This is a genomic window from Pararhizobium qamdonense (assembly GCF_029277445.1).
GTDB lineage: Bacteria > Pseudomonadota > Alphaproteobacteria > Rhizobiales > Rhizobiaceae > Pararhizobium > Pararhizobium qamdonense.
In genome coordinates this window covers 319794-549199 of record NZ_CP119566.1, presented here as the reverse complement: position 1 = coordinate 549199, position 229406 = coordinate 319794, and the positions used below count along the sequence as shown (strand labels likewise).

The 229406-nt window shown below is 60.3% G+C and carries 208 protein-coding genes, 1 tRNA gene, 1 pseudogene and 1 riboswitch (2 of these 211 cut by a window edge); of the genes and pseudogenes, 91 read left to right on the top strand and 119 right to left on the bottom strand.

Annotated elements, in window-relative coordinates; all coding sequences use genetic code 11:
• Window positions 1–1742: the 3' portion of a M3 family metallopeptidase gene (locus tag PYR65_RS02650; protein WP_276119797.1), read on the top strand. Its footprint begins 346 nt before the window's first position; only the last 1742 of its 2088 coding nucleotides appear in the window; the start codon falls outside the window, past its left edge; it ends in the stop codon at window positions 1740–1742.
• 4 nt (window positions 1743–1746) lie between these two features.
• On the opposite strand, the gene PYR65_RS02645 is transcribed toward PYR65_RS02650, so the two are convergent.
• Together PYR65_RS02645 and PYR65_RS02640 are read right to left on the bottom strand one after the other, a co-directional pair.
• Window positions 1747–2103, bottom strand: coding sequence for a type II toxin-antitoxin system RelE/ParE family toxin (locus PYR65_RS02645; protein ID WP_276119796.1), 357 nt, complete (start codon window positions 2101–2103; stop codon window positions 1747–1749).
• Window position 2104: 1 nt separating this feature from the next.
• A complete protein-coding gene (locus PYR65_RS02640) occupies window positions 2105–2356 on the bottom strand; it encodes a ribbon-helix-helix domain-containing protein (RefSeq protein WP_276119795.1) in 252 nt (83 codons plus the stop codon).
• Between the two features lie 196 nt (window positions 2357–2552).
• Between PYR65_RS02640 and PYR65_RS02635 the strand changes: the two genes are divergently transcribed.
• Both PYR65_RS02635 and typA read left to right on the top strand, forming a co-directional pair.
• Window positions 2553–4115, top strand: coding sequence for an alkaline phosphatase D family protein (locus PYR65_RS02635; protein ID WP_276119794.1), 1563 nt, complete (start codon window positions 2553–2555; stop codon window positions 4113–4115).
• A 137-nt stretch (window positions 4116–4252) separates the two neighbouring features.
• Window positions 4253–6082 carry a translational GTPase TypA gene (gene typA / locus PYR65_RS02630; RefSeq protein WP_060638506.1) on the top strand — a complete coding sequence of 610 codons (1830 nt, stop codon included), beginning with the start codon at window positions 4253–4255 and terminating at the stop codon, window positions 6080–6082.
• 85 nt (window positions 6083–6167) lie between these two features.
• On the opposite strand, the gene gfa is transcribed toward typA, so the two are convergent.
• From gfa to PYR65_RS02595, 7 genes are all read right to left on the bottom strand, one after another.
• A complete protein-coding gene (gene gfa / locus PYR65_RS02625; RefSeq protein ID WP_276119793.1) occupies window positions 6168–6743 on the bottom strand; it encodes an S-(hydroxymethyl)glutathione synthase in 576 nt (191 codons plus the stop codon).
• Window positions 6744–6947: 204 nt separating this feature from the next.
• Entirely contained in the window at window positions 6948–7517 is a 570-nt protein-coding gene (locus PYR65_RS02620) for a CarD family transcriptional regulator (protein WP_037097139.1), read from the bottom strand.
• 407 nt (window positions 7518–7924) lie between these two features.
• The gene (gene fdxA / locus PYR65_RS02615) at window positions 7925–8263 is read right to left on the bottom strand and encodes a ferredoxin FdxA (RefSeq protein ID WP_060638507.1); all 339 of its coding nucleotides are present in this window, start codon (window positions 8261–8263) and stop codon (window positions 7925–7927) included.
• 203 nt (window positions 8264–8466) lie between these two features.
• Window positions 8467–8880, bottom strand: a complete 414-nt coding sequence (locus PYR65_RS02610; RefSeq protein WP_276119792.1) for an RNA-binding S4 domain-containing protein — start codon at window positions 8878–8880, stop codon at window positions 8467–8469.
• Between the two features lie 16 nt (window positions 8881–8896).
• On the bottom strand, window positions 8897–12010 hold the full coding sequence (locus PYR65_RS02605) for a helicase-related protein (RefSeq protein WP_276120944.1): 3114 nt from the start codon (window positions 12008–12010) through the stop codon (window positions 8897–8899).
• A gap of 712 nt (window positions 12011–12722) precedes the next feature.
• A complete protein-coding gene (gene phbB / locus PYR65_RS02600) occupies window positions 12723–13448 on the bottom strand; it encodes an acetoacetyl-CoA reductase (RefSeq protein ID WP_060638510.1) in 726 nt (241 codons plus the stop codon).
• A 128-nt stretch (window positions 13449–13576) separates the two neighbouring features.
• Window positions 13577–14758 carry an acetyl-CoA C-acetyltransferase gene (locus PYR65_RS02595; protein ID WP_060638511.1) on the bottom strand — a complete coding sequence of 394 codons (1182 nt, stop codon included), beginning with the start codon at window positions 14756–14758 and terminating at the stop codon, window positions 13577–13579.
• Window positions 14759–14992: 234 nt separating this feature from the next.
• Here PYR65_RS02595 and phaR point away from each other — a divergent pair, with 234 nt between their 5' ends.
• A complete protein-coding gene (phaR, locus tag PYR65_RS02590) occupies window positions 14993–15574 on the top strand; it encodes a polyhydroxyalkanoate synthesis repressor PhaR (RefSeq protein ID WP_060638512.1) in 582 nt (193 codons plus the stop codon).
• 57 nt (window positions 15575–15631) lie between these two features.
• Here the strand turns inward: phaR and PYR65_RS02585 are convergent, their stop codons facing one another.
• From PYR65_RS02585 to mtgA, 4 genes are all read right to left on the bottom strand, one after another.
• The gene (locus PYR65_RS02585) at window positions 15632–16039 is read right to left on the bottom strand and encodes a hypothetical protein (RefSeq protein ID WP_060638513.1); all 408 of its coding nucleotides are present in this window, start codon (window positions 16037–16039) and stop codon (window positions 15632–15634) included.
• Between the two features lie 230 nt (window positions 16040–16269).
• A complete protein-coding gene (gene rpmF / locus PYR65_RS02580; protein WP_037097119.1) occupies window positions 16270–16455 on the bottom strand; it encodes a 50S ribosomal protein L32 in 186 nt (61 codons plus the stop codon).
• A 159-nt stretch (window positions 16456–16614) separates the two neighbouring features.
• Complete coding sequence (locus PYR65_RS02575; protein WP_276119791.1) at window positions 16615–17262, bottom strand: glutathione S-transferase family protein; 648 nt, start codon at window positions 17260–17262, stop codon at window positions 16615–16617.
• 79 nt (window positions 17263–17341) lie between these two features.
• Window positions 17342–18088: a monofunctional biosynthetic peptidoglycan transglycosylase gene (gene mtgA / locus PYR65_RS02570; RefSeq protein ID WP_276120943.1), complete on the bottom strand. Its 747-nt coding sequence runs from the start codon at window positions 18086–18088 to the stop codon at window positions 17342–17344.
• A gap of 171 nt (window positions 18089–18259) precedes the next feature.
• Here mtgA and PYR65_RS02565 point away from each other — a divergent pair, with 171 nt between their 5' ends.
• The 3 genes from PYR65_RS02565 to PYR65_RS02555 all read left to right on the top strand — a co-directional run bounded on the left by PYR65_RS02565 (window position 18260) and on the right by PYR65_RS02555 (window position 20857).
• The gene (locus PYR65_RS02565; RefSeq protein WP_276119790.1) at window positions 18260–19168 is read left to right on the top strand and encodes a polyprenyl synthetase family protein; all 909 of its coding nucleotides are present in this window, start codon (window positions 18260–18262) and stop codon (window positions 19166–19168) included.
• Between the two features lie 207 nt (window positions 19169–19375).
• Window positions 19376–19474, top strand: a riboswitch (yybP-ykoY riboswitch).
• Between the two features lie 78 nt (window positions 19475–19552).
• Window positions 19553–20110: a manganese efflux pump MntP gene (locus PYR65_RS02560; protein WP_276119789.1), complete on the top strand. Its 558-nt coding sequence runs from the start codon at window positions 19553–19555 to the stop codon at window positions 20108–20110.
• Window positions 20111–20218: 108 nt separating this feature from the next.
• Entirely contained in the window at window positions 20219–20857 is a 639-nt protein-coding gene (locus tag PYR65_RS02555) for a LysE family translocator (protein ID WP_276119788.1), read from the top strand.
• A 1-nt stretch (window position 20858) separates the two neighbouring features.
• Here PYR65_RS02555 and ispG read toward each other — a convergent pair whose 3' ends face one another.
• From ispG to PYR65_RS02535, 4 genes are all read right to left on the bottom strand, one after another.
• Window positions 20859–22112, bottom strand: a complete 1254-nt coding sequence (ispG, locus tag PYR65_RS02550; RefSeq protein WP_276119787.1) for a flavodoxin-dependent (E)-4-hydroxy-3-methylbut-2-enyl-diphosphate synthase — start codon at window positions 22110–22112, stop codon at window positions 20859–20861.
• A 338-nt stretch (window positions 22113–22450) separates the two neighbouring features.
• The gene (locus PYR65_RS02545; RefSeq protein ID WP_276119786.1) at window positions 22451–23644 is read right to left on the bottom strand and encodes an MFS transporter; all 1194 of its coding nucleotides are present in this window, start codon (window positions 23642–23644) and stop codon (window positions 22451–22453) included.
• 30 nt (window positions 23645–23674) lie between these two features.
• Entirely contained in the window at window positions 23675–24058 is a 384-nt protein-coding gene (locus tag PYR65_RS02540; RefSeq protein WP_276119785.1) for a VOC family protein, read from the bottom strand.
• Window positions 24055–24837: a DeoR/GlpR family DNA-binding transcription regulator gene (locus tag PYR65_RS02535; RefSeq protein WP_276119784.1), complete on the bottom strand. Its 783-nt coding sequence runs from the start codon at window positions 24835–24837 to the stop codon at window positions 24055–24057. The genes PYR65_RS02540 and PYR65_RS02535 overlap by 4 nt, the downstream gene beginning before the upstream one ends.
• A 304-nt stretch (window positions 24838–25141) precedes the next feature.
• Here PYR65_RS02535 and PYR65_RS02530 point away from each other — a divergent pair, with 304 nt between their 5' ends.
• From PYR65_RS02530 to PYR65_RS02520, 3 genes are all read left to right on the top strand, one after another.
• Entirely contained in the window at window positions 25142–25915 is a 774-nt protein-coding gene (locus PYR65_RS02530; RefSeq protein WP_276119783.1) for an amino acid ABC transporter substrate-binding protein, read from the top strand.
• Between the two features lie 320 nt (window positions 25916–26235).
• The gene (locus PYR65_RS02525) at window positions 26236–26916 is read left to right on the top strand and encodes an ABC transporter permease subunit (protein ID WP_060638523.1); all 681 of its coding nucleotides are present in this window, start codon (window positions 26236–26238) and stop codon (window positions 26914–26916) included.
• A complete protein-coding gene (locus tag PYR65_RS02520; protein ID WP_276119782.1) occupies window positions 26913–27674 on the top strand; it encodes an amino acid ABC transporter ATP-binding protein in 762 nt (253 codons plus the stop codon). Before PYR65_RS02525 ends, PYR65_RS02520 begins: the two co-directional genes overlap by 4 nt.
• Before the next feature lie 49 nt (window positions 27675–27723).
• Here PYR65_RS02520 and pyc read toward each other — a convergent pair whose 3' ends face one another.
• Together pyc and PYR65_RS02510 are read right to left on the bottom strand one after the other, a co-directional pair.
• Window positions 27724–31182, bottom strand: a complete 3459-nt coding sequence (pyc, locus tag PYR65_RS02515; RefSeq protein ID WP_276119781.1) for a pyruvate carboxylase — start codon at window positions 31180–31182, stop codon at window positions 27724–27726.
• A gap of 114 nt (window positions 31183–31296) precedes the next feature.
• The gene (locus PYR65_RS02510) at window positions 31297–32037 is read right to left on the bottom strand and encodes a LuxR family transcriptional regulator (protein ID WP_060638526.1); all 741 of its coding nucleotides are present in this window, start codon (window positions 32035–32037) and stop codon (window positions 31297–31299) included.
• A 458-nt stretch (window positions 32038–32495) separates the two neighbouring features.
• On the opposite strand from PYR65_RS02510, the gene PYR65_RS02505 reads away from it, so the two are divergent.
• On the top strand, window positions 32496–34253 hold the full coding sequence (locus tag PYR65_RS02505; RefSeq protein ID WP_060638527.1) for a glucan ABC transporter ATP-binding protein/ permease: 1758 nt from the start codon (window positions 32496–32498) through the stop codon (window positions 34251–34253).
• A gap of 50 nt (window positions 34254–34303) precedes the next feature.
• Here the strand turns inward: PYR65_RS02505 and PYR65_RS02500 are convergent, their stop codons facing one another.
• The 4 genes from PYR65_RS02500 to PYR65_RS02485 form a co-directional block, all read right to left on the bottom strand.
• On the bottom strand, window positions 34304–35467 hold the full coding sequence (locus PYR65_RS02500; RefSeq protein WP_276119780.1) for an OpgC family protein: 1164 nt from the start codon (window positions 35465–35467) through the stop codon (window positions 34304–34306).
• 130 nt (window positions 35468–35597) lie between these two features.
• Window positions 35598–44087: a GH36-type glycosyl hydrolase domain-containing protein gene (locus PYR65_RS02495; protein ID WP_276119779.1), complete on the bottom strand. Its 8490-nt coding sequence runs from the start codon at window positions 44085–44087 to the stop codon at window positions 35598–35600.
• A gap of 95 nt (window positions 44088–44182) precedes the next feature.
• Complete coding sequence (locus PYR65_RS02490; RefSeq protein WP_276119778.1) at window positions 44183–44476, bottom strand: hypothetical protein; 294 nt, start codon at window positions 44474–44476, stop codon at window positions 44183–44185.
• A 73-nt stretch (window positions 44477–44549) separates the two neighbouring features.
• Window positions 44550–45443 (bottom strand): LysR family transcriptional regulator, encoded by an 894-nt coding sequence (locus tag PYR65_RS02485; protein ID WP_060638530.1) that lies wholly within the window; start codon window positions 45441–45443, stop codon window positions 44550–44552.
• Window positions 45444–45558: 115 nt separating this feature from the next.
• On the opposite strand from PYR65_RS02485, the gene hglS reads away from it, so the two are divergent.
• From hglS to PYR65_RS02450, 7 genes are all read left to right on the top strand, one after another.
• Complete coding sequence (gene hglS / locus PYR65_RS02480; protein WP_276119777.1) at window positions 45559–46959, top strand: 2-oxoadipate dioxygenase/decarboxylase HglS; 1401 nt, start codon at window positions 45559–45561, stop codon at window positions 46957–46959.
• 10 nt (window positions 46960–46969) lie between these two features.
• Entirely contained in the window at window positions 46970–48391 is a 1422-nt protein-coding gene (locus PYR65_RS02475) for an FAD-binding oxidoreductase (protein ID WP_276119776.1), read from the top strand.
• Between the two features lie 31 nt (window positions 48392–48422).
• Window positions 48423–49955 (top strand): L-piperidine-6-carboxylate dehydrogenase, encoded by a 1533-nt coding sequence (amaB, locus tag PYR65_RS02470; protein WP_276119775.1) that lies wholly within the window; start codon window positions 48423–48425, stop codon window positions 49953–49955.
• A gap of 53 nt (window positions 49956–50008) precedes the next feature.
• Complete coding sequence (locus PYR65_RS02465; RefSeq protein ID WP_276119774.1) at window positions 50009–51241, top strand: pyridoxal phosphate-dependent aminotransferase; 1233 nt, start codon at window positions 50009–50011, stop codon at window positions 51239–51241.
• A gap of 139 nt (window positions 51242–51380) precedes the next feature.
• On the top strand, window positions 51381–51932 hold the full coding sequence (locus tag PYR65_RS02460) for a fasciclin domain-containing protein (protein ID WP_276119773.1): 552 nt from the start codon (window positions 51381–51383) through the stop codon (window positions 51930–51932).
• 164 nt (window positions 51933–52096) lie between these two features.
• Window positions 52097–53506 carry a cytochrome P450 gene (locus PYR65_RS02455; RefSeq protein ID WP_276119772.1) on the top strand — a complete coding sequence of 470 codons (1410 nt, stop codon included), beginning with the start codon at window positions 52097–52099 and terminating at the stop codon, window positions 53504–53506.
• A 122-nt stretch (window positions 53507–53628) separates the two neighbouring features.
• Window positions 53629–54489, top strand: a complete 861-nt coding sequence (locus tag PYR65_RS02450; protein ID WP_276119771.1) for a lysophospholipid acyltransferase family protein — start codon at window positions 53629–53631, stop codon at window positions 54487–54489.
• A gap of 16 nt (window positions 54490–54505) precedes the next feature.
• Here the strand turns inward: PYR65_RS02450 and phnN are convergent, their stop codons facing one another.
• From phnN to phnG, 15 genes are all read right to left on the bottom strand, one after another.
• Complete coding sequence (gene phnN / locus PYR65_RS02445) at window positions 54506–55081, bottom strand: phosphonate metabolism protein/1,5-bisphosphokinase (PRPP-forming) PhnN (protein WP_276119770.1); 576 nt, start codon at window positions 55079–55081, stop codon at window positions 54506–54508.
• A complete protein-coding gene (locus tag PYR65_RS02440; RefSeq protein ID WP_276119769.1) occupies window positions 55081–56220 on the bottom strand; it encodes an alpha-D-ribose 1-methylphosphonate 5-triphosphate diphosphatase in 1140 nt (379 codons plus the stop codon). Before PYR65_RS02440 ends, phnN begins: the two co-directional genes overlap by 1 nt.
• A gap of 1 nt (window position 56221) precedes the next feature.
• Window positions 56222–56932, bottom strand: coding sequence for a DUF1045 domain-containing protein (locus tag PYR65_RS02435; RefSeq protein ID WP_276119768.1), 711 nt, complete (start codon window positions 56930–56932; stop codon window positions 56222–56224).
• A gap of 96 nt (window positions 56933–57028) precedes the next feature.
• Entirely contained in the window at window positions 57029–58381 is a 1353-nt protein-coding gene (gene phnE, locus PYR65_RS02430) for a phosphonate ABC transporter, permease protein PhnE (protein WP_276119767.1), read from the bottom strand.
• Window positions 58381–59358, bottom strand: coding sequence for a phosphonate ABC transporter, permease protein PhnE (gene phnE / locus PYR65_RS02425; RefSeq protein WP_407951268.1), 978 nt, complete (start codon window positions 59356–59358; stop codon window positions 58381–58383). The genes phnE (PYR65_RS02430) and phnE (PYR65_RS02425) overlap by 1 nt, the downstream gene beginning before the upstream one ends.
• Before the next feature lie 67 nt (window positions 59359–59425).
• Window positions 59426–60331, bottom strand: coding sequence for a phosphonate ABC transporter substrate-binding protein (gene phnD / locus PYR65_RS02420; protein WP_276119766.1), 906 nt, complete (start codon window positions 60329–60331; stop codon window positions 59426–59428).
• Window positions 60332–60419: 88 nt separating this feature from the next.
• Entirely contained in the window at window positions 60420–61256 is an 837-nt protein-coding gene (phnC, locus tag PYR65_RS02415; protein WP_276119765.1) for a phosphonate ABC transporter ATP-binding protein, read from the bottom strand.
• A gap of 141 nt (window positions 61257–61397) precedes the next feature.
• The gene (locus PYR65_RS02410; protein ID WP_276119764.1) at window positions 61398–62015 is read right to left on the bottom strand and encodes a DapH/DapD/GlmU-related protein; all 618 of its coding nucleotides are present in this window, start codon (window positions 62013–62015) and stop codon (window positions 61398–61400) included.
• Window positions 62012–62719: a phosphonate C-P lyase system protein PhnL gene (gene phnL, locus PYR65_RS02405; protein ID WP_276119763.1), complete on the bottom strand. Its 708-nt coding sequence runs from the start codon at window positions 62717–62719 to the stop codon at window positions 62012–62014. The genes PYR65_RS02410 and phnL overlap by 4 nt, the downstream gene beginning before the upstream one ends.
• 64 nt (window positions 62720–62783) lie before the next feature.
• On the bottom strand, window positions 62784–63560 hold the full coding sequence (gene phnK, locus PYR65_RS02400) for a phosphonate C-P lyase system protein PhnK (RefSeq protein ID WP_060638545.1): 777 nt from the start codon (window positions 63558–63560) through the stop codon (window positions 62784–62786).
• A gap of 241 nt (window positions 63561–63801) precedes the next feature.
• Window positions 63802–64680: an alpha-D-ribose 1-methylphosphonate 5-phosphate C-P-lyase PhnJ gene (locus PYR65_RS02395; RefSeq protein WP_276119762.1), complete on the bottom strand. Its 879-nt coding sequence runs from the start codon at window positions 64678–64680 to the stop codon at window positions 63802–63804.
• Window positions 64677–65096 (bottom strand): FosX/FosE/FosI family fosfomycin resistance hydrolase, encoded by a 420-nt coding sequence (gene fosX, locus PYR65_RS02390; protein ID WP_276119761.1) that lies wholly within the window; start codon window positions 65094–65096, stop codon window positions 64677–64679. The genes PYR65_RS02395 and fosX overlap by 4 nt, the downstream gene beginning before the upstream one ends.
• Window positions 65093–66205, bottom strand: coding sequence for a carbon-phosphorus lyase complex subunit PhnI (locus PYR65_RS02385; protein WP_276119760.1), 1113 nt, complete (start codon window positions 66203–66205; stop codon window positions 65093–65095). Before PYR65_RS02385 ends, fosX begins: the two co-directional genes overlap by 4 nt.
• 3 nt (window positions 66206–66208) lie before the next feature.
• Window positions 66209–66829, bottom strand: a complete 621-nt coding sequence (gene phnH / locus PYR65_RS02380; RefSeq protein ID WP_276119759.1) for a phosphonate C-P lyase system protein PhnH — start codon at window positions 66827–66829, stop codon at window positions 66209–66211.
• A complete protein-coding gene (phnG, locus tag PYR65_RS02375; protein ID WP_276119758.1) occupies window positions 66829–67296 on the bottom strand; it encodes a phosphonate C-P lyase system protein PhnG in 468 nt (155 codons plus the stop codon). Before phnG ends, phnH begins: the two co-directional genes overlap by 1 nt.
• An 85-nt stretch (window positions 67297–67381) precedes the next feature.
• Here phnG and phnF point away from each other — a divergent pair, with 85 nt between their 5' ends.
• Window positions 67382–68119 carry a phosphonate metabolism transcriptional regulator PhnF gene (gene phnF / locus PYR65_RS02370; RefSeq protein WP_276119757.1) on the top strand — a complete coding sequence of 246 codons (738 nt, stop codon included), beginning with the start codon at window positions 67382–67384 and terminating at the stop codon, window positions 68117–68119.
• Window positions 68120–68407: 288 nt separating this feature from the next.
• Here phnF and PYR65_RS02365 read toward each other — a convergent pair whose 3' ends face one another.
• The 4 genes from PYR65_RS02365 to fba form a co-directional block, all read right to left on the bottom strand.
• The gene (locus PYR65_RS02365; RefSeq protein ID WP_276119756.1) at window positions 68408–69247 is read right to left on the bottom strand and encodes a fumarylacetoacetate hydrolase family protein; all 840 of its coding nucleotides are present in this window, start codon (window positions 69245–69247) and stop codon (window positions 68408–68410) included.
• 90 nt (window positions 69248–69337) lie between these two features.
• Window positions 69338–69889, bottom strand: coding sequence for a gluconokinase (locus PYR65_RS02360; RefSeq protein ID WP_407951267.1), 552 nt, complete (start codon window positions 69887–69889; stop codon window positions 69338–69340).
• Complete coding sequence (locus PYR65_RS02355; protein WP_060638661.1) at window positions 69858–70625, bottom strand: SDR family oxidoreductase; 768 nt, start codon at window positions 70623–70625, stop codon at window positions 69858–69860. The genes PYR65_RS02360 and PYR65_RS02355 overlap by 32 nt, the downstream gene beginning before the upstream one ends.
• A gap of 54 nt (window positions 70626–70679) precedes the next feature.
• Entirely contained in the window at window positions 70680–71726 is a 1047-nt protein-coding gene (gene fba, locus PYR65_RS02350; protein ID WP_060638554.1) for a class II fructose-bisphosphate aldolase, read from the bottom strand.
• A gap of 649 nt (window positions 71727–72375) precedes the next feature.
• On the opposite strand from fba, the gene PYR65_RS02345 reads away from it, so the two are divergent.
• The 5 genes from PYR65_RS02345 to PYR65_RS02325 all read left to right on the top strand — a co-directional run bounded on the left by PYR65_RS02345 (window position 72376) and on the right by PYR65_RS02325 (window position 78801).
• Window positions 72376–73974: a peptide ABC transporter substrate-binding protein gene (locus PYR65_RS02345; RefSeq protein WP_276119754.1), complete on the top strand. Its 1599-nt coding sequence runs from the start codon at window positions 72376–72378 to the stop codon at window positions 73972–73974.
• A 61-nt stretch (window positions 73975–74035) separates the two neighbouring features.
• Window positions 74036–74959 (top strand): oligopeptide ABC transporter permease OppB, encoded by a 924-nt coding sequence (gene oppB, locus PYR65_RS02340; protein ID WP_060638556.1) that lies wholly within the window; start codon window positions 74036–74038, stop codon window positions 74957–74959.
• Window positions 74952–76079 (top strand): ABC transporter permease, encoded by a 1128-nt coding sequence (locus tag PYR65_RS02335; RefSeq protein WP_060638557.1) that lies wholly within the window; start codon window positions 74952–74954, stop codon window positions 76077–76079. Before oppB ends, PYR65_RS02335 begins: the two co-directional genes overlap by 8 nt.
• Window position 76080: 1 nt before the next feature.
• Window positions 76081–77682 (top strand): ABC transporter ATP-binding protein, encoded by a 1602-nt coding sequence (locus tag PYR65_RS02330; protein WP_276119753.1) that lies wholly within the window; start codon window positions 76081–76083, stop codon window positions 77680–77682.
• Between the two features lie 207 nt (window positions 77683–77889).
• Window positions 77890–78801: an SMP-30/gluconolactonase/LRE family protein gene (locus tag PYR65_RS02325; protein WP_276119752.1), complete on the top strand. Its 912-nt coding sequence runs from the start codon at window positions 77890–77892 to the stop codon at window positions 78799–78801.
• A gap of 36 nt (window positions 78802–78837) precedes the next feature.
• On the opposite strand, the gene PYR65_RS02320 is transcribed toward PYR65_RS02325, so the two are convergent.
• On the bottom strand, window positions 78838–79746 hold the full coding sequence (locus tag PYR65_RS02320; RefSeq protein WP_276119751.1) for a DMT family transporter: 909 nt from the start codon (window positions 79744–79746) through the stop codon (window positions 78838–78840).
• A gap of 260 nt (window positions 79747–80006) precedes the next feature.
• Between PYR65_RS02320 and PYR65_RS02315 the strand changes: the two genes are divergently transcribed.
• From PYR65_RS02315 to PYR65_RS02305, 3 genes are all read left to right on the top strand, one after another.
• Complete coding sequence (locus PYR65_RS02315; protein WP_276119750.1) at window positions 80007–82316, top strand: FdhF/YdeP family oxidoreductase; 2310 nt, start codon at window positions 80007–80009, stop codon at window positions 82314–82316.
• On the top strand, window positions 82316–82615 hold the full coding sequence (locus tag PYR65_RS02310; protein ID WP_276119749.1) for a hypothetical protein: 300 nt from the start codon (window positions 82316–82318) through the stop codon (window positions 82613–82615). The genes PYR65_RS02315 and PYR65_RS02310 overlap by 1 nt, the downstream gene beginning before the upstream one ends.
• 257 nt (window positions 82616–82872) lie before the next feature.
• The gene (locus tag PYR65_RS02305; RefSeq protein ID WP_276119748.1) at window positions 82873–83937 is read left to right on the top strand and encodes a DUF475 domain-containing protein; all 1065 of its coding nucleotides are present in this window, start codon (window positions 82873–82875) and stop codon (window positions 83935–83937) included.
• Between the two features lie 198 nt (window positions 83938–84135).
• Here the strand turns inward: PYR65_RS02305 and PYR65_RS02300 are convergent, their stop codons facing one another.
• The 5 genes from PYR65_RS02300 to PYR65_RS02280 all read right to left on the bottom strand — a co-directional run bounded on the left by PYR65_RS02300 (window position 84136) and on the right by PYR65_RS02280 (window position 88759).
• Complete coding sequence (locus PYR65_RS02300; protein ID WP_276121133.1) at window positions 84136–84261, bottom strand: hypothetical protein; 126 nt, start codon at window positions 84259–84261, stop codon at window positions 84136–84138.
• Between the two features lie 209 nt (window positions 84262–84470).
• Window positions 84471–85988, bottom strand: a complete 1518-nt coding sequence (locus tag PYR65_RS02295; RefSeq protein ID WP_060638563.1) for a tripartite tricarboxylate transporter permease — start codon at window positions 85986–85988, stop codon at window positions 84471–84473.
• 9 nt (window positions 85989–85997) lie between these two features.
• Window positions 85998–86489, bottom strand: coding sequence for a tripartite tricarboxylate transporter TctB family protein (locus tag PYR65_RS02290; protein ID WP_276119747.1), 492 nt, complete (start codon window positions 86487–86489; stop codon window positions 85998–86000).
• Window positions 86486–87430 (bottom strand): Bug family tripartite tricarboxylate transporter substrate binding protein, encoded by a 945-nt coding sequence (locus PYR65_RS02285; protein WP_060638565.1) that lies wholly within the window; start codon window positions 87428–87430, stop codon window positions 86486–86488. Before PYR65_RS02285 ends, PYR65_RS02290 begins: the two co-directional genes overlap by 4 nt.
• 261 nt (window positions 87431–87691) lie before the next feature.
• Window positions 87692–88759, bottom strand: a complete 1068-nt coding sequence (locus PYR65_RS02280; RefSeq protein WP_276119746.1) for an ABC transporter substrate-binding protein — start codon at window positions 88757–88759, stop codon at window positions 87692–87694.
• Between the two features lie 337 nt (window positions 88760–89096).
• Between PYR65_RS02280 and PYR65_RS02275 the strand changes: the two genes are divergently transcribed.
• Window positions 89097–89771: a response regulator gene (locus PYR65_RS02275; protein ID WP_276119745.1), complete on the top strand. Its 675-nt coding sequence runs from the start codon at window positions 89097–89099 to the stop codon at window positions 89769–89771.
• Window positions 89771–91180 carry a sensor histidine kinase gene (locus PYR65_RS02270; protein ID WP_276119744.1) on the top strand — a complete coding sequence of 470 codons (1410 nt, stop codon included), beginning with the start codon at window positions 89771–89773 and terminating at the stop codon, window positions 91178–91180. Before PYR65_RS02275 ends, PYR65_RS02270 begins: the two co-directional genes overlap by 1 nt.
• Here PYR65_RS02270 and PYR65_RS02265 read toward each other — a convergent pair.
• Window positions 91177–91302 carry a hypothetical protein gene (locus PYR65_RS02265; RefSeq protein WP_276119742.1) on the bottom strand — a complete coding sequence of 42 codons (126 nt, stop codon included), beginning with the start codon at window positions 91300–91302 and terminating at the stop codon, window positions 91177–91179. The two genes, PYR65_RS02270 and PYR65_RS02265, sit on opposite strands and share 4 nt — an antisense overlap.
• 366 nt (window positions 91303–91668) lie before the next feature.
• Between PYR65_RS02265 and PYR65_RS02260 the strand changes: the two genes are divergently transcribed.
• Entirely contained in the window at window positions 91669–92664 is a 996-nt protein-coding gene (locus PYR65_RS02260) for an MDR family oxidoreductase (protein WP_276119741.1), read from the top strand.
• 74 nt (window positions 92665–92738) lie between these two features.
• Here PYR65_RS02260 and PYR65_RS02255 read toward each other — a convergent pair whose 3' ends face one another.
• Window positions 92739–93518 carry an ABC transporter substrate-binding protein gene (locus PYR65_RS02255; protein WP_276119739.1) on the bottom strand — a complete coding sequence of 260 codons (780 nt, stop codon included), beginning with the start codon at window positions 93516–93518 and terminating at the stop codon, window positions 92739–92741.
• Between the two features lie 141 nt (window positions 93519–93659).
• Window positions 93660–94487 carry a cupin domain-containing protein gene (locus tag PYR65_RS02250; protein ID WP_276119738.1) on the bottom strand — a complete coding sequence of 276 codons (828 nt, stop codon included), beginning with the start codon at window positions 94485–94487 and terminating at the stop codon, window positions 93660–93662.
• Between the two features lie 169 nt (window positions 94488–94656).
• Here PYR65_RS02250 and PYR65_RS02245 point away from each other — a divergent pair, with 169 nt between their 5' ends.
• Together PYR65_RS02245 and PYR65_RS02240 are read left to right on the top strand one after the other, a co-directional pair.
• The gene (locus PYR65_RS02245) at window positions 94657–95925 is read left to right on the top strand and encodes a 4-aminobutyrate--2-oxoglutarate transaminase (protein WP_276119737.1); all 1269 of its coding nucleotides are present in this window, start codon (window positions 94657–94659) and stop codon (window positions 95923–95925) included.
• Window positions 95926–96074: 149 nt separating this feature from the next.
• A complete protein-coding gene (locus PYR65_RS02240) occupies window positions 96075–97526 on the top strand; it encodes an NAD-dependent succinate-semialdehyde dehydrogenase (protein WP_276119736.1) in 1452 nt (483 codons plus the stop codon).
• 11 nt (window positions 97527–97537) lie between these two features.
• On the opposite strand, the gene PYR65_RS02235 is transcribed toward PYR65_RS02240, so the two are convergent.
• The 3 genes from PYR65_RS02235 to PYR65_RS02225 are packed head-to-tail and all read right to left on the bottom strand — an operon-like array spanning window position 97538 to window position 100176.
• Window positions 97538–97747 (bottom strand): type II toxin-antitoxin system VapB family antitoxin, encoded by a 210-nt coding sequence (locus PYR65_RS02235; RefSeq protein WP_276119735.1) that lies wholly within the window; start codon window positions 97745–97747, stop codon window positions 97538–97540.
• Between the two features lie 60 nt (window positions 97748–97807).
• The gene (locus PYR65_RS02230) at window positions 97808–98980 is read right to left on the bottom strand and encodes a CaiB/BaiF CoA transferase family protein (RefSeq protein WP_276119734.1); all 1173 of its coding nucleotides are present in this window, start codon (window positions 98978–98980) and stop codon (window positions 97808–97810) included.
• An 8-nt stretch (window positions 98981–98988) separates the two neighbouring features.
• Window positions 98989–100176: an acyl-CoA dehydrogenase gene (locus PYR65_RS02225; RefSeq protein WP_276119732.1), complete on the bottom strand. Its 1188-nt coding sequence runs from the start codon at window positions 100174–100176 to the stop codon at window positions 98989–98991.
• A 139-nt stretch (window positions 100177–100315) separates the two neighbouring features.
• Here PYR65_RS02225 and PYR65_RS02220 point away from each other — a divergent pair, with 139 nt between their 5' ends.
• The 3 genes from PYR65_RS02220 to PYR65_RS02210 all read left to right on the top strand — a co-directional run bounded on the left by PYR65_RS02220 (window position 100316) and on the right by PYR65_RS02210 (window position 103750).
• Complete coding sequence (locus PYR65_RS02220) at window positions 100316–101557, top strand: M24 family metallopeptidase (protein WP_276119731.1); 1242 nt, start codon at window positions 100316–100318, stop codon at window positions 101555–101557.
• A 12-nt stretch (window positions 101558–101569) separates the two neighbouring features.
• Entirely contained in the window at window positions 101570–102526 is a 957-nt protein-coding gene (locus PYR65_RS02215) for a LysR family transcriptional regulator (protein WP_276119730.1), read from the top strand.
• A gap of 96 nt (window positions 102527–102622) precedes the next feature.
• The gene (locus PYR65_RS02210) at window positions 102623–103750 is read left to right on the top strand and encodes an NAD(P)/FAD-dependent oxidoreductase (protein WP_276119728.1); all 1128 of its coding nucleotides are present in this window, start codon (window positions 102623–102625) and stop codon (window positions 103748–103750) included.
• Here PYR65_RS02210 and PYR65_RS02205 read toward each other — a convergent pair.
• Window positions 103740–105260, bottom strand: coding sequence for a UdgX family uracil-DNA binding protein (locus PYR65_RS02205; RefSeq protein ID WP_276119727.1), 1521 nt, complete (start codon window positions 105258–105260; stop codon window positions 103740–103742). The two genes, PYR65_RS02210 and PYR65_RS02205, sit on opposite strands and share 11 nt — an antisense overlap.
• Window positions 105260–106492 carry a putative DNA modification/repair radical SAM protein gene (locus PYR65_RS02200; protein ID WP_276119725.1) on the bottom strand — a complete coding sequence of 411 codons (1233 nt, stop codon included), beginning with the start codon at window positions 106490–106492 and terminating at the stop codon, window positions 105260–105262. The genes PYR65_RS02205 and PYR65_RS02200 overlap by 1 nt, the downstream gene beginning before the upstream one ends.
• A gap of 127 nt (window positions 106493–106619) precedes the next feature.
• Here PYR65_RS02200 and PYR65_RS02195 point away from each other — a divergent pair, with 127 nt between their 5' ends.
• Entirely contained in the window at window positions 106620–107180 is a 561-nt protein-coding gene (locus PYR65_RS02195; protein ID WP_060638581.1) for a DJ-1/PfpI/YhbO family deglycase/protease, read from the top strand.
• Between the two features lie 30 nt (window positions 107181–107210).
• A complete protein-coding gene (locus PYR65_RS02190; protein ID WP_276119724.1) occupies window positions 107211–107714 on the top strand; it encodes a pyridoxamine 5'-phosphate oxidase family protein in 504 nt (167 codons plus the stop codon).
• A 70-nt stretch (window positions 107715–107784) separates the two neighbouring features.
• Here PYR65_RS02190 and PYR65_RS02185 read toward each other — a convergent pair whose 3' ends face one another.
• Entirely contained in the window at window positions 107785–108333 is a 549-nt protein-coding gene (locus tag PYR65_RS02185; RefSeq protein ID WP_276119723.1) for a flavin reductase family protein, read from the bottom strand.
• A 298-nt stretch (window positions 108334–108631) separates the two neighbouring features.
• Here PYR65_RS02185 and PYR65_RS02180 point away from each other — a divergent pair, with 298 nt between their 5' ends.
• Together PYR65_RS02180 and PYR65_RS02175 are read left to right on the top strand one after the other, a co-directional pair.
• The gene (locus PYR65_RS02180) at window positions 108632–108808 is read left to right on the top strand and encodes a hypothetical protein (protein WP_276119722.1); all 177 of its coding nucleotides are present in this window, start codon (window positions 108632–108634) and stop codon (window positions 108806–108808) included.
• 221 nt (window positions 108809–109029) lie between these two features.
• Window positions 109030–109770 carry a 2-keto-4-pentenoate hydratase gene (locus PYR65_RS02175; RefSeq protein ID WP_276119721.1) on the top strand — a complete coding sequence of 247 codons (741 nt, stop codon included), beginning with the start codon at window positions 109030–109032 and terminating at the stop codon, window positions 109768–109770.
• Window positions 109771–109894: 124 nt separating this feature from the next.
• On the opposite strand, the gene PYR65_RS02170 is transcribed toward PYR65_RS02175, so the two are convergent.
• The 3 genes from PYR65_RS02170 to PYR65_RS02160 are packed head-to-tail and all read right to left on the bottom strand — an operon-like array spanning window position 109895 to window position 112128.
• A complete protein-coding gene (locus tag PYR65_RS02170; protein WP_276120941.1) occupies window positions 109895–110581 on the bottom strand; it encodes a D-lyxose/D-mannose family sugar isomerase in 687 nt (228 codons plus the stop codon).
• Window positions 110582–110603: 22 nt separating this feature from the next.
• Window positions 110604–111389: an SDR family NAD(P)-dependent oxidoreductase gene (locus tag PYR65_RS02165; protein WP_276119720.1), complete on the bottom strand. Its 786-nt coding sequence runs from the start codon at window positions 111387–111389 to the stop codon at window positions 110604–110606.
• Entirely contained in the window at window positions 111382–112128 is a 747-nt protein-coding gene (locus PYR65_RS02160) for a FadR/GntR family transcriptional regulator (protein WP_060638587.1), read from the bottom strand. The genes PYR65_RS02165 and PYR65_RS02160 overlap by 8 nt, the downstream gene beginning before the upstream one ends.
• A 124-nt stretch (window positions 112129–112252) precedes the next feature.
• Between PYR65_RS02160 and uxuA the strand changes: the two genes are divergently transcribed.
• Complete coding sequence (gene uxuA, locus PYR65_RS02155) at window positions 112253–113428, top strand: mannonate dehydratase (RefSeq protein ID WP_276119718.1); 1176 nt, start codon at window positions 112253–112255, stop codon at window positions 113426–113428.
• Between the two features lie 19 nt (window positions 113429–113447).
• On the opposite strand, the gene PYR65_RS02150 is transcribed toward uxuA, so the two are convergent.
• The 5 genes from PYR65_RS02150 to PYR65_RS02130 all read right to left on the bottom strand — a co-directional run bounded on the left by PYR65_RS02150 (window position 113448) and on the right by PYR65_RS02130 (window position 117610).
• Window positions 113448–114200: an ABC transporter permease gene (locus PYR65_RS02150; protein WP_276119717.1), complete on the bottom strand. Its 753-nt coding sequence runs from the start codon at window positions 114198–114200 to the stop codon at window positions 113448–113450.
• On the bottom strand, window positions 114197–115135 hold the full coding sequence (locus tag PYR65_RS02145) for an ABC transporter ATP-binding protein (protein ID WP_276119716.1): 939 nt from the start codon (window positions 115133–115135) through the stop codon (window positions 114197–114199). The genes PYR65_RS02150 and PYR65_RS02145 overlap by 4 nt, the downstream gene beginning before the upstream one ends.
• Window positions 115132–116298, bottom strand: a complete 1167-nt coding sequence (locus PYR65_RS02140; protein WP_276119715.1) for an ABC transporter permease — start codon at window positions 116296–116298, stop codon at window positions 115132–115134. The genes PYR65_RS02145 and PYR65_RS02140 overlap by 4 nt, the downstream gene beginning before the upstream one ends.
• Window positions 116299–116373: 75 nt before the next feature.
• Window positions 116374–117285, bottom strand: a complete 912-nt coding sequence (osmF, locus tag PYR65_RS02135; RefSeq protein ID WP_407951266.1) for a glycine betaine ABC transporter substrate-binding protein OsmF — start codon at window positions 117283–117285, stop codon at window positions 116374–116376.
• A gap of 235 nt (window positions 117286–117520) precedes the next feature.
• A tRNA-Ser gene (locus tag PYR65_RS02130) sits at window positions 117521–117610 on the bottom strand.
• Window positions 117611–117898: 288 nt separating this feature from the next.
• On the opposite strand from PYR65_RS02130, the pseudogene rplU reads away from it, so the two are divergent.
• The 4 genes and pseudogenes from rplU to PYR65_RS02110 form a co-directional block, all read left to right on the top strand.
• A pseudogene (rplU, locus tag PYR65_RS02125) lies at window positions 117899–118210 on the top strand (50S ribosomal protein L21); the annotation flags it as partial.
• Between the two features lie 98 nt (window positions 118211–118308).
• Window positions 118309–118578: a 50S ribosomal protein L27 gene (gene rpmA / locus PYR65_RS02120; RefSeq protein WP_276119714.1), complete on the top strand. Its 270-nt coding sequence runs from the start codon at window positions 118309–118311 to the stop codon at window positions 118576–118578.
• A gap of 127 nt (window positions 118579–118705) precedes the next feature.
• Window positions 118706–119362, top strand: coding sequence for a GNAT family N-acetyltransferase (locus PYR65_RS02115; protein ID WP_276119713.1), 657 nt, complete (start codon window positions 118706–118708; stop codon window positions 119360–119362).
• Complete coding sequence (locus PYR65_RS02110) at window positions 119359–119940, top strand: GNAT family N-acetyltransferase (RefSeq protein ID WP_276119712.1); 582 nt, start codon at window positions 119359–119361, stop codon at window positions 119938–119940. The genes PYR65_RS02115 and PYR65_RS02110 overlap by 4 nt, the downstream gene beginning before the upstream one ends.
• 48 nt (window positions 119941–119988) lie before the next feature.
• Here PYR65_RS02110 and PYR65_RS02105 read toward each other — a convergent pair whose 3' ends face one another.
• A complete protein-coding gene (locus PYR65_RS02105; RefSeq protein ID WP_276119711.1) occupies window positions 119989–120849 on the bottom strand; it encodes an endonuclease/exonuclease/phosphatase family protein in 861 nt (286 codons plus the stop codon).
• Between the two features lie 82 nt (window positions 120850–120931).
• Here PYR65_RS02105 and obgE point away from each other — a divergent pair, with 82 nt between their 5' ends.
• From obgE to rlmH, 6 genes are all read left to right on the top strand, one after another.
• Window positions 120932–121942 (top strand): GTPase ObgE, encoded by a 1011-nt coding sequence (gene obgE, locus PYR65_RS02100; protein ID WP_060638596.1) that lies wholly within the window; start codon window positions 120932–120934, stop codon window positions 121940–121942.
• A gap of 1 nt (window position 121943) precedes the next feature.
• Window positions 121944–123113, top strand: a complete 1170-nt coding sequence (gene proB / locus PYR65_RS02095; RefSeq protein ID WP_276119710.1) for a glutamate 5-kinase — start codon at window positions 121944–121946, stop codon at window positions 123111–123113.
• Entirely contained in the window at window positions 123106–124386 is a 1281-nt protein-coding gene (locus tag PYR65_RS02090; RefSeq protein ID WP_060638598.1) for a glutamate-5-semialdehyde dehydrogenase, read from the top strand. Before proB ends, PYR65_RS02090 begins: the two co-directional genes overlap by 8 nt.
• 58 nt (window positions 124387–124444) lie before the next feature.
• Window positions 124445–125005 carry a nicotinate-nucleotide adenylyltransferase gene (locus PYR65_RS02085; RefSeq protein WP_276120939.1) on the top strand — a complete coding sequence of 187 codons (561 nt, stop codon included), beginning with the start codon at window positions 124445–124447 and terminating at the stop codon, window positions 125003–125005.
• Between the two features lie 106 nt (window positions 125006–125111).
• Window positions 125112–125558 (top strand): ribosome silencing factor, encoded by a 447-nt coding sequence (gene rsfS, locus PYR65_RS02080; RefSeq protein WP_060502841.1) that lies wholly within the window; start codon window positions 125112–125114, stop codon window positions 125556–125558.
• A 221-nt stretch (window positions 125559–125779) separates the two neighbouring features.
• The gene (gene rlmH, locus PYR65_RS02075) at window positions 125780–126262 is read left to right on the top strand and encodes a 23S rRNA (pseudouridine(1915)-N(3))-methyltransferase RlmH (RefSeq protein ID WP_276119709.1); all 483 of its coding nucleotides are present in this window, start codon (window positions 125780–125782) and stop codon (window positions 126260–126262) included.
• 69 nt (window positions 126263–126331) lie between these two features.
• On the opposite strand, the gene PYR65_RS02070 is transcribed toward rlmH, so the two are convergent.
• A complete protein-coding gene (locus tag PYR65_RS02070) occupies window positions 126332–126460 on the bottom strand; it encodes a hypothetical protein (RefSeq protein ID WP_276119708.1) in 129 nt (42 codons plus the stop codon).
• Between PYR65_RS02070 and PYR65_RS02065 the strand changes: the two genes are divergently transcribed.
• From PYR65_RS02065 to PYR65_RS02050, 4 genes are all read left to right on the top strand, one after another.
• On the top strand, window positions 126459–127820 hold the full coding sequence (locus PYR65_RS02065; RefSeq protein WP_276119707.1) for a murein hydrolase activator EnvC family protein: 1362 nt from the start codon (window positions 126459–126461) through the stop codon (window positions 127818–127820). The two genes, PYR65_RS02070 and PYR65_RS02065, sit on opposite strands and share 2 nt — an antisense overlap.
• Window positions 127810–129132 (top strand): S41 family peptidase, encoded by a 1323-nt coding sequence (locus PYR65_RS02060; RefSeq protein WP_276119706.1) that lies wholly within the window; start codon window positions 127810–127812, stop codon window positions 129130–129132. The genes PYR65_RS02065 and PYR65_RS02060 overlap by 11 nt, the downstream gene beginning before the upstream one ends.
• A gap of 129 nt (window positions 129133–129261) precedes the next feature.
• A complete protein-coding gene (locus tag PYR65_RS02055; protein ID WP_276119705.1) occupies window positions 129262–130467 on the top strand; it encodes a divergent polysaccharide deacetylase family protein in 1206 nt (401 codons plus the stop codon).
• Window positions 130468–130527: 60 nt separating this feature from the next.
• Complete coding sequence (locus tag PYR65_RS02050; RefSeq protein ID WP_276119703.1) at window positions 130528–131073, top strand: RNA pyrophosphohydrolase; 546 nt, start codon at window positions 130528–130530, stop codon at window positions 131071–131073.
• A 113-nt stretch (window positions 131074–131186) separates the two neighbouring features.
• Here the strand turns inward: PYR65_RS02050 and bfr are convergent, their stop codons facing one another.
• The 5 genes from bfr to PYR65_RS02025 all read right to left on the bottom strand — a co-directional run bounded on the left by bfr (window position 131187) and on the right by PYR65_RS02025 (window position 138004).
• Entirely contained in the window at window positions 131187–131672 is a 486-nt protein-coding gene (bfr, locus tag PYR65_RS02045) for a bacterioferritin (RefSeq protein WP_060638670.1), read from the bottom strand.
• Window positions 131638–131949: a (2Fe-2S)-binding protein gene (locus PYR65_RS02040; RefSeq protein ID WP_082546767.1), complete on the bottom strand. Its 312-nt coding sequence runs from the start codon at window positions 131947–131949 to the stop codon at window positions 131638–131640. The genes bfr and PYR65_RS02040 overlap by 35 nt, the downstream gene beginning before the upstream one ends.
• Before the next feature lie 286 nt (window positions 131950–132235).
• Window positions 132236–135592 carry an error-prone DNA polymerase gene (locus tag PYR65_RS02035; protein ID WP_276119702.1) on the bottom strand — a complete coding sequence of 1119 codons (3357 nt, stop codon included), beginning with the start codon at window positions 135590–135592 and terminating at the stop codon, window positions 132236–132238.
• Complete coding sequence (locus PYR65_RS02030; protein ID WP_276120938.1) at window positions 135589–137016, bottom strand: Y-family DNA polymerase; 1428 nt, start codon at window positions 137014–137016, stop codon at window positions 135589–135591. Before PYR65_RS02030 ends, PYR65_RS02035 begins: the two co-directional genes overlap by 4 nt.
• Window positions 137017–137056: 40 nt before the next feature.
• Entirely contained in the window at window positions 137057–138004 is a 948-nt protein-coding gene (locus tag PYR65_RS02025) for an ImuA family protein (RefSeq protein ID WP_276119701.1), read from the bottom strand.
• 170 nt (window positions 138005–138174) lie between these two features.
• Here PYR65_RS02025 and PYR65_RS02020 point away from each other — a divergent pair, with 170 nt between their 5' ends.
• Complete coding sequence (locus PYR65_RS02020; protein WP_060638607.1) at window positions 138175–138609, top strand: metallopeptidase family protein; 435 nt, start codon at window positions 138175–138177, stop codon at window positions 138607–138609.
• Between the two features lie 31 nt (window positions 138610–138640).
• Here PYR65_RS02020 and PYR65_RS02015 read toward each other — a convergent pair whose 3' ends face one another.
• Together PYR65_RS02015 and PYR65_RS02010 are read right to left on the bottom strand one after the other, a co-directional pair.
• On the bottom strand, window positions 138641–138847 hold the full coding sequence (locus tag PYR65_RS02015) for a DUF1737 domain-containing protein (RefSeq protein WP_037163221.1): 207 nt from the start codon (window positions 138845–138847) through the stop codon (window positions 138641–138643).
• Entirely contained in the window at window positions 138844–139752 is a 909-nt protein-coding gene (locus PYR65_RS02010; RefSeq protein WP_156383176.1) for an HpcH/HpaI aldolase/citrate lyase family protein, read from the bottom strand. Before PYR65_RS02010 ends, PYR65_RS02015 begins: the two co-directional genes overlap by 4 nt.
• A 114-nt stretch (window positions 139753–139866) precedes the next feature.
• Here PYR65_RS02010 and PYR65_RS02005 point away from each other — a divergent pair, with 114 nt between their 5' ends.
• The 4 genes from PYR65_RS02005 to PYR65_RS01990 all read left to right on the top strand — a co-directional run bounded on the left by PYR65_RS02005 (window position 139867) and on the right by PYR65_RS01990 (window position 141816).
• Window positions 139867–140106, top strand: coding sequence for a hypothetical protein (locus tag PYR65_RS02005; RefSeq protein WP_276119700.1), 240 nt, complete (start codon window positions 139867–139869; stop codon window positions 140104–140106).
• A gap of 117 nt (window positions 140107–140223) precedes the next feature.
• A complete protein-coding gene (leuD, locus tag PYR65_RS02000) occupies window positions 140224–140829 on the top strand; it encodes a 3-isopropylmalate dehydratase small subunit (protein ID WP_276119699.1) in 606 nt (201 codons plus the stop codon).
• A 6-nt stretch (window positions 140830–140835) separates the two neighbouring features.
• The gene (locus PYR65_RS01995) at window positions 140836–141222 is read left to right on the top strand and encodes a RidA family protein (RefSeq protein ID WP_276119698.1); all 387 of its coding nucleotides are present in this window, start codon (window positions 140836–140838) and stop codon (window positions 141220–141222) included.
• Between the two features lie 153 nt (window positions 141223–141375).
• The gene (locus tag PYR65_RS01990) at window positions 141376–141816 is read left to right on the top strand and encodes a DoxX family protein (protein WP_276120937.1); all 441 of its coding nucleotides are present in this window, start codon (window positions 141376–141378) and stop codon (window positions 141814–141816) included.
• A 216-nt stretch (window positions 141817–142032) separates the two neighbouring features.
• Here the strand turns inward: PYR65_RS01990 and PYR65_RS01985 are convergent, their stop codons facing one another.
• The 9 genes from PYR65_RS01985 to PYR65_RS01945 form a co-directional block, all read right to left on the bottom strand.
• Window positions 142033–143193: an iron-containing alcohol dehydrogenase gene (locus PYR65_RS01985; protein ID WP_276119697.1), complete on the bottom strand. Its 1161-nt coding sequence runs from the start codon at window positions 143191–143193 to the stop codon at window positions 142033–142035.
• The gene (locus PYR65_RS01980; RefSeq protein ID WP_276119696.1) at window positions 143190–144035 is read right to left on the bottom strand and encodes a fumarylacetoacetate hydrolase family protein; all 846 of its coding nucleotides are present in this window, start codon (window positions 144033–144035) and stop codon (window positions 143190–143192) included. The genes PYR65_RS01985 and PYR65_RS01980 overlap by 4 nt, the downstream gene beginning before the upstream one ends.
• Before the next feature lie 23 nt (window positions 144036–144058).
• A complete protein-coding gene (locus PYR65_RS01975) occupies window positions 144059–144901 on the bottom strand; it encodes an ABC transporter permease (protein WP_276119695.1) in 843 nt (280 codons plus the stop codon).
• Window positions 144898–145713 carry an ABC transporter ATP-binding protein gene (locus tag PYR65_RS01970; protein ID WP_276119694.1) on the bottom strand — a complete coding sequence of 272 codons (816 nt, stop codon included), beginning with the start codon at window positions 145711–145713 and terminating at the stop codon, window positions 144898–144900. The genes PYR65_RS01975 and PYR65_RS01970 overlap by 4 nt, the downstream gene beginning before the upstream one ends.
• On the bottom strand, window positions 145710–146759 hold the full coding sequence (locus PYR65_RS01965; RefSeq protein WP_276119693.1) for an ABC transporter substrate-binding protein: 1050 nt from the start codon (window positions 146757–146759) through the stop codon (window positions 145710–145712). The genes PYR65_RS01970 and PYR65_RS01965 overlap by 4 nt, the downstream gene beginning before the upstream one ends.
• A gap of 64 nt (window positions 146760–146823) precedes the next feature.
• Window positions 146824–147498, bottom strand: a complete 675-nt coding sequence (locus PYR65_RS01960) for a cupin domain-containing protein (RefSeq protein ID WP_276119692.1) — start codon at window positions 147496–147498, stop codon at window positions 146824–146826.
• 37 nt (window positions 147499–147535) lie between these two features.
• Window positions 147536–147844: a YciI family protein gene (locus PYR65_RS01955; RefSeq protein ID WP_060638619.1), complete on the bottom strand. Its 309-nt coding sequence runs from the start codon at window positions 147842–147844 to the stop codon at window positions 147536–147538.
• A 4-nt stretch (window positions 147845–147848) separates the two neighbouring features.
• Complete coding sequence (locus tag PYR65_RS01950) at window positions 147849–148610, bottom strand: 2-keto-4-pentenoate hydratase (RefSeq protein ID WP_276119691.1); 762 nt, start codon at window positions 148608–148610, stop codon at window positions 147849–147851.
• Window positions 148607–149434 carry a 2-keto-4-pentenoate hydratase gene (locus PYR65_RS01945; RefSeq protein WP_276119690.1) on the bottom strand — a complete coding sequence of 276 codons (828 nt, stop codon included), beginning with the start codon at window positions 149432–149434 and terminating at the stop codon, window positions 148607–148609. Before PYR65_RS01945 ends, PYR65_RS01950 begins: the two co-directional genes overlap by 4 nt.
• A gap of 251 nt (window positions 149435–149685) precedes the next feature.
• On the opposite strand from PYR65_RS01945, the gene PYR65_RS01940 reads away from it, so the two are divergent.
• Entirely contained in the window at window positions 149686–150510 is an 825-nt protein-coding gene (locus PYR65_RS01940; RefSeq protein WP_276119689.1) for an IclR family transcriptional regulator, read from the top strand.
• A gap of 29 nt (window positions 150511–150539) precedes the next feature.
• On the opposite strand, the gene PYR65_RS01935 is transcribed toward PYR65_RS01940, so the two are convergent.
• The 9 genes from PYR65_RS01935 to msuE all read right to left on the bottom strand — a co-directional run bounded on the left by PYR65_RS01935 (window position 150540) and on the right by msuE (window position 159786).
• On the bottom strand, window positions 150540–151286 hold the full coding sequence (locus PYR65_RS01935) for an SDR family NAD(P)-dependent oxidoreductase (RefSeq protein ID WP_276119688.1): 747 nt from the start codon (window positions 151284–151286) through the stop codon (window positions 150540–150542).
• Window positions 151287–151478: 192 nt separating this feature from the next.
• Window positions 151479–152726: an SfnB family sulfur acquisition oxidoreductase gene (locus PYR65_RS01930; protein ID WP_276119687.1), complete on the bottom strand. Its 1248-nt coding sequence runs from the start codon at window positions 152724–152726 to the stop codon at window positions 151479–151481.
• A 25-nt stretch (window positions 152727–152751) separates the two neighbouring features.
• Window positions 152752–153534, bottom strand: coding sequence for an ABC transporter ATP-binding protein (locus PYR65_RS01925; RefSeq protein ID WP_276119685.1), 783 nt, complete (start codon window positions 153532–153534; stop codon window positions 152752–152754).
• Between the two features lie 125 nt (window positions 153535–153659).
• Entirely contained in the window at window positions 153660–154994 is a 1335-nt protein-coding gene (locus PYR65_RS01920; protein WP_276119684.1) for an ABC transporter substrate-binding protein, read from the bottom strand.
• Window positions 154995–155092: 98 nt separating this feature from the next.
• The gene (locus tag PYR65_RS01915; RefSeq protein WP_276119683.1) at window positions 155093–156133 is read right to left on the bottom strand and encodes a branched-chain amino acid ABC transporter permease; all 1041 of its coding nucleotides are present in this window, start codon (window positions 156131–156133) and stop codon (window positions 155093–155095) included.
• Window positions 156134–156136: 3 nt separating this feature from the next.
• The gene (locus tag PYR65_RS01910) at window positions 156137–157033 is read right to left on the bottom strand and encodes a branched-chain amino acid ABC transporter permease (RefSeq protein WP_060638628.1); all 897 of its coding nucleotides are present in this window, start codon (window positions 157031–157033) and stop codon (window positions 156137–156139) included.
• Window positions 157033–157938 carry an ABC transporter ATP-binding protein gene (locus tag PYR65_RS01905; protein WP_276119681.1) on the bottom strand — a complete coding sequence of 302 codons (906 nt, stop codon included), beginning with the start codon at window positions 157936–157938 and terminating at the stop codon, window positions 157033–157035. Before PYR65_RS01905 ends, PYR65_RS01910 begins: the two co-directional genes overlap by 1 nt.
• Before the next feature lie 133 nt (window positions 157939–158071).
• Window positions 158072–159175: a dimethylsulfone monooxygenase SfnG gene (gene sfnG / locus PYR65_RS01900; protein ID WP_276119680.1), complete on the bottom strand. Its 1104-nt coding sequence runs from the start codon at window positions 159173–159175 to the stop codon at window positions 158072–158074.
• Between the two features lie 23 nt (window positions 159176–159198).
• Window positions 159199–159786 carry an FMN reductase gene (gene msuE, locus PYR65_RS01895; protein ID WP_276119678.1) on the bottom strand — a complete coding sequence of 196 codons (588 nt, stop codon included), beginning with the start codon at window positions 159784–159786 and terminating at the stop codon, window positions 159199–159201.
• Window positions 159787–160302: 516 nt separating this feature from the next.
• On the opposite strand from msuE, the gene leuB reads away from it, so the two are divergent.
• Window positions 160303–161415, top strand: coding sequence for a 3-isopropylmalate dehydrogenase (leuB, locus tag PYR65_RS01890; protein ID WP_276119677.1), 1113 nt, complete (start codon window positions 160303–160305; stop codon window positions 161413–161415).
• Between the two features lie 308 nt (window positions 161416–161723).
• Window positions 161724–162425: a phosphatase PAP2 family protein gene (locus PYR65_RS01885; RefSeq protein WP_276119676.1), complete on the top strand. Its 702-nt coding sequence runs from the start codon at window positions 161724–161726 to the stop codon at window positions 162423–162425.
• A gap of 69 nt (window positions 162426–162494) precedes the next feature.
• On the opposite strand, the gene PYR65_RS01880 is transcribed toward PYR65_RS01885, so the two are convergent.
• From PYR65_RS01880 to PYR65_RS01860, 5 genes are all read right to left on the bottom strand, one after another.
• Window positions 162495–164381 carry an MFS transporter gene (locus PYR65_RS01880; protein WP_276119675.1) on the bottom strand — a complete coding sequence of 629 codons (1887 nt, stop codon included), beginning with the start codon at window positions 164379–164381 and terminating at the stop codon, window positions 162495–162497.
• 157 nt (window positions 164382–164538) lie between these two features.
• Window positions 164539–165798: an ABC transporter permease gene (locus PYR65_RS01875; RefSeq protein WP_276119674.1), complete on the bottom strand. Its 1260-nt coding sequence runs from the start codon at window positions 165796–165798 to the stop codon at window positions 164539–164541.
• Window positions 165795–166487 carry an ABC transporter ATP-binding protein gene (locus PYR65_RS01870; protein WP_276119673.1) on the bottom strand — a complete coding sequence of 231 codons (693 nt, stop codon included), beginning with the start codon at window positions 166485–166487 and terminating at the stop codon, window positions 165795–165797. Before PYR65_RS01870 ends, PYR65_RS01875 begins: the two co-directional genes overlap by 4 nt.
• A 3-nt stretch (window positions 166488–166490) precedes the next feature.
• Window positions 166491–166955: a hypothetical protein gene (locus tag PYR65_RS01865; protein ID WP_276119672.1), complete on the bottom strand. Its 465-nt coding sequence runs from the start codon at window positions 166953–166955 to the stop codon at window positions 166491–166493.
• 122 nt (window positions 166956–167077) lie between these two features.
• Window positions 167078–168835, bottom strand: coding sequence for an alkaline phosphatase (locus tag PYR65_RS01860; RefSeq protein ID WP_276119671.1), 1758 nt, complete (start codon window positions 168833–168835; stop codon window positions 167078–167080).
• Between the two features lie 414 nt (window positions 168836–169249).
• On the opposite strand from PYR65_RS01860, the gene PYR65_RS01855 reads away from it, so the two are divergent.
• Entirely contained in the window at window positions 169250–170284 is a 1035-nt protein-coding gene (locus PYR65_RS01855; RefSeq protein ID WP_060638638.1) for an aspartate-semialdehyde dehydrogenase, read from the top strand.
• 264 nt (window positions 170285–170548) lie between these two features.
• On the top strand, window positions 170549–171370 hold the full coding sequence (locus PYR65_RS01850) for a lytic murein transglycosylase (protein WP_276119670.1): 822 nt from the start codon (window positions 170549–170551) through the stop codon (window positions 171368–171370).
• Window positions 171371–171610: 240 nt separating this feature from the next.
• Here PYR65_RS01850 and PYR65_RS01845 read toward each other — a convergent pair whose 3' ends face one another.
• Both PYR65_RS01845 and pdxY read right to left on the bottom strand, forming a co-directional pair.
• Window positions 171611–172252 (bottom strand): carbonic anhydrase, encoded by a 642-nt coding sequence (locus tag PYR65_RS01845; protein WP_276119669.1) that lies wholly within the window; start codon window positions 172250–172252, stop codon window positions 171611–171613.
• 215 nt (window positions 172253–172467) lie between these two features.
• The gene (gene pdxY / locus PYR65_RS01840; RefSeq protein ID WP_276119668.1) at window positions 172468–173343 is read right to left on the bottom strand and encodes a pyridoxal kinase PdxY; all 876 of its coding nucleotides are present in this window, start codon (window positions 173341–173343) and stop codon (window positions 172468–172470) included.
• Window positions 173344–173627: 284 nt separating this feature from the next.
• Here pdxY and PYR65_RS01835 point away from each other — a divergent pair, with 284 nt between their 5' ends.
• Together PYR65_RS01835 and PYR65_RS01830 are read left to right on the top strand one after the other, a co-directional pair.
• Window positions 173628–178415, top strand: coding sequence for an NAD-glutamate dehydrogenase (locus tag PYR65_RS01835; protein WP_276119667.1), 4788 nt, complete (start codon window positions 173628–173630; stop codon window positions 178413–178415).
• 42 nt (window positions 178416–178457) lie between these two features.
• On the top strand, window positions 178458–179846 hold the full coding sequence (locus PYR65_RS01830; RefSeq protein ID WP_276119666.1) for an MFS transporter: 1389 nt from the start codon (window positions 178458–178460) through the stop codon (window positions 179844–179846).
• Between the two features lie 49 nt (window positions 179847–179895).
• Here PYR65_RS01830 and purH read toward each other — a convergent pair whose 3' ends face one another.
• The 4 genes from purH to htpX form a co-directional block, all read right to left on the bottom strand.
• Window positions 179896–181509 carry a bifunctional phosphoribosylaminoimidazolecarboxamide formyltransferase/IMP cyclohydrolase gene (gene purH, locus PYR65_RS01825; RefSeq protein ID WP_276119665.1) on the bottom strand — a complete coding sequence of 538 codons (1614 nt, stop codon included), beginning with the start codon at window positions 181507–181509 and terminating at the stop codon, window positions 179896–179898.
• 126 nt (window positions 181510–181635) lie between these two features.
• Window positions 181636–183321 carry a heparinase II/III family protein gene (locus PYR65_RS01820; protein WP_276119664.1) on the bottom strand — a complete coding sequence of 562 codons (1686 nt, stop codon included), beginning with the start codon at window positions 183319–183321 and terminating at the stop codon, window positions 181636–181638.
• A gap of 208 nt (window positions 183322–183529) precedes the next feature.
• Window positions 183530–184945 carry an RsmB/NOP family class I SAM-dependent RNA methyltransferase gene (locus tag PYR65_RS01815; RefSeq protein WP_276119663.1) on the bottom strand — a complete coding sequence of 472 codons (1416 nt, stop codon included), beginning with the start codon at window positions 184943–184945 and terminating at the stop codon, window positions 183530–183532.
• The gene (htpX, locus tag PYR65_RS01810; protein ID WP_276119662.1) at window positions 184942–185904 is read right to left on the bottom strand and encodes a zinc metalloprotease HtpX; all 963 of its coding nucleotides are present in this window, start codon (window positions 185902–185904) and stop codon (window positions 184942–184944) included. The genes PYR65_RS01815 and htpX overlap by 4 nt, the downstream gene beginning before the upstream one ends.
• Window positions 185905–185973: 69 nt before the next feature.
• Between htpX and PYR65_RS01805 the strand changes: the two genes are divergently transcribed.
• Genes PYR65_RS01805 through PYR65_RS01795 form a run of 3 tightly spaced genes read left to right on the top strand, consistent with a single transcriptional unit; the run spans window position 185974 to window position 187099 of the window.
• Window positions 185974–186222: a DUF1674 domain-containing protein gene (locus PYR65_RS01805; protein WP_276120936.1), complete on the top strand. Its 249-nt coding sequence runs from the start codon at window positions 185974–185976 to the stop codon at window positions 186220–186222.
• A gap of 49 nt (window positions 186223–186271) precedes the next feature.
• Window positions 186272–186742 carry a thermonuclease family protein gene (locus PYR65_RS01800; RefSeq protein WP_276119661.1) on the top strand — a complete coding sequence of 157 codons (471 nt, stop codon included), beginning with the start codon at window positions 186272–186274 and terminating at the stop codon, window positions 186740–186742.
• Between the two features lie 60 nt (window positions 186743–186802).
• The gene (locus PYR65_RS01795) at window positions 186803–187099 is read left to right on the top strand and encodes a calcium-binding protein (RefSeq protein WP_276119660.1); all 297 of its coding nucleotides are present in this window, start codon (window positions 186803–186805) and stop codon (window positions 187097–187099) included.
• Between the two features lie 37 nt (window positions 187100–187136).
• On the opposite strand, the gene acs is transcribed toward PYR65_RS01795, so the two are convergent.
• A complete protein-coding gene (gene acs / locus PYR65_RS01790) occupies window positions 187137–189086 on the bottom strand; it encodes an acetate--CoA ligase (RefSeq protein WP_276119658.1) in 1950 nt (649 codons plus the stop codon).
• Window positions 189087–189321: 235 nt separating this feature from the next.
• Here acs and PYR65_RS01785 point away from each other — a divergent pair, with 235 nt between their 5' ends.
• A complete protein-coding gene (locus PYR65_RS01785; protein WP_060640280.1) occupies window positions 189322–190023 on the top strand; it encodes a DUF1013 domain-containing protein in 702 nt (233 codons plus the stop codon).
• Between the two features lie 391 nt (window positions 190024–190414).
• Here the strand turns inward: PYR65_RS01785 and PYR65_RS01780 are convergent, their stop codons facing one another.
• Together PYR65_RS01780 and PYR65_RS01775 are read right to left on the bottom strand one after the other, a co-directional pair.
• A complete protein-coding gene (locus PYR65_RS01780) occupies window positions 190415–192322 on the bottom strand; it encodes a propionyl-CoA synthetase (protein ID WP_276119657.1) in 1908 nt (635 codons plus the stop codon).
• A gap of 116 nt (window positions 192323–192438) precedes the next feature.
• Window positions 192439–193098: a YggS family pyridoxal phosphate-dependent enzyme gene (locus PYR65_RS01775; RefSeq protein ID WP_276119656.1), complete on the bottom strand. Its 660-nt coding sequence runs from the start codon at window positions 193096–193098 to the stop codon at window positions 192439–192441.
• Between the two features lie 212 nt (window positions 193099–193310).
• Here PYR65_RS01775 and leuS point away from each other — a divergent pair, with 212 nt between their 5' ends.
• Genes leuS through holA form a run of 3 tightly spaced genes read left to right on the top strand, consistent with a single transcriptional unit; the run spans window position 193311 to window position 197521 of the window.
• Window positions 193311–195941 carry a leucine--tRNA ligase gene (leuS, locus tag PYR65_RS01770; protein ID WP_276119655.1) on the top strand — a complete coding sequence of 877 codons (2631 nt, stop codon included), beginning with the start codon at window positions 193311–193313 and terminating at the stop codon, window positions 195939–195941.
• On the top strand, window positions 195928–196461 hold the full coding sequence (gene lptE, locus PYR65_RS01765) for an LPS assembly lipoprotein LptE (RefSeq protein WP_276119654.1): 534 nt from the start codon (window positions 195928–195930) through the stop codon (window positions 196459–196461). Before leuS ends, lptE begins: the two co-directional genes overlap by 14 nt.
• A gap of 25 nt (window positions 196462–196486) precedes the next feature.
• Entirely contained in the window at window positions 196487–197521 is a 1035-nt protein-coding gene (holA, locus tag PYR65_RS01760; protein ID WP_276119653.1) for a DNA polymerase III subunit delta, read from the top strand.
• 54 nt (window positions 197522–197575) lie between these two features.
• Here the strand turns inward: holA and PYR65_RS01755 are convergent, their stop codons facing one another.
• The 8 genes from PYR65_RS01755 to hemE all read right to left on the bottom strand — a co-directional run bounded on the left by PYR65_RS01755 (window position 197576) and on the right by hemE (window position 206362).
• Window positions 197576–198463, bottom strand: coding sequence for a ParB/RepB/Spo0J family partition protein (locus PYR65_RS01755; protein WP_060640285.1), 888 nt, complete (start codon window positions 198461–198463; stop codon window positions 197576–197578).
• Window positions 198464–198504: 41 nt separating this feature from the next.
• On the bottom strand, window positions 198505–199299 hold the full coding sequence (locus PYR65_RS01750) for a ParA family protein (RefSeq protein WP_060640359.1): 795 nt from the start codon (window positions 199297–199299) through the stop codon (window positions 198505–198507).
• A 17-nt stretch (window positions 199300–199316) separates the two neighbouring features.
• Entirely contained in the window at window positions 199317–199952 is a 636-nt protein-coding gene (gene rsmG / locus PYR65_RS01745; protein WP_276119652.1) for a 16S rRNA (guanine(527)-N(7))-methyltransferase RsmG, read from the bottom strand.
• Complete coding sequence (gene mnmG, locus PYR65_RS01740; protein WP_276119651.1) at window positions 199949–201832, bottom strand: tRNA uridine-5-carboxymethylaminomethyl(34) synthesis enzyme MnmG; 1884 nt, start codon at window positions 201830–201832, stop codon at window positions 199949–199951. The genes rsmG and mnmG overlap by 4 nt, the downstream gene beginning before the upstream one ends.
• Window positions 201833–201919: 87 nt before the next feature.
• A complete protein-coding gene (mnmE, locus tag PYR65_RS01735; RefSeq protein WP_276119650.1) occupies window positions 201920–203242 on the bottom strand; it encodes a tRNA uridine-5-carboxymethylaminomethyl(34) synthesis GTPase MnmE in 1323 nt (440 codons plus the stop codon).
• A 148-nt stretch (window positions 203243–203390) separates the two neighbouring features.
• A complete protein-coding gene (gene rho / locus PYR65_RS01730) occupies window positions 203391–204656 on the bottom strand; it encodes a transcription termination factor Rho (RefSeq protein WP_099050890.1) in 1266 nt (421 codons plus the stop codon).
• 207 nt (window positions 204657–204863) lie between these two features.
• Window positions 204864–205403 carry a protoporphyrinogen oxidase HemJ gene (hemJ, locus tag PYR65_RS01725; RefSeq protein WP_060640288.1) on the bottom strand — a complete coding sequence of 180 codons (540 nt, stop codon included), beginning with the start codon at window positions 205401–205403 and terminating at the stop codon, window positions 204864–204866.
• Entirely contained in the window at window positions 205400–206362 is a 963-nt protein-coding gene (gene hemE, locus PYR65_RS01720; protein WP_407951299.1) for a uroporphyrinogen decarboxylase, read from the bottom strand. Before hemE ends, hemJ begins: the two co-directional genes overlap by 4 nt.
• Window positions 206363–206838: 476 nt before the next feature.
• Between hemE and PYR65_RS01715 the strand changes: the two genes are divergently transcribed.
• From PYR65_RS01715 to dnaQ, 5 genes are read left to right on the top strand one after another with little or no spacing between them, the layout of a single operon-like run.
• Window positions 206839–207663, top strand: coding sequence for a pyruvate, water dikinase regulatory protein (locus PYR65_RS01715; protein WP_060640290.1), 825 nt, complete (start codon window positions 206839–206841; stop codon window positions 207661–207663).
• A 30-nt stretch (window positions 207664–207693) separates the two neighbouring features.
• Complete coding sequence (locus PYR65_RS01710) at window positions 207694–208293, top strand: Maf-like protein (protein ID WP_276119648.1); 600 nt, start codon at window positions 207694–207696, stop codon at window positions 208291–208293.
• The gene (locus tag PYR65_RS01705; RefSeq protein WP_276119647.1) at window positions 208286–209146 is read left to right on the top strand and encodes a shikimate dehydrogenase; all 861 of its coding nucleotides are present in this window, start codon (window positions 208286–208288) and stop codon (window positions 209144–209146) included. Before PYR65_RS01710 ends, PYR65_RS01705 begins: the two co-directional genes overlap by 8 nt.
• Window positions 209143–209736: a dephospho-CoA kinase gene (gene coaE, locus PYR65_RS01700; protein WP_276119645.1), complete on the top strand. Its 594-nt coding sequence runs from the start codon at window positions 209143–209145 to the stop codon at window positions 209734–209736. The genes PYR65_RS01705 and coaE overlap by 4 nt, the downstream gene beginning before the upstream one ends.
• Complete coding sequence (gene dnaQ / locus PYR65_RS01695) at window positions 209736–210440, top strand: DNA polymerase III subunit epsilon (RefSeq protein ID WP_276119644.1); 705 nt, start codon at window positions 209736–209738, stop codon at window positions 210438–210440. Before coaE ends, dnaQ begins: the two co-directional genes overlap by 1 nt.
• Window positions 210441–210495: 55 nt before the next feature.
• Here dnaQ and secB read toward each other — a convergent pair whose 3' ends face one another.
• On the bottom strand, window positions 210496–210984 hold the full coding sequence (gene secB, locus PYR65_RS01690; RefSeq protein ID WP_060640294.1) for a protein-export chaperone SecB: 489 nt from the start codon (window positions 210982–210984) through the stop codon (window positions 210496–210498).
• Between the two features lie 92 nt (window positions 210985–211076).
• A complete protein-coding gene (locus tag PYR65_RS01685) occupies window positions 211077–211601 on the bottom strand; it encodes an FxsA family protein (RefSeq protein ID WP_276119643.1) in 525 nt (174 codons plus the stop codon).
• A gap of 138 nt (window positions 211602–211739) precedes the next feature.
• Between PYR65_RS01685 and PYR65_RS01680 the strand changes: the two genes are divergently transcribed.
• The 5 genes from PYR65_RS01680 (at window position 211740) to gyrB (ending at window position 217095) form a co-directional block, all read left to right on the top strand.
• On the top strand, window positions 211740–212438 hold the full coding sequence (locus PYR65_RS01680; protein WP_060640296.1) for a Tim44/TimA family putative adaptor protein: 699 nt from the start codon (window positions 211740–211742) through the stop codon (window positions 212436–212438).
• Between the two features lie 28 nt (window positions 212439–212466).
• Window positions 212467–213576, top strand: a complete 1110-nt coding sequence (gene mltA, locus PYR65_RS01675) for a murein transglycosylase A (protein WP_276119642.1) — start codon at window positions 212467–212469, stop codon at window positions 213574–213576.
• The gene (locus PYR65_RS01670) at window positions 213569–214138 is read left to right on the top strand and encodes a Smr/MutS family protein (RefSeq protein ID WP_276119641.1); all 570 of its coding nucleotides are present in this window, start codon (window positions 213569–213571) and stop codon (window positions 214136–214138) included. The genes mltA and PYR65_RS01670 overlap by 8 nt, the downstream gene beginning before the upstream one ends.
• Window positions 214135–214509: a helix-turn-helix domain-containing protein gene (locus PYR65_RS01665; protein ID WP_276119640.1), complete on the top strand. Its 375-nt coding sequence runs from the start codon at window positions 214135–214137 to the stop codon at window positions 214507–214509. The genes PYR65_RS01670 and PYR65_RS01665 overlap by 4 nt, the downstream gene beginning before the upstream one ends.
• 150 nt (window positions 214510–214659) lie before the next feature.
• Entirely contained in the window at window positions 214660–217095 is a 2436-nt protein-coding gene (gyrB, locus tag PYR65_RS01660; RefSeq protein ID WP_276119639.1) for a DNA topoisomerase (ATP-hydrolyzing) subunit B, read from the top strand.
• 76 nt (window positions 217096–217171) lie between these two features.
• On the opposite strand, the gene PYR65_RS01655 is transcribed toward gyrB, so the two are convergent.
• Window positions 217172–217774 (bottom strand): nitroreductase family protein, encoded by a 603-nt coding sequence (locus PYR65_RS01655; protein ID WP_060640300.1) that lies wholly within the window; start codon window positions 217772–217774, stop codon window positions 217172–217174.
• A 257-nt stretch (window positions 217775–218031) separates the two neighbouring features.
• Here PYR65_RS01655 and gabD point away from each other — a divergent pair, with 257 nt between their 5' ends.
• Window positions 218032–219486: an NADP-dependent succinate-semialdehyde dehydrogenase gene (gene gabD, locus PYR65_RS01650; protein ID WP_276120935.1), complete on the top strand. Its 1455-nt coding sequence runs from the start codon at window positions 218032–218034 to the stop codon at window positions 219484–219486.
• A gap of 110 nt (window positions 219487–219596) precedes the next feature.
• Window positions 219597–220400, top strand: coding sequence for a 4-hydroxy-2-oxoheptanedioate aldolase (gene hpaI, locus PYR65_RS01645; protein WP_276119638.1), 804 nt, complete (start codon window positions 219597–219599; stop codon window positions 220398–220400).
• Here hpaI and PYR65_RS01640 read toward each other — a convergent pair whose 3' ends face one another.
• Together PYR65_RS01640 and PYR65_RS01635 are read right to left on the bottom strand one after the other, a co-directional pair.
• Complete coding sequence (locus tag PYR65_RS01640) at window positions 220401–221495, bottom strand: mannitol dehydrogenase family protein (RefSeq protein ID WP_276119637.1); 1095 nt, start codon at window positions 221493–221495, stop codon at window positions 220401–220403.
• A 14-nt stretch (window positions 221496–221509) separates the two neighbouring features.
• Complete coding sequence (locus PYR65_RS01635) at window positions 221510–222388, bottom strand: GntR family transcriptional regulator (protein WP_276119636.1); 879 nt, start codon at window positions 222386–222388, stop codon at window positions 221510–221512.
• Window positions 222389–222672: 284 nt separating this feature from the next.
• On the opposite strand from PYR65_RS01635, the gene PYR65_RS01630 reads away from it, so the two are divergent.
• From PYR65_RS01630 to PYR65_RS01605, 6 genes are all read left to right on the top strand, one after another.
• A complete protein-coding gene (locus PYR65_RS01630; protein ID WP_276119635.1) occupies window positions 222673–224178 on the top strand; it encodes a UxaA family hydrolase in 1506 nt (501 codons plus the stop codon).
• A 31-nt stretch (window positions 224179–224209) separates the two neighbouring features.
• Window positions 224210–225229, top strand: a complete 1020-nt coding sequence (locus tag PYR65_RS01625; RefSeq protein WP_276119634.1) for an aldo/keto reductase — start codon at window positions 224210–224212, stop codon at window positions 225227–225229.
• A 29-nt stretch (window positions 225230–225258) separates the two neighbouring features.
• Entirely contained in the window at window positions 225259–225705 is a 447-nt protein-coding gene (locus PYR65_RS01620; protein WP_060640306.1) for an RbsD/FucU family protein, read from the top strand.
• Window positions 225706–225946: 241 nt separating this feature from the next.
• Window positions 225947–226936, top strand: coding sequence for an ABC transporter substrate-binding protein (locus PYR65_RS01615; RefSeq protein ID WP_060640307.1), 990 nt, complete (start codon window positions 225947–225949; stop codon window positions 226934–226936).
• A 118-nt stretch (window positions 226937–227054) separates the two neighbouring features.
• Window positions 227055–228605: a sugar ABC transporter ATP-binding protein gene (locus PYR65_RS01610; protein WP_060640308.1), complete on the top strand. Its 1551-nt coding sequence runs from the start codon at window positions 227055–227057 to the stop codon at window positions 228603–228605.
• Window positions 228606–228647: 42 nt separating this feature from the next.
• Window positions 228648–229406 carry the 5' portion of an ABC transporter permease gene (locus PYR65_RS01605; RefSeq protein WP_060640309.1) on the top strand. It continues 216 nt past the right edge of the window, so 759 of the gene's 975 nt are visible here — the first part of the coding sequence; it begins with the start codon at window positions 228648–228650; its stop codon lies beyond the right edge, outside the window.

Genomic DNA, 229406 nt, shown 5'->3' with positions numbered 1-229406 from the left:
TTCAGCGCATCGACACGCTCTGGGAGACGCGTGAAGCGCTTGGGCTTGATCTTGAGCAGACACGGGTGCTGGAGCGCCACTGGAAGGGTTTTGTCAAATCCGGCGCCAAGCTGCCGAAGCCGGAACAGGAACAACTGGCGGGGATCAACGAAAAGCTCGCAGGTCTCAGCACCCAGTTCGGCCAGAACGTTCTGGCCGACGAGAAGGGGTGGTCGCTCATTCTGTCCGATGGCCCGGAACTTGACGGCCTTCCGGATTTCCTCAAGGACGCCATGGCTTCGGCGGCCCGCGAACGCGGCGAGGACGGCAAATATGCCGTGACCCTGTCGCGTTCGATCATCGAGCCCTTCCTGACTTTCTCTGAACGCCGTGATCTCCGCGAACAGGCCTTCAAGGCATGGGTTGCGCGCGGCGAAAATCCCGGCGAGACCGACAATCGCGGTGTCATCCGGGAAACGCTGGCACTGCGCAGCGACGTCGCCAAACTGCTGGGCTATGGCAATTTCGCCGAAATGAAGCTCGACAACACCATGGCCAAGACCCCGGCCGCGGTGAACGGCCTGCTGCGCGCGGTCTGGGCGAAAGCTGTGACGCGGGCCCGCGAGGAAGAGGCCGATATTGCCGGCCTGATCGCAGAAGACGGCAAAAATCACGACGTCATGCCCTGGGACTGGCGCTTTTATTCGGAACGCATCCGCGCGCAAAAATTCAACTTTTCCGAAGCAGAGCTAAAGCCCTATCTGCAGCTCGAAAAGATCATCGAGGCCTGCTTTGATGTGGCCAACCGGCTGTTCGGCATCCTCGCGATCGAAAAGAAGGGCATCACCGCCTATCACCCGGATGTGCGCGTCTTTGAAATCCGCGATGCCCAGGACAAGCTTGTCGCTCTCTTCCTCGGTGATTATTTTGCCCGTTCCTCGAAGCGCTCCGGCGCCTGGATGAGCGCGTTCCAGTCGCAGCACAAGCTGCCGCTGAAAAACGGGAAGACCGGCGAACTGCCGATCATCTACAATGTCTGCAACTTTGCCAAACCGGCGGAGGGAAAGCCGGCGCTGCTGTCGCTCGACGATGCCCGCACGCTCTTCCACGAATTCGGCCATGCCCTGCATGGCATGCTCTCGGATGTGACCTACCCGTCCGTCTCCGGCACCTCGGTGTCGCGCGACTTCGTCGAGTTGCCCTCGCAGCTCTACGAACACTGGCTGACGGTACCGGCGATCCTCAGGCAATATGCCGTGCATGTCGAGACCGGCGAACCGATGCCGCAGGCGCTGCTCGACAAGGTTCTGGCCGCCCGAACCTTCAATGCCGGGTTCAACACGGTGGAATTCACCTCGTCGGCGATCGTCGATATGGAATTCCACACCCGTGGTCCGATCGACGACCCGATGGCGGTTCAAGCGGAAATCCTCAGCGAACTCGGCATCCCGAAATCACTGGTCATGCGCCACGCCGCGCCACACTTCCAGCACATCTTCGCCGGCGGCTATTCGGCCGGCTATTATTCCTACATGTGGTCGGAAGTGCTCGATGCCGACGCCTTCGCCGCCTTCGAGGAAACCGGCGATGCCTTTAATACGGCCATGGCCAAAAAGCTGAAAGACCACATCTATTCCGTCGGCGGCTCGATCGACCCGGAAGATGCCTACAAGGCCTTTCGGGGCAAACTGCCTAGCCCGGATGCGATGCTGGCGAAAAAGGGGCTGGCGGTCACGGAGGAGCTGTCGGGCTCCGACGCCTGACCGGCTAAAAATCGTCAAGCTTGCCTGACAAACCCATCAAATCCTCGTGCAGCCGCACGGGGATATCCATCCGGTCATGCAGGATGACTATCACGCCTATCTTGCCGCTCGGGAGTTCGCGAAAAAACAGATAGTGCCGTTTGTATCGGCTGAAGAACACCTGGGCTTTCAGATCGGCCGGCACAGCGAGAGCACTGGGCAAACGGCGCCACAGGGCCTTGGTCTGAGACAATGTCTGCAGATGGGCATAGAGACCTTTGATATAGCTCACCGCTTGGGCTTCGCCCCACTGAACAACAGTGTCTTTCCAGATGCGGTCCTGCGCGGCGTCGGCAGGAGGATAGAAAAGATATCCGCTCATTCTACCGGCTTGTATTGCGCCGGATGACGTCTTCGGCCGAAACAGCGGCAAACTCGCTTTCGTCGGCCCTCAATCCTAGCTCCAGTTTTTTCTGCAGCCAGTCCCAAGCCTCCGTCCGGCTTTGCAGATCACGGCGGATCAGCGCGCGGATATATTCGCTGGCATTTTCATAAAGGCCGTCCTGGCCGATCTGTTGCTGGACATGATCCTGCAGGGGGCCTGTGACCCGGACGTGAATGCTTTCGGACGCCATGCTCGTCTCCCAATGCGACCGTTAGGATGGCGCGCGTGCTGAATATTGTCAATATTCGGCACAAAATTGCCCCGCGTCACGGAACTGTCGCCAACCGTTGGAATAGATTCATCCAACTGTAAACGAACTGACATCGCTTTCGCCAAAGGTCCGCCTCGGGTTTCGCGTGATTCCCGTGACGGTACCGGAGGCCGATTTGGTCGATATTCAGGATACGCTGACCCGCCGCTCCTTCCTTGTGTCTGCAGGGGCTGCCGGGTTTGCCGCCACATCGGTTCTTGCCACGCCATTTTATTCACGAGGCTACGGCAGGCCGTCCTTCACGCATGGTGTCCAGTCCGGCGATGTCGATACGAAATCCGGGATGATCTGGACACGGGCCGACCGGCCCTCGCGCATAGCGGTCGAATATTCGACCACCGAGAGTTTCTCTTCGCCCGTCCGCCTGCCCTCGATCGATGCGCTGCCCAAAAGTGATTACACGGTGAAATGTGCGCTCGACCATCTCTTACCTGATCAGGACATCTTCTACCGCTTCACCGCGACCGATCTCTATGACAGCAACAGCGTTTCCGAACCGGTTATCGGCCGGTTCCGCACCGCGCCGCTGCGCCGCCGCTCGGTGCGTTTCGTCTGGTCGGGCGATACAGCAGGCCAGGGCTGGGGCATCGACGATATAGGCATGAAGACCTATTCGACCATGCAGCTGCACGAGCCGGATTTCTTCATTCATTCCGGCGATACGATCTATGCCGACAACCCGATCCCCGATGAAATTCCGCTCCGCGACGGCACCATCTGGAAAAACCGGATCGTCACCCCGGAAAAGCGCGAGGTGGCCCGCACGCTTGAGGAATATCGTGGCCAGTGGAAATACAATCTTCTCGACGATCACGTCCGCGCGCTGAACGCCACATGCCCGACCTTTTACCAATGGGACGATCATGAGGTTTTGAACAACTGGTCGCCGTCGACCGATCTGCGCGACGATCCCCGTTATCTGGACAAGGACGTCTCCGTCTATGCCGCCCGCGCCATGCAGGCCTTCCAGGAGATGACGCCGATCCGCGCCTTTCCGGCCCAGCCTGGCCGCATCTTCCGCAAGATCCCCTATGGCCGGCTGCTCGATGTCTTCTTCGTTGATCTGCGCTCCTATCGCGAAGCCAATCAGGGCGGCGGCAATGAGCTTTTCGGCTGGCAGCAGGCGGATTGGTTGAAGCGGGAGCTGGCGGCCTCGAAAGCCACCTGGAAGGTGATCGCTTGCGATATGCCGATCGGCCTTGTCGTCTGGGACGATTTTGCCAACAGGCAGGGCTCCGATGCGATCGCCAATGGCGACAACGGTCTGCCAACAGGCCGCGAAAAGGAATTTGCCGATATCCTCACCTTCATCCGTGACAATGCCATTCAGAATACCGTCTGGCTGACGGCGGATGTGCATTATACCGCCGCCCATCACTACGACCCCTCCCGTGCCGCCTTCAAGGACTTCCTGCCGTTCTGGGAATTCGTCTCCGGTCCACTGCACTCGGGCACCTATGGGCCCAAGGAACTGGACATGACCTTTGGTCCGCAGGTGCGCTTCATGAAGGCCGCCGGCAGCGGTATCGACCAGAATCTGCCGCCGTCTGCCGGCCTGCAATTCTTCGGCCTTGTCGATATTAACGGCCAGACGGAACAGATGACGGTCCGGCTGATGGATCGGGACGATCACGAGTTGTGGCAGATCACCCTCGATCCCGCCGGGAATTCGGTATGAAACATCGGCCGGATTCACTCTCTCTCAAGACTTTGCCGCCTTCCCCCCTTTCGCAAATGCAAAAAAACCTGTATGAGCCGCGCAATTGAAGATGCGGCGTTCATCACATACGCCCCGAAACCTCCGAGTATTCACACATGAAAATGCGCAACATCGCGATCATCGCACACGTTGACCATGGGAAAACCACGCTCGTCGACGAACTTTTGAAGCAGTCGGGTTCGTTCCGCGACAACCAGCGCACGACCGAGCGCATGATGGATTCGAACGACCTCGAAAAAGAGCGCGGCATCACCATTCTGGCCAAGGCCACTTCGATCGAGTGGAAGGGCGTGCGCATCAACATCGTCGACACCCCCGGCCACGCCGACTTCGGTGGTGAAGTCGAGCGTATCCTGTCGATGGTCGATGGCGCGATCGTTCTGGTCGATAGCTCGGAAGGCCCGATGCCGCAGACCAAGTTCGTGGTCTCCAAGGCCCTGAAGGTCGGCCTTCGCCCGATCGTCGCGATCAACAAGATCGACCGCCCGGACGGCCGCCATGAAGAAGTCATCAACGAGGTCTTCGACCTCTTTGCAAACCTGGATGCGACCGACGAACAGCTCGACTTCCCGATCCTCTACGGTTCGGGCCGCAACGGCTGGATGAACGTCAATCCGGAAGGTCCGAAGGAAGAGGGCCTCGCACCGCTTCTCGACCTCGTTCTCAAGCACGTTCCCGAGCCGAGCGTCGGCGAGGAAGACGGCGCGTTCCGCATGATCGGCACGATCCTGGAAGCCAACCCCTTCCTTGGCCGCATCATCACCGGCCGTATCCATTCCGGTTCGATCAAGCCGAACCAGGCCGTCAAGGTTCTCGGCCAGGACGGCAAGCTGATTGAAAACGGCCGTATCTCCAAGATTCTCGCGTTCCGCGGCATCGAGCGTACGCCGATCGACGAAGCGCATGCGGGCGACATCGTCGCCATCGCTGGCCTGTCCAAGGGCACGGTCGCCGACACGTTCTGCGACCCCTCGGTCACGGAAGCGCTGCATGCCCAGCCGATCGACCCGCCGACCGTCACCATGTCCTTCATCGTCAATGACAGCCCGCTTGCCGGCACCGAAGGCGACAAGGTAACAAGCCGCGTCATCCGTGACCGCCTGTTTAAGGAAGCTGAAGGCAACGTCGCGCTGAAGATCGAAGAAGCCGAAGGCAAGGATTCGTTCTACGTGTCCGGCCGTGGCGAATTGCAGCTGGCCGTTCTCATCGAGACCATGCGCCGCGAAGGTTTCGAACTTGCCGTATCGCGTCCGCGCGTCGTCATGCACAAGGACGAAGCCACAGGCCAGATGCTGGAGCCGGTCGAAGAAGTCGTCATCGACGTCGATGAGGAATATTCCGGCGTCGTCGTCCAGAAGATGTCCGAGCGCAAGGCTGAAATGGCCGAGCTTCGTCCGTCCGGTGGCAACCGCGTTCGCCTGAAGTTCTTTGCTCCGACCCGTGGCCTGATCGGCTACCAGTCGGAACTGATGACCGACACGCGCGGCACGGCGATCATGAACCGTCTGTTCCACGAATATCAGCCTTACAAGGGCGATATCGGCGGCCGCGTTCAGGGCGTTCTGCTCTCCAACGACGCTGGCGAATCCGTTGCCTACGCCATGTTCAACCTGGAAGACCGCGGCCCGATGATCATCGATGTCGGCGAGAAGGTCTATGCCGGCATGATCATCGGCATCCACACGCGTGACAACGATCTGGAAGTCAACGTGCTGAAGGGCAAGAAGCTCACCAACATGCGCGCCTCCGGCAAGGACGAAGCCGTCAAGCTGACCCCACCGATCCGCATGACGCTTGACCGTGCACTCTCCTGGATCCAGGACGACGAATTGGTCGAAGTGACGCCGAAGAACATCCGCCTGCGCAAGATGTACCTCGACTCGAACGACCGCAAGCGTTTCGAAAAGTCGCGCGGCGCTGCATAAGCAGACCGTTTAAAACAATGAAAAAGGGCGCAGCGATATCGATCGCTGCGCCCTTTTTCGTTCAAGCCGGTTGCCTATGGGCAGATCAGGATTTCAACACACCGCTCTTCTTCGCGGTCCAGGTGGCAATATAGTCCATCAGCGCATTGTTCAGGCAATCGGATGGCGTCAGGCCGAGTTCGCTCAGGCGGCCCCGGATGGCCGGCATATCATCGGGATCGGTACCGGCTTCGATGATGGACGAGACGAAAGCGGCAAAGCCGGGCGGCGACCAGCCGTCGGTATCGAAACGTTCCGGGTGAATGAAGTCCAGCCCCTGGAACGGATGCTCGCGTTCCACCGGGCCATACATGTGCACGCCGCAGCCTTTGCAGGCATGTCGCTGGATCAGTGCCGACGTATCGACGACTTCAAGTTTGTCGCCGTTTTCAAGCACCGTGATCTTGTCATGCGGAACGACCGCAACGACCGAAAATGTCGCCCCGGCCGGTTTCCAGCATTTGGTGCAGCCGCAGGCGTGGTTATGGGCGACGTCCCCTTCAATTTTGACGCGTACAGGCTTGTCAGCGCAGGCGCAGACCAGAACGCCACCGGAGAAGCCGGTCGCTGCCCTGGGCACGCCTTGGTCGAGCAGGGGATGCAGAGAAACGGTAGCAGGCATGTTTTCCTCCCATGCCGGTTTACACAATCCCGCCTCCCGTGCCGGCAGATCGCGGCAAGGCGTTTCCATCAGCATATCACGATGTTAAGAAGAGTCTCCTGGCACGCCCCGCCGGAAACGATGACAGACCCTGCCACAAGATACAAAAAAGCCCCGTCATTGCTGACAGGGCTTTTGAGATGAAAGCAGTGCTTGAAGAAAGGCTTACGCAGCTTCTTCCTGCGCTTCGTCTTCTTCGATGGCCTTGCCGCGCTTCGGACCCTTGTTGAGGTTCGTTTCAACGAGACGGACAGCTTCGGTTTCCGACATCTTGTTTACGGCTGCGATTTCGCGCGCCATGCGGTCAAGCGCAGCTTCATAGAGCTGACGTTCGGAATAGGACTGCTCCGGCTGGTTTTCAGCACGATAGAGGTCGCGAACGACTTCGGCGATCGAGATCAGGTCACCGGAATTGATCTTGGCATCATATTCCTGCGCGCGGCGCGACCACATGGTCCGCTTGACGCGTGCCCTGCCCTGGACGACCTTCAATGCACGTTCGACGAAATCGGTCTCGGAGAGCTTGCGCATGCCAATGGAAACGGCTTTTGCGACCGGTACCTTGAGACGCATCTTGTCCTTTTCGAAATCGATCACAAACAGTTCGAGCGACATGCCCGCAACCACCTGGTCTTCGATAGCAACGATTTGTCCAACGCCATGAGCCGGGTAAACGATCGATTCACCGGTCTTGAATCCATGGCGTGTTGAAGATTTTTTCTGCTGGGTCGTCATTCGTTTCAAAAACTCCCTGTTACGCTCCCGGCTGCGAGCCGGGGCCGGGTCAGTCAGGCCCGGGATGGACGGGGGCACCGTCGGGTGACTCCATGCTGATCCGTTCCAACGGTCATCAAATCGATCTTCTGCGGAGCGATCACACACAAGCAACTGCCGTTGCGTATTTGGGGTCAGCCGCGCAGTGGGATTGTTTTGCTTTCGTGATGGTTTTTCGGGCACACGCAAGTGCCACGATGTGGATCAGTTTTTAGACCCTATCATAAAAAACTGCGGAAATCAATAATTTGCTTTACAACGGCCATCAAGGCCAACCAGCCCTGCACGGACATGGTTAAGCCATGATTCCCCAAATTTCGCCATCTTTTACAGCCGGGAATCGACCGGCCGGCAGACACTCGCCCGCGTCAGTCGCCCGTGCCGGGCTTCGGCGAAAAGTATTTCTCGTACTTGCCTTCTTCGCCGTCCATTTCCTTGGCTTCCGGCATCTCATCACGCTTGACGGTGATATTCGGCCATTGTGTGGCGAAGTCGGCATTGACCTTAAGCCACATGTCGAGGCCCGGTTCGGTATCGGGCTTGATGGCGCCTGCCGGACATTCCGGCTCGCAGACACCACAGTCGATGCACTCGTCGGGATGAATGACCAGGAAATTTTCGCCCTCGTAGAAGCAGTCCACCGGGCACACTTCAACGCAATCGGTATATTTGCAGCGTATGCAATTGTCGGTCACGACATACGTCATGAGGTACTCCAGCGATTTCTCACATTGACGGCAGACAGGAACCTGAGAAGAGGCCCGCTTGTCCGCATCGGTTCGGGGATACCAGCCCGCCAACGCCTCTCGCGACGCAACATGGCTGCTCATTTACCCCGTGAGGTAAAGGCTTTGCGGGGGCTTTGCAAGAATAATCCATGCGCCAAACGGCCCCCTGGCGGGACAGTTTTCTATTCCTCGTCCCAACCCTGCTTGAGCCTGTCGACGTCGCGGCGTTCCTTCTTGGTCGGCCGGCCGCTGCCGCGCTCGCGGGTTGCCTGCTCGAAGGCATTCTGTTTTTCACCGGGAACGGCTGCGGGCGTCAGATCCTCGTAGAGCAGGCGGGCTTCTTCATAGGGGCCGCGCCGCACACCGGGGAGGAGAACGCGCACGATCGTGTCGCGCCGGTCCAGCGAAACGGCGACGATATCACCAGCTTTCACAGCATGGGATGGCTGGGTGATCCTGGCATCGTTGACCCGGATATCACCGGACTCGATCGCCTTCTGGGCGATCGAGCGTGATTTTTGCAGGCGCGTGAAGAACAGCCATTTGTCGAGACGCTGGCGCAGAACCGGCAGGGATTGAGGCGGCTTTTCACCCATACGCTGACCTTCAGCCTTATTTCTTCATCTGCTCCTTGAGAGCAGCGAGCTTGGCGAAAGGCGAATCCGGATCCATCGGCTTTTCCTTGCGCGGTGGACGGGCCTCGAATTTGGCGGCCTGCGGCTTTCCGCCGCGGTCGTTGCGATCGGGACGATCCTGGCGGTCGCCCTTTTCATGCCGCTGACCACCCTGGGGCTTGCCACCGTCACGGCCGCGGTTGCGATCCGGCTTGCCGCCACCACCCGGCTTGCGATTGTCATCACGGCCTTCGCGGCGGCCTTCACCCTCACGGCGCGGCTCGCCACCCTCGCGGCGGGCTTCACTCTGCGGTGCACGGTTGCCCGCGCCACGGCGATCGCCCTGCGGGCGTCCACCGGAACGCTGGTTGTCATTGCGGCTGCCCGGGCGCCACAGAAGAACAGGCTTGGCCTCAACCGGCTCAGCCAATTCGCCTGCCTGCTCTGCAATGACTGACTGATCGGACGCTTCGGCTTCAGTGGCAGCCGGAACAGTCTCTACAGCCTGTTCGGCAGTTGCCGGCTCAGAAGCTGCCGGTTCGGAAGCCTGGACCCCTTCCCCTGCAGGAGCAGCGTCGGCGTCGTCGTGATCGGCGGTTTCAGCCGGCGTGTCGGACGCTGTGGCATCCGTTGCCGGTGCGGCCAATCCGGACTGGGCGGCCAGGAACGCCGCTGCGTCCTCGACCTTGACGGAATCTGCCCGGTAGCCGAGACCCTTGAGGATCTCTTCCATATCGTCAGGCGTCGCGCCTAGAATGGACAGCATCGCTGTCGTTGCGGTGAAGCGGCGGCCATCATAGGCACCGTCCGGACGCGGCGTCGTGCCCGGCTTCCACTGCAGCAGCGGACGGATGAGGTCAGCCAGGCGCTCGAGGATGTCGATACGAACGGCACGTTTTCCAAGGAAGCGGAAGCCGGCCAGCTTGTAGAACGTGCGCTCGAACGACGGATCGGTGACCACCGACGTACGGCCAGCGGCCAGAACCGGGATCAGATCACCATAGCCCGGCTTGTCGAGACCGTCATTCTTCAACGCCCAGAGCAGCGTGATGAGTTCGGCCGGAGCAGGCTTCAACAGCGCCGGCATGAAAATGTGATAGGCGCCGAAACGGATGCCATGGCGGCGGATGGAAGCGCGCGCCTCTTGGTCCAGCGACTTGACGTCATCGGCGACATCGCGGCGGAACATGACGCCGAGATTTTCGACCAGCTGGAAAGCCAGGCCCTTGGCAAGACCTTCGAGATCCTCAGCGCGCGAGAGATCGTCAAGCGGCTTCAGAACCGTCGAGATGTGATGATTGACGAAGCGTTCGATGCGGGCCAGCACATGCTCGCGGGCATTGCCTTGCAGCTGCTCGTCGGCAAGCAAGAGCACGCGTGGACGCATGACATGGTCGCTGGCTGTCAGCCGCGCCACGGGATCGCCGAGCCAGCGCACGAGACCATCCGACGACAGCGCCAGATCGGCATTGCCGGCCGCATGCAACCGTGCCGCACGCGCTTCGAACTCGAGAGCCAGCGCCTTTTGCGCAGCTCCTTGCGCTGCACGCGCGTCGAGACCATCGGTCACTGTCGCCAGCGTGAAACGGAACCCGGCCAATTGTCCCACATGATGACCTTCAACGAAGACATCGCCATTTACACTGATTTCAGCTTCCAACATCGCATTCTCTCTCAGGCGCTTCATGAGCACAGATGTCCTGCGATCAACAAAGCGTTTCGTCAACCTTTCATGTAACGCGTCAGACAATCGATCCTCGATTTCCCGCGTCTTTTCTTGCCAGTGTGTCGGATCGGCAAGCCATCCCGGACGGTTGGACACATAGGTCCATGTCCTGATTTGTGCAATTCTCGCGGACAATGTGTCGATTTCACCATCCGTATGGTCCGCGCGGCGGACCTGTTCGGCCATGAAATCTTCATTCACTGTGCCACGCCGGACGAGATCGGCATAGATCGTCGAAATCAGATCCGCATGCTGCGCCGGCGTTATCCGCCGGTAGTCGGGAAGCGCACAGGCTTCCCACAGTTTCTCTACACGCTCCGGTGTCGTCGCGACACTGGTAACCTCCGGATAGCGCGAAAGATAGTCCAAAGCCTGCTGATCGACCGCCGGCAGGGCCCTGGTGAGGCCATGGACGGCAGGCGCGGCATCCAAACTCTTCTTCAGAGCCGCGATCGAGGCATAATTCATCGATTTGGAGCGCCATTGGAGAACGCGGACGGGATCGAACTGATGTGATTCGATCCGGTGCACCAGCTCGTTGTCGAACGGCTCGACCCGCGAAGTGACCCCGAATGTCCCATCGCGCAGATGGCGCCCAGCGCGTCCGGCGATCTGCGCCAGCTCACCGGGATTGAGATCGCGGAACTGGTAGCCGTCATATTTGCGGCCCTGGGCGAAGGCGACATGATCGACATCGAGATTGAGCCCCATGCCGATGGCATCCGTCGCCACCAGATATTCGACATCGCCGGCCTGATAGAGCGCCACCTGCGCATTGCGCGTGCGCGGCGACAGGGCGCCCAGCACGACGGCGGCACCGCCGCGCTGGCGGCGGATCAGCTCGGCGATCGCATAGACCTCCTCGGCGGAGAAGGCGACGATGGCAGTGCGCTGCGGCAGGCGGGTGATCTTCTTGGAGCCCGCATAGAGAAGCTGGGACAGGCGCGGGCGCTCGACGACGGTGATCCCCGGCAGCAGATGTTCCAGGATCGGCCGCATGGTGGAGGCGCCGAGCAGCAGTGTCTCCACCCGGCCGCGCAGATGCATCAGCCGGTCGGTGAAGATATGACCGCGCTCCAGGTCGCCGGCAAGCTGCACCTCGTCGATGGCAACGAAGGCAGCCTTGGTCTCGCGCGGCATGGCCTCGACCGTGCAGACGGAAAAGCGCGCCATATGCGGCGTGATCTTTTCCTCGCCGGTGATCAGCGCGACATTGTGGGCACCGACCTTTTCGACGACACGCGTATAGACCTCGCGCGCCAGGAGGCGCAGCGGCAGGCCGATGACGCCGCTTTCGTGCGCAACCATGCGCTCGATCGCGTAATGCGTCTTGCCGGTATTGGTGGGGCCGAGCACCGCGATCACGCCGCGGCCACTCAAGATCATCGGTTGGTCAGGCACTATATCGATCCTGCGCACTTTCAATCTGCGAAGGCCATTCACGGCGTTTCAAAGCCGTTTCAACCGGCGCAGAACACATGCCCACGCAAAAGCACAAACGCAAGGGGCATGGGATCATGAAACGTTCAAATGGGGCCTTTGGCTGTCATTTCCACCCCCTGCCTGCCGAATTCGGAACAGCGGTGGAACGAATCAGCGACGAAACGCAGACTCCAGCGGATTCAGGGTTTGTTCACCGCTACATCTGGGCTTTCTAAGCCGGATTCGCACCAGATGCTGAATCGTTATTTTGAGCGTTCGTTTCACCAAAAAATGAAGATTGCACGGCGTGCGCAATGCAGCACGAATCTGAGATTCAGAATCCAGATACCCGAATTTCCCGGAAAATTTTCCCAGCCCGTCCGCTGGAGAAAATACCCTTAAATATTAGGGTATTTTAAAATAGCACCCAGAACAAAACGCATACAAAGAGTGATCCCATGGCTTTCACCCGGCCAGCACCCACACGATATGGTAGAACAAAGCGTGATGGTTCAAGGTTTTCTTCGCCGGATTCATATCCCCCCAAAATTGGGAGCGAATTGGGCGTGAATCGAGCCAGCAATCCTTATGATCGAAAGAGACCCGGAAAATTCATGTGTGCGGAAAACGCAAGACGGCACCCGAAGGCGCCGTCAGCAATCTAAGCAGGGCTCAATCAGACGAAAAACTGACCGCCATTGGCCGAAATCGTCGAGCCGGTGATGAACCCGGCATCGTCGGAGGCCAGGAACACGACGATCCGGGCAATCTCGTCGGGTTCGCCAAGGCGGCCGACGGGTATTTGCGGGATGATCCGTTCATTCAGTACCTTTTCCGGGATCGCGCGGACCATCTCGGTACCGATATAGCCAGGGCAGACGGCGTTGACGGTAATGCCCTTGGCGGCGCCTTCTTGGGCGAGCGCCTTGGTGAAGCCGAGATCGCCGGCTTTTGCGGCCGAGTAGTTCGCCTGGCCCATCTGGCCCTTCTGGCCGTTGATCGAGGATATGTTGATCACCCGGCCGAAATTGCGGTCGCGCATTCCGGTCCAGACCGGATGCGTCATGTTGAAAAGGCCGGTGAGGTTGGTACCGACCACGTCACCCCACTGCTCCGGTGTCATCTTATGAAACATCGCATCGCGGGTAATGCCGGCATTGTTGACGAGGATTTCGATCGGGCCGAGATCATCGACCACATGCGCGATGCCTTTGGTGCATTCCTTATAGTCGGAGACGTCCCACTTATAGGTCGGAATGCCGGTGACGTCGCTGAAGGCCTTCGCTTTTTCGTCATTGCCGGCATAGGTCGCGGCCACCTTGTATCCGGCCCCCTTCAACGCGATGGATATGGCCGCGCCGATGCCGCGCGATCCGCCTGTGACCAATGCTACCCTGCTCATCCGACTTCTCCCCTGTTGAATCTTTTTGTTTTGACGCTGGCGCTCGAGGGCGCCGGACAGCTCTCCCGGCTTTTGCCGTGAAGTTTGCCCCGGCTTTGACGCCGGGGCGATCAACGAAACTCAGAGTGTCACAGCCGCTCGACGCACATGGCAACACCCATGCCGCCGCCTATGCAAAGCGTGGCAAGACCCTTGGAAACGCCACGGCGCTTCATTTCGAACAGAAGCGTGTTCAGAACGCGTGCGCCGGATGCACCGATCGGATGGCCGATGGCGATGGCACCGCCATTAACGTTGACGATCGAGGTATCCCAGCCGAGATCCTTGTTGACGGCGCAGGCCTGCGCGGCAAACGCCTCGTTGGCTTCGACAAGTTCCACATCGGCGACAGACCAGCCGGCCTTTTCGAGGGCCTTGCGCGAAGCCGGGATCGGCCCTGTGCCCATGATCTGCGGATCGACGCCGGCCGTAGCCCAGGAGACGATACGGGCGAGCGGCTGAATGCCGCGGCGGCCGGCTTCCGCCTCGCTCATCAGCAGCGTGGCAGCGGCCCCGTCGTTCAGGCCCGAAGCATTGGCAGCAGTGACCGTGCCTTCCTTGTCAAAGGCCGGGCGCAGTTTCGCCATTGATTCCAGCGTTGCGCCGTGGCGGATATATTCGTCCTGATCGACGGTCACGTCGCCCTTGCGGCCCTTGACGATGAAGGGAATGATCTCATCGGCAAAACGCCCGGCCTTCTGCGCGGCTTCGGCCTTGTTTTGCGATCCCAGCGCAAACACGTCCTGGTCTTCACGCGAAAGCTGCCACTTCTTGGCGACGTTTTCCGCTGTCGTGCCCATGTGATAGCCGTAGAAGGCGTCGGTCAGGCCATCCTTGATCATGGTGTCGATCATCTTGAAATCGCCCATCTTGACGCCGCCGCGCAAATGCGCGCAATGCGGCGCCATCGACATGGATTCCATGCCGCCGGCCACGATGATCTTGGCATCGCCGGTGGCGATCTGCTGCATGCCGAGCGCGACTGCGCGCAGGCCCGAGCCACAGAGCTGGTTCATGCCCCAGGCCGTCGCTTCCTGCGGAATACCGGCTTTCATTGCCGCCTGGCGCGCCGGGTTCTGGCCTTCGCCGGCCGACAGAACCTGACCGAGGATGACTTCATCAACTTCGGCGGCCTCGACACCGGCGCGCTCCAGCACACCCTTGATGACAGCGGCGCCCAGCTCATGGGCAGGCGTATTGGCAAAGGCGCCGTTGAACGAGCCAACTGCGGTCCGGCCGGCGCTGGCGATGACAATGGAGGGCGTGCTCATGAGATATTTCCTCGTTCTTTTCTCGCGATTGCCAAAGACTGGCAAAGGACGTGGCGCAAGTCAAACGCCTTGATGCAGTGCGGCGCGTTTCGCTCCACAATCCGATCACAAGCTCGTCAGGAGGCAAAAATTTTGCACCTGCGTCCACGCAACGCACAAAGAGATTGTCAGAACCGGTTTTTTGCGGGTACTCTGAAAAACATAATAAAGACGGGAGCATGGGAGGAGACCCAGATGGCCAAACACGACGGTCAGATTGTCATTAAAAAATACGCCAACCGGAGGCTCTACAATACCGGGACGAGCACCTATGTGACGCTCGACGATCTCGCTGTGATGGTGAAAAAGGGAGAGGAATTCACCGTTCAGGACGCGAAATCAGGCGACGACATCACCCATTCGGTGCTGACACAGATCATTTTCGAGCAGGAATCCAAGACCGGCAACACGCTTCTGCCGATCTCCTTCCTGCGTCAGCTGATCTCCTTTTACGGCGACCAGATGCAGATGGTGGTGCCGAGCTATCTCGAACATTCGATGCAGGCCTTCACCGACCAGCAGGTGACGATGCGCGAACAGATCAACAAGGCCTTCGGCGATACGCCGCTCGGCAAGAACCTGACCGTTCCGCTGCAATTGGTGGAAGAACAGGTCAAGCGCAACACCGATCTCTTCCATCAGGCCATGCAGATGTTCTCGCCCTTCATGGCGGCGACACCTGCCACAAAGGAGCCGCGCAAGGCCGAGGCCAAGGATATCGATGAGCTGAAGGAGCAGCTGCGCGCCCTGCAGACGAAGCTGGAAAATCTCGGCTGACACGCCTTATTGCCGCGCTGCCGTCCAAAACGGCGCGCGGCACTTTTCAGGGCGCGATTACAGCCCGATGGACACATCCCGCCCGGCCGTGCGCATCGACACGGAAAAACCGGCGATGACGTCGATGAAGCAGATCGTCATCAGAATGAAGAAGACATGGGTCGCGGCATTGGCGACCAAAAGGAATTCCACCAGGAAGACGATGAACAGAACCATCGAGAGCAAATGATCCATCAGCGCCTTGGAGCTGATGCGGGTTGCCTTGAGGATTTCGACGAAAAGCAGCACCAGCGCAATCACGATCGTCAGGTCGCCCATGCTCATCGTCCAGATCGCGCCCGACAACATCGTCATCGAGAACACCGTGTCTTCAAAGACCGCGACACCGCCGCTTCCCAGGATGCCCATCATTCCAAGATTGTAGAGAATGAACGGCACGATCAGCAACGGAATTGCGGCAATCATCAGCAACGGCTCCCAATTTCTCGCCCCGCCTCTCCGGGCCGGACGTTTGTCGATATGTGCATCACAGCGCGGCAGGCGTCAAGAAAACGGCTGCAGCGGGCAGATAGGGCAGAGATTGGGAAAACTAAGGCGGCGCGGCATAGCCGGCATGCATGTAAGCATCCCGGCGAACAACGCAAAAAGGGCCGGCAAAAGCCAGCCCTTTCAATCACAGCCTGACGGCCCGCTGATTAAGCGGAAGCCTTCGGGGTCAGAACCTGACGGCCGCGATACATGCCTGTCTTCAGGTCGATGTGGTGCGGGCGGCGCAGTTCGCCGGAGTTCTTGTCTTCGATATAGGTCGGTGTCTTCAGCGCATCGGCGGAGCGGCGCATGCCACGCTTGGACGGGCTTGTTTTTCTTTTAGGTACAGCCATTTCATACTCCACTTATCGGGCAAAACTCTGTTTCGCAGCCAGTCTGTTGGCCGGGAAAAACAGATGTCAATCTCGGAATTTGCCGGGCTTATACATGCCCCACAGGCATTTGACCAGTCCCTGCAGGCATTTTTTCGCGATGCCCGCCGAGGAAAATCCTCAGGCCTCGTCCTCCGGCACGATCCAGGTTTCCTGCAGGGCCGCCTCCTGCCACTTGCGGAAGGCCGGATGCGTCTTGACTGCATCCATATATGCCAGAGAGCCGGGATTGCGGGTGAGGTCGTAGATCTCGAAACGATTGACCACCGGCGCAAACATTGCATCGGCCGCCGTAAAGCTGCCGAACAGGAACGGACCGCCGGAGCGCGCCACCGCCTCGCGCCAGATCGTCTCGATCCGCTCGACATCCCCGGTGACGCCGTCGGGCAGCGCGATCGCCCGCTTCTCGCGGCGGATGTTCATCGGGCAGGCACCGCGCAATGCCCGGAAACCGGAGAGCATTTCCATCGAATAGGCCCGCGCCACCGCGCGCTCAGCCGGATCTTTCGGCCAAAGCCCGGCATCGGGGAAAAGTTCGGCGGCATATTCGATGATCGCCAGCGATTGCCAGACCCGCACATCGCCATGATGCAGAACCGGAACCTGTACTGTCGGCGAAATATCCTTGAACTTCGGGTTGCCCGCCGGAAAATCGAAGGGGATGACCACATCCTGAAACGGAATGCCGCAGGCCTCCAGCGCAAGCCAGGGCCGCAACGACCAGGAGGAATAGTTTTTATTCCCGACATAGAGTGTCAGTTGGGTCATCGATCTTCTCCGGTCCGTGCCAAACGAGATCCTGCTATAGAGGACACATGAGCATCACAGCCAATCAAAAGACCTGATCTCACCCATAAAGGCATTTGATATAGTCTCCCGAACGGCTGGCGCGGCGCTCGATCATTGCGGCGAGGCTGCGCAGGCCACGGCCGGGCTTCCCGGCATTGCGTTCGATCGGATTGGGCAGGGACACGGCAAGAAGTGCCGCCTGCCGCCGGGTCAGCTTTGCGGCGGGAACGCCGAAATGGTGTTGTGCCGCCGCCTCTGCGCCATAGATGCCGGGACCCCATTCGGCGACATTGAGATAGAGTTCCATCATCCGCTGCTTGCTCCAAACGAAATCGGATGCCAGCGCCAAAGGCAGCTCCATTCCCTTGCGGATGAAGGAGCGGCCGTTCCAGAGAAACAGGTTCTTGGCTGTCTGCATCGGGATCGTCGAGGCACCACGGGTGGATTCGCCTTCCAGCGCATCGTTGACGACGCCGCGCATCTGCACCCAGTCGACACCATCGTGGATACAGAACTGGCCATCCTCGGACATCATCACCGAGCGCACCAGATTGGGCGAGATGTCTTCGAAAGCGACCCACTGGCGGTCATAGCCGCGCAACAGAACGAGATCGCGCAGCATCAGCGTCGAAATCGGATGGATGAAGCCCGGCGCATAAAGGACGATCAACAGATAGGGCAGGATGGCGATCGCGACCGCGATCAGAAGAATCTGGCGCCAGCGCCGGCGCAAGGCCTCGCCCCATCCCCGCGCACGGCTGGTCGGCACGTCCTTTTCCTCCCGAGATTCCGGTACAATGTCCACCCCTGAAACGCCCGCCTGATGATCCATCCAATTTTCATAGAACAAGCGCGGATAAAATTGAACGGTTTTCTCGGTAACGCACAGCAAGCCGCGCCCGCGAGCGCCGATGTGGACGCCGATATGGTAAAATCCCGTTGCCAGCGGCCGCGCAGTCATGCCAAACAGCGCCGCATGAGCGAGACATCCTTCGAAATCCGCCTGAAGTCCAGCGCCGTAGAGGTCGAGGCGTGCCTGACCGGCATTCTCAGTGAAGAGCCGCAGCCGGACGAAATCGCCAGGCCCGCACCGCTCCTCGCCGCCATGCGCCACGGTGTCCTGAATGGCGGCAAACGGCTGCGGCCCTTTCTGGTGATGGAAAGCACCGCCTTTCTCGGCGGCGACAGACAAGCGGCCCTGCGCATCGGCGCAGCGCTCGAATGCGTTCACAGCTATTCGCTGGTTCACGACGACCTTCCCGCCATGGATGACGACGATCTTCGCCGCGGCCAGCCGACGGTGCATATTGCCTTTGGCGAGGCGAATGCGATCCTTGCGGGCGACAGTCTCCTGACCCTCGCCTTCGATATCATCGCAGCCCCGCAAACAAAATTATCCGACCGGCAAAAGACCGAACTGGTGCTGGCTCTTGCGCGCGCCTCCGGCATTGGCGGCATGGCGGGCGGGCAGGCGCTGGATCTGGCTGCCGAGACATCGGCCCCGGACCAAGCGGCCATTGTGACGCTGCAGGCGATGAAGACAGGCGCGCTGATCCGCTTTGCCTGCGAAGCCGGCGCCATCATCGCCGGGGGCAGCGCCCGCGACCGCCGGCTGATGCGCAGCTATGGCGAGACGATCGGCCTTGCCTTTCAGCTGGCCGACGACCTGCTCGATCTGACAGCGGACGCAAAGACGATGGGCAAGGCAACCGGCAAGGACGCTGCCCGTGGCAAGGGCACGCTGGTCTCGCTGCATGGCCAGGCCTGGGCGGAAACCCGGCTGGCAGCCCTCGTGACTGAGGCGGCCACCCTGCTTCAGCCATTCGGCAACCGTGCCGATATTCTGAACCAGACCGCGCGTTTTATCGCCAATCGCAGCCACTGATACCGGCGGCCGGCGACCGGTTTTTCACGGCATTTTTTCTCGCTGAAGACACAGGAACGCACTGCAACGGCTTGTCCGCCAAGGGGGATAGTGCATCTGATTTTGCCTGCACAGTCTTGGGTTTATGCATGGATGCATATTTCAAGTATCTGTAATAAAAGGCATTTTAACTTTGCCTTATTGACACGCCTGTGTCTTTGAACTATCCCCTCAGGCATCGGGGAGTAGCCACTGCATATCCCTGCAGGATCGTATCAACATGCTTGTGCCCATGCGCATGGTGCGATCGGCCGAGACGCTCGGCCCGGCAAGACCGTGGCGACGATGCCCTGCCGGACAGGCAATCAACGCCCGGTTTCCCACGTCCGTTTTGAAGGCTCATCCATGTCACCGTTTACCATTGCCATGCTGGCAATCAGCATGTCCGTCGATGCTTTTGCCGTTGCCGTCGGCCGGGGTGCCGCCATCGGCCGGCCAAAATTTCGCGAAACCATGCGCACCGGTCTCGTCTTCGGCATCATCGAAGCCATCACCCCGATCATCGGCTGGGCCGCAGGCGTGGCCGCCAGCCAGTTCGTCCAGGCGGTCGACCACTGGATCGCGTTCGCGCTGCTGGGAACCGTCGGCGTCCATATGCTCTACGCGTCGACACAGAAGAGCGAAGCGGCTCCATCCGCGCAATTGTCTCTTCCGCTGTTGATGGCGACGGCGATCGGCACCAGCCTCGACGCCATGGCCGTCGGCGTTTCGCTGGCCTTTCTCGACGTCAACATTTTCGTCATTGCAGCCGCCATCGGCGTTGCGACCTTCCTCATGTCCTCGGGCGGCATGCTGGTCGGGCGCCTGATCGGCGAGCGTTTTGGCCGGATCGCCGAGGCGCTGGCGGGCGTGGTGCTGGTGGGCCTGGGGATCTCCATCCTGATCGAACATTTGTCGGCTTGAGCAAGCCGCCAAAATTGTCACCGCAACAAGAATGCGCGTTTTCTTTATCGGCGCCGTCTGCAAAATGGCGCCCTGCCGCGCTTGAAAGCGCTGCCCGGAGATTGCCGCATGTCCACCATTTTGCCCTACCTGCCGCAACTGATGGTCGCCTGGGGCGCCTATGTCATCGCCACAGCTTCGCCGGGCCCGGCCGTCGTCGCCATCATCTCGACGGCCGTCAGCCGGGGCCGCAATGCCGGACTGGCGCTGGCCTTTGGTGTTCTGACAGGGTCCTATACCTGGGCGATGCTGGCAGCCGCAGGGCTTTCGGCGCTGATCAGCACCTATGGCAACGCCTTGTTCATCCTCAAGATTGCCGGCGGGCTCTATCTGCTCTGGTTGGCGTTCAAGGCACTGAAATCGGCGATGCGGAAGGAGACAGAGGCCACCCTGCCGCTCGAGAAACAGCCACCGTCGTTGCGCCGTCTCTACTTCAAGGGGCTCGGCATCCACCTGACCAATCCGAAGGCGATCTTTTCCTGGCTGACGCTGGTATCGCTCGGCACGCCGCAGGATGCGCCGCAGGTCATGCCGATCCTGATCGGCGGCTGCATGGTGCTCGGTATCATCATTTTCATGGGATTTGCGCTGCTGTTTTCGATCGAGCCAGTACACCGCGGCTACAAAAAGTCCCGCCGCTGGATCGAAGGCGCCATGGCTGGGTTTTTCGCCTTTGCCGGCCTCAAGCTGTTGACCGTAAAACTATAGCCTATTCGGCGGCCGCCTGGCCCTGGCCAAAGCGCCGTTCGATATATTCGCCGACAAGCGTCTCGAAATCGCCGGCAATATTGGTGCCGCGGATCGTCAGCGCCTTCTTGCCATCGATATAGACCGGGGCGGCCGGAAGCTCGCCCGTACCCGGCAGCGAAATGCCGATATCGGCATGCTTGCTTTCGCCGGGTCCGTTGACGATGCAGCCCATGACCGCGACCTTCAGGCCCTCGACGCCCGGATATTTCTCGCGCCAGACCGGCATGTTGCGGCGGATATCGCCCTCGATTTTCTGGGCCAGCTCTTGGAACACCGTGGATGTGGTGCGCCCGCACCCCGGACAGGCGGCCACGACCGGAATGAACTGGCGAAAGCCCATGACCTGCAGCAGCTCCTGCGCCACCTGCACCTCGCGGGTGCGGTCGCCGCCGGGCTCCGGCGTCAATGAAATGCGAATGGTATCGCCGATACCCTGCTGCATCAGGATGCCGAGCGAGGCCGCCGAGGAAACGATGCCTTTCGAGCCCATGCCGGCTTCCGTCAGCCCCAGATGCAGCGCATGATTGGAGCGCGACGACAGCATCGCGTAGCAGGCGATCAGATCCTGGACGTTGGAGACCTTGGCCGACAGGATGATGCGGTTGCGGGCAAGGCCTGCCTCTTCGGCAAGCTCGGCCGAAATCAGCGCCGATTGCACGATGGTTTCGCGCATCACCTGCTGCGCCGTCAGCGGAAAGCCTTTGGCCTGGTTGTCATCCATCAGGCGGGTCAGAAGCTCCTGGTCAAGCGAGCCCCAATTGACGCCGATACGCACCGGCTTGTCGAACTGGATGGCGCGTTCGATGATTTCGACGAACTGCTTGTCCTTCTTCGCCTTGAAGCCGACATTGCCCGGATTGATGCGATATTTTGCCAGCGCCTCGGCGCAAGCCGGATGATCGGCAAGAAGCTTGTGGCCGATATAATGGAAATCGCCGATCAGCGGCACATCGAGGCCAAGCCGTTCCAGACGCTCGCGGATCTTCGGCACCGCAGCCGCACTCTCGTCGCGGTCAACCGTAATGCGCACCAGTTCCGAGCCTGCCCTGTGAAGAGCAGCCACCTGGGCGACGGTCGCATCGACATCGGCCGTATCGGTATTGGTCATCGACTGGACGACCACGGGCGCCGATCCTCCGACGATCACCCCGCCAACATCGACGGCAACGGAGGCCCTGCGGGGTTGCGGTTCGTAATCGAAGGCGGAAGACATGAAAGCCCCTTGCACGTGCTGTTGCGGCGACTTTCCCTGAGGTGGATGAGGAAAGCCGCCTTGTCAACGGCAACATTCATGGATTGACGGCGAATTGATGTCTGCCGCGCCAATCGGCTCATCCTGTCAGTGCTTTCTACCAAGGGTTTTCGGCGCACTCCCTCTTCTCCCCGGCGGGGAGAAGGTGCCCGAAGGGCGGATGAGGGGGGCCGAAGACCACTTTATCTGGCTCCGGCTTCGCCGAAGCCCCCCTCATCGCCTCGCATTCGCTCGGCACTTCTCCCCGCTGGGGGAGAAGAGGGAGATCTCGAGGGGCCGTTGCAAAAGTCAATCATCATTCACCCACGCTCCTTCGGATCGGCATGCACGGCGTGATGCGACAGCGCCAGAACGACGATGAACAGGATCGGCACGCAGGTAAAGATGATCGAGAAGCCGGTATGTTCCGCAACGAAACCGATCAGCGACGGCGCAAACAGCATGCCGGAATAGCCCATGAACGTGGCGACCGACAGGCCGATACCCGGCGCCAGGCCCGGCATGTTGCCGGCGGCCGAAAAGGCGATGGGCACCATGTTGGAAATGCCGACACCGGCGAGCGCAAAGCCGAGAATAGCGAGCGGCGCGTTGGGCGCCAGGCCGGCAAGCACGAGGCCGACCAGTGCCGTCAGCGTGCAGACGCGCAGGGTTCTCACACCCCCAAACCGGTCGCGGACATGGTCGCCGGCAAAGCGCATGATCGCCATCGTGGCCGAGAAGGCGGCAAAGCCGAACCCGGACATGGCAACGGAAGCGCCGAGTTCGTTGCGCAGGTAGAGCGCGCCCCAATCCAGCACCGTGCCTTCCGGCACCATGGAGAACAAGGCGACCAGTCCGATCAGCCAGGGCAGCGGATTGGATGGCAGCCGCAATTTTTGCTTGGCCGTATCCGGATGCGGCTGGTCGGCAAGGATCATCGGCCAGGCAATCGTGAGCACCGAAAGGCAGACCAGCGTGACGAGAATGGCATGCGCATAGACGCCGAAATGCGCCATGATGAGGCCGCCGCTCGCAGCGCCGATCAGACCACCAAGGCTCCAATAGGCATGGCAGGACGACATGATCGCCCGCCGCATCGATTTTTCGACCTCGACCGCATTGGCATTCATCGCCACGTCCATCGCGCCGACGAACCCGCCAAGCAGGATCATGCCGATCACCGCCGTCCAGACATTGGGAAGGAGCGTGAGCAGCAGCAGCATCGGCGACAGCAGGATCGCCGTTACCTTCACCACCTTTTGCGACCCGAGCCTTGCAATAAACCCGCCGGCAATCGGCATCAGCACCAGCGACCCCAGACCGAAAGCAAGGATCAGCAGGCCGAGCACGCTTTCGCTAATGCCGAGCCTGTCCTTGAATTCCGGGATTTTGGGCGCCCAGCTACCGGTAACGAAGCCGTTCATCAGGAACAGCAGCGAAACGGCAAGCCGCGTTTTTGGCATATAGGGTTGCCGGACGGCGGCTTGCGGCGGGTTGATACGATGCTGGTCCATGGTCTTTTCCTGTAGAACGTGGTGACGGCGTCAGGCCGTGATTTCGATGGGGTTGCCGTCGGGATCGCTCAGCACAGCCTCGTAGAAGCCGTCCCCGGTCATGCGGGCCGGCGATAAAAGGATGCCCGATGCCGCAGCCTTCGCCGCCAGCGCATCGACGGCCTCGCGGCTGCCCAGAGACAGCGCCAAATGAGCATAGCCCTGGCGCTCGGCCTGTCCATTCTCTGCGCTGATCCAGGGGCCTTGCATGACCTCGACCGAGGGGCCGTCCTTCAGATATAGAAACCGCGAGGAAAAGCCGGGACGCCGCGCGCTTTCGTAAAGATCACCCACGGTGGCGCCGAAGATATCTGCCCAGAAGCGGCAGAGACGATCGAGGTCTGTGGTCCAGAGTGCGACATGGGCAATCCTCATGATCTTGTTTCTCCTGCATAAACAACTGTAATGCCTTGGGTTTCGTAGAGTTCGGTTTTGTCTTTGGCGGCGTCATGCTCGACGATCAGCGTCTGGCATTCCTGCGCCGCGATGACCGCATGCGGCGCCGATGTGCTGAGCTTGTCATTGGTGACGGCCGCGATCACGGCAGCGCTGTTGCGGGCCACGAGCCGCTTGAATTCCGCATCCTCATATTCGAAAGCTGTCAATCCGGCCGCAAGATCGACGCCGCAAACCCCAAGGATGCACAGATCCGGCCGCAGCACGGACACGTCGCGCTGCGCCTTGGCGCCGACTGCGGCCCCAACCTGCCGGGCAATCTTGCCGCCGATAAGAATGATATCGGCACCGGGATTTTTCATCAGTTCGGCTGCAATCAGCGGCGTATTGGTCACCGCCGTCAGCTCCAGCCCGCTTGGAAGCGCCTGGGCGATCGCAAGATTGGTCGAGCTCGCATCGAAAAACACAGTCATGCCTGATGTGATGAAGGGCACGGCGGCTGAAGCAAGCGCCGCCTTGCGCCCCAGCGCCTCGCCGACGCGCTGGACCAGCGTCGTGCCGCCCGGCGCGACCGGCAGCGCACCGCCATAGACCCGTTCGCAAAGCCCGGCTGCCGCCAGTTCGCGCAGGTCCCTGCGGATCGTATCCTCAGAAACGTTGAACTCCTGGGCCAGATCAACCGCCAGCACGCGGCCTGACAACCGCAACCGGTCCTGGATGAGGCTCTGTCTCTGTCGTAAAAGCAGTTCTGTCTGCATGAAAACTCAAATCACGGATAAACGCGTGTAAATCGGCATAAACGTGCATAAATGTAGATTGCCGGAATTTCAATCGATTTATTGATGTTTTTGGATGAGTCTCTGAAAGCCCTGCCGCAAAAATCAGCACCCGGCCTTGATTTTAAGCGCTCTGCGCCAATTTTGCGTGGAAACCATGTGAATATGAGAAAAACCTTTCGCTCCTGCAGGGAACAATGAAGTTTTGTGCGCTGTCATGGATAAAGCGGCATGCGATTGTCCCCCCACACCGGCAAACGGCCGGACCAAAAGATGGAAAAATAAAATGAAATGGGTTCCCACACTTCTCGCCGCTGCCGCCTTTGCCCAGCTGGTTTCCGGATCTGCTTTTGCCGGTGAAAACCTGGAAGCCGTCAAATCGGCCGGCGCGCTGAAGATCGGCACGGAAGGCACCTATGCCCCGTTCACCTATCATGACGAAAGCGGCAAGCTCGTCGGCTTCGACGTCGAAATCGGCGAGGCCGTTGCTCAGAAGCTTGGCGTCAAGGCCGAATTCCTCGAAGGCAAATGGGATGGCCTGATCGCCGGTCTCGATGCCAACCGCTACGACGCCGTCATCAACCAGGTCGGCATTACCGAAGAGCGCAAGAAGAAGTATGACTTCTCCGAGCCCTATATCGCTTCGAAGGCCGTTCTGATCGTCAAGTCCGACAATGCCGAGATCAAGGATTTTCCGGATCTGAAGGGCAAGAACTCCGCCCAGTCGCTCACCAGCAATTTCGGCAAGCTGGCGCAGGCGTCCGGCGCTGAACTGATCGGCACCGACGGCTTCGACCAGTCGATCCAGCTGGTCCTGACGGGCCGCGCCGATGCCACCATCAATGACAGCCTGTCCTTCCTCGACTTCAAGAAGAAGAAGCCGGACGCGCCGGTCAAGATCGCCGCTGAACAGGCCAATGCCGATTATTCCGGCATCATCGTGCGCAAGGGCGAGCCGGAACTTCTCGAAGCCATCAACAAAGCGCTGACCGAGATCAAGGCCGACGGCACCTATGAGACCATCTCACAGAAATATTTCGGCGCCGACGTTTCGAAGTAATTACAGGTAACAGGCAAAGTCCCCTCCCCGAAAAAGGAGGGGACACGCACACGGCCTGCAGCGCCCTCCCTCTTCTCCCCAGCGGGGAGAAGGTGGCGCACCGCGCCGGATGAGGGGGCCACACGCCCCATATGTCCGGCCCCAGCTTGACCAAAGCCCCCTCGAAGCCGCCCGGCACATCTCTTGAGGCGGGCAAAATACGGACATCACTCCGATCCTCCCTCAGGTCATAGACGACGGCCCTGCCCTTATGCGAGGGGTATCTCTGCTTAAAAGGACGTGTATTCTGCTCACGTCATAAACCCCACGAAAGAATAGCCGTGCCCCCTTGGCTTCAACTCATGCTCGATTCGCTCTGGCCGCTCATCCGCGCCGGGCTGATCTTCACCATCCCGCTGACGCTGCTTTCTTTCACGCTCGGCCTGGCACTGGGGCTTTTGACCGCCGTCACACGGCTGTTCGCGCCCAAGCCGCTGGTCGCCATCGCGCGGTTCTACGTCTGGGTCATTCGCGGCACGCCCTTGCTTGTCCAGCTTTTCGTCATCTTCTACGGCCTGCCGAGCCTCGGTATCCTGCTCGACGCCTTCCCGGCCGCCCTCATCGGCTTCACGCTCAATATCGGCGCCTATACTTCCGAGATCATCCGGGCCGTCATCTCCTCGGTGCCGCGCGGCCAGTGGGAGGCCGCCTATTCGATCGGCATGAGCTGGAGCCAGGCCATGCGCCGCACCATCCTGCCGCAGGCCGCACGCGTCGCCGTACCGCCCTTGTCGAACACGTTCATCTCGCTGGTGAAGGACACATCACTTGCCGCCGCCATCACCGTGCCGGAGCTCTTCCAGACGGCACAACGCATCGTCGCCACCACCTATGAGCCGCTGATCCTCTATATCGAAGCGGCACTGCTCTATCTGGCGCTGAGTTCTGTTCTTTCCTCGCTGCAGGTGCGGCTGGAAAAACGCTTCGCCCGCTATGGCGGCTTCCTGGAGGCGCGCACATGATCGAGCTGACCCATATCGAAAAACGTTTCGGCGACAATGTCGTCCTGAAGGATATCAGCGTGCGGATCGCCGAAGGCACGGTGACGGCGCTGGTCGGCCCGTCCGGCGGCGGCAAAAGCACGCTTCTGCGCTGCGTTAATCTGCTGGAAATCCCGACATCGGGCACGATCAAGCTCGGCGAAGAGCAGATCACGTTCGAACCCGGCAGGAAGACCGGCTGGGACGCCATCCAGCGCCTGCGCCGCCAGACCGGCATGGTCTTCCAGAATTTCCAGCTCTTCCCGCACCAGACGGCCATCGAAAACGTCATGGAAGGACTGGTCACCGTCCTGAAGTGGCCAAAGGAAAAGGCAAAAGCCCGGGCTCAGGAACTGCTCGAAAAGGTCGGCATGTCGCACAAGGCCGACGCCTGGCCGGCAACTCTATCCGGCGGCCAGCAACAGCGCGTGGCGATTGCCCGCGCCCTTGCCCCGTCGCCCCGCGTCCTGCTCTGCGACGAACCGACCTCGGCACTCGATCCCGAACTTGCCGAGGAAGTCGTCGAGGTCCTCAACCGTCTTGCCGCCGAGGGCACGACCATGATCATGGCCACCCACGACCTGCGCCTCGCCTCCAAAGTCGCCGACCAGGTCCTCTTCCTCGACGGCGGACTGATCGTCGAGAGCGGCGCGCCCGGGAATATTTTCCAAGCCCCGGAACGCGAGCGCACGAAAAAGTTCATCTCTTCGCTGAGCGCGGGGAATAGCTACGATATCTAGGAAAATGAAAATGGCCGGGTTTCCCCGGCCATTTTCATTCGAAGCGCCCTCAAACCCCGTAGACGATCAGCAGGTCCTTGGTGTCGATCTGGTCGCCGGTCTTGACCAGGACTTCGGCGATGGTGCCGTCTTTTTCCGCGTGCAGGGCCGTTTCCATCTTCATCGCTTCGATGGAGAGCAGCACGTCGCCGGATTTGACCGTCTGGCCGGCGGATACCGAGACCGTCGAGATGACGCCGGGCATCGGGGCGCCGAGATGGGCTGCGTTGCCGAGATCCGCCTTGCGGCGGGCGGTGCTGGAGGCTGCGCGGTTGCGGTCGGGAACCTTGATCAGGCGCGGCTGGCCGTTGATCTCGAAGAACACCTTGACCATCGCCTGCTCGTCGGGCTCGCTCATCGCCTGATGCTGGACAACCAGCGAGACGCCTTTTTCCAGTTCCGGCAGCAGTTCTTCGCCGGCGGTCAGGCCGTAGAAATAGGCCGGCGTCGGCAGCACGCTGACCGGGCCGTAGGTGTCGGCGGCCAGTGCATAGTCGGTGAAGACTTTCGGGTACATCAGGTAGGAGGCAAACTCGTAATCGCTGACGGCGCGCTCCAGCTTTTCCTCGATCACCTTGCGCTCGGCGTCGAGATCGGCATCGGCAAGCAGCGAGCCTGGGCGTTCCGTATAGGCTTTCTCGCCCTTCAGCGCCTTTTCCTGAATGTCCTTCGGCCATCCGCCCGGAGGCTGGCCGAGATCACCCTTCAGCATGGAGATGACCGAGTCCGGGAAGGACACGTCCTTGGCCGGGTTTTTCACGTCGGCAACCGTCAGGTCCTGGCTGACCATCATCAGTGCCATGTCGCCGACCACCTTGGAGGATGGCGTGACCTTGACGATATCACCAAACATCTGGTTGGCATCGGCATAGGCCTGCGCCACCTGGTGCCAGCGGGTTTCAAGACCGAGTGAACGGGCCTGTTCCTTGAGATTGGTGAACTGGCCGCCCGGCATTTCATGCAGGTAGACTTCCGACGCCGGACCCTTGAGGTCGCTCTCGAAGGCGGCATACTGATTGCGCACGGCCTCCCAATAGAACGAGATGCGGCGGATCCATTCGGGATCGAGGCCGGGATCGCGCTCTGAGCCGCGCAGCGCCTCGACGATCGAACCGAGGCAGGGCTGCGAAGTGTTGCCGGAAAAGGCATCCATGGCCGCATCGACCACATCGACACCGGCATCCACCGCCGCCAGAACCGTCGCGGCGGAAATGCCCGACGTATCATGCGTGTGGAAATGGATCGGCAGATCGGTCGCTTCGCGCAGCGCCTTGAACAACACCGTGGCTGCGGCCGGCTTCAATAGCCCGGCCATATCCTTCAGCGCGATCATATGGGCGCCGGCCCGCTCCAGTTCGGCGGCAAGCGCCGTGTAATATTTCAGATCGTATTTCGGCCGGGCGGAATTGAGGATGTCGCCAGTATAGCAAATCGCCGCTTCGCAGATCTTGTTCTCTTCGGCCACCGCATCCATCGAGACGCGCATGTTGTCGACCCAGTTCAGGCAGTCGAACACGCGGAAAACATCGATGCCGCCCTTGGCCGCCTGGCGGACGAAATATTTGACGACATTGTCGGGATAGTTCTTGTAGCCGACGCCATTGGCGCCGCGCAGCAACATCTGCAGAAGCAGGTTCGGCGCATCTTCCCGCACCTTGGCGAGACGCTCCCAAGGATCCTCCGTCAGGAAGCGCATGGACACGTCGAATGTCGCGCCGCCCCAGCATTCCAGCGAAAACAGGTTGGGCAGGGCGCGAGCGTAGGTGCCGGCGATGCGGGCGATATCGTAGGTGCGCACGCGGGTGGCGAGCAGCGACTGGTGGCCGTCGCGCATGGTCGTATCGGTCAAAAGCACGCGCTTTTCATTGCGCACCCATTCGGCGAATTTCTTCGGTCCAAGCGCATCGAGCTTCTGCTTGGTGCCATCGGCAATCTCGCCCTGGAGCCGCGGAATGACCGGCTTTGCAGCATCGGCGCTCGGCTTCGGCCGGCCCTTGGCTTCCGGATGTCGATTGACGGTGACGTCCGCGAGATAGGTGAGCAGCTTGGTGGCGCGATCCTGGCGCTTGACCTGCTGGAACAGTTCCGGTGTCGTGTCGATGAACCGGGTCGTATAGGTATTATCCTTGAACTTCGGATGCGTGATGATCGCTTCGAGAAAGGTCAGGTTGGTTGCGACGCCGCGGATACGGAATTCGCGCAGCGCGCGGTCCATACGGGCGATCGTTTCCTGCGGGTTTGGCGACCAGGCCGTGACCTTGACCAGCAGCGGATCGTAATAGCGGGTGATGACGGCGCCCGGATAGGCCGTGCCGCCATCGAGGCGGATGCCGAAACCCGAGGCCGAACGATAGCCGGTGATGCGGCCATAGTCGGGGATGAAGTTCTGTTCCGGATCTTCCGTGGTGATGCGGCACTGCAGCGCGTGGCCGTTCAGGCGGATATCCTCCTGCTTGGGAACGCCGGATTCCGGCGTGCCGATGGCAAAGCCCTCAAGGATATGGATCTGCGCCTTGACGATATCGATACCAGTAACCACCTCGGTGACGGTGTGCTCGACCTGGATGCGCGGATTGACTTCGATGAAGTAGAATTTGCCCGTATCCATATCCATCAGATATTCGACCGTACCGGCGCCGACATAGTTGGTCGCCTTGGCAATGCTCGTCGAATAGCTGGCAAGCTCCTGGCGTTGCTCTTCGGTGAGATACGGTGCCGGCGCGCGCTCGACGACCTTCTGGTTGCGGCGCTGGACTGAACAGTCGCGCTCGAACAGGTGCACGACATTGCCATGGGTATCGCCGAGAACCTGGCTTTCGACGTGGCGGGCACGCTCGACCAGTTTTTCGAGGTAAACCTCGTCCTTGCCGAAGGCGGCCATCGCCTCGCGCTTGGCTTCCGTCACCTCGCGCGCCAGATCCTTCGGATCGCGGATCGCCCGCATGCCGCGGCCGCCGCCGCCCCATGAGGCCTTGAGCATGACGGGATAGCCGATCTCCTCGGCCCTCTTGGCAACCTCGGCCGCATCATCCGGCAAGGGCTCCGTTGCCGGAACGACCGGCACGCCGATTTCGATGGCGAGATTGCGGGCGGCCACCTTATTGCCGAGACGGCGCATCGTATCGCCGGTCGGGCCAATGAAGATGATGCCGGCCGCCTTGCACGCATCGACGAATTCCGGGCTTTCGGACAAAAGCCCGTAACCCGGATGAATGGCGTCGGCGCCTGACAATTTGGCGACCCGGATGATTTCCTCGATCGACAGGTAGCTTTCGATCGGCCCGAGATCGCGGGCCAGATGCGGCCCGCGTCCAACCTGATAGCTCTCGTCCGCCTTGAACCGGTGGAGCGCCAGCTTGTCCTCCTCCGCCCATATCGCAACCGTTTTTATTCCCAGTTCGTTTGCAGCGCGAAAGACGCGAATGGCAATTTCAGAACGGTTGGCGACAAGGATTTTCGAGATGGGCAAGTCGGACTCCTCAAGACTTGAAACACGGTAATGCTGCACCGCGAAAAGAATTATTAGCGTTTCGTGAGGTGAAGTTCAATTTCAGATTGGCGGTGCAGACCGATTCATTTTCGGTCAGGAAATCAACCCCAGCCGGAACGAAAGGGCCACGGCGTGATGGCGGTTTTTCGCCTTCAGCTTGTCCTGGATACCGTTCATGTACCAATCGACCGTGTGGGTGGAGATGTCGAGGATCTTGCTGATCTCGTTGGAGGTCATGCCATCGGCCAGATAGTGCAGCGCTTCCATCTCGCGGCGGGTCATCTGTACATCGACATTGGAGACCATGGCGGCAAGGACCGAAGGATCGGTAAGCTCCAGGAGGCGCCAGAATATCTTCTTGGCAATCGCGTCGAACAGGCTCATTTCGACCGGGCTGAGATCGACCACCCGGCCGCCCAATGTCATATTGCCGAGCAGGCCCCGGCGTCCGTGAACCGGAAAGATATAGCCGTCGTGAAGGCCATGGCCGCGCGCATCCACCATCATGCGCTCCATGCGCTTGCGGTGTGGATCGGAGCGGAAGGCCACCAGCGTATCGCGCCAGCGAAAGCCGCGCTGCGCGTGGCCGAGATAGCGGATGGTCGGATCGATGATGACGTATTTCTTCTTGATATAGATCTGCGGCCAACCCTCCGGCCAGCGGCCGGCGAGCAGCAGGCTCAACGGATTTTCATCAGGCTTGGGCTGGCGGACAATGCCATAGAAGTCAAAACCATAGTGATCCAGAAGCCGCTCGAACTCCTGAACAATTTCGTCCCTGCTTTTCATCTCGTCTATCAGTGCCAAAAATTGCACCAGCAAGGTGATATTCATAAATGCCCTTCCAAAAGATTTTTCAATCTCCGACCGATCCGCTGCTCCGCAACATGAATATGCCGTTCAGCACCCATTCATGTTGCAAACGCGATAATCCCTGCATCAGTCAAGAGACCACCTAACACTGCATCATCAACGAACTTCAAGGCGCAAAAAATAGCAAGCTATGAATGATCAACTCCATGTGTCTGTAATTTTCAGTTGCGGCACCGGTTTATCATAATCAAGTTTGCGCGGCGAAGTGAAAAGATGATTTCCGGTGCGGTTGGTTGAAGAGAATGACGACGGAAGGAAGACGGCGTTCAGTTTTGGAATTTTCGTTCCATCTGCCCAAGATGAGAGAATGAATACTTCCGAGAACCGGCCTTTTCTTCCCGGAAACTATTTCCCGCGATGCAAATGCTCAGTTGCTTTTTCATTGCACCGCAAACCAACTGCCCAAGAGGGATAAGACAGTGTCATTGTTCCAGGTCTATGCAAGAGCGCTTCAGTATCTTGCCGTCCACAAGCTCCGTGTATCGGCCATCGTTGTCGCCAATATCGTTCTGGCGGTCATCACGATTGCCGAGCCCATTCTATTCGGTCGCATCATCGACGCGATCACCTCCAAACAGACGGTTACGCCCATGCTGTTGATGTGGGCAGCGCTTGGCGTTTTCAACACGATCGCTTTCGTCCTGGTCGCCCGCGAGGCAGACCGGCTGGCCCATACCCGCCGCTCGACGCTGATCACCGAGGCTTTCGGCCGCATCATCTCGATGCCCCTGTCCTGGCACACACAGCGCGGCACATCCAACGCGCTGCATACCCTGCTGCGCGCCTGCGAAACGCTGTTCGGCCTCTGGCTCGAATTCATGCGCCAGCACCTGGCGACTGCGGTTGCGCTGACGCTTCTGGTTCCCACGGCTTTTGCCATGGACGTTCGCCTGTCGCTCGTGCTCGTCGTCCTCGGCGTGCTCTATGTGGTCGTCGGCAAGTTCGTCATGACCCGCACCAAGGAAGGTCAGGCTTCGGTTGAGGACCATTATCACACGGTCTTCTCGCATGTCTCCGATTCGATCAGCAACGTATCGGTTGTCCATAGCTACAACCGGATCGAGGCTGAAACCCGCGAATTGAAGAATTTCACCCAGAAGCTGATCTCCGCCCAGTTGCCGGTCCTCGACTGGTGGGCGCTGGCCAGCGCGCTGAACCGCATGGCCTCGACCATTTCGATGATGGCCATCCTCGTCATCGGCACCTTCCTGGTGCAGAAGGGTGAGCTCGGCATCGGTGACGTCATTGCCTTCATCGGCTTTGCCGGCCTGCTGATTGGCCGCCTCGACCAGATGAAAGCCTTCGTGACGCAGATTTTCGAAGCCCGTGCCAAGCTGGAAGACTTCTTCGTGCTGGAAGACTCGGTGCGTGAACGTGAAGAGCCTGCCGATGCCGGCGAGTTGAACAATGTCCGTGGCGAAGTCGAATTCCGCGACATTTCCTTCAACTTCGCCAATTCGACCGAAGGCATGCGCAATGTGTCGTTCACGGCAAAGGCCGGTCAGACGATCGCCATCGTTGGCCCGACCGGTGCCGGCAAGACGACGCTGGTCAATCTCCTGCAGCGTGTGCATGAGCCGGCCGGTGGCCAGATCCTTGTCGATGGCGTCGATATCTCGACCGTCACCCGCAAGTCGCTGCGCCGCTCGATCGCCACGGTGTTCCAGGATGCCGGCCTGCTCAACCGTTCGATCAGCGAAAACATTCGCCTCGGCCGGGAAGACGCCTCGCTGGACGACGTCATGGCCGCTGCGCAGGCTGCCGCCGCAGACGACTTCATCGAGGGCCGTCAGGATGGCTACGAAACCCGCGTCGGCGAACGTGGCAACCGGTTGTCCGGTGGCGAACGCCAGCGTATCGCCATTGCCCGGGCGATCCTGAAGAATGCACCGATCCTCGTGCTCGACGAAGCGACCAGCGCGCTTGACGTCGAAACCGAGAACCGCGTCAAGGCTGCGATCGACAACCTGCGCAAGGATCGCACCACCTTTATCATCGCCCATCGCCTGTCGACGGTGCGCGAAGCCGATCTGGTGATCTTCATGGATCACGGCCGGATCGTCGAGATGGGTGGCTTCCACGAACTGAGCCAGAGCAATGGCCGGTTTGCATCCCTGCTGCGGGCAAGCGGCATCCTGACGGACGACGACGTCCGCAAGAGCCACGCCGCCGCCTGATCATCAGGTCAAGATCCAAACAGTGAGAAGGCCCCACACCGGGGCCTTTTTCATGCCTTGGCGGCCGCAGGGCGCGACAGGCCACCGAGCCAGTCGAGATAGCGGGCATAGGCAAAGTGCAGCCCGATACCGGCCAGCACGAACAGCGAGCCCCAGAGCGGGTCGCGTCCCGTCACGAACAGCAGTACCTGACCAACCATGGCAAGGATGGTTCCGAAGATGAAGACCGGCAGGGAATGCCGGCCGATCAGAACAAGCGGATGATCGATCCGAAGCCGCGAGATGCGGCTGAACACCGGAAACACTGCCACCAGATAGCCAAGCGCCAGAACATGCAGCAGCCGCGTCAGCGACAGAAACGTTTTGTCGAACCCTGTCAGCACAGCCGGCAGGCCATAGGAAAAATCGATGTTCCACCAGGACAGCAGCACCCAGAAGAAGGATAGCGTCACATAGCTGGCTGATATTGCCACTAGAACCCGATTGCGCACCATCGGCTTTCCGGCGCGCGCGCGCATCATGCAGATCATCCCGATGGTGAACAGGAACTGCCAAGACCAGGGATTGAGGAACCAGTAGCCTTCATCGAGAAAATTGATCGGCACGATCGTGAAGATCCCGGCCGCCAGCCACAGGCCGGCCGATGCCATGAACAGCAGGAACGGACTGCGCCCGTACAGCCACAGCATGCCCGGCAGAAGCAGGAAGACGACAGCATACATGGACAGGATATTGTTATAGCCGAGCTGATGGCCGAGCAGCACCATGGCGACAAAACCCTGCTCTGTGTGATCGACGAGAGGGCGGATATTGATCTCGCTGATCAGGTCCTGACGGCCGAAATAGAGCGCACCGCCGGCAAAGATCGCCAGCGTGATGATGCTGGTCATGATATGCGCGATATAGAGCGTAAACGCGCGCCGCCAGATTTTCAGGCTGAGCGCAAGCCGGTTGCCGATCGTGAATTTGCGCCCGTAGGCAAGCCCTGCCGAAAGGCCGGAGATCAGCACGAAGGCCTCCGCCGAATCCGAGAAGCCGAAATTCTTGGTCGTTAGATATTCGAGATATTGCCCCGGCACATGATTGATAAAAATGGTCAGCAGGCAGAGCGCCCGGAAGACATCGAGGCGGGTATCGCGCTGTGCGGGTACGGTCTGGGTTTCGCCCACCTGGCCATGACCGGCAGGCGGCTCGAATTGCAGTTTTTGAAGCATTCAGAATGGTCTCGTCCGAGTTCAGTGCCCCTGCCCCCATTGACGCAACTTTGATGCAGGTGATCAAAACAAAACCGGCTTTGCGCCGTCTGGAGCAAAGCCGGTTTCAATTCTCATCTTCGACCGGCAGCTACAACAAAACGCCTTCATGCGCGTTTTTTGTGACAGTATTATTGACGCTGACGACTGGTTCACCGTTTTCCGCATTTTTCGTCACGGAAATCACATGCGGCTTGCCGTCGATGGTCAGGGTGGCGGTGAAACCATTCCAGTCGTTCGGCAGGACGGGCTGGACGATCAGCTTGTCTCCCTGACGGCGGATGCCGAGAATGCCTTCGACTGCGGCACGGTAGAGCCAGGCCGCCGACCCCGTATACCAGGTCCAGCCGCCACGCCCTGTCAGGGTGCCGTCGCCATAGATGTCGGCCGCAACCACATAGGGCTCGACCCTATAATGATCCGCACTGTCGCGATCCTTGGAATGATTGACCGGATTGAGCATCTCGAAGGCACGCCAGGCGTCTTCGGTCCGGTTTTGTGCCGCCAGCGCCAGCACCACCCAGGTTGCGGCATGGGTATACTGGCCGCCGTTTTCGCGAACGCCGGGCGGATAGGCCTTGATATAGCCGGGGTCCTGCTCAGTTCCCGAGAGCGGCGGGGTGAACAGGCGGATGATCTGATGATCGCCGTCGGCCAGTTCCGCCAGCACGGCATCCATGGCCTGCGCCGAGCGGGCCGCATCCCCTTCGCCGGACAGCACGCTCCAGGACTGGGCGATGGAATCGATCCGGCACTCGCTGCTTTCGGCAGACCCGAGCGGCGTGCCGTCGTCATAGTAGCCGCGGCGATAGTGATTGCCGTCCCAGCCGGCCGTCTCCAGAGCCTTCTTGAGGCTTTCCAGATGTGCCTCCCAGGCGGAAACCCGCTTGGTATCGCCACGCTCGCGCGCAATGATCAGGAAGGAGCGCAGCGTGGAGGCAAGGAACCAGCCAAGCCAGACGCTGGTTCCGCGGCCTTCGATGCCGACACGGTTCATGCCGTCGTTCCAGTCGCCGCCGAGGATCAGCGGCAGGCCGTTTTCGCCCTTGCGGGCAATGGCAAGGTCAAGCGCGATGGCGCAGTGCTCGTAGAGGCTGGCACGCCGGTCTGACACAGTCGGCTGATAGAAGCTGTCGTGCTGGCCGGGTTCAAGAGCTGCCCCTTCGATGAAGGCAATCTGCTCGTCGAGAATGTCCTTGTTGCCGGTGACCGAGCAATAGTGCTGCACGGCATGGCCGAGCCAGACGACATCGTCGGAGATCAGCGTGCGCACGCCGGCACCGGTATTCGGCAGCCACCAATGCAGCACGTCACCCTCCGCAAACTGCCGTGCGGCGGCGTTGAGGATCTGCGACCGGGCAAGCTCCGGACGGTGCACGATAAACGCGAGCGTATCCTGCAACTGATCACGGAAGCCGAAGGCGCCGCTGGCCTGGTAGAACGCAGAGCGCGCCAGGATGCGGCACCCAAGGCTCTGATAGGGGAGCCAAGCATTGACCATGTTGTCGAATGCCTTGTCGGGCGTTTCGATCTGCAGCACGCTGGTAAAGTCCTGCCAGTAGCTGTTGGACGTTTCGAGGACCGCGTCGAACGTGCTCTTGCGCGCTTCGGCCAGATGCTCCAGTGCCTGTACGGCATTGCCGGAATCGCCGATATAGAATGTCAATTCACGGGCAGCACCCGCCTCCAGCGTCAGATCGACCGAGATCGCGGCACAGGGATCGCCATCGGCCTCGACCGCACCCAACAGGGTACCCCCATCGACCACAGCCTGCGGGGCATAGATGCTGCCCCCCTGGCCGAGGAATTCACGGCGGCTGGATGTGAACCCGGACGGCAATTCGCTGGCCGCGATGAAGGCGGTACGGCCGGAATAGTCGATGCTGTAAGGATTGGTTGCCAGAACCGCACCGCTTACTGCGTCCTGATGCGACAGGATGAAGGGCGCGGTCTTTGTCCGGTTGTTACCGAGCACCCATTCCGCATAGCCATAGACCTTCAGGCGGCGTGCTCCACCAGTGGTATTGGTGACGCGCAGCCGCAGATACTTGACGGGCGCCGTGCGATGCACCGTCTGCCCGACCTCGATCTCAAGGCCATCCTGGGTGCTCTGGAAAACCGAATAGCCAAGGCCATGCCGCGTTTCGAACTGAACCGACTTGCGGCGCGACAGCGCAGCAAAGGGCGACAGGACGGCACCGCTGTCCATGTCGCGGATGAAGATCGCTTCTCCCGGACGGTTGATGACCGGATCGTTGGTCCAGGGCGTCAGCTGATAGTCGCGCGAATTGCGGCTCCAGGTGAACGCTGCGCCTTCGGCGGCAACGTGGAAGCCGAACGACTCGTTCGAAATCACGTTGATCCATGGCTGCGGCGTGGCTTCGCCGCCACGCAGCCGGGTCACATATTCCCGGCCGTCGGCGGAAAAACCACCATAGCCGTTCCAGAAATCCAGCCCATCGCCGGTGATCTCGACAGGTCCGGCGCCGCCACTCTCCGGAATAATGGCCAGCAGCGGTGCTGCGGGCACGTCTTCCTTGGGCAGAGGCTTGGCCAGCAGATTTTCGGCGCGCGAAATCTGGTCCGAGATCTTGCCGTTGCGGGCATGGAACACGGCACGCGAGGCAGAGAGCAGCGCCGACCAGGTCTGCGGCTCCATGATATCACGGCGAACCGCAAAGATATGCTGGCGCGGACCGTCGGACAGGCCGCGCAGGCGCAGGTTTTCAGCCATCGCATCGAGCGTTTGCTGCATGTCCTGTGCATAGGACGATGCACGCTCGTTGATGATCACCAGATCGGCGGTGACGCCGCGCGAGCGCAGATATTCCTGCGCCTTCAAGGCTTCGCGAGCGATCCCCAGATCAATATCGTCATTGATGCGGACGGCAAAGATCGGGAAATCGCCGGAGATCGACAGCGGCCAAAGTGCCGATTGCGGCGCAAGACCGGCCTGCACGGTGGCGGTATCCGCACGCAGCTGCATGTCGGGATAGACCAGGTAGCGGCCAAGCATCTGGAAGCTTGCGGCTTCCTGAGAGGTGACGCCGACATGACGCATCTGTACCTGCGAGCGGGTCCAGGCGTGGATAAGCTCATGGTTAAAGCTGTCGGGGTGACGATAGCGATCGACCGCCTTGTCGATATCCTGGCGGTTTGGCGCAGCGATGGTCCAGAAAATCACGCTGACCTTCTTGCCTGCCGGTACGCGCACGACGCGGCGCAGCGAAACGATCGGATCAAGCGTATAGCCATCCGCGCCGGAAAGCTTCGCATCCGTGTCGAAAGCCTGCGCTTCGGCAAGCGTGCGTCCAGCACCGATGAAGCGGCGCCGGTCGGTTTCGGCCTCGGTGTGGCGGGTGCTGGCGGCATTGTCGACGATCAGATGCGCAACCTGCATATCCGGCTCGCTCGGGCTGCGCTTGTTGCGCGTGACGCGGATAACGTCACCCTTCGGATCGACTTCCGTTTTCAGGAACATCTTGGCAAACAGCGGATGGGCGCTGTCGGTATCGTCCGTGGTCAGGACCGGCTCGGCATAGGACGTCACCTCGATGAAGCGGTCCTCGGTACCGGTATTGAGCAGGATCACCCGGCGGCCTTCGGCATCGTGCTCGGTGGCGACGATACATTCGACTTCACTGGTGAGATCGCCGACCGTCTTGATGAACTCGGCCTTGTCGTCGCCGAAGCGGGCAGTGGTCTTTTCACCTTCGGCGCGGCGCGGTTCCGCCGTTGCCGACCACCAGTCACCGGTGGTCGTGTCGCGCAGGAAGATGAACGTGCCGGAACGGTCCTCGGTCGGATCGGCTTTCCAGCGGGCAACGGTCTGGCCGTTCCAGCGGGAATAGCCCGAACCGGTCGCCGTCAGCATCACGGCGTAATGACCGTTCGACAGGAACACCGTCTCGCGATCCTTGGCCAGCGGATTGGTGATCACGCGGACTTCGGGACGCAGCAGGTCTTCCTGCCCCTTGCCCAGCGATTCCGGTTCCTTTTTGGTGTTGATGATCGGAATATCGCGCGGCGCCTTTTCCTGCAAAAGCAGTTCGGCGGCCTCGATGACCGGATCGGCGTGGAACCACTCGCGCAGGCGTCCATTGAAGACGACGTTGGCGACGGCTGCAATCGACATGCCGTGATGGTGGGCATAGTAGTTGCGCACCACGGCACAGGTCTTGCCTTCCGGCACGCGCGTCGGCGTGAAATCAACCGCATCGTGGAAGCCGTAGACGCCAAGCGCACCAAGACCGCGCAGACGCTCCAGATTGGCGATAGCCGCCTTCGGATCGTACATGCTGGCAAGGATCGATGCGTAGGGAGCAATGACGGCGTTCTGGCCGAGACCACGTTTCAAGCCCAGAGTCGGCACGCCGAAATTGGTATACTGATAGGTCAATTCATGGTCGCGGGCATTGAAGGCCGCTTCCGAAATGCCCCATGGCGTGCCGAGACGGCGGCCATGGTTCATCTGCTCCTGAACGATCAGGTTGTTGGTCTGGTTGAGAATGCCGCCCTGGCGCTCCTGCATGACCAGCGGTGGCATCAGATATTCGAACATCGAGCCAGACCAGGAGATCAGCGCGCCGCGCGCACCAATCGGCACAATCGGACGGCCGAGCTTGTACCAGTGCTCCGTCGGCAAATCGCCCTTGGCGATGGCAAACAGGCTGGTAAGCCGGGCTTCCGACGCCAGAAGGTCGTAGCAGGCCTCGTCGAGTTCGTTGGAATTGACGCGGTAGCCGATCGACAGCAGACGCCGCTCCGGACGGAACAGGAAGCTGAAATCCATCGTGAACGCGATATCGCGGGCCCGGTCGCGGATGACGATCAGGCGCTGACGCAGTGCCTCGATGGCGCCGAGATCAAACACGCCGTCGGCAATATGCGCTTCGCAGGTGTTGACGAGCAGCGTTGCCCATTTCGTCACTTCGCCGCTCTGGGCGCTACGGACCTCATGGTCGAGATTGACCGTGAGCTTGTGGATATCGCGCGCCAGAACGGCCAGGTTAATCACCCGGATGGAAGCAAATTCACGCTCGCGCTTGACAGCGGCCAGCGCATTCTGGAAGCCGGTGATCCGCTCTTCCATCAGGCGGCGCAGCGGCCGGACGGTTTTACGGTCGTCGGGCAGATCCCCCAGAACCTCCGACAGGATGGAGGCGACGTCGCCGATACCGTCCAGATTGCCCTGAACATGCGCAGATGGCGCTTCGGCCCAGTCGCGGCACATGGACGATACTGCGATCAGATGGCCGGCAAGATTGCCGCTATCGACGGCGGAGACATATTTCGGCTCCATCGTTTCCAGCGTGTCGGTCTTGTACCAGTTGAACAGATGTCCGCGGAATTTCGGCATGCGATCGACAGTGGCGACCGTTTCCTCCAGCCGGCGGATGGTTTCCTCAAAGCCGATCCAGCCGAAGTCACGGGCGGACATGACCGAGAGCAGATAGACGCCGATATTCGTCGGCGACGTGCGCTCGGCAAGGATCGGATGCGGGATTTCCTGGAAATTGTCCGGCGGCAGGAAATGCTGCTCGGCGGTGACGAATTGCTCGAAATAGAGCCAGGTGCGGCGCGCGATCTTGCGCAGTTCCTCGACGACATCGTCGGGAACCACCAGCTGATCTTCCGTCTCAGCCGACTGGCTGACGAACCAGGCAATCGCCGGCGACAAGGCCCAGAGCAGCGCAAACGGGATGCCGATGAAGGGAAGGCCGGTATTGGAAATAGCAGCGAGCAGCAGCGAGATGACCGAAAGGACGGGGGCGATCCACATCGAACGGTAATAATCGAGGATGGTGCCGCCCGACGCGCTCTGAACCTGCGCGGCCGTGCGCCATTCCAGCATCAGCTTGCCGCTGACGAAGGTCCGGTAGAGCGACCGCACGATGGCGTCCATCATCATCGCGGCCGAATGGGCGATGAAGACGATGCGCAAGGCGACCTGCGCATTGGCCGCCTGAATTTCTGAGAGAACGGCATGCAGATGCGCGCGGGCAACGATATCGTTGCGGCGCGGCATGATGCCGGAAATCAGCGAGAGGGTGGGCGCGACGAACAGGCTGAAGATCAGCACGAACTGCCAGACCAGGGCCTGCGTCGGCTCCATATAATACCAGCCCATGACCGAGGCGATCAGCCAGGCGCAAGGGATCAGCGAGCGGCGCAGGTTGTCGTACATCTTCCAGCGGCCGAGCATGCTGACGCCGTTGGACAGATTGAACATATAGGGCAGAAGCTGCCAGTCTCCGCGTGCCCAGCGATGCTGGCGCGACATCTCGACCTCATAGCGGATCGGGAAATCCTCGACCAGTTCGACATCGCTGACCAGCGCGCAGTGCGCCAGCGAGCCTTCGAGCAGATCGTGGCTGAGAACCGCGTTTTCCTCGATCTTGCCCTTCAGGGCAGCCTCGAAGGCATCGACGTGATAGAGACCCTTGCCGGTAAACGTGCCTTCGCCGGCAATGTCCTGATAAACGTCGGACACGGTGAAGACATAAGGGTCGATACCGCGGTTGATCGAGAAGATGCGCTGAAAGGCGGAGGCATCGCTACCGGTGGTCAAAGACGGAGTGACGCGCGGCTGAAGGATGCCGTAACCGGCCGTGACCTTTTGCGTGACGGGATCGACAACCGGACGGTTGATCGGGTGATAGAGCTTGCCGACCAGCTTGGTCACCGCATCGCGCATCAGGCGCGTGTCGGAATCGAGCGTCATGACATATTGGACATTGTCCGGCACGGTATTGGCGCCGGCCAGGAAGCTGGTATCGCTGTCGCCGCGCAGGAGCAGGTTCAACTCATGCAGCTTGCCGCGTTTGCGCTCCCAGCCCATCCAGGCGCCTTCCGCTTCATTGTAGAGGCGGCGGCGATGCAACAGGTAGAACCGGGTGCGGCCATCATGGGCGTAGCGGGCGCTGAGCGTATCGATCTCGGTCTTGGCATATTCCAGCACATCGAGATCGGTTGCGGTCTCCTCCTCCGCACTGTCGGCCCAGTCGCTGACCAAAGCGAAATAGATCTCGCCCTTTGGATTGGCGAGATAGTGGACTTCCAGATTGCGCACGAGTTCATCGACATGATCGCGCTTGGAGATCAGACAGGGGACGACGACGAGGGTTCGCGCGTCCTGCGGAATCCCCTCGAGAAACTCATATCCGACCAGCCGCGACGGCGTGACGAAGAGCGTCACCAGCGTGTTGAAGAGACCGGCCGCACCCTCCGACGCCGGAAGCGCGAACAGCAGGAGCATGATCAGCTTGGCACCCGTCGGAATTTCCATCGGGCTGACGAAAACGTAGACGGCGATCATCGCAAGGATGGTGAGAACGATATTCGGACCGGCGATGGCCAGCCAATCCAGCTTGCGGCCAAGCCGGATGATGCTCTGGAGAATGGACGGCCGGTAGCCGATCTTTTCCTCCAAAAGGCGGCGCTGCTTGCCGACGAGGAAACCGCCAACATTCGGTTCATGCGGCAGATCGAGATTGCTCGCGTCGGCCTTGACCATATCGAGCGCGATATTGGTGACTTCAAGCTCGGAACTGCCGGAGCGGCGGGCCAGCCGTTCGATCGTGTTGCGGTATTTGTTGCGCGAACCGAAATCGAGAGCGGAGTAATCGGAACCTTCACGCAAAGCTTCGTCAAGCTTGCTGACGCTTTCGAACCAGACGGCCCAGTCATTGTCATCGATTTCGCGCAGGCTGCGGATGATGTTGCTCATCGTCGCATTGCCCGACGACAGCCGGTTCTGCTCGGCGACCAAAGCTTCCTCGACATCGCTGCCGCGCTTTTCGAGCTGCTCTTCCAGCCAGGTGATGACGAAGCCGGAGGTCTGCGAACCGTCGCGCAGGCGGTAAAGCAACTGAGCGACGAAGGTATTGTCGGCACAGAGCTGTTCGGCTTCCGCCAGCACCGGTTTGAACTTGTCGGACGTGCCCAGACGGACGATCTGGTCGGCGACGTCATTGGCCTTGTTGCGCATGTTGCGCGACCGGTCGACCCGGATGGCGATGCGCCGCAGATTTTCGATCAGCACGAACCGGACGATGGACGGAAGCGCCCACAATTCGCCGATCTTGAAGGTCTCGTGCTTCTGGAAACCGGCAACCATGGCCGTCAGGCTTTCGCGCGACACCGTGCTGTGGGTATGGGCGATATAGAGCCAGGCAAGCGCCATGGAGCGCGGGATCGTCGTGCCGGCGACCGAGAGGGTGGGCAGCTGGCGATAGAACTTGCGCGGAAAATCGCGGCGCACTTCCTGGATCGATTCCTCGACCAGATAGTGATTGTCGAGCAGCCATTCGGCGGCCGGCGTGATCGAGGCACCCGCTTCGACATCGGTCGCCGTCACCTTGTAGACGCGGAAAATCTCGTCTTCATTTTCCCGATGGCGCGGCCGGAACTCGAAGGGGAAGAACCCTGGGAGAGACGAAACGCCGTCCCTGGCGAGCGCTGCACCGCATTCATGAAGCTCATCGATGGTGAAATAGGTCGAGCGGATCGAATCGTTATAATCGATCGGCTTGATCTCGGCTTCGGGCGCAGGCGTGGACGGCGTGTTACAAAGGGGCATGGGTACGGGTTCTGGATCCAAGCGGTGTTGAAGGGTCCGGTGGTCGTGCCGGATGGGCTGCTGCCCTGATTTTTCGCTCTGCGTTCCCACGGTCCCTAGCTGTCCGCTCTGCCGGAAACCATCAGGTCTCGCGCAAGCGGGAAGCCGAAAAGTTTGGCACTGCCCGGACGGGCGTTGGAAGGTGTGAAAACGACAGTCGCTTCGCTATCAAGGCTGCGTGGTGCAAGAAATGGGCATTTTTTAGCCGCAGTGCGAATATGTTGCAAGAAGCGCGGCCAAGGTTCGGGGCGAAATAGAGCGTGCCACGCCAAAGAAAGCGCAGCATACACTTTTTTCAACGCAATCAATCCCGGGAAATGGTTCGCAACTGTATCTTTGAGGATGTTCATCCAGACCGCAACGCGGTGGGATCAAAAATGTTCCGCCGTTCATACCGCATTGCAAAACGGTTCTCCGGGACGATCAACCAACCTGGCGGACGATCCACGCCCGGAAGGCCTGGCTCACCGGATTTTCCAGCTTGCCCTCCGGCACGACGAGATAATAACTGTTTTCCGTCTGCATCGGCCGGTCGAAAACGACGCGCAACCGGTCGGCCGCAATCTCTTGCTCGATCAGGTATCGTGGCAGAAGCGCAAAGCCGAGACCCACGACCGCAGCTTCGATCACCATGGAAAACTGATCGAACCGGTTGCCGCGATAGGCGGATTTCATCTCGCCGCCATTGCTCTCAAACCATTGTGCCCACATCTTCGGCCGGGTGGCGAGATGCAGCAGCGGCTTGTGCTCCAGTTCTCCCGGCTCCTGCATCGGATTGAGCGCCAGGAGTGCCGGGCTTGCGACGGGCACGATGATCTCGCTGCACAGATAGCTGCATGTGGCATGCGCCCAGACGGGCTGGCCGTAATGAATGGCGAGATCGAAGTTCTGCTCTTCAAAATCGAAAGGCTGCGACCGCGAGGCGATGTTGATCACCGTTCCCGGATGCTGGCTCAGAAAGTCTGGCAGGCGCGGCGTCAGCCAGCGGCTGCCGAAGGTCGGCAGCGATGCGACGGACAGGGTGGATTCCGAGCGGGCGGACGCCATGGCACGCACCATCAGCTCTTCCGACTGGGTCAAAAGCCGGCGCACCTCGGGCAGGAATTTCTGACCCGCATCGGATAAAATGACGCGCTGGCGGATGCGTTCGAACAGGAGAACGCCGATCTGGCTTTCGAGATCCTTGATTTGGCGGCTGACGGCGCTCTGGGTCAGGTTCAGTTCGGCGGCCGCCTGCGTGAAGCTGCCATGACGCGCGGCACATTCGAATGCCTGCAGCGTGGTGACGTCGGGGACCAGTCTTCTGCTCAACTTCATTCCAGCCTCGCATGATCATAGTCATAACTGTCGCAATCAATGCCCATTCATCCCATATATGATACGAAATGAGAATGATCGCCCATATCCTTTCCATACTGCGAGGCGCGTTGCCGTGAAAGAGAATAGTTTCGTATCCACCGACCATATCCGCTATGCCTTCTCAGCGGCGATGTCGGCCATGTACCGCACCGAGGTGCCGGCCTATGGCACGCTGATGGAACTGGTGGGCAAGGTGAACGCCGAAACGCTGGCTGCCGATCCGGATCTGCAGGCCCGTCTTCAGGACACGGATTCGCTCGATCGTATTTCGCAGGAACGCCACGGGGCGATCCGGCTCGGCACGCCTGCGGAGCTGTCGATGATGCGCCGCGTCTTTGCCGTCATGGGCATGCTGCCGGTCGGCTACTACGATCTTTCGACTGCGGGCGTTCCCGTTCATTCGACGGCCTTCCGCCCTGTCGGCGATGCCGCCTTGAAGAAAAACCCTTTCCGCGTCTTCACCTCGCTTTTGCGTCTCGACCTGATTGCCGACGAAGCCTTGCGCGATGAAGCCGCAGAGATTCTCTCCAAGCGCCAGATCTTTACCGATGGCGCCATCGCGCTGACAGAAAAGGCCGAGCAGCAGGGCGGCCTCGACAAGGCTGACGCCGAGCAGTTCGTGGCCGAGGCGCTGGAAACCTTCCGCTGGCACGACAGGGCCAATGTCAGCCCCGGCATGTACCACCGGCTGCACGACGCCCACCGCCTGATCGCCGACGTCGTTTCGTTCAAGGGCCCGCATATCAATCACCTGACGCCGCGCACGCTGGATATCGATGCCGTGCAGGCGCGCATGCCCGATTACGAGATCGCCCCGAAGGCGACGATCGAGGGTCCGCCGACCCGCAAATGCGCTATCCTCTTGCGCCAGACCTCGTTCAAGGCGCTGGAAGAACCGGTTTCGTTTCAGGCCGAAGACGGCAGCTGGCATGAGGGCTCGCACACCGCCCGCTTCGGAGAGATCGAACAGCGCGGCATTGCACTCACCCCGAAAGGCCGCGCGCTCTACGACGACCTCCTCAACGCGTCGCGCAAGATCGTACGCCCGGCCGCAGACGGCTCGAATGCGGCGGAATACGAAAAGGCGCTTTCGGATGCCTTCATCCCGTTCCCGGATACGTGGGCTGGAATTCGCGCCGGGGGTCTCGGCTATTTCGCTTATTCGCTGACCGCCAAGGGCCGCAAGGCCAAGGCCGATGCGTCTTTGAGCCTCGACAGCCTGATTGCTGACGGCCTCGTGCAATTCGACCCGATCGTCTATGAGGACTTTCTGCCCGTCAGCGCCGCCGGCATCTTCCAGTCCAATCTCGGGGATGACGCGGCGCAGGAATTTGCCGCAAGCCCGAACCAGCAGCGCTTCGAACTCGACCTCGGCGCTCAAGTGCTGAACGAGTTCGATCACTATGCCGGTATCGAACAGGCTTCGATCGCCGATCTCAGAGAGATGCTTTCGTCGGCGCAAGCGGCGGAGTAAAACGCAAGCGATGATCGATCAGAAACATACAGCCGCATTGACCGCACTCCTCAGTGACAAGGGCATTGTCACCGGAGGCATGGATGTGGCCGCCTACCAGACCGGCGCGCGCTACGATCAGGGCCGCGCATCGATTGTCCTGCGCCCGCAGACCACCGAAGAGGTGTCTGCGGCTGTCTCCTATTGCGTGAAGAACGGCATCGTTCTCATTCCGCAATCGGGCAATACCGGTCTCGTGTCCGGCTCGACCCCGGATACGACCGGCGCTCAGGCAGTCCTCAGCCTCGACCGGATGACGACACGTTTTGATCTCGACCTCGACAACCGCTCGCTGCGCGCCGATGCCGGTTTGCGGTTGTCGGATGTCAACCAGAAGCTCGAAAAACACGGCCTGTTCTTCCCGATCGATCTTGGCGCCGATCCGCGTCTCGGCGGCATGCTGGCCACCAATACCGGCGGTTCGCGCTTCCTCAAATATGGCGACGTGCGCCGCAACACGCTGGGCATCAAGGTCGTGCTGGCCGACGAAGACGGCACGATCCTCGACCTGACCTGCGAGCTGCGCAAGAACAATACCGGCATCGACTGGAAGCAGGTCTTCATCGGCACGTCCGGTTCCTTCGGCATTATCACCGAATGCGTCTTGAATATCGAACCCCTGCCGAAGCAGGTGGCGACGGCCTATCTGGTTCCTTCAAGCGGCGCCCATGTCATGCCGTTGCTGCGCGCCATGGAAGACCGGCTCGGCGCCTATCTCTCCGCCTTTGAAGGCATTTCGAAGAATTCTATCACGGCGGCGCTCGACCATGTCCCGTCGTTGAAAAACCCGTTTCAGGGCGGCAACGTGCCCGAATATGTGATCCTCGCCGAAATCTCCCGCACCTGGGAGACGCGCGAGGGCGAACAATCGCTCGATGCGGTCCTGGAAGCGGTGCTTGCCGAAATCTGGGAAACGGAGGAAGCGCCGCTCGCCGATGCCTTTGTCGGTCCGGCCCATGAAATGTGGTCGCTGCGCCATGCCTTGTCGGAAGGCGTGAAGCATTCGGGAAAACTGATCGCCTTTGATCTTTCCTTCCGCAGAGGTGATATCATGGCGTTCTGCGACCGGATGAAGGCCGATATGCCGCAGGCCTTTGCGGACGTGACGATCTGCGATTTCGGCCATATCGGCGATGGCGGCGTGCATTTCAATCTCGTCGTGCCGAAGGACAGCGCTTCGGCATCGGACACGGATTTCGAGCGGCGGCTGCGCGACTGGGTGTTTGCCGTCGCAGTTCAGGATTTCAACGGCAGCTTCAGTGCCGAACATGCCATCGGCCGCAAGAACCAGGCCTATTACGACCTGTATACGCAACAGAAGATCAAGGACATGGCACAGGGCCTCAAGGCCATCACCTCGCCGGGAGAGCTCGGCGCGGTGCGCTTCGGATAGTCCTTTTGAAGAAAACGGGAGTTTGCTCATCATGAACATTGCAACAAAGACGGTGAATGTCGTTCAGGAAACGGCCGCCCTTCTGGAGAAGCTTGGCGTCTCCAAGGATCTTTACACCGGCGGCGACATGGCCTCCTTCTCGCCGGTCACCGGCGAGCAGATCGCCAGCCTGAAGACGGTTTCCGCTGCTGAAGCTGCCGCCAAGATCGAAAAGGCCGATGCGGCCTTTCGCGCCTGGCGTCTGGTGCCGGCGCCCAAGCGCGGCGAACTGATCCGCCTGCTCGGCGAAGAACTGCGCGCCAGCAAAGCCGATCTCGGCCGTCTGGTCTCGATCGAAGCCGGCAAGATCACCTCCGAAGGCCTTGGCGAAGTCCAGGAAATGATCGACATCTGCGATTTCGCCGTCGGTCTCTCCCGCCAGCTCTACGGTCTGACGATTGCGACCGAGCGTCCTGGCCACCGCATGATGGAAACCTGGCATCCGCTGGGTGTCATCGGCGTCATCTCCGCCTTCAACTTTCCCGTCGCCGTCTGGGCCTGGAACTCGGCGCTCGCCCTCGTCTGCGGCAATGCCGTCGTCTGGAAGCCGTCGGAAAAGACCCCGCTGACAGCGCTTGCCAGCCAGGCCATTCTTGACCGCGCCATCGCCCGCTTTGGCGATGCACCTGATGGACTGACGCAGGTTCTGATCGGCGACCGCACCATCGGCGAAGTCATGGTCGATCACCCCAAGGTTCCGCTGGTTTCGGCGACCGGCTCCACCCGCATGGGCCGCGATGTCGGCCCGCGCCTTGCCAAGCGCTTTGCCCGCGCCATTCTCGAACTCGGCGGCAACAATGGCGGCATCGTCTGCCCGTCCGCCGATCTCGACATGGCACTGCGCGCCATCGCCTTCGGTGCGATGGGCACGGCCGGTCAGCGCTGCACGACGCTGCGCCGCCTGTTCGTCCATGAAAGCGTCTACGACCAGCTCGTTCCGCGCCTGAAGAAGGCCTATTCGAGCGTTTCGGTCGGCAACCCGCTGGAATCCACCGCCCTTGTCGGCCCGCTGGTCGACAAGCCGGCTTACGACAACATGCAAAAGGCGCTCACCGAAGCCAAGGCACATGGCGGCTCGATCACCGGCGGCGAACGCGTCGATCTCGGCCATGCCAACAGCTACTACGTGAAGCCGGCTCTGGTCGAAATGCCCAAGCAGGACGGTCCGGTCTCCGAAGAAACCTTCGCGCCGATCCTCTACGTCATGAAATACAGCGACTTCGACGCCGCCGTTGCCGATCACAACGCGGTGGGTGCCGGCCTTTCCTCGTCGATCTTCACGCTCGACCTGCAGGAAGCCGAGCGCTTCCTGTCGCCCGATGGCTCCGACTGCGGCATCGCCAACGTCAATATCGGCACATCCGGTGCTGAAATCGGCGGCGCGTTCGGCGGCGAAAAGGAAACCGGCGGCGGCCGCGAATCCGGCTCGGACGCCTGGCGCGCCTATATGCGCCGCGCCACCAACACGATCAACTATTCGAAGGCCCTGCCGCTGGCTCAGGGCGTCTCTTTCGACATCGAATAAGATTGGCGACATCGAATAAGATTGGCGACATCGAATAATCGACAGGATCGGTCATGACTATCAATACCAAGGTTGAGGAGGCGGGCTTTGCGCCCGCCTCGCGGATCTCGACGATCGGCGTTTCGCAGATCCTGAAGATCGGCGCCCGGGCGCAGGCCATGAAGCGCGATGGCAAGCCGGTGATCATTCTGGGTGCCGGAGAGCCGGATTTCGACACGCCCGATCATGTCAAGCAGGCGGCTTGCGAAGCCATCCAGAGCGGCAAGACCAAATATACCGCACTCGACGGCACCCCGGAGCTGAAGCAGGCGATCCGGGACAAGTTCTTACGCGAAAACGGCGTGTCCTACGAACTCGACGAGATCACCGTTGCGACCGGCGCCAAGCAGATCCTCTTCAACGCCATGATGGCGACGCTGAACCCCGGCGACGAAGTCATCATTCCGACGCCCTATTGGACCTCCTATTCCGACATCGTCGAGATCGCCGAGGGAAAGCCGGTCCTGATCGCCTGCGATGCTGCGGCCGGTTTCCGGCTGAAAGCCGAACAGCTCGAAGCAGCCATCACGCCGAAGACACGCTGGGTGATGCTGAATTCGCCATCCAATCCATCGGGCGCCGCCTATAGTGCGGATGATTACCGTCCGCTGCTCGATGTGCTCTTGAAACATCCGCATGTCTGGCTTCTGGTCGATGATATGTACGAGCACATTGTCTATGACGGCTTCAAGTTCGTCACGCCGGCAGCCCTTGAGCCCGCGCTGAAGAGCCGGACGCTGACCGTCAATGGCGTCTCCAAGGCCTATGCCATGACCGGCTGGCGTATTGGCTACGCCGGCGGCCCGCGCGACCTCATCAAGGCGATGGCCGTGGTGCAGAGCCAGGCGACCTCCTGCCCATCCTCGATCAGCCAGGCCGCCTCTGTGGCCGCGCTGAACGGGCCGCAGGATTTCTTGGAGGAACGCACCGCAAGCTTCCAGCACCGCCGCGATCTGGTCGTCTCGGCACTCAACGCCATCGAGGGTCTCGATTGCCGCACGCCCGAAGGCGCCTTCTACACCTTCTCCGGCTGTTCAGGCATGCTCGGCAAGACCACGCCCGCAAGCAAGCGTATCGAGACGGACACGGATTTCTGCGCCTACCTGCTCGATGACGCCCATGTCGCCGTCGTGCCGGGTTCGGCTTTCGGCCTGTCGCCGTTCTTCCGCATCTCCTATGCAACCTCCGAGGCAGAACTGCGCGAAGCCCTTCAACGGATTGCCAAGGCCTGTGCCGCCTTGAACTGAAGACATCGAGCCCGCCGGCCTTCGGCGGGCTTCTTTCCAATTTTCTAAATTAGAATAAAACCGGCGAAACTTATCCGGAAACGCCCCCGTTGCTTGCTTATCTGCAGAGACAGATGAACCAGAACCGGGAGAGAATTTCATGTGGTCTTCATTCGCCAAAACAGCATCACTGACAGTGCTGGCCGCCGGCATCGCCGGTAGCGTTTTCGCCAACCCGATGGTGGGTGGCGCTCCGATGTATGAAAACAAGAACATCGTCGAGAATGCCGTCAATTCCAAGGATCACACCACGCTGGTGGCTGCGGTCAAGGCTGCTGGCCTTGTCGATACGCTGGCGGGTCCAGGTCCCTTCACAGTCTTTGCACCGGTCAATTCCGCTTTCGACAAACTGCCGGCCGGCACGGTCGATACGCTGCTGAAGCCTGAAAACAAGGCGCAGCTGACCAAGGTTCTGACGGAGCATGTCGTCTCCGGCAAGCTCTCGACCGCAACCCTGATGAAGCGTATCAAGGCGAATGGCGGCAAATATAACATGACTGCCGTGAGCGGCGATCATCTGACGGCCGTCATGCGCGGCAAGGGCATCTACATCATCGACGAAAGCGGCGGCGCCTCGAAGATCACCGTTGCCGACGTCAACCAGTCGAATGGCGTGATCCAGGTCGTCAACAAGGTGTTGCTGCCGAAGTAATCACCGCACGCAACTGCTGGGAAACCCGCGACCTTGCCGTCCCCGACGGCAGGGTTTTGTCTGCGGAAAGAATTTTGCGCTGCCGGAATTTGCTGCTATCCGGTAGGGGTCGCCGACAGAATTCACAGAGCCGTCACCGGCCACAGACAGGGGCAGCCGGAGCAATGTTCTCCCGTTTACGGCCATCGACCGATATCATTGAAACGCTCCGGAAGAATTCGTTCGAGCCCGCCCATTCCGACTATTACCGGGGCAAGCCCGGCCGCCCGATCAATCTCATCCTCAAGGCGCGCCATGACTTTCTCTCGGTCTGGCGCAAAGCCGATTACACCGATCGGGTCAGCGTCACGAAAATTTTCGGACGGCAGATCGTCGTGGTCAATTCCCCGGACGCGATCCGCTATGTGGTGGCCAAGCGCCACGACAATTTCGAGCGCAAGACGCCGCAGATGCGGCGCGCGCTGGAATTTTTGCTGGGCGACGGGCTGTTTATTTCCGACGGTGAAACCTGGAAACAGCGGCGGCCGCTGGTCGCCGACATCGTTCACAAAAACCGCGTGCCGGCTTTCGGCAAGATCATGGAAAACACCACGAGCGAACTGGTGCAGCGCTGGGAATCGCTTCCCGACGGCGCGCCTGTCAACGCGCTGTTCGAAATGGCCGGGCTGACGGCGGAGATCATTTCCCGCGCCGTCTTCGGCAACGATCTCGGCGAGGAGGGCGCCAAGGCCGTCAGCGAGGGGTTCGAGAGCTATCAGTCGCTGATCGATTCGGTGAATATCGGCTATTTCCTTGGGCTCGACGAGGGCCTGCCCGTGCTGCGCACACCGAAGCTGCGCCGGTCCGTCTCGCGCATCCACCAGATCATCGACAAGGTGGTCGAAGACCATCTGGCCGGGCGCGGCGACGACAATTCGATGGTGGAGCTTCTGGTGCGCCGCCAGAAGCGCAATCCGGAACTGAAGCTCGACGTGGTGGCGCTGCGCAACGAAGCCGCAACAATCTTCATGGCTGGCCACGAGACGACAGCCGCCACGCTCACCTGGGCTTGGTATCTGATGTCACGGGCACAATGGGCCGAAAAATCGCTGCATGAGGAAATCGCCCGCGTCTGCGGTAACCGCACCCCGACGCTCGACGATATCCCGCAGCTGGACTGGTGCCGTGCCATCATCGAGGAAACGCTGCGCCTCTATCCGCCGGTGCCGATCCTCGCCCGTCAGGCAAAAGAAGCCGACCGGATCGGCGATATCGACGTCAAGCCCGCATCGCTGATCCTGATCGTGCCGTGGCTTTTGCACCGCACCGAAGCCTTCTTCAAGGACGCCCATCTTTTCAAGCCCGAGCGCTTCATGAACGGCAACAAGGCGATACCCTACAGTTATATTCCCTTTGCCAGCGGACCGCGCGTCTGCCCCGGATTACAATTCGGATTGCAGGAAGCGATCCTGTGCCTGGCCATCCTTGCCCAGCGCTTCAGGGTGCGGGTCGCGGACAACACCAAGGTTGAGCCGCAATGCCGGCTGACACTGCGACCACGCGGCGGTCTGCCCGTAACCTTGCACCGGCGGTAACGATGCGACCGAACCGTGACCCAGCGCGAAAGGTCTGGATTTATGCTGAGCGCCAAGCGCCGCCGTTTGCCGGATTCTGGAAGAACGCGGCAATTCGGAAAGCATGTCTGAACTATTGGGTCGTGACACCTCTGCAGAATGCCTTTGATCTCGCGATGTTTTACGCGATGAAACTGCTGCCGGCCGATGTCTGCTCGGCACTTGGCGCGAAACTCGGTAGCTTTTCCTTTCCCCGCTGGCACAAGGGCGCCATCCGCAAGACCCGCAGCAATCTGGCGCGCCTGCTTCCGGGCCTGAACGAGGCGGAACGCGATGCCCTGATGGTACGCAATTGGCAAAATCAGGGCCGGCTGATGACGGAGTTTTCCGTGGTCAACCGGATGGCGGCGGACCGAAGCCGCGTGACCGTGCATGGCGCTGAAAATCTTGTCGATGCCTCAAGGCAGGGGCCATTGATCCTGATGGGCGTGCACACCGGCAACTGGGAGCTCATCTGGCCGATCGTGCGCAGGCTGGGGCTTGACGCAGCCCTCAACTACGCGCCGCCGAACAGCCCGGCGCGGCACTGGATTGCCAAACGCGTGCGGCGGCAGGCCGGCATTTCGCTGCTACCACCGGGCAAAAGCGCCGTCCGTCCGGCCCTGCAGCGCCTGAAGGAAGGCGGCACCGTCATCATCTTCTGCGACGAGGGATTGCGCGGAAAAATCCGTGGGCCGTTTCTGGGGCGCAAACCGCATGCCGATGGCAACCTGGCGCTGGTTGCAAGGCTTGCCCGCCTGACCGGCGCGCAGATCTGCCCGGTCTATACACTGCGCGAAGATGGAGCGCAGTTCGCCTTTCATGCACATCCACCGATCACCCTCCCCCCGGAAAACAAACCCGGCGAGCGCCTGCTCGACGACGTCCTCATGCTCAACGGCGTCATCGAGCCGGTCATCCGCGCCCATCTCGACCAATGGTACTTTCTCGACAACGCGCTCTGATACCAAAGATATGACGTCAGCCCGCGGATCCGTGCAACTGCGTGACCAGCGCGGCAAAGCGCGAGCCCGCAATCTCGAGCGGCCCACTATTGTCAATCGTCGTCACATCGGGCTCGTCGAAAATATCCGGCACCTGGCGCTTCAGCCGGTTGAGGATATCCTGCTCGCTCTCGCGCCCACGGGCCACAAGGCGGCTTGCCAGGACCTGCGGCGAGGCCGTGATGTTGACGATCGCAACCCTTGGAAAGGCCTGCCGGAACTGGCCGAGGACGGCCCGGCTTCCATTGGCGATCAGGATCCTGCCCGCCCGCACCTTTTCCAGCGCATCCTGCGGAATTCCGTATTTCAATCCATGCGCCTGCCAGGCGACGGCGAAATCTCCAGCCGATAGCCGGCTATCGAAATCCTCGCCGGAAATGCTCTCGTGATCCTCGCCGCCCGCGTCCGACGGACGGGTGATGATGCGGCGGACGAAATCGATATCCTTGCGATCGGCAAAATGCTGCGCGACAAAACCGATGACGCTGTCCTTGCCAGCGCCGCTCGGGCCGACCACCACGACGATCGCGCCTGTCTGACCTTGCCCGTGCATCAGGCGACCCGCTTGCCTTCGCGCCAGACCGAACGGACGACCGGAATGCCTTCCAACCGCTGGACCCGCACGATATCGGCACGCAGGCCAGTGGCAATACGGCCCCGGTCGTCAAGCCCGACGGTGCGGGCAGGCGTCGCCGTGACCATGGCGAGCGCCTGCGGCAGGCTGACGCTGTCCAGTTCGTCGGACAACACGAACGGCGCGTGGATCAGGCTGAAAGGCACATAATCGGATGACAGCACATCAAGGACGCCGCGCTCTGCAAGGTCCTTTGCGGCGATATTGCCGGAATGCGACTTGCCGCGCACGATGTTCGGTGCACCCATGAGCACGCTCAGTCCTGCCGCATGCGAGGCTTCGGCCGCTTCGAAGCTGGTGGGGAATTCCGCAAGGCGGATGCCGAAACCAACGGATTCCTCGACATGCGCCAGGGTCGCGTCGTCGTGGCTCGCAATGGCGATGCCGCGCTCGGCACAGGCCTTGGCGATCTGGGTGCGATGCGGACCGGCATATTTGGCCGACAAAGCCTGCTGGCGGTCGCAGAACAGTGCGAAAGCCTCGTCGGAGAGACCACGCTTGGTCTTGTAGTAGAGCGTATACTGCTCCATCGTCTGGAACTGACGCTGGCCCGGCGCATGGTCCATCAGCGAAACGAGACCGACCTGCGGATCGTTTTCAAATTCCACGAAATGATCAAGCACGTTGTCGGTCGAGACTTCGCAGCGCAGATGGATGCGATGATCGGCGCGCAGCCGGTTTTCCCTGGCGGCCTGCGCCAAGGCGTTTGCCATGTCGCGCATCTCGCCCTGCTCGAAGCCGCCATCCTCGTCCGATCCCATGCGCAGGCAATCAAAGACGGTGGTGATACCGGAGGTGACGATCTGCGCATCATGCGCCTGGATCGCCGCCATTTTCAGCCAGCGGACGCCGGGGCGCGGCGAGTAATGCGCTTCCAGATGGTCGGTATGCAATTCGACCAGGCCGGGGATCAGGTAATCGCCTTCGAAATCCTCGCCGGTGCGGCTGGTACCTTCCGAGATATCGGCGATCTTGCCGTCGCGGATCAGGACCGAACCGTTGAGAATCTGGTTCTCAAGGACGATGCGGGCGTTGGAGAGAACGGTTTCTACGGTCATGTCAGGCCATCTTTCGGTGGGCGGCACTGAGCGCCGCAAGGGTGAGAACTCTGAACGGCGCGCCGCGCTCGGGCTCGATGCACAGTGCAAGGCCACGCACCGGTAGCGGGCCGCCGATCAGCGATGAAAAACGTGTTTCCAGATGGGCGGCGACCTCGTCCTGCCGCTCGGCCGGCACGGGCCCGGTCAACGTCATGTGGAAGCGGAAGGCATCGAGGACGTATGGATATCCCCAATCGTGGAGATAGGTCCGTTCCGGTTCGGGCAGCGTTTCGGGTTTGCGCCGGGCGATATCCGCAGCCGAAAGCGGCGCGCGGAACGGCTCGAAGGCGCGGACGACATCGGCCGCGAAGCGATCGAGCGCATCAGCATCCCCATCGGGAACGAGAGCGAAAAACGATCCAAGCCGGCCGATCTTCAGACGCGGAATGGTGAAGGCCGGCGTTCCGGCGGCAAAAACGTCGAGCGCGCTGAGAAGGTCCGTTTCCGTGCGGCCGCCGGCAAGATGAAACGGCGCCTTCAGTGTCGCATGAAACCCGTAGCGCGCCGGTTCGGCAACGAGGCTCTCCCACCCATCCGGTCTTTGGCCGTCCAGTGTCTGGCCGTCCGGCGCCAGCGCCTTGCCGGTAAAGGCATCCCGGCCCAGCCAGCGCGCCGCAGCGTCCGTCAGCGGGTCGTCTGCGGGAGGGGTGAAATAGAAGGCGTAACGCATGTTCATTCCATGAGGGCAGTAAAAAAACGGGAGAGCCGCAAGGCTTAGCGATTCATCGTGACCATACCGTGAAATCCCCTCTCCCGGTCACAAAAATCAATGCGCCCTTTCTCCGATCAGCCGCTGACGAAGGAAGGTCGAGAGATTGTCGAACAGGAAGACCACGATGAGGATCAACAGCACCATATAGGCAACCTTGTCCCAATCCGCATTGGTGCCCATGGCCTCCAACAGCTTCAACCCGATGCCGCCGGCGCCGACGGCACCGATGACAGTGGCCGAACGGGTGTTGGATTCCCAGAAATAGAGCGACTGCGAAATGAACACTGGCAGGACCTGCGGTACGACGCCAAAGCGATTGACCGCGATTGGGCTCGCGCCAACGGATTTCACCCCTTCACGCTGCTTGTCATCAACGTTCTCCAAGGCCTCCGCATAGACCTTGCCGAGCGCTCCGGCATCGGTGAAGAAAATGGCGGCGATGCCGGGGATCGGGCCGGGGCCGAAGGACCGGGTAAAAAACAGCGCCCAGATCAGCATGTCGATCGAACGCAGGAAATCGAATGTCCGCTTCATGCCCCAGTTGGCAGCACGGTTGCGTGTGATGTTGCGCGCCGCGATGAAGGCCAGCGGAAAAGCGAAGATGGTACCGAGCAGCGTGCCCACAAAGGCCATGACCAGCGTCTGCATCAGTTTGGACAGGATATCCGCATGCTGCCAGACGCCGTTGCCCAGAAAATCGTCACGCATGTGGGACAGGTTGGACCGGGCCGGATCGAGGCGATCGCCGAAGGTCGCGAGATAAGCAAGGTCACCCCAGCTCCTGCCCCAGAATTGTGATTTTGTGTCGAAGAAGAAGTTGGACCAGCCGAGGAAACGGCGCTGAACAAACACCTGGCCGGTGCGGATTTCCGCTTGGCCCTCGAAGCCGTAGCTGACGATGACTTTTGTCCCGTCTTGCTGGATGGCGGCCGGTGCATCGGCTGGCGCGGTAACGGCATCTGCGGTGATGGTGACAGGATAGACCGTGCCGCCAAGATAGACATCGACCTTCGAAGGCGTGATCTCAAGGCGGTCGTCGCGGCTGCCGTAGGTCACGGTGTAGCCGCCGTTAGCTGCAGGCTGCAGCCAGTCGATATTGGCGCCGGCCGGGTATTGGCCGCGGCTCGACCATTGCGGGCGCACCGTGCCGCCGTCCTCGAAACGCAAGCGCGGCTGGGCACGCCAGGAATACCAGTCCTGAAGGTATAGCGAGGCGCGATCCCAGCGGCCATTGGCAAAGGCCGGACCGATCTGAAAGGCAAAGAAGCAGGCGACGAGATAGACAAGGATACCGCCGGCGATGAGCGCCAGACCGTAGCGCTGCATGAAGCTGCGGTGGAAGGCCTGCGGATAGGCGGCGAGCAGGCGCGCGCGCTCGGACGGATTGATCGACGGAACCGAGGACATCAGGCCGCTCCTCTGCCGAATTCAAAAGACTGGTGACCGGTCAGCCGGTGGCGCAGCCAACCCGAAAACTGGTCGATGATGATGATGCTGATCAAGAGAAGAATGATGATCGCATAGGTCTGGGCCGCATGATCACGGCCGATCGCCAGCCGGAAGACCTCGCCGATACCACCGCCGCCGACAGCGCCGATGATGGTCGAGGCGCGCACGTTGATTTCGGCGCGCAACAGCGCATAGGACACGAAATTGGGCATGACCTGCGGCACGATGGCAAAACGCACCCGCTCGAACCAGTTGGCGCCGGTGGCACGCAGCCCCTCTTCCGGCTTCATGTCGGCATTCTCGACCACTTCGAAGAACAGCTTGCCGAGCGCGCCGATCGTATGGACTGTGATCGCGATGATGGCGGCGATCGGCCCGATCGAGAGAATGGCGGTCAGCAATCCGGCAATCACGATTTCAGGAAAGGCGCGCATCACTTCCATGATGCGCCGAACGACCCAGCGCGTTACGCGCGAGCCGATGAGGTTCGTCGAGGCGAAGAAACACAGAAGGAATGCCAGCGCCGCGCCGACAATGGTCGAAACCAGCGCGATATTGATGGTGATTGCCAGCTGATAGAAGTAATGGGGAATATAGAAGCCGTTGGTCAGATAGACCCGGTCGATCGTGTAATTGTATTTCAGCGATCCGTCGGCATAGGGCGACGGCAGATCGAACATCGCGCGGATAATTTCCAGCGGGCTGTTCGGCACGAAATTCAGGATGAAATCGAAGAAATACGGCAGGCGATCGAAAAACTTGCCGGCATTCGCGTCATTGGCGAATTTCAGCGATGCGCACAGCACGATGAAGAACACCACGGCCGAAATGATCGTATAGATGCGGCGGGTGCGCAACTGCTGCTGATAATGCTGCATCACCAGGGATGCGGCCGGACCGAGCCCGCCATTGTTCTGTTTGCTGATCGCCGTCATGTGCCTGTTCTCGCTGCAGAACGGCGGCGCCTAAAAGGCGCCGCCGCGAAATGAGGTCAAGAGAGGATCAGCCGCCGATGACCGACTTACGGGCGTCGATGATCGTCTGGTAGAAGGCCTTGTTGACTTCGATATAGTCCTTGTTCTGGCCCTGCGTGTAGGCCTGGAAGCAAGCGAGGTCCTTCTTCGGCAGGTCCAGGAAAAAGGCCTTGACCTTGGCCTTCATGTCGGCCGGAACGGCGTTGTTGACCATCAGCGGGCCGTTCGGGATCAGCGGCGAGCGCCAGATTTCGACGATATCGTCCATGTCCAGATTGCCCTTGTTGACCATCTGATGGAGGTTGCCGCCGGTATAGCCCTCTTCCCACTTGCCAACGCCCGAACCGAAGGTCGTGCCGGCATCGAACTTGCCGTCGAGAACAGCGAGAACGAGGTTTTCATGGCCGCCGCCGAAGCCGGTTTCGGAGAAATATTCCTTGACCGGAGCGCCGATATCAGCCGGGAGCGAGACGTTCGGAACCAGATAGCCCGAGGTCGAATCCGGATCGGCGAAGCCGAGCTTCTTGCCCTTCAGGTCGGCGAGCGTCTTAATGCCGGAATCCTTGCGGGCAACCATGATCGAGTAATAGCCGCTGGAGCCGTCCGAACCGGTATAGGTGAGGATCGGATCGACCGCGTCGGGCTTCTGCAGCTCGATAGCGGCGTAGGAGGATGCACCCATCGAGGCGATGTCGATCGTGCCGCCGAGCAGGCCCTGGATGACGCCGTTATAGTCGGGCGACGGGAAGATCTGGACTTCCGGAACACCGGTCGCGGCCTTGAGGCCATCCGCGACGCACTGCGTGTTGCGAATCTGGTCGGCTTCGTTTTCCGAACCGTCGAGACCGATGCGCAGGACCTTGACGTCCTGGGCCATTGCGGACCCTGCGATGACGCTCAGCGCCACGGCAGCAAGAAGGGCTTTCTTCAACATGAGATAGTCTCCTGGTTTCCGGCCTGGCCGGAGTTCGCTTCTGAAATACTTTGCCCTTGACGCGGGCCAACGATCCCCGGGCGGACCCTCAAAGGCCCGCAAGTGCCACCGGTGAAGGATGGGTTGCCTTCCGATTGTCTTGCGACGGCGGAAGATTGATGCTGGTCGATGTCATCGATTCCTCGATTTCGGCGCCGCTGCCGTAGATTTCGGCAACAGCCTCCGCCGTCAGTTCGCGCGGCGGTCCATCGAACACGACGCGCCCATGCGCCATGCCGATGATGCGCTCGCAATAGGAACGGGCGGTATCCAGCGTATGAAGGTTGGTGACGACGGTGATGCCCTCGCGCTCGTTGATATCGCGCAGCGCATCCATCACGATCTTGGCGTTGAGCGGATCGAGCGATGCGATCGGCTCGTCGGCGAGCAGCATCTTCGGCTGCTGCATCAGAGCGCGCGCGATGGCCACGCGCTGCTGCTGGCCGCCGGACAGCGTTCCGGCCGGCTGCATTGCCGTCTGCTCGATGCCCAAGCGTTCCAGGGCTGCCAGTGCGGCAAGGCGCTCGTCCTGCGTAAACAAGCCGAAAAGCGATGACAGCGTCGAGCGGTGATTGAGCCGGCCCAGCATGACATTGGTCAAAACATCAAGGCGCGGCACCAGGTTGAACTGCTGGAAGATCATGGCGCAATCGCGCTGCCAGTTGCGCAAGGCGGCGCCCCGCAGCGACGACACTTCGAGATCGCCGAAATGAATGGAGCCAGACGAGACGTCGTTGAGACGGTTGATCATGCGCAGCAGCGTCGACTTGCCGGCACCGGAACGGCCGATAATGCCGACCATCTGGCCCTGCGGAATATCGAAAGTAACCGCTGCCACGGCAATCTTCCTGCCGAATTGACGGGTTACATTCTTCAGCTGAAACATGAGCAGTCGTCCTCTGGCAGTGGCACCGGTCACCGGTATGCCCTTGCCATAATGGCGGTTGATGAAGGGGGAATGTCAGTTCGATGTTGTTTTTGTTACAGTCCACAATCCCCGCAAAGGCGGGGATTGGCGCCGCAAATATCAGGCATTGTGACGGGCAAGGAATGCGTCGGCATCGAGCATTCTGAAGTCATCGAGGGCGTCGCGCAGCTTGGCGTGATCCCAATCCCACCAGGCGAGCTTCTCGAAACGGCCGGCGATCTCCTGGCCGAAGCGCTCGCGGATCAGCTTTGCCGGAACCCCGCCAACGATGGTATAGGGCGCCACGTCCTTGGAGACGACGGCGCCGGAACCAACGACCGCACCATTGCCGATCGTGACGCCGGGCAGAACGGTCGCCCCATGGCCGATCCAGACATCGTGGCCGATGACGACACGGTTTTCGCGCCGCCAGGCAAAGAAATCCTGCTCCATGTCGGCATCCGGCCAGTAGTTGGAGGCGCGGTAGGTGAAATGGTGCAGCGTTGCCCGCCAGGTCGGATGGTTGGTGGCGTTTATGCGCACCGATGCCGCAAGATTGGCAAATTTCCCGATCGTCGCGCACCAGATCATGCCGTCGCGCTCGATATAGGAATAGTCGCCGAACTCGACCTCGTCGATGCGGCAACGCTCGCCCACTTCCGTATAGCGCCCAAGGGTCGATTGATTGACAGTCGCGGTCGGATGGATCGTCGGCTCCACGCTCAGTTTCTGGCTCATGCGGCAGCCTTTCGCGGCGAAAAGGCGGAAACATCGAGAATGCGGTCGGCGACGGCATCGCGCACTTCCTCGTCATGGAAGATCCCGAGCAGGGCAACACCCTCGGCCTTCTTGGCCGCGATCATTTCGACCACAACCCGGCGGTTCGTCGCGTCCAGCGATGCCGTCGGCTCGTCGAGCAGAAGGATGGCATGGCCGGTGATGAAGCCACGGGCGATATTGACGCGCTGCTGCTCGCCGCCTGAAAAAGTGGCCGGCGGCAACTGCCAGAGTTCGCGCGGCAGGTTGAGCTTGGCCAGCAGTTCGGAAGCCCTCTCCCGCGCAACAGTTTGATCGGCGCCGCGCGCCAGAAGCGGCTCTGCAACGACATCGAGGGCTGACACGCGCGGGACGACGCGCAGGAACTGGCTGACATAACCCAGCGTATCACGCCGGACTTCGAGCACCGCGCGGGGGGCCGCTGTCGCCAGATCGACCATATGGCCCTGATGTTCGATCAGGATCTGGCCGGCATCGACGGCGTAATTGCCATAGAGCATCTTCAGGATCGAACTCTTGCCGACCCCGGACGGGCCACCGAGCACGACGCATTCGCCCTTCTTCACCGAGAAGGACACACCATTGACGACCGGCAGGCGGATACCGTCCCGAAGGTGCATGGTGAAGCTCTTGGCGACTTCGGAGACAACGAGGGGTGTTGGCATGACTATTTCTCCTTTTGGAGTATGGTTTGGTCCGAGAACCGGTTCCCGCTTTTCGCACCCATGCTCAGACCTGCAGAATGGAGGAAACGAGAAGCTGGGTGTAGGGCTCGCGCGGATCGTCGAGCACCCGGTCGGTCAGGCCCTGCTCGATCACCAGACCGTCCTTCATCACCATCATCCGGTGCGACAGAAGCCTGGCAACGGCGAGGTCATGGGTGACGATGATGGCCGACAGACCGAGGTCATGGACAAGGCCGCGCACCAGATCGAGCAGGCGCGCCTGCACCGAGACATCCAGGCCGCCGGTCGGCTCGTCCATGAAGACGAGACGCGGGGAGGTGACGAGATTGCGGGCGATTTGCAGGCGCTGGCGCATGCCGCCGGAAAAGGCTCGCGGCTGGTCGTCGATCCGGTCTTCCTCGATCTCGACGCGGCGCAGCCAGTCGGCCGCCGTGGCGCGGATATTGCCGTAATGCCGGTCTCCGACCGCCATCAGCCGCTCGCCGACATTGGCGCCGGCCGACACCGTCATGCGCAGCCCGTCCGCCGGGTTCTGATGCACGAAACCCCAGTCGGTGCGCATCAAAAACCGCCGCTCGGCCTCGCCCATACGGGCCAGATCACGGTACTGACCGTCGCGCATATGATATTCGACCACGCCCGAACTCGGCATCAGCCGCGTGGAGAGACAGGAGAGCAACGTCGTCTTGCCGGACCCGGATTCGCCAACGATGGCAAGGACTTCACCGGGCCATAGCTCGAAGGACACATTGCGGCATCCAATCCGGCTACCGTAGAATTTCGAGACATCGTTGACTTTGAGAAGGGGGACGGGGGTCATGGGGCGGTTTCCATGTTGCGCGAGAATTGCTGTTGCGGGCGGATGGACACCGCGTGCTCCCTCTTCTCCCCAGCGGGGAGAAGTGCCGAGCGTAGCGAGGCGATGAGGGGGCGCTTCGGCGAAGCCGGAGCCAGAGAGAGGTGGCCTTCGGCCCCCCTCATCCGGCGCTTCGCGCCACCTTCTCCCCGCTGGGGAGAAGAGGGAGGCTGCGGCAGGCTCCGGGCACAGTATTCCACCCCCCTCATTCTGCGGCCTCCTGGCGGCCCAGCATTTCGCCCGCATGACCGTGTTCGCGGCGATCCTCGCAGTGGTCGGTGTCCGAGCAGACGAACATGCGGCCGCCCTTGTCGTCGAGAACGACTTCATCGAGATAGACGTGCTCGGCGCCGCACAGCGCACAGGGTTTGTCGAAATGCTGGATTTCGAAGGGATGATCCTCGAAATCGAGGCTCACGACATCGGTATAAGGCGGAACCGCATAGATGCGTTTTTCGCGGCCGGCGCCGAACAGCTGCAAAGCTTCCGACATGTGCATTTTCGGATTGTCGAACTTCGGCGTCGGCGAAGGGTCCATGACGTAGCGGCCTTCGACCTTGACCGGATAGGCATAGGTCGTGGCGATATGACCGTTGCGGGCGATATCCTCGTAGAGCTTGACATGCATGAGGCCGTATTCTTCCAGCGCATGCATCTTGCGGGTTTCGGTCTCGCGCGGCTCGAGAAAGCGCAGGGGTTCGGGGATCGGCACCTGATAGACCAGCGTCTGGCCGGCCGTCAGCGCTTCCTCGGGAATCCGGTGGCGCGTCTGGATGATCGTCGCCTCGCGGGTCTTGGTCGTCACCGCGACATTGGCGACCTTCTGGAAGAAGGCGCGGATGGACACCGCGTTGGTGGTGTCGTCGGCCCCCTGGTCGATGACCTTGAGAACATCCTCCGCCCCCAGAATCGCCGCCGTCACCTGAACGCCACCCGTGCCCCAGCCATAGGGCATCGGCATTTCGCGCGATGCGAAGGGAACCTGATAGCCGGGTATCGCAATGGCCTTCAGGATCGCCCGGCGGATCATCCGCTTGGTCTGCTCGTCGAGATAGGCAAAATTGTATGTGGCAAGGTCCGTCATTCGGCTGCCTCCTTCAAACGGGAATAGGTTTCAAGCCGCCCGGCAAGCGTGCCGGTATGAAGCTCGAACAGATGGTTGTCGGCATCGTGAAAATAGATCGAGCGGCCCTCGCCTTCGATGCGCGGACGCGGTGGCATCACGTCGAGATCGAGCGAGCGGATGCGTTCCAGATAGACATCGACATCCTCGTCGCGGATCTTAAAGGCGACGTGGTTGTAGGTGCGTTCACTCAGGCTCTCGCCCTGCATGATGGCGATCCACAGGTCACCGATCGTGAAGAACTTTTCCGCTGACAGCGAAAACTGCATCTCATCGCTGGCATAGACCTGCTTGGCGCCGAAGACGGTCTGCAGGATGTCGGTCATCCGCTCGAGATCGCTGACGACGAAGGTGATGTGGGAGAGGTCCTCGATCATTCGGCCGCATCCCGGATTGGCTCGTTTTTCTCCACGCCGTTTCGCGCGTCATATTCGGCGCGCATGCGGCGGACGAGATCGAGTTCGGCCTGGAAATCGACATAGTGCGGCAGCTTCAGATGCTCGACAAAGCCGGTCGCCTGGACATTGTCGGAATGCGAAATGACGAATTCCTCGTCCTGCGCCGGGGCGACGATATCCTCGCCGAACTCTTCGGCACGCAACGCCCGGTCGACCAGCGACATGGCCATCGCCTTGCGCTCGCTCTGTCCGAAGACCAGGCCATAACCACGGGTGAACTGCGGCGGGTTCTTGGCCGAACCCTGGAACTGGTTGACCATCTGGCATTCGGTGACCTGGACGGGGCCAAGCGACACGGCAAAACCAAGCTCGGGAATATCGAGCTCCACGTCCACCTCGCCGATGCGCACTTCGCCGACGAAGGGATGGGTGCGGGCATAGCCGCGCTGGGTGGAATAGGCGAGCGCAAGCAGGAAACCCTCGTCGCCGCGCGCCAGCGCCTGCAGGCGCAGGTCGCGGTTCAGCGGAAATTCCAGCGGCTCGCGGGTAAGGTCGCCCGGCACGTGATCTTCCGGCATCTGGCCGTCACCCTCGATCAGGCCTTCGCCAGCGAGGATGTCGGAAACGCGCATCATCGATCCCTCGTCTGCCGTCCGGCGCAACGGCTCGGCAACCGGCGCGTCGGTGAGAAGCGACGGGTCCAGCAGGCGGTGGGTATAGTCGAATGTCGGGCCAAGCAGCTGGCCGCCGGGCAGATCCTTGTAGGTCGCCGAAATCCGGCGCTCGATCTTCATGTTCGCCGTATCCACCGGCACCGACATGCCGAAACGCGGCAGCGTGGTGCGATAGGCACGCAGGATGAAGATCGCCTCGATCATGTCGCCGCGCGCCTGGCGCACGGCGAGAGCGGCGAGTTCACGATCATAAAGCGAGGCTTCCGCCATGACCCGATCGACGGCGAGGCCGAGCTGGGCGACGATCTGGTCGATCGAGATGGAAGGCAAAGACCGGTCGCCGCGGCGGCGGTCGGCGAGAAGCTGGTGTGCATTGGCGATGGCGGCTTCGCCGCCCTTGACAGCAACATACATGGATCAGACCTCCCGGCGGCGTAGTTTCGTGGTGCGCGGCAGGCACAGGACATCCGTGCCGGCAACGAGGATCAGATCGACGCCACGGGGAAACAGGCCCCGGTTTTCAGCCCAGAGCGTCAGGAAAATGTCCGGCAAGCCCTTGGGGGCTATGACGGTTTCATCCTTGATGCCGGGACCCGCAGCGGTAAATTCGTCTCCGCCGGTCAGCGCGGCGATCTCGATCACCAATGTGGACGAGCGATCGGGATAGTCCTGCGTGCCCTGCGCAAACTGGTCGAAACCGGGAACGATGCCACCGGCCTCGATGAAGACGAACCGGGCGTCCGGCTTGATATCCGTCACCGGTGCGCTGGTATGGAAGGACAGCCAGGCGGGGACGGCGGATTGTTTCAGCGCAGGCGTCAACCATACCGGCGTGCCGTCATCGCAGAGCGTCAGCGCGATCGCCCCGGCACCGCCACCAAGCGGCGATGGCGGGGTGGCATCAGCGCCGAGCGGCAGGATCGTGCCCGGCCGCGCCATCGCGTCCATCAGCGCGCGAAACACCGATTGCGACTGGAAGACCGGATCGGTGAATGCGCCGGCATAGGTGCTGGCATGGGTGTCTGCGTGGGCGCCCATCAGTTGTCTCCCCGGACCATGGTGAAGAAATCGACCCGTGTGGCCGCTGTCTGTTCGGCATGTTTGCGGTCTTCGGCATCGATGCGGCTTTCCACCGCGCCGATCAGGCGTTCGACCGCAGCGCGATATTCGGGCCGCTGGTTCAGCGCATCGAAGATCGCGGCGAGGCGCGCCTTCTCCCGGTCGTTGCCGAGCAGCTGCCCATGGCCGATCTCTCCGGAGGCAAGGCGAACGGTGGCCCGGCTGACCGTCGCCTCTCCAAGATTGAACGGATCGCCACCGCCGCCGACGCGGCCGCGCACCATGACCAGCCCGGTTTCCGGACCGCGCACGGGATGCACCTCCGGCTGCGGATCGATCGCCTGCCAGCCCGCTTGCAATTCGGCCACCGAAGCACGCGCGAGCAGCTCCATTGCCCGCTTGCGGGCATTCGTCGCCATGCCGGTATTTTCTTTGATCGCGTCCATTGCTTCCGTCCGAAATGTCTATTAATGTAGACAACTATACATCTGATATCCTGCTTTTAGAACCCCCATATGACGGGCTTGTGACATGAATGCGAAAAAAGCGGTCGAGCGCCAAACCGGCGTCGCCCTCTGGCGCCAGATCGCCGATCTTATCCGGCTGTCGATCAGCAATGGTGATTATGATCAAACCGGCATGGTGCCGCCGGAAACGGTGCTTGCCGTACAATTCGGCGTCAACCGCCACACGGTGCGCAGCGCCCTGGCAGCATTGGGGGATGAGGGCCTGGTCCAGGCCATCCAGGGCCGGGGCACGATGATCCAGCGCAAGGAGCGGCTGAGTTTCCCGATTTCGCGGCGCACCCGCTTTTCGCAAGGGCTTGGCGATCAGGCCCGCGAGACCGAGGCGAAACTGCTGAACAAGGCAATACTACCGGCCGCAGGCGACGTCGCGAAAGGACTGAAGGTCGATCCCGGCGCGCTCTGTATCCAGCTCGATCTGGTCAGCAGCGCCGACGGGCGGCCGGTCTCCTGTTCCACCAGCTTCTTCCCGCAAAGCCGGTTTCCGGCCATGGCCGAACAATTCGAACAGCTGCATTCGATCACCAAGGCCTTTGCGGCACAGGGCCTGGCGGACTATGTGCGGGTCTCGACCGAGCTTGTCGCCCGCCACGCCGACGCGTCAGAACTGGCGCTGCTTCGCCTGTCGCCCGGCGCCATCGTCATTGAGGCGACGGCCATCAATGCCGATCCCGGTGGCGTGCCCGTGCAGTTCTCCCGCACCCGCTTCGCCGCCGACCGCGTCAAGCTGAAGATCGAAACCTGAAGGCATGAAAAAGGGCTGACAAAGGCAGTTTTCTGGGCATGTTGCAGGTCATTTGGGAAATGTATGCGATTGCCAAATATTTCCGTCATTCCTGTGCTCGTCACAGGAATCCAGTCAGCTCAAGTCCTTGAGCTGAAAGAGTCTTTTGACCCTATTGACGTCGGGTCGCTGGATCCCCGCCACAAGGGCAGGGATGACGGGGACTGTGAATACCGCTCTCAACAAATAGCCGAATTTTGGTCTCGCAGCAATCTGAGGGCGCGGCGCCAAGCCCCTATGGAACTGCCGTCAAACGTCGGCGACGAAAGTCTGCTTCTGCGTGCCGAGGCCTTCGATCCCGAGTTCGACGACATCGCCGTCTTTGAGATACTGCGGCGGCTTGAAACCCATGCCCACGCCGGGCGGCGTTCCCGTCGAGATAATATCGCCGGGATGCAGGGTCATGAACTGGCTGAGATAGCTGACGACATGCGCGACGCCGTAGACCATGGTCTTCGACGACCCGTTCTGTTTGCTGACGCCGTTGACCGTCAACCACATCTTCAGGTTCTGCGGATCGGCAACCTCGTCTTTGGTCACCAGCCATGGGCCGGTCGGGCCAAAGGTGTCGCAGGACTTTCCCTTCGTCCACTGTCCGGAACGCTTGGTCTGAAAATCGCGCTCTGAGACGTCGTTGATGACGCAATAGCCGGCGACATGCTCCATCGCATCCGCTTCCGATACGTATTTGGCTTTTTTGCCGATGATCACGCCCAGCTCGACTTCCCAGTCCGTCGCTTCCGATCCGCGCGGGATGAGAACATCATCGTTCGGGCCGGCGATGGCAGAGGTCGCCTTCATGAAGATCACCGGCTCGGGCGGCACCGTGGCCCCCGTCTCGGCGGCATGGTCGGCATAGTTCAGGCCGATGCAGATGAATTTGCCCGTACCGGCGACGCAAGCGCCAATGCGCGGGCTGCCGCCAACCAGGGGCAGGCTGCCAATATCCAGGCCATCAGCCCAGCCCATGTCGCTGATCGCATCGCCGCCGACATCGGCGATAACGCTGCTGAGGTCCCGGATCTGGCCATCCGTGTCGAGAATACCCGGTTTTTCGGAGCCGGCCGGCCCGTAGCGCAAAAGTTTCATCTCTTCTCTTCCCTTGAATCCAGACAATCCTGCCGCCTGACAAATCAAAGGCGGGCAGCGTTGTAAAGCGCTTTCGCCCCAGGCGCAGCCTCAGCGCGCCGGCAAATCTTGCAATCCGGCGAGAGCCTTCTCAACGATACCGGCCAGTGGCAGATCGACATCGACGGTCACGACGCCGGGTTCGCCCGTCGGGGGCTCAAGCGTGGCAAACTGGCTGTCGAGCAGCGATGCCGGCATGAAATGCCCGGCGCGGGCCTTCATCCTCTGGTCGAAAACCGCCCGCGATCCCTCCAGGAAAACGAAGGCCAGACGCCCGCCGGCCGCAGCCCGCAACCGGTCGCGATAGATTTTCTTCAGCGCCGAACAGGAGACGATCACCCGCTCGCCGCGCGCGACACTCTCACCAATCAGGCCGCCGATGAGATCGAGCCACGGCCAGCGATCCTCGTCGGAAAGCGGGATACCCGCCGACATTTTGGCAATATTGGCGGGCGGATGCAGGCTGTCACCCTCGATGAACCGGCAGTTCAATGCATTCGCCAGCCGCTCGCCGACCGAGGTCTTGCCGCAGCCGCTGACACCCATGACGATGACCGGCAGAAGCGAATTTTCAGAGAGAGGTTGTGATACCGCCATCGACATAGAGCGTGTGTCCGTTCACGAAGGAAGACGCGTTGCTGACGAGAAAGACTGCCGAGCCGACAAGCTCTTCGACATTTCCCCAGCGCGCCGCGGGTGTACGCTTTTCCAGCCAGTCTGAAAACTCCGGATTGTCCACCAGCGCCTGATTGAGCGGCGTCCGGAAATAGCCGGGCGCGATGGCATTGATCTGCAATCCGTGCCGGGCCCAATCGGCGCACATGCCGCGCGTCAGGTTCCTGACAGCACCTTTGGTCGCCGTGTAGGGCGCGATGCCGGGCCGGGCGAGTTCGCTCTGCACCGAGGCGATATTGACGATCTTGCCCCGGCCCCTGCCGATCATGAAACGGGCAACGGCCTGGCTCACATAAAACACGCTGGATATATTCGTTGCCAGCAGCTGTTCCCATTTGTCGGCGGGAAAGTCTTCGAGCGGCGAACGGAACTGCATTCCGGCATTGTTGATCAGGATATCGATCGCGCCGATTTCGCTCTCGATAATGCCGACAGCCTCAGCCGCAGCATCCCGGCTGGTGACATCGAAGGCGGCGGCATTAGCGACATGGCCGTTGTCCCGCAGAGCGGTAACGGCGGCCGCGACCTTTTCGGCATCCCGGCCGTTGACGACGATCTCGGCGCCATGCGCCGCAAGCCCCTCCGCCAGCGCAAACCCGATACCCTGGCTGGAACCGGTGATCAGCGCGCGCCGGCCGGCCAGATCAAACAGCGGAAAGCTCATCAGTTTGCCCTTAAAGCGGGATGTGGCGGAAGCACCTTCCGCCACCATGCGTCGTCAGACCGCCTTTGAATAGGCCTTTGCCATGTCGGGCAGACGCTTGACGCGGATTTTCGATGCCTGTCCCGCCGCATTGAAGGCAATGAAGCGCTCCTTGCAGACTTCGACCATGCGGGCCGTCGCCGGCTTCAGGTAGTTGCGCGGATCGAAATTGTCCGGGTTCTGCAGGTGATGCTTGCGGATTTCGCCGGTGAAGGCAAGGCGCAGGTCGGTGTCGATATTGACCTTGCGGACCCCCAGCGGAATGGCCTTCTGGATCTCGGCCAGCGGAACGCCCCAGGTCTGCTTCATCTGGCCGCCAAACTCGTTGAACAGGTCCTGCAGGTCCTGCGGCACCGTGGACGAACCGTGCATGACCATATGCGTGTTCGGCAGGCGCTTGTGAATCTTGGCAATCGTGTCGATCGACAGGATTTCGCCATCCGGCGCGCGGGTGAACTTGTAGGCGCCGTGGCTGGTGCCGATGGCGACGGCGAGCGCATCGACGCCGGTCTTTTCGACGAAATCGAAAGCCTGCTCCGGATCGGTCAGCAATTCCTCGCGCGACAACTTGCCTTCGAAGCCATGGCCGTCTTCCTTTTCGCCGGCGCCCGTTTCCAGGTTGCCGAGACAGCCAAGCTCGCCTTCGACCGATACGCCGGCGGCATGGGCGATCTTCACCACTTCGGCGGTGACATCGACATTATACTCATAGGAGGCGATCGACTTGCCGTCGGCCAGAAGCGAGCCGTCCATCATGACGGAGGTGAAGCCATTGGTGATCGCCGAAATGCAGGTCGACGGCTGGTCGCCATGGTCGAGATGCAGGCAGACCGGGATATGCGGGTATTCTTCGGTGGCGCCCAGGATCAGGTGACGCAGGAAAGCATCGCCGGCATAGGCGCGGGCACCACGGCTGGCCTGCAGGATGACCGGAGAATCCGTGGCATCGGCGGCGCGCATCACGGCCTGAATATATTCCAGATTGTTCACGTTGAACGCGGGCAGCGCGTAGTTGTTTTCAGCGGCGTGGTCCAAAAGCTGCCGCAAGGTGATCAATGCCATCGTCGAAAGTCTCCCATTGTCTCAGCGCCATCCGTCCTGATCATGATGACGCATATGTTATTCTCCGCCTGAGCAGAAGCACTCCCCACAATAGCCAACTGGTATCGCGACCAGGCCTCCTGGCGAATTGCGGGGCGGATTTGCCTGGCACCATAATTGATGATCCGGGTTTGGCAACCGCCGCGCAAACGGAAATGCGGGTGCTCAGCGTACGGAAACGTTACAGGTCGAGCCCGAGAGGCAAATTATCCTGTATTTTTTTGTCTACACCGCAAGGACAGCTTTTGATTGTTATCGAACCGTCACGCGCCGTTCCTGCACGCGCTTCGTCAGGCGGGTCCGCGAAACCACGAAAGTGGCGTTGCGCACGATCACCGTCGCAATCCGCCTTTGCACGCACGCATATTACGTAAACAGCCGCAAATAATGGCCAAGCTTGCGCAGATGCCGCAAAACAACCTTCGAGGAGCGGGCTCACGCCGTCGAATTCCGCCCGAAAAGCCTGCGATTGAAATGCAACCGACGCGCTAGAATGACCTGTCCGCGAGCGACATTTCAGTGCCGGAGGCGACATTTAGAGCCTTGCCACTGGAAAAGAATTGGCATTCTATCGCCGCTTCACAACCTAAAAGAGGGGAAGGAGAACAAAATGACATTGGCAAAAATCAACCTCCGTACGGCAATGCTGCTGGGATCAATTCTGATTGGCGCGAGCCCGGCGCTCGCCGAAACCGTCCTGCACCGCGGCAATGCCGGCGAGCCGCAGACGCTCGATCAGGCCCACACCTCGATCAATATCGAAGCCTTCATCCTGAAGGACCTTTTCGAAGGCCTGACGATCTATGACGCCGCCGGCAAGATCGTCCCGGGTGCAGCCGAAACCTGGGATCTGTCAGACGATGGTCTCGTCTATACCTTCAAGCTGCGCGCCGACGCAAAGTGGTCGGATGGCTCTCCGGTTACCGCCGGGGATTTCGTGTTCTCTCTTCAGCGCGTCGAAGATCCGAAGACTGCAGCCGGTTACGCCAACATTCTTTTCCCGGTCAAGAACGCCGAAAAGGTCAACAAGGGCGAAGTGCCGGTCGATCAGCTCGGTGTAAAGGCCATCGACGACAAGACTCTGGAAATCACACTGGAGCGTCCGACGCCATTCTTCCTTGAGCTTCTCGCGCACCAGACCGCCCTGCCGATCTCCAAGGCCAGCTTCGAAAAGAGCGGTGCCGACTTCGTCAAGCCAGGCGTCATGGTCTCAAACGGGGCCTACAAGCTGACAGCCCATGTGCCAAACGACACGCTCACGGTCGAGAAGAACCCATCCTATTGGGACGTCAACAACGTCAAGATCGACAAGGTGATCTTCTACCCGATCGACGATCAGGCTGCCTCCGTGCGCCGCTTCGAGGCCAAGGAAATGGACCTCGCCTATAATTTCTCGGCTGACCAGCTGGAACGCCTGCGTGGCTCGCTCGGAGACCAGGTGCATGTCTCTCCGGCATTGGCGACCTACTATTATGCCTTCGATACGCGCCAGGAGCCCTATAGCGATGTCCGCGTCCGCCGCGCCCTGTCGATGGCCGTCGATCGCGACTTCCTTGCAAAGGAAATCTACAGCGGCTCCCAGCTGCCATCCTACTCGATGGTTCCTCCGGGCATGGAGAATTACGGCGAGCCTTCAAAGGCCGATTTTGCCGACAAGTCGCAGCTCGACCGCGAGGATGAAGCCCTCAAGCTGATGAAGGAAGCCGGGTACGGCGAAGGCGGCAAGCCGCTCGACATCGAAATCCGCTACAACACCAACCCGAACCACGAACGTGTCGCCACGGCCGTTGCCGACATGTGGAAGAACACGTTCGGCGCCAAGGTGTCGATGGTCAATCTCGACGTCTCCTCGCACTATGCCTACCTGCAGGAAGGCGGCAAGTTCAACGTTGCCCGTGCGGGCTGGGTGGCCGACTATGCCGATGCCGAAAACTTCCTGGCACTGAGCGTCTCGGCGAACAAGACCTTCAACTACGGTCACTTCGAGAACAAGGATTTCGACGCCCTGATGAAGTCGTCCTACACGGAGCAGGACCCGACTGTCCGCTCCAAGCTTCTTCACGACGCCGAAACCCTTTTGATGAAGGAACAGCCTGTCGCGCCGCTGCTGGCCCAGGCGGAACTCTGGCTGGTATCGAACAGAATCAAGGGCTGGCAGGATAATGCTGCCAACGAGCATCTGAGCAAGTTCCTCAGCATCGCCGAATAATGGAACTTTGACGCGCGGCAACGGCTTGTCGCCGCGCGTCATGGTCAGAGAGTAAAGCCCCATGATCTCCTTTGTCCTGCGCCGCCTTGCGAGCGCCGTGCCGACGTTGTTCATCGTCGTCACGATTTCCTTTTTCCTGATGCGGTTCGCCCCAGGCGGCCCCTTCAATCTCGAACGCCCGCTGCCGCCGCAGACGATGGCGAACCTGATGGCGACCTATCACCTGGACCAGCCGCTCTGGAACCAGTACCTCGCCTATATCGGCAATGCCGTGACCGGCGATTTCGGACCGAGCTACATCTACAAGGACAACACCGTCGCCGAGCTGATCGGCAAGGGCCTGCCCTATTCGATGGAACTTGGTTTCTACGCCCTGGTGCTTGCATTGTTTGGCGGCGTTCTCGCCGGCACGATCGCCGCCCTCAGGCAAAACAGCGCCCTCGACTTTCTCATCATGTCGGTCTCGACCATGGGTGTCACCATACCGAACTTCGTCGTCGGCCCCGTGCTGACGCTGATCTTTGCCATCACGCTGTCCTGGCTTCCCGCCGGCAGCTGGGGCGACGGTTCGCTGCGCTTTCTGATCCTGCCGATGATCGCGCTTGCTTTGCCGCAGCTTGCGGTGTTTGCGCGGCTGACGCGCGGCTCGATGATCGAGGCGCTGCATACCGATCATATCCGCACCGCGCGCGCCTATGGCCTGCCTTCGCGCACAGTGGTCATCACCCATGCGATGCGCGCCGCCATGCTGCCGGTCGTGTCCTATCTGGCGCCGGCGGCTGCGGCCCTGCTCACCGGCTCGGCTGTTGTCGAGACGATCTTCACCATTCCTGGCGTCGGACGCTATTTCGTGCTGGGGGCGATCAACCGCGACTATACGCTGGTGATGGGCACCGTGGTGCTGATTGCCATCTTCGTCATCGTTTTCAATCTTCTGGTCGACATTCTCTACGGCCTTCTCGATCCGAGGGTTCGCCATGACTGATATCGTCACCACGCAACTGCCGCCGGAAACGGCCAGCAGAAGCCTGTTTCAGCTCGCCACCATGCGTTTTCGCCGCAACCGCGCCGCCATGGCCGGCTGCGTGACGCTGCTGCTGATCACCCTGTTTTCCTTCCTTGGCCCCTATTTCATCAGCCATAGCTATGACCAGGTGTTCCCGTCCTATGTCTCGATCCCGCCAAGCGTCGAGCCCCGGCCGGACGCATCGAGCCTGCAGGCGGTGATGGAAGGCGTAGCGTCACGGGCGCGCGTCGATCTGAAGGAATTTGCCGTCGAAGGCCAGACGTTCACCGCCACCGTGACGTCAGCCACGCCGATCGATCCGCGCACCACGCGCTATTTCGACCGCGCCAACGAATTCGACAGCACGCAGATCGCCGCCACCGAAGACGATGGCAAGACGCTGAAACTCACCGGCAGCGTTTCGCGGGAATATTTCCTGTTCGGCACGGATTCCAACGGCCGTGACCTGATGGCCCGCGTCATGCTTGGCGGCCAGATCTCGATCGCCGTGGGGCTGCTGGCCAGCCTGGTTTCGCTGAGCATCGGCGTTCTCTATGGCGCGACCTCCGGCTATATTGGCGGCCGCGTCGATAATGTCATGATGCGGTTCGTCGAAATCCTCTATTCGCTGCCTTTCGTCTTCCTCGTCGTCGTGTTGGTCGTCTTCTTCGGACGCTCGTTCATTCTGATCTTCCTTGTCATCGGCGCGGTGGAATGGCTGGATATGGCCCGCATCGTGCGCGGCCAGACGCTCGCCCTGAAACGGCGGGAATTCATCGGTGCAGCGCAGGCGCTGGGACTGACCGACTGGCAGATCATCCGCCGCCACATCATCCCGAACACGATCGGACCGGTGGTGGTTTTCGTCACCGTGGTCGTGCCGAAGGTTATTCTGCTGGAAAGCTTTTTGTCCTTCCTCGGCCTTGGCGTTCAGGCGCCGCTGACAAGCTGGGGTGCGCTGATTGCCGAAGGTGCCAACAATATCCAGTCGGCACCCTGGCTCCTGATCTTCCCGGCGATCTTCTTCGTCCTCACCCTGTTCTCGCTCAATTTCGCCGGTGACGGCCTGCGCGATGCGCTCGACCCGAAGGACCGTTGATATGACTGATAAACAGGAAACAATCCTCGCCGTGCGCGACCTCAGGGTCACCTTCACGACGCCGGATGGCGACGTGCAGGCGGTCAAGGGCATCGATCTCGACATCAAGGCCGGCGAGACGCTGGCCGTGGTGGGCGAGAGCGGCTCCGGCAAGAGCCAGACAATGATGGGCATCATGGGCCTTCTGGCCGGCAACGGCCGGGTCACCGGCTCGGCGAAATATCGCGGCCAAGAGCTGGTCGGACTGCCGCTGAAGGCGCTGAACACCGTGCGCGGCGCCAAGATCACCATGATCTTCCAGGAGCCGATGACCTCGCTCGACCCGCTCTATACGATCGGCCGCCAGATCGCCGAACCGATCGTCCACCATCGCGGCGGCACGTTCAAGCAGGCCCGCGCCCGCGTGCTCGAACTGCTGGAACTGGTCGGCATTCCCGATGCCAAGCGCCGCATCGACAGCTACCCGCATGAAATGTCCGGCGGCCAGCGCCAGCGCGTCATGATCGCCATGGCGCTTGCCAACGATCCCGACATCCTGATTGCCGACGAACCGACAACGGCGCTCGACGTCACCATCCAGGCGCAGATCCTCGATCTGCTCAATTCGCTGCAGGCGAAATTCGGCATGGCGGTGGTGCTGATCACCCACGATCTCGGGATCGTCAAACATTTTGCCAACAGGGTTGCGGTCATGCGCCGCGGCGAGGTGGTGGAGACCGGAACGACGGCCGATATCTTCGAGCGTCCGCAGGCCGACTACACGAAGATGCTCCTTGCCGCCGAACCGCACGGCCGCAAGGCTTCGCCCCCACAGACGGCACCGGTCATTCTCGAAGGCCGGAATGTCTCAGTCGATTATGCCACCGGCGGCGGTCTGTTCGGCCGCTCGGCCGGTGTCTTCCGCGCCGTCGATGGCGTCAACATCCGGCTGAAGGAAGGCCAGACGATCGGCATTGTCGGCGAATCCGGTTCCGGCAAGTCGACACTCGGCCGCGCTCTTCTGCGGCTGGTGCCGAGTTCCGGCCGTTATCAGTTCGGAACGGCCAATATTTCCGATTTCGGCCGCTCCGCCATGCGGCCGCTGCGCCGGCAATTGCAGCTGGTGTTCCAGGACCCCTACGGCTCGCTGTCGCCACGCCAGACGGTCGGAGAGATCATCACCGAAGGCCTTTATGTCCACGAACCGCAGCTGAGCCGCGCCGAGCGTGACAAGCGGGCCATCGAAGCGCTCAAGGAGGTCCGCCTCGATCCGGCCGCCCGCAACCGCTATCCGCACGAATTCTCCGGCGGCCAGCGCCAGCGCATCGCCATCGCCCGCGCCATCATCCTGAAGCCGAAGGTCGTCATTCTGGATGAACCGACCTCGGCGCTCGATCGCTCCGTCCAGGGCCAAGTCATCGATCTCCTGCGTGATCTGCAGAAAGCGCACGGGCTGTCCTACATCTTCATCAGCCACGATCTCTCGGTGATCAAGGCGATGTCGGACTATGTGGTCGTGATGAAGAATGGCAAGATCGTCGAGGAAGGCGATACCGACGCGATCTTCCAGGCCCCGCGCGAAACCTACACCCAGACCCTGATGAGCGCCGCCTTCACGGCATAGCGGTTCGACGGAAAACCCCTGCGCCGGAAAAGAATACTCTCCCCCCTTGCGGGGGAGATGCCGGCACAGCCGGCAGAGGAGGGTGGCATCCACTTACACTGAACTCCCCGCCCTGCGCTTATTTCCATCCACCAATTACAGTCCGAAAATTTATGCGCTAGATTGCCCGCAAAGCCGGACGCACAGCGCCGGAAATGGAGCACGATCGTGACCAGCCCATCACTTTACGAAATCCACGACCAGCGCTTCCGGTCACTGATCGTCGGCAGCGCCGCTCTCGAGGAACTGCATTCCGGCTGCCGCTGGGCCGAAGGCCCTGTCTGGTTCGATGACGCCCAGCAGCTGTTATGGAGCGACATCCCCAATCAGCGCATCCTGCGCTGGGTGCCGGACGGCGGCGTATCGGTCTACCGGTATCCCTCGAATTTCGCCAATGGCCATACCCGCGACCGGCAGGGGCGGCTGATCTCGTGCGAACACGGCACCCGCCGCGTCACCCGCACCGAGACCGACGGTTCGATCACGGTGCTGGCCGCCAGTTTCGAGGGCAAGCGGCTGAATTCGCCCAATGACGTCGTCGTGCGCTCCGACGGCAGCATCTGGTTCAGCGATCCGACCTACGGCATCCTGTCGGACTATGAGGGCTATAAATCAGCGCCGGAACAGGACAAGCGCAGTGTGTACCGGCTTGATCCGGGCACAGGTGAATTGACGGCGGTGGCCAGCGATGTCCTCCAGCCCAACGGACTTGCCTTCTCGCCCAGCGAAACCAGGCTCTATGTCGCCGATAGCGGCACCAACCCGGACGATACGGCCCCGGCCCATATCCGGGTCTATGATGTTGAGGGCACGCGGCTCACCAATTCCTCGGTCTTCTGCCATCTCGACGAAGGCCGGCCGGACGGGTTCCGCGTCGATACCAACGGCAATCTGTGGACCAGCGGCGGCCATGCGGTACATTGTTTTGCCCCGGACGGAACCCTGCTCGGCAAGATCCGCATCCCGCAGGGCGTTTCCAACCTCACCTTCGGCGGCGCCCGCCGCAACCGGCTGTTCATCACCGCGACGCAATCCGTCTATTCGATCTACGTGACCGCGACCGGCGCCCAGCGGCCTTAGAGCCTCGTACGATCAATGAGGCTCTAATGATCCCGGCTAGTTGTTGATCGCGCTCTGGCGCTTCAACTGCTGTTCGCGGAAGAAGATGAACAGGCCGGACGCGATGATCAGCGCTGCGCCGACGAGCACGGTCCAGCGCGGCGTATCGCCGAAGAACATCCAGCCGAAGACCACAGCCCAAAACAGAAGCGTATATTGCAAAGGTACGACGGTGGCCGCATCCGCAAGCTTCAGCGAGCGGCTGACCAGAAGATGCGCCATCATCGCGACGATGCCGAGAAGGCTGAGCGCAAACAGCGCCTGCATATCGAGTGGCGCCCAGCCGGCCGTATTGGCCCCGACGCCGACCAGAGAAAAGATCAGCGCGCCGCTCAGCTGCCAGAAGATCAGCGTCGTATCAGGCGTTGACCGCAGGGTCCGCCCCAAAAGCAGCGCAAAAGCGAAGGCGGCACTACCGACCAGCGCGATCAGCGCCGGCAGCGAAAAGCTCTTGGCGGATGGTTCCAGCGCGATGATGACCCCGGCAAAGCCGATCAGGATCGCCGTCCACCGCCGCCAGCCGACTTTTTCGCCAAGCAGGAACGGCGACGCGGCCGCGACATAGATCGGGGCCGCCAGCCAATAGGTCATCGCATCGGCCAGCGGCATATAGGCGACCGCAAAATAGAAGGCCGATGCATCGACGGCAAACAGCAGCGAACGCAGCGCATGCAGCCACGGCCGGTCGACCTGGATGAGGCTGCGCCAGCCGCGCTTGATGAAAAACGGCGTCAGCACGATCAGCGCGGCGATGCTGCGGATCGTCATCAGCTGGGGAACAGAATAGGTCGAGACCAGCCATTTCCCCATGACGTCGTTGAGCGAGAACATCAGCATGCCCAAGAGCATGATCAACACGCCGTTGCGGGCGGCATTTGATGAAGGGGCAAGGGTCTCAGTGGTCATGGCATGGATTCCGGCGGCAATGCGTGCCAGTCGCACATTCCGGCCGGGCGATCCAGTCGCGAAAAAGCATAGGTCCATGAACAATTGGAATGCTGTTCAGGCGTGCTCTCGCTTGGGACGGAGCTGATTGATAGATAATTCCTATCGCCGCATGCGATGCGCACCCTTGAATGAACTGCGAAATTCCATCAAAAGCCTCTAAAGACCTCTTTTTTGGTCACGTTTCTTCTATCAGCTGCACGTCAGGGATCGCTGCGTTCATGGGCAAGACTGTTTTCATCGGCAAAGCCTCCAAAGCTGCGGGCGGCTGGGGTGCATTGAAAAGCTGCGGCAAGCGGCTTCTGGAAAGCGGTTCGCCGATTTCGGGCGCGCGTGCGCTGTTGAAGGCAAACCAGCCCGATGGCTTCGATTGCCCCGGCTGCGCCTGGGGTGATCCCGAACATGGATCCTCGTTCGAATTTTGTGAAAACGGCGTCAAGGCCGTGGCCTGGGAGGCAACGGACAAGCGCACGCCGCCGGATTTCTTCGCGGCAAACACCGTCACGGCGCTGCAATCCTGGAGCGACTACGAGCTGGAACAGCAGGGCCGCCTCACCCATCCGATGCGCTATGACAGCGCCACCGACACCTATACACGTGTCAGCTGGGACGCTGCCTTTGCCGAGATCGGCGCCATCCTCAACAGTTTCGACACGCCCGACCGGGCGGAATTCTACACCTCCGGTCGCGCCTCCAACGAAGCCGCCTTCCTCTACCAGCTGTTCGTGCGGCTCTACGGCACCAACAATTTTCCCGATTGCTCCAACATGTGCCACGAGGCAAGCGGCATCGCCATGAAACAGGCCGTCGGCGTCGGCAAGGGCACCGTGCTTCTGGAGGATTTTGAAAAGGCCGACGCCATCTTCGTCATCGGCCAGAATCCCGGCACCAATCATCCGCGCATGCTCGGCGACCTGCGCCGTGCCGCACAGCGCGGCGCAAAAATCGCAGTGTTCAATCCGGTGCGCGAGCGCGGGCTGGAACGGTTTGCCGATCCGCAAGACAAGCTGGAAATGCTGCGCGGCGGCTCGACCGAGATTGCCAGCGACTATTTCCAGCCACGCCTCGGTGGCGACATGGCCGCCGTGCGCGGCATGGCCAAGGCCGTCTTTGCCGCCGATGACGCAGCCCTTGCGTCAGGCGAACTTTCCATTCTCGATCGTGATTTCCTGGCGCAGCACACCGCCGGTTTTGAAGCCTACCGGGCCGCTGTCGACGCGACCGGCTGGGCCGAGATCGAGGATCAGTCGGGCCTGACGCGGCTGGAGCTGGAACGCGCAGCCGAAACCTATCTGGGCGCCGAACGCGTGATCTGCACCTGGGCCATGGGAGTGACGCAGCACCGGCATTCGGTGATCACCATCCGCGAGATCGCGAATTTCATGATGCTGCGCGGCAATATCGGCAGGCTGGGCGCCGGCCTCTGCCCCGTGCGCGGACATTCCAACGTGCAGGGCGACCGCACCGTGGGGATCAACGAGAAGGCGCCTGCCGTCTTTCTCGATGCTCTGGAACGGGAATTCGATTTCAAGGCGCCGCGCAAGGAGGGCCATAACGTGCTGGCCGCCATCGGCGCCATGCTGGATGGCTCTGCCAAAGCCTTTATCGGCCTTGGCGGCAATTTCGCCCGCGCCACCCCCGATAGCCCGATCATTGCCAAGGCGCTTTCGCGGCAGAAGCTGACGGTCAATATCGCCACCAAGCTCAATCACTCGCACCTGATGCCGGGCGAGGTCAGCTTCATCCTGCCCTGCCTTGGCCGCACAGAGATCGACCGGAACTCAAAGGGCGTCAGCCAGATCGTCACCGTCGAGGATTCCATGAGCATGGTGCATGGCTCCGGCGGCATCAACAAACCGGCCTCGCCGGAACTGCGCTCCGAAGTCGCCATCATCGCCGGTATCGCGGCGGCGACTGTCGGTTCAGTCAAGGTAGACTGGGCAGCGCTTGCCGATGATTACGATCTGATCCGCAATCACATCGCCAATGTCATCCCCGGTTTCGAAAATTACAACGAACGCGTCCGCAAGCCGCGCGGCTTCCACCTGCGCAATGCCGCCGCAAACCGGGAATGGGAAACCCCGGCTGGCCGCGCCACCTTCTGGAGCGGCATGCTTCCCGCCGCCATCGAACATCAGGTCGCCCGTGGCCAGGACGGCGTCTTCGTGCTGCAGACTTTCCGCTCGCACGACCAGTACAATACGACGATCTACGGCATGGACGACCGCTATCGTGGCGTCTATGGCGAACGCAGCGTCGTCTTTATCAATCCCGCCGACCTCGCTGAGCTCGGTGCGGAGGCGGGCAGCCGCGTCGATGTGATCGGCAAGCATGATGACGGCATCTTGCGCACCGCCAGCGATTTCCGCCTGGTACCCTATGACATTCCGCGCGGCTGCGTTGCCGGCTATTATCCGGAACTGAACGTCCTGGTCCCGCTTTCGAGCGCCGGTGAAGAAAGCGATACGCCGACATCGAAATCTGTCCTCGTATCCTTCCGCACAAGGGATACATCAGCAGAAGCCGCGTAATGCCGGAGGACTTTTCCGAGGCCGGCTTCCTCGCCTATGCCGATGCTCTACGGACACTCGACCCGGCACTTTCGCCGCTGGCGGCGGGTATCGTCGCTGCAGTCTATCAAGAGATCGCTGCCGATAGCCGCACGTTTGCAAAGCTGTTCGGCATCGCCCACGCCCTGGTCCTGCGCGAAATCAACCAGCTCACCGGGCCCGGTACGCCCCTCGAAATCATCCGCCGCGATGCGCGCACACAGCGAACATATCTCGAACTTACCGTAAAAGGTGAGGCACTTTGCCGCCTCATCCCTTGACGTTGCCAAAAGGCTTGCTATGTAAACGTGGACTCAGCAGTGCAGGGCATTACAACACGCCTGCTGAGCAAACCTGATACCGGGCCCCTCTGGCGAGAATTTACGGCGCTCTCGTGATGTCGGTATTACCCCGCAAATAAGCCGGCGGATTGTAAGCAAATGACACTCCTTTTCATGCGTTCCTCGCATGCCGTTCAGGGCATGCGGGATGTCTCCCGATATTCAGCATTTAGCCTCTTCGGTGCGGAGGTGCGGCCATGACAACCGCTCCCCAGACATCCACTCTCGGCTATTTCAAATGGTCTTTCATCGTTACCGCCGTTGGTCTTGCGCTCGGCGCCTGGCTCGGCTGGACGACCACAGGCACGATCGGCGGCATGGCCACGGTCTTCTTCATTTGTACGGTGCTTGCCGTGCTGGAAATCTCGCTGTCCTTCGATAACGCCATCGTCAATGCCAACAAGCTCAAGGAAATGACACCGGTCTGGCAACAGCGGTTCCTGACCTGGGGTATCCTCATTGCCGTTTTCGGCATGCGGATCGTCTTCCCGCTGCTGATCGTCGTCATCGCCGCCCAGATCGGGCCGATCGAGGCGCTTGTGCTGGCCGCCGCACGCCCGGAAGAATATGCCCGTATCATGAACGAGGCGCACCTACCGATCGCCGCTTTCGGCGGGACGTTCCTGATGATGGTCGGCCTGAAATTCTTCTTCGACCATGAGAAGGATGTGCACTGGATCCAGGTCCTGGAACGCAACATGTCGCGGTTCGCCTCGATCAAGGGCGTCGAAATCGCCTTCGTGCTGACCGTGATCCTGTGCTTCTCCTCGCTGCTGGAAGGCGAAGAGGCCACCACGTTCATCTACTGCGCCATCTACGGCCTGTTGACCTTCCTTGCAGTGGAAGTCATCGGCGGCCTGCTCGATGCATCGCAGCAGACGATGAATGCGGCGGCAAAGGGTGGTCTCGGTGCCTTCATCTATCTTGAAGTGCTGGATGCGAGCTTCTCCTTCGACGGTGTTATCGGGGCTTTTGCCATGACGCAGAACCTCTTCATCATCGCCATCGGCCTTGGCATCGGCGCCATGTATGTGCGCTCGATGACGATCATGCTGGTGGAAAAAGGCACGCTTGCCGAATACCGCTACCTGGAACACGGCGCTTTCTACGCGATCCTGATCCTGTCGGTGATCATGTATGTCCAGACGCTCTTCCATATTCCGGAAGTCATCACCGGTCTTGGCGGTGCAACGCTCATCGGCATCTCGCTCTGGTCGTCGATCAAGCACAACCGCCGCGAACAGTTGGCCGGCGCGCACTAACCACACCAGCCACCCTGCACAAACAGAAATGCCGTCCGTCAAAAGCGGGCGGCATTTTTCATATCTAGACATCAGCCCGGACTTTGGTTCGGACCGCCTGCGGCGTTCGTCAGATCGGCATGCGCGAAGGACGGCCTGAAACGCAAAAAGCCCACCAGTTTCCTGGCGGGCTTTTCTCATTGCATGGCAGCGATTACATTAGCCGCGCTTGACGGAATGGAAGTTTGCCGGGTTGATGCCGAGTGTATAGAGGTCGCGGTCCAGCGGACGGCGGTTGCCCTCTACTGCTGCGGCAGCGGCCGTGGCCGCGCCAAAGATGGCCATGGCATTACCGAAAAAGCCTCGGGCAGATTTAGGGGCACTCATCTCTTTAACTCACTTTCCTAAGTTGTTGTGTCTTGTTGACGAGATGAATATGCGGTCTGCAACCCTTGTTTACAATGCACAGGAATTCACCCCAGCCATGCAAATAGAGAAGGCCCGGTTAACATGGTCAACCGGGCCTTCTCCTGCAACGGTCTTGGGAGGAACCGTTAATCTTCGTTTGCGGCAAGCTGCGAGAGCACCTGGCCACGCCCGCGCGCCCGTAGGATCAGCGGCACGATCAGGGCAGCGGCGGCAATGACGAGCAGCACGGCCGCGACCGGGGAGGTGAATAGCACCGTCACATCACCCTGGCTGATCGCAAGCGCACGGCGCAACTGCTGCTCGGCCAAGGGGCCGAGGATCAGGCCGACGACGACAGGCGCGATCGGGTAACCGAAGATGCGCATGCCATAGCCGAGCACACCGAACGCCAGAAGCATGCCGAGTTCGAAGACCGACGGATTGGCGCCGATCGTTCCGAGCGTGGCAAACAACAGGATGCCGGCATAAAGCCAGGGCTTGGGGATCGTCAAAAGCTTCACCCACAGGCCAACCAGCGGCAGGTTCAAAACCAGAAGCATGAAGTTGGCAATGAGCAGCGAGGCGATCAGGCCCCAGACGAGCTGTGGATTGGTGGCAAACAGCAGCGGACCCGGTTGCAGGCCGTATTGCTGGAAGCCGGCCAGCATGATCGCCGCCGTCGCGGTGGTCGGCAGGCCCAGCGTCAGCAAAGGCACCAGCGTTCCCGCAGCCGAAGCATTGTTGGCCGCTTCCGGACCGGCGACGCCTTCGATGGCGCCGTGGCCGAATTCTTCCGGATGCTTCGACAGCCGCTTTTCGGCCGCATAGGAGAGGAACGTGCCGATCTCGGCACCGCCGGCCGGCATGGCCCCGATCGGGAAACCGATGGCGGTTCCACGCAGCCAGGCTTTCCACGACCGCGCCCAGTCCTGCCCGGTCATCCAGACGGAACCCTTGACCGCCTCGATCTTGTCCGGACCCTGCGAACCCTGGGCAGCGATATAGAGCGATTCACCGATGGCAAACATCGCGACCGCCAGCGTCGTCACTTCAATCCCGTCAAGAAGATCGGGAATACCGAAGCTCATGCGGGCCTGGCCTGTCAGCTGGTCGATGCCGATAATGGCAAGCGCAAAGCCGATGAACAGCGAGGTGAGCCCGCGCAGCGTCGAATCGCCGAAAGCGGACGACACGGTGACGAAGGCCAGCACCATCAGCGCGAAATATTCGCGCGGGCCAAAGACCAGCGCCAGCTTGACGACGAAAGGCGCGATAAAGGCCAGCCCCAACGTTGCGATGAGGCCCGCGACGAACGAACCGATGGCAGCCGTTGCTAGCGCCGGTCCACCGCGTCCCTTGCGGGCCATCTTGTTGCCTTCGAGCGCGGTGACGATCGAGGCGCTCTCGCCCGGTGTATTGAGAAGGATCGAGGTCGTCGAGCCGCCATACATGCCGCCGTAATAGATGCCGGCAAACATGATCAGCGAACCGCCCGGGTCCAGCCGGTAGGTTACCGGCAGAAGCAGCGCCACGGTCAGCGCCGGGCCGATGCCCGGCAGAACGCCGACGGCTGTGCCGAGCGTCACGCCGATCAGAGCATAGAACAGATTCATAGGCTGGGCGGCGACGAGCATGCCCTGCATGAGAAAATCGAATGTGGTCATGTCAGCGCCTTACCAAAACAGGTGTTCAAGCGGACCGGCGGGCAACGAGAGCTGCAGCAACCCGGCAAAGACCAGCCAGACGCCGAGACAGAGCACGATGCCGATCGGGATCGTGAACCAGAGCTTTCGCTTGCCGAAACCGGCCGCTGTCGCAGCAAACAGGAGGCCGGTGGCGATGGAGAAACCCAAGGGCTTCAGCGTCAGCATCTGTGCGGCGAGACCGCCGACGATCCAGATCACGGGGCCGAATTCCTGGCGCTCGCGTGCCGGAAATTCACCGCGCAGGGCCTCGAATACCGTCCATGCAGCCAAGAGCAGCAGCGCGCTGGCAATCACGAAGGGGATGGTGGCAGGCCCGATCCCGGAATAGCTGGTGATCTTGGCAAGCCGGGACGTATCCCAGAAGATCAGCCCCGCAAGCGCGGCCAGAAAGACGGCGATGACAAGCGCCGCCCTGTCAGGGCGGCGTGTCTGCGTCGAAGGGGTGTTACCCTTGCTCATTGAACCAGACCAATGTCCTTGAGGACAGTTTCCGTTGCAGAGACGTCCTTGGCGAGCTGTGCCTTGAACGCGTCACCGGCCAGATAGGTATCGGTCCAGCCCTTGGTCTTCAAGGTTTCCTGCCAGCCGGCCGACTTGGCGAGCTTTTCGATATCGGCGGAAACCGCAGCCTTCTGCTCATCGGTCAGGCCAGGAGCGGCCGCAACCATGCGCCAGTTTTCTACCACGACGTCGAGGCCGCCTTCCTTGATGGTCGGGGCGTCGATGCCGGGCAGACGCTCCGGGCTCGACATGGCGAGCAGGCGAAGCGTGCCGGCCTTGATCTGCGATTCGAACTCGCCGTAACCGGAAATGCCGGCCGTGACCTGGCTGCCGAGAATGGCGGCAAGCGCTTCGCCGCCGCCGGAAAACGCGATGTAGTTGATCTTGGTCGGGTCAACGCCGGCTGCCTTGGCAATCAGGCCGACAGCGATATGGTCGGTACCACCAGCCGAACCGCCGCCCCAGGATACCGCGCCCGGATCTTTCTTCAGCGCTTCGACGAGATCACCCATCGACTTCAGCGGCGAATCCGCCGGAACGACGATGGCTTCATATTCGCCGGTGAGGCGCGCGATCGGCGTCACGTCGTTGAGCGAGACCGGCGACTTGTTGGTGAGGATCGCGCCGACCATGACGTAACCGCCGACGATCAGGGCATTGGCATTGCCGGCCGACTGGCTGGCGAATTGTGCAAGGCCGATCGTGCCGCCGGCGCCCGGTACGTTCTGGACCTGAACGTTGCCGGAAATGCCTTCCTGTTGCATCACCGACTGGATCGAGCGGGCCGTCTGGTCCCAGCCGCCGCCCGGATTGGCCGGTGCGATGATGGTGTAGTCAGCAGCAACAGCCGGCAGGGCGAGAGCGCCAGCGAGAATGGAAGCCAGAAAAAACTGTTTCAAAGGGTAGTCCTCCGTCAAGCGCACTCGCGTGTTGGGCGCGCACATTGTTCATCTTTGCGGACGGGGAATGGCTCACGTCGAATCAGCTACGGCTGCCATTGAGGCTCGCCTTAACGCCGGGTCTGGTGAAACTCCTCCCATACGCCTCGATCATCCGCCTCCACGGATAATGAAGAACCGCAAGCCACCATATGAAGCTGACATTTACCTGACATCGGGCGGGACTTGCCGCATTAATGTCCCTTAATTTTTGGTCTTCGTCTACTGCAGCCGCAAAACTTCGTTCCAATGGGCGATCAGCCGCGCCCGCTTCACCTGATCGAGATAGACCATCAGGCCGGGGCTGACGGGAACCGGCTTCAACTGGCCGCCCAGCATTTCGCGCATCGTATTGGCGGTATTGGCTCCTGCCACGTCCGGGCTGACGGCGGGGATCTGCAATTCGCGCGCCATGATCGTCTGGCCTTCCTGCGACATGAAGAATTCCAGGTAGCGCCGCCCGAGATCCGGCGTTGCCGCCGCCTGTGGCACCAGCCCGATGCGCGACATGACGACGGTATAATCACGCGGCAGCACGATGCCGACATCCGGATGCCGCGAGGCCCAATCGGCGGCATAGGAGCCGAGAATATTGTAGCCGAGCACGAAACGGCCGTCGGAGACGCGCTCGAGAATGGCCGAGCTCGTGGAATAGAGCTTCACACCGGCCGCCCCCATGGCCTGGATCACCGACCAGATATCGCCGAACTGCTCCTGATCGCGCGCCATGAACAGGAAGCCGACGCCGGAGCGCTCGATGTCATAGGTGCCGATCTTGCCGAACACGGCGCTGCCCTGACGCTTTAGATAATCGACGAATTCCGCCCGCGTCGAGGGCGGCTTTTCCGTGGTGAAGCTCGGCTTGTGATAGACGAAGACGGCCGGCTCGAAGGTCAGCGCATAGGCCGTGTTGCGCCAGTTGGCCCAGGCCGGCCAGCGGCCGCTCATCGGCATGTCGCTGCGCTGGGCATAGCCGTCATTGCTGAGCTTCACCTGCAGGTCCATCGCCGAGGAGAAAGCAAAATCCGCCGTCTTTTGGCCGGCATCGGTTTCCCGCACGATCCGGTCGTAGATCTCGCCGGTCAGCATATCCTCGTAACGCACCGCCACATCCGGATTGGCCGCCTGGAAGCCGAGGATCATCGGACGCGCCAGGGGTTCGTCGAGCGAGGAATAGACAATGACGGCCGGCGCCTCCACATCGCCCGAAAGTGCGGGAAACAGCGTCAGCTGGGCCGCCGCCGGCGTTGAAAATCCACAGAGAAAACAGAGGACGGGAAGGAAGCGCATAAAAACGATATTGCCGCAGTGACGGGACCTTCACAAGCGAATGCGTGATTGCAAACGGGAGCTGTCCTGGTGAAACAGCAAATCGATGCTGAAGCAGCGCCCCTCATCCGCCCTATCGGGTGCCTTCTCCCTGTTAACGGGGAGAAGGGACCAGGCCGCAAACTCCGTCGTCCCCTCTCCCCGCAGGCGGGGGATAGGGTTAGTGTGAGGGGCAGTCTGTGAATAATGAAACTCAATACCGGCACGAAAACCACCGCCCCCTGCATCTCTTTCTTCTCTTAACCCCGTTCACCTTTCGCCGATCATGAAATACTGTCCTTTCCAGGAGAACGGGCATTTGCGGATACTACTGGTCGAGGACAATACGGCGCTTTCGGAGGGACTTGTCGCGATCCTGCGCGGCAGCGGCTATGCCGTCGATGTCGTGCACGACGGCGCCTCCGCCAATGCCGTCACCGCCACGGAAACCTTCGATCTCGTCATCCTTGATCTCAACCTGCCGGAGATGGACGGCCTCGACGTGCTGCGCTCGATGCGGGCGCGCCAGAACAAGGCGGCGGTGCTGATCCTGACGGCGCGCGGCACGCAAGAAGAAAAGATCAGGGGGCTCGATCTCGGCGCCGACGACTATATGATCAAGCCCTTCGATATCAGCGAATTCGAAGCCCGCGTGCGCGTTCTCCTGCGCCGCCAGGCGGGTCTGCGTTCGTCGCTGGTCAGCTACGGCAAGATCTCGCTCGATCTCAATTCGCGCACCTTCTCCGCCGATGGCGTCACGGTGGATATTCCGGCGCGGGAGTTGGGCCTGCTGGAAATCCTGTTCATGCGTGCGGGCAAGGTGGTGGCCAAGGAAGCGATCATCCAGTCGCTGACGGCCTTTGATGACGATCTCAGCGCCAATGCCATCGAGCAATATGTCAGCCGCTTGCGCAAGCGTCTGGCCCCGCACGGCCTGACGGTCCGCACCGCACGCGGCATCGGCTATTATCTCGAAAAGATGGCGGAAGCCTGATGGCACGCCGTGCCTATTCCCTGCGCCGGGGCCTGCTCGCCTGGCTGTTGATCTCCACCGCCGTCATCGGAGCGCTGGCGCTTATCGACACCTATCGCGAAGCGGTAAAGACGGCAAATATCGTCTCCGACCGGGTTCTCGCCGGCTCGGCGCTGGCCATTGCCGAACGGGTCGTGGTGGCCGAAGACGGCTCGCTCGAGGTCGATATCCCCTATGTGGCGCTGGAAATGCTGACGTCGGCTGCACAGGACCGCGTCTTCTACCGGGTCGATGGGCCGCCCGGCCAGTTCATCACCGGCTATCAGAACCTGCCCTCGATCGCCGATCTCAAGGGCCAGTCGGCCGTCTATACCGATGCACAGTTTCGCGGCGAGCCGATCCGGGTCGCAGCCTTGGAACGATCCGCATCGACGGGCATCAATTCCGTGCCCTTCGTCGTCACCGTCGCGGAAACCACGATTGCCCGCCGCCAGCTGACGCAGGCCATCCTCTTGCGTTCGGCCTTCCGGCTGCTGATGATGATCCTTGGGGCGGCCGGGATCGTCTGGATCGCCGTCACCTTTTCGCTGCGGCCGCTCTACCGCCTCGGCGACGCCATTGCCGAGCGCAGCCCCGACGATCTGCATCCGATCGATCAATCGGTGCCGAGCGAAGTCGAGGGTCTGGTCGAAACGGTCAATTCGTTCATGGTGCGGCTGCAATCGGCGCTCGATGCGCTGCGTCACTTTTCCGGCAATGCCAGCCACCAGCTGCGCACGCCGCTGGCAATCATTCGCACCCAGCTGGCACTGTCTGCCCGCGCAACGACCTTGGAGGAGGCGCAGGCGGCGGCGCGGAAAGGCGACGAAGCCGTCGCCCATGCCGAACGCATTCTGGCGCAATTGCTGCTGATGGCAAAGATCGACGCCGCCGGCTCGAACGAGCCGCAGCCGCTTGAGATCATGGATCTGACGACGCTGGCACAGGACATCACCGGCGACCGGGTGCCCGGCGCCGGCGAGGCCGGCATCGATCTCGGCTTCGAAGGTGACGGCAAGGCACTGATCCGGGCGGAGCCGCTTTTGATCGGCGAACTCCTGCGCAATCTCATCGAAAATGCCATCGCCTATGCCGGCAAGGGCGCCGAAGTCACGGTCCGGGTCGAAGCGGCGCCCGAGGGCGTCCGGCTCGACGTGGAAGACAATGGCCCGGGCATTCCGCCGGACAGCCGGCAGGTCGTGCGCCAGCGCTTTGCGCGCGGCGGACGCGGGCAAGCACCGGGGATGGGATTGGGACTTCCGATCGTCGAGGAAATCGCCGGACTGTTCGGCGGACATCTCACCTTAGGCGAAGGGCCGGATGGCAAGGGGCTGAAAGCCTCCGTGACATTTCCGGCCGTAGCAGCCGGTCCGGCCAGCATATCCGCCTAATAGCGGTTGCGGCCTGTCATCAGCGAGGTCGTTTCACGGGTCTGAACGAGAAGGATCGCGTTCCAGATCATCTGGACAAAACCGCGATCAGACGGGCTCGACAGCTTGCGCTGCGAAAACATGATAAGCTCCATAGGGTTGTTGCGAGCGTGGAGATAGCACTTCCCCATGTATTTCGCCAGAGGGCGAACAGCAAATCTGCCCTGCGCGGCAAGCATGGCATCTATATCCCGGATTCATCCATGAGAAATACATCATGTGAGAAGTAAATCCGCGCGATACAGAGTTATGCTTTTGCCGCTAATTGCCTGCCGAATCAATGATTTGCTTGCCTCTTGGAAAATGGGTCACCGACAGATTTCCCGGCGTATTTTGCGGTAACACAAGAACCGGTTTCGCATGCCATCACTAGAAGCTCGCGCCTTTCGTCGAAATGGCTTTTGATTTTTTCCCATGCCATGCTGCGGCAAAACGGACGGGAGAAAACCATGACGGAACATTTCAGGGCACTCGTGATCGACGAGCGCGACGGCAAACCGGCGGCCGGTTTCCGCGATCTGGCGCTTGCCGATCTTCCCGATCACGACGTGCTGGTCGAGGTCCGGTTCTCGACGCTCAATTACAAGGATGGCCTTGCCGTTTCCGGCAAGGGCCGCATCGCGCGCCGCCTGCCGATGGTGGCCGGGGTCGATCTGTCCGGCATTGTCGTGGAATCCCGCAATCCGGACTGGAAGCCGGGCGACAAGATTATCGTCAACGGCTGGGGCATGTCCGAGACCGAATGGGGCGGCTACACCCGCTTCCAGCGGGTGAAAGCCGAATGGCTGACGCGCCTGCCGGACGCCTTCACGCTGGAGGAAAGCATGGCGATCGGCACCGCCGGCTATACCGCCGCCCTCGCGATCGATGCTCTCGAAGCTTGGGGCAGGATCCGGACGGACCAGCGCGAGATCCTCGTGACTGGCGCTGCCGGCGGCGTCGGTTCCGTGGCCATCACGCTTTTGGCTGAGCGCGGCTATAAGGTCACCGCATCGACGGGACGGCCGGAAACCCATAACTATCTGTCGGACCTTGGCGCGACCGGCTTCATCGACCGGGCCGAACTCGCCGCAAAGGGGACGGCGCTTCAACGGGAACGCTGGGCGGGCGCCATCGATTCCGTCGGTTCCACCACGCTCGCCAATGTTCTGGCGCAGACCGTCCAGAGCGGTGCCGTCGCAGCCTGCGGCCTTGCCGGCGGCGCCGACCTTCCAGCAACCGTCATGCCGCATATCCTGCGCGGCGTCGCCCTCATCGGCATCAATTCGGTCACCGCCCCGCATGCCGAACGCGACCGGGCCTGGGCCATCCTGGCCGAAAGCCTCGACCGCAAACGGCTGGCCGCGATGACCACGGTGGAACCACTATCGAACCTGCCACAACTGGCCGAAGACATCCTTGCCGGAAAAATCCGCGGCCGCGTGGTCATCGACGTCGCGAAATAGGCAAGTCCGATGATCGCGTTCCGCCCCCTGGCGCAACGCGATCATGCGAATGGCCTCCGGGGTTAAGCCCGGTCCTATTTCATCGTATAGACGTCGATAGTGAAGTACTTGTCGTTGATGGTCTTGTAGGTGCCATCGGTGCGAATTTCGGCCAGCGCCTTGTTCAGCTTTTCACGCAGGTCCTTGTCGTCCTGGCGAAGCGCAATGCCGACGCCGTCGCCGACGAATTTGCGGTCGGTAATGGGCTCACCGATCAATTCGCAGCATTTGCCGTCATCGTTCTTGTTGACCCAGTCGAGCATTGGCAGCATGTCGCCGACTTCCATGTCGAGGCGGCCATTGGCCATGTCGAGATTGGCTTCGTCCTGGGTCGGGTAGAGCTTGATATCCGCATCCGGATAGACAGCGGCGATATATTCGGCCTGGGTCGTGCCCGCCTGTGCGCCGATGACCTTGCCTTTCAGTGCTTCATTGGTGAATGCGGTGATCCCAGCACCCTTCGCCGCAACATGTGTCATGGCCGCCAGATAATAGGGATCGCTGAAGGCGACCTGTTTGCGGCGCTCGTCGGTGATGAACATGGAGGCGATGATCATGTCGTATTTCTTGGCGACCAGCCCTGGAATGATACCATCCCAGTCTTGCGCCACCACCTCGCATTCGACCTGCATTTTGGCGCACAGTGCCAAGCCGATATCCACATCGAAGCCGCCGATCTTACCGGCGGTATCCACGAAATTGAAGGGAGGATAAGCGCCCTCCGTGCCGATGCGGAGCTTTTCGGCGGCATGGGCAGGCATCACGGAAAAGGCTGCGGCACAGGCAAGAGCCAGCGCGATCATCTGTTTTTTCATACGGTCAGTTCCCCTTTGACGCACCGTTTGCCGGTGCTTGAGGCAAACTCTAAGCCTGAAATGCCTATAAACGAAATAGATAGAGACAATAGCCAGTATAAACGCGCTTGATTGTCGCTGGGGACGCCGACGAAGGGAGCGCTAGAAAGTCGGCGGCGTGTTAATCCACAAAAGCACGGTCTCGCCATCGTGCCGGTTCGACCAGGCGTGATGACGGCGGCTGTTGAAATAAAGGGAATCGCCGGGGTTCAGATCATGAAACTGATCGGAGTCAAGCACGAACTCCACCCGCCCCGACAGCACATAGACGAATTCCTCGCCCTCATGCGTGTAGGCGCCCTCACTGGAGGCCCCTGGCTCCAGCACGAAGCGGTGGCAATCCATCTGGTTGCGGCCTTCAGCCAAAAGCTGCACGGTCACACCCGGTATCGTGCGCGGCCAGGCCCGCCATTCGCCCGAACGTACCAGAGCCCGCACCTCGGGCTCGTCCTGCCCGGAAAGGCTGGAAACGGTTGTTGCGAAATATTCGGCGAGATGATGCAGCACGGCGACCGAAACCCCCTGCGAGGTCCTCTCCAGCGTTGAAAGGACAGAGGCTGCGATACCGACATCGCCGGCCACCTGCTCCAGCGTCTTGCCGGCCGCATGGCGCAGGCTTCTCAGCTTGCGCCCGACCTGCGATTGCGGGACCACGTCACCGGTGGAGGCCGGACCATTGTCGTCAAGGTCGCCCGCTTCCAGTTCCAGCGCCTCGCGGATGGCAGCCGGGTTGAGCCCGCGCTCGGCGCGAAACCATGAGATCCTCTTCAACTGGGCGACATCGCCCTCGCTATATTGCCGGTGCCCAGTAACGGACCGGTCCGGCACAACAAGGCCTTGCGTCTCCCAAAGGCGTAAGGTGGATGCGGAGACACCGGCAAGCCGTGCGGCTTCAGCGACCTTGTAGCGTATCTTCATGGCATCACTCATATACCAAGCATCGATGATGGGCACCCTACGTTGCGGTCGTAATAGCAGGAAATCCATTCCCGGCGCTGCTTCTCAAATCACAAAATTTGATTTGCAAACCTACAGAAAAAATATAGGATTTCCGTCAAATCTGCAACCGAAAACACCCAGCAACATCAGGATGAAACCCGTGACCAGTTTGACCGATCGCAAGAACGCAGCCATTTCCCGCGGTGTGGGCATGACCACGCAGATCTATGCGGATCGCGCCGAAAATTCGGAAATCTGGGACAAGGAAGGCAATCGCTATATCGATTTTGCCGCAGGTATCGCCGTCGTCAATACCGGCCACCGCCATCCGCGCGTCATCGAAGCTGTCAAGAAGCAGCTCGACCGGTTCACCCATACCTGCCATCAGGTCGTGCCATATGAAAACTATGTCGAACTGGCCGAGCGGCTGAATGCCATTCTGCCCGGCGACTTCGCCAAGAAGACGATTTTCGTCACCACGGGTGCAGAAGCCGTCGAGAATGCCGTCAAGATCGCCCGCGCGGCAACCGGCCGCCAGGCGGTTGTCGCCTTCGGCGGGGGCTTTCATGGCCGCACCTTCATGGGCATGGCGCTGACCGGCAAGGTCGTGCCCTATAAGGTTGGCTTCGGCGCCATGCCGGCCGACGTCTTCCACGTGCCCTTCCCGGTCGAACTGCAGGGCGTTTCCGCCGACCAGTCGCTGGCGGCCCTGAAGCGCCTCTTTGCCGCCGATGTCGATCCGAACCGGGTCGCCGCCATCATCATCGAGCCCGTGCAGGGCGAAGGCGGCTTCTATCCGGTGCCGACCTCCTTCATCAAGGCGATCCGCGATATCTGCGACCAGCACGGCATCCTTCTGATTGCCGATGAAGTGCAGACCGGCTTTGCCCGTACCGGCAAGCTCTTCGCTATGGAACATCATGGCGTTGCCGCCGACCTCGTGACGATGGCCAAGGGTCTTGGTGGCGGTTTCCCGATCGCCGCCGTCACCGGCCGCGCCGACGTCATGGACGCGCCCGGCCCCGGCGGTCTCGGCGGCACCTATGCCGGCAATCCGATGGGCGTTGCCGCAGCTCATGCCGTCCTCGACATTATCGAGGATGAGAAGCTCTGCGAACGCGCCGAACAGCTCGGCGGCCGCCTCAAGCAGCGCCTCGCTGCCATTGCGGAACAAGTGCCGGAAATCGTCGATATCCGGGGCCCGGGCTTTATGAATGCGGTCGAGTTCAACGACGTGAAGACCAATCTGCCAAGCGCCGATTTCGCCAACCGCGTCCGCGTGATCGCGCTCGAAAAGGGCCTGATTCTGTTGACCTGCGGCGTGCATGGCAACGTCATCCGCTTCCTTGCCCCGATCACCATCCAGGACAACGTCTTTTCCGAGGCGATGGACATTCTGGAAGCCTCGATCCTGCAGGCCCGCGCCTGATTTCAGGTAGCGCTGGCATGACATAACCGATCGGGCGGCCACGCTTGCCGCCCGATGGACGCCGCTGCTGTTATCGGCTATCGGCATTGTCCCCGCGACACAATATGCCGCATGTCCGCCCCCGCGCGGATCGCCAGAAAGGATCTCCGATGATCTTTACCGAGACCTTGATCGCCCATGTCAGGGATCCGCATCTGCTCGGCCTGGTAAACGCCGCGCACTCGGCGAAGACCTTCGAGGTCCACAACCCCTCGAACGGCGCCCTGCTCGCCACGCTGCCGGACATGGGGATTACGGAAACCCGCGCGGCGATCGACGACGCCTATGCGGCGCAATTTCCCTGGGCCGAGCGTCCGGCCGGCGATCGCAGCACGATCCTGCGCCGCTGGCACGATCTGGTCATCGCCCATATCGACGATCTCGCCGCGATCCTGACGGCGGAAATGGGTAAGCCGCTCAGCGAAGCCCGTTCCGAGGTTCAGCATGCCGCCGCCTATATCGAATGGTATGCGGAAGAAGCCAAGCGCGTCTACGGCGAGACCATCCCCGCCCCCTCGACGGACCGCCGCATGATGGTGATCAAGCAGCCGGTCGGCGTGGTCGGCACGATCACCCCCTGGAATTTCCCAGCCTCGATGGTCGCGCGAAAAATCGCCCCGGCGCTGGCGGTCGGCTGCACCATCATCCTCAAACCAGCCGAACAGACGCCGCTGGTGGCTTTGGCCATGCATGCGCTGGCCATCCGCGCAGGCTTCCCGAAGGGCGTCTTCAACCTCGTTCTGGCTTCGGAAGGCGACGCGATCGGCCGCGAACTCTGCACCAATTCGCGGGTGCGCAAGATCAGCTTCACCGGCTCGACCGAAGTCGGCCGCATCCTGATGCGCCAATGTTCCGACCAGATCAAGAAAGTCAGCCTGGAACTCGGCGGCAGCGCGCCCTTTATCGTCTTTGACGACGCTGATATCGATGCGGCCGTCGATGGCGCCATCCAGGCCAAATTCCGCAATGCCGGCCAGACCTGCACCTCGGCCAACCGCATCTATGTGCAAAGCCGGGTCCACGACGAATTCGCCGGCAAACTGGCCGCCGAAGTGGCAAAGCTCAAAGTCGGCGACGGCTTCTCCAAGGGCGTCACCATCGGTCCGCTGATCGATAGCCGGGCGATCGAGAAGGTCGAGACTCATGTCAACGACGCAATCGGCAAGGGCGCAAAACTGCTCTGTGGCGGCAAGCGCGTCTCCGGCGCTTTCTTCGAGCCGACTGTCTTGTCCAATGTCGGCAAAGGCATGCTGGTCGCCTGCGATGAAACTTTCGGCCCGGTCGCCCCGATCATCCGCTTCGAGACCATGGAAGATGTCATCCTCCAGGCCAATGACACGATCTACGGCCTCGCCGCCTATTTTTACGCGACCGAGCTGAAGAAAGTCTGGCGCGTCGCCGAAGCACTGGAATACGGCATGATCGGCATCAATACCGGCCGCATGTCATCGGAAGCAGCCCCCTTCGGCGGCCTCAAACAATCCGGCATCGGCCGCGAAGGCTCCCGCCACGGCGCCGAGGATTATCTCGAGATGAAATATCTCTGCATGGGGAATATTTGACAGCGGCTCGGCTATTCGGAATCGTCATCATTCCACGGGCGCCGTCGGGGAACATTCTGCAAATCAGGCTGGCTGCCCCCAAGCTCTGCCAGCCGTCTTCCGGCTTCCCGCTGTATGAGCGCTTGCAAAGCGTGTCGGATGACAGCTGATTTCGTCATCAGGCCCGTATAAAACTGGGCGCTCGCCAACATTTCGTCATCCAAAACGACAGTCACGCGCATGAATCTGTCTCCATGAGGGGGAGACGAAGCTCTAGCATGAAACGATGATTGTTTGAATACCTACGGCTTCATTCCAATCTCAGCCAGCACCTCATGCGTGTGCTCCCCCAGCCTTGGCGCACCGCGCTCAAGCGCCAGTTCCGCGTCCGAAAACATGAGCGGCGAGCGAACGCCCGGCGCAGTACCGGAGGCCGAGCCCGTATGCGGCGTATCCACCCGCATTTCACGGTGAATGATCTGCGGGTCTGCGAACACATCCGCCACGCTATTGATCGGCCCGCCAGGTACGCCGGCCGCTTCCAGCATGGAGAGCAGCGTATCGCGGTCGAAATTCACCGTCCGTGCCGTCAGCTCCGGCGTCAGCGTATCCCGGTGCTTGACCCGGCTTGCGTTGCTCAGATAGCGCGGATCGGTCGCCAGAGTATCGAGCCCCAGCAATGTGCAGAACTTGACGAACTGCCGGTCATTGCCGACGGCGACGATCAGGTGGCCATCGGAAACCGGAAAGACCTGGTAGGGCGCAATATTGGGATGCGCATTGCCGAGACGGCGCGGCGATTGCCCGGAGACGAGGAAGTTCAGCGCCTGATTGGCAAGGACCCCGGTCATGCTGTCGAACAAAGCCATATCGACCTGCTGGCCGGCGCCGGTGCGTTCGCGCATATGCAGGGCCGCCTGGATGGCGATGACGCCGTAGAGCCCGGTGAAGATATCGGCAAAAGCGACGCCGATCTTCTGCGGTTCGCCGTCCGGATCGCCCGTCAGATCCATGATGCCGCTCATGCCCTGGATGATATAATCATAGCCGGCGCGATGCGCATAGGGACCGTTCTGGCCGAAACCGGTGACCGAGCAATAGATCAGCCGTGGATTGATCGCCTTCAGGCTCTCATAGTCCAGCCCGTATTTGGCCAGTCCTCCGACCTTGAAATTTTCGAGCAGCACGTCCGACTGCGCCGCCAGCCGCCGCACCGCTTCCTGCCCCTCTTCAGTCGTGAAATCGAGCACGACGGAGCGCTTTCCCCGGTTGCAGGCGTGGAAATAAGCGGCATCCAGATGGCCGCCGGTCTCGCTTTCGATGAAAGGAGGCCCCCAGGTCCGGGTATCGTCGCCAGCCGGGCTTTCCACCTTGATGACATCAGCGCCGAGATCGGCCAGTGTCTGGCCGATCCAGGGCCCCGCCAGGATACGGGCAAGCTCAAGAACTTTCAGACCCTTCAGCGGCGTTTCCATGCCCGCGCTCAGAAGAAGGCCTGCAGCCCGGTCTGGGCGCGGCCGAGGATCAGGGCGTGCACGTCATGGGTGCCTTCATAGGTGTTCACCGTTTCCAGGTTCACCATATGCCGCATCACCTGATAATCCTCGGAAATGCCGTTGCCGCCATGCATATCGCGGGCAGCGCGGGCGATATCCAGCGCCTTGCCGCAATTGTTGCGCTTGACGATCGAGATCATCTCCGGCGCCATGCGCCCCGCATCCATCAGCTGGCCGACGCGCAGCGACGCCTGCAGGCCCAGCGTGATTTCGGTCTGCATGTCGGCGAGCTTCTTCTGGAACAGCTGCGTCTGCGCCAGGGGCTTGCCGAACTGCTTGCGGTCGAGACCGTATTGCCGGGCCGCATGCCAGCAGAACTCCGCCGAACCGAGCACGCCCCAGGAAATACCATAGCGGGCGCGGTTGAGGCAGCCGAATGGCCCCTTCAGGCCCTCGACATTGGGAAGCAGCGCATCCTCGCCGACCTCGACATTGTCGAGCACGATTTCACCGGTAATCGAGGCACGCAGCGACAGCTTGCCGCCGATCTTCGGCGCCGAGAGGCCCTGCATGCCCTTTTTCAGGACGAAGCCGCGAATGGCATTGCCATGCGCCTCGGATTTCGCCCAGACGACAAAGACATCGGCGATCGGCGCATTGGAAATCCACATTTTTGACCCGGTGAGCCGGTAGCCGCCATCGGTCTTCACCGCCCGCGTCTTCATGCCGCCGGGGTCCGAGCCGGCATCCGGCTCGGTCAGGCCGAAACAGCCGATCCATTCGCCGCTAATCAGCTTTGGCAGATATTTCTGGCGCTGCTCTTCCGAGCCATAGGCATGGATGGGATAGATCACGAGAGAGGATTGCACGCTCATCATCGAACGGTAGCCGCTATCGACCCGCTCGACCTCGCGGGCAACCAGGCCATAGGCCACATAGGATGCGCCGACGCCGCCATAGGTATCCGGCACCGTTACGCCAAGCAGCCCCAGTTCGCCCATTTCACGGAAAATCGAGGTGTCGGTGGTTTCGTTACGATAGGCATCGATGACGCGCGGCTGTAGCTTGTCCTGCGCATAGGCACGGGCCGTGTCGCGGATCATCCGCTCGTCTTCAGAGAGTTGATCCTCCAGCAGCAATGCATCGTCCCACTGGAATTCCTGTCTTGCAGCCATGGCGTCCTCCCGTCACTTTCCTTCTCCTATCCGTTATGGCAAGCCGGGCAGAGCGATACAAACGAAAATGCGGCACTGCCTCATGCGCTGCGGGAATGGCGGCATGACGCGCATGGCAGAGACAGGACAAGGAAACGGCATGGCTCACCTCGACAGAACCCGCGCATCGCAGCTGATGCAAGCAGCCGGGATCGATGCGCTGCTGCTGCTTTCGCCGGAAAGTTTCACCTATGCGACAGGCGCACCGGCCGGTGTCGCAACCATGTGGCGGCGCGCCGGTGCCGTAGCCGCCATCGTCCCCGCCGATCCAGCATTCAAGGAAGCGGCCGTCGTCACAGACCTGTTCGAAGCGGCCTTCCGCGCTTCCAGCGCGATCGCCGATATCCGCATCAATCCGATCTGGGTGGAAACTGGTGATATAAGGGGCATGGAGGCGCGGCCGCCGGAAGAGCTGATCAAAGCCGCCTGGGAAAGACAGGGACGTGCACCCGGCTTCCAGCGCCCCGAGACCTTTGACGCTAGCATGGGTTTCCAGCTGGCTTCAGAGCTTCTTGCCGGAAGGCATCTTGCCAACGGCCGCATCGGCATCGAGTTCGACGGTCTTTCCGTCACCGACTTCAAGCTCTTGTCCGCCACCCTTCCGCTCGCCGAACTCGTCGATGCATCCGATCTTGTCCGGCGATTGAAAATGATAAAATCTCTCGCCGAGATCGCCCATCTGCGCACTGCCGTCGAACTGGCGGAAGCCGGTATCGTCGCTCTGCGCGAAACCATCGCTGTCGGCATCAGCCGCGACGAACTGGCAAGCGCCTGGGAGAAAGGCGCCCGCGCCGAGGCGGCATTGCGCAACGTTCAGAACCTCACCGGGGTCTGGGAATATATCTCCGTCGGCCAGAACCCATGGACCAAAGGCGGCGTGGTCGCGCACGGCGATCTGATCAAGGTCGATGTCGGCTGTTTGATTTCAGGCTATACATCCGATACCGGCCGCACTTTCGTATGCGGCACACCTTCCACGCTTCAGGCCAGCCTTTTTGCAGCTTTGCAAACCGCCTATGACGCCGGCTTGCCGCTGTTAAAACCCGGCATCGCCATGAGCGAGGTGCACCGGGTGACGACCGAAGCGATGGGCAAGGCGGGCTTTCCTGGCTACACGCGCGGTCATTTCGGCCATGGGCTGGGCGCCGGGCTCGGCAGCGAGGAATGGCCGTTCCTGTCGCGGCAATCGGATGTGATCATTGAGCCGGGCATGGTGCTGGCTTTCGAGACTCCATGGTATGTCGATGGTGCCGGCGGCATGATCATCGAGAACCAGTTGCTGATCACTGCGGATGGCCACGAGATCATGAACCGGCTACCGTCCGGCCTCGTCTCCCTCTGATCTTGGGTTGCCATGCCTGACAATCGCCTCGAACGTTTCGCCCATAATCTCGACTGGAACCTGTTGCGCACCTTCGTTGTCGTGGTCGAGGAAGGCAGCATCACGGCAGCGGCCAACCGGCTTTTGTTGCAGCAGCCCGCCGTCAGCATGGCGCTGAAACGGCTGGAACAGACCGTCGGCCAGAAATTGATCGACCGCCGCCCGGGCCGTTTCGATCTGACGGAGGCGGGCGAAAAGCTGCACCGCCAATGCCGCGACATCTTTGCCGCAGTGGTGCGTCTGCCGAATGCGCTGGAAACCGCAGGCGACGATATTACCGGCCATGTCAGCATCCATTCCGTCAGCCACGCGCATAATCCGGCCTGGGACCGCAAGCTTGAAAGCTTCTTCCGGCTCTATCCAAAGGTGACACTCAGCATCACCGTGGAAACCACCGTCAGCGTCATCAGCGCGGTCGAGCGCAACATCGCCACCATCGGCCTCTGCGACGGCAATATTCCCGACGCGCTCGGCAAGACTTTTCATATCCGCGAGCAATACGGGCTCTATTGCGGCCGGGGTCACCGGCTGTTCGGCGTTAAGGGGGCGGCGCTGAACGCACTGCGCGGCGACCCCTATATTGCTTTCATCGCCGATGTTCTCGGCGGCCAGCACATGAATGCCATTACCGCCGTGCGCGCCATGGGTTCCTTCGGCCAGCAGGTCCGGGCCGTCTCCTGCAATGTCGAGGAAGTGCTGCGCCTGATCGCGGCCGATATCGGCATCGGCATGGTGCCCGACCATCTGGCGGCACCGGGCCTTGCGGCGGGCGATCTCTGGCAATTGCCGCCGTATGAACTTTTGCCGACCACGGATGTGTTTCGCATCACCAATCCCAATGCCATTCTCAATCCTGCGGAAACCGCTTTCCTGCGCCATGTGGCAGAGACCGAGCCGCTGGATCACAGCCGTCAGCATCAATCTGCCTGATAGTCCGCTTCGAGACTATAAATTTGAACATAGAATATCCTGCGTCTAGGGTCCGGCTGCGCGATGGGAGATCGCGGGGGCAAAGGGCAGGCGGACATGCAGACATTCGACGTGGCGATCATTGGCGGCGGCATTGCCGGCCTTTCACTTGCTCATTTCCTCAGCCCGCATCGCTCGGTCGTGGTTCTCGAACGGGAAACGGCGCTCGGCTATCACAGCACCGGCCGCTCCGCCGCCGAATTCGTGCTGCGTTACAATGCGCCCGAGATCTGCGGCCTCGCCACCATCGCCAAGACTTTCTTCGACACGCCGCCGGATGGATTTTCGGACATCCCGCTCCTGAAGCAACGCGGCGGCGTGATGATCGCCAGCGTTGAAAAAGCCACGCGCCTTGACGAGATGTTCCGCGCCGAGCTTGCTTTCACGCCCGAACTGGAATTGCTTGATGAAGAAGACATGCTTGCCCGGTTGCCGATCCTGAGACCAGGCTATGCGGCAGCAGCATTTTATGATCCCAATTTCTGGGATATCGAGGTTGAAAGCCTGCTGCAGGGCTATGTGAAGGCCGCGCGCCGCAATGGCACTGAGATCCGCGAGCGCCACGCGGTCATCTCCGCCAGCCATGACGGCCAGGTGTGGACCATCGAAACATCGGCGGGCGTTGTACGCGCCAAAACGGTGGTCAATGCCGCAGGCGGCTGGGCCGATCAGACTGCGGAACTCTTCGGGGTCGAGCCGCTCGGCATCGTCCCGCACCGGCGCACCGCCATCACCGTCGACCTTCCCGAGGGCATCGATATTTCGGCCATGCCGGAGATCAATGAGATCGACGAGGATTTCTACATGAAGCCCGACGCCGGCCGCCTGTTTGCGAGCCCCGCCGATGCCACCCCGTGCGAGCCCGGCGATGTCCAGCCGGAGGAACTCGATGTCGCCTGGGCCGCGCATTATGTCGAGGAGGCGACCACGATCCCGGTGCGCCGCGTCGCCAAGAGCTGGGCCGGCATGCGCAGCTTTTCGCCCGACAAGCTGCCCGTCATCGGCTTTGCGGCAGGTCAGCCCGATTTCTTCTGGCTGGCGGGACAGGGCGGTTTCGGTATCCTGACCTCCCCCGCCCTTGGCGCCCTGGCGGCAAGCCTTTTGACCGGCGAGCCGCATCCGGAGAGGTTCGGCGCGATGGGGCTTGACCCCGCACGGTTCAGCCCTCTCCGGTTCACGGCCTGATATCATCCATTATGCTGCTCCGCCCGCCCGCCGGACTCATCTTCCGCCCGAATTCGGCGGCACGCGCAATATCCGAGCGAAACCGCGCCATTTCTTCCGCCTTGCGGCCCTCGTCCGGGATGCGCAGGAGATAGGCCGGGTGTACAGTCACCAGCAATGACTGCCCCGCATCGATTTGCAGCATCTCGCCGCGCAGATCTGCAAGCCGCTGGCGGCTGTCGGTCAGCGCCATCAGCGCGGTTGATCCCATCGCCACGACGAGCTTCGGCTTGACCAGCGCCAGTTCCCGCGTCAGCCACCATTTGCAATGCTGCACCTCGCCGACATTCGGCTTTTGATGGATACGGCGCTTGCCGCGTGGCTCGTATTTGAAATGCTTGACCGCATTGGTGACATAGGTGTCCTTGCGGTCCAGCCCCACATCCTGGGCAACCTTGTTGAACACCGCACCCGCCGGGCCGACGAAGGGCCGGCCGGCCAGATCCTCCTGGTCGCCCGGCTGCTCGCCGACGATCATGATCGCGGCATCCTGCGGCCCCTCGCCGAACACGGTCTGCGTTGCTCGGCAATGCAGGGCGCAGCGCGTGCAGTGACGCGCTTCCTCGCGAAGCTCCTCCAGCGTCCCGGCCGGTGGCTGGGCAATTTCGGGTTCGGCTTGCGCGACCGCCTGCAGCCGCTGGTGAAACAATGGGGCCTCGCTGGCCGCGCGCTCGGCCATGGCAATGACGCTCGCCTCTGCCCCGGCAATCAGCCCCGGAATAAGCCCGGCTTCCGGCAGGTTCTTCCAGTATTTCTTTGGCATCTCCGTCATCATCATCTTCACCTTGAGACGGGCCGGATTGAAGATGCTGGAAAAATAGGTACGCCACAGCATATCGGTGCTATCCGTCAGCATCGGATTTTCCGCAGGTTCGGTTGAAACCGACAGGCTCTCGCCATCCCAGGCCGCCGTTCCCCTCGGCGTGGCGATGATCCAGTCCATATCGGTAAACCGGCGCTGGAAGAACGGCGCCACGCGGGCAACGATATGATGATCCGGTTCGAACCAGGCCAGAAACCGCCGCCGCGCATGCCCTTCCCCGATGTCGAACTCCTTGAACCGGACGAACGCCGTCATCTTGTGGCAATCGCGCCGCACGGATTTTTCCATCGCCCGCAACTGCGCCACATCGGCATCGGAGACCACTTCCAGAAGCGCGCGCTCCGCCTGCAGCCGGAAGAGAACACGGTAGAGAAGCTGGAAACGCAAGGGATCGCTATGGCAGATCACCGCCTGCGCCAAGGACAGGAAAGCCTTCGGCACGGTCAAGGAGGCCCCTGCCGCAACAATCGCCGTGCCGGGAGAGGATAGATCAGCCACTCCGGCATCCGCCCCGAACAGGTCGCCCGCCGCATCGCTCCTGCACCGCCAGTCGATCCCGCGCGGTGGCGTGCCGGCCAGCAGCAATGGTCGCGCAGCCTCCCGCCACTCGGTCAGATCGCCCCGGCCCTCCAGAAGAACCGTCGCCATTACAAGAGCGCCAGCTGTTCGGGCTTGGGCTCGAACATGGCCCGCAGATCGGAGCGATCGATCAGCCGGTGCGGTGTCCAACCCTCGGTCACGACGAAGGACTGCACCTTCTTCAGCGAGACATGCAGCCGCGCCAAGTCCTCCAGCCGCAAACGCCGATGGCGCCGCGCCGACAGGATACCGTTGACGGCCTTCGTTCCCAATCCCGGCACCCGCAGCAGCATCTCGCGTTCCGCCGTGTTCACATCCACCGGAAAGCGATGCCGGTTGACCAAAGCCCAGGCAAGTTTCGGGTCGAGCTTCAGGTCCAGCATGCCATCGGGCTGGTTCTCGGTAATCTCCTCGATGCCAAAGCCATAAAACCGGTAGAGCCAGTCGGCCTGGTACAGCCGGTGCTCGCGCATCAGCGGTGGCTTGATCAAAGGCAGGTTCTTCGACGCATCGGGAATGGGGCTGAAGGCGGAATAATAGACCCGGCGCAGCCCGTAGCTGCCGTAAAGCCGGGCGCTGGTCCCGAGGATCACCTTGTCATTGGCCTGATCGGCGCCGACGATCATCTGCGTGCTCTGGCCTGCCGGCACGAAGCGTTTGCGCCGCTTCGTCTGCAGCGTCGGATCATTGGCGGCCTCGATCTTCAGCCTGAGCTCGCCCATCGATTTGCGGATATTGGCCGGCCGCTTTTCCGGCGCCAGCCGCGTCAGCCCCGTGTCGGTCGGCAGTTCGATATTGATCGACAGCCGGTCGGCATAAAGCCCCGCCTGCTCGATTAGCAGCGGCGAGGCTTCGGGGATGGACTTCAGATGAATATAACCGCCGAAATTATGGGTAACGCGCAATTCCCGGGCGATGCGCACCATTTCCTCCATCGTATAATCCGACGAGCGAATGATCCCGGAGGAGAGAAAAAGGCCCTCGATATAATTGCGGCGGTAGAATTCCAGCGTTAGCCAGACGACTTCCTCGACGCTGAACCGCGCGCGCTCGACATTGCTGGATGACCGGTTGATGCAATAGGCACAGTCATAAATGCAGAAATTCGTCATCAGGATTTTCAGCAGCGAAATGCAGCGGCCATCCGGCGCATAGGCATGACAGATGCCGGACCCTTCCGTCGATCCCAGACCGCCCGATTTGGAGGAATCCCTCTTCACCGTGCCGCTCGAAGCGCAGGAAGCATCGTATTTGGCGGCATCGGACAGGATGGCCAACCGTTCGTTCAGCGATTTCTTCATGGTTGTTCATGATACGTTCTTATCGCTCTTTGGTCAATGCGAGAAAAACCCAAAATGTCGGAACGATTGCTGCAGGCACCCGTTGTAACCCCGAACCCTCCCCAAGCTTGCATAAGGAGATGGCGCAATGCCTTCCATCAACACATCGAAAATCCTCATCCTGGCGACCCATGGCTACGAGCGCTCCGAACTGCGCGTGCCGCTGGATGAATTGAAAAAGCGCGGCGCCGATATCAAGGTTGCTTCCGTCGAGAAGGACCCGATCAAGAGCTGGGACAAGAAGGACTGGGGCGATACCGTCAATGTCGATCTTCTGGCCAAGGACGTGAAGATCGATGATTTCGACGCGCTGGTTTTGCCCGGCGGTCAGATGAATCCGGACATTCTGCGCCATGATGAGGATGCCATGCGCATCGTCAAGGAATTCATCGCATCCGGCAAGGTCGTCGCTGCCATCTGCCATGCGCCGTGGCTCCTGATCGAAGCCGATGCCGTGCGCGGCCGCAAGATGACGTCCTATGCCTCGATCAAGACCGACATGAAGAATGCCGGCGCCATCTGGTCGGATGAGCCTGTCGTCACCGACAAGGGCATTATCACATCGCGCAATCCCGGCGATCTCGACGCTTTCGTCAAGAAGATCGTCGAGGAAGTTGAAGAAGGCCGCCACGAGCGGCGCGCCGCCTAATGACGCCTGAAGCGATCGAAAGGAAAAAGAATGGCTGATATTTCAAAGACGAAAACCGATCCGCTGCAGCAATTATGGGATGTGCTTGATGATGTGCATGCCGGTATGTTGGGCGTCGAGGAATCCGGTCAACACATGCAGCCGATGGCACCCTTTGTCGAAAAGGAAAGCAACTCGATCTGGTTTTATACCCGCACCGATAGCGATCTGGTGAAAGCTGTGCAAACTGGCGCCCGGGCGCATTTCTGCGTCATCAGCAAGGATCATGATTATCATGCGTGCCTTGCCGGTGCCATCGACGAGGTAAAGTCCCGCGAACATATTGAAAAATACTGGTCGGCGCCGGTGGCGGCGTGGTTCGAGGGCGGCAAGGAAGATCCGGCATTGACCATGCTGCAACTGAAGCTCGACGATGTTGCGATCTGGGCTTCAACCAACAGCACGCTGAAATTCGGCTGGGAAATCGCCAAGGCCAATCTGACCGGCAAGGAGCCGGAACTCGGCTATCACACGAAGATCTCGCTGCCACACTGATATCGTCAGCACCGATCGGCAATTATGCAGTCAGATGCCCTGCCCGGCCCCGGGCGGGGCATTTGTCGTCTCAGAGGGAGACCCGGCCATAGCGGCCGTTGCCATAGACCAGCGAATGTCCATCGCCTGCGACGATGGAGACGACGCGGCCGAGAATGATCGCATGGCTATGGCGCTCGATAATTTCATCGACTTCGCAATCGATCCCGGCCAGCGCGCCGCGCAACACCGAAGCGCCGCTCGCCAATGTAAACCATTCGGCCCCATCATAGCGCTCGATGCCCTTCAGGCCGCCCTTGCCGGCAAACCGGTCGGCGACATCCTGCTGGTCGGCGGTCAGAATATTGACGCAGAAATGCCCGTAGCGGCGGATGACCGGCCAGCTCGATGAACTGCGATTGATATTGACGATCATTGTCGGCGGATCGACCGATAAAGCTGTGGCCGACGTCACGGTCGCACCGGTCCGCTCATCGCCGACCCCAGCCGTGATAACGGAAACGCCACCCGACATCCGCCGCATGGCCGATTTCAGCGCATCCTCATCCGCCACATGCGGAAAGGGCTGCTCCTGCTGCGGAGCGATCCTGTCGAGCGAATTTCTCAAAGCGAGGTTCATGCTGGTCCACTCTTTAGCCGTCTCGTTCATATCCGTGATTTACGCACGAAAGACGCTCCCGCCTCAAGAAAATATCGCCCTCACTGCCCGCCGAAGCTGGATCGATTTTTCAATGATCATAAAATTTATAGATTATATTATTTTCCGAAGGGCCACTCTTTCTGCGACAGTGATATTCTGCCGAAAGGCTGAAAGTCGCAATAAGACATCAATTTAATAGACTATTGACAGGACGGCCAATTGTGTCAGGATTGTGTTAACGCCCGTTAACCGATCGCATCCAACAGCGGAGAACAGCATGTTTTATCACGGTGGAATGACCCTCGGTTACCTCACGCCTCCGGCAAAAAAGGAAAAAGCCGTTCGCGTCGAAATGCCCATGCGCCAGAGCCGCGAAGAACAGACGGAATTCGAACAGGAGCGCGATCAGGAACTGAGCCGCGCATTTCTCACCCCCTGGCATCTCTTTTATTGATCGCAATAGGCGGAGTTTTGAACTAGTCTCCGCACGCCGCCCATCCTTGGCGATGCTCGAAGACATGCCCGTGATGCGGAGTATCCTTGCGAGCTTTCGCCCCAATCCTAGTTACCTTTTTCCAAGACAGTCGTTCCCGGAACCACAATTCCGGGGTTTTCCTTTTGCGCGGGGTGTGGTGGAAAGGAAGGGCGCAACGCCGATATCAGCAGGAGACGACAATGCCCGCCACCCTCGCCCGCCAACTGTCAGACTCCGACAACCAGGGCATTCGCCTCACCTCCGCTTCACTGACCGAACCCTCCGCCGATGCCTTTGCCGTGCAGCGCGAAACGATGGCCTTGAACGGCTGGCTGACTGGCGGCTACAAGGTGGCGATCCGGCCGGATGGCAACTCTGTCTCCGCACCGATGGCGCATATTACCCATGCCAGCACCTCCGGCACCGCCGGTTTCGAGCGCCCGGCCGTCGATGCGCTGGAAGTGGAAATCTGCTTCGTGCTCGGCAAGGAACTCGCCGCTCCCGGTAACACACCTTACACTCGCCAAACCCTTCTTGATCATGTCGCCACCATCTCGTCCGGCGTCGAGTTCCTCGGCCACCGCTTGGACGATGGCAGCAAGGCGCCCGCCCTCCTGTTTCTTGCCGATCGTCTCGGCAACGCCGGTTATGTTCTGGGCGAAGAAGTGTCTGTAAAGATGATCGACCCCGGCCAGGCCTATCCGCTGACCATCACCATCAATGGTGACACCGTTTTTACCGGCCCCGGCAAACACCCCAATGACGATCCCGTCGCCGCCTTTCTGCTCTTCGCCAACGCCTTGACCGAACCCGTCGCCAAGGGCCGCATTATCACCACCGGAAGCCTCTGCGGCGCCATCCCGACCCCCGCGCGCGCAGCTATTGCCATCAGCGGGTTTACAACACTGACGGTCACCGCAGCCTCGACGCGGGAGGATTGAAAAAGGGTCTGACAACCCCGATCGGTCCCGCCGGAAATGTCAGCACGTTTCATCCTGAAAAAGTCCACCATAGCGGAGAAACGGGAAGCGTAACTTTCAACAAACGCCCGCTCAATCCCCTCGCCTACCGCAACCACTGCGCATAATCCGGCACCAGCAGATGCAGCGGCGCCTCGTCCTCCTCGATGCCGGAAAACCGCGTTACTGCCGGGTCCTCGAAAATATTGTCGGTATTGTCGTCGTTGACGGTGGAAACCTCGGCGACGAAGACATCGGCGCCCTCGCCCCAGAACGCGTGCCAGTCACCCGGCATCAGGGTCACGCTTTCTCCGGGTGATAATCTCAGCTTATGGCCCGGCGCCAGCTCGCGCCAGATGCCGTCGGTCGCCACCCGTGTGCCCTTGGCGCGATCGCACTGGCCGCCTGTATCGCCAAACAGCTCGATCACCAGCGTGCCACCACCGCGATTGATAATGTCTTCGGCCTTCAGAAGATGCCGGTGCATTGGCGTCACCTGATCCTTGCGGGCGATCATCGCCTTTTCGGCATAGAGCATGCCGCGTCCGCGCTGCAGATCGGCAAAGCGGCCGTTGCGCACGGTGAACAGGAAGAGCCCTGTTTGCTCAAAATCACCAAGCCCGAAATCGGTGATATCCCAGCCCAGCGATGCGCCGGTAATGCCGCCGATCTCGCCCTTGCGCGCCCGCATCTCGTCCGGTGACCACCGCGAAAACGGCGGCAGGACGAAGCCGAACGAGCGCATGAAAACCTCGCTCTCGCGCATGATGGCGTTGATGGCGCTACGTTTCATCGGAATGCTCATGGTCTCTCCTTCAGCGAACGCCGATACCGGCTGTCAGACCGCCATCGATCCGGTGGTCCGACCCTGTGATGAAGCCTGCTTTATCCGAGGCCAGGAAAGCGGCAAGCACCGCCACTTCCTCCGGTTCACCGATCCGCCCCAGCGGATGCGCAGCGCCAAAACGCTGGAACACGGCATCGATATCGGCATCCTCTCCCTCGAATGTCCGCGCTGCCAGCTCCAGGATCGGCGTGCGCACAGAGCCCGGACTGATCGAGACAACCCGGATGCGATCGCCGGCAAAATCGAGCGCCATCGCCCGCGTCAGCGCATGGATCGCACCCTTGGAGGCAACATAGGCGGAAACGCCGCTCTGGCAGGCATGCCCTTGCACGCTCGACAGATTGACGATCACGCCGCCGCCGCGCTTGCGCATCTCCGGCACGCCGAACTCTGCCGTCAGATGGATCGAACCGACATTGACGGCCATGCAGCGCATGAAGGCCTCGAACGGCGTGGTCTCCGCCGTGCCATAGGGATGTACTGCGGCCGAATTGACGATGATGTCGATCCCGCCGAACGCCGCGATAGCCGACGCCATGGCGCGGCTCACATCGGCAGGCACGGAAACATCCGCATGAAAAACGGTGAGCAAGAGGCTTTCGGCAGCAGCAAGCGTCTCAAGCCCGGCATTGGCATCGAGATCGATCCCCAGCGACGCCACGGAAGCGCCCTGGCGGGCGAGATGCAGCGCAACAGCCCGGCCGATACCGGTCGTTCCGGTGACGACGGCAACCTTCCCCTCGAATTCACGCATCGCGCTTCTCCCGTCCCTTCACTCTTTTCAATGCCGCCCCCTGCCCGCCGCGCGGGCCATCTGCGGCCGGAATGAATTCCAGGCCCGCATCGAGATGCCGGTCCATATGATATGCAAATCCGATCCGGTCGCGTTCGCGCAGCGCCCTGACGATATCGGCATGTTCGCTGGCGACGCTCTCCAGCACCAGCCGCTGCGACTTGCCCGCCAGCATCAGCCGCCCGATCACCGGCTTCAACATGCCATAGGTCTCCGACAACGTCCGGTTTCCCGCCGCATCCACCATCAGCTTGTGAAACTGGTAGTCCAGCTCCGATGCCTCTTCGGGCGTGCCCGCCTGCAGGATGCGCGCATTGAGCACCTCCATCCCGGCCAGCGTTTCCTCGGTGATCCGCGTCGAGAGCAGATCGAACAGGCTCATCTCCGTTAGCCGCCGGTATCCCTGAATATCGCGGAAAGCATCGACGGAAATATCCATGGCGAAGGAAAACAGGTCGCGCATTGCCGATTGATGCTGGCCGGTCAGGACAGCCCCGACTTTTTGCCGGGATTCAGCGACGCCATAGGCCTTCAACGTCCGGAAAGCTTCGCGCACGGTGTTGCGACTGGCATCGAACATGACGGCAAGCTCGGCTTCGCTGGGCAAAACATCACCGACCGTCAGGCCGCGTTCGCGGATGAGGCCGCGAATATGATCCACCATTCCGTCAACGGCGGAAGCGCGCGCACCGTCTTCCATTCCAAATCTCCTGTCCTGTTGCATGGCAGTTTATGTCCGACATAATAGCGAAATCAACTCGTAGATATTGATTTTATCCAAATATCTGCATTAATTGTCCAACATTATAACGGAGGAGATGAATATGCTGGAAAGCTGGCGCTGGTTTGGACCTGAGGACCCGGTCACCTTGTCTGACGCGCGCCAGGCCGGCGCCCACGGCGTCGTCACGGCCCTCCACCATATCTATGACGGCCGCATCTGGACGCCCGGCGACATCGCTGAGCGCATGGCGCTGGTCAGGAAGGCCGGGATGACATGGGCCGTCTGCGAATCCATTCCTGTCAACTCGGCGATCAAGCGGCGTGACGGCGACTGGCGGCGCACTCTGGATGCCTGGAAACAGAGCCTTGCCAATCTGGGCAAGGGCGGCGTGCCTGTAGTGTGCTACAATTTCATGCCGGTGGTCGATTGGACCCGCACCAATCTGTTGTACCCAACCGAGGCCGGCGGCTTTGCGCTGCGCTTCGACATGATCGATTTCGTCGCCTATGATGTTTTCGTGCTGAAACGCCGTGCCGCTGAAGACAGCTACGCGCCCGATGTCATCGAGGCCGCACGGCAAAGGCTGGCGCAAAAAAGCGACGATGAAATCCTGACGCTCGAACGGAACATCATCGCCGGTCTGCCCGGCGGCGAAGACAGTCACACGCGCGAAAAAATCCGCGCCGAGATTGCCAGTTTCGACGACGTCTCCTCCGGCGACATGCGCGCCAACCTCATCGAGTTCCTCAAGGAAGTGGTGCCTGTCGCCGCCGAAAACGGCGTCCGGCTTGCCATACACCCCGACGATCCGCCGTTCTCGCTGTTCGGCCTGCCCCGCGTCGTCTCCACTGCCGATGACATCCAGACCATCCTCGATGCGGTCGATGAGCCGGCAAATGGTATCACCCTTTGCGCCGGTTCCTACGGCTCACGCACCGGCAACGATGTCACCAAAATGGCGGAGCGCTTTGCGGCCCGCATCCATTTTGCCCATTTGCGCAATGTCAACAAGGAACCGGACGGCTCGTTCATCGAATCCGAGCATCTGGCCGGCGATGTCAACATGGTCTCGCTGATCTCGATTCTGCGCGCTGAAGAGCGGCGGCGCGAACGGGAGGGTCGCAACGACAGCATCATCCCGATGCGCCCCGATCATGGACATCTGTTGATTGATGACCAGAAAAAGAAGGTCAATCCCGGCTATTCCTGCATCGGCCGCCTCAAGGGCCTTGCCGAATTGCGCGGCGTCATCGCCGCGGTCAATCAACTGACATAGAAACAGCGAAGGCGCGGGGTCAGGCCCGCGCCGACAGTCCTGCGCGCCGCGCAAGGACGCGCTCGATTGCCGAAAAGCCGTCATAAATCAGTACGGCAAGTGCCCCGACGATCAGTCCGCCCTGCAAAACGAAGGCGATATTGTTGGATTGCAAACCGGCAATGATCACCTCGCCCAGCGTCTTTGCCGCCACCGTCGAGCCGATCGTCGCCGTGGCCAGGCTGATCACCACCGACAGCCGGATGCCGGCCAGGATCACCGGCATGGCCAGCGGCAGTTCCACCTTGAAGAGGCGCTGGCGGTCCGTCATGCCGGAACCACGGGCGGCCTCCATCACCGAGGGCGGCAAGGTCGTCAATCCCGTTAGCGTGTTTTCAAAGATCGGCAAAAGCCCGTAGAGAAACAGCGCCACCAGCGTCGGTTTCTCGCCGAAACCGAGGATCGGCACCGCAAGCGCCAGCACGGCGACCGGCGGAAATGTCTGCCCGACATTGACCAGGCTGCGCGATAAAGGCAGGAATTCCGCCCCGAAAGACCGCGTGACCAGAATGGCCAGCGTGACCGCGACGATGATGGCACCGGTCGTGGCAATGGCGACGGTGCGCAGATGCAGGAGCGTCAGCGTCAGCAGGCTGCCCTGATTGTAGATCGCCGGCGCATTCTCCTGCACCAACGGCTTCAACAGCGGATCAAACCAGCCGGGCGCCAGGAGAAAGGCAATCAGCACAGCCAATAGCGCGGCGCGCAGGAGATGCGGGATAAAGGCCTTCATTGCGGCTTTGCTGCACGCCTGGTCAGCCCTTCCAAGGTTACCCGGCCCAGAATCCGGCCATCGGCAGCGGCGACCGGCAAGGCCGCCCGTCCGCTCCACAGCAGTTCGGAGAGCGCATCGCGCTGGCTCACCGTTTCCATTACTGGCTGCCCATCCGCCGCTCCCGGCTCGACCGCATCGCCTGCGGTGTCGATCGACAGCAGCCGGAATGGCCGCTCGCTGGTGCCGATCAGCGTCTGGACGAATTCAGTTGCCGGATCCTTCACCAGTTCGGCGGGCTTGCCATATTGAACGAGCGCGCCCTTATCCATCACGGCGATCTTGTGGGCGAGGTGAAACGCCTCATCCATGTCATGCGTCACCAGCACGATCGTCGTGCCCAGCACGCGCTGAATGGCGAGCAGATCGGCCTGCGCCTTTGCCCGGATGATCGGGTCGAGGGCGCCGAAAGGCTCATCCATCAACAGCACGTTCGGCTCTGCCGCGAGCGCCCGCGCCACGCCGACGCGTTGCTGCTGGCCGCCGGAAAGCTCATGCGGAAACCGGGATGCGAAGGCGGCCGGATCGAGCTGAAACAGCGTCAGCAACTCCGCGACCTTCGCATCGATCCGCGCCTTGTCCCAGCCAAGCAGAACCGGCACCGTCGCAATGTTCTGCGCAACAGTACGATGCGGAAACAACCCGTGGCCCTGGATCGCATAGCCGATCCGGCGCCGCAATTCGAACCCCGGCATCGAGCGATTGTCCTCGCCGTCCAGGCGGATCGTTCCGGCCGTCGGCTCGACCAGCCGGTTGATCATTCGCAGAAGCGTCGTCTTGCCCGAACCGGAGGTTCCGACAATGACCGTCACGGTGCGTGGCTCGATCGTCATCGACACATCGTTGACGACGACATTACCGTCGTAGCTTTTGGTGATCCCGTCGATTTCGATCATGCGGCCCTTCCTCGTTCTTGCTGAGGGGCATTCATTTCAATCAGCGCATCGAGCACGATCGCGGCGGCAAAGGCTAAAACCACGGTCGGCACGGCACCCAGCAGCACAAGATCCATCGCCGTCTGGCCAATGCCCTGGAAGACGAACACGCCGAAACCGCCGCCGCCGATGAGCGCCGCGATGGTGGCAAGGCCGATATTCTGCACCAGCACGATGCGAATGCCCGTGAGGATGACGGGCATTGCCAGCGGAAACTCGATGCCGAACAGTCTCTGGCGATCCGTCATGCCGATACCGCGCGCGGCCTCGTTTGCCTCACGCGGCACGCCGGCAAGACCGACCACGGTATTGGCGACGACCGGCAGCAGCGAATAGAGAAACAGCGCGACGAAGGCGGGCGCAGCACCGATACCGCGAATGCCGATGGCGGCTGCCCCCGGCACGTTGACGGCGATCCAGCCAAGCGGCGCGATCAGAATACCGAAGAGCGCGATCGACGGTATCGTCTGGATCAGGTTGAGCGTGTTGAGCACGCCGGCCCGCAACGGAGCGACCCGGTGGCAGAGAATGCCAAGCGGCAGCCCGACCACGACCGACGCTACCAGCGACCCCAAAGCCAGCGTCACATGCTTCCCGGCTTCCAGCCAGAACACATCGGCCCGGCCCGAATATTCCTTGAGAATCGACAGGCCATCCCACAATCCCGACATCAGGATTGTCGCCGCCCCGCCCAGCGTGACGGCCAGAAGAAGCACCCTGACCAGCGGCAGGGGCCGCAGCCTGGTGATCGAATCGGCAGCCAGAAGGGCGAAGGAAAACAGCAGGATCCAGAAGCCGGACGCCGGCGAAACCCGCGCATAGCTATTGCCTGCCGGCGTCAGAAACGTTGCCGCCATCCCGACGAAAACAGCGATCGCAGCAAGACCCGCAGCCGCAGTCAACAGCCGAAGGCGCGTCGGCGTCTTGAACAGAACAATCAGGGCCGCGCAGACCATCAACGCGAAAAGTAGAATTCCCGCACCAGCCGACAGGGCATCGAGAATGCCTTTCCCGTCACCCGGCACGATGCGATTGGCGCGAAACGTCGCAAACGGCGCGGCGAGCACGCCATAAGCGATCAGGAGCGCAACGACCACACCGAGCTTGTCGAAGCGAATGCTCACACTGCCATCCCCATCCCCTTTGGGCCGGCTTCATTCTGCAAGCCGGCCATTTAACAGCAACCTAACGAGACCGGCTTATTTCAGAAAGCCGTTCTTCTTCAGGAAGTCCTCGGCAACCGCCTTGGCAGGTTCGCCACCCACCTGAACACGGCCGTTGAGATCCTGCAGGGTCACCAGATCGAGCTTCTCGAACACCGGCTTCAACAGGGTTTCGATGTCCGGATGCTCCTTCAAAACAGCTTCACGGATGATCGGCGCCGGCTGGTAGACGGGCTGCACGCCCTTGTCGTCTTCGAGCACAACGAGGCCCGACGGCGCAATGCCGCCATCGGTGCCATAGACCATGGCGGCATTGGCGCCGTTGGTCTGGTTGGCCGCCGCCGCGATCGTCGCTGCGGTATCGCCACCCGACAGCGTGATCAATTGGTCAGATTTCAATGTGAACCCATAGGTCGTCTGAAATGCCGGAAGTGCGGCTGCCGAATTGACGAACTCGGAAGACGCCGCCAAAACGACGGTACCGCCGCCCGCTACATATTTGCCGAAATCACTGAAGGTCTTGATCTTGCTGCCATCAGCCAGATCTTTGCGCACCGCAACAGCCCAGGTGTTGTTTGCAGGCGACGGCGTCAGCCAGACGATCTTGTTGGCATCATAATCCAGCGTCTTGGCCTCGGCATAGGCCTTTGCGGCATCCTTCCAGAGCGGATCATCAGCCTTTTCGAAGAAGAAGGCGGCATTGCCGGTATATTCCGGATAGATATCGATCTCGCCTGCGGTGATCGCCTTGCGCACGACGGGCGTCGCGCCAAGCTGCACCCGGTCCGTCGTCTCGATATTATTGGCCTTTAGAACCGCCAGGATGATATTGCCAAGCACGCCACCCTCGGTATCGATCTTCGAGGACACGACGACCTGCGCATTGGCAAAAGCCGTGGAAACGAGCACGGCCAGGGCCGTCCCGATCAATGTTGTTTTCAGACGCACGATAATTCTCCCTTGAAACGCTTCCCGATTTCTCCCACGCCCGCCCGCATTCGTCGGGGTATAAACTGCCATATGTGGCAAGCTTGGGAGAAAAATAGAGCGTGGGAAGGGGAATTTGCGCAGTGGGCGGGGTTGCGGCGCTTCCGCAGGTGGCGGCGGCCTAGGGAATTATCCTTTCTAGCATTCGAATGCACCGTATGGCATTCGGAAAGAGCATGATCATGTCATGAGAAAATGGCGGAGAGGGTGGGATTTGAACCCACGATACCCTTGCAGGTATGCCGCATTTCGAGTGCGGTGCGTTCGACCACTCTGCCACCTCTCCGGATATGCTGGTCGGCGCCATCAGCGCGAGGCGGTTCATAGCGGCAGTTTTCGGCAATGACAAGAGGGCGGATCAAGGAAAATCAAGCTTATCGGCGTCTTTCACCTTGACAGTTTTACCGGCTTCACGTAATTCGCGAACTCGAAGTGGTGTGGCATGCCCGCACCGCGCCGGGTTTCTATTTGCCCGTTTCACCGGCAATGCCGACAAGGCCTTGTCATCGTCCGACTGAAGAAAAAGACGGCCCCGCTTTGGCGGAGAGCCGGAACGAACATGAAAGGATAAAAAATGTTCGCAGTCATCAAGACCGGCGGTAAACAGTACCGCGTGGCAGCCAACGACGTTCTGACGATTGAAAAATTGGAAGGCGCCGCAGGCGACAAGATCGAATTCACCGAGATCCTGATGGTCGGCGTCGGCGCCGATGCAACCATCGGTGCTCCGTTTGTTGAAGGTGCCGTTGTCAGCGCCGAAGTTGTGGAACACGGCCGCGCCAAGAAGGTCATCGCCTTCAAGAAGCGCCGCCGCCAGAACTCGAAGCGTACCCGCGGTCACCGCCAGCACAATACGACTGTCCGCATTCTGGACATCGCTGGTGCTGCCGGCGCGAAGGCGAAGAAGGCTTCCAAGAAGTCCGACGACGCTGCCGCTGAAGCCGCAAACTGAGACACGGATCCAAGGTTTAAAGGAGAACACCCATGGCACATAAAAAAGCTGGCGGTTCCTCGCGCAACGGTCGCGATTCACAGTCCAAGCGCCTCGGCGTGAAGAAGTTCGGTGGCGAAGTCGTCATTCCGGGCAACATCATTCTGCGCCAGCGCGGAACCCAGTGGCATCCGGGCGCCAATGTCGGCCTCGGCAAGGACCACACCATTTTTGCACTGACGGCCGGTAACGTAAACTTCCGTACGAAGGCCAATGGCCGCGTGTACGTGTCTGTCATGCCGAAAGCCGAAGCAGCGGAATAAGCCGGTAGCGCTCTTAAAACAGCCGGCGTCTCATCGACCCGGCTGACGCTTACCGTTCAGGCCAAGATCAAAAGGGGAGATGGGGCAATGCCCGATCTCCCCTTTTTCACGTCTTGGAGGACTGAACATGCAAAGCGAATTGTTGAGGGAGAGCCAATCACGGTCTCCCCGGGAAGATTCCCTGGAATCTTCTCAGGAGCGGCTGCGGCCCCAACGGTCAAGGACCGATTGCCCGATATTGTTATCGCCCAGGCTCGTTTTGCGCGCCCCCCACGAAGACGATATCGACGCCCTTGCCCATCTTGCCAACAACGTCAATATCGCCACCATGGTTTCGCGCATGCCGCACCCATACACGGTGGCCGATGCCGCGGATTTCGTACGCCGTACGAAGACGGGCACGATTGGCAAGTGCGTCTATGCGATTACCAAAGCGGATAATGGCGCATTTCTCGGTTGCTGCGGTATCGAGCCGCACCCCGACGGCAAGACGGCGGAGCTCGGCTATTGGCTGGGCGAACCGCACTGGAACAAGGGCTATGCCACCGAGGCGGCACAGGCGCTGACAGACATGGCTTTCCGCACCCGCGATATCGACCAGATCGATGCGCGCTGCCGGGTCATGAACGTCGCCTCGCGGCGGGTCATCCAGAAATGCGGCTTCCAGTTCCAGGGAAGCGGCATGGTCGACAGCCAGGCGCTCGGCGGCATGATGTCGGTCGAATGGTACAGGCTCGACCGCAAGACCTGGATGTCGTTGCGCAGCTGGGGAGGTCTGCGATGACCGCTCATCTGAAGGAACGGCCAAAAACCGCCATGCGTCCCGATCCCGGTGCGTGCCCCGTCATCGAAACCGCCAGGCTGGTTTTGCGTCCGCACAAGCTGTCCGATACCGATGCGGTGGCACAATCGCTTGCCGATTACCAGGTGTCGCGCATGCTGGCGCGGGTTCCGGTCCCCTACCACCGGCAGGATGCGCTTGACTGGCTGGTCAGCCAAAGTTCGGGGCTGATTGCCGGCTGGACGCTGGCGATCACCACCGGCGACGACGTCCACATTGGCAGCGTCGGCATCGAGTTGCGGCATGGCCAGTGGCATCTTGGCTACTGGCTGAACCGCTACTACTGGAACCGCGGTTATGCCAGCGAAGCGGTGCATGCCGCGATAGAGCGGTTCTTCCGCCGCATGCCGGCAACCACCCTGCATTCCGGCGTCTTTGCCGACAATGCGGGATCGCTGAAGCTGCAGAAGAAGCTCGGCTTCGAGATCACCGGCTGCAGCCAGATCTATGCACTGGCCCGCAACGGCATGGTCAGCCATATCGAGACCATGATCACGGCAGGCGCCCTGCGCACACCCTAACGAACAAAGAGGCCCGCAGCGACAAGCTGCGGGCCTTTTTTGTTGGCACTAGTCCAGTTCGAAGCCGACCGGCAGGTGGTCGGAGCCTTCGGCGTCCAGATCGATCCAGGCATGCCGCAATCGCGGCACCAGACCGGCACTGAGGAAACAATAGTCCAGATGCATGCGCTTTTGATGGTCGCTGGGATTGATCCAGCTGTAGCTTTCGGGCGTCAGCCGGCCGAGATGCGCCAATGTGTCCACCGGGTTTTCGAGCCGCAGCGAGCGGCCGTAATAGGCGTCGCGCGTGCCGGTCATCGTGCGATATTCGGCGCCTTCCGGCTCCATGTTGAAATCGCCCATCAACACGAAATCTTCCGGATGCGGCAGCTCGGTAAAGCCGAAATCGCCACCGCCGGTCATCGCGCCGCCTTGGCGCGGATAAGACAGCGCCTTTTCCTTCAGATAGGCGATCTGGGCGATGCGCTCATCGGGATTGGCATGATCCAGATGCACCGAATAGACCCGCAGCGGGCCGGAAGGGGTGATAATAAGCGCTTCGGTGGCGCCGCGCTGCAGGTTCATCGGCGAGATCGTGCGGGTGCGCGGAAGTGGGATGAGGCGTGTGGCGGCGATCGGGAAACGCGACAGGATCATATTGCCGAACTGGAAGCGGCGATCGACGGCCCTGCCATTTTCGATGGCCGAACCGGCATCGATCTCGCAGGCCGGCCAGAAGGTGGAAAAGTATTGCGGCATCAGATCGCGGAAAATGGCGGGAAGATCCGCCTGGCCGTTGCGATGAAAATTCCGCGTCACTTCCTGCAGCGCAATCACGTCGGCGCCTTCAAGACTTGCAGCAATGCGTTCGGGATCGAAACGGCCGTCCAGACCGACGCCGTACTGGATGTTATAGCTCAAAAACTTCACGATATTCTTTGACCTCCGGAGCACGCGCCTATATCGATGGCGACAATTGTGGCGGCAAATACACCAAACAGATGGCAGTGCGATGAAATTTCTTGACGAAACAAAAGTCTATATCCGGTCCGGCGACGGCGGAGCTGGCGCTGTGTCGTTCCGGCGTGAGAAATTCATCGAGTTCGGCGGTCCGGATGGCGGCGATGGCGGCCGTGGCGGCGACGTCTGGGTGGAGGCCGTCAACGGCTTGAACACGCTGATCGATTTCCGTTTTCAGCAGCATTTCAAGGCCGGCACGGGCATTCACGGCATGGGCCGCAACCGCACGGGTGCCGGCGGCGGCGATGTGACGCTGAAGGTTCCGGTCGGCACGCAGATCTTCGAAGAAGATTCCGAGACAATGATCGTCGATATGATTGCCGAGGGTCAGCGCTTTCGCCTGGCGGCCGGCGGCAATGGCGGTTTCGGCAATACGCATTTCAAATCCTCCACCAATCAGGCCCCGAACTGGGCCAATCCGGGGCTTGAGGGCGAGGAAAAAACCATCTGGCTGCGGCTGAAGCTGATTGCCGATGCCGGTCTGGTCGGATTGCCGAATGCCGGTAAATCGACCTTCCTGGCAACGACGACGCGTGCCCGCCCGAAGATTGCCAATTATCCCTTCACGACGCTGCATCCGAACCTCGGCGTGGCAACGATCGACGGCCGCGAATTCATTCTGGCCGATATTCCCGGCCTGATCGAAGGCGCCCATGACGGCGTTGGCCTCGGCGACCGGTTCCTCGGCCATGTCGAGCGCACCCGGGTGCTGCTGCATCTGGTGTCCGCGCAGGAAGAAGATGTTGCCAAGGCGTACAAGACGGTCAAATTCGAGCTCGAAGCCTATGGCGGCGAGCTGCTCGACAAGCCGGAAATCGTGGCGCTGTCGCAGATCGACGTGCTGGACCCAACCGAACTGAAGAAGAAGCAGAAGGCGCTGGCAAAGGCCAGCGGCCAGACACCGCTGCTGCTGTCGGCCGTGGTCGGCACCGGCATGACCGAAACATTGCGCGCGCTGCGCGATATCATTGTCGCGGCGCAGACCCAGGTGGACGAAGACTGACATGACGCCGCAACGCAAACCGCTGGAAAAATACCGCCGGATTGTGATCAAGATCGGCTCGGCCCTGCTTGTGGATCGCAAGACGGGACTGAAGAAGCAATGGCTGAATGCCATGTGCGCCGATATTGCGGCCTTGAGGTCCAAGGGCGTCGAGGTCCTCGTCGTCTCCTCCGGCGCCATTGCGCTGGGGCGTTCGGTGCTCGATCTTGCCCCCGGCGCGCTTAAACTTGAGGAAAGCCAGGCGGCAGCGGCCGTCGGCCAGATCGCGCTTGCCCGCGCCTGGTCCGAAAGCCTGTCGGCGGACGAGATCGTTGCCGGCCAGATTCTCTTGACGCTGGGCGATACCGAGGAGCGGCGGCGTTATCTCAATGCCCGCGCCACGATCAGCCAGCTCCTGAAGATGCGTGCCGTGCCGATCATCAACGAGAACGATACGGTCGCCACGACCGAAATCCGCTACGGCGACAATGATCGCCTGGCCGCCCGCGTCGCCACCATGACCGGCGCCGATCTGCTGGTGCTTCTGTCCGATATCGATGGGCTCTACACCGCCCCGCCGCATCTCGATCCCAATGCGCAATTCCTTGAGACCATCGCGGAAATCACGCCCGATATCGAAGCAATGGCAGGCGGGGCCGCCTCCGAACTGTCACGCGGCGGCATGCGCACCAAGATCGATGCCGGCAAGATCGCCACGGGTGCCGGCTGCGCCATGATCATTGCGTCCGGCAAGGTTGATCATCCGCTGTCGGCGATCGGCGAGGGCGCCCGCTCCTCCTGGTTTGCACCGTCGGGTTCGCCGGTGACGGCACGCAAGACCTGGATAGCCGGACAGTTGCTGCCGGCAGGCAGCCTTGCCATCGACGCCGGCGCCGAAACGGCGCTCCGATCCGGCAAGAGCCTGCTTCCGGCCGGTGTCCGCCAGGTGACGGGATCGTTCAGCCGCGGTGATACGATCGCCATTATCGGGGCGGAAGGCCGCGAGATTGCCAGGGGGCTGGCCGGTTACGATGCCGATGAAGCCCGCCAGATTGCGGGCAAGAAATCGGCGGATATTGCCGTTATCCTGGGATATGCGGGACGCGCCGCGATGGTGCATCGCGACGATATGGTGATGACCGTATCTGCGAAGCGGGAGACGGATGCAGTGAGGAGCGACGCTCATGCTTGACGATGCACGAAAAAAGGAAGTTCAGGAATTGATGGCCGTGATCGGCCGTCAGGCCCGTGCCGCCAGCCGGCCGCTTGCCACGGCGTCGGCCGAACGAAAACACGCAGCCCTCATCAGCATGGCCAGCCATATCGTCGCCCACAAGGACGACATTCTCGCCGCCAATGCGCTTGACCTGGAAAACGCCCGCGAAACCGGCGTCGCCGCATCCTTTCTCGACCGGCTGACCCTGTCGGAAACCCGCGTCCTCGATATGGCCAATGCCATCCGGGCAATCGCCGAACTGCCCGATCCCGTCGGCGATATTCTTGCCGAGTGGGATCGTCCGAACGGCCTGCATATCGAGCGCGTGCGCACGCCGCTCGGCGTTATCGGCGTCATCTATGAAAGCCGTCCGAACGTCACGGCCGACGCCGGCGCGCTGTGCCTCAAGGCCGGTAATACCGTGATCCTGCGCGGCGGCTCAGACAGCCTTCATTCATCGCAGGCTATCCATGCCTGCATGGTGCAGGGACTGAAAGATGCCGGACTTCCAGTGCATGCGATCCAGATGGTCCCGGTTTCCGATCGTTCGGCCGTCGGCGCCATGCTGACCGGTCTTGGCGGCTCGATCGACGTCATCGTCCCGCGCGGCGGCAAAAGCCTTGTCGCCCGCGTCCAGAACGAAGCCCGCGTCCCGGTCTTTGCCCATCTGGAAGGCCTTTGCCACGTCTATGTCGATGCTTCCGCTGATCTGGAGATGGCGAAAAAGATCGTTGTCAACGCCAAGATGCGCCGCACCGGCATTTGCGGCTCGGCCGAAACGCTGCTGATCGACAGTAAGGCCAAGGATAAATTCGTCGTCCCGCTGATTGCTGCCCTTCGCGATGCCGGCTGCGAGGTGCGCGCCAGCGAAGAAATCCGCGAGATTGTACCGGGACTGATTGCAGCGACCGAGGAAGACTGGGCAACGGAATATCTCGATGCGATCATTTCGGTGACGCTCGTCGATGGTATCGAAGGCGCGATCGATCATATCTCGTCCTGGTCGTCGGCCCATACGGAAGCCGTCATTGCCGAAGATCCGGCCGTCGTCGAACGCTTCTTTGCGGAGGTCGATTCGGCCATCCTCCTGCACAATGCCTCGACCCAGTTTGCCGATGGCGGCGAATTCGGCATGGGCGGCGAGATTGGCATCGCCACCGGCAAGATGCATGCGCGCGGACCGGTCGGCGTCGAACAGTTGACCTCGTTCAAATACAGGGTGCGCGGCACCGGTCAGGTCCGGCCGTAAGGTGAAGCCGGGCGATGTCGATCCGTTTTTCCTGAAAATGCCCCATGTCGAGACCGGCATGACCGTTGGATTGTTCGGCGGTTCGTTCAATCCGCCGCATGACGGCCATGTGCTGGTTGCCGATATCGCGCTGCGCCGGCTTGGTCTTCAGCAGCTCTGGTGGATGGTCACGCCAGGCAATCCGCTGAAGAGCCGCAATCATCTGGCGCCACTTTCAGAACGGATCGCGCTCAGCGAGAAAATCGCCCATGATCCGCGCATCAAGGTGACGGCCTTCGAGCAATCGCTCGGCCAGAGCTACACCGCCCGAACGCTGGAAAAAATCCGGGAGCGAAATCGCGGCATCCGTTTCGTCTGGATCATGGGCGCCGACAATCTGAAGAATTTTCACCACTGGCAGGACTGGCAGAAGATCGCCTGCACCTTCCCCATCGCTGTCATCGACCGCCCCGGCGACACGCTGTCCTATCTGTCCTCGAAGATGGCGAAAACCTTCGATTACGCCCGCGTGGACGAAGCCCATGCCGCAAGCCTTGCCTGGCGCAAGGCACCCGCCTGGACGTTCATCCACGGACCGCGCTCACCGCTCAGCTCCACGGCGCTGCGGGCGAAATCTTGAGTGTATATAAGCAATGATTAACCGTCATTTATTTCTCGTGTCTTGAAACCTTGGGGTATTGGTGCCTACATTTAGAGTGCGGCTCGACCGACATTCGAATCGCAACATGCCTGTTCTGTTCACCTGGAAAGGAAAACCTCTGACAACAGTACACGCGAAGGGAAATGTCACTCGCATTTTCCCGCAAAGCCCGGAACGCAGCGACGAAGCCGCTGCCCGTGCTCTTCAGCTGGTTCTCGGCAGTCTCGAGGACTCGAAGGCAGAAGATATTGTCACCATCAACATTGCCGGCAAATCTGCGCTGGGAGACTACATGGTCGTGGTCTCAGGGCGCTCGAGCAGGCATGTCATGGCGATTGCCGATCACCTGATCACTGATCTTAAGGACGGTGGCCAGGGTAATGCCCGCGTTGAAGGTCTGGAGACCGGCGACTGGGTGCTGATCGACGGCGGCGACATTATCGTTCACGTCTTCCGCCCGGAAATCCGCGAGTTCTACAACATCGAGAAGATGTGGGCCGCGCCAGACATGGAAGACGGCACTTTGCACTGAGCCTTTAAGCACCTTTTCCGGGTGCTTGAGCGCGAGTGATACATTTGGATCCTGCATGGCCTGCAGGTCACGTTGGTTGATTGCGGCCATTCGCAGATTGAGTGTTGCCACCAGCGCTCCGCTGGGCAGGAAAAGAATGTGCTTGCTTGCTGACGACGCTCAGACGCCTTGGCTGGTCGTGAAGGAAACGCGACCAGCACTATACACATGAAGGAATTGACATGCGGGTTGGCCTTTTTGCCGTCGGGCGTCTCAAGGCTGGTCCGGAAAAAGATCTTGCGGCCCGTTATCTCGACCGTTTTGCCAAGGCCGGCCCTGCGATCGGCCTTGAACTTTCGCGAATTGCCGAAGTGCCCGAAAGCCGCGGCTCAAGTTCGGACACGCGCAAGCGCGAGGAAGCGGCCCTGCTTGAAAAATCCCTGCCGGACGCCAGTCTTCTCATTCTCCTCGACGAACGCGGCAAGGCGCTCGATTCGGAAGGGTTCGCCGCCCTGATCGGCACCTTCCGCGACAGCGGCAAACGCGACCTGACGATCGCGATCGGCGGCGCCGACGGCCTCGATCCCGCCCTTCACGCCAGGGCCGATGCCGTCATCTGCCTTGGTAAAATGACCTGGCCGCATCAATTGGTGCGAATCCTCGTCGCAGAACAGCTCTACCGGGCCGTCACCATCCTCTCGGGCCATCCCTATCATCGCGTTTGAGTGATCGCCGTTACACCGCCATCCGGATGCCGCAATTGCCACGAATGGCTGTTGGCTGAAATCCCCAAATCAGCGTAGGGTTTTCAGCTGAAAGACACGGCTGACAGCGAATGGCGGAATGACGACAGGTGCGGCAAAGCAGGCAAGGGAAAAGCAGCCGGCATCGACCGGAGGGCTTGGCTTTCGCGTGGGGCTCATGACCGTTCTCCTGCTTGCCGCCACGGGTGCCCCGGCGCAAACTCCGGAAAATCCCGGTCAAACCCCACCGGAAACCGCTGGACAGGTTCCGGCGCAAGCCGATCCCGCTGCAAACCTCGCCTTGAAACGCGACAGTACCCGCAGCGAACTGGAAGCCCTGTCGAAGACCATTACGCTCTCCAATGACCGCGCCGCGCAATTGCAGGCCGGGATCGCCGAGCTCGAAAAAACCAGTGAATCGCTGCGCACGGCGCTGGTCGCATCGGCCGATAAGCGCAAGGCATTGGAACAGCAGATCATCGACGGCGAAGATAAGCTGAACACGTTGCGGACAAAGGAAGACGCCGTTCACGCTTCCCTGCGCGCCCGGCGCGGGGTGCTGGCTGAAGTTCTGGCAGCGCTGCAGCGCATGGGCCGCAACCCGCCGCCGGCTCTTCTGGTGACCCCGGAAGACGCGCTGGGCTCGGTGCGAAGCGCCATCCTTCTTGGCGCGGTCGTTCCCGGCATCCGCCACGAAACGGAAAACCTTGCGGCCGACCTGAAAGCCCTTGCAGGCGTCCGCAAGGAAATCGTCACCCAGAAGCAGGCTCTCGGCGACGATATGACGGCGCGGCTCGAGGAAGAGCGGCGCATGAACATGCTGATCGTTGAAAAACAGAAGCTGAAGCAGCGCAGCGCCACCGAACTTGCCTCAGAACGCCGCAAGGCCGAGCAGCTTGCCGCGCAGGCAACCAGCCTTGAAGGGCTGATCGGCTCGATCGAAAGCGAGATTACATCTGCCCGTGATGCGGCCGCGGCCGCCAGGGCCGAAGAGGAAAATCGCCGGCTGATGTCGGAGGCCCAGCGCAACGAGGCCCGCGCGCTGGCCAACAGCACGACGCCCGACAAAAACCGTATTGCGCCTGCATATGCGTTTTCGGACCTGCAGAAAAAACTCGCACTTCCGGTTGCCGGATCTGTCCTGCGCACGTTCGGCGACGCCGACGGCACGGGGCACTCCCTTCAGGGCATGATGCTTGAGACCAATGCGGGGGCTTTGGTGACGGCGCCGTCGGATGGCTGGATCGTTTTTGCCGGCACGTTCCGCAGCTATGGCCAGATGATCATTCTCAATCCCGGCGACGGCTATCACGTCGTTCTGTCCGGTTTGGAAGACGTGACAGTGCAGCAGGGCCAGTTCGTCGTTGCCGGTGAACCGCTTGGGACCATGGGTAACAAAAGAGTGGCCAGCGCCACTGCATTGGCGCTGGAAACCGAACGTCCGACGCTTTACATTGAATTCAGGAAAGACGGAAAACCGGTTGATTCCCGACCATGGTGGACCGCAGCAGACACCGGAAAGGCACGCAATGATTCATAGAACGTCACTTGTTCTGGTCGGGGCACTCATGGGTGCAGCGGCCACGGGCGTTGTATATTCCTCCATCGTCCCGGCCGTCGCGGCCAATCCGTCGACCTATCGCGAACTGTCGGTTTTCGGCGATGTTTTCGAGCGCGTGCGGGCGCAATATGTGACGCCGCCGCAGGACGACAAGCTGATCGAAAATGCCATCAACGGCATGCTTTCGTCGCTGGATCCCCATTCGAGCTACATGAATTCGACCGACGCCGAAGACATGCGCACCCAGACCAAGGGTGAGTTCGGCGGTCTCGGCATCGAAGTCACCATGGAAGACGATCTCGTAAAAGTGACCAGCCCGATCGATGATACACCGGCCGCCAAGGCTGGCGTTCTCGCCGGTGACTTCATTTCCAAGATCGACGGTGCCGACGTGCGCGGCCTGAAGCTTGAGGAAGCCGTCGACAAGATGCGCGGCGCAGTCGGCCAGGCGATCAAGCTGACCATCCTGCGCAAGGGTGCTGAAAAGCCGATCGAACTGACGATCGTTCGCGACATCATCGCCGTTCGCGCCGTCAAGTTCCGCACGGAAGACGATGTCGGTTATGTCCGCGTCATCTCGTTTACCGAAAAGACCTATGACGACCTGAAAAACGCTATCGAAAAGATCAAGGCGCAGGTCCCGGCCGACAAGCTGAAGGGCTATGTGCTGGACCTTCGCCTCAACCCAGGCGGTCTGCTCGACCAGGCGATCAACGTCTCCGACGCGTTTCTGGAACGTGGCGAAGTGGTTTCGACCCGTGGCCGCAATCCCGACGAGACCCGCCGTTTCAACGCGACACCCGGCGATCTGACCGACGGTAAGCCGGTGATCGTGCTCGTCAACGGCGGTTCGGCTTCGGCATCGGAAATCGTCGCCGGCGCCCTGCAGGACCTGAAGCGCGCCACGGTTCTCGGCACGCGTTCGTTCGGCAAGGGCTCGGTCCAGACCATCATCCCGCTCGGCGAAGCCGGCGCGCTGCGTCTCACCACCGCGCTCTATTACACGCCATCGGGCAAATCGATCCAGGGCACCGGCATTTCGCCGGATATCAAGGTCGAACAGCCGCTGCTAGCGGAACTGCTCGGCAAGGTCGAAACGACGAGCGAATCCAGCCTGCGCGGCCATATCAAGGGCCAGAACGAAAATGACGAGGGCTCCGGCTCGGTTGCCTACGTCCCGCCGGAAACCAAGGACGATCTGCAGCTGAACTATGCGCTTGACCTCCTGCGCGGCAAGAAATCGGACCCGGCCTTCCCGGCCAATCCGGAAAAAGCCGAACTGAAGCCGTAGCATCCGCAGCAGATGCGGATTGCTTGAAATTTTTCGCCGCCTGGCTCCGGCCGGGCGGCGGTTTCGATTCTTAAGGGAAGGCCGAAACAAGGGCTTCCACTGTCGCAACTCAGATCGATAGAGGCCCTTTTGGGAACAGATCTCAACGCTCCTCTTGGTCAGAACCGCAAGACGCGTTCCTCCAAATCGCAAAAATCAGGCCTGACATTCGGCCGTCTGTCGCTGGGTGTCTGCGCCCTTGCGCTCGCCGGAATTTCCGTCTGGAGCGTGGTGAAGCCAACCGGCCTGATCGCGCCACCGGACACGAAAATCGTGGCGGATGCAGCCCAACCAGGCGAAAAGGCAGTGCCTGACCCCGCAGCCACTCCCAACACGCTCAAGCAACAGAAGACAAGCGGTGCGCTGTCCGGCGCCCATGTCGAGGAAACGCTGACAGACGACGGTTCGATCGTCACCAAATTCTCGCCCAAGCAGCGCGACGGGGAGGGGCCTGCCTTCATTGAAGTCGGCCGCACCAAGGGTCAGGATCCGCGCCTGGCAACTTTCCCGAATGACGAACTGCTGGAAGACAGTCCGCAAGGGCGGCTGCCGGTCACAGGACCGGACGGACTACGCCCGATGGATCAATATGCGCGGCCCTGGTCCGGCGCCCGCGGTATCCGCATCGCGCTGGTGGTCGGCGGCCTTGGCCTCAGCCAGACCGGCACGCAGAATGCGCTGCGGCAACTGTCCCCCGATGTGACGATGGCCTTTGCCGCGACCGGCAACAGCCTGCAGCGCTGGATGCAGGAGGCGCGCCGCAGCGGCCATGAAATCCTGTTGCAGGTGCCGTTTGAGCCCTTCGACTATCCGGACAACAATCCCGGCCCCCATACGCTGCGCGTCGGGCTGGATGCGAAGAAGAACCTGTCGGAACTGCATTATTCCCTGGCGCAGATCACCAATTATACTGGCATCATGAATTTCCTCGGCGGGCGTTTTCTCTCCGACGCCGGCGCGCTGGAGCCGGTGATGCGCGATATTGGCAGGCGCGGGCTGTTGTTTCTTGACGACGCGACATCGGCGCAGACGCTGACGGGGACACTGGCCGGAACGATCGGCGTGCCGCATGGATTTGCCGATATGGTCGTCGATGACCAGATTGACCGGACAGCGATCCTGAAGAAACTCGATGAACTCGAGCGTATCGCCAGACGCAATGGCGGCGCGATCGGCGTCGCGTCCGCCTTCGATGAAAGCGTGGCAGCCATTTCCCAATGGATGGACGAGGCGGGGACGCGGGGCATCGAATTTGTCGGCGTCTCGGCGCTCGTCAAGGATCCGCAACAGCAATAGTTTAAGAGGAAGCGTAATTCTTCCAGCGCGCAGTCATACAGGCAGGCAAGGGGCAGGCACATGAGCAAGGACAAATCGAAACCGGTCAAGGCTGAGGATCTGCCATACCGTCCCTGCGTTGGCATCATGGTGCTGAACCGGGAGGGTCTTGTCTGGGCCGGGCGGCGCATTCCGGTTGGCAATTCCGAATATGATGGCTCGGCCCAGCTCTGGCAGATGCCACAGGGCGGCATCGACAAAGGCGAGGACCCGCTAAAGGCGGCCTACCGCGAGCTTTATGAAGAAACCGGCATGACGACCGTTTCGCTGCTTGCGGAAGCCCCAGACTGGATCAACTATGATCTGCCGCCCCACCTGATGGGCATCGGCCTGAAAGGCAAATATCGCGGTCAGACCCAGCGCTGGTTCGCTTTCCGTTTCGAGGGCGACGAATCCGAAATCGCCATCAATCCGCCACCCGGCGGCCACGAGCCGGAATTCGACGAATGGGCCTGGAAGCCGATGCAGGCGCTGCCCGATCTGATCGTGACGTTCAAACGCGGCGTTTATGAGAATGTCGTGGGGGCGTTCGCGCATCTGGCGGATGACGCGTCACCACACCCATAAAGAGATGCGCCGCCTTCAGGCGGCGTGTCAGTGCTCCATTGGAGCAAACGGTTCTCGATACAAAAATGCCCGCCGGGGAAACCAGGCAGGCATTTTTTTGGAGTGATGAAGCTTTATTCGGCTTCGTTGGCCGGTGCTGCGTTGAGCTGGCCGTATTTCTCGGCACCGATCTTGTTGAAGAGATCGAGCTGGGTTTCGAGAAAGTCGATATGGCTTTCCTCGTCCATCAAAAGCTCTTCGAACAGCTTCATGGACACATAGTCGCCCGCGTCATGACAGATGTCTCGGGACTTCTTATAGGCCTTGCGGGCATCATATTCGCCGGCGAGATCGGCTTCCAGCACTTCCTTGACCGACTGGCCGATGCGAAGCGGCGCGAGCGTCTGGAGGTTGGGATGGCCTTCAAGGAAGATGATGCGCGACACCAGCTTGTCGGCATGATGCATTTCCTCGATGGATTCGGCCCGCTCCTTCTTGGCAAGAAGCGTATAGCCCCAATCGTCGAGAAGACGATAATGGACCCAATACTGGTTGACGGCACCGAGCTCGAGATACAGCGCTTCGTTAAGCTGCTCGATGACTTTTTTGTCGCCTTTCAAGATCCGCTCTCCTGTTTTCTTCATGGAATTGTTTGAGGCGGGTCATGAAATCAAATATCTGCTCGCCCGTCGAGGGGCGGCAAGCATGATATTGCTCGGTGGTGCGGATGATGATGTCCACGACATTGGGAAAACAGCCACAGCAACGGCCGCGCTTTTCCATCGCATGATAGACTTTTGCAGGCACGATGAGCTGCCAACAGTCCTCATCGAGCATCTCGATGATCGTGTTCTCAATGTCCTTATCGGTGATAAAATTGCAGCTACAAACCAGCATTTCGTCTGCCCGTGATACGCAACGCACTGAATTCTATTCATAAAGCAAAAGCGGATATTTACTGTCAACAAAAAAGGGCACCGGAATATAGCCGCGACGTCATGGCTCGAAATTAGAGCAATTCTAAACTTGATAAAAAACATCGTGTTTTCATTAACTTAATTAGATCGAATGCAAGGCTCTGCCGGATTTTCCACAGAATTCAAGTTTTCTTGAGTGGCAAAAATGCAAACAATTTTTGTTACAGGTGTCCGGTTTTTTCCTGGCGTCCCGGAAATCTGCATCGTCAATGGAAGTTTCTCCCCTTCGGCATGACGTTCACAGTTTCGATGAGGTCCTGGCGATTCCCTGGCTCGTCATGAGGTAAAGCGTCTTTTCGAGACCGGTGTTTTTGCCGGTGATCGCCGGTCGGCCTTAGCACTTCATCGGATCTGGCATTGGCGCCAAAACCTTTCGCCTCTTTCTGGAGAATGCCGAGCGCCGGCGTCATGTCTTCCAGATGGCTTGCCACGACATGGATGACGCCGCTGGCACTTTGCAGGCGTCCTCTGATCTTGACCAGGCGCGCGCCCATGACGACCGGACGATAGGTCTCGAACACATTTTTCCAGATGATGGCATTGGCAACGCCGGTTTCGTCTTCGAGCGTCATGAAGATCACCCCTTTTGCCGTTCCCGGCCGCTGGCGCACCAGCACGAGACCCGCGATCGTCACCATGCCGCCGTTTCGAACCGCATCCAGGCTGCGATTGGTGACGATACCCTGGCTTGAAAAATCCTCCCGCAGAAAGGAAACCGGGTGCGCTTTCAGTGACAGGCTGAGATAGCGGTAGTCATTGATCACATGCTCGCCCTGCTGCATCTGCGGCAGGAGGACCTCAGGTTCCTGCTGAAGCTCGTCATGACCCGCCTGTTCGAACAGCGGCAATCTTTCGGCTGCGGACTTTTCGTCGAGCGATTTGACCGCCCAGAGCGCCGCGCGCCGGTCAAGCCCGATCGATCGGAAGGCGTCCGCATCCGCAAGACGCTCGATGGCCGCGCGTGTGAGGCCGGACCGCAGCCACAGATCCCGCACCGAGGAATAACCGGCACCGCGATGGGCAACGAGTTTCTCTTCCATATCCTGCTGGCGCAGGCCCTTGACGAGGGAAAACCCGAGCCGGATTGCTTTGCGCGTCTTGATGACACCCCACATCTCCCTGTGCCGCGGCTCGATATCACGCGGATCAAACATCGCATCCCCCTCAAGAGCGGCATCCCAGCTGGATATATTGATATCGACCGGAAGCACCTTGACCCCATGCTCGCGCGCATCCCGCACCAGCTGGGCCGGTGGATAAAAACCCATGGGCTGGGAATTGAGCAGGGCGGCGCAGAAAATGTCGGGATAATAGGTCTTGAACCAGCATGACGCATAGACCAGCAAGGCAAAGGAAGCCGCATGGCTTTCCGGAAAACCATATTCCCCGAACCCTTCAATCTGGCTGAAACACCGTTCGGCGAATTCGCGCTCATATTTGTGCCGGGGATTATTGACCATACCTTCGATCATGCGATGCTTGAAGTGGGACACCTGTCCGGTCCGCCTGAAAGTTGCCATCGCCCGGCGCAATTTATCGGCTTCCGTTGGTGAAAACCCGGCGGCCGTAATGGCAATCTGCATCGCCTGCTCTTGAAACAGCGGCACACCCAATGTTCGCCCCAGAACCTCTTTTAATTCTTCGCTGGGATAGTCGACCGGCCGGCCGTGCCGCCGATCCTCCCTGCGTTTCAGATAGGGGTGCACCATGTTTCCCTGGATGGGGCCCGGCCGGACAATCGCGACTTCAATGACGAGATCGTAGAACTCCCGTGGCTGCAGGCGCGGCAGCATGCTCATCTGCGCCCGGCTCTCGATCTGGAAAACGCCGATCGTATCGGCGCGGCAGATCATGTCGTAAACTTCGTCCTCTTTAGTTTCATAGATCTGCGACAGTCTTTTGGGTTCATTGTAATGATTTTCCAACAGCTTGAAGGCCTTGGCGAGACAGGTGAGCATTCCGAGGGCCAGCACGTCGATCTTCAGAATTTTCAGGTTGTCGAGGTCGTCCTTGTCCCATTCCACCATGTAACGATCGGGCATGGCCGTGTTCATGATCGGCACGACCTCATCGAGGCGGTCCTTGGTGATGACGAAGCCGCCGACATGCTGCGAGAGATGACGCGGATATTCCATCAGCAGTCCAGCATAATTCAACACGCGCAACGTGGTCGGATCCGCCATATCGAGACCGGCGGCCTTTGCCTGTTCCTGCGAAAAAGAGGTGGTCCACCAGCCCCAGATCGAGCTGGAAAGTGCTGATTGCACATCCTCGGAAAGACCGAAGACCTTGGCCACCTCACGCCCGGCCGAGCGGGCGCGGTAGCTGATCACAGCAGCGGCAAGGCCGGCATGCTCCTTGCCATATTCGCGGTAGATATACTGGATCACCTCTTCACGGCGGGCATGCTCGAAATCGATATCGATATCCGGCGGCTCATCGCGATCCTGCGACAGGAAGCGATCGAACAAGAGAGTGAATTCCTGCGGATCGACTTCGGTGACGCCCAGGCAGAAACAGACCGACGAATTGGCCGCCGATCCCCGCCCCTGGCAGAGAATGCCTTTACTGCGGGCAAAATTCACCAGTTTGTGGACGGTCAGGAAATAGGGCTCATATTCTTTGGCTTGAATGAGCTTAAGTTCATAAGCCAGCTGACGTTCGACCTTTTCGGAAACGCCGCCGGGATAGCGGACCATTGCACCTTCACGGACAAACCGCTGCAATCTTTCTGCTGGGGTTTCTCCGTCAGCGCTCTCCGTTGGATAATTGTGCTTCAATTCATCGAGATTGAAGGATAGCCGGCGAAAGAATTTGGCGGTGTTGGCAATGGCCCCTGGATAATCCTTGAAGATCCTGGTCATCTCCGCCTGATTTTTCAAATGCCGCTCGGCATTGGCCTGAAGACGCAGGCCAGCCTGTGCGATCGTGACATGTTCCCGGATGGCAGTGACGACATCCGCCACCGGCCGATGCTCCGGCGCATGGTAAAGCGCATCATTGGTGGCAATCAGCCGGGTTCCCGTCTTTAAAGCAATGGCAGCCAGGCACGCGAAATCATGCCGATCGAAACCGTCATAATGCGGTGTCATGCCGAGATGGAGCCGGTGACCGGCATACTCACCGAGCTTGGACAAAAGGCTTGATAGCGCCTGCGCATCTGGACGCCCCGCACCTTCCAGAACAATCAGTTGAAGCTCGTCCTGCCATTCGAGCAGATCCGAAAGGAACAACGTGCAGGTCCCTTTTTTTGAGCGCAGGTTTCCCGCACTCAGCATGCGGCACAGATGCGCCCAGCCCCGCCGGTTGCGCGGATAGGCAAGAATGTCCGGCGTGTCATCGGCAAAGACCAGCCGCGCGCCAGGCTGAAACGCATAATTCTCAAGCTTTGCCTTGGCATGGGCACGGACCACGCCGGCGACCGTGTTGCGATCGGCAATGCCGAGACCCGCAAGCCCGATCTTCTGGGCGGTGACCACCATGATCTCGGCCGGCGCCGATCCCTCCAGGAAGGAATAGTTGGTTCTGGCGCCAAGCTCATAAAAGACCGGTGCAGCACTCATGCGAAAATTCCATGCAGGAACCATTGTGGCGGCGCGACCGTCTGGCCGTAGAGGCCATCGCGAAACAGCCAGAAACGCCGGCCCTCCACATCCTCGATCCTGAAATAATCCCGGGTCAGCGCATCTTCTCCGTCAATCCACCATTCGCCGGCGATCCGCTCGGGACCTTCGGCCTTGGTCACCTGGTAAATGATCTTGCGCCATTTGAAACTTGCCGGCGCCCCTTCCGGCAATTCGGCCGCGATCGCATCCACCCGTTCCGGACGACGGAAAAGCCGCAACGGGCGAACGGAGGGGAGATCAGCGGCCTTGGGCCGATCAAGCCCCTGTTGCACAGCAAGCCCGGCAATATCTAAAACGGGTGAAAATGAAGTCGCCCTTTCCGGCACATGGCTTTCCTGCAGCACCAGCGCGAAGAGGCTATCAGGCCCGAAGCGGGCCATGACCCGATCGGCAAAGGCCGACAGGGGGCGGGTCTGGTCCGACCGCCCGGAAAAATCTTCCTGCGTAGCAAGGTAGCGTTCCGTCTTCAGCACGCAGAGGCGCAGGATTTCAAAACCGAAACCCGCATCGAGATCGTCATGAATGGCCTGAAGACGTTCGCGGTACAGCGCGGCGATGCGCTCCGGATCCTTGGATGCGGCCGACATGGCGGCCCGGATGCGAAAGACTTTACCATCCACCCGGAACAGCACGAGTTCAAACAGGCGGCCACCCTCCTCGCGCTCCTCCAAACTTTGGCGCAGGCTTTTGGCAAGCTGCAATGTCAGTTGCAAAATATCGTCCTCATCCTGAATCGGAGAGGCAAGGCGGCGCTCCGCCGACAGGCTGGCCACCGGAAGGCGTGGCGAAAGCGGCTCGTCCTCGAAACCCAGCGCCTGATCGAGGCGCAGGAGCACCGACGGGCCGAACCGGCGGGCCAAAGGTGCGCGGGGCAGGGGGATGAGATCACCGGCGGTTTTCAGGCCGACGCGGGCCAGGGTCTCGATCGTGTCCAGGGGAAGCCTGAGTGCCGCAAGGGGCAGGGGAGCCAGAACCTTTTCACCATCCTGCGGCCCGGCGATGTGCCCCGGCCGGTAGCGTGCCATGGCCCAGGAGAGCCCGGCCGAGGAGGAGATGGCCCCACGCACCTCGATGCCCAGACGGAAAAGCCTGAAGAGGATGTCGGCCAGAAGCGATTGCTCGCTGCCATGCAGATGGACACAGCCGGTAATATCCAGATAGAGCCCGTTCGTCCCGTCCATTGCCACAAGCGGCGTATAGCGGTCGCACCAATCGGCAAGCGAGGTCAAAAGGCCCTTGTCGGCAGCAGGATCGGCCGCAATGATCTCGATGCCGGGAAGCATCGCACGCGCCTCCGCCAGACCTTGCCCGCGTTTCAACCCGGCCTTTTCCCCGCAGATATCGAGAGCCGCAATGCGCATGGCATTCTGGATACGATCGACAAAGACCAGCGGCGGATGGTCAGGACGCTTTCTGGAAAGCCACGATACGCCCCATTTCGTCCGCGCCACCCGGTCCGCCGGCAGATGCGGAAAGTTCAGCGACAGAATACGCTGGCTGGAATTTTGCAGGAGACGCGGCTGTCTCTGGGACGGGATGTCGGAAACGGCGGGCATGGGAACTCCATTCCATCAAAAGTTCAAGAGGTGCAAAGGCCCTGCTTTTCTCGACAGTGACCCGGAAGACCGGATTACCGATGCTGCCGGCCAGCACCGATCCGTCCGGAAGCGGCCGCCCCGTGGCGGGACTGGGGGCAATTAGGAACCGGAAGAGCGCACTGCTCGCCTCTTCGCCGCCCGCCTGTCGCAGGAGGAAGATCGGCACATGACCGGTCCGCGCCCGCATATGCAGGCGGCGGCTTTCGTTGAGGCCGAACTGGGCCGGGTTCCCCCGGACCTCCAGAATGATGGCCCTGAAGATCGGTACCGAGAGCGCCGCTTCGGCAATCCAGAGCGCATCAGCGATGGTGCGGGGACTGCTGAAAAGGCAGCAGCCAATATCCAGCCCATAGGCCTGCAGCCCGCGGCCATAGGGTACGCCCGCCTCCGCGCCCGTCATTCCCTGGCCGATCCACAGAATGGGTGACACGGCGTCAGCGCTCTGGACCCTCTGGCAAAGGGCGGCCAGCGCCAGCACAAACCCCATGGCCGCCCCGGCGTCGCGGGTTTCTGCCGCGCGGATTTCAGTGAGCCCGGCAAGCGGCAGGCCGCCATGCAGGACATCGTCGAGAACGGCGATGCCGAGGGGGAGAACATGCCTGGAAACGTCCCTGCTGCCTGTGGGTTCAAAGCCTTCTGGAGCGCCCTTTCTGGCAGCCTTCAAAAGACCTGGCACGTTTTCGTTTTCCAGCCGCGCAATGGTTTCGCGCAGCGCAAAAAGACGCTCGCGCGTCATGGGCGTCTGCTCCATGACGTCACTCCAATTCAAGTTGTTCCTGTTATGTTCCTATAGATTCCAGAGCTTCCCCGAAGAGTCAACGGGATTCTCTAAGAATTTATTCCTTGACGGCAGCCGCCCAAATTCAACCCTCGAAAAACGCTGGAGAAATGGCTATATCAGGGGGCAAGCAAGGAGTGCCCATGGCCCGCATAGACCAGAGCGACGATTGGCGGGAACGCCACGCGCCGACAATCAGCACATTTGAATCCCTGGCGCTGGAGGCTTACAGCCACCTGCCGGAGGAATTCCGGGCGCTGGCGACCGATCTGACCATCGAGATCAACGATTTTCCAGACGAGGACGTGTTCGAAGACATGGCGCTGGAAACGCCGTTCGACCTGCTCGGCCTGTTCGAGGGGCGCGGCATCGGCGAGCGCTTTACCATGGAAACCGGCGAGATGCCGAACCGGATTATTCTCTACCGCCGACCGATCCTCGACTATTGGGCCGAGAACGAGGAGACGCTGGGCGACATCATCACCCATGTCCTGATCCACGAAATCGGCCATCATTTCGGCCTGTCGGATGACGACATGGAGCGGATCGAGGAAAGCGTCGAGCATGTGGGCGGCTGAGGCGGGTTAACCGACCCAGCCAGCCAGGGCATCAATGTTCGGAAAGCTTGGTGTCGGGGGTATATTCCTTGCCTTCGACATCCTTGACCACGGCCTGGCCGCACATCATCGCCCGGGTTTCCTGGTTCCAGGCATAGGTCGGCGATCCATAGAGTTCCCAACCTTTGTTGAGGGCGGCCGTGACCTTGTGGCAGAAGGTGGCGTCGTCGATGGCGGTCAAGAGGCGGTAAAGTTTCAAGGGGTTTTTCCTTTGTTGGCGATGGCATCGGCCTTGGCCGAAAGCCGCAGGGCCTGATCGAGGTGAAGACGCTCGACCATCAGGCCGTTGAGATTGATGACGGCTTTATCCGCATTATCAGGCAGCGCAAAGGCGGCGATGATCGAGCGGGCATCCGCAAGGGCGGCATCGGCGACGCCGAAGGCGCCGTTGGCGGGATCGATCTGGGCCGGGTGGATCAGCATCTTGCCGTCAAAGCCCATGTCGCGCCCTTGAGCACATTCCGCCTCGAAACCTGAAACATCCCGGACATCATTAAAGACCGCATCGATGATATCGAGGCCGCAGCTACGGGCCGCCAGCAGAATCTGCATCAGCCAGGCGATGAGATAGGTACGGCCAGGCAAAGCGGGCACGCCGGTTTCCTTGCGCAGGTCGTTCAGCCCCGGCACGAAACAATCGAGCCTGCCGCCACGGGTGCGGCCGGTTTCAGCAATCGCCGCCGCATTGAGCACGCCACGCGGGGTTTCGATCATCGCCCAGAGGCGAACGCTGTCTGGTGCATCGTTTTCGCCAAGAAAATCAACAACCGTCTGAATATCCTGCGGGCTTTCGACCTTGGGCAACAGGATGGCATCCGGCGAGAGCGTCAGGGCGAAGGCAAGGTCCTCCTCGCCGAACGGCGTGTTCAAATGGTTGATGCGGACGATCACCTCGAGATCGCTGCGGCGCTCCCGCTGAAGATGAGCGGCAAGCGTCCGGCGGGCGCCGCCCTTGTTTCCGTCAGGGACAGCATCTTCCAGATCGTAGATCACCGCGTCACAGGCAAGGGTCGCGACCTTGGCAAGGGCACGGGCATTGTCAGCGGGCACGCACAGAACCGAGCGGCGCAGGCGGGCAGGGTGGCGATCATGGGGCAAACTCATGCGGCTTTTGTGCCCGGCTTTCGCCATTTTCGCAAGGCAGACATGGAAGACGGAAGTAGGTCTTGCAACGCGGAGCGGGCGAACCCACATTTCAGGCAACGAAAGGTGACGACAATGCAAAGCATACGCTCTCTCTTCCTGACTATCGCCGGCATCGCATTCACGCTGATGGCCTTCGTCTTTACCGCATCGCTCGGTCTTGCCCTGATCGGCATCGCCTCGGTCGTGATGATCGGCATGACGATTGCAGCGCGGCTTGCGCCCAAGCCGGTTCGCGCCACCGTCAACCGCAACCGCCAGCAGCGCGAACCGCGTATCTGGAACGACGGACGCGGCACGATCATCGACATGTAAGGCCGGGTTGCGGGCTTTCCCGCAACGGTGAGCAAGATTCTCCTTCATTTCGGCATGAAATTGCTCTAAACGCTGGGCGGACATTCTTCCGCCCCGTTGAAATCGAAGGCCATTGCCATGGACAAGTTCGTCAAGCTCACCGGCGTTGCCGCGCCGCTCCCCGTCGTCAACATCGACACGGACATGATCATTCCGAAGGATTACCTGAAGACGATCAAGCGCACCGGTCTCGGTACCGGCCTTTTCGCCGAAGCCCGCTATCATGAGGACGGCTCGGTCAACGAGGATTTCGTGCTCAACAAGCCCGCCTACCAGAATGCCAAGATCCTGGTTGCCGGCGACAATTTCGGCTGCGGCTCGTCGCGCGAGCATGCCCCATGGGCGCTGCTCGATTTCGGCATTCGCTGCGTCATCTCGACCTCGTTTGCCGACATCTTCTACAATAACTGTTTCAAGAACGGCATCCTGCCGGTCGTCGTCTCCCCGGAAGACCTGGAAAAGCTGATGGATGACGCCTCGCGCGGCTCCAATGCCATCCTGACCGTCGATCTGGAAAACCAGGAAATCACCGGCCCGGACGGCGGCAAGATCAGCTTCGAACTCGACGCGTTCCGCCGCCACTGCATGCTGAACGGCCTTGATGATATCGGCCTGACGCTGGAAAAGGCAGCCTCCATCGACACGTTCGAAAAGGCCAATGCCGCTTTGCATCCCTGGGCCTGATCCGCAATGCCAAGCCCGCGAAAACTAATCTCTTCCGGCTCGCCGTTTGAAAAGACGGCGGGGTATTCGCGGGCTGTCGTACAGGGCGACTGGTGCTTCGTTTCCGGCACGACCGGCTACGATTACCAGACGATGACCATGCCTAAGACGGTGGAAGCGCAGACCCGCAATTGCCTGAAAACGATCGAAGCGGCCCTCACAGACGCCGGTTTCTCGCTGAAAGACGCGGTGCGAAATCACTATTACGTGACAGATGCCGCCTTTGCCGATGCCATCTTCCCGATCCTCGGTGAGACCTTCGGCGATATCCGCCCGGCGGCCACGATGGTGGTCTGCGACCTGATCCGCCCGGAAATGCTGATCGAGATCGAAGTGACTGCCTTCAAGGGCTGACGGCACGTATCAGCCGTCCAAGAGGCCGGCCCCGCGAAGCTCCGCCAGGCGCGCTATTACCAATTCCGCAAAACGATTTGTTTTCAATATCCAGGCCTGTAGCATCCCGTTTGAACATCGACGTCAGCCGAGGGGAAAAGCATGCTTTTAAGAATGGAAGCGAAACTTGCCGGCGTCTGCACGCCGGTTTTCACCAGCCATCCGGTCCGCTGGCTGGGGCTTATGGCATTGTGTTCGATCTTCATCCTGAGCGGCGTGACCAAGCTCCTCGATTTCGGCGCCGCCGTCGCCGAGATGGAACGCTATGGCCTTTTGCCGGCAAGGCCGATTGCTGCCGTGGTCATCCTTTTCCAGCTGAGCGCATCGGTCATGGTCATCAGCGGCTTCCTGCGCTGGATCGGCGCGCTGTCTCTGTCCCTGTTTACAGTGCTCGCGACATTAATTGCCCTGCGCTTCTGGGACATGCCACCGGGTCCGGACCGCTTCATGGCAATGAACATCTTCTTCGAGCATCTCGGGCTCGCGGGCGCTTTTCTTCTGGTCGCCTGGTACGATCTGCACAAATGGCGCCGGGGCGAGAAGGACTGGAGCTGATCCAACTCCATATGCTGACTTTCTTCAAAAGGGTAGGGATGAGCAAAGGGAATTACTTACCCCTCACCCTTAACCAGGCCCCTCACCCTAACCCTCTCCACGCTTGCAGGAGAGAGGATGATAGAGTTTGCCGCTCGGTCCTTTTCCCCAGTTACAGGAAGAAGGTTCCGACAGGGCGGATGAGAAGCGTGCAGCGTTAGCCGTTACGCCACGCAATCACCACGCGGCCCGATAAATCGTCAGCGCATCCTCTTCGCTGACAGAGCGGGGATTGTTGACCAGGAGGCGGGTCTGTTTCATGGCGGCGGTGGCCATGGCGGGGAGATCGGCCTCTGTCACGCCGACATCGCGCAAATGGACCGGCATGCCGAGCGTGACCATCAGCGCCACCAGCCGTTTGATGAAATGTGCGCAGCGCTCGTCTGGATCGGATATCGCACCGAGTTCAGGAAACGGATCGGCGGCGATTTCGGAATAGACATGGGCTGCAGAGGCGCTGTTGAAGGCGAGCACATGCGCAAGGACCAGCGCGTTGGAGAGCCCGTGCGGCACATGAAACAGGCTGCCGATGGGATAGGCGAGCGCATGGACGGCGGCGACCGGCGAATTGGCAAAGGCCATGCCGGCCAGCATCGAGCCATAGAGCATGGCGCGCCTTGCCGCGATGTCGCCGGGTGTTTTGACGGCGATGGCAATGTTTGCGCCGAGCAGCCGCAAAGCTTCACGCGCCAGAAGGCGCGACACGGGATTGTTGTTGGGATTGACCGAGGCATAGGCTTCGATCGCATGCACCATGGCGTCGATGCCGGTGGCTGCAGTAATGGACGCGGGCAGGCCGAGCGTCAATTGCGCATCGAGGACGGCGCTATCGGGCAGGATGAGTGGCGAGGACACGCCACGTTTTTCATCGTCCGACACGGTGATGATGGCGACAGGCGTGACCTCCGAACCGGTTCCAGCCGTGGTCGGCACCAGGATCAGCGGCAGGCGCGGCCCCTTTGCCTGATTGACCCCCCAGCAGCCGGACAGGAGCTCGCCGGACCCGGCAACCAGCGCCGTGAGCTTGGCGACATCCAGCGAGGAACCACCGCCAAAACCGATGACCGCATCGATCTTCTCAAGCCGCGCCAGATCGATGGCGGCCTCAAGCGTCGTCAAGGACGGATCCGGCTCGACGGCGTCGAAGATGATGACGCGCTTGCCTGCCTGCCGCAGCGACAGCAAGGCCGGATCGTAAAGCCCAAGGCGTGTCAGCCCCGCATCGGTGATGAACAGAATGTTTTCAGCCGCTGCCGGCAGCGTTTCGCCAAGACGTGCAGACGCTCCATCGGCGACGATCAGGCGGCCGGGGAAATGGAAGAGGAACGGCGCCGTCATCGATAGGCCACGACAGTCTGGCGCTGCTCGCCAAGCCCGGCAATGCCCAGATGCATTGTCTGGCCGGCCTCCAGATAGACCGGCGGCTTCATGCCCATGCCAACGCCGGGGGGCGTGCCGGTGGCGATGATGTCGCCGGGCTCCAGCGTCATGAATTCGCTGATATAGGCGACGAGATGATAGACGGAGAAGATCATCGTCGCGGTATTGCCCGTCTGGCGCCGGATGCCATCGACATCAAGGAACAGCGCCAGCGACTGGATATCGGCGATCTCGTCTCTCGTAACCAGCCACGGGCCTATCGGGCCGAACGTATCCGCGCTCTTGCCCTTGGTCCATTGGCCGCCGCGTTCGGCCTGATAGGCGCGCTCGCTGACATCGTTGACGACGCAATATCCGGCAATATGGGCCTCTGCCTGGCCTTCCGTGATATTGCGCGCACGCTTGCCGATCACGATGCCGAGCTCGACCTCCCAGTCCATCTTGGTCGCGGTTTTGGGCCGGATAACCTCGTCATTCGGGCCGCAGATTGCCGAGACGGCCTTTTGAAACAGGATCGGCTCTTGTGGAATGGGCAAATTGCTCTCGGCGGCATGATCGGCATAGTTCAGCCCGACGCAGATGAACTTGGAGACGGCACCAACACAGGGGCCGATGCGGACGGCGGCATCGACAGTTGGAAGGCTTTGCGGATCGATCGAGGCGACGCGGGCAAGGCTCGCATCGTTGATCGTCAGCCCGGTAATATCCGCAACCACGCCGGAGAGATCACGGATGACGCCCGTCGCGTCCAGCAGGCCGGGACGCTCATGACCGGCGTCTCCAAAACGAAGCAGTTTCATGATCTTGTCCCTCGAGTTGAAGCTTAGTTGGCGGCCTGTGACGACGTATCCGACCAGAATGCATAGCGGCGGGCGACGATACGCAGTGCCACGCTCATCAGGATGCCCATGGCCGAGAGATAGAACAGCACCGAAAACACGCCGGTGACGTCGACCGAAGCCTGACGTTGGATGATGACGCTGCCGAGCCCCTGGGACGCGCCGATGAACTCGCCGACGACAGCGCCGATGACCGCAAGCACCGCACCGACTTCGAGCCCCGCAAACAGATAGGGCAGCATTGCCGGAAGGCGGACCTTCACATAGGTCTTCACCGGCCCCGCTCGAAGGGCGCGCATCAACAGGAGCCGCCGGGGATCGCCGGTTCTCAAACCCGCCACGACATTGACGAGGATCGGGAAGAAGGCGAGCAGCGCGGCCGTGACGATCTTCGACTGGATTCCATATCCGAACCAGATGATCAGCAGCGGCGCGACCGCAACCTTGGGAATGGTCTGCAGCGCCAGCGCGAAGGGATAGACCGTCCGGTCGAGAAACCGGACCAGCGCGATGCCGGTTCCAAGCGCAATCCCGAGCACGGCCGCAGCGGCAAAACCGACGATGACCTCGACAAAGGTGATCCAGAGATGCGGCAGGATGACCCCCGTCGCCAGGTCGTCCCAGATGCGCCAGATGACATCGCTCGGCGTCGGCACGATGAATTGCGGCACCTCAAAAAGCCGGACGCTTGCCTCCCACAGGAAAAGCAGCACCGCCGTCGTCAGCGAAACGACGAGCCATTGCGGCATTTCGCCGGAGGGTTTTGCAGCCCTTGGGGAGGTGGGAGCTGGCGCGGTGGCGGCAATGCTGAGGTCCTGGTTGCTCATGATGCGTCTCCCCGCACGTCCAGCAGATGGCGCAGGCGCGCCACATAGGTTCCGAAATGGTCGGATGCCATCAGGTCGATCGAACGCGGACGCGGGATTTCGATCGGGATGATTTCGCGCACCGTTGAGGGCCGGCCGCTCATGACGAAGACGCGATCGGCCAGGAATGCGGCTTCGGCGATCGAATGCGTGACAAAGACGACCGTTGCGCCCGATTGGAGGCTGATGCGCTGCAGTTCGAGGTTCATCTGCTCGCGGGTCATCGCATCGAGCGCACCAAAAGGTTCATCCATCAAGAGCAGCGACGGATCGAGCGACAACGCCCGGGCGATGGCGACACGCTGCTGCATGCCGCCCGACAGTTCATTGGGATATTTGTTTTCAAACCCCGACAGCCCCACAAGGTCGATCATATCCTGAGCACGGCGGCGGCGTTCGGATCTGGCAAGGCCATTGATCTCGCCAGGCAGTTCGACATTCTCGATCACCGTGCGCCAGGGAAAAAGGACGGCATCCTGAAAGACGATGCCGAAATCCTCCTGTGGGCCGGTGACGACCACATCCTTGAAGCGGATGGTGCCTTCGCTGGGGCGCAACAGCCCGGCCAGCATCATCATCAGCGTGCTCTTGCCGCAGCCCGATGGGCCGAGAATGGCGATGAATTCGCCGCGGGCAATATCGGCCGTGACCGAATCCACGGCCCGGACAGGACGGCCGTCGGCGGCGTTATAGACCTTGGCCACCTGTTGCAACTGTATCAGCCGTTCGCTTGCCAGCATGGTTTGAATTTGCGGAACTCGTTCAGGCTTCATTTGCCCCAGTTCCTTGCCTTTTCGCGGATAGGAACCGGATCGACCCGGCTTGCGGCCGCAACCAGATCATTGGTGACGAGATCGCTCGATTTCAGATCCTCCGTGAAAACGCCCTCGGCCTTGAGGACATCCATGTAGGACTGCACCTTGGCCAGATCGTATTGACCGAATTTCTCAACCGGGTCGTCGTTGAACAGAGCGGACTTGAAGGCGATTTCTGCCAGGCCCGTGGCGACGGCCTGCTCCTGCGTACCCTGTGGTTTGGCGGCGGGATTGACCTCCCAGTAAATTTGAAGCGCGGCCTCCGGGTTTTCCTTGATGAAGATGCGTGCCTTGACCTGCGCGCGCAAAAACCGCTGCAGTGCGTCGGCTTTCTCGCTCAATTCCTGGTCCGAGGCGAAGAAACCGCCATTGCTGACATCGCCGACCTCAGGGTGATAAATGTAGCGGAATTTGTGCCCGGCCCGCTCCAGGCTGCCATAAACAGCATCCCACAGGGAAAGCGCCTGCACCTGACCGCCGGCAAGCGCCGCCATCGCCTGGTCACCGGTACCGACCGGCAGGAACATATCGTTGGTGGGATCAATGCCGGCTGCGCGAAGCAGCGACTTGGCAACCGTCATCGACGACGACGCCATGCTCGCGACGCCGATCTTCTTGCCTGCCAGATCGCCCGCAGTCTTGATATCGCTATCCACGGGAACAGCGAGCCAATAGATCAGCTGGTCATAACGCGAATAGATGAATTTGCCGCGCAGGCCTTTGGAATATCCGAGAAGATAGGGCTCGAACGTGACGTCGGCGATATCGGCGCTGTTGCTGGCCGCAAGCTGCGTGGCAAGTGCTGCACCCTGGGTATAGCGGATCTCGACCTCCAAGCCTTCTTCGGCAAAGAAGCCGGCCTTTTGCGCCACATAGGTATTGAGATAGGCCGGGTTCGGCACCGGAGAGCCGCCCTGCACGACAAAACTTTCCTGCGCCTGAGCCGGCGACATGGCCGCCGCCATCAGCGACAGGCCTGCCAGCATTCCAACCAGTCTAACCATGATTTCCTCCCTGGACCTCGATGAAAACGATATGCCGCAGGCCGCCCGCAAGGCAGCCTCCTTCCTACGGCAGATCAAAAAAGCGTTCGGCATGGACGTGATAGACCTGCCGCTTGGGACGATCCCAATCTTCCCTGTTGACGAACCGCGTCGATGAGCGGCTCTTGACGGCGCGGGGCAGGATGAGCCCGCGCAAAAATGACGTGTCTTCTTCCTTGTGCATGCGCGCCGAGACCGGCTCGTCGATGCCGTTTTCGATGAAGCTGTCGCCCGGCAGATGCAGCTTGGGCACGCCGCCCGGGCCAATGGCATCGATCTCGCCGCGCGCCACCCAGCGAATTCCCGGCCCCTGATGCATATGCAACGGCGCCACCGTGCCCGGTGGAAACGTGACCTGGTCGCACCGCAGCAGCCAGCTGTTGGCCGGATCAAGCGCGATGTCGAAGCTGTTCAAAACCCGCGATTCCGATTTTGGCGACGAGCGCAGCCGGCCGTCATGCGTTTCGGTTTCCGGTACAAGCTCCCAGCGCAGCACCTCCGCGCCCTCGGGCCCCACGACATAACTCACCTCATCCTGGCCAACCCAGGCGGAGCCTGCCGAATGGAACTGGTTGGATGACGCAGTCTCCACGGTCAGTCCGCCATTGCGGACATAGAGGACCCGGACGGCATTGGGCAGAAAGGAGATGTCGGCATTGACCGGGACAATGTCTTCGAGAAGCCGAAAAATGTAGCGCATGCAAACCTCGTAACCTGAGCGTCGAGCGCCCCGGGACCTAGTGTTTCAGATAGTGTTCTGCGACCTTGAACGGGATGACCTCGACGGAATGCCAGACGCCGCCGAGCATCCAGGGATCATTGTCCAGCCATTCCCAAAGAGCGGCCTCGTTGTCGAAATTGCAGATGCAGCCCGAACCGGCGGGATTGCCCGCCTCGTCCTGAACCATGCCGCCGAGAAGCAGCTTGCCCTCGGCCTGCAGCTTGCTGGCGCCCTCGATATGCGCCGGGCGGAGTTCCGCACGCTTGCGCTGCAGCTCGGGATCCAGTGGATCCTGCATGCGGCAGATGACGATATATTGCGGCATTGTCCTATTCCCCCACCATGAATGTTGCTTGACCGAGCGCCTCGAAGCGCGCCCGGATATAGGTCCCCGCCACAAGCGGCCTTGCGGCAGTGGCGCTACCCGACAGAACGATATCTCCGGCCTGAAGACTGTCGCCGCGCTCCGCCATCAGCCGGGCCGCCGCCACCAGCGAGCGGATGGGATGACCCATGATCGCCGCGCTGGAACCGATTTCCACCGGGTCTCCATCCACCTCCAGGCTGATGCCGAGATTGCCGAAATCGACCGACGCACTGTGCCAGGCGCCGATCACCAAAGCGGCGGACGACGCATTGTCGGCGACGGAATCCGAAAACCGGAACTTGAAATCCTTGTAGCGGCTGTCGATGATCTCGATGGCGCCGGCGACACTTTCAATCGCCGCATAGGCTTCAAGCGCCGTAACCCTGCCTTCAAGCGGCCGCTTCAGCCGGAACGCGATCTCCGGCTCGGCGCGCGGATGAATGTAACGGCTGCGCGCCAACGTTCCGGCATCGTCGATCAGCATGCCATCGGTAAGGCGGCCCCAGCTCATCTGGTCGACGCCGACCTGCGCCATTTTGGCCTTGCTGGTTAGCCCCATCTTGATGCCGATCCGGCGGTCGCCGCCTGCGATACGGCGCTCTATGGAGAGCCGCTGCACCTCGTAGGCCTCACCCGTGGAGAGTTCGACATCGAGCTGGGCAACCGCTTCGGCCGACATGGCGGCGTCATGAAGCCTTGCGGCAATGGCATTGAAATCAGTCATTGCGCTTTCCTCGGGCCGAACTGAACCCCGACGGAACCAAGGCCGTTGATGCGGGCCTCCAGATATTCGCCATCATTGGAGCGGACCATCGGCCCGAGCGCACCGGACATCACCACATCCCCCGCATGCAGCGGGCGGCCAAGCCGCACCATGGTGCGCGCCAGCCAGCGCAGCGCGTTGAGCGGATGACCAAGGCAGGCAATGCCCGCCCCGAACGACACGGGGTCACCATTCCTCTCGATGACCATGCCGCACAAAAGCAAATCGATCTGATCGATCTTGCGTGGGCTCGCACCCAGCACATAAAGCCCCGACGACGCATTGTCGGCGATCGTATCGACGATATCGAGGTCCCAATCGGTAATGCGGGTATCGATGATTTCCAGCGCCGGCAGGGCATAGGCCGTGGCGCGCACCACTTCGGCCAGAGACGGGTTTTCCTGCGTCAGATCGCGCTCCAGCACGAAAGCGATCTCGCCCTCGGCCTTCGGCTGGAAGAGGGTGCCTGCCGGTATCGTATCGCCATCGGCGATCTCCATATCGGAGAACAGCATGCCGTAATCCGGCTGGTCGATATTGGCGTTTTTCTGGACGATTTTCGCCGTGAGACCGATCTTGCGGCCCGACAGCCGCCGTCCTTCTGCCAGCCAGCGCACCGTATTGGCTTCCTGGACACTATAGGCTCCAGCCAGATCGCGCGGCGCCAAATGTCGGCGGACCGGCGCACAGGTCTGCTTTGTAGTATAAGCATCGTATATATCGCGCGCCGCCTGTTCAATACCATGGCGGCTACCGGCAACTGTGGCCAGATCCTGATTTTTCATGCCTCAACGCTCCCAAATCCCACGTCGGGAAGAAAATATGAAATGTAAATTCGCCATGAAGCCGGAATTCTAAGAGAAATTACGCAATTCTAAAGTAGTATATTATAATTACGTCATTCAAATCACTGATTGGCGATTGTTCATTCCAGTATCTTCTTGCCTCCCGTTGACGATATGTTTAGGCTCTCCAACAGAAAGAAACAGTCAAATCGGTCAAATATGTCCACCATGTGGGCTTTCGCGGGTAGCGGATGTTAGACATTGCTCACGACGGCGCCGACAACCGGAAGAGTGGCACTCAAGCCATTTCCAGAGCGCTGGATGTGCTTGACCTGCTGGCCATGGGCTCCAATCCCAATCGCGGCCTGAAGATCGGCGACATATCGAAGTTTCTCGGCATCACGCGCCCGACGACGCACCGGATTTTGACCACGTTGATCGAGCGCGGCTTTGCCCAGCGCGTCGAGAAATCCGGGCGCTACATGATCGGCGAACAGATCAGCCTTCTGGCTTTGTCGAGGGAACGCAAGCTTCCCATTCTCCAGCTTGCGGAAACCCATCTTCAGGACATCAGCCGCATCGTCGATGACACCGTGTTCTTTTCCATCCGCAGCGGCCGCGACGTGGTGACCATCGCGCGGATGATCGGCAATTTTCCGATCCAGGTTCTGTCGATCGATGTTGGTGACCGCCGGCCGCTGGGCGCGATCACGGCGGGGGTTGCCATGCTCAGCCGGCTCTCCGACGAAGAAGCGGCGGGCATCGTGGCCAATGACGAGGCCCGGCTGGCGAAATTTCAATATACGGTGCCGGATGTGCTGAATTTCGTCCGCGAGACCCGCGCGCGCGGCTTTGCCTATCGCCAGAAGGGCGTGATCCCCGGCACCAAGGCGATCGCCGTAACCGTCGGCAGGCCTGGCGATCCCGTCATGGGGGCCGTTACGGTTTCAGGCATGGCCAAGCGCATGACCGAAAGCCGCGTTAACGAGATTATCGGTGCCGTGTCCAGCGAATGCGAGGCAATGGCAACCAAGCTGCGGCAGAAGCTGACTGCGGACGGCCTGATGACGCCGTAGCCAACTCCCATTCCCATGAGCAAAAACACCTAGTAGGTCGCCCGCCCGCCGGAAATATCGTAGACGGCGCCGGTGGAAAACGAGCATTCCTCGCTGGCAAGCCAGGCAACCAGAGCGCCGAATTCCTCCGGCTTGCCGAACCGGCCCATGGGGATTTTCGAGAGCATGTAATCGATGAATTCCTGGCTATTCTGCCTGAAAATATCGGTCTCGAAGGCGGCCGGTGCCACAGCATTGACGATGACACCGGTTTTTACCAGCTCCTTGCCCAAAGCCTTCGTCATCGCCATGACGCCTGCCTTGGCCGACGCGTAAGGAGTGGCCGTCGGGTTGCCTTCCTTGCCGGAAATCGACGCGACATTGACGATCCGGCCATAACCTTCGCGGATCATGTGCGGGATCACCGTCCGGCAGCAATAATAGACGCCGAACAGATCGACTTCGATCACCTGGCGCCACGCATCGACCGGGTATTCCCAGCCATTGACATTCGGCCCGGAAATACCGGCATTGTTGACGAGGATATCGATCTTGCCGAAGCGCTCCAGCGTCTGCGCCGCCGCAGTGCTGACTGAACCCAGATCGGAAACATCGCAGACAAAACCGGCCGCATCAGAACCGAAGGCAGCGATAGCGGTTTCAAGGCTGGCCGGGTCGACGTCCCACACCGCAACCTTTGCGCCGCTGGCCAGTACCCGCTGGACCACCGCCTGCCCCAGCCCCTTTGCACCCCCCGTCACCACGGCGACCCGATTGTGAAGATCGATTGCGTTCATGTTTTCCTCCCAGATGAAACTCACCTGGAGGTCTCCCGGAACGGCGCGAACGGCAACACGAAACGGGATGTTCTGACCACATGGTGGATATCAGCGAGGGGTCACGGGGCGGCAATGCTGGGCGGATCGGAATGACGGCAGCATGGGCTGGCTTGCGGAGCGGCGGCTATGCCGATCCGCAAGCTGGTATCGTTAGCTCCAGGCGTGCAGCGGCGGTTTCTCGCCGTTCAGGAAATACTTTCCAAGGATCGAATATTTCCAGCGGACCGGATCGTGCAAGGTGTGGGTGCGAGCGTTGCGCCAATGACGGTCAAGCCCGTGTTCGGCAAGGGTCGAGCGCGTGCCCGCCAGTTCGAAAAGCTTATTGGTTGCGGCAATCGCGATCTCGGTAGAGAGGATCTTTGCCTCCGCCGTGACGATCTGCGCTTCGGCGACGGTTTCGGCGTTGGGGTCGAGAATAGCCCGGTCGATGGCGTAGCCGGCCTTTTCCAGAAGCGCCTGTGCCGCATGCAGCCGGAGCGTCAGGTCGCCGATGGCCTGGATCGTATAGGGATCGTCCCAGGCGTTATCAACGCCGGAATCCACCCAGGCGCGGCTCTTGGTGCGCACGAAATCGACGGTTTCGTCGATCGCAGCCTGTGCGATACCGGTATCAACGGCAACCTGGATGATCTGGAAGATCGCCCCATCCGCCGTCGGCACTTCGTATCCCTTGTACCCCGGGACCAGATGCGTCTTTGGCACTTTCACATTGTCGAGCAGCACGGTTCCCGACAATGTCGTGCGCTGGCCGAAGGAGGACCAGTCATCAATGACGGTCAAGCCGGGTGCATCACGCTGCGCAATCGCATACCAGGCCCGGCCCTCGCCATCGAGCGCAACGATCGGCACGAGATGCGCAAGCAGCGCACCCGACGAATAGAACTTCTGGCCGTTGACCACCACATGATCGCCGGCATCGACGAACCCGGTCTCGAAATCGACCGCACGCTTGGAGCCGAATTCGGAGAAGGCGTTGCCAAAACGTGTGCCTTTCAAAACCTCGGCAAAGAGCAGCGTCTGTTGCTCTGCGTCCGATACAGTGCGGATGGCGGCAACGACACCCAGATGGTTCTGCGCGATCTGCCCGATGGAGGAATCGGCCGCCGAGATGATCTCGATCACCTTGGCCAGCGTTGCATAGGAGACTTCGGGGCCGCCGAATGCCTTCGGCACATTGATCGACCAGAGCCCGCTCTGCGAAAAGGCATCCAGCTCCTTGACCGGCCAGATGCGGTCGCGGTCGCGCAATGCCGATTCCCGGACAAATTCGGCCGCAAGCGTCTTGGCAATGGCAATCGCCTCGGCATCGGTCCTGATGATATGGGCTGGTTCTGCCGGGCGCGGAACCGGCGGCACCGCCGCTGCTGCATTGTCCGTATTGACGGGGGAAAGGGTCATGGGTCTGTCTCCTTTTCGATTGGGGTTAACCGGCAATGGCCGGAATGGATGGCGCCGTGGCCCTCAGGCCGAGGTAGAAGGTTTTGATATCGTCACGCGCGCGCAGCGCCTGCGCATCGCCGGAAAGCACGCTGACGCCGTTTTCCAGGATGATGGCGCGATGGGCATAGGTCAGCGCGACAGCGGAATTCTGCTCCGCTACCAGGATGGAAAGACCCTCGTCGCGATTGAGCTGGCGCAGCGTCCGGAAAATGTCCTGGACGATGATCGGGGCCAAACCCATGGATGGCTCGTCGAGCACCAGAAGGCGCGGCCGCGACATCAGCGCCCGGCCGATCGCCGTCATCTGTTGCTCGCCGCCGGAGGTGAGGCCACTCAGCGCACGGCGCTTTTCCTTCAGCCTTGGAAAATGTGCGTAGACCCGCTCGATATCTGCAGCGATCTCAGCGCGCGTGCTGCTGCGGCCAAGGCCACCCGAGACGAGGTTTTCCTCGACCGTCAGGCTGCGGAAGCAGTGGCGGCCTTCAAGCACCTGCACGAGGCCGGCGCGCACCAGAGCGGCGGGGCTTGTTTTCACCACATCCAGCCCGTCGAACCGGATGCTGCCGGACACGATCTGTCCACGCTCGGCCGCAAGCAGATTGGACAGCGCCTTCAGCACCGTCGTTTTGCCCGCACCGTTGGCGCCAAGCAGCGCCAGGATTTCACCGCGCGCCAGATTGAAGCTGACATTATCGATCGCGGTGATGGCGTGATTGTACGTCGCCTTGAGATCATCGACGGCAAGCAGCGCATTTTCCAGAGCCATGATCCTGTTCCTGTTGCCATGAAAGACGGTGTTGCGAAGAGGCGCGGGGTGGGTGAGAGGGAAAACAACCGTCCCCGCGCCTGTTCCTCGATGCTGCGCCCGCCGCCGCGCGCAGCATCGAAGGATCAGTTGGTCGCCGTTCCCGCATCCTCGGCCGTGCGAAGCTTGATGCCCTTTTCAGCGGCATAGGCTTCCGACGACTTTTCGATGATCGGGCGCAGCAGCGCCCAGTCCGGCGCGATCCAATCGGAGACGACATTCCACTTCGCGCCATCCCACTGCTGGAAGGTCACGTAGCCATTGCCTTCGTGATTATCCCAGGTGACGTTGATCGAGTGGAACAGGCCCTTGGCGCCCAGCGCCTCGACGCGGGCGGGATCGAGCTGCAGATGTTCAAAGCCCCAGCGGACTTCGTCTCCGGTCAGCGTCCGCTTGCCGAATTTCTCCTGCGCGATGCGGATCGCCTCGACATTGAGAATGCCGTTGACGATGCCGAGATTGTGGTACACCGAGCCGATACGCTTCTTGTCTTCAAGATTGCCCTTGCCGGCATCGTAGATCGTCTTGACGATCTCCTGAACGACCGGATATTCAGCCCCGGATGCCTGGGTGGTGATTGCCGTATAACCCTTGGCAGCGTCGCCGGCCGGAATGGCATCCTCTTCCGAATTCGACCAGACATTGCCGATGATATGATCGACCGGGAAGCCCGTCTTGGCGGCAGTCTTCAGCGCAACCGGGTTCATCACGCCCCAGCCGCGCAGGACGACGTAATCGGGCTTGGCGCGGCGGATTGCCAGCCATTGCGACTGCTGTTCGTTGCCAGGATGCGGCACTTCGATCTGCTGCAGCTCGAAGCCGTATTTCTCAGCCAAGAGTTCGTAGATCGGGATGGTTTCCTTGCCATAGGGCGAGCCATGATAAAGCACGGCGATCTTCTTGCCCTTCAGGCTTTCAAGCCCGCCTTCCTTGGAGGCGATATAGTTCACGATGCCGGAGGTTTCGCTATAGGGATTGAGCAGTAGCGGAAAGACGTAAGGGAAGACGCGGCCGTCGGTGGAATCGGTGCGGCCGTGGTTGATGGTGATCAGCGGCACCTTGTCCTGGGTGATCCGGTCGATCATCGCATAGGCGATGCCGACGGAAAGCGGGTTCCACGCAGCCACGTTCGGATTGCTCTTGAGCCGCTCATAGGCTTCGACGCCGCGCTCGACTTCATATTGGGTCTCGGCCTCCGACCATGTCAGCTTGACGCCGTTGACGCCGCCATCGCGGGTATTGATCAGGTTGAGATAATCGATGAAACCGCCGAAGAAGCCGGTGCCGCCGGCCGCATAGGGACCGACGCGGTAGCTTTGGAGCGGGAAATATTGTTCGTCGGCATGCGCCATCGGCAATGCCACCGTGAAGGCGATGCCGGCGGCAAGCGCCGCGATCTTGAATTTGCTGAGGATCGTCATGTCTGGACACACTCCGGGTATCGACCGGGCAAAGGCGCCGGTCCGGGTTGATCTGATAAGGCTGGCTGCGTTTTGGAGCCTTGCGGGCTCCCGATCGATCAGGACCGCGCGATGGCGGCGCCGATACGTTTTCGGACCCGGTCCCAAAGAGCGGCCAGCCCATCGGGTTCGAGGATCAGAAACAGGATGATGAGCGCGCCAAGCACGATGCGCTGGCTCATGTCGAGCACGCCCGAATTGAAGATATCGCCGAGCAGGAACGAGCCGAGCCGCGACAGGACCAGCGGGAACACTACAATCAGCGCCGCGCCGAAAAAGGCACCGCGGATCGAGGCCAGCCCCCCGATGATGACGATGAAGAGAATCTGGAACGACCGGTCGAGATTGAAGCCGGCAGGCTCGACGGTGCGCAGATAGGCAAACGCCCACAGAACCCCGGCAATGCCGATGATGAACGAGGAGATGCCAAAGGCCAGGAGCTTGGTCTTCAAGACTGGCACGCCGATGATCCGCGCCGCCGTCTCATTGTCGCGCACCGCGATGAAATTACGGCCGGTCTGCGAATTCACCAGGCGATAGGCAAGAAGCGTGAGGACGGCGACCACCGTCAGCGAAAAATAATAGCGCCCCACCGGTCCATCGAAGACGAAACCGGCAACAGAAAGCTGCGGCGCATCGATCACGCCGGAGGCGGAATCGTTGGAGAACCAGCTGAATTTGGTCAATGCCCATTGCACGAAAAATTGCGCTGCCAGCGTCGATACCGCCAGATAAAAGCCCTTGAGGCGCAGGCTCGGAAGGCCGAACACCAAACCGATGGCCGCCGCCGAGAAACCGGCCAGTACCATACTGACGATCAAGGGCAAGCCATCGACCCGAAGATTGAAATTGAATGCGGCGAAGGCTCCGGCCGCCATGAAGGCGGCACTGCCGAGCGAGACCTGCCCGGCATAACCCGTCAGAATATTCAGCCCGAGACCGGCGAGGCTGAGCGCCAGGAAGGGCAAGAGGATCGCTTCAAACAGGTAATTGGACCCGGCAAGCGGCACCGCGACATAGGCAATGGCAAGCCAGGCCAACGGCTGTGCCCAGCGAATGGGCAATCGATGCGCCGCAAGATCGTAGGTGATCGTGGACATCGCTCAGACCCTTTCCACAAGCTTCTGGCCAAACAGGCCAGACGGGCGCACGAGGAGGAAGGCGAGCGCGATGACATAGGCAAACCAGCCCTCGATACCCCCACCGAAATATTCGCCGATATAAACCTCGGCCAGCTTCTCCGACGCACCGATCAACAACCCGCCAACGATCGCCCCAAGGATCGAATCGAACCCGCCAAGCACGAGAACCGGCAACGCCTTGAGGACGATCAGCGACAGGGAGAACTGCACCCCGACACGGGCGCCCCACAAAAGACCGGCAACAAGCGCGACAAGACCGGCCGCCGCCCAGACCGTGGCCCAGATCCAGGGGAGCCTCAGGCCGACGGCCAACGCAGCAAACTGATCGTCGGCGACGGCGCGAAAACCGAGCCCGATGCGGGTGTAGCGGAAGAACAGGGAGAGCAGCAGCACCATGGAGGCGGCAACCACGGCTGCGAAAATATCGAACTGACTGATATAGACCCCACCGACATCGAACGGCACATCCTCGATACCAAGATCAAGCCCGTGCACCTGCGTGCCCCAGATCAGCTGCGCCGCTCCCTCGATGATATAGGACAGGCCGAGCGTCGCCATGAACAAGGTGATCGGCGGCTTGTTGGTCAGCGGCCTCAACACCGTGCGCTCGATGGCAATGCCGATCACCACCATGATCGCAAACGTGATGGCGAAGGCGAGCGGAAAGGAAATGCCGCGCTCCGTCAGACTGACGAAAGTCAGCGCTGCAAACAGAAGCATTGCCCCTTGCGCGAAATTGAGCACGCCCGAGGTCTTGTAGATCAGCACGAAACCGATGGCGACCAGCGAATACATGACGCCGGAAAGAAGACCGCCAACCAGAACCTCGGTGAAAAACAGCCAGTCGAAATCGGCCATCAGATACCCTCCCCATTTTCATTTTCGGGAGCGGTTCCGAGATAGGCATCGATCACCCGCTGGTCGCGCTGGACCTCGGCGGGCGTTCCATCGGCAATCTTGCGGCCGTAGTCGAGCACAGCGACACGGTCGGACAATCCCATGACCACGCCGATATCATGTTCGATCAAAACCACCGTCGTGCCAAACCGGTCGCGCGCGGCGCGCACGAAATCGGCCATCTCGTTCTTTTCCGTCGCCGTCATCCCGGCCATCGGCTCGTCGAGCAAAAGGATATCCGGTTCCGCCACCAGGGCACGTGCCAGCTCCACCCGCTTCTGCAAGCCATAAGGCAGCGTGCCGGCCAGACGATCGGCGGCATGCGAAAGATGCAGGAAATCGAGGATGGCCAAGGCGCGACTGCGGGCATCGGCCCGTTCCGCGCCAGCACGGCCAAGGCCCAAGATCTGTTCGATGAAGCTGGACCGGGTCCTGTGTGCCCGCCCGGTGATGACATTGTCGAGAACGCTCAAGCCCTTGAACAGGGCGAGATTTTGGAACGTGCGGGCAATGCCGAGACGGGCGAGTTTTTGTGTCGGAACTTGCGTATACAGCCGCCCCGAAAGCCGGACATGGCCGCGCTTGGGCCGGTATACGCCACTGATCACATTGATGATCGAGCTCTTGCCGGCACCGTTGGGTCCGATAATCGCAAGGATTTCTCCCTGTCTCACCGCAAGATCAATGCCGGCGAGGGCGACCACGCCGCCGAACGACAACGTCACTCCGGCAAGTTCCAGAATTGCATCACTTCCGGCAGGCGGCCGTTCGCTGCCGTGGCGCAACGGACCGTCAAGGCCGGCCAGATGCTCCTGTATTTCCGGCGGGAAGGGCGCCGATCCCAGCGCTCCAAAAGCCAATGTCATTGCGCGCTAACCCCCATTATCCGTTGCGCCCGGCCGGTGAGCCGGCGCGCAGCATCCACCCCGCAGGCGTCGCCGCCTGTGGTTGCGTCATTTCCGGTGGCGGCCGGAAACCGGCCGCCGGTCTCAATGCAGACTATTCCGCAGCAATTGCGCTGGATGCTTCGGCCTCTTCGATCGCCCGCACCAGCGGGATCACATGCTTGCCGAAATACTCGACCTCTTCCTGGAAATGCAGGAAGCCGAGCAGGATGAGATCGGCGCCCGCCCGTTTCAGATCAACGACGCGCCGTGCCACCTGTTCGGGCGTGCCGATCAGGTTCGAGCGGAAACCGTCATTGTACTGAACCAGATCTTCAAAGGAGGATTTCGCCCAATTGCCTTCGCCCTCCGGCGACGACTTTCCGGCATTCTTGACCTCATGGCCGAACGCGTTGACGGCGTCCGGATTGGCCTTCTCGATGATCTCGGCCAGAACGGCTTTTGCCTCTTCCTCGGTCTCGCGGACGATCGCAAACGCATTGACGCCGACGCGCACGGAATGACCGTTGGCCTTCGCCTTGCCCTGGATGTCATCGACCTGCTTGCCGATTTCCTCTGGCGTATTGCCGTTGGTAAAATACCAGTCGGAGACACGCGATGCCATGTCGCGCGCCGCGCGCGAGGAGCCGCCCTGGAAGATTTCCGGCTGCGGATCGATGGGCTTGGGCTTCAGCGAATAATTGTTGAAGCGATAGAAGTCGCCGTGAAACGTGAAATTGTCTTCGGTCCAGATGCCGCGCAGCGCACGAATGAATTCTTCGGAGCGGCGGTAGCGCTCATCATGATCCAGCCAATGTTCGCCGATCGCATGAAACTCGCCACGGAACCAGCCGCTGACCACATTGACCGCGACCCGGCCATTGGTGAGATGATTGATCGTGGCGATCTGCTTGGCGGCAAGCGTCGGGTTCCACGGCCCCGGCAAAATGGCGGCGATCACCTTCAGCGTGGTGGTGGATTCCAGCAGCGCATGACTGAAGGCGACCGATTCATGCTGGAATTCGGCGCCATAACCGGCGGTGAAGCGGATCTGGCTCAACGCATAATCAAAGCCGCTCGCCTCGGCGATCTGCGCCAGCTTTCTGTTATAGTCGATCGTCCAGCTCGTCCGCTGCTCGATGTTGGAAATGACAAGGCCGCCGGAAACATTGGGGACCCAGTAGGCAAATTTGACCGGCTCTCTGCTGGCATAGGACATGGTATTCTCCCTCTTCAAAATGGCTAGGCCGACGCGGCGACGAGTGCTGGACGATGGTCATGAACGCGAGCGGTGGCGGCCTGGATGGCGAAAGGCAGCGCCTGCACGAGTTCTGAAACGGTGCGCTCGATGCGCTCGTGAACGGTAGGGTTGGTAATCTGATACTCGGCAAAATCGGTTTCGGTGGCATAAATGGCGGTCGGCAGCGACAGGGCGTTGAAGAAGCCGAACAGCGGCCGCAACTGATGTTCCGTCATCAGGCCATGGAGCGGCGTGCCGCCAGTGGCGGCCAGAATGACGCGTTTTCCGGTCAGCGCGCGGTAATCGACCAGATCGAAGAGATGCTTGAGCGCACCGGTATACGAGGCCCGGTAGACCGGCGACCCAACAACGAGCACATCTGCCGCCTCGACGGCGTCGACGATCGCCCGCCCCTCGGCATCGAGCTGATCGGAGCGAAGCGCCTTGAAGAGAACGGGAGCAGCATCCACCAGTTCTATCGTTTGCCCCGCAAAGCCCAACCGCGATCCCACCGCAGCCACGATCGCCTCGACTAGAACCGCAGTTCGCGACGGCCGTTTGACATTTCCCGATAGACCCAAAATTTTCATGACGGCAACATCCTCATTTGCCGCCATAGTCTATGGTTTTTATATTCTATTGATAACGTTTGATTGCTAATATTCGGGGAGAAAGTGGAATACTAGCCCTGCATATTGGCGGGTTCCGTGGAATTTTAAACTCTATGATCCCTGCGGGAGCGCATATGCTGCGCCGCTAAGATGCGGCATTTCCACCTGCCAGCCGGAGATCGGCGCCGTCCTGGATGGAACAGCAATACCTATTTTCGCGGTTTTGATCGGCCGGAAAAAACGAGCATGTCCAATGTGGACCGCAGGATAGCGGTGAGCGAGCGGATAAGATTGTGCATGTGCCGTTCCATCATCTGAACCGGCAGGTTTCTCCGGCCAGTGGACGCTACCGGCTTTTGGACTGCTCACCCCGTTCCGGCGGGAACTGACGGTGTGCGCACAATTCTTTCCAAAACTGCATTTTCCTTGAACGGAAGTTGCGTTAAGAACGCGCCAACATCTGACACGCCCACTCTTCGATATAAGGAATGCCCCATGACAGAGCGCAATCTTTTCCTTCTGCCCGGCGACGGCATCGGCCCGGAAGCCATGGCGGAAGTCCGCAAAATCATCGCTTACATGAATGCCGAGATGGCCGGTGGCTTCACGACTGATGAAGGCCTGGTCGGCGGTTGCGCCTACGACGCGCATGGGGCGGCGATTTCCGACGCGGACATGGAAAAGGCGATGGCGGCCGATGCGGTGCTGTTTGGTGCCGTCGGCGGTCCGAAATGGGATGATGTGCCCTATGAAGTGCGTCCGGAAGCGGGCCTCCTGCGCCTGCGCAAGGATATGGAGCTGTTTGCCAACCTGCGTCCGGCGATCTGCTATCCGGCGCTCTCGGATGCGTCTTCGCTGAAGCCCGAGCTTGTCGAAGGCCTCGATATCCTGATCGTGCGCGAACTGACCGGCGGCGTCTATTTCGGCGAACCCAAGGAGATCATCGATCTCGGCAACGGCCAGAAGCGCGGCATCGATACGCAGGTTTACGACACCTACGAGATCGAGCGCATTGCAGGCGTTGCCTTCGAGCTGGCCCGCACCCGCGGCAACCGCGTCTGCTCGATGGAAAAGCGCAACGTGATGAAATCCGGCGTGTTGTGGAACCAGGTGGTGACCGCCACGCACAAGGCGAAATATTCCGACGTGGCGCTTGATCACATGCTGGCCGATGCCGGCGGCATGCAGCTTGTTCGTGCGCCAAAACAGTTCGACGTCATCGTCACCGACAACCTGTTCGGCGACATGCTGTCGGATGTTGCCGCCATGCTGACCGGCTCGCTCGGCATGCTGCCATCGGCCTCGCTCGGCGCTCCCGATGCCAAGAGCGGCAAGCGCAAGGCGCTCTATGAACCCGTGCACGGCTCGGCTCCGGACATCGCCGGCAAGGGCATTGCCAACCCGATCGCGATGATCGCCTCGTTTGCCATGTGCCTGCGTTACTCCTTCAACCTCGTGAAGGAAGCCGACACCCTGGAAAAGGCAATCGCCAACGTTCTCGACAAAGGTATCCGCACCGGCGACATCATGGCCGATGGCGCCCGCAAGGTCGGCACGGTCGAAATGGGCGATGCGATCCTGGCCGAGTTCAAGGCGCTTTCGGCGTAAATGTCGCTGGAATAATGTGTGTTGCGGCATCCGGGTCATCGCCCGGATGCCGTTTTTGTTTGGGCGGGGTTGAATCCGCTCTACAGATTCACAAGTTTGGTCGGATAGCCATTTTGTCCCCATCATTCCTGTTCTCAGGCTGGAGCCGAGGATGTCACAGGAATCCAGCGACACGGCGTCTGCCGCGTGAGGGAGTCTTCTGCGGCGCAGACGCACCGCCACTGGATCCCGCCACAAGCCCTCGGGTTAAACTCGAGGATAGGATGACGGAGGAAGGAAGGGCGCCGTGCCAAGAAAGTCCTGCATTCATGAACCGACCGCTTTCCTCATCTCTCTGGCTGCTTCTGGCGGCTGCCATCCTCGTCGTGGCGCTGCTGCCGTTTGACGGCACTCTGTCGCAAACGGCGCAGGCTTTGCCGGGCGGTGTTGTCGCTTTCAACAAACAGATCACCGATTTCGGCACCTTTGCCTGGATGATCTACGGTTCCGGCTCTGTCGTCATCGTCGCCTATATTCTCCACCGGGTGTCGCGCAGCGAAGGGTTTTCATCCAAGAGCAAGACCGGCTGGCGGCTGGCTCTGTATTTTCTGGTGACGATTGGCAGTGCGAGCATCGTGGTGCATCTGGCCAAGCTGATCATCGGCCGGGCGCGGCCGGAGCTTTTTGCCGAATATGGCGCCCATAGCCTATCGTTCTTTTCCGGCCATGACTGGGTGTTCCAGAGTTTTCCCTCCGGCCATTCCGCCGCTGTCGGCTCGTTCTTCGGCGCCTTTTCGATGCTGGCGCCACGGCTGCGCATCGTCTTTGTGATCGGAGCGCTGGCCATCGGCATCAGCCGCGTCATTGTCGGCGCCCATTATCCCAGCGATGTGGCGGCGGGCCTGCTGGTCGGATTGTGGACGGCCTTGATGACGGCCTTCTTCTTTGCCCGGAAAAACTGGCTGTTCCGCCTGGATGAGGCCGGCTGGCCGCGGCCGAAGAACAGTTCTCAGCCAAAACCCCTGGCTTGAGGCACGCAGACTGAAAACGCCCGGCGCAGGGGCTGCGCCGGGCCTTTTCGTATGTATATCCAGTGAGGATCAATCCATGGCGTGGATATCGCGATCCTTGGTTTCGGGCAGGAACAGAATACCGATCACCAGGGTGATGCCCGCAAACACGATCGGGTACCAGAGGCCGTAATAGATATCGCCCTGGGCGGCACTCATCGCAAATGCCGTTGCCGGAAGCAGGCCACCGAACCAGCCGTTACCGATATGGTAGGGCAGGGACATGCCGGTGTAGCGGATGCGGGTCGGGAAGAGTTCGACCAGAAGCGCTGCAATCGGGCCGTAGACCATCGTCACATAGATGACGAGCACGGTGAGCACGGCGATGACGGTAATCCAGCTGACGCGGGCAGGATCGGCAACCATGGTGAAGGAGCCGCCCTTGTCGATGGTGTAAACCGGCATTTCGGTCACGCCTGCAGCCTCTTCCGCCGTCAGGAGCTTGGCTGCAACCAGCTCTTCGCCGGTCATGCTGGCCTTGTTGCCTGCGCGAACGGCAGTGGCATCGAGCGTCAGTTCCGGATTGGCGGCCACGAAGCCGTCAAGCTTGCTTTCCGGAACCTTTGCAGCGCCTCGTACCAGCGGATAGCCGGCGTCGTGGAGCGCAATGTTGATCTGCTTTTCAAAGGCGGCACCTGAAGCCTTGGCCTGGTCGCCAGCGGCAATCGCGTCATAGCCAGTGACCGTTTCATCGCCGATCTTGACCGTTGCTGCCGAGCCGGCCGGGCCGGGGACGACATCATAGGGTACCGAATTGCGGGTCAGGAACGACGTTGCGATATCGCAGGAGGTCGTGAACTTGGCCGTGCCGGTCGGGTTGAACTGGAACTTGCAGTCATCCGGAGCGGCAGTGACGGTTGCCCGGATGGTTTCCTGGGCTTCCGCAAGCGCCGGATTGCCGGCCCAGGTCAGCGCCTTGAACAGCGGGAAATAGGTGAGCATGGCGAGCACCAGTCCAGCCATGATGATCGGCTTGCGGCCGATCTTGTCCGACAGCGCGCCGAACAGAACGAAGAAGCCCGTGCCGATCAGCAGCGAGATGGCGACCATGATATTGGCCGACTGGCCGTCCACCTTCAGGATGTTCTGCAGGAAGAACAGCGCGTAGAACTGACCGGTATACCAGACAACAGCCTGGCCGACGACGGCGCCGAACAGGGCGAGAAGCGCGATCTTGGCGTTTCTCCACTGGCCGAAGGCTTCCGTCAGCGGCGCCTTTGAGCCCTTGCCTTCTTCCTTCATCTTTTTGAAAGCGGGCGACTCATTCATCTTCATGCGGATCCAGACGGAAACGCCAAGCAGGATGAACGACAGCAGGAACGGAATGCGCCAGCCCCAGGCCGCAAAGGCTTCCTTGCCCAGTATCATCTGCACGGCAACGATGACGACCAGTGACAGGAACAGGCCAAGCGTTGCCGTCGTCTGGATCCAGGAGGTGAAATAGCCGCGACGGCCCTGTGGCGCATGTTCGGCCACATAGGTTGCCGCACCACCATATTCGCCGCCGAGCGCCAGGCCTTGCAGCATGCGCAGCACGATCAGAAGGATCGGAGCGGCGATGCCGATCGAGGCGGCACCGGGCAGGATGCCGACGAGGAATGTCGACAGGCCCATGATGACGATGGTGACGAGGAAGGTATATTTGCGCCCGACGAGATCGCCCAGACGTCCAAAGACCAGCGCGCCGAACGGACGCACGAGAAAGCCTGCCGCAAAGGCGAGCAAGGCGAAGATGTTGCGGGTGGTTTCGGGATATTGGGAAAAGAAGGTTGCGCCGATGTAGACGGCCAGCGAACCGTAGAGATAGAAATCATACCACTCGAAGATCGTGCCGAGCGAAGAGGCGAAAATCACCTTCTTCTGCTCGCCGGTCATCGGTGCAGCCTTTGCACCGGGCGCTACTGCGACATCTGCCATTTCGTTTGTCCTCCACTCAAAAACGGCTTTGTGCGCACCCTGAATTGCTTGCGAATCCTCCCTGATTCGCAAGCGGAATGCGCCATGAGACCAAAATGGCAGAAAACACCCTGGGGCGGCAGAGCGGCTTTGGGATTATGACTTTAGTCGAATATGCTCAGGCCCGAAGGGCCGCAGCCGGGGACTGGCGATAGGCGAGAAGTGCCGGGGCCAGCGCCAGGACGGCGGAAAACAGCGCGATGGCGGCGACGCTTGCCAGATCGCTGCGGATGAAACCGACAGGCAGGACGATGCCGCTTTCGCCCGAAAACAGCATGGACAGCAGGATCGCGGCGCCATAGCCGAACGCAAAGCCAAGAATGATGCCAAGTGCAATCAGCATGAACAGTTCCAGCCAGACGATCACCAGCACGGCCGATCGCGGCGCACCGAGCGCCCTCAGCGCCCCGATCTGGCGGCGGCGCTGGCCGATATGCATGACGGTGACCATCAGCACGGCGACGGCAACGAGAATCTGTGCACCAACAGCGACGGCGGACAGGACGCGCTTGGCATCACCGAGCGTCCCGTAGAGATTGGTCAGCACCTCGCCCGGGAACACGGCAAGCGTGCCATTGCCGCGATAGTCCTGCCGCAGCTTATAGGCGTCGGCAATGGTCTTGGGCTTGACGAGGATGGCCGGAAGTCCGGGTGTTTGCGCCGTCCAATGCTCGTCGATCGGCGCATCGGGATCGACATGAGCATGCGCGTGACCGGCATGAGCGTCATGTCCGGGCTCCTCTGCCGTCCCTTCCGCTTCTGCAGAGTGACCGTCGCCGCCCATTCCATGCAGGCTCCAGACCGATTGGATCGGCACCAGGATTGCCCGGTCCCAGGACGTGCCGGTGGGTGCCATGCGGCCGGTGATGCGATAGGCAAGTTCGGTATGCGTTTCGCCCCCCAGCGCTGCGAGCCCATGCGTGGGTTTCACCTCATAGCCGAGCGGCAGTGACACAGCGGCACCGATGACGGCTTCGCCCGCCTTTGAGAATACGCGCCCCTCCGGCATCGCCGATAGATTGTTGACGAGTGCCATAGACGTGCCGACGATGGGATAGCCGGAAAAGGAATCGCCGAAGCCGACGGGTGCCGCCCAGGAGACGCGCGGATCGCTGGCGAGCTTGCCCAGCACATCTCCCGACATCAGGGGCAGGGGGGAGGGTTGCAGGAAGACGGAGGACAGCAGCAACTGCGTTTCACTGCCGGGAGCGCCGATAACGAGATCGAAACGGTCGGCGGCACGGGCGCTGCCGAGCCTCAGTGCCCGCTCCTGCAAGGTGACGGCCACGCCGAGCGCCGTGGCAAAGGCGATCAAAAGCACGACGACCAGCGATCCCAGCCAGAGACGGCGCAGATCCGAAAGGATGAAACGGGTCATGCCGCCTTCTCCCGGTGCTCTCGATCCGATGCGATACGGCCGGCCGACAGCGTGATGCGGCGATTCAGCCGGCCGCTCAGCCGCTGGTCATGCGAGACGACGATCAGCGTGCTCTCGTTGCGCACGGACAGATCGATCAACAACCGGGCGACGGCATCGCCGCTTTCGCTGTCAAGGCTTGCCGTCGGCTCGTCGGCGATCAGGACACCGGGCTTGCGAAGCAGTGCGCGTGCAATTGCAACGCGCTGCATTTCACCACGCGACATGGTCTCGATCTTTTGGGCAGCGCGGCTAAGCCCGACGGCATAGAGTAGCATCAGCGCCCGGTCGGGATCACCGAGCTTTACCGCGCGTGACAGGCGGGCGGGCAAAAGGATGTTGTCGATCGCGCTCAAGCCGGGGAAGAGATGGAAATCCTGCATCACGAGGCCGATATGCGCGCCACGCCAGCGATCGCGGCTGCGCTCGGACATTTCAGCGATATCAACGCCACCCCAGCGGACGGAGCCGCCCGGAGCGCATCGCTCAAGTCCGGTCAGCACGTTGACCAGCGTGCTCTTGCCGGAACCCGAGGCACCGGTAATCGCAACACGGCTGCCGGCCTCGATGGACAGCGAGGCGATATCGAGAACGGGCGTGGGCAGGCCGCTATAGGATACGGAAACGGAGGTAAGATCGAGCGACAGCATGAATCAGACCGACGCATATTCGGCATCGCGCAGCCGCAACAGGCTCACGAAACCGGTTTCCGGATCGGTCCAGGAGCCGAATTCGAGAATGCCGCGCGCCTGGATCGTTTGCGACGGCTGCACGAATGTCTGCTTTTCTCCGAGATAGACGACGACGATATTATCCGGCCAGTCGGCGTCCGACGAGCAGAAAGGGCAGAGCGACATGGGAATTTCGGTGAGCACGAAAAAGGCGGCCTCGGCTTTCAGCGGCGGCGCCATAAAGCCGTTGATCGTTATCTCCCGACCGGCCAGCGACTTGACCTTTTCAGAGAACTCCAGACCGAGAACGCCGAACTTACTATAGAGCTCACCAAACGCCAGGGATGGAAGAGCGGCATCGGACGGTCGCGCGGCCAAAGCAAAGGGCAGGGCGGCCAGCAGGCGTAACGCATCGCGGCGCGTGGTTCCTGTGAAAGAGCGGATCATCTGGCCACCTTTAGTCTGACGTGTCACCGGAAAATAGAATCCAGCTAAGGAAATCAATCATCCAGCGATGAAGGGTCATACCGGCGGGCTGCGGACAGTCCGCCGGTATATTGCTTGAATGATCAGTTGGTCTGCTTCACGCCGAGCGCCATGGTATCCACGAGGACGCGATAGACGTCGCTCTGCTCCAGGTAGCCGTTGAAGCCTTCCGAGCCGGGACCGATGGCCTGCAGCACGACGTCATCGACGGCGTGGACGCCCGAATCGCCTTCCTTTGGAATATTACCGGCGACGAAGACTGCGCCGGGCACATCCTTGTAGGCTTCGTTGGCGATATATTCCTTATTTTCATTCTGGATCGCCGGAACGAACGGGCCATCCAGCTTCGGGCGGAAGGTTTCGTAATGATCCGGGCCGTTGTTGGCGTTCAGGAACAGGCGGCGGGTCACATCGACCTTGTCCGGATAACCATCGTTATTTTCGTCGGTATAGTTCGGGAAGCCGGCGCTTGCGTAGGTGCCGACCTTTTCGCGCATGTCGGTGCCCGGCTTTTCGTCATCGACGGTGCCGATGATTGAAACGCCATGCGTGTGGTCGCCGGTGACGACGATCAGCGTGTCGGGGTTTTTGGCCGCAAATTCACGGGCGACACCGATCGCCTTGTCAAACTCGATCGTATCGACGACGGCACGATCCCAGTCGAGCGGGTGGGACATCTTGTCGATATTGGCGGCTTCAACCATCAGGAAGAAGCCTTCCGGATTTTTCGACAGGTTATCGAGCGCGACAGTGGTCATCTCGACGAGGCCGGGCTGGTTTGGAAATTTCCCGACTGTGCCCTTCTTGAGGAATTCGCGGTCGAGCGTGGTGTCCATGTTGCCGGTGTGGAAGATGCCGAGGATCTTGCCGGTATTGGTGCCGGCCGCAGTTGCCAGTTCGGTCTTGTCGGTTGCGAGCGTGTAACCGGCTTCCTGGAACAGCTTGACATAGTCCTTGTCGTCCTTGCGCTTCGAGCCCGGCGTCGCCTGCGGCAGGAAGTAGGCAGAGCCGCCACCGAGCAGCACATCCGGCTTCACGTCGAACAGCATGCCGTTGATCTCGGCCTTGTCGCCGCGCTTGCGGGTATGGGCAACGACGGCTGCCGGTGTCGCATCCTGCAGTTCGGCGGTCGAAACGATGCCGATCGACTTCTTGGTCTGGCGGCGAATGGCTTCTGCGAGCGTCTCAACCTTCGGATCGTCAAACGAATCCGGGGTACGGTCGGCATAGACGCCGATGGCGTTCACGGCCGTCTTGTGGCCGGTCATATAGGCGGACATGGTATTGGCGGAATCAGTGGCAACCGCATCGGTTGCAGAGGTGCCGATGAAGGCGGCCGGTGGCACGTCATCGAGGTTCAGACGGCCGTTTGCCTTGCCTTCCGACATGCCCTTGGACATGATGCGGGCGGCGGTGCGATGCGCGACCGAGAAACCGTCAGCGATCAGGAAGATGACGTTCTTTGCCTTCTGGGTTTCGCCGGTATTGTAGACATCCCAGGTGACCGACTTCGATTCAGAACCGGCGGTCACTTCGATCGTGTAGGCGCCTTCGGCCGGCAGAACGAGACCGCGGGCGATCATCGCCGATCCCAAGACCTTGTCTTCCTTGCCTTTTTCTTCAGCGACAAATTCGGCTTCCTGGCCGAGCACGGTCTTGTAATCCTGGCCATTGACGGTGATCTTGACGTCTTCGGGCTTCACGACCGACTTGAACTCGACCTTGAAATCGAAGGGCGAGCCGGCAAGGATGGTTGCGCGGTCGAGCGGATAAACTGTGGTGGCCTGTGCGGCCCCAGCGAGGAATGTCGTGGCGGCGAGCGCCGACAGAAGCATACGCATGGAAAATCCCCTAATGGTTTGAGCTGACGGCTCGCAATAGTCACCACGGATGACAGCGGCATGACAGTTCCGTAACGTTTTGGCGGCGGCAGGCGAACGCCAGTCAGCGCAGCAATCCGAAGCTTTCTGTTGACTCTGCGCCAAAAGCGCGTAAGAGCAGCAACGGAAAAGGACCCCACCCATGCACCGTTTTGGTTACGCCATCGCTGCGCTGATCGCCCCGGCATTCGCTGCCGGGCGGGTACGTTCTTTCTCAGTATTTTCCAAAACAACGGCCAAAACGACGACGAAAACCGTCTGACGTCTCTGGCCACCGCTCTCTCCCCGGCACGGCCGGGGACCTGAAACCCGCGCCTTTGGCCGGCGGGTTTTCCCCAAAAGCCCCGCGGAGAGACAGAAAGAGAGCAAAAGACAATGGGTTTCAAGATTGCTATTGCCGGCGCGACCGGAAATGTTGGCCGCGAAATGCTGAACATCCTGGAAGAACGCGGCTTTCCGGCGGATGAAGTCGTGGCGCTGGCCTCGGCCCGAAGCCAGGGCACCGAAGTCTCCTTCGGCGACAAGACGCTGAAGGTCAAAAACCTGGAAAACTACGATTTTTCCGACACCGACATTTGCCTGATGTCGGCCGGCGGCGCCGTGTCGCTGAAGTGGTCGCCGAAGATCGGCGCACAGGGCTGCGTCGTCATCGACAATTCCTCGGCCTGGCGCTACGATCAGGACGTGCCGCTGGTGGTTCCGGAAGTGAACCCCGACGCCATCACCCAGTTTACCAAGCGCAACATCATCGCCAACCCGAATTGCTCGACCGCGCAACTCGTCGTGGCGCTGAAGCCGCTGCATGATTTCGCCAAGATCAAGCGCGTCGTCGTCGCCACCTACCAGTCGGTCTCCGGCGCCGGCAAGGACGGCATGGACGAACTGTTCAACCAGACCCGCGCCGTCTTCGTTGCCGATCCGATGGAGAGCAAGAAGTTCACCAAGCGCATCGCCTTCAACGTCATCCCGCACATCGATGTATTCATGGAAGACGGCTACACGAAGGAAGAGTGGAAGGTGATGGCCGAAACCAAGAAGATCCTTGATCCGAAGATCAAGCTGACCTGCACGGCCGTGCGCGTCCCGGTTTTCATCGGCCATTCGGAAGCGATCAATATCGAATTCGAAAACGAGATCACCGCCGATCAGGCCCGCGATATCCTGCGCGAAGCGCCGGGCTGCCTCGTCATCGACAAGCATGAGAACGGCGGCTACATCACGCCTTACGAAAGCGCTGGCGAAGACGCGACCTATATTTCGCGCATCCGCGAGGACGCCACCGTCGAGAACGGCCTGAACATCTGGGTGGTTTCCGACAACCTGCGCAAGGGTGCGGCCCTCAACGCCATCCAGATTGCCGAACTTCTCGTCAGTCGCGGCCTCATCAAGGCGAAGAAACAGGCTGCCTGATCAGGAAGTTTTAACCAATTATACCCAATCGGGATGCTATCAACCCTTCGGTTTGATCGTCGCGATTGGGTAAAAAGCCTCGCATGATCCGTGAAAGGAATGCGGGGCTTCTTTGTAAAAAGGCAACTGTGACGTTTTTTCACGGTTAAAAGGAGGATTCACGTGAAACACGGCCTCCCGATACTGTAGCAACGTCGTGACAGAAACCGCAAAGACTGGCATTTTGCGGTCACAATTTTGGATTCGGGCAATACGGGGTATTTCATGCGCAAGGCAAAATGCGTACTGGCAGGTTTCACGGCGATGATTGCGGCAGCGATCCTGCCATCGGTGGCATCGGCTGCGCAATGCAGCAACACATCGGCAGGCTTCGACGCCTGGGTCGAGGATTTCAAGGGCGAGGCCGCCGGCCGCGGCATCAGCCCGTCGGTGCTGAACAAGGCCTTCGCCAACGTCACCTATAATAAGGCGACGATCCGCGCCGACCGTGGGCAGAAGAGCTTCAAGCTATCGCTGAACCAGTTCATGCAGAAGCGTGGCGGCCAGACGATCATTTCGCGCGGCAAGAAGATGAAGGCGCAGAACGCCGCTCTCTTCAATTCCATCGAAAACCGCTATGGCGTTCCGGCCGGCCCGATCATCGCGATCTGGGGCATGGAAACCGGTTTTGGCGGCTTCATGGGCAAGGAACACACGTTGTCGGCTGTATCGACGCTGGCCTTCGATTGCCGCCGTTCCGACTATTTCACCAACCAGCTCTATGCGGCGCTGACCCTCGTCCAACGCGGCGATCTGAGCCCGGACGCGCGCGGCGCGGCGCACGGCGAAATCGGCCAGACGCAGTTCCTGCCGGCCAATGTGCTGAAATACGGCGTCGATGGCGACGGCAACGGCCATGTCGACATGGTCCGCTCCAAGGCGGACGCGCTGTTTTCGACCGCCAACTTTCTGCGCGGCCACGGCTGGAGCGCCGGTGGTGGTTATCAGCCAGGCCAGGCCAATTTTGGCGCGATCCAAGGCTGGAACGCTGCCAGCGTCTACCAGCAGGCCATCGCCATCATCGGCGCCGAGATCGACGGCGGCTGATCAAGCCCTCCATCGGGATGAATGCATCCGCAGTCCGGACACGGGCTGCGGATTTTTTTATCCCCACACGCCGTCATCCTCGGGCTTGACCCGAGGATCCCTCAGCGGCGAATGCTGGTCGTCGGCCATCATGGAGAGCAAAGTGCGGCACCACGGGATCCTCGGGTCAAGCCCGAGGATGACAGAGTGTGGGAGAGGATGACGGAGCCTGGGGTGATCGCCGTGGTAAAGCCAGAAAAATCACATCCCCGGGCGCAAAAAATCGCCGGTCTTCGGGTCCATCACCCAAAGCTCGCCGGTTGAAATATCGAACCAGGCGCCGTGCAGCTGCAGCTTGCCGCGCTGCTCGAGGATCTGGACGCAAGGGAACGTGCGCAGATTGGCGATGGAATTGCGGATGGAGACCCGCTCCAGCGCCCGCTGGCGCTCAGCCGCCGTCATGATGTTGTTGCTGTGGATCTGTTCGGCAGCGGGTTTCAAAAGGTTCATCCAGCGGCCGATGAAATCGCCGGGGGAGAGCGGCTCGGCATTGACATCCAGCGCTGCCTTGATGCCGCCGCAGCGGCCATGGCCCATGACGACGATATCGCTGACCTTCAACACCTGCACGGCGAACTCAAGCGCCGCCGATGTCGAGTGGTATTGCCCGTCCGGCTCATAAGGGGGCACCAGATTGGCAACGTTGCGCACCACGAAAAGCTCGCCCGGACCGCTGTCGAAAATGGTTTCCGGCGCCGAGCGGCTGTCACAACAGGCAACGACCAGGGTTTTCGGCTGCTGGCCGGTTTCGGCCAAAGCCTTGTAGCGCTGCTGCTGCTCGCTAAAGCGGCCGCTCATGAAGTTGTTGTAGCCGTTCAGCAAATATTCCGGGAAACGCTGCATGGTGCTCGATCACTCCAACTTTTAAGAGAATTGAGATGTCTGTTTTGTCTGTCAGCCGCACGCGGCATATCATCTTTGTGCGCCGCACACAGCGAAATTTTCGGCAGCCCGCGCCACCGGTGACATCCGTGATATTCTCCGTATGGTTTGCGTAGGGTGGAAACGGTTTATTCGCTCAAGCTATAGGCTGGCAAGAGGGCGTGCGCTGGGAAATATCAGGACCGGCGTTTCTGCCCGGGATGCATCAGCCTGCGCATCTGAACCATCGCCATCGGCGTTGCCAGACTGGAAGCATCCCGCTCGAGCGTCAATTCATCGGCGCCGCGCTTGCCGGTGCGGGCGATAATCTCAAAGACGCTGGCGGTGGCGAGCTGCAAGGCCCGCTCCTCGTTCAGCCCTTCCAGAAGCCGCGCGACAAACAGTGCCGCCAGGAGATCGCCGGTGCCGTTCGGTGGATTGTCGATCAGCCGGTGCTCGGCCAGAAGCGCATGATTGCCCGACAGATAGAGATTGCCGGTACTGCCCTGCATCATCGGGACGGCAGACGTGACCAGCATGCGGGCGGGCCCGAGCGACAGCGCCGCTTCCAAAATGGCAGCGTTCGTTTCAAGCTCTGCGCCACACAGCCAGGACAGTTCGAACCGGTTGGGCGTGGCGAGAGAGGCGAGCGGCAACAAGATGTCGCGCATCGCGACCGCCGTCGCCTCCGGCACGTAGAGCCCGCCCACATCGCCCATCACCGGGTCGCAGGCATAAAACAGGTCCGGCTTGTTCACCCGCAAAGCGTTCACCAGACGTGCGACACCTTGCGCCTGATGGGCGCCGCCAAGATAGCCGGAGAGGACGGCCCGGACTTCCCCCGCCCAAGGTGCACGAATGAGATCGTCGATGACGGCATTGAAATCATCCTCGCCGATCGTCACCCGCGTCGAGGGGCCGTGTCCCGGATGCCAAGGCAGGATCACCGTCGGCACCGCCCAGACCGGATAGCCCAGCGTCTCCAGCGCAAACACGGCGGCGCGATTGCCGACGGATCCGCGAATCACATGGCTGGAAATGACGATGACGGCGCCGGAGGCAGGCTCGGACATTTCTGATTTTCCGCTGTTTCGACCTGCCCAGATCGCCCGACAGTCATGCCGCTGTCAACTGCACCTGACAAAAGATCGGAACGGCCATTTCAGGCTCGTTCGTGAGAATAAACAAATATGCGAATACAACCGATTGAATCTGAAAATCGGCCAATTCTTGCCGAAAATTTCATAAAGCCATTCCGATTTGGATCAATCTGACCGAAAAATAGCCACAAAAACAATCGCCATGGGCAATTCTTCTGTTAGGTTCGGCCAAAATGGTGATTGCGGGGAGATACGTCATGGGCACCAAATACAATCCGAAAAAAGACCGTCATTTCGAAGCGGTGAGCGACGCCGGCAAGGCGCTTGGGCTCAAAATGCTTGCTCCGGAAATCCTTTTTCGCCGCGCCAGCCATGACGATCTTGATGCCTACACGCCCGATATGCTGGCGCTGACTGCCGCCCATGCACTTGAAGCCATCAACCGCACGGAAAGCGATAGGCCGGTCATCAGCGTCGAGACCGTCGAGGGGATTGCGCCCGGCGGCAACGACGTTTCGGTTCTGTCCGTTACCGACCGCAATATGCCGTTTCTCTACGATTCCATCATGGGGGAAGTGACCACCACCCATCGTGACATTCATCTTGCCGTGCATCCCATTCTGGTTCTCGAAGCGGGCAAGCCGGCTAAGATCTTCGACCCGGAAAAGAAAAGCGATCCGGCAGCACGGATCAGCCATATCCAAATCCATCTCGCCCGTCTGACCGAAACGGAAGCCGAGGACCTGAAAGACCGGATCGCCAACGTCCTCTCCCAGGTTCACCAGGCCGTCGGCGACTGGAGCGAGATGACGGTTCTGCTCGACCAGGCGATGAACGAGCTGGAAAACCATGCGCCGAGCCGAAAAAAGGGCGATCGCGATGAGGCGCTGGCCTTCCTGCGCTGGCTGCGCGCCAATAATTTTACCTTCCTCGGCATGCGGGAATATACCTATTCCGGTAAGGGCGACGACGCCGTGGTCGAGCGTGGCGAAGGCCGTGGCCTGGGCATTCTCTCCAATCCCGATGTGCGCGTGCTGCGCCAGGGCAAGGATGCGGTGCTGACGACGCCGGAGATTCTGGCCTTCCTTAACGGTCCGGATTTCCTCATCGTCACCAAGGCCAATGTCAAATCGGTCGTGCACCGCCGCGCCTATATGGATTATATCGGAGTCAAACGCTTCGACGAAGCCGGAAATGTCACCGGCGAGTTGCGCATCGTTGGTCTCTTCACCTCCAGCGCCTATACGCGCCCAGCCGCCGACATTCCGCTGTTGCGCTTCAAGGTCGAGAAGATTGTCGATCACTTTGGTTTCGATCCGCAGAGCCATTCCGGCAAGATGCTGACCAACACGCTGGAATCCTATCCGCGTGACGATCTGTTCCAGATCGATATCAGCCTTTTGGCAAGCTTCTGCGAGCAGATCAACGAGCTGGCCGACCGGCCGCGAATCCGGGTTCTTCCGCGTATCGACCATTTCGACCGTTTCGTCTCCGTGATCGTCTACGTTCCGCGCGAGCAATATGATTCCGACGTGCGCGAGAAGATCGGTGCTTATTTAAAGACCGTCTATGACGGTCGCGTTTCGGCTTATTACCCGGCTTTCCCGGAAGGCGGCCTTGCGCGCGTGCATTTCATCATCGGCCGTTCCGGCGGCAAGACGCCGCGCGTGGCGCAGGCAAAGCTCGAAGACGCGGTTCGCGATATCGTCACCCGCTGGATCGACCGGTTCAAACTGCTCGCCCGTCACGACGGCGTCGAGATCTCCGTCGATGCGGCCTATCAGGCGGCCTTCACACCGGCCGAGGCGCATGCCGATCTCGCCGATATCGCCGCCTGCTCGCCAGACGATCCGATCCGCATCGCATTTTACCAGAAGCGCGGCAAAGGCCCGCAATCGCTGGAGCTGAAGATTTTCCATACGGGCGAGCCGGTCTCGCTCTCGCACCGGGTTCCGCTCCTGGAAAATCTCGGTTTCAGGGTCATCAGCGAACAGACTTATGATATCACCGTGTCCTGCGCCAAGGGCGGCGAGAGGCTCGTCGTTCTCCACGACATGGAGCTGATCCACCGCGACGGGTACCTGCTCAATCTCGACAAGACCGGACCGATGCTGGAAGAGGCCTATCTCTCCGCCTGGAACGGCCTGGTTGAGGATGACAGCTTCAACCGGCTGATCCTGCTTGCAGGCCTCAGCGCCCGCGAAGTGACGGTGCTACGCGCCTATGCGCGCTATCTGCGCCAGACCGGCATCACCTATTCGCAAGGCTATCTGGCTGAGACGCTGAACAAATATCCTTCCATCGCAGCCGATATCTTCAAGCTGTTCGTCACCCGCATGGACCCCAAGCTGGAAGACAAGCCGAAGACGAAGCGCACGGCAGCTTTGAGAGCGGCGATCGAGGAGGCGCTCAACGCCGTCCCGAGCCTTGACGAAGACCAGATCCTGCGCCGCTACGTCAACGCCATCGAGGCGACGCTGCGCACCAACTATTTCCAGCGCGATACCAGCGGCAATCCGAAGGTGATGCTGGCATTCAAGCTGGATCCGAAAATCCTTGACGGCCTGCCGGAGCCGCGTCCCTTCCGCGAAATCTTCGTCTATGGCACCCAGGTCGAAGGCGTACACCTGCGCTTCGGCAAGGTGGCCCGTGGCGGCCTGCGCTGGTCGGACCGGTCGCAGGATTACCGCACCGAAGTGCTCGGCCTCGTCAAGGCGCAGCAGGTCAAAAACGCCGTGATCGTTCCCGTCGGCGCCAAGGGCGGGTTCTACCCCAAGCAGCTTCCTGCCGGCGGTACGCGCGACGAAATCTTCAAGGCCGGGACCGAGGCGTACAAGACCTATATCCGCACCATGCTGTCGATCACCGACAATATCGTCGGCCAGGACATCGTCGCCCCGGCCGATACGCTGCGTCTGGATGGAGACGATCCGTATTTCGTCGTCGCTGCCGACAAGGGCACCGCGACCTTCTCCGACACAGCCAACGGCCTGGCGCAGGAAGCCGGCTTCTGGCTGGACGATGCCTTTGCATCCGGCGGCTCGGCCGGCTACGACCACAAGAAGATGGGCATTACCGCGCGCGGCGCCTGGGAAACCGTCAAGCGGCACTTCCGCGAGATGAATATCGATATCCAGACGACACCCTTCACTGTTGTCGGCGTGGGCGATATGTCGGGTGACGTATTTGGCAACGGCATGCTTTTGTCTGAGAAAATCCGGCTGATCGCCGCCTTCGACCACCGCGACATCATCATCGATCCTGATCCGGACATCGAAAAATCCTTTGCCGAGCGCAAGCGTATGTTCGACCTGCCCCGCTCCAGCTGGCAGGACTATGACCGCTCGACGCTGTCACGCGGCGCCATGATCATTCCGCGCACGGAAAAGTCGGTGACGCTGACGCCGCAGGCGATGGCGGCGATCGGCCTGGAAAAAAGCCAGGCGACGCCATCGGAAATCATGACGGCGATCCTGAAGAGCCCCGTCGATCTGCTCTGGTTTGGCGGTATCGGCACCTATGTGCGCGGCGCAAACGAAACCGATGCCGATGTCGGCGACCGCGCCAATGATGCAATCCGCATCACGGCGGACGATGTCGGCGCCAAGGTCATCGGCGAGGGCGCCAATCTGGGTGTGACCCAGCGCGGCCGCATCGGCTTTGGCCTCAAGGGCGGGCGCTGCAATTCCGACGCGATCGACAACTCGGCGGGCGTCAACTCCTCCGACTTCGAGGTCAATATCAAGATCGCACTGGCCTCCGCCATGCGCGACGAGCGGCTGACGCGCGCTAAGCGCAACACGCTTCTGGCATCGATGACCGACGAGGTGGCAGCGCTGGTACTGCGCAACAATTACGAACAGTCGCTGTCGATTTCTCTGACGGAAATGCAGGGCGCCGGCAACCGGACGGCTCTTGCCCGGCTCATGACCCGGCTGGAAGCGGACGGCCATCTCAATCGTAAAGTGGAAGTGCTGCCGAACGACCTGGCTCTGAGCGAGCGCTACCAGAGCGGCAAGACGCTGACACGCGCCGAGATCGGCGTGCTTCTGTCCTACGCAAAGATCGTGCTGTTCGACGAGATTGTCGCGAGCGGTCTGCCCGACGATGATTATCTGGCAACGACATTACGCGATTATTTTCCGGCCAAGATGCACAGGGCCCATGCCGCCGATATCAACGGGCATCGGCTGCGCCGCGAGATCATCGCCACGGTTCTGGCCAATGACGTCATCAATCGCGGCGGGCCGGCCTTTGTCAGCACGCTGATCGATCAAACCGGCTTCATGCCGGCGGACGTGGTCAAGGCGGCTGTGCTCACCCGTGACGGTTATGACCTGACGCGGATCTACAGCGATATCGACGCCCTCGACAACGTGATCAGCGGCGCGGTGCAGAACGAGCTTTATCAGGAAGCCGCGCATATTTTCGCGATCGTCACCGAACGCACATTGCGGACGACAGCGATGCAGGCACCGCTCGGCGAAGCAATCGAGCAGCTGCGCGACGCGCTGCGCAAACTCAAGACCGCCTTGCAAAGCTCGCTTCCGGAGGACGCAACGGCCGAGGTACGGCAAAGGACTGATTATTTTATCGAGCGTGGCGTGCCGGCAGCTCTCGCCGAAGAGATTGCCTCTCTTGCTGTCATGACCTTCGTGCCGGAGATCATCCAGATTGCCGCCGATACCGGCGTATCGCTGGCGCGAACGGCCCAGAGCTATTTCGGCGTGACGCAGAACCTGCGGATCGCCCGGCTCCTGGCAGCTGCCGAGCGCGTTTCGGCAACCGAGCAATACGAGGCCATGGCGCTCTCGCGCAGCATCAACGACATCGCCACTGCGCGTAAAGACATCACGATTGCCGCACTCACCGACAAGAAGGATGAGCGCAATCCGGTCGCAGCCTGGCGAGACAGCGACAATAGCCGGATTTCCCGCGTTACCGACCAGCTGACGCAGTTGACGGAAAAGGGCGAGACGACACTGGCCAAAATCACGGTGGCGGCCGGTTTGCTCAGCGATCTTGCACAGAACAGGATGAGGTGACACTGTTTGCCCTGAACGGGGCAAGCAGCAGTGGAGAACAGAGTGAGCATTTCAGCACCGGCCGGCGACGAACCGAAAGTATCGCGCGCCGGCCTTGGCGGCTGGATGCTGTTCGACTGGGCGGCGCAGCCGTTCTTCACCGTGATCATCACCTTCATCTTCGGCCCCTATTTCGTGTCACGGCTCACGGATGATCCGGCTCACGGCCAGGCCATGTGGGGCTATACGCTGACCATCTCCGGCATCGTGATCGCGGTGCTTTCGCCGGTGCTCGGATCGATCGCCGACCAGACCGGCGCCCGCAAACCCTGGATCGCCTTCTTCGCCGTCATCAAGATCGTCTCGCTGGCGATGCTCTGGTTTGCGGTTCCCGGCTCTTCGCTGGTCTATCCATTCATTTTCATCATTCTTGCCTCGATCGCGGCTGAATTCTCGATCGTTTTCAATGACTCGATGATGTCGCGTCTGGTGGGTGAAAAAGAGATCGGCCGGATTTCCAACATGGCCTGGGGACTGGGCTATCTCGGCGGCATGATCGTGCTGATCGCGGTCGTAACGCTGCTTGCGGGTAGCCCGGAATCCGGCAAAACAATTCTGGGAATTGACCCGTTGTTTGGGCTCGATCCGGCAACCGGCGCCGACGCGCGGATCACCGGGCCGATCTCGGCCCTCTGGTATCTGGTGTTCATCCTGCCGATGTTCCTGTTTACACCCGATGCGCAGAAGGCGGCCGTGCCCGCGATGACTGCGGTGCGTAGCGGAATATCGGAGCTGCGCGCCACGATCGGCGAATTGCGCCACCGGTCCGGCATCCTGCGCTTTCTGATCGCCCGGATGATCTTTCAGGACGGGGTCAACGGTCTTCTGGCGCTGGGCGGCACGTTTGCAGCCAGCATGTTTGCCTGGCAGACGGTCGAACTTGGCGTCTATGGCATCATTCTCAATGTGGTGGCGATCGGCGGCTGCCTCTATGCCAGCCGGCTTGATGCGAAGCTCGGATCGAAGGTGATCGTCACCGCCAGCCTCATCTGTCTGACCATCGCCACGCTCGGGATCGTCTCGACCGGGCCCGGTTATACGCTGTTCGGCCTGCTCCCGCTGCCGGCAACCGATTCAGGCGGCCTTTTCGGCACCGCTGCGGAAAAGGCCTATATCGTCTTCGGCCTTCTGGTCGGTATTGCGTTTGGCCCGGTCCAGGCGTCGTCCCGCTCCTACATGGCGCGCAGCGTCAGCCCCGAAGAGGCCGGCCGGTATTTCGGCATCTATGCGCTCTCCGGACGCGCCACGACCTTCCTCGCCCCCGCCGCCGTCGCCACCGTGACGCTGATGACAGGCTCCGCCCGCATCGGCATGATGGCGCTGGTCGTGTTCTTGGCTGTTGGATTGCTGATCCTCATTCGCACTCCTTATCCGGCGAATAGACCTGCATAAAAAACCCGCCGGAGAGGCGGGTTTCTGAGCAATTTTTTGGGCTTGAGCATCAATGCCGGAAATGGCGCATGCCCGTGAACACCATGGCCACCCCGGCCTCGTCGGCGGCGGCGATGACCTCCGGGTCGCGCATCGAGCCGCCCGGCTGGATGACGGCGGTGGCGCCGGCGGCGATCATCGACAACAGGCCGTCGGCGAAGGGCAGGAAGGCTTCGGATGCCACAGCCGAACCGCGTGTCAGCGGCGCAGGCAGGCCGAGAGCCTTGGCGGCTTCTTCGGCTTTTAGCGCCGCGATGCGGGCGGAATCGACCCGGCTCATCTGGCCTGCGCCGATGCCCACGGTTTGGCCATCCTTGGCATAGACGACAGCGTTCGACTTCACATGTTTGGCCACCTTGAAGGCGAATTTCATGTCTTCCAGCTCCTGCGCCGTCGGTGCACGCTTGGTGACGACCTTCAGCTCGAGATCTTCCACCATGCCATTATCGCGCGTCTGCACAAGCAGGCCGCCGGCAACGGTCTTTGCCGTCAGGCCGGGTATGCGCGGATCAGGCAGGGCGCCGGTGATCAGGAGGCGCAGGTTGGGCTTGGCGGCGATGACCACCTTGGCGACATCGCTGACCGAGGGGGCGATAATGACTTCGGTGAACAGCTTGACGATTTCTTCCGCGGTTGCGCCATCCAACTCCTGATTGAGCGCGATGATGCCGCCGAAAGCCGAGGTGGAATCGCAGGCAAGCGCCCGTTCATAGGCTTGCAGCAGGGTGGCGCCGGTTGCTACGCCGCAGGGGTTGGCATGCTTGATGATGGCGACAGCCGGGGATTTATCGGCCGGAAATTCGGCAACCAGCTCGAAGGCGGCATCCGTATCGTTGATATTGTTGTAGGAAAGCTGCTTGCCCTGCAGAAGGGTCGCGGTCGCGACGCCCGGGCGGTTCTCACCGGTGACGTAGAATCCGGCTTTCTGATGTGGATTTTCGCCGTAGCGCATTTCTTCCTTCAGCACCCCACCGATGGTGCGGTGAAGCGGCATCGGCGTATTCAGCACCTCGGCGAACCAGCCGGAAATGGCGGTGTCATAGGCGGCAGTACGCGCATAGGCTTTGGCGGCCATTGTCTGGCGGAACTGGAACGACGTGGCGGCACCGGTGCCAAGCTCTGCCAGAAGCCCGGAATAATCGGAGGCATCGGTGATGACGGTGACATAGGCGTGGTTCTTGGCCGAGGCGCGGATCATGGCCGGGCCTCCAATGTCGATATTTTCCACCGTCGTCGGGTAATCGCCGCCCTTGGCGCGCACATCCTCGAACGGATAAAGATTGATAACGGCGAGATCGATACCGGTAATGCCATGTGTGGTCATCGCCTGAACATGGTCTTCGTCGTCACGGATCGCCAGAAGGCCGCCATGCACGCCCGGATGCAGCGTTTTCACCCGGCCATCCATCACTTCGGGAAAGCCGGTGAGCTCTGACACGTCGGTCACCGGAAGGCCGGCGTCGGCCAGCGCCTTGTGCGTGCCGCCGGTCGAGACCAGGTGCACGCCCTTATCATGCAGCGCGCGGGCGAGATCGACGATGCCGGTCTTGTCGGAAACGGAGAGAAGGGCGGTACGGACCGTGACATGGTCCGGGGCGGGAATCTTCTTGGAGGCGACAGCCATCATCAAGCTCCTTGGTAGGCGCCGGATATCGGGAGGGTCTTCCGGCAAATGTCCGCCTGCCGTTAACACAGCTTTCTGCCTGAAGAAACCGCAGTCACGGCAATCAATGCGCTGACGGGACCATTGTCACCCTTCGCGGGAAAAAATCCACTGGATTTCCGGCTGTGAAGCCACCGCGAAGGTGACCGTCAGCTGCGACGACTTGCGCAAGCCTGAGGGGTCGGCAAAGAAAATGTCTTCCTCAACCGCGACTTCGCCGTCGCGGCAAGTAAACAGCCAGACTTCACCATCCGGAGCGCTCAAATAGACTTCATGGGCGCTGTGCTGGCGGATCGTAATCGAGGGATGAATATGAAACCGCGCAATAGCGACGGCGCTATGGGTCTGCGCCGGTTCCGAGCCATCCGGGTGAAACAGCCGGTCTCGGCCGCGAACGGCATTGGCCTGGCCGTTAATGCCAATATCGCGCTCATGCACAAGGCCGAAGGCCTGCGCGTAGCCATCATGGCTGGCGATGACGGCATCTGGCTGGCCGGCCCGCTCTTCGCGGCGGACATTCACCTTGGAGACGCCGCCGGTGACGATCGGACCGAGAAAACCGGATTGCGACAGGCGCGACGACGAACGGTCATTGATCGTCACGGTCGAATGGGCCGCAGTCGAACGCGCCATCTGGCGGAATCGTTCGCCGGCAAACTTTGGCGATCCGGAATTGATGACAAATCGATGGCGGCCCGACGACATTTCAAACGACAGGCAGCCGGCATGCGCCGTACGCGACAATTCCGGCGATAGCGGCTTGCCGGTATCCATGATGACGACGACATTGTTATGCGCCAACCGCTCATACTGAAGATGCGGTAGCGCCTTGAAAGCCGCGCCGGCGGTTTCGTCATAGCGCAGGACGGCCATCAGCTCGTTCGCCAGCGTAGACGTGGCGCCATTGAACAGGGCAAGTTCGCCACCCTCATGCCGGAAGAAGCGCAACGCCGGATACATGCGGTCGATACAGGGAATCAGCTTTGCCGGCACCTCATGGCCAAGATTGACGTAGGTTTGGCGCAGCGGCAAAAGGTCGATGAGCAATTCCAGGCCCGTGCGCGGATTGCGCGAGCTGTGGCCGCCATCCGGCAAAATTTGCCGGTCAAGCTCCACGTCGAGATTGCGGGCAGCCTTGCGGATCGTCGCTTCGGATGCGGGCATGGCAACCGAGGCCATGGCGAGCGCGATACGGGCGCGCAGGCGCGCCTCGCCGTCGCAGGTCGTGTCGGTGATATGGCGCAGATAGCGCACCTGGAAGGCGAGGCTTTTCAAGAAGCGCCGGTAAAACGGATGTTCGGCATTGCGCAGGATGATCGGCGAGTGCGAAAGCCAGGCGATGAGGCGCTGCGAAATGATATCCGCATCCCAGGCAATGCCGCCGATATAGCGGCCATGCGTGACGATCCAGTCATTGACGATATGGCGCAGATGCGCAAACGCATCGTCGTCCTTGACCGTACGCATATGCCGGACCCAACCGAAGGAATGCAAGCGGACGGCGAATTCGTGCGATGGCAAATCCATTTCGAACGGGGATTCGCCTTCCACGTCCAGCACACGGCCGGCCAGAGGGAAGCGGCCCTGCAGGATTTCCTGTGCCACGAAGGGATCAATGGCGCGCAGATCCGTCGGCGCGACGATCAGGCGGTCCGGTGTCGTTCCGGTAAAGCGGAATGCGGTGTTGCGGCCCAAGGCAAGCCTGCGCGAGAACCGCCGCCAGCCCTCACGCGCATACAGATATAGAAGCCTTTGCCGGTCTGAAATCTGCATTTTCGACGCCTGCGCGTCTCCCTACTCCCGGACTAGCCTCAAACGGCGCTGAAAAACCGGAATGACTGCTGTCCGTACCAGATACTGCCAGGACGACGATCGTGCCTGAAAAATCGTTAAACTTTTATGGATCGCACCCCTCTTGTTTAGGCAAAGGCTTGACGAGCGTCAATTGACGCCCGTCATGCGGCTGTTGACAGAGGTGTCGCTAAATCTTGCGCAGGACGACGGCATAAAAACCGTCCAAGCCGCCCGCAAACCCATCCTGTGGATCGATCATGGCCGGCGTGGTGCGGAATTCTCCAAGCGGGGTCACTGCTTTTTCAAGACCTGGCCAATCGGACAGACGGATCGCCACCCGTTCGCAATCGCCATCGGCCAAGACACGCGCGGTGACATCCTCACCTTCGCGCGTATCGAGCGAGCAATTGGAAAAGACCACGAGACCGCCGGGTTTGACCAGTGTCAGCGCATGCCGCAGCAGCTTTTCCTGGAGGACAGCCAGCTTTTCGATATCCTCCGGCCCCTTGGTCCAAAGCACATCCGGATGACGGCGGATCGTGCCGGTCGAGGAACAGGGCGCATCAAGAAGCGCGGCATCGAACAGCTCGCCGGTGCGGAAATCGGCCATGTTGATTTCCTGGGTCGCGGCTTCCAGTCCCAAGCGGGCCAGATTGCCCTGCAGGCGCTTGAGGCGGCTCGCCGATTGGTCGAGTGCGGTGACGTCAGCGCCGGCCAGAATGAGCTGGGCCGTCTTGCCGCCGGGTGCGGCGCAAAGATCGACGACACGCTTGCCTGCAAGATCACCGAAAAGCTTGGCGGGCAGCGCTGCGGCGGCATCCTGCACCCACCATTCGCCATCCTCGAAGCCCTCGAGCGATGGCACCGAGCCGGAAAACCCGGCCAGCCGCACCGAGCCGGTCGGCAGCAGACGGCCATTCAGCTTCTCAGCCCAGCCCTGCGCATCGGATTTCACCGTCAGGTCGATTGCTGCAGGCGTCAATAACGCATCGGCAATACGTGCCGCCTCGTCCGCACCATAATAAGTCACCAGGCGCTTATGGAACCAGGCTGGAATTGCCGGGATCTTTTTGCCGACATTTTCCAGCAGATCCTGCTTTTCGCGAGACATGCGGCGCAGCACGGCATTGACGAGACTGGCAAAGCGCTTGTTGCGGGGATCGATCTGCGCCTGCTCGACCGCAAGATCGACGGCGGAATGATCAGGAATATCGAGATAGAGGATTTGCGCCGCAGCAACAGTCAGAACATGATCAAGCGCGCGGGCACCCTCCGGCAGCGGATTCTGCAACAGTGAGCCGATCATCGCTTCGATGCGCGGCAATTGCCGCAGCGCCGAATTGAGAATGGCCCGGACAAGCGCGCGGTCGGCTTCATTCAGTTCGCGATAGACCGGATTGCCATTGCCGGCATCCAGCATGCCATCCAGCGACGTCTTGCGGTCAACGACGGCTGCCAACATCTTGGCAGCCGCCTGCCGCGCCCGGATTCCCGGCTTGTCGCTGCGCTCGAAGGCCGGATTTTCAGCACTCTGGCCGCGTAAACGGGCAGGGCGGTTATTTCGTTTCGGATGTGAATCAGTTTTAGGATCGTCAGACGTCAAGACCAGGGACCTTTTTTCGGTGGTTCGGAACCACCGCGACCCCAGCCTGTCGGCGGCACGGAGCGCGATTTGCGCACGGGAGTATCAGCAGTGACCGGCGGCGTCGAGACCGGCTGCATCTCCTGGGCTATCTGCTGCAGCGCCGCGATGCGGTTTTCCGTTGCCGGATGCGTGGAGAATAGATTATCCATGCGCTCGCCCGACAACGGATTGATGATAAACATATGCGCTGTCGCCGGATTGCGCTCGGCCTGATCATTCGGCACCTGATGGGCGAAATTCGAAATCTTGGCCAGTGCCGAGGCCAGAGCCAAAGGCTTGCCGCAGATTTCCGCGCCGCGCCGGTCGGCCGAATATTCCCGCGTGCGGCTGACCGCCATCTGCACGATCGCTGCCGCCAGGGGTGCAACGATCATGGCTACAATGACGCCGATGAACCCCAGCGGATTGTTGTTTTCACGATTGCCGCCAAAGAAGAAGGCGAAATTACCGAGCATGGAGATCGCACCGGCCAGCGTTGCCGTCAGCGTCATGGTGAGCGTGTCGCGGTTCTGAACATGCGCCAGTTCATGCGCCATGACGCCTGCGACTTCATCATACGACAGCGCATTGAGGAGACCGGTCGATGCCGCCACCGCAGCATTTTCGGGGTTACGTCCTGTTGCAAAAGCGTTCGGCTGCGGATTATCGATGACGTAAACCTTGGGCATGGGAAGCCCCGCATTGGCGGCCAGGTCACGCACGATGCCGTAATATTCCGGCGCCGTGCGCGCATCGACTTCCTGCGCGCGGTACATGCGCAGGACCATGTTGTCGGAATTCCAGTAGGAAAAGAAATTCATGCCGGCGGCAATGACGAGCGCGATCATCATGCCGCCCTTGCCGCCAATGAGAAAGCCGACCGCCATGAACAATGCGGTCATAAAGGCCAGAAGCATCGCGGTGCGCATCAGGTTCATCAGTCACGTCTCCAAAGTTTGCCGATGTTTCACGTGAATCACGGTTTCGCTTCAACAAAGATTTCCTATATGATGGGGACATTAGGCGCATTCTTCAACGTGTTCGCGGAAATTCGCATGCAAAACGATAATGACAATTTACCGGTTGAGCCGCGCAGGCCTCTTTCTCCAGCCGCCAAGCGGGCGCTCGCCGAAGCGGAAGAACGCCGCAAGGCGCAAAAGCCGGTTGAACTGCCGGAAGAACTGGGTGGACGCGGCGGCGCCGAACCATCCCGCTTTGGCGACTGGGAAATTAACGGCCGGGCTATCGATTTCTAAGGAAATAATTCCTGTTGATCCGGATGGATGAACGGTATATTTTCCTATTATGATCTATCGGCTCATTCCACTTCTTGCTGCCGCTCTTCCCGTTCTTCTGGCGGCAGTGTCTTCGCATGCGTCAGAATCTGGCGGAAAAATCGATATTGTGGGCCCTGTGGCCGCAGAGGTCATCCGGGTCGTCGATGGCGATACGATCCTGGTCGCGGCAAAACCCTGGCCGCAACAGACCATGGAGGTCTATGTGCGACTGCGCGGCATCGATGCTCCAGAGCTGAGATCGGCCTGTTTAGCCACCCGAGACGCTGGACGGCAGGCACGGGACGCGCTTGCAAGTCTGACAGTTGGCCAAGGTCCAATCCAGTTGACGCATATTTCCGGCGATAAATATTTTGGCAGGGTCGTCGCAGATATGCACCTTTCCGATGGGCGGAATCCGGCTCAGGAAATGTTATCAGCTGGATATGTCACGCCTTATGATGGCGGACGCAAAGCGAAAACCTGTTCGGCCAGCTGGTGAAAGCCGCTGATGCAATTTTGAGGTGCCGCCGGTTGGTTGACACCACGATACGCCCTCTGCATGGCTTTCGGTATGGGGAGTACTCGATATCGCATCGTTATTGTTGGCTTGAGTCTGATTCTGACAAATGTCGGCGCGGTTCATTCCATGCCACCAAACGTCGCTTATCAAACCGCAGGTAACGTGCATCGAATTGCGGCGCGGACCTGCAAACAAGTCGTGTCCTGCGAGGACGCTGTAGCGCTGTGGTGCAGCGGTTACCGGCGCGCAGATGCTGACGATGACGGTATTCCCTGTGAAAACATCTGCAATTCCCGTAAACAGGTGGACGATATTCGCAAGCAGGTCGATTGCTGAGCCATTTCCTTAGCCGGAAACGGCTCAGCGCACCGTCTTACTTCTTGTTCTGCCGGTTGGCGATCAGGTCATCGACAACAGCGGGATCGGCGAGTGTCGAGGTATCGCCGAGCGAACTAAAATCGTCTTCCGCGATCTTGCGCAGGATGCGGCGCATGATCTTACCGGAGCGAGTTTTTGGCAGGCCAGGGGCGAACTGGATCTTGTCGGGCGAGGCAATGGCGCCGATTTCCTTTCGGACATGGGTAATCAGTGCTTTGCGCAGTTCATCCGAACCGGTCTGGCCGACCATCAGCGTCACGTAGCAATAGATACCCTGGCCTTTGATGTCATGGGGATAGCCGACGACGGCGGCTTCCGACACCGAATCATGGCTGACAAGCGCCGATTCGACTTCCGCCGTGCCCATGCGGTGGCCAGAAACGTTGAGGACGTCATCGACACGGCCAGTGATCCAGTAATAGCCATCCTCGTCGCGGCGGCAGCCGTCACCGGTGAAATATTTGCCTTTGTAGGTAGCGAAATAGGTCTGGATGAAGCGCTCGTGATCGCCATAGACGGTACGCATCTGGCCGGGCCAGCTGTCGGTAATGCAGAGATTGCCGTCCGCAGCGCCCTCGATCACTGTGCCTTCGCCATCGACCAGTTGCGGCTGCACGCCGAAGAAGGGGCGGGTGGCCGAGCCCGGCTTCAGCGCCGTGGCGCCCGGTAAGGGCGTGATCAGGATGCCGCCGGTTTCCGTCTGCCACCAGGTATCGACCACAGGGCAGCGGCCATCGCCGACCACGTGATAATACCATTCCCAGGCTTCCGGATTGATTGGCTCGCCAACGGAGCCGAGCGTGCGCAGCGAGGAGCGCTTGGACCGCGTGACGAAGGCATCGCCCTGGCCCATCAGCGCCCGGATGGCTGTGGGTGCGGTATAGAAGATATTGACCTGATGCTTATCGACCACGTCCCAAAGACGGCCGGCATCCGGATAGGTCGGCACACCCTCGAACATCAGCGTTGTTGCGCCATTGGCAAGCGGACCGTAGACGATATAGGAATGGCCGGTGACCCAGCCGACATCGGCCGTGCACCAATAGATATCGCCCTCGTGATAATCGAAGACATATTGATGCGTCATTGAGGCATAGACGAGATAGCCGCCAGTCGTATGCAGCACGCCCTTCGGCTTTCCGGTCGACCCCGACGTGTAGAGAATGAACAGCGGGTCTTCGGCCTTCATCTGCGCCGGCGGACAATCGGCTTCCACATTGGCAACGGCCTGATGGTACCAGACGTCGCGCTCGGCAAACCAGGCGATCTTGCCGGCCGTGCGGCGAACGACAATCACGGACTTGACATCGACACCGCCGCGGGCTGCGATTTCGATCGCCTGGTCGGTATTGGCCTTCAAAGGAATGGGCTTGCCGCCGCGCAGGCCTTCATCGGCCGTGATGACGACGGTGGATTCGCAATCGACGATACGCCCGGCCAGCGCATCCGGCGAAAAGCCGCCGAACACGATGGAATGCACCGCGCCGATCCGGGTACAGGCCAGCATCGCATACGCCGCTTCCGGGATCATCGGCATATAGATGGTGACGCGATCGCCCTGCTTGACACCATTCTGTTTCAGCACATTGGCGAGGCGGCAGACATGCTCATACAGCTCGCGATAGGTGATCGTCTTGTCGTCATAGGGATTGTCGCCTTCCCAGATGATCGCCACCTGGTCGCCGCGCTTTTCAAGATGCCGATCAATGCAATTGTAGGAAACGTTAGTGATGCCGTCCTCGAACCATTTGATCGAGACATCGCCCTCAAAGGATGTGTTTTTGACCTTGGTATAGGGCGTAAACCAGTCAATGCGCTTGCCATGCTCGCCCCAGAACGCCTCCGGATCGGCAACGCTTTGCTTATACCAGGCCTGGTAGGTCGCATCGTCGATCAAAGCCCGGTCGCGGGCGGATTCCAGGATCGGATAGGTTTTGGCAGACATGATGATTTCCTCCCTGCGCAGGCAGTTTCAGGCGGCACATCTCCTCATGCTCGCCCGCTTCGGGCGCCATACATATCAGGTCAAAGCACGGCGTCCATTAGACAAAAGGTCATTTCTTCAAGAAGAATTGCATTTCTGAGACGACGAGGGTATAGAGGCGCTAATTTCCCGGAAATTAAGTGGTTACACCCCACGGCCCGCGACACCGGCGCGGACGGACAGAAGGACTATACCCATGGCTCAACAACTGCTTATGCCCAAAGCGACGGCCGTATGGCTTGTTGACAACACTGCTCTGTCGTTCGAACAGATCGCCACGTTCTGCAAGCTGCACCCGCTTGAGGTCAAGGCAATCGCCGACGGTGAATCCGCCCAGGGCATCAAGGGCCTCGACCCAATCGCCACCGGCCAGCTGTCGCGCGACGAGATCGCCCGCGCCGAAGGCAACCCGAACCACAAGCTGAAGATTTCCGAGCCGAAAGTTCGCGTTCCCGACAACAAGCGCAAGGGCCCGCGCTATACCCCGGTTTCCAAGCGCCAAGATCGCCCCAACGCCATCTTGTGGCTGGTGCGCAATCATGCCGAACTGAAGGATGCCCAGATCTCGCGTCTCGTCGGCACGACCAAGTCGACGATCGAGCAGATCCGCGAGCGCACCCACTGGAATTCGACCAACCTGACGGCGATGGACCCGGTCACGCTGGGTCTCTGCACGCAGATCGATCTCGACTTGGAAGTCGAACGCGCCAACAAGGGCCGCCCGCTCCCAACCGCAGCCGAACTCGGCGCCACGCTGGAAGCCTCGAAGGAAACGGAAAAGCTGCCGTTCTCCTACGATCGCGAAGAGGAAAAAGAGATCGACGCCGACGCCGTCTTCTCCAAGCTCAAGGCCCTCAAGTCCGATCGCAAGGACGAGGACGAAGACGAAGCCTTCTGATTGGCAGCACGCCGTTTTTGACGGCAAACCGAGAAATTGGAAATTCGCCGGGAGCCTAACCACACACTCCGGTCATCCTCGCCCTTGAGGCGAGGATCCAGGGCCCCGATGTCTGTTGGTTCAAAAAGTCCTTCAGCCCCCAGACTTGGGGCCGCTTTGTTGTCGTGACAAGCGCGGAGATGACTGGACATCAGGATCGGTTTTTTTGTCCGTTCAGTGTCCGTTTTCTGGATCCTCGCCTCAAGGGCGAGGATGACGGTAAGTGAGGGTCGCGGCTCCCAAAAATAAACTCTGTAAATTTCCAAACGTTATAATCCGGGTCGTCCGATCCCCAATATCATATATTGTTACCGCAGAAACTTTGCCAGACTCCGGCTAAGAAGTCCTGGTTCTACACGCCGATACCGCGTGCATTCAGGGCTGCGGTGATTTCCTCCAGGACTGCCGGATCATCGATTGTCGCCGGCATTTTCCAAACCTCGCGGTCAGCGATCTTCTGCATCGTGCCGCGTAGAATCTTGCCGGAGCGCGTCTTCGGTAGCCGCTTGACGCAGATGGCCGTCTTGAATGCGGCGACGGGACCGATGCGGTCGCGCACCAGTCCCACAACCTCTCTCTCGATATCGGCTGTTTCACGGGAAACATTGGCATTGATGACAAGGAAGCCAGCGGGGACCTGACCCTTGATCGGATCGGCAATGCCGATAACAGCGCATTCGGCGACGTCGGCATGGCCAGCGCAGATTTCCTCCATCGCGCCGGTGGACAGGCGATGGCCGGCGACATTGATGATATCGTCGGTGCGCGACATGATGAAGATATAGCCGTCCTCGTCAATATAGCCGGCGTCAGCGGTCCGATAAAAGCCTGGGAACTCGGCAAGGCAGGTGTCGCGAAAGCGCTGGTCGGCCTTCCAGAATGTCGGCAGGCAGCCTGGCGGCATCGGCAGCTTGATGACGACATTGCCAAGCGTTCCGGCCGGTACCCGATGGCCGGCATCATCGAGAACCTGAACATCATATCCGGGCAGGGGAACAGCCGCCGAGCCGTATTTGACCGGTAGGAGACCGAGCCCGATCGGGTTTCCGGCAACCGGCCAGCCGGTTTCCGTCTGCCACCAATTATCGATGACGGGAACGCCAAGCTTTTCTTCCGCCCAGATGACGGTATCGGGATCGGCACGCTCGCCGGCAAGAAACAGCGCTCTGAAATTTTGCAGATCATGACGGCGGATAAGGTCGCCCTGCGGATCCTCCTTGCGGATGGCACGAAAGGCCGTTGGGGCGGTAAACAGCGTGGTGACGCCGTGCTCCTCGATCACCCGCCAATAGGCGCCGGCATCCGGCGTGCCGACCGGCTTTCCCTCATAAAGCACTGCCGTGCTGCCGTTCAGCAGCGGGCCATAGACGATGTAGCAATGCCCAACCACCCAGCCAATATCGGAGGCGGCCCAAAAGACTTCGCCCGGCTTGATGCCGAAGAAATGCTGCATCGACCAGACAAGCGCGACCATATGGCCACCATTATCGCGCACCACGCCTTTCGGCTGGCCGGTGGTTCCCGACGTGTAGAGAATGTAGAGCGGATCGGTCGCCAAGACCGGGGTACAGGGGATATCAACGCCCCGCTCTTTTGCCGCAGCAACGGCTGTGGCGAAATCGATATCCCGGACAGCAAACAGATCGGCCTTCAACGCCTGCCGCTGGAAAACAAGGCAGTGAGCCGGCTTATGCGGACTGATCTCGATGGCAGCGTCGAGCAAGGGTTTATAGGCGATGGTTTTTCCGGCTTCGATACCGCAACTCGCCGACACGACCAGCTTGGCTTCGCTATCGGTGATGCGAGTTGCCAGTTCGCTTGCTGCAAAGCCTCCGAACACCACGGAGTGAACGGCGCCGATGCGGGCAGCAGCCAACATCGCGAACACGGCCTGCGGAATCATTGGCATATAGATGATGATCCGGTCGCCCTTTGCGACGCCGAGATCCTGATAGACCGACGACAGCGCGACGACCTCGTCCAAGATGGCGCGGTATGTCCAATGCTCGATCGTGCCGGTGACGGGGCTGTCATAGATCAGGGCAGTCTGATCACCGAGCCCTCGGGCCACTTGGCGATCCAAGCAATTGAAACAGGTATTGGTTTCGCCGCCTGGAAACCAGCGCCCGTAAACGCCCTGGGCGGGATCAAAAACCTGATCGAATGGCCGGAACCAGTCGATCTCCCGGGACGCTTCAGCCCAGAAAGCTTCCGGGTCCTGTTTCCACGCAGCATAAACGCCGGAATAGCTGCTCGCCATTGCCGTCTCCTCCACTCCATACCGGGCGAACCCAGCCTCCAGAGAGAACAATAGGAGATTGAAGAGGCGCGGAGAAGCCAGACGAAAGGGTTAGAGTTTCCGGGGACCTGAACAGATCAGCGCGTTCCAAAAATTGCCGAGCCAACACGCACGCTGGTGGCGCCAAACTGCACGGCCGTCTCGAAATCACCGGACATGCCCATGGAGAGCTTATCCAGGCCGCAACGTTCGGCAAGCTTGGCGAGCAGCGCAAAATGCGGACCGGGATTTTCATCTGCCGGGGGAATGCACATCAATCCCTCCACGGCAATACCAATCGTTTCTTGGCACAGCGTGACGAAGGCCACGGTCTCATCCGGGTCAATACCCGCCTTTTGCGGCTCTAGCCCGGTATTGACCTGAACGTAGAGGCGAACCGGCTTGTCCTGGCGGGCAATTTCAGCCGCAACCGCACGCGCAATCTTCTCACGGTCGATCGTCTCGATCACATCGAACAGCGCCACAGCATCTGCCGCCTTGTTGGATTGCAGGGGCCCGATCAGATGAAGCTCGATGCCAGCCGTTTCCGCCTGCAGCGCAGGCCATTTGCCCTGCGCTTCCTGCACACGGTTCTCGCCGAAGATCCGCTGTCCGGCAGCAATGACCGGACGGATGGGATCAGCTTCGAAGGTCTTGGAAACGGCGATGAGCGAGGCGGCGCCTTTCGGGCGACCCGCAGCGTCTTCTGCGTCGCGAATCCGGCTCAGGACATCGTTCAACCGTTCTTCCACGCTCATTGCCATCATCTCCATCACATTCAGGCTTGCAGGGCGCAATAGTCAAACTGAACCGGACTGCCAAGCCGTAATCGCGCAACGCCGGTCAAATGGCTCAAAGTTTTGCCCCAAAGCCTTCCAAAACTTGACGCTACGCTTGTTTCATGGTGAAGGTCACGCCAAATATCCAGGGGACTGATTTCCCCTCGCCCAATTTCCGGAACATCAATCACATGGCTACCGAACGTTACAATCCGCGCGATTCCGAACCCCGCTGGCAGCAGGAATGGGACCAGAAGCACGTCTTCCTCACGGACAATGACGACCCGCGCGAAAAATATTACGTGCTCGAGATGTTTCCCTATCCGTCGGGCCGGATCCATATGGGCCATGTCCGCAACTATGCCATGGGCGACGTCGTGGCGCGTTACAAGCGCGCCCGCGGCTATAATGTCCTGCATCCGATGGGCTGGGACGCGTTCGGCATGCCGGCCGAAAACGCCGCCATGGAACGTGGCGTGCATCCGGCCGCCTGGACCTATCAGAACATCGCCTCGATGAAGGCGCAGCTGAAGGTGATGGGTCTGTCGCTTGACTGGTCGCGCGAATTTGCCACCTGCGATGTCGAATATTACCAGCATCAGCAGCACCTGTTCCTGGATTTCCTGGAAAAAGGCCTGGTCTACCGCAAGCAGTCGAAGGTCAATTGGGACCCGGTCGATAACACGGTTCTTGCCAATGAACAGGTGATCGACGGACGCGGCTGGCGCTCCGGTGCGCTGGTCGAACAGCGCGAACTGACGCAATGGTTCTTCCGCATTACTGACTTCAACCAGGATCTGCTCGATTCGCTCGACACGCTGGATCAGTGGCCGGAAAAGGTCCGCCTGATGCAGAAGAACTGGATCGGCCGCTCCGAAGGCCTGACGATCCTCTGGGAAATCGTTCCGGGTACCGGCGCTGCCGACGCGACCGAGGTCGCTGTCTACACGACCCGCCCAGACACGCTGTTTGGCGCCTCGTTCCTGGCGATCGCCGCCGATCATCCGCTCGCCCGCCAGGCGGCTGCGGGTAACCCAGAAATCGAAACCTTCTGCGAGGAAACCCGCCGGGCCGGCACATCGCTGGCGGCGCTGGAAACGGCTGAGAAAAAGGGCATCGATACGGGTATCCGCGTCAAGCATCCGTTGGACCCGAGCTGGGAGCTGCCTGTTTACGTCGCCAATTTCGTGCTGATGGATTATGGCACCGGTGCGATCTTCGGCTGCCCCTCCGGCGACCAGCGCGACCTCGATTTCGCCCGCAAATACGGCCTGCCGGCCATTGCCGTGGTGATGCCGAAGGATGGTGATGCCGCGAGCTTTACCATTGGCGACGAAGCCTATACCGGCGACGGCGTGATGATCAATTCGCGCCATCTTGACGGCCTGACGATCGAAGAAGCTTTTGAGAAGGTTGCGACAACGCTGGAGCAGGCCTCGATCGGCAATGCCCCGCAGGCCGAGCGCAAGGTCAATTTCCGTCTGCGCGACTGGGGTATTTCCCGCCAGCGCTATTGGGGCTGCCCGATCCCGGTTATCCATTGCGATGACTGTGGCGTCATTCCGGTTCCCAAAGCCGATCTGCCCGTCAAACTGCCTGATGACGTCACCTTCGACAAGCCGGGCAATCCGCTCGACCGCCACCCGACCTGGCGTCACGTCTCCTGCCCGCAATGCGGCAAGGATGCCCGCCGCGAAACCGATACGATGGATACGTTCGTCGATTCCTCCTGGTACTTCGCACGGTTTACGGCACCCTGGGAAAACAAGCCGACCAATCCGGCGGCAGTCGATCACTGGCTTCCTGTCGATCAGTATATTGGCGGTATCGAACACGCGATCCTGCATCTGCTTTATTCGCGCTTCTTTACCCGCGCCATGAAGGCGACTGGCCATGCCGGGCTGGACGAGCCTTTCAAGGGACTGTTTACGCAGGGCATGGTCGTGCACGAAACCTATAGCCGTGGCGAAGGCGCCCAGCGCGAATGGGTGACGCCGGCCGAAATCATCATCGTCGAGAACGACGGCAAGCGGCAGGCGAGCCTAATCGAAACCGGCGAACCCATCACCATCGGCTCGATCGAGAAAATGTCGAAGTCAAAGAAGAATGTTGTCGATCCCGACGATATCATCGCGTCCTATGGCGCCGATACCGCTCGCTTCTTCGTGCTTTCCGACTCTCCGCCCGATCGCGATGTGATCTGGTCGGAAGCCGGCGTCGAAGGCGCGCATCGGTTCGTCCAGCGCCTGTGGCGGCTGATCTCGGAAGCGTCCGATGCGCTGAAGGCAGTTGAGGCAAAGCCTGCCTCAGGCGGCTCGGCCCTTGCAATCTCGCAAGCCACGCACAAGACGCTGAAGGCTGTTCAGGCTGATTACGACAAGCTCGCCTTCAACAAGGCCGTGGCGCGGCTCTATGAGCTCGTCAACACGCTTGCTAACCCGCTGACGCAGGTTGCAGCCGGAACCGCGGACGCGGCCACGACCGCAGCCGTCAAGGATGCAGTATCGATCCTGATCAGCCTTGTTGCGCCGATGATGCCACATTTGGCCGAGCAATGCTGGCAGGAGATCGGTGGAGCAGGCCTGGTCGCGCAGACAGCGTGGCCGGTCTATTCGGAAGCGCTGGTCGCCGAGAACGAGGTGACCATGCCCGTTCAAATCAACGGCAAAAAGCGCGCCGATTTGACAATTGCGCGCGATGCGGATCAGACTGCAATCGAGAGCGCCGTTCTGGCGCTGGAGCCGGTCAAGACTGCCTTGAACGGACAAAGCCCGAAAAAGATCATCGTCGTGCCGCAGAGGATTGTGAATGTCGTTGTCTGAAAAAGCTCAGAGATACGCGCAGCTTGTGGCTTTCGGCACGCTTGCGGTGCTCGCCGGTTGCCAGATCAAGCCGCTTTATTCGGACGGCCCATCGGGCAAGCCCGCCAAGGCGCTGGCATCGATCGAGATTTCCGAAGCTGGCGACCGCGTTGAGCAGGAGGTGCGCAACGCCCTGATCTTCCTGACATCAGGGGGAGCAGGCGAGCCCAAGAACGCTCAATACAAGCTGGCTTTGAGCGTCACAAGCAGCATCAAGGGCGTTCTCTACGACCAGAACACCAATGACGACAACACCGATACTGCCGGTGCCGGCCGCGTCGTGGTTTCGGCCGATTATAACCTGACGCGGGCGGATACAGGCGAAACCGTTCGCTCCGGCAATCGCACCTCGGTCGCACTGGTCGATTTTCCGGAGCAGGAATTTGCCAAGGTTCGCGCCAGCCGCGATGGCGAAAAGCGGGCTGCCAAGGAACTGGCCGAGATCATCCGTGCCGATCTTGCCGCAGCGCTCGGCCGCTGAGCGGTTTGCGGCATAAGGTGGCGGTATGACCGAGATCAAATCGCACGAATTCGAGCAGTTCCTGCAGCGCCCGCTGCGGGACAACCGCATCTATCTGATCTACGGCCCAGATCGTGGACTGGTGTCCGAACGCGCCGCCCAGATTGCCGGGAAAACCGGCGTTGCGCTTGACGATCCTTTTTCCCTGATCCGGCTCGATGGCACCGATCTCCAGCAGAGTCCGGGACGTCTGCTCGACGAAGTTAACACGATCGGTCTCTTCGGCGGCGAGAAGCTCGTCTGGATACGGGCTGCGGGCACCGAGAAAACTTTGATAGAGGGGCTCAACCTCCTATCGCAACAGCCACCGGATGCCAGCTATGTCATCATCGAAGCCGGTGATCTCAAGAAGGGGACCGGCATCCGCAAGATCGGTGAAAATAGCCGGTCGGTCGTCTCGATTGCCTGCTATAGCGACGATGCCCGGGCGGTGAACGCGCTGATCGACCAGGAACTCGGACTGGAAGGTCTGCGCATTTCCCCCGCTGCACGCGAACGGCTGAACGAGGCGCTCGGCGGCGACAGGATCGCCTCGCGCAACGAGATCCGCAAGCTGGCGCTCTATTGCCGCGGCATGGGCTCGATTGAGGAAGAGCATGTTCTCGACATTGTCGGCGACGCCAGCGCGGTGTCCGTCGATGACGCAATCGATGCGGTCCTCAAAGGCGACGCCGACGGGTTGCAGCATGCTATCCGAAAGATCGTGGCGTCGAAGACCGCTATCTTCCTGGTGCTACAGGCCTGCCTGAAACAGTTCCAGTTGCTGGATTTGATGCGGTCCGAGATGGACGACAAGCGGCAGCAACCCACACAGGTCGTCGCCACACTTGGACGGCATCTGCATTTCCGCCGCAAGCCCCTGATTGAAGGCGCCTTGAAAACCTGGACACTTCCGGCCATCCGGCGGGAACTTGCGCGCTTGCAAGCGGCAATTCTCCAAAGTCGCACACGGCAAAGCCTTGAAGACAGCATCGCCATGCAGACATTGCTGGCGATCACCTTACAATCGGCGCGTAGATAAACCTATCTTATTGATATTATTTTACTTTTATTTTGTTTCGAGACCGAATCGGTTTTAACGGCGCTCAAGCAGCCGGCAGATTTCTTCGAGTTGATCGAGCGTCTTGTACGAAATTCGCAGCTGTCCGCCAGATGCCTTGTGATTGACGGTGACATCAAGTCCAAGGCTGTCGGACAGCGTCCGCTCCAGCGCCAGCGTATCCGCATCCTTTTCCTCCTTGGGGGAGGGCTTGCCGTAGTTCGGATCATTCTGGGCGCGAATATCGTTCTGCGCCAATCGCTCGGTATCACGCACCGAAAGGCCCTTGGCGATGATCGATCGCGCTAGCAAAACTGGATCAGAGGTGGGGATCAACGCACGGGCATGACCAGCCGACAGGGTGCCGGACGAAAGCATGTCCCGCACCGGCTCCGGCAGCTTCAAAAGCCTAAGGCTGTTCGCGACATGGCTGCGGCTTTTACCAATAATTTCGCCAAGATCATTTTGGGTATAGCCGTGTTCCGCAATCAGCTGATCGTAACCCAAAGCTTCTTCCAGCGGGTTGAGGTCTGACCGCTGAACGTTTTCCACGATTGCGATTTCGAGAGCTGTACGATCGTCGACATCGCGAACAATAACCGGGATATCGGTAAATCCAGCCAGTTGCGCGGCACGCCAGCGGCGTTCACCAGCGATGATTTCATATCGTTCATCGGCGATCGTGCGAACGACGACGGGCTGGACAATGCCGTGCTGGCGGATCGAACTCGCCAAGTCCTGCAATTCCGCCTCATCAAACGTCCGCCGCGGGTTGCGCGGATTACGGGCGACAAATTCGATCGGAATACGCCGGTCCGCATTAACGGGCGCAACAGGGCTACTGGCCTGCAACGGTTGATCCATTTCGCCGATCAGAGCTGCCAGACCGCGTCCAAGTCTCCGTCTCGAATTGTCGTCATTCATCGCTGTACTCACACTTATCGTTACGATGTCGAATCGATTGCTTAGGCGGCCTTCCGCAGGCGTTCGCGCTGTATCACTTCGGATGCCAGTTGCAGATAGGCTTGGCTGCCGGCGCATTTCAAATCATACAGGATGGCGGGCTTACCATAGGATGGTGCTTCTGAAACGCGAACATTACGCGGGATCAGCGTATGGTAGACCTTCTCGCCCAGATGGGTCCGCACGTCATTGACGACCTGTTGCGCCAAATTGTTGCGCGAGTCGAACATGGTAAGAACGATGCCTTGGATGTCAAGGGTTGGGTTGACCGAGCGCCGGACTTGATCGACAGTTTCCAGCAACTGGCTTAAGCCTTCGAGAGCAAAGAACTCGCATTGCAAAGGGACGAGAACCGAGTGCGCAGCAGCCATGGCGTTCATTGTCAAAAGATTGAACGATGGCGGGCAATCAACCAGGACGTAGGAATAAGCAAGCGCTTCGGGTGAGGCAAGTGCCTTCCGCAGGCGAAATACGCGGTCACTGGCTGCCGAAATTTCCATCTCGACACCAAGCAGATCCATGGTTGACGGCACGATGGAAAGATTAGGAACAACTGTGTCCTGAACGATATCAGCAATATTGTGCGAACCGATCATCAACTCGTAGGAGGAAAGCTTGCGATCACGGCGCTGAATGCCAAGGCCGGTACTTGCATTGCCCTGGGGATCCAGATCAACGATCAGGACTTTCTCGCCGATCGCGGCCAATGCGGTTGCCAAGTTGATGGCTGTCGTGGTTTTCCCCACTCCGCCCTTCTGGTTGGCAATAGTGATGATCCTATTTTTCTCGCCTATCATACCGCATTCCGCCACTATTAAATTTTCCGCGAAAGATTTGCGATTTCGAGAACCACAGAGTCCGGCTCGACGACGCTTGCATGTTTTACCAGATCAAACTGAAAGCGGCTAACGGCTTTGTCGATTTCCTGCTGATAATCCCGGCCTTTATGGAAAAATGCCTTTGCTTTGATGTCTCCAGTCATCCAAGGGGCGCAATAAACGAGGAGCTGGCTCAAATCAGCCAGTGCTCTTGCGGAAATAGCGTCGCATTGCGGAATAACGGTTGCGGCGTCTTCGATTCGAATTGGATGCACGGAACCCCTCGCACCGGTCTCAGCCAATGCAACGCGGAGAAAAGCCGCCTTCTTGCTGTTGCTCTCGACCAGATGGACCCATCCATCATCGAGTTCCGCTAGGAAAATTGCAGTGATAATGCCAGGAAAGCCACCACCACTACCAAGATCGACCCAACGTTTCGAGCCTGGTGACAGTTGAAAAATTTGCGCACTATCAGCAATATGACGCTGCCATAGGTTCCCAAGCGTGGAAGGAGCAACGAGGTTGATCGATTTCGCCCATTTCAGAAAAAGACTGGCGAAATGTTCGAGTCTCTCCGACGTTTCACGTGAAACACGCAATCCGTTTAGCTCACGGGGTGGACTCGCAATCATTGAATCACCTGCTTGATATGCTCTGTCTGGCTGTGGTTACCCTTACGCATATGCGCTAGGATCAGTGATATCGCAGATGGGGTAATACCATCTATCTTCATGGCTTGCGCCAGATTGCGCGGTTTAGCCACGCGTAGTTTGTGCTTTAACTCGTTCGAAAGCCCGGACAAGACCTGGAAGTCGAAATCCTCAGGGATCACACGGCTTTCTTCGTTCCGGACGTTAGCAATATCGGAAGCCTGACGATCCATATAGACAGCATAGGTGGCATCTATCTCGAGTGCCTCGGCAAGCTTTTTATCGATCTCGTTCAGTTCCGGCCAAACGGCGCTCAGAGACTGTATCGAGTGATCAGCGTAGGATAGCAGCTCGAAGGCAGACCGGCGTTGACCATCCAAATTTAGCTTCAGACCATGCGTTCGGCCTTCCGTCGGCGTGATTGTTAGAGACTTCAACAACTGACGCTTTCCCTCGAGTTCATCAACCCAAGAACTGAACTTTGTGGCGCGTTCAGCAGAAACACACCCAAGCACCATTGCCTCCGGCGTTAGCCGGACATCGGCATTATCCGCTCGTAACGACAGCCGGTACTCGGCCCGAGACGTAAACATCCGGTAGGGTTCTGCCACGCCGCGCGACGTCAAATCGTCGATCATCACGCCTATATAGGAATTTGTACGGCTGAAGACATGCGGTGTGCTTCCCGCGCAAAGGAGGGCTGCATTCAAGCCAGCCACCAAACCTTGAGCGCCCGCTTCCTCATAGCCGGTCGTGCCATTAATTTGACCCGCGAGAAACAGACCAGGGATTTTCCGCACTTCCAGAGAAAGGGAAAGTTCGCGCGGATCGACATGGTCATATTCAATTGCGTATCCAGGCTGAAGGATGGTTACGTGTTCCAGCCCTGGGATCGTTTGAATGAAGGCCCGCTGAACGTCCTCGGGTAGTGAGGTCGAAATTCCATTGGGATACACTGTATCGTCGTCGAGACCTTCCGGCTCCAGAAAAATTTGATGACCATCCCGTTCGCCAAACTTGACAATCTTGTCCTCGATCGACGGACAATAACGCGGCCCAACGCCTTCGATCTGGCCGGAATACATGGCCGACTTCATCAGATTATCTGAGATAATTTTATGTGTCGCATCCGTTGTGCGCGTCACGCCACATTCGATTTGACGGTTTGTGATGCTTTCGGTCATAAATGAAAATGGCACCGGCTCCTCATCGGCACCCTGGCGGCCCACGGATTGCCAATCGATCGTCTTACCGTCAAGACGGGCCGGCGTTCCTGTCTTCAGGCGGGCGAGAGACAAGCCAAACCGCTCGAGCGTATCGGACAATCCAAGGGAAGGACTTTCTCCGACGCGTCCGGCTGGAATCTTGCGGTTTCCAATATGGATAAGACCTCTCAGAAAGGTCCCTGTCGTTAGAACCGCGGCACCACAGGATATGATGCGGCCATCAGCAAGAATGATTCCAGTCACCCGAACGCCATCGAGCCGCAGATCAAAGGCGTCACCTTCGATCACATCCAGGTTATCAATGGCGTCAATTTCAGACTGCATCGCCTGGCGATAAAGCTTGCGATCCGCCTGAGTGCGCGGGCCCCGTACGGCCGGACCCTTTCGGCGGTTGAGCAGACGGAACTGAATGCCAGCCGCGTCGGCGACGCGGCCCATTAACCCATCCATCGCGTCGATCTCGCGCACGAGATGGCCTTTCCCCAAGCCCCCAATAGCAGGATTGCAGGACATAACGCCAATCGTATCGCGCTTATGCGTTACCAGCGCAGTCTTGGCACCCATTCGCGCTGCAGCGCTTGCGGCCTCGCAACCGGCATGGCCACCGCCGATAACAACCACATCATAATCAAACATTTAAACCGTCTCCATCACGGTGTTACGGCGGCGAATCGTTTCACGTGAAACACTTTTTAAGACTCGCAAGCGTTGTAAACCGGCATTTCATTTTCCGATGCAAAATTCGGAAAAGATGACACCAAGTAAATCCTCGACATCCACCCGACCCGTAATACGTCCTAGGGAATCGCCAGCTTGCCGCAAATATTCAGCCTGAATATCAAGCCCGCGATTTGATTGTGCCAAGCTCATATCGATAGCAGCGAGAGTTTGTTGAAGGCAACTCATATGCCGCTTGCGTGTCGGTAAAGATAGGGCATTTTGACCGGACAAGTCCGGCAGATGATCCGCCAGTATATCCAATAGTCGGTCGATGCCCTCGCTTGTCTGCGTAGAAATCAGCACATCGACGGTGGCCTTATCCCATAAAAGTCTCGAGCGATCAATCTTGGTGCCGACCCGAATAATGGGTTTCTCTGCCAATTGCGACACTCCAAGGGAAACGAAGCCATCCGGTGTATCTGCCAAAAGAAGAACAATGTCGGCCTGATCGATGGTAAGACGGGCGCGGCGTATCCCCTCCTGTTCAACCTTGTCATCTGTGTTCCGAAGACCAGCCGTATCAAACAATTGAACGCGGAATCCGGCTAAGGATAAATCGATCGAAAGAATGTCACGCGTCGTCCCCGCGATATCGGTAACGATGGCGATATCGCGTTGTGCCAAATGGTTGAGCAGGCTGGATTTTCCAGCGTTGGGTTCGCCGGCAATAACGATCTTCAAGCCATCCCGGATGATCTCGGCAATACCCGCGCCATCGAGATGGTCTGAAATTTCCCCCTTTAACGCCCGCATATCCGCCCAAATTTTCTCGGCAACGGAGCCTGGGACATCGTCCTCGTCAGCGAAATCCAGTTCCGCCTCGATCATTGCACGGGCATGGGTCAGCCTGCGCGCCCACCCATCGTAGATTTTGGAGAGATGCCCGCTGGAATGTTCTTGCGCCAGGCGCCGCTGCATCTCTGTTTCGGCGGAGATCAAATCCACGAGACCTTCGATCTCGACAAGATCGAGTTTGCCATTTTGAAACGCACGCCGCGAGAATTCTCCGGCTTCCGCATGCCGCAAACCTGGAATGACGTCCAGCTCAGCCAGAATGGCATTGACGACCGCGCGGCCACCATGAACCTGAAGCTCAGCACAATCTTCGCCAGTGAAAGATGCAGGCGCGTTGAAGTAAAGTACAAGTCCTTGATCCAGAACATCACCGTTTCGATTGCGAATCGATCGAAGCTTCGCCTGCCGTGGTAAGGGAAGGGAGCCACACAGTTTCAACAACACCTCTGACGTGAAAGGGCCGCTGACACGAATGACGGCAACGCCCGCCGGCAAGGCGCCGGAAGACAATGCGTAGATTGTGTCAGACATGTACTGCTGCGATTGCGTCAATGTAAGTCCTTTATTGCCGTCTTTATATGGCGTGAAAATCCGGAACAGGAATCCGGCTATATAATTTCTGCCAAAAACACAAAAGCCCAGGATAAACCTGGGCTCTGCGAAAAACTATGGCGATCGATCAGGTGTTCATCGAATCGAAAAAGTCGCCGTTGGTTTTGGTCTGCTTCAACTTGTCGATCAGGAACTCGATCGCATCGGTCGTTCCCATCGGAGCGAGGATACGGCGCAGAACAAAGATTTTCTGCAGATCCTGACGCGGAACCAGAAGGTCTTCCTTACGCGTGCCGGACTTGAGGATATCCATCGACGGGAAGATACGCTTGTCGGCGACCTTGCGGTCCAGCACGATTTCGGAGTTGCCGGTGCCCTTGAACTCTTCGAAGATGACTTCGTCCATGCGGCTGCCGGTATCGATCAGGGCCGTCGCGATGATGGTCAGCGAACCACCCTCTTCGATGTTACGGGCGGCACCGAAGAAGCGCTTCGGGCGCTGCAGGGCGTTGGCATCGACACCGCCGGTCAGGACTTTACCGGATGACGGAACGACGGTGTTATAGGCGCGGCCAAGACGGGTGATCGAATCCAGCAGGATGACAACGTCGCGGCCATGTTCGACCAAGCGCTTGGCCTTTTCGATGACCATTTCGGCGACCTGCACGTGGCGTGTCGCGGGTTCGTCGAATGTGGAGGAAACCACTTCGCCTTTCACCGAACGCTGCATGTCGGTGACTTCTTCCGGCCGCTCGTCGATCAGAAGCACGATGAGGTAGCATTCCGGATGGTTGGCGGTGATCGAATGCGCGATATTCTGCAGCAAAACGGTTTTACCCGTGCGCGGCGGTGCGACGATCAGGCCGCGCTGGCCTTTGCCAAGCGGGGCGATCAGATCAATAACGCGGGCGGACAGGTCCTTGGAGGTCGGAACTTCGAGTTCCATCTTGAAACGCTCGTTTGGATAGAGCGGCGTCAGATTGTCGAAATGGACCTTGTGGCGAATCTTTTCGGGATCCTCGAAATTGATCGTATTGACCTTGAGCAAAGCGAAATAACGTTCACCTTCCTTCGGACCACGGATCGGGCCTTCGACGGTATCGCCGGTTTTCAGCGAGAAGCGCCGGATCTGCGAGGGAGAAATATAGATGTCGTCCGGCCCCGGCAGGTAATTGGCATTGGCCGAGCGCAGGAAGCCAAAGCCGTCCTGCAGCACTTCGACAACGCCTTCGCCGATGATCTCGACGTCCTGGCTTGCCAGCATTTTCAGGATCGCAAACATCAGTTCCTGCTTGCGCATGACACTGGCGTTTTCGACCTCGACCGACTCGGCAAACGCCAGGAGATCGGTAGCAGTTTTGTTTTTAAGTTCTTGTAGCTTCATTTCAGCCATGAAGGGGACCACACTTGGAATTCGAAGAGGAAAGTCGGCGTGCTTGATGTAAGGAGAGCTGCAGCGGAAGGGGCAGGCTCGTAACGTTTACACATGCCACGAAAGAGGAGATGGCGGGAAAATAGCGATTCACGCGATGCGCCGCAAGGGGTTTACGGTAATTACCGGAAGTTTCCTTTTTCAACGTCCCCCTTAAACGTCCATGGCTCAAAAAGGTTTCACCACCGCCATGATGACGATGAGGATCATCAGAAGCGTCGGCGCTTCGTTCATCAGCCGCCAGTAACGGGCGCTCCTCGTGTTTTCATCGCGCGAAAACGCTCGGACCGCCCGGCTGAACAGCATGTGGACGCCGGTGAGGAGGACGACGAGCAAAAGTTTGACGTGCAGCCAGCCGCCCTGAAAACCATAGACGCTCCAGGCGAGATAAAGGCCGAGCACCCAGGTGATCATCATCGCCGGGTTCATGATCACCTTCAAAAGCCGCTGTTCCATCATCTTGAAGGTTTCCGACTGTTCGGAGCCGGGCGCTGCGTCGGTGTGATAGATGAACAATCGCGGCATGTAGAGCAGGGCCGCCATCCAGGACATGACCGCGATGAGATGCAGCGCCTTGATCCAGAGATAGAGATTATCTGGCTGCCAGACAAACAGGACGGCAAGCAGCGCCACGAAGAGGGCGATTGCGACAAACGCGCGGGCGCGGGCTTTTTTTCCCGGCCGGATATCTGTCTGGCGTTCGCTCATCGTGGAGTTCCGCGAACGCGAGCGACAAGCTGGGTCACATGATCGGGATTGGCCTGCGGCGTGATGCCATGGCCCAGATTGAAGATCAGCGGGCCGTTTCCGAGCTTCTGCAGGATCGCGTCGATCCCATCATCCAGCGACCGACCGCCTGCCACAACGCGCATCGGATCGAGATTGCCCTGCACCGGGCCGTCCTTTTGCAACTCGGCGGCAAACGAGAGGGGGACCGACCAGTCGAGACCGATGGCATCGGCACCGGTCGCTAGCCGGTAATCCTTCAGGAGAATTCCGGCTCCCTTGGCAAACGCGATGATTTTCGCGTCAGGCCTTCTGGCACGAACACTGTCGATCATCCGGCGCACGGGGCTGACGGCATAGCGGCGAAATTCTTCCTCGCCCAAAACGCCCGCCCAGGAATCGAAGATCTGCACGGCATCGGCGCCGGCATCGATCTGTTCGACGAGATAATCCGCAGAGACCTCAGCGAGCACCGCCAGCAGCCGATCGAAAACTTCGGGGTGCTGGTACGCAAAAAGCCGCGCCGGGGCCTGGTCAGGCGTTCCGTGCCCGGCAATCATGTAGGTAGCGACCGTCCAGGGCGCACCGCAGAAACCGAGCAATGTCGTTTCTTCCGGCAATTCCTTGCGCAAGCGGCGAACCGTTTCGATCACCGGCTGCAAATGGGCCGATACTGGGCGGACGTCGAGCTTGGCGATCTCCGACGCATCGATTGGATCCATCCTTGGTCCATGCCCTTCTTCAAAACGAACGTTGCGCTTCAGGGCATCGGGAATGACCAGGATATCGGAAAACAGGATGGCTGCGTCAAAGGCGTAACGCCGGATCGGCTGCAAGGTCACCTCTACAGCCATATCTGGCGAATAACAGAGATCGAGAAAGCTGCCGGCCTTGGTCCGGGTCTGGCGGTATTCGGGAAGATATCGACCTGCCTGCCGCATCAGCCAGATTGGGGGAGGTGAGAGCGTTTCACCCTTCAACACCTGTAGCACCTTACGGCTTTGCGCAGTCACCGGACACGTTCTCCCACTATAAAAGATATCTATATCTAAGGATTCTATTTCTTAGAGTCTGTGACTATCAAGGATTATAGCCAGTCCGACGCTTTTCCACATGCTGGCCCATTCAATAGAATCTCCTGGCTGATTTTGCCATGCGACAGATAGGAGCGGGGACAATCGTAAAAAAGAATGAGGAGTCAGGCGCTTCGTTGATCGATAGAGTTCAGTGAGGGATGTGGACTGCTTGTGGATAACGTCAAGGCTTCAATGACGCATGAGTCTTTTCCACATGCACCTGGAATCCCGCTCCCCGGAATCGCGATTGTGCATAACTCGCAGGTTTTCCCCTTGCCTTCGAACCCCGCCGGTCCTTAGCTGTCGCTGTCCCGGTTTATCAACAGCCCTCGGAGAATAGCGTGGAGAACCAGAAAAACTATTTCCACCTGCATCTGATCTCCGATTCGACCGGCGAGACGCTGATCGCGGCGGGCAGGGCGGCCGCATCGCAATTCCAGTCGGCGCATGCGCTCGAACATGTCTATCCGCTGATCCGCAATCGCAAGCAGCTGATGCAGGTGATGGCAGCTATCGATGGCGCGCCGGGGATCGTGCTCTATACGATCGTTGATCGGGAACTCGCCGATATCATCAATGTAACCTGCAAGGAGATGGGGCTGCCCTGCGTCTCGGTGCTGGAGCCGATCATCGATCTCTTCCAGTCCTATCTCGGCGCAACATCGCGCCGGCGCTCCGGCGCGCAGCATGTGATGGACGCGGATTATTTTGCCCGTATCGACGCGCTGAATTTCACCATGGATCATGACGACGGGCAATTGCCGGCGGATTTCAACGATGCGGATGTGGTGCTCATCGGGATCAGCCGGACATCGAAAACCCCGACCAGCATCTATCTTGCCAATCGCGGCATCAAGACGGCCAATATCCCGATCGTGCCTGGCGTCGCGCTGCCCGACCGGCTGATGGAAGCGACCAAGCCGCTGGTGGTCGGTCTGATCGCAACCGCAGACCGGATTTCGCAGGTTCGGCAAAACCGCATTCTGGGCACCGCGAGCCACAGTTATCACGCGGAGGATTATGTCGATCGCGCCTCGATCACTGAGGAGCTGAAATATGCGCGCTCGATTTGCGCCCGCAACAACTGGCCGATGATCGATGTGACGCGCCGCTCGATCGAGGAAACCGCCGCCGCCATCGTTGCCCTTCGCCCCCGGCTGCGTTAGAGCGAATCCAATCAAACAGGATGGACGACAATGGCAGGTTCACTGGTCCTTGCTTCCGCAAGCTCGTTCCGGCGCATGCTTCTGGACAATGCCGGCATCGCGTTTCAGGCGCAGGCGGCAGACATCGATGAGCGGGCGATCGAGGGCGAGATCGAGCGGCAGGGCTCATCCCCGGAAGAGGTTGCGCTGGTTCTCGCCGAAGCCAAGGCCCGGAATGTCGGGCAGGCTTTTCCCGATGCCATTATCATCGGGTCGGACCAGACCATGTCCCTGGGCACGCGGGTCTATCACAAGCCGCGCGACATGAACGAAGCGCGCGATCATCTCCTGTCGCTCTCCGGCAAGGTGCACCAGTTAAACAGTGCTATCGTCCTGACACAGGGCGATGACATTCTCTGGAAACATGTGTCTTCGGCGCGTCTGTCGGTGCGCCTGCTTAGTCCCGATTTCATCGACGCGCATCTTGCCCGCGTCGGAACTAACGCCCTGTCCAGCGTCGGCGCCTATCAGCTGGAAGGCGAGGGCATCCAGCTTTTCGATGCGATAGATGGCGATTATTTCACAATCCTCGGGCTGCCCATGTTGCCGTTGCTCGAAAAACTGAGGGATCTGCGGGTGATCGATGCGTGATTCACGTGAAACATTTGTTAACCATGCCTTCGTCACCGGCTATCCGGTCAAGCATTCACGCTCGCCGCTGATCCATGGCTATTGGCTGAAACAGCTGGGTTTGCCGGGCCGCTACCGCGCCCATGCCGTCCCGCCGGAAGAGTTTCCTGATTTCATCGTTTCACTCAAAAACGGAACGTCCGGTTTCACGGGCGGTAATGTCACCATCCCCCACAAGGAGCTGGCGTTTACGCTGGCTGACCGTCCGGACGCGCTGAGCGCGGAACTTGGCGCGTCGAACACACTTTGGCTGGAAGACGGCCTAGTGCATGCGACCAACACCGACGGCTATGGCTTCACCGCCAACCTCGATGAACGGGCCTCAGGCTGGGACCAGTGTCGGACGGCGGTGATCCTCGGCGCCGGGGGCGCCAGCCGGGCGGTGATCCAGGCGGTTCGCGACCGTGGCGTCAACACCATCCATGTCGTCAATCGCACGGCTGCCCGCGCTCAGGAACTGGCCGACCGGTTTGGCGCGGCTGTTCATGCACAGCCGATGGAGGCTTTGAGCGAGGTGATGAAAGATGCCGGCCTGTTCATCAACACCACATCGCTCGGCATGGATGGCACGGCTGTCCCCGAAATCGACTTCACCACCATGGCACCCAGGAGCATTGTCACGGATATCGTCTATGTGCCGTTGAAGACGCCGATCCTGGCGCAGGCGCAAACACAAGGGCGCGCGACGGTCGATGGTCTCGGCATGCTGCTGCACCAGGCGGCTCCCGGTTTTGAAAAGTGGTTCGGCAGGCGGCCGATCGTGGATGAAGCCCTGCGCCAGATCATCATCGACGACATGGCGAGCCACACATGATCATCCTCGGCCTTACTGGATCGATCGGCATGGGAAAATCCACCACCGCCCAGATGTTTGCGGAGATGGGGGTGCCGGTCAACGATGCCGATGCCGTCGTTCATGCGCTCTACCAGAATGAAGCCGTCGCGCCGATTGAAGCGGCATTTCCAGGAACGGCAGAGGCAGGCGGCATCGACCGGGCCGAACTGTCCCGCCAGCTTGCTAAGGATCCCGCGCTGTTCAAGGTGCTGGAAGCGATCGTTCATCCTCTGGTGCGCGACAAGGAGCGGGTATTTCTCGATCATCATCGCGCCGCTGGCGCGCCACTGGTGGTGCTCGACATTCCGCTTCTTTACGAGACGAACGGCGAAGATCGCGTCGATGCGGTTGCCGTCGTCACCTGCGATCCGCAGATCCAAAGGGAGCGGGTGCTGAAAAGACCGGGGATGACGGAGGAAAAATTCGCGCTCATCGTGTCGCGTCAGGTCCCTGACCGGGAAAAACGTGCGAAAGCAGATTATATCATCGATACCGGCCACGGAGTTGATTCGGCCCGTGAACAGGTGGCGGCGATCGTTCAGCGGCTAAACAGCCAAAAGAGGCCATGATGCGCGAAATCATTTTCGATACGGAAACGACGGGTCTCGACAACAAGCTCGACCGCGTCATTGAAATCGGCGGCATCGAGCTTGATAACCACTTTCCGACGGGCCGGTCCTTCCATGTCTATATCAATCCCGGCGATCGCAAGGTGCATCCCGACGCCTTGGCGATCCATGGCATTTCCGACGAGTCCCTGAAGGACAAGCCGAACTTTGCCGGCATCGTCGAGGAGCTGCTTGCCTTCTTTGGCGATGCGCGGTGGGTGGCGCACAACGCCACCTTCGACATGGGCTTCATGAATGCCGAATTTGCCCGGCTGGGCCTGCCGGCGATCACCAATGATGTGGTTACCGATACGCTGGCGCTCGCCCGCCGCAAGCATCCGATGGGGCCAAATTCGCTCGACGCTCTCTGCCGCCGCTACGGCGTCGATAATTCCCATCGAACAAAACACGGTGCGCTGCTCGACTCCGAACTCCTGGCGGAAGTCTATATCGAGCTGATCGGCGGCCGGCAGACGGCGTTTGGCCTGCACAGCAATGACAGTCGCGGCCAGACGAACGAAACCGACGAGGTCATCGTAATTGCCGGACAACGGCCGCATCCGCTCGCACCGCGTCTGACCGGCGAAGAAGCCAATGCGCATGCGGCTCTTATTGCCAAGATGGGCGAAAAAGCCATCTGGGCGAAATACGAACTGGCCAAATGAAAAATGCCCGGTCGATGACCGGGCATTAGGCAATCGGATCACGGCGCGTGCCGGATCAGTTCGTGGTCGTCGAGACCTGCGAGCGCACTTTTTCTTCTGCCATGCGCTGCGTGAACATCTGGGCAAAATCGATCGGGTCGATCATCAGCGGCGGGAAGCCACCGTTGCGCGTCGCGTCGGAAACGATCTGGCGGGCAAACGGGAAGAGCAGGCGTGGGCACTCGATGAAGAGCAGCGGCAGCATGTGTTCCTGCGGGAAACCGGTGACGCGGAAAACGCCGCCATAGGACAGCTCGACATTGAACAGCATCTTGTCGCCGTCCTTGGCTTCAGCGTTCAGCGTCAGGATGACGTCGAATTCCGCGTCCGACAACGGATTGGCGTTGACGTTGACATTGATGTTGATCGCCGGAGCCTTTTCGCGCGCCTGAAGCGAACGCGGCGCACCCGGGTTTTCAAAGGAAAGGTCCTTGATGTACTGGGCCAGGATATTCACGGACGGGCTCTCGGTCGCGCCGTTTGTCGGGGATGCGGTATCGGTCATAAGGCCATTTCCTTCGGACATGAAATTTGGTGAGGCATCTAGCATTTCGCACCGGGGCTTACAACCCGTTGCCCCGGTTCAGGCGCTATCGTTCACTTGAGGCGGTCGCGCTCGTTCGGATCGGTGCGGCCGCGGCCATCGGTGCGCGAATAGTCATCGTCGTCGAGATCGATCACCCGGGGGCCAGCGCGGCGTGGACCGTTAGGGTCCGGTTCCGGTCTGCGGGAAAATCCGCGCCCGGTCCCCATGCCGGTTGTCACGATCGTCAGGCGGTTCTTGACGAAGGACCAGCCGAAATCCCGGACTGCGGGAATGAAGAGCAACAGCCCGGCGATGTCGCTGATGAAACCTGGAATGATCAGCAGGAAGGCGGCGATCACGATCATGACGCCATGCACAAGCTGGCGGCCGGGATCGGTGCCGGTCTGCGAAGCCTCCTGGATTTTTCTCAAAACACCAAAGCCTTGGATACGCAGCAGAACCGCACCGGCGATAGCGCTACCCAGCACGAGGAGAAGCGTGATGCCGACACCGACCTCGCGGCCGACGATGATGAAGGTTGCGATCTCCGCGATCGGCATCAACAGGAAAACGAAGGGGATGATCAGGGAGCGCATTGTTATCTACTCAGGTGAAAGTGATCGAGCCGAACCGCACCGGCAATTGCAAAGAAGTGATATAGCCATTTGAATGATCGTGCCATGCAGACTATATGGGATGATCGCACGGCATATTAACAGCGGTTCTGGGTGGAAATGGGCTCTTTCGACTTCATCACATTGTTTTTCTTGGTCGCTGCGGTGATCATCTTCCTGCAACTGCGCAGCGTTCTGGGCAAGCGGACCGGCAACGAACGTCCGCCGGTCGATCCCTATTCGCCCCGCGAAGCGGCCGAAGGGCCCGAAGCATCCGGCAAAGTGGTGCAATTGCCCCGCCGCGATGGGGCAGGCGAGGAGATTTCGCGCTATGCCGGGATCGACGCCTTCACCAAGGCCGGCACGCCGCTTAACGACGCGCTGCGCCGGATGAATGACGCTGATCCGGCCTTCGATCCGAAGGAATTCGTTAATGGCGCCAAGATGGCCTATGAGATGATCGTCATGGCGTTCGCCGATGGCGACCGCAAGACGCTCAAGGGTCTGTTGTCCCGTGACGTCTATGATGGTTTCGATGCGGCTATTTCCGAACGCGAAAGCAAGGGCGAAATCGTCAAGTCCACCTTTGTCGGCATCGAAAAGGCCGACATGGTGCATGCCGAGATCAAGGACAGCGAGGCCAATATCACACTGCGCATCGTCAGCCAGCTGATTTCGGCGACCTATGACAAGGCCGGTGCGATCGTCGATGGCGATGCCGAAGCGGTGTCCGAGGTCAACGATCTCTGGACCTTCTCGCGCGACACCCGCTCGCGCGATCCGAATTGGAAGCTGATCGCGACGGAATCCGAAAACTGATCGGAATATAGATACGGGACTGGCGGCGATGGATTTCGATTTGCAACGGGTCGACTTTTCCGACCTTCCCGGTTGGCAATCCGATGATCCATCACCGCTTCTGCCGGCGCTTGAGCGCTGTCGCCGGCAGGTCACCACCGTCAAACCGCACAAGACGGCGTCGCTCGGCATTTCCACCGCTGATCTAATGCCGGCCTATGATGCGGCCAGGCACGCCCGTCCGCAGGATGCAGGCGAGGCCCGCGCTTTCTTCGAAGCGCAGTTCGTGGCCTTCAAGATCGTCAGCCACGACGGCAAACCCGGTTTCGTCACCGCCTTCTTCGAACCCGAAGTGCTGGTCAGCGCAACCATGGACGATACCTTCCGTTTTCCCTTCTATCGCCGCCCGGATGATCTCGTCGATATCGATGACGGCAACCGTCCCGAAGGCATGGATCCCTATTTTGCCTTTGGCCGGCTAAAGGATGGTCAGGTCAGCGAATATCCGGATCGCAAAGCGATCGAGCAGGGATATCTGGCCGGGCAGGGGCTGGAGATCGCCTATGCCAAATCAAAGACCGATGTGTTCTTCGCCCATGTTCAGGGGGCTGCCCGGCTGGTCTATCCCGATGGATCGATGAAGCGGGTGACCTATGCGGCCAAGACCGGCCATTATTTCTCCGCCACCGGCAAGCTGCTCATCGCGCGCGGCAAGATCGACGCCGCAACGGTATCGATGCAGACGATCAAGCAATGGCTGGACGATCATCCGGATGAGGCGGACGAGGTGCTGTGGCACAACCGGTCCTTCATTTTCTTCCGTGAGGCAGACGTCGGCGATACGGCGCTCGGGCCCGTTGCCGCCGCGAAAGTGGCGCTGGAACCCGGCCGCTCGCTTGCCGTCGATCGCCTGATCCATACGTTCGGCGTTCCTTTTTTCATCGCGAGCGACAGCCTGACGTCGATCGACGGCGGCCGTCCGTTCCGCAGGCTGATGCTGGCGCTCGATACGGGCTCGGCGATCGTCGGCCCGGCTCGCGGCGATCTCTTTACTGGCTCCGGCGACGAGGCTGGCCGGCTGGCCGGTGCGGTGCGCAATGAAGCCGACTTTTTCATTTTCATCCCGAAAGCCGCTGCGGCAAGATACGGCCATGGCTAAGGGAAAGATACTCACCAGCGAAGACCGCATCCTTTGGGGCAAGGTCGCCCGCACCACCCGTCCGCTGCCCGGACGCATGGACGAGCTTGAAGAATTCGAGGAGCCGAAACCTAAGCCCGCGCCGGAAAAACCACCGATCCCGGTAATGAAGGAGGGCCGGTCGCTGACCGAGGCTTTTGGGGCCGCTCCGGCAGACGTGCCAAAAAAGACGGCCAGGATGCATCATCCGTTGGAAAAGCCGGTCAAGCGCAAGCTCGCCAAGGGCCATCTGGCCATTGAAGCCCGGATCGATCTGCATGGCATGATCCAGAGCGAGGCGCATGGGTTGCTTTTGCATTTCCTGGTGCGGGCCTATGATCGCGGACTGCGGCATGTTCTCGTGATTACCGGCAAGGGCACATCGCTCGGCAGCGACGGCGCGCTCAAGCGGGCGGTACCGATGTGGTTTTCGCTACCGGAATTCCGGATGCTGATCTCGTCTTATGAACCGGCCGCTCGCAACCATGGCGGCGATGGCGCGCTCTATGTCCGGCTGTCGCGCCCCAGAGGCATGGCCCCATGACCCCGTTCGGTGATGCGGTTCGCCTGTTGCGGCAGAAGAAGGGCGTATCGCAAAAACAGATGGCTGCGGCGATCGGCGTATCGCCCGCCTATCTCTCGGCGCTCGAACACGGCAAGCGCGGCGCGCCGAGCTTTGAATTCCTGCAAAGGGTCGCCGGTTATTTCAACGTCATCTGGGACGATGCGGACGAACTGTTCGGGATCGCGGCCCTATCCGACCCGAAAGTGGTGCTGAATACGTCTGGCCTGCCAGCGGCGCATACGGCGTTTGCCAACCGGCTTGCGGGCCGTATCCGCACCTTATCCGGTGAAACCATCCGTATCCTGGAAGATGTTTTGGAAAAAGCCCGCTTTCCTGATAAGGAACACTGATGATCCCCTGATTTCTGCCGCTTTCCGGCTGCACGGGATTTGGAACTATGGACAAAATCCCTATATTCGGGGAGCGCCATCGAGGGGTGATTCGCACGGAATCCCAATCCCGAAGACATGGCATCGAAACCTGGAAAGACTTATAGCCGAATGACCGATTTGCCTGAAACCGAAGCCGGCGCAAACGCCGAATATGGTGCCGATTCCATCAAGGTCCTGAAGGGTCTCGATGCCGTCCGCAAGCGGCCGGGCATGTATATCGGCGATACCGACGACGGCTCCGGCTTGCATCACATGGTCTACGAAGTCGTCGATAACGCGATCGACGAGGCGCTGGCTGGCCATGCCGATATCGTCACCGTGACGTTGAATGCCGATGGTTCGGTGACGGTCACCGACAACGGCCGCGGCATCCCGACCGATATCCATACGGGCGAGGGCATTTCGGCAGCCGAAGTGATCATGACGCAGCTGCATGCCGGCGGCAAATTCGACCAGAATTCCTACAAGGTTTCCGGCGGTCTGCATGGCGTTGGCGTCTCCGTCGTCAACGCGCTCTCGGTCAAGCTGCAGCTGAAGATCAAGCGCCAGGGCAAGATCCACGAAATCAACTTCACCCACGGCGTTGCCGATGCACCGCTGAAGGTGATCGGCGACAGCGATGGCGAGACCGGCACGGAAGTTACCTTCCTGCCGAGCACCGAAACCTTCACGATGATCGAGTTCGACTACGGAACGCTGGAGCATCGCCTGCGCGAACTCGCTTTCCTCAATTCGGGTGTTCGCATTCTCCTCACCGACAAGCGGCATTCCGATGTCCGCGAAACCGAGATGATGTATGACGGCGGCCTCGAAGCCTTCGTCGCATATCTCGACCGGGCGAAAAAGCCGCTGGTCTCCAGGCCCGTCGCCATTCGCGGCGAAAAGGACGGCATCACCGTCGAAGTGGCGATGTGGTGGAACGACAGCTACCACGAGAATGTCCTCTGCTTCACCAACAATATCCCGCAGCGCGACGGCGGCACCCATATGGCGGGTTTCCGTGGCGGCCTGACGCGCCAGATCATTTCCTATGGCGACAGCTCCGGCATCATGAAGAAGGAAAAGGTCACGCTGACAGGCGAAGACTGCCGCGAAGGCCTGACCGCTGTTCTCTCCGTCAAGGTTCCCGATCCGAAATTCTCCTCGCAGACCAAGGATAAGCTTGTCTCTTCCGAGGTTCGTCCTGTCGTTGAAAGCCTGGTCAACGAGGCGCTCAGCACCTGGCTTGAAGAACATCCGGGCGATGCCAAGATCCTCGTCGGCAAGGTGATCGAGGCGGCTGCCGCCCGCGAGGCTGCCAAGAAGGCCCGCGAACTGACCCGCCGCAAGGGCGCGCTGGATATCTCGTCGCTGCCCGGCAAGCTGGCCGACTGCTCCGAGCGCGATCCCGCCAAGTCCGAACTCTTTCTGGTGGAAGGGGATTCCGCCGGCGGTTCGGCCAAGCAAGGCCGTTCGCGCGAAAACCAGGCGATCCTGCCGCTGCGCGGCAAGATCCTCAATGTCGAGCGCGCGCGGTTCGACAAGATGCTGTCCAGCCAGGAAATCGGCACGCTGATCACGGCGCTCGGCACATCGATCGGCAAGGACGAGTTCAACCCGGACAAGCTGCGCTACCACAAGATCATCATCATGACCGATGCTGACGTCGATGGCGCCCATATTCGCACGCTGCTGTTGACCTTCTTCTTCCGCCAGATGCCAGAGCTGATCGAGCGCGGTCATCTCTATATTGCCCAGCCGCCGCTCTATAAGGTGGCGCGCGGCAAGTCGGCGCAATATCTGAAGGATGAAAAGGCGCTGGAGGAATATCTGATCTCCACGGGCCTGGAAGATGCAGCCCTTGAACTCGGTTCCGGCGAAGTCCGGGTCGGGCAGGACCTGCGCGAGGTCATCATCGATGCGCTGAGATTGCGCACCCTGGTCGAATCCCTGCATTCACGCTACAGCCGCTCGGTCGTCGAACAGGCGGCGATTGCCGGCGCTCTCAATCCGGAGCTGAACAACAACCAGGCGCAGTCGGAAGCGACCGCCGCCGAAGTGGCCAAGCGCCTGGACCTGATCGCCGAGGAAACCGAGCGCGGCTGGGTTGTTGCGGTTGCCAGCGATGGCGGCCTGAAGTTCGAGCGTATGGTGCGGGGCGTCAAGGAAGTCGCCTCGCTCGACATGGCGCTGATCGGATCACAGGACGCCCGCCATATCGATCTGATGACACCGCGGCTGAAGGAAATCTACGCTATTCCGCCGACCTTGAAGCGCAAGGACGGTGCGATCGAGATCAGCGGACCGCGCGCGCTTCTCGACGCGATCTTTGCCAGCGGCCGCAAGGGCCTGTCGATGCAGCGTTATAAGGGTCTGGGTGAAATGAATGCCGAGCAGCTCTGGGAAACGACGCTCGATCCTAACGTCCGCTCGCTGCTTCAGGTCCGCGTCCCGGATGCGACTGATGCTGATGGTCTCTTCTCGCGCCTGATGGGTGACGAGGTCGAGCCACGGCGTGATTTCATTCAGGAAAATGCGCTCAGCGTCGCCAACCTGGATATTTGAGCCAAGCGGCACCGCCGCTTCAGCGTCTTATTGCAAACCACGCCTCCCAACCGGAAGGCGTGGTTTTCTTTTGTGCTTAGCCGGCAACAAACGTGCCGTTAAAGGCAACTTCCGACAGCGGGCGGCGTGGGCTCGGCGTTTCGCGGGCCTGCAGATAGTCCGGCAATTGCGTCTTGTCGCCCAGGCGGCCAATGGCGGCAGCGGCTTCCACGCGGTAACCTTCGGGAATGCCCAGGATCTCAACGGCCTTGTCGAAATGGATGCCGGTCATGCCGTGGGCCTGAAAACCGAGCAGATGCGCCTGATGGGCGATCGATCCCCAGGCAGCGCCGGTATCGAAGCTGTGGCTGTAGGACAGGGCTTCTTCTGTAGCGCCCGGTGCGGCGAAATGGGTCTTGGAGATCAGGATCACCAATGCCGAGGCTGATTTTGCCCAGCTCTGGTTGAAATCGTTGAGGATCGGGAAAATCCTGTCCCATTGCTCGGTGCCGCGCAATGCGTAGACGAAGCGCCACGGTTGCGAATTATAAGCCGACGGAGCCCAGCGGCCGGCTTCCAGAATGGTCAAAAGCTCGGTTTCGGAGATGGTCTCGCCGGTAAAGGCGCGCGGCGACCAGCGATTGAGAAAGCTGGGCTCGATCGGGTAGTCTGCCTGGCGGTAGTTGCTGGTGGTTGTCATGAGTATATTCCTATCTTGGGAGGACAGTTTTTAAAGCGGACATGGTCCGCATATAGTGATTGCAGCCTTGGGTCATAGGTCCTGTTTTGGAGATGCACCGTTTCCAATTTGACGACAAAGGTGGCCGACTGGTTTCACTGTCCGTAAGCGCACTAAAAGAGACGGCAAAAACGCGCATGAGGGTTATTGTCGAACGCCGGAAAAAAGTTGTATAAGTTCTGTAGATTTTCTTTAAAAGGGATTTGCCGCTGATGACCGTGACCTTGAAAGACCCTTCGCTGTTTCGCCAGGCCGCGCTCGTCGGCGAAAACTGGATCGAAGCCGCCCCTGACAATGCCATCGAGGTAAACAATCCGGCGACCGGCGAGATCATCGGCCGCGTTCCGAAACTCGGCGCTGCGGAAACAAGGGCGGCGATCGAGGCGGCACGCATCGCGCAAAAGGGCTGGGCTGCGAGAACAGCCAAGGAACGCTGCGGCATCCTTCGCAAATGGTACGACCTGATGATCGAAAACAAGGACGATCTCGGCCGCATCCTGACGCTCGAGCAGGGAAAGCCATTGGCGGAAGCGACGGGTGAAATCGTTTATGGCGCCAGCTTCATCGAATGGTTTGCCGAAGAAGGACGCCGCATTTATGGCGACATGATCCCCGGTCATCAGCCGGATAAGCGTATCATGGTGATGAAGCAGCCGATCGGCGTCGTGGCTGCGATCACACCGTGGAATTTCCCCAATGCGATGATTACCCGCAAGGCCGGTCCCGCTTTTGCCGCCGGGTGCGCCATGGTCTTGAAGCCGGCGTCGCAGACGCCGTTTTCGGCCATCGCGATTGCGGTTCTGGCCGAGCGTGCCGGAATTCCAAAGGGTCTTTTCAGCGTGATCACCGGTTCGGCTGCAGCCATTGGCGGCGAGATGACCTCCAACCCGACCGTGCGCAAGCTCACCTTCACCGGTTCGACCGAAATCGGCACCGAGCTCTATAAGCAGAGCGCGCCGACCATCAAGAAGCTCGGGCTTGAGCTTGGCGGCAATGCGCCGTTCATCGTTTTCGATGATGCGGATCTCGATGCGGCCGTCGAAGGTGCGCTGATCGCCAAATACCGCAACAACGGCCAGACCTGCGTCTGCGCCAACCGTATCTATGTTCAGGATGGCGTTTACGATGCCTTTGCTGAAAAGTTGGCAACGGCAGTCGGCAAGCTCAAAACCGGCAATGGCTTCGATGAAGGCGTGATCCTGGGGCCGCTGATCGACAAGGCAGCCTTGAATAAGGTCGAGGAACACATTGCCGATGCGTTGAAAAAGGGTGCGCGCATCCTACAGGGCGGCAAGCCGCATGCGCTTGGCGGCACGTTCTTCGAGGCTACCGTCCTGACCGACGTCACCAAGGAGATGGCGGTTGCGCGCGAAGAAACCTTCGGGCCGCTCGCGCCGCTGTTCCGCTTCAAGAGCGAAGCCGACGTGATCGAGCAGGCCAACGACACGGAATTCGGCTTGGCCTCCTATTTCTATGCCAAGGATCTGTCGCGCGTCTTCCGGGTCGCCGAAGCGCTCGAATATGGCATGGTCGGCGTGAACACAGGCCTGATCTCGACCGCTGAAGCGCCGTTCGGCGGCGTCAAGCTGTCCGGACTTGGCCGCGAGGGTTCGAGATACGGCATCGAGGAATTCACCGAGATCAAATATGTTTGCCTTGGCGGCATTTCCTGATGTACCCATCGGGACCTGATCTGCCAGTCAGGTCTTGAAGAAAACCGGCCGGATAGCTCTGGCCGGTTTTTTTATTTGGCGGTAGAAAGCGAAGACAGCAGGAGACAGCCATGCCCGCCCCCAAAAATACCTTCAAAGCTGCACTTCGCGAGGATCGTTTTCAGCTGGGCCTCTGGGTCGCGCTGGCCAGTCCTTATGCAGCGGAGATCGTTGCGGGCAGCGGCTATGACTGGCTTTTGATCGATGGAGAGCATGGGCCGAACGATATTCCGCTTCTCTCGGCGCAGATCCAGGCCGTCGCCCGCTCCGGCAGCCATCCGATGGTCCGGCTTCCGGTCGGCGAAACCTGGATGATCAAGCAGATTCTCGATACGGGCGCGCAGACCTTGCTGATCCCGATGGTGGAGAGCGTCGAGCAGGCAAAGGCTCTTGTACGCGCCGTCCGCTATCCGCCGCATGGCGTACGCGGCGTCGGTGCAGCCCTTGGCCGGGCATCGCAGTTCAGCCGGATCGGTGACTACCTTGAAACGGCCAATGACGAGATCTGCCTGATCGTGCAGATCGAGAGCCGTGCCGGCTTAGCTGCACTGGACGATATTGCTGCGCTTGAGGGGATCGACGGCCTGTTCGTCGGCCCGTCTGATCTCGCAGCCGACATGGGATATCTCGGACAGCCAGGCCATCCCGAGGTGACGGCAGCGATCAAGGACGCCTTCGATCGCATCGCAGAGGCGGGCAAGGCGCGGGGCATCATGACGCTCAGCCTCGACCAGGCGCATATGTACCGCGAGATGGGCGCAGACTTCATGGCAATTGGCACTGATGTGACGCTGCTGGTCAGCGCCACCACCCGGTTGCGGGAGGACTTCCTGTCCGGCGAAACAGGTAGTGCCAAGCCGGTTGCCGGCTACTGATCAGCGGCTTTCGATGATCGTGGTCAGCCTGGGCATCGCCACATTAGGGCTCCAGACCTTGAAATTTGCGAGCCTCCGGGTAATTTTCTCGGCGTGATGGTTGGCGATGTCGCTGATGCGATGGTTGAGAAACGGATTGCGGAACCGGTCGAGCGTCAGCGCGACATAGCGCCCGGCCTCCTCCCCGAGGCTCTTCGCGGCAAAGCCGGGAATGACTTCGGTTTCATAGATCTCCATCAGCGTTGCGAAGATGTCCGGGTCTTGCAGGATGGCTTTGACCGTCTCGTCCTGAGAGCGGCCGTTTTTCAGCCAGAGATCGGCGAGCACTGTATGGCCGAGATTGAGGATGTGCAGCTTCAGTTTCTCGTAAGGCGAGAGATCGTCCACTAGCAGAATGGACGGGTGCGTGCAGGGCAGTTTCAGTCCCGGCTGCGCCTCGATGGCCCAGAGGGCATAGGGTTCCGCGACGGCGCCGGCGGGCTGTAGCGGCTCGGATACGATCCGGTCCACCAGCGTATTGCCCCAGATCACTGTTGTTGTGAGCCATCCTGCGAAATCAGCGCCGGCGAACCGTTCTGACTGCAGATCAAGGATCACCTTTTTCAGGGTATCGCCGTTGCGGGCCACCAATTCACAGGGAAGAACCGTCAGCGCACCGCCGCCCGCGCGATAGCGTTCATGCAACAGGACGAGCAGCTTGCCGGGAAATGATGCGGGAATGTCCGCTGCAAGATCGTCGGGACCGATGACATAACCGGTATCGCCGGTATTGGAGATCAGCACCTCCGCTTCCATGGCCACGATCCGCTTGATCTCATCCCAATCGGCTGCCGTTGATAAAGCCCTCGCGACGCTTCTGACCTGCTGGGTGCGGTCGATTTCGGTCCCTTCCGCGAGCCCGCGAATGATGACTGGAAAACCGTCCGGCGCCGAAAGGGCCGTCAGCCGTCCCGCGCGTTCCGCGGATCCCGTAGTTTGGACGATGGTGATCTTGCCCAGCGCCTCGCCTTTTTCCAGGGCTTCGCTGACGAAGAGATCGGCATGGGCCTGGAGGAAGCGGCTGGTTCCAAACTGGACGATAGGCGTCGTGGTCATATCTTTGAATCCGGCTATTGAATGGACTGGAGCAAGGTTTCGCGCGCCGATTTCAAATGGCGGCGGCAGGCGGCTTCGACACGGGCGGGGTCTCGGGAGCGCAGGGCAGCGATATAGTCGAGATGTTCTTCCAGCGCCCGGGCGTTGCGCTCGCGCGCATTCGTCTTGTTCCACTGGTAGTGATAGTGAAAGACGATGGTGATGATGTCATAGAAGTCGACGATGAAACGGTTGCTCGACGATGTGTGCACGAGAAGGTGGAAGCGCTCGTCGAGTTCCGAGAATTCCGTGTAGCGATTGTCGATATCGGCAAGGATTTCGCGGTGCAGCGTTTCGATCCGGTCAAGATCGGCCCAGGCCGGATGCTCCGGGGCCAGCGCCGTAAAGCTGGCGGCCGAGCGCAGTTCGAACATTTCGCGCACTTCCGTCAGTTCCAGTGCGAATTCGCGGGTAAAACCCTTCAGGATCCAATGGCTGTTCGGCCTTTTTTCGATCAGGCCGAAGCGGCTGAAGCGGATGAGGAATTCGCGCACGCTGGTCGTGCCGGTGCCGATGTCGCGGGCGAGTTCCAATTCGTTGATCTGCATGCCGGGCTCGGCACCGCCGGCCAGAATCCGGCGCATGAAACTGCGCTCGATAATATCGGATAGCGAATCGGTTTCCTCCGCCGGGTAATAATCCTCCGGTTTCGGCTGGCGCAGCACCACCTTTGCCCGCTTGTCCCAGGCCAGCAGTTGCAGCCCTTCCATGCGCGTCAGGATGGCGCGAATGGTGGTGCGGCTGACGCCGAGCGTCGTTCCCAGTTCCGGCTCGGATGGCAGGCTTGAGGTTTCCGCCAGGAGCTTGAGGCAACGGTTGAAGGCGTCCTTGAAGACGGTGTTCTGTTTCGCCATGACTGTATCGACCGGATGTGAGTTCTGTAGACCCGAAGCGCGGGCGGTGTTTTTGAGGCTGCTCTATCCGGTCCGATCGGTCCTGTCTTGGCTTTTGAAGTACGGTTTCATCGTGTTTCGTCCCTGATTTGTCTTTGATCTGATTTTGCTTTGGCACGGTGGTGACGGGAAGCATGGCAGCCGCATCCCATAATACCCATTGACGATAAACTGTCTATTGTGGATAAAAGACAAAATGAATGAGAGGCTCATTCGGATAAAAACCGTCCAGGGAGATACCAAGGGTGACCGCACCTTCCTTCATCGTTTTGTCGCCGGACGACAATGTCGCCGTCGCATCGCTGGCCATCGAGGCGGGCGGTGAACTGCCGGGTGGCGTGCGCGCCAATGGCAAGATCGATCCCGGCCACAAGGTGGCGATCCATCCCGTCCATATGGGCGAACCGGTGGTGAAATACGGCCAGGCGATCGGCCGGGCAACCGTCGAGATCGCTGCGGGCGACCACGTTCATTCTCACAATCTGGCCTTCGATCAGGACCGGCTGTCGATCGGCGCCCCGGTGCCGCCGGAAGCGGCGAGCAGCGCCGACAGGGCGCGCACCTTCATGGGCTACCGCCGCGCTGACGGGCGCGCCGCGACCCGCAATTTCATTGGCATCATCGCCAGCGTCAACTGTTCCACCACCGTCTGCCGCGCAATCGCCGAGGAGGCCAACAAGGTCATCCTGCCGCGTTATGAGGGTATCGACGGTTTCGTGCCGATCGTCCATGATCAGGGCTGCGGCATGAGTTCGACCGGCGACGGCATGAAGAACCTGCATCGAACGCTGGCCGGCTATACGCGCCATGTGAATTTCGGCGGCGTTCTGATGGTCGGACTCGGTTGCGAGGTCAATCAGTTGACGCTCTACGGCCAATCCGGAGCGGGTGCCGGAAAACGGCACTTCAACATTCAGGATGCCGGCGGTTCGCGCCGCGCCGTTGCCCGCGCGCTCGGTGTGCTCGAAGAGATCGCGGCGGAAGTCGGAACGGCCAGGCGGATTGCGATCCCGGTCAGCGAAATCATCGTCGGCCTGCAATGCGGCGGTTCCGATGGGCTTTCAGGCATCACGGCCAACCCCGCTTTGGGAGCGGCGGTCGATATTCTGGCTGGCGCCGGCGGCACGGCCATCCTGTCGGAAACCTCCGAAATCTACGGTGCCGAACATCTGCTGCGCAGCCGCGCCGTCAATGATGGCGTTGCCGAAAAGCTCGACGGCCTGATCTCCTGGTGGGAAGATTATGTCGCCATGCACGGCGCTTCGCTCGACAACAATCCGTCGCCGGGCAACAAGCGCGGCGGCCTGACCACGATCCTGGAAAAATCGCTCGGTGCCGTCGCCAAGGGCGGCCGCTCGCCGCTGACGGCGGTCTATCATTATGCCGAGCGGGTGACCGAACATGGCCTCGTGTTCATGGATACGCCCGGTTACGATCCGGTCTCGGCAACGGGGCAGGTGGCGGGCGGCGCCAATGTCATCACGTTCACCACCGGCCGTGGCAGCTGTTTCGGTTCGCGCCCCTGCCCGTCGATCAAGCTGACAAGCAACACGGCGCTTTACCGGGCCATGGAAGAGGACATGGATATCGACTGCGGCACGATTGCCACCGGCGATGCGACGATCGCCGGCATGGGCCGCGACATCTTCGACCTGATCATCGATACGGCGTCGGGCAAGAAAACCAAGAGCGAACTGTTCGGTTACGGCGATAATGAATTCGTGCCCTGGCACCTCGGCGCGACACTTTGACGGGCGGCCGCCAAAGCGGAGGAGAGACTTGATGAACGTGAGAAAAATCGGCCAGACCGACCTGTCCGTCACCGAATATAGCTTCGGCACGGCGCCGCTCGGCGGCATGTACCGGGCCTGTCCGCGCGAAACCGCGATGGAAACGCTGGAGGCCGCCTGGAGCGCCGGCCTCAGGTTCATCGATACCGCGCCCTGGTATGGGTTTGGCCTGGCCGAACGGCGCGTCGGCGATTTCCTGCACGACAAGCCCAAGGGCAGTTACGTTCTATCGACCAAGGTGGGGCGGCTGCAGCGGCCAGTCGCCGATGACCAGGTGCCGAGCTACGGTTTCGTCGATCCGCTGCCCTTTGAAACGGACTATGACTATTCCTATGACGGTATCATGCGGTCGGTCGATTTCAGCTATGCCCGCCTTGGGCTCAACCGCATCGATATTCTCTTCGTCCACGATATCGGCGTCTATACGCATGGAGCGGAGCGCAACGCGGTCTATCTTCGGCAATTGCTGGATGGCGGTTTGAAAGCGTTGGATGAGCTGAAGTCGAGCGGCGCGATTGCGGCTTACGGGCTGGGCGTCAATGAAGTGCCCGTTTGCCTCGATGTGATGGCCGAGGCGGATATCGACTGTATCCTTCTGGCCGGGCGCTATACGCTTCTTGATCGAACCGCCACCGCCGAACTGCTACCGCTTTGTGAGAAAAAGAAAACCTCGCTGGTGGTTGGCGGCGTATTCAATTCGGGTATTCTGGCCACCGGTCCGGTGGAGGGATCACATTTCGACTATATGCCGGCAACGCCGGACGTTCTCGACAAGGTGCGGGCGATGGAGGCTATTGCGCGATCTGAGGGCCTGCCGCTGGCAGCGCCGGCGATCCAGTTTCCTCTGCAGAGCCCGGCGGTGGCCTCGGTTCTGCTTGGAACAGCCAAGCCGTCGAGCCTGATACGGAATATGGAGTTGACGGAGCGGCGTTTGCAGCCGGATGACTTCAGGGCCTATGAAGCACATACGCTGGTCGCCCCGGAACTCGGCACGGATGCCGTTCGGGTCTAGCCGGCTTTCAAGAGACAAAGGAATAAGGAATGCTGAAGGGAATACATCCATTGCTCGGTCCGGAATTGCTGCATGCGATCCGCACGATGGGACATGGGGACGAGATCGTGATTGCCGATGCCAACTTTCCGGCCAGCACAATGGGCCCGAAGGTCGTGCGGGCGGACGGGGTCGATGCGCTGAGCATAACAGAGGCAATTCTTGCGCATATGCCGCTCGATACTTTCGTGGATGAGTCCGCCTGGCGCATGGAAGTCGTCGGCGATCCGCAGGCGGTGCCGGATGTCTGCGTCAAGTTCCAGAGCCTGGTCAACAAGCTTGCCGGTGATTTCAAGGTCGTGCCGATCGAGCGCTTCGCCTTCTATGAGCGTTCGCGCAAGGCCGCCTATATTGTCGCGACAACGGAATTCCGGCTCTACGGAAATATCATCCTGAAAAAGGGTGTCGTGCATCCGCAGGAACTCTACCGCGTCTGACATGGGCGCTGGCACCCGGCCCATGGAGGTGGGCCGGTTCATCTTCAGGGTGAAAAAACAAAGACTTGGCGTTGGGAGGAAAACAATGTTCAAGGCAAATTTCGACCGCTTGCAATTTCGAAATTGCTGAGATAGCTTGCCAAGGCAAAATGTTTTTTATGGATAAAAGATCGAACTGTTTGCGTCTTGCAGCCCGGTCTGAGGAGAACTGAACAAGACGTTGTTGGAGGAGAACAACACCATGACCCTTATGAAGAATATCCTGTCGCGCCGCGCCTTTACCAGCCTGGCCGGTGCCGCTGTTTTCGCGACGATGATGCCGGTGGCGTCGTTTGCGCAGGACGTGACCATCCCGATCATCGTCAAGGATACGACCTCGTTCTATTGGCAGATCGTTCTGGCCGGCGCCCGCGCTGCCGGCAAGGATCTCGGCGTCAACGTGCCGGAACTCGGCGCCCAGTCGGAATCCGACATCAACGGCCAGATCACGATCCTGGAAAATGCCGTAGCCGGCGCCCCGGCCGCTGTCGTCATCTCGCCGACGGAATTCAAGGCACTCGGCAAGCCGATCGATGAGGCAGCCAAGGCCGTCCCGATCATCGGTATCGATTCCGGCGCTGATTCCAAGGCCTTCACATCGTTCCTGACCACCGACAACACTCAAGGGGGCCGTATCGCCGCAGATGGTCTTGCTGCGGCGATCAAGGAAGCAACCGGCAAGGAAGAGGGCGATATCGCCATCATCACCAGCCTGCCAGGCGTCGGTTCGCTGGATCAGCGCCATAACGGCTTCGTCGAGCAGATCACGGCGAAATATCCGGGCCTCAAGGTCGTGGCCGACAAATATGCCGACGGCCAGGCCACCACCGGCCTCAACATGATGACCGACTTGATCACCGCAAACCCGAACCTCGTTGGCGTCTTTGCATCCAACCTGATCATGGCGCAGGGCGTTGGCCAGGCGATTGCTGAAAACAAGCTTGGCGACAAGATCAAGGTCATCGGCTTCGACAGCGACGAAAAGACGGTCGGCTTCCTCAAGGAAGGCGTTCTCGCCGGCCTCGTCGTCCAGGACCCCTATCGCATGGGCTATGACGGCATCAAAACCGCTCTTGCTGCATCGAAAAAGGAAAAGGTCGAGGCCAATGTCGATACCGGTGCAAACTTGGTGACGAAGGCCAACATGGCTGAACCGAAGATCGACGCGCTCTTGAACCCCAAGGTCAACTGATCCGAACATTGCGGCAGGCCGTCCAGACGGCCTGCCGTCTGTTGCATGATGTAATCCAGATCTGTTTCAACATGGCTGGCCATTTTAAAACGGAATTTGGACCCGGAGGAGAGGCGCCATGACCGGACTTCAAGATGTCAGCCACCGGCACGAGGGCGCGGCGGCAATTGCCAAGCACCCGGTTCCCAAGGGCGAACCGATCCTGGAACTGCGTGGCCTGCAGAAGAAATACGGGGCCGTCGAGGCCCTGAAACCGGCAAATATCACCTTCCTGTCCGGAGAAATCCACGCGATCGTCGGCGAAAACGGCGCCGGCAAATCGACGCTGATCAAGCTCCTGACCGGCGTCATCCGGCGCACCTCCGGCGAGGTCTTCTGGTGCGGCGATGCGGTGCAGCTTGCGACGCCCAATGAGGCGATTTCGCGCGGCATCAATGCGGTGCATCAGGAAGTCGTGCTCTGCCGCCATCTGTCGGTTGCGGCCAATATGTTTCTGGGCGACGAAATCAACAAAAACGGCCTGATGCGCAAGCGCGCCATGACCGATGCGGCCCAGGCCGTGCTCGACGATCTCGGCTTCAATCTCCCCGCTGCCGCTCTTCTCAGCGACCTGACGATCGGCCAGCAGCAACTGGTGGCGACGGCGCGCGCAGCGATGCGCGGCACCCAGTTTCTGATCTTCGATGAGCCGACCGCTTACCTCACCCGCCAGGAATCGGCGCAGCTCTTCCGGCTCATTCGCCGGCTACAGGGCGAAGGCGTCACCATCGTTTATATCAGTCATCGCATGGAAGAGGTTTTCGAGCTGGCCGACCGGGTTTCGGTCCTGCGCGATGGCACCCATATCGGCACCCGCAACATCGCGGAGACCAACGATGCCGAGCTGATCTCAATGATGATCAACCGCACCATCGAGCAGATCTATCACAAGGAAACGCTGCCGATCGGCGCCACCATCGTTGAGACGCGTGGCCTTTCCGGTCCGGGATTTTCCGATGTTTCGCTATCGGTGCGCGCAGGCGAAATCGTCGGTCTCTATGGTCTGATCGGCGCCGGGCGCAGCGAATTCGCACTCGGGCTTTATGGACGCCAGCCGCTCAGCGCCGGCGAAGTCTACTGGCAGGGCAGCAAAGTGAAGATCCGCAATGAGCGCGACGCCATGGATCTCGGCATCGCGCTCGCGCCCGAGAGCCGCCGCGACCAAGGTCTCTGCCTCAACTTGCCGATCGGGCTCAATATCAATCTTCCGGTTTTCGACCGGCTGTCGCGCGGCCTGACCATCAATCGCGCGCGTGAGATCGAGAATGCCGACCGCCAGATCAAGGACCTGAAGATCAAGACACCGACGCGGCGTGTCCTGGCCTCGGCCATGTCCGGCGGCAACCAGCAGAAGATCGTCATCGGCAAATGGCTGAGTCACGGCGCCAAGCTGTTCATCTTCGACGAGCCGACCGTCGGCGTCGATGTCGGCACCAAGGCGGAGATCTACCGGCTCTTTGCCCGGCTTCTGGAGCAGGGCGCAGGCATCATCCTGATTTCGTCCTATCTGCCGGAGGTCTACGAGCTGTCCGACCGGCTGCATGTGTTCCGGCAGGGAAGACTGGTTGCCAGCCACACCTATCGTAGTGCGTCGCATGAAGAAGTGCTGACCCAGGCGATCGGCGTCTAGCATCATGAAAAGACCGGATAAGAAAATGCGTGGAGGAAAATCATGAGCGTAGAGACCACAACGGAAACCGCCCCGGTGCCGAAGAAGGGCATGAACATCCTGTTCGGCCTGACGCTGCTCGGGCTCCTGCTGTTCCTCTGGCTGCTTCTCGGCCTCTCCACGACGAGTTTCTGGACCTCCAACAATATCAGCAACCTGCTGCGGCAGGGCGCCATGACGGCGATCCTTGCGGTCGGGCAGACCTTCGTCATCATTACTGCCGGTATCGATCTGTCCGTCGGCGCCGTGGTCGGCTTCTCCAGTGTCACGGTTGCCTGGCTGCTTCAGCACGGCGTGCCGCTCTGGCCGGCCATGGGCATTACGCTTCTGGTCGGTGTCGCGATCGGCGCCTTCCATGCCTTCGGTATCGTCCGCATGGGCCTGCCCGCCTTCATCATCACGCTGGCGACGCTGACCTCGCTGCGCGGCATCGGCCTTCTGGTAACCAACGGTTCGACCATATCGATCAGCGACGAGTCCTTCACCAATTTCTCGCGCGCCGATTTCCTCGGCATTCCCAGCCTGTTCTGGATGGTGATCGTCGTCGCGATCCCGGCCTATATCTTCCTGCACCTCAGCCGCTGGGGCCGCTATCTCTTTGCCGTCGGCTCCAACAGCGAGGCCGCGCGTCTTTCGGGCGTCAATGTCAATCGCACGATCTATCTCGCCTATATCCTGTCTTCCACCTGTGCTGCCTTTGTCGGCCTGCTTCTCGCCTCGCGCATCGGCATCGGCAACGCCACGCAGGCCGAGGGCTGGGAG

What these genes read in the sequence shown, in the direction of transcription:
- hemJ (WP_060640288.1), bottom strand. Translation starts at nt 205,403, where the DNA reads ATGAGCGAACGCCAGACAGATATCCGGCCGGGAAAAAAAGCCCGCGCC.
- PYR65_RS02475 (WP_276119776.1), top strand. Translation starts at nt 46,970, where the DNA reads ATGATCGATCAGAAACATACAGCCGCATTGACCGCACTCCTCAGTGAC.
- PYR65_RS01865 (WP_276119672.1), bottom strand. Translation starts at nt 166,955, where the DNA reads ATGATCCGCTCTTTCACAGGAACCACGCGCCGCGATGCGTTACGCCTG.
- PYR65_RS02455 (WP_276119772.1), top strand. Translation starts at nt 52,097, where the DNA reads ATGTTCTCCCGTTTACGGCCATCGACCGATATCATTGAAACGCTCCGG.
- PYR65_RS01875 (WP_276119674.1), bottom strand. Translation starts at nt 165,798, where the DNA reads ATGACCCGTTTCATCCTTTCGGATCTGCGCCGTCTCTGGCTGGGATCG.
- uxuA (WP_276119718.1), top strand. Translation starts at nt 112,253, where the DNA reads ATGCTGGAAAGCTGGCGCTGGTTTGGACCTGAGGACCCGGTCACCTTG.
- dnaQ (WP_276119644.1), top strand. Translation starts at nt 209,736, where the DNA reads ATGCGCGAAATCATTTTCGATACGGAAACGACGGGTCTCGACAACAAG.
- PYR65_RS01905 (WP_276119681.1), bottom strand. Translation starts at nt 157,938, where the DNA reads ATGACATTGGCTTTTGGAGCGCTGGGATCGGCGCCCTTCCCGCCGGAA.
- typA (WP_060638506.1), top strand. Translation starts at nt 4,253, where the DNA reads ATGAAAATGCGCAACATCGCGATCATCGCACACGTTGACCATGGGAAA.
- PYR65_RS02220 (WP_276119731.1), top strand. Translation starts at nt 100,316, where the DNA reads ATGGCTCACCTCGACAGAACCCGCGCATCGCAGCTGATGCAAGCAGCC.
- oppB (WP_060638556.1), top strand. Translation starts at nt 74,036, where the DNA reads ATGATCTCCTTTGTCCTGCGCCGCCTTGCGAGCGCCGTGCCGACGTTG.
- PYR65_RS02255 (WP_276119739.1), bottom strand. Translation starts at nt 93,518, where the DNA reads ATGAAAAAACAGATGATCGCGCTGGCTCTTGCCTGTGCCGCAGCCTTT.
- PYR65_RS01915 (WP_276119683.1), bottom strand. Translation starts at nt 156,133, where the DNA reads ATGTCCACGATCACCTACGATCTTGCGGCGCATCGATTGCCCATTCGC.
- phnF (WP_276119757.1), top strand. Translation starts at nt 67,382, where the DNA reads ATGAATGCGAAAAAAGCGGTCGAGCGCCAAACCGGCGTCGCCCTCTGG.
- phnD (WP_276119766.1), bottom strand. Translation starts at nt 60,331, where the DNA reads ATGTTGAAGAAAGCCCTTCTTGCTGCCGTGGCGCTGAGCGTCATCGCA.
- phnG (WP_276119758.1), bottom strand. Translation starts at nt 67,296, where the DNA reads ATGGACGCGATCAAAGAAAATACCGGCATGGCGACGAATGCCCGCAAG.
- PYR65_RS01805 (WP_276120936.1), top strand. Translation starts at nt 185,974, where the DNA reads ATGATGGGGACATTAGGCGCATTCTTCAACGTGTTCGCGGAAATTCGC.
- purH (WP_276119665.1), bottom strand. Translation starts at nt 181,509, where the DNA reads ATGGCTGTCGCCTCCAAGAAGATTCCCGCCCCGGACCATGTCACGGTC.
- PYR65_RS02205 (WP_276119727.1), bottom strand. Translation starts at nt 105,260, where the DNA reads ATGGCGACGGTTCTTCTGGAGGGCCGGGGCGATCTGACCGAGTGGCGG.
- PYR65_RS02270 (WP_276119744.1), top strand. Translation starts at nt 89,771, where the DNA reads ATGGCACGCCGTGCCTATTCCCTGCGCCGGGGCCTGCTCGCCTGGCTG.
- PYR65_RS01820 (WP_276119664.1), bottom strand. Translation starts at nt 183,321, where the DNA reads ATGCAGATTTCAGACCGGCAAAGGCTTCTATATCTGTATGCGCGTGAG.
- PYR65_RS02620 (WP_037097139.1), bottom strand. Translation starts at nt 7,517, where the DNA reads ATGACGACCCAGCAGAAAAAATCTTCAACACGCCATGGATTCAAGACC.
- phnL (WP_276119763.1), bottom strand. Translation starts at nt 62,719, where the DNA reads ATGCCAACACCCCTCGTTGTCTCCGAAGTCGCCAAGAGCTTCACCATG.
- PYR65_RS01965 (WP_276119693.1), bottom strand. Translation starts at nt 146,759, where the DNA reads ATGGTTAGACTGGTTGGAATGCTGGCAGGCCTGTCGCTGATGGCGGCG.
- rho (WP_099050890.1), bottom strand. Translation starts at nt 204,656, where the DNA reads ATGGCTGAAATGAAGCTACAAGAACTTAAAAACAAAACTGCTACCGAT.
- PYR65_RS01960 (WP_276119692.1), bottom strand. Translation starts at nt 147,498, where the DNA reads ATGCGCTACATTTTTCGGCTTCTCGAAGACATTGTCCCGGTCAATGCC.
- PYR65_RS02230 (WP_276119734.1), bottom strand. Translation starts at nt 98,980, where the DNA reads ATGGAAACGCCGCTGAAGGGTCTGAAAGTTCTTGAGCTTGCCCGTATC.
- PYR65_RS02310 (WP_276119749.1), top strand. Translation starts at nt 82,316, where the DNA reads ATGCCGGAGGACTTTTCCGAGGCCGGCTTCCTCGCCTATGCCGATGCT.
- PYR65_RS01755 (WP_060640285.1), bottom strand. Translation starts at nt 198,463, where the DNA reads ATGAATGACGACAATTCGAGACGGAGACTTGGACGCGGTCTGGCAGCT.
- phnE (WP_276119767.1), bottom strand. Translation starts at nt 58,381, where the DNA reads ATGTCCTCGGTTCCGTCGATCAATCCGTCCGAGCGCGCGCGCCTGCTC.
- fdxA (WP_060638507.1), bottom strand. Translation starts at nt 8,263, where the DNA reads ATGACGTATGTCGTGACCGACAATTGCATACGCTGCAAATATACCGAT.
- PYR65_RS02225 (WP_276119732.1), bottom strand. Translation starts at nt 100,176, where the DNA reads ATGGCTGCAAGACAGGAATTCCAGTGGGACGATGCATTGCTGCTGGAG.
- PYR65_RS02355 (WP_060638661.1), bottom strand. Translation starts at nt 70,625, where the DNA reads ATGAGCTTTCCGCTGTTTGATCTGGCCGGCCGGCGCGCGCTGATCACC.
- secB (WP_060640294.1), bottom strand. Translation starts at nt 210,984, where the DNA reads ATGACCGATACCGCATCCCCGACAAACGGCGCGACCGAGAGCCCGTCC.
- PYR65_RS02435 (WP_276119768.1), bottom strand. Translation starts at nt 56,932, where the DNA reads ATGCGTTACGCCTTCTATTTCACCCCTCCCGCAGACGACCCGCTGACG.
- phnC (WP_276119765.1), bottom strand. Translation starts at nt 61,256, where the DNA reads ATGTTTCAGCTGAAGAATGTAACCCGTCAATTCGGCAGGAAGATTGCC.
- leuS (WP_276119655.1), top strand. Translation starts at nt 193,311, where the DNA reads ATGGCTACCGAACGTTACAATCCGCGCGATTCCGAACCCCGCTGGCAG.
- PYR65_RS02345 (WP_276119754.1), top strand. Translation starts at nt 72,376, where the DNA reads ATGACATTGGCAAAAATCAACCTCCGTACGGCAATGCTGCTGGGATCA.
- PYR65_RS02050 (WP_276119703.1), top strand. Translation starts at nt 130,528, where the DNA reads ATGAGCAAGGACAAATCGAAACCGGTCAAGGCTGAGGATCTGCCATAC.
- phbB (WP_060638510.1), bottom strand. Translation starts at nt 13,448, where the DNA reads ATGAGCAGGGTAGCATTGGTCACAGGCGGATCGCGCGGCATCGGCGCG.
- lptE (WP_276119654.1), top strand. Translation starts at nt 195,928, where the DNA reads ATGTCGTTGTCTGAAAAAGCTCAGAGATACGCGCAGCTTGTGGCTTTC.
- PYR65_RS02065 (WP_276119707.1), top strand. Translation starts at nt 126,459, where the DNA reads ATGACCGTTCTCCTGCTTGCCGCCACGGGTGCCCCGGCGCAAACTCCG.
- PYR65_RS01800 (WP_276119661.1), top strand. Translation starts at nt 186,272, where the DNA reads ATGATCTATCGGCTCATTCCACTTCTTGCTGCCGCTCTTCCCGTTCTT.
- PYR65_RS02260 (WP_276119741.1), top strand. Translation starts at nt 91,669, where the DNA reads ATGACGGAACATTTCAGGGCACTCGTGATCGACGAGCGCGACGGCAAA.
- phnH (WP_276119759.1), bottom strand. Translation starts at nt 66,829, where the DNA reads ATGGGCGCCCACGCAGACACCCATGCCAGCACCTATGCCGGCGCATTC.
- gfa (WP_276119793.1), bottom strand. Translation starts at nt 6,743, where the DNA reads ATGCCTGCTACCGTTTCTCTGCATCCCCTGCTCGACCAAGGCGTGCCC.
- PYR65_RS01685 (WP_276119643.1), bottom strand. Translation starts at nt 211,601, where the DNA reads ATGCGCTCCCTGATCATCCCCTTCGTTTTCCTGTTGATGCCGATCGCG.
- PYR65_RS02585 (WP_060638513.1), bottom strand. Translation starts at nt 16,039, where the DNA reads ATGATTGCCGCAATTCCGTTGCTGATCGTGCCGTTCATTCTCTACAAT.
- PYR65_RS01985 (WP_276119697.1), bottom strand. Translation starts at nt 143,193, where the DNA reads ATGACGGCGCCGTTCCTCTTCCATTTCCCCGGCCGCCTGATCGTCGCC.
- sfnG (WP_276119680.1), bottom strand. Translation starts at nt 159,175, where the DNA reads ATGTCCTATGCCAGCAGAGAGCCGGTCAAATTTGCCTACTGGGTCCCC.
- phnE (WP_407951268.1), bottom strand. Translation starts at nt 59,358, where the DNA reads ATGACGGCGATCAGCAAACAGAACAATGGCGGGCTCGGTCCGGCCGCA.
- fosX (WP_276119761.1), bottom strand. Translation starts at nt 65,096, where the DNA reads ATGATCGAGGACCTCTCCCACATCACCTTCGTCGTCAGCGATCTCGAG.
- PYR65_RS01750 (WP_060640359.1), bottom strand. Translation starts at nt 199,299, where the DNA reads ATGATAGGCGAGAAAAATAGGATCATCACTATTGCCAACCAGAAGGGC.
- msuE (WP_276119678.1), bottom strand. Translation starts at nt 159,786, where the DNA reads ATGAAAATTTTGGGTCTATCGGGAAATGTCAAACGGCCGTCGCGAACT.
- PYR65_RS01640 (WP_276119637.1), bottom strand. Translation starts at nt 221,495, where the DNA reads ATGACCACGACGCCTATCGTCCAGTTTGGAACCAGCCGCTTCCTCCAG.
- PYR65_RS02295 (WP_060638563.1), bottom strand. Translation starts at nt 85,988, where the DNA reads ATGACCACATTCGATTTTCTCATGCAGGGCATGCTCGTCGCCGCCCAG.
- PYR65_RS01980 (WP_276119696.1), bottom strand. Translation starts at nt 144,035, where the DNA reads ATGAAACTGCTTCGTTTTGGAGACGCCGGTCATGAGCGTCCCGGCCTG.
- PYR65_RS02190 (WP_276119724.1), top strand. Translation starts at nt 107,211, where the DNA reads ATGGCTGATATTTCAAAGACGAAAACCGATCCGCTGCAGCAATTATGG.
- PYR65_RS02385 (WP_276119760.1), bottom strand. Translation starts at nt 66,205, where the DNA reads ATGTATGTTGCTGTCAAGGGCGGCGAAGCCGCCATCGCCAATGCACAC.
- gyrB (WP_276119639.1), top strand. Translation starts at nt 214,660, where the DNA reads ATGACCGATTTGCCTGAAACCGAAGCCGGCGCAAACGCCGAATATGGT.
- PYR65_RS01775 (WP_276119656.1), bottom strand. Translation starts at nt 193,098, where the DNA reads ATGAGCGTGGAAGAACGGTTGAACGATGTCCTGAGCCGGATTCGCGAC.
- mltA (WP_276119642.1), top strand. Translation starts at nt 212,467, where the DNA reads ATGGATTTCGATTTGCAACGGGTCGACTTTTCCGACCTTCCCGGTTGG.
- PYR65_RS01795 (WP_276119660.1), top strand. Translation starts at nt 186,803, where the DNA reads ATGGCTTTCGGTATGGGGAGTACTCGATATCGCATCGTTATTGTTGGC.
- phnK (WP_060638545.1), bottom strand. Translation starts at nt 63,560, where the DNA reads ATGACCCCCGTCCCCCTTCTCAAAGTCAACGATGTCTCGAAATTCTAC.
- proB (WP_276119710.1), top strand. Translation starts at nt 121,944, where the DNA reads ATGACGCCGCAACGCAAACCGCTGGAAAAATACCGCCGGATTGTGATC.
- PYR65_RS02170 (WP_276120941.1), bottom strand. Translation starts at nt 110,581, where the DNA reads ATGAAACGTAGCGCCATCAACGCCATCATGCGCGAGAGCGAGGTTTTC.
- PYR65_RS02565 (WP_276119790.1), top strand. Translation starts at nt 18,260, where the DNA reads ATGAGCGAGACATCCTTCGAAATCCGCCTGAAGTCCAGCGCCGTAGAG.
- obgE (WP_060638596.1), top strand. Translation starts at nt 120,932, where the DNA reads ATGAAATTTCTTGACGAAACAAAAGTCTATATCCGGTCCGGCGACGGC.
- PYR65_RS01780 (WP_276119657.1), bottom strand. Translation starts at nt 192,322, where the DNA reads ATGGCGAGCAGCTATTCCGGCGTTTATGCTGCGTGGAAACAGGACCCG.
- PYR65_RS02145 (WP_276119716.1), bottom strand. Translation starts at nt 115,135, where the DNA reads ATGATCGAAATCGACGGGATCACCAAAAGCTACGACGGTAATGTCGTC.
- PYR65_RS02010 (WP_156383176.1), bottom strand. Translation starts at nt 139,752, where the DNA reads ATGAGTTTGCCCCATGATCGCCACCCTGCCCGCCTGCGCCGCTCGGTT.
- PYR65_RS01945 (WP_276119690.1), bottom strand. Translation starts at nt 149,434, where the DNA reads ATGAAAAATCAGGATCTGGCCACAGTTGCCGGTAGCCGCCATGGTATT.
- PYR65_RS02210 (WP_276119728.1), top strand. Translation starts at nt 102,623, where the DNA reads ATGCAGACATTCGACGTGGCGATCATTGGCGGCGGCATTGCCGGCCTT.
- PYR65_RS02540 (WP_276119785.1), bottom strand. Translation starts at nt 24,058, where the DNA reads ATGAGGATTGCCCATGTCGCACTCTGGACCACAGACCTCGATCGTCTC.
- PYR65_RS01785 (WP_060640280.1), top strand. Translation starts at nt 189,322, where the DNA reads ATGGCTCAACAACTGCTTATGCCCAAAGCGACGGCCGTATGGCTTGTT.
- PYR65_RS02185 (WP_276119723.1), bottom strand. Translation starts at nt 108,333, where the DNA reads ATGAACCTCGCTTTGAGAAATTCGCTCGACAGGATCGCTCCGCAGCAG.
- PYR65_RS02410 (WP_276119764.1), bottom strand. Translation starts at nt 62,015, where the DNA reads ATGAGCCAGAAACTGAGCGTGGAGCCGACGATCCATCCGACCGCGACT.
- PYR65_RS02605 (WP_276120944.1), bottom strand. Translation starts at nt 12,010, where the DNA reads ATGATCTTGAGTGGCCGCGGCGTGATCGCGGTGCTCGGCCCCACCAAT.
- PYR65_RS02500 (WP_276119780.1), bottom strand. Translation starts at nt 35,467, where the DNA reads ATGCTTCAAAAACTGCAATTCGAGCCGCCTGCCGGTCATGGCCAGGTG.
- PYR65_RS01620 (WP_060640306.1), top strand. Translation starts at nt 225,259, where the DNA reads ATGCTGAAGGGAATACATCCATTGCTCGGTCCGGAATTGCTGCATGCG.
- PYR65_RS02250 (WP_276119738.1), bottom strand. Translation starts at nt 94,487, where the DNA reads ATGAGTGATGCCATGAAGATACGCTACAAGGTCGCTGAAGCCGCACGG.
- PYR65_RS01860 (WP_276119671.1), bottom strand. Translation starts at nt 168,835, where the DNA reads ATGCGTATGCTTCTGTCGGCGCTCGCCGCCACGACATTCCTCGCTGGG.
- pdxY (WP_276119668.1), bottom strand. Translation starts at nt 173,343, where the DNA reads ATGTCCGAGCCTGCCTCCGGCGCCGTCATCGTCATTTCCAGCCATGTG.
- acs (WP_276119658.1), bottom strand. Translation starts at nt 189,086, where the DNA reads ATGTCTGCCAAAACCTATCCGATCCTGGAATCCGCCCGCGACCGGGCT.
- phaR (WP_060638512.1), top strand. Translation starts at nt 14,993, where the DNA reads ATGGCCAAACACGACGGTCAGATTGTCATTAAAAAATACGCCAACCGG.
- PYR65_RS01665 (WP_276119640.1), top strand. Translation starts at nt 214,135, where the DNA reads ATGACCCCGTTCGGTGATGCGGTTCGCCTGTTGCGGCAGAAGAAGGGC.
- PYR65_RS01925 (WP_276119685.1), bottom strand. Translation starts at nt 153,534, where the DNA reads ATGGCTCTGGAAAATGCGCTGCTTGCCGTCGATGATCTCAAGGCGACG.
- PYR65_RS01920 (WP_276119684.1), bottom strand. Translation starts at nt 154,994, where the DNA reads ATGACGATCCTCAGCAAATTCAAGATCGCGGCGCTTGCCGCCGGCATC.
- htpX (WP_276119662.1), bottom strand. Translation starts at nt 185,904, where the DNA reads ATGAACCTGATGCGCACCGCGATGCTTCTGGCCTTTATGACCGCATTG.
- PYR65_RS02315 (WP_276119750.1), top strand. Translation starts at nt 80,007, where the DNA reads ATGGGCAAGACTGTTTTCATCGGCAAAGCCTCCAAAGCTGCGGGCGGC.
- PYR65_RS02395 (WP_276119762.1), bottom strand. Translation starts at nt 64,680, where the DNA reads ATGACGGACCTTGCCACATACAATTTTGCCTATCTCGACGAGCAGACC.
- PYR65_RS02335 (WP_060638557.1), top strand. Translation starts at nt 74,952, where the DNA reads ATGACTGATATCGTCACCACGCAACTGCCGCCGGAAACGGCCAGCAGA.
- PYR65_RS01930 (WP_276119687.1), bottom strand. Translation starts at nt 152,726, where the DNA reads ATGACCCTTTCCCCCGTCAATACGGACAATGCAGCAGCGGCGGTGCCG.
- mnmG (WP_276119651.1), bottom strand. Translation starts at nt 201,832, where the DNA reads ATGTTTGATTATGATGTGGTTGTTATCGGCGGTGGCCATGCCGGTTGC.
- PYR65_RS02110 (WP_276119712.1), top strand. Translation starts at nt 119,359, where the DNA reads ATGACCGCTCATCTGAAGGAACGGCCAAAAACCGCCATGCGTCCCGAT.
- PYR65_RS01885 (WP_276119676.1), top strand. Translation starts at nt 161,724, where the DNA reads ATGAACCGACCGCTTTCCTCATCTCTCTGGCTGCTTCTGGCGGCTGCC.
- PYR65_RS02175 (WP_276119721.1), top strand. Translation starts at nt 109,030, where the DNA reads ATGCCCGCCACCCTCGCCCGCCAACTGTCAGACTCCGACAACCAGGGC.
- PYR65_RS02200 (WP_276119725.1), bottom strand. Translation starts at nt 106,492, where the DNA reads ATGAAGAAATCGCTGAACGAACGGTTGGCCATCCTGTCCGATGCCGCC.
- PYR65_RS02180 (WP_276119722.1), top strand. Translation starts at nt 108,632, where the DNA reads ATGTTTTATCACGGTGGAATGACCCTCGGTTACCTCACGCCTCCGGCA.
- PYR65_RS01835 (WP_276119667.1), top strand. Translation starts at nt 173,628, where the DNA reads ATGGGCACCAAATACAATCCGAAAAAAGACCGTCATTTCGAAGCGGTG.
- phnN (WP_276119770.1), bottom strand. Translation starts at nt 55,081, where the DNA reads ATGCACGGGCAAGGTCAGACAGGCGCGATCGTCGTGGTGGTCGGCCCG.
- PYR65_RS02535 (WP_276119784.1), bottom strand. Translation starts at nt 24,837, where the DNA reads ATGCAGACAGAACTGCTTTTACGACAGAGACAGAGCCTCATCCAGGAC.
- PYR65_RS02165 (WP_276119720.1), bottom strand. Translation starts at nt 111,389, where the DNA reads ATGCGTGAATTCGAGGGGAAGGTTGCCGTCGTCACCGGAACGACCGGT.
- PYR65_RS02020 (WP_060638607.1), top strand. Translation starts at nt 138,175, where the DNA reads ATGGCCCGCATAGACCAGAGCGACGATTGGCGGGAACGCCACGCGCCG.
- PYR65_RS02465 (WP_276119774.1), top strand. Translation starts at nt 50,009, where the DNA reads ATGACTATCAATACCAAGGTTGAGGAGGCGGGCTTTGCGCCCGCCTCG.
- PYR65_RS02215 (WP_276119730.1), top strand. Translation starts at nt 101,570, where the DNA reads ATGCCTGACAATCGCCTCGAACGTTTCGCCCATAATCTCGACTGGAAC.
- rsfS (WP_060502841.1), top strand. Translation starts at nt 125,112, where the DNA reads ATGCCTGTTCTGTTCACCTGGAAAGGAAAACCTCTGACAACAGTACAC.
- PYR65_RS01990 (WP_276120937.1), top strand. Translation starts at nt 141,376, where the DNA reads ATGGAAGCGAAACTTGCCGGCGTCTGCACGCCGGTTTTCACCAGCCAT.
- PYR65_RS02070 (WP_276119708.1), bottom strand. Translation starts at nt 126,460, where the DNA reads ATGAGCCCCACGCGAAAGCCAAGCCCTCCGGTCGATGCCGGCTGCTTT.
- PYR65_RS02595 (WP_060638511.1), bottom strand. Translation starts at nt 14,758, where the DNA reads ATGAGCACGCCCTCCATTGTCATCGCCAGCGCCGGCCGGACCGCAGTT.
- PYR65_RS02235 (WP_276119735.1), bottom strand. Translation starts at nt 97,747, where the DNA reads ATGCGCGTGACTGTCGTTTTGGATGACGAAATGTTGGCGAGCGCCCAG.
- PYR65_RS01940 (WP_276119689.1), top strand. Translation starts at nt 149,686, where the DNA reads ATGTTAGACATTGCTCACGACGGCGCCGACAACCGGAAGAGTGGCACT.
- PYR65_RS01870 (WP_276119673.1), bottom strand. Translation starts at nt 166,487, where the DNA reads ATGCTGTCGCTCGATCTTACCTCCGTTTCCGTATCCTATAGCGGCCTG.
- PYR65_RS02530 (WP_276119783.1), top strand. Translation starts at nt 25,142, where the DNA reads ATGAAATGGGTTCCCACACTTCTCGCCGCTGCCGCCTTTGCCCAGCTG.
- PYR65_RS02610 (WP_276119792.1), bottom strand. Translation starts at nt 8,880, where the DNA reads ATGGGTGAAAAGCCGCCTCAATCCCTGCCGGTTCTGCGCCAGCGTCTC.
- PYR65_RS02265 (WP_276119742.1), bottom strand. Translation starts at nt 91,302, where the DNA reads ATGTTTTCGCAGCGCAAGCTGTCGAGCCCGTCTGATCGCGGTTTTGTC.
- coaE (WP_276119645.1), top strand. Translation starts at nt 209,143, where the DNA reads ATGATCATCCTCGGCCTTACTGGATCGATCGGCATGGGAAAATCCACC.
- PYR65_RS02485 (WP_060638530.1), bottom strand. Translation starts at nt 45,443, where the DNA reads ATGAAGTTGAGCAGAAGACTGGTCCCCGACGTCACCACGCTGCAGGCA.
- PYR65_RS02640 (WP_276119795.1), bottom strand. Translation starts at nt 2,356, where the DNA reads ATGGCGTCCGAAAGCATTCACGTCCGGGTCACAGGCCCCCTGCAGGAT.
- PYR65_RS02305 (WP_276119748.1), top strand. Translation starts at nt 82,873, where the DNA reads ATGACAACCGCTCCCCAGACATCCACTCTCGGCTATTTCAAATGGTCT.
- PYR65_RS01910 (WP_060638628.1), bottom strand. Translation starts at nt 157,033, where the DNA reads ATGGCCGATTTCGACTGGCTGTTTTTCACCGAGGTTCTGGTTGGCGGT.
- PYR65_RS02545 (WP_276119786.1), bottom strand. Translation starts at nt 23,644, where the DNA reads ATGGACCAGCATCGTATCAACCCGCCGCAAGCCGCCGTCCGGCAACCC.
- hpaI (WP_276119638.1), top strand. Translation starts at nt 219,597, where the DNA reads ATGCCCGCCCCCAAAAATACCTTCAAAGCTGCACTTCGCGAGGATCGT.
- PYR65_RS01995 (WP_276119698.1), top strand. Translation starts at nt 140,836, where the DNA reads ATGCCAAGCCCGCGAAAACTAATCTCTTCCGGCTCGCCGTTTGAAAAG.
- PYR65_RS02040 (WP_082546767.1), bottom strand. Translation starts at nt 131,949, where the DNA reads ATGCTGGTTTGTAGCTGCAATTTTATCACCGATAAGGACATTGAGAAC.
- PYR65_RS02645 (WP_276119796.1), bottom strand. Translation starts at nt 2,103, where the DNA reads ATGAGCGGATATCTTTTCTATCCTCCTGCCGACGCCGCGCAGGACCGC.
- rlmH (WP_276119709.1), top strand. Translation starts at nt 125,780, where the DNA reads ATGCGGGTTGGCCTTTTTGCCGTCGGGCGTCTCAAGGCTGGTCCGGAA.
- PYR65_RS02195 (WP_060638581.1), top strand. Translation starts at nt 106,620, where the DNA reads ATGCCTTCCATCAACACATCGAAAATCCTCATCCTGGCGACCCATGGC.
- PYR65_RS02025 (WP_276119701.1), bottom strand. Translation starts at nt 138,004, where the DNA reads ATGGAGCAGACGCCCATGACGCGCGAGCGTCTTTTTGCGCTGCGCGAA.
- PYR65_RS02030 (WP_276120938.1), bottom strand. Translation starts at nt 137,016, where the DNA reads ATGCGCATTGCGGCTCTCGATATCTGCGGGGAAAAGGCCGGGTTGAAA.
- PYR65_RS01680 (WP_060640296.1), top strand. Translation starts at nt 211,740, where the DNA reads ATGGGCTCTTTCGACTTCATCACATTGTTTTTCTTGGTCGCTGCGGTG.
- PYR65_RS02005 (WP_276119700.1), top strand. Translation starts at nt 139,867, where the DNA reads ATGCAAAGCATACGCTCTCTCTTCCTGACTATCGCCGGCATCGCATTC.
- PYR65_RS02085 (WP_276120939.1), top strand. Translation starts at nt 124,445, where the DNA reads ATGACCGTTGGATTGTTCGGCGGTTCGTTCAATCCGCCGCATGACGGC.
- hemE (WP_407951299.1), bottom strand. Translation starts at nt 206,362, where the DNA reads ATGCGGCAGGCAGGTCGATATCTTCCCGAATACCGCCAGACCCGGACC.
- PYR65_RS01855 (WP_060638638.1), top strand. Translation starts at nt 169,250, where the DNA reads ATGGGTTTCAAGATTGCTATTGCCGGCGCGACCGGAAATGTTGGCCGC.
- PYR65_RS01615 (WP_060640307.1), top strand. Translation starts at nt 225,947, where the DNA reads ATGACCCTTATGAAGAATATCCTGTCGCGCCGCGCCTTTACCAGCCTG.
- PYR65_RS01705 (WP_276119647.1), top strand. Translation starts at nt 208,286, where the DNA reads ATGCGTGATTCACGTGAAACATTTGTTAACCATGCCTTCGTCACCGGC.
- PYR65_RS01710 (WP_276119648.1), top strand. Translation starts at nt 207,694, where the DNA reads ATGGCAGGTTCACTGGTCCTTGCTTCCGCAAGCTCGTTCCGGCGCATG.
- amaB (WP_276119775.1), top strand. Translation starts at nt 48,423, where the DNA reads ATGAACATTGCAACAAAGACGGTGAATGTCGTTCAGGAAACGGCCGCC.
- PYR65_RS02510 (WP_060638526.1), bottom strand. Translation starts at nt 32,037, where the DNA reads ATGAATATCACCTTGCTGGTGCAATTTTTGGCACTGATAGACGAGATG.
- PYR65_RS02240 (WP_276119736.1), top strand. Translation starts at nt 96,075, where the DNA reads ATGATCTTTACCGAGACCTTGATCGCCCATGTCAGGGATCCGCATCTG.
- rpmA (WP_276119714.1), top strand. Translation starts at nt 118,309, where the DNA reads ATGGCACATAAAAAAGCTGGCGGTTCCTCGCGCAACGGTCGCGATTCA.
- PYR65_RS02160 (WP_060638587.1), bottom strand. Translation starts at nt 112,128, where the DNA reads ATGGAAGACGGTGCGCGCGCTTCCGCCGTTGACGGAATGGTGGATCAT.
- PYR65_RS02320 (WP_276119751.1), bottom strand. Translation starts at nt 79,746, where the DNA reads ATGACCACTGAGACCCTTGCCCCTTCATCAAATGCCGCCCGCAACGGC.
- holA (WP_276119653.1), top strand. Translation starts at nt 196,487, where the DNA reads ATGACCGAGATCAAATCGCACGAATTCGAGCAGTTCCTGCAGCGCCCG.
- rpmF (WP_037097119.1), bottom strand. Translation starts at nt 16,455, where the DNA reads ATGGCTGTACCTAAAAGAAAAACAAGCCCGTCCAAGCGTGGCATGCGC.
- PYR65_RS01955 (WP_060638619.1), bottom strand. Translation starts at nt 147,844, where the DNA reads ATGCCGCAATATATCGTCATCTGCCGCATGCAGGATCCACTGGATCCC.
- PYR65_RS02560 (WP_276119789.1), top strand. Translation starts at nt 19,553, where the DNA reads ATGTCACCGTTTACCATTGCCATGCTGGCAATCAGCATGTCCGTCGAT.
- PYR65_RS01610 (WP_060640308.1), top strand. Translation starts at nt 227,055, where the DNA reads ATGACCGGACTTCAAGATGTCAGCCACCGGCACGAGGGCGCGGCGGCA.
- mnmE (WP_276119650.1), bottom strand. Translation starts at nt 203,242, where the DNA reads ATGTCTGACACAATCTACGCATTGTCTTCCGGCGCCTTGCCGGCGGGC.
- PYR65_RS02575 (WP_276119791.1), bottom strand. Translation starts at nt 17,262, where the DNA reads ATGACCCAACTGACACTCTATGTCGGGAATAAAAACTATTCCTCCTGG.
- PYR65_RS02460 (WP_276119773.1), top strand. Translation starts at nt 51,381, where the DNA reads ATGTGGTCTTCATTCGCCAAAACAGCATCACTGACAGTGCTGGCCGCC.
- PYR65_RS02330 (WP_276119753.1), top strand. Translation starts at nt 76,081, where the DNA reads ATGACTGATAAACAGGAAACAATCCTCGCCGTGCGCGACCTCAGGGTC.
- leuD (WP_276119699.1), top strand. Translation starts at nt 140,224, where the DNA reads ATGGACAAGTTCGTCAAGCTCACCGGCGTTGCCGCGCCGCTCCCCGTC.
- leuB (WP_276119677.1), top strand. Translation starts at nt 160,303, where the DNA reads ATGACAGAGCGCAATCTTTTCCTTCTGCCCGGCGACGGCATCGGCCCG.
- rsmG (WP_276119652.1), bottom strand. Translation starts at nt 199,952, where the DNA reads ATGATTGCGAGTCCACCCCGTGAGCTAAACGGATTGCGTGTTTCACGT.
- ispG (WP_276119787.1), bottom strand. Translation starts at nt 22,112, where the DNA reads ATGTCTTCCGCCTTCGATTACGAACCGCAACCCCGCAGGGCCTCCGTT.
- PYR65_RS02555 (WP_276119788.1), top strand. Translation starts at nt 20,219, where the DNA reads ATGTCCACCATTTTGCCCTACCTGCCGCAACTGATGGTCGCCTGGGGC.
- PYR65_RS02300 (WP_276121133.1), bottom strand. Translation starts at nt 84,261, where the DNA reads ATGGCCATCTTTGGCGCGGCCACGGCCGCTGCCGCAGCAGTAGAGGGC.
- PYR65_RS02495 (WP_276119779.1), bottom strand. Translation starts at nt 44,087, where the DNA reads ATGCCCCTTTGTAACACGCCGTCCACGCCTGCGCCCGAAGCCGAGATC.
- PYR65_RS01625 (WP_276119634.1), top strand. Translation starts at nt 224,210, where the DNA reads ATGAACGTGAGAAAAATCGGCCAGACCGACCTGTCCGTCACCGAATAT.
- PYR65_RS02490 (WP_276119778.1), bottom strand. Translation starts at nt 44,476, where the DNA reads ATGAACATCCTCAAAGATACAGTTGCGAACCATTTCCCGGGATTGATT.
- PYR65_RS02365 (WP_276119756.1), bottom strand. Translation starts at nt 69,247, where the DNA reads ATGAAACTTTTGCGCTACGGGCCGGCCGGCTCCGAAAAACCGGGTATT.
- PYR65_RS01655 (WP_060640300.1), bottom strand. Translation starts at nt 217,774, where the DNA reads ATGACAACCACCAGCAACTACCGCCAGGCAGACTACCCGATCGAGCCC.
- PYR65_RS02060 (WP_276119706.1), top strand. Translation starts at nt 127,810, where the DNA reads ATGATTCATAGAACGTCACTTGTTCTGGTCGGGGCACTCATGGGTGCA.
- PYR65_RS02150 (WP_276119717.1), bottom strand. Translation starts at nt 114,200, where the DNA reads ATGAAGGCCTTTATCCCGCATCTCCTGCGCGCCGCGCTATTGGCTGTG.
- PYR65_RS01970 (WP_276119694.1), bottom strand. Translation starts at nt 145,713, where the DNA reads ATGAAGCCTGAACGAGTTCCGCAAATTCAAACCATGCTGGCAAGCGAA.
- PYR65_RS02290 (WP_276119747.1), bottom strand. Translation starts at nt 86,489, where the DNA reads ATGAGCAAGGGTAACACCCCTTCGACGCAGACACGCCGCCCTGACAGG.
- PYR65_RS01850 (WP_276119670.1), top strand. Translation starts at nt 170,549, where the DNA reads ATGCGCAAGGCAAAATGCGTACTGGCAGGTTTCACGGCGATGATTGCG.
- fba (WP_060638554.1), bottom strand. Translation starts at nt 71,726, where the DNA reads ATGGCATTGATCACCTTGCGGCAGCTTTTGGACCACGCCGCTGAAAAC.
- PYR65_RS02360 (WP_407951267.1), bottom strand. Translation starts at nt 69,889, where the DNA reads ATGTCGATGGCGGTATCACAACCTCTCTCTGAAAATTCGCTTCTGCCG.
- PYR65_RS02520 (WP_276119782.1), top strand. Translation starts at nt 26,913, where the DNA reads ATGATCGAGCTGACCCATATCGAAAAACGTTTCGGCGACAATGTCGTC.
- PYR65_RS02280 (WP_276119746.1), bottom strand. Translation starts at nt 88,759, where the DNA reads ATGCGCTTCCTTCCCGTCCTCTGTTTTCTCTGTGGATTTTCAACGCCG.
- PYR65_RS02035 (WP_276119702.1), bottom strand. Translation starts at nt 135,592, where the DNA reads ATGAGTGCTGCACCGGTCTTTTATGAGCTTGGCGCCAGAACCAACTAT.
- PYR65_RS01935 (WP_276119688.1), bottom strand. Translation starts at nt 151,286, where the DNA reads ATGAACGCAATCGATCTTCACAATCGGGTCGCCGTGGTGACGGGGGGT.
- PYR65_RS01670 (WP_276119641.1), top strand. Translation starts at nt 213,569, where the DNA reads ATGGCTAAGGGAAAGATACTCACCAGCGAAGACCGCATCCTTTGGGGC.
- PYR65_RS01845 (WP_276119669.1), bottom strand. Translation starts at nt 172,252, where the DNA reads ATGCAGCGTTTCCCGGAATATTTGCTGAACGGCTACAACAACTTCATG.
- PYR65_RS02115 (WP_276119713.1), top strand. Translation starts at nt 118,706, where the DNA reads ATGCAAAGCGAATTGTTGAGGGAGAGCCAATCACGGTCTCCCCGGGAA.
- PYR65_RS02090 (WP_060638598.1), top strand. Translation starts at nt 123,106, where the DNA reads ATGCTTGACGATGCACGAAAAAAGGAAGTTCAGGAATTGATGGCCGTG.
- PYR65_RS01880 (WP_276119675.1), bottom strand. Translation starts at nt 164,381, where the DNA reads ATGGCAGATGTCGCAGTAGCGCCCGGTGCAAAGGCTGCACCGATGACC.
- PYR65_RS01635 (WP_276119636.1), bottom strand. Translation starts at nt 222,388, where the DNA reads ATGGCGAAACAGAACACCGTCTTCAAGGACGCCTTCAACCGTTGCCTC.
- PYR65_RS01975 (WP_276119695.1), bottom strand. Translation starts at nt 144,901, where the DNA reads ATGAGCAACCAGGACCTCAGCATTGCCGCCACCGCGCCAGCTCCCACC.
- PYR65_RS01950 (WP_276119691.1), bottom strand. Translation starts at nt 148,610, where the DNA reads ATGACTGATTTCAATGCCATTGCCGCAAGGCTTCATGACGCCGCCATG.
- PYR65_RS02440 (WP_276119769.1), bottom strand. Translation starts at nt 56,220, where the DNA reads ATGACCGTAGAAACCGTTCTCTCCAACGCCCGCATCGTCCTTGAGAAC.